General features: G+C 37.1%; 205 protein-coding genes and 1 pseudogene (2 of these 206 cut by a window edge). 171 read left to right on the forward strand and 35 right to left on the reverse strand.

Annotated features, from left to right (window positions below):
- The 4 genes from ACIQ38_RS02755 to ACIQ38_RS02770 all read left to right on the forward strand — a co-directional run.
- Positions 1-1,393, forward strand: partial view of a YifB family Mg chelatase-like AAA ATPase gene (locus ACIQ38_RS02755; RefSeq protein ID WP_402817622.1) — the 3' portion only. 143 nt of this gene lie to the left of the window's left edge; only the last 1,393 of its 1,536 coding nucleotides appear in the window; its start codon lies beyond the left edge, outside the window; the stop codon is at positions 1,391-1,393.
- Between the two features lie 176 nt (positions 1,394-1,569).
- On the forward strand, positions 1,570-1,797 hold the full coding sequence (locus tag ACIQ38_RS02760) for a hypothetical protein (protein WP_402817625.1): 228 nt from the start codon (positions 1,570-1,572) through the stop codon (positions 1,795-1,797).
- A 251-nt stretch (positions 1,798-2,048) separates the two neighbouring features.
- Positions 2,049-3,764 (forward strand): peptide ABC transporter substrate-binding protein, encoded by a 1,716-nt coding sequence (locus ACIQ38_RS02765; protein ID WP_402817628.1) that lies wholly within the window; start codon positions 2,049-2,051, stop codon positions 3,762-3,764.
- A gap of 550 nt (positions 3,765-4,314) precedes the next feature.
- Positions 4,315-9,123, forward strand: coding sequence for a S8 family serine peptidase (locus tag ACIQ38_RS02770; protein WP_402817631.1), 4,809 nt, complete (start codon positions 4,315-4,317; stop codon positions 9,121-9,123).
- Between the two features lie 91 nt (positions 9,124-9,214).
- Here ACIQ38_RS02770 and ACIQ38_RS02775 read toward each other — a convergent pair whose 3' ends face one another.
- The gene (locus tag ACIQ38_RS02775; protein ID WP_402817633.1) at positions 9,215-10,780 is read right to left on the reverse strand and encodes an NlpC/P60 family protein; all 1,566 of its coding nucleotides are present in this window, start codon (positions 10,778-10,780) and stop codon (positions 9,215-9,217) included.
- Positions 10,781-11,002: 222 nt separating this feature from the next.
- Between ACIQ38_RS02775 and ACIQ38_RS02780 the strand changes: the two genes are divergently transcribed.
- Both ACIQ38_RS02780 and ACIQ38_RS02785 read left to right on the forward strand, forming a co-directional pair.
- On the forward strand, positions 11,003-11,464 hold the full coding sequence (locus ACIQ38_RS02780; protein WP_402817635.1) for a competence protein ComK: 462 nt from the start codon (positions 11,003-11,005) through the stop codon (positions 11,462-11,464).
- A 281-nt stretch (positions 11,465-11,745) separates the two neighbouring features.
- Entirely contained in the window at positions 11,746-12,228 is a 483-nt protein-coding gene (locus ACIQ38_RS02785) for a sigma-70 family RNA polymerase sigma factor (RefSeq protein ID WP_402817638.1), read from the forward strand.
- Between the two features lie 56 nt (positions 12,229-12,284).
- Here ACIQ38_RS02785 and ACIQ38_RS02790 read toward each other — a convergent pair whose 3' ends face one another.
- Both ACIQ38_RS02790 and ACIQ38_RS02795 read right to left on the reverse strand, forming a co-directional pair.
- Positions 12,285-13,001: a hypothetical protein gene (locus tag ACIQ38_RS02790; RefSeq protein WP_402817641.1), complete on the reverse strand. Its 717-nt coding sequence runs from the start codon at positions 12,999-13,001 to the stop codon at positions 12,285-12,287.
- Between the two features lie 131 nt (positions 13,002-13,132).
- Positions 13,133-13,387, reverse strand: coding sequence for a hypothetical protein (locus tag ACIQ38_RS02795; RefSeq protein WP_402817644.1), 255 nt, complete (start codon positions 13,385-13,387; stop codon positions 13,133-13,135).
- A gap of 432 nt (positions 13,388-13,819) precedes the next feature.
- Between ACIQ38_RS02795 and ACIQ38_RS02800 the strand changes: the two genes are divergently transcribed.
- Positions 13,820-14,962, forward strand: a complete 1,143-nt coding sequence (locus ACIQ38_RS02800) for a hypothetical protein (RefSeq protein ID WP_402817647.1) — start codon at positions 13,820-13,822, stop codon at positions 14,960-14,962.
- A gap of 111 nt (positions 14,963-15,073) precedes the next feature.
- Here ACIQ38_RS02800 and ACIQ38_RS02805 read toward each other — a convergent pair whose 3' ends face one another.
- Together ACIQ38_RS02805 and ACIQ38_RS02810 are read right to left on the reverse strand one after the other, a co-directional pair.
- Entirely contained in the window at positions 15,074-15,958 is an 885-nt protein-coding gene (locus ACIQ38_RS02805) for a putative bifunctional diguanylate cyclase/phosphodiesterase (protein WP_402817650.1), read from the reverse strand.
- Between the two features lie 159 nt (positions 15,959-16,117).
- Positions 16,118-16,243, reverse strand: coding sequence for a hypothetical protein (locus tag ACIQ38_RS02810; RefSeq protein ID WP_402817653.1), 126 nt, complete (start codon positions 16,241-16,243; stop codon positions 16,118-16,120).
- A 46-nt stretch (positions 16,244-16,289) separates the two neighbouring features.
- On the opposite strand from ACIQ38_RS02810, the gene ACIQ38_RS02815 reads away from it, so the two are divergent.
- The 4 genes and pseudogenes from ACIQ38_RS02815 to ACIQ38_RS02830 form a co-directional block, all read left to right on the forward strand.
- On the forward strand, positions 16,290-17,165 hold the full coding sequence (locus ACIQ38_RS02815; RefSeq protein WP_402819576.1) for a helix-turn-helix domain-containing protein: 876 nt from the start codon (positions 16,290-16,292) through the stop codon (positions 17,163-17,165).
- Between the two features lie 872 nt (positions 17,166-18,037).
- Positions 18,038-19,537: a 4-hydroxyphenylacetate 3-hydroxylase family protein gene (locus tag ACIQ38_RS02820; protein ID WP_402817656.1), complete on the forward strand. Its 1,500-nt coding sequence runs from the start codon at positions 18,038-18,040 to the stop codon at positions 19,535-19,537.
- 12 nt (positions 19,538-19,549) lie between these two features.
- Positions 19,550-20,032 carry a flavin reductase family protein gene (locus ACIQ38_RS02825; protein ID WP_402817659.1) on the forward strand — a complete coding sequence of 161 codons (483 nt, stop codon included), beginning with the start codon at positions 19,550-19,552 and terminating at the stop codon, positions 20,030-20,032.
- A 67-nt stretch (positions 20,033-20,099) separates the two neighbouring features.
- Positions 20,100-20,261 (forward strand): annotated as a pseudogene (locus tag ACIQ38_RS02830) (aldehyde dehydrogenase family protein); the annotation flags it as partial.
- A gap of 95 nt (positions 20,262-20,356) precedes the next feature.
- Here the strand turns inward: ACIQ38_RS02830 and ACIQ38_RS02835 are convergent.
- The gene (locus tag ACIQ38_RS02835) at positions 20,357-21,127 is read right to left on the reverse strand and encodes an IclR family transcriptional regulator (protein ID WP_402817662.1); all 771 of its coding nucleotides are present in this window, start codon (positions 21,125-21,127) and stop codon (positions 20,357-20,359) included.
- Positions 21,128-21,545: 418 nt separating this feature from the next.
- Here ACIQ38_RS02835 and ACIQ38_RS02840 point away from each other — a divergent pair, with 418 nt between their 5' ends.
- The 10 genes from ACIQ38_RS02840 (at position 21,546) to ACIQ38_RS02885 (ending at position 31,228) form a co-directional block, all read left to right on the forward strand.
- Complete coding sequence (locus tag ACIQ38_RS02840; protein WP_402817665.1) at positions 21,546-22,538, forward strand: catechol 2,3-dioxygenase; 993 nt, start codon at positions 21,546-21,548, stop codon at positions 22,536-22,538.
- A gap of 14 nt (positions 22,539-22,552) precedes the next feature.
- Positions 22,553-23,464 carry an acetaldehyde dehydrogenase (acetylating) gene (locus ACIQ38_RS02845; RefSeq protein WP_402817668.1) on the forward strand — a complete coding sequence of 304 codons (912 nt, stop codon included), beginning with the start codon at positions 22,553-22,555 and terminating at the stop codon, positions 23,462-23,464.
- The gene (gene dmpG, locus ACIQ38_RS02850) at positions 23,461-24,471 is read left to right on the forward strand and encodes a 4-hydroxy-2-oxovalerate aldolase (RefSeq protein WP_402817671.1); all 1,011 of its coding nucleotides are present in this window, start codon (positions 23,461-23,463) and stop codon (positions 24,469-24,471) included. The genes ACIQ38_RS02845 and dmpG overlap by 4 nt, the downstream gene beginning before the upstream one ends.
- A 65-nt stretch (positions 24,472-24,536) precedes the next feature.
- Positions 24,537-25,328, forward strand: coding sequence for a 2-keto-4-pentenoate hydratase (locus ACIQ38_RS02855; protein WP_402819579.1), 792 nt, complete (start codon positions 24,537-24,539; stop codon positions 25,326-25,328).
- Positions 25,328-26,122, forward strand: a complete 795-nt coding sequence (locus tag ACIQ38_RS02860; protein ID WP_402817674.1) for a 2-keto-4-pentenoate hydratase — start codon at positions 25,328-25,330, stop codon at positions 26,120-26,122. Before ACIQ38_RS02855 ends, ACIQ38_RS02860 begins: the two co-directional genes overlap by 1 nt.
- Before the next feature lie 9 nt (positions 26,123-26,131).
- Entirely contained in the window at positions 26,132-26,332 is a 201-nt protein-coding gene (locus ACIQ38_RS02865) for a 4-oxalocrotonate tautomerase (RefSeq protein ID WP_402817677.1), read from the forward strand.
- Complete coding sequence (locus tag ACIQ38_RS02870) at positions 26,329-27,801, forward strand: aldehyde dehydrogenase (protein ID WP_402817680.1); 1,473 nt, start codon at positions 26,329-26,331, stop codon at positions 27,799-27,801. The genes ACIQ38_RS02865 and ACIQ38_RS02870 overlap by 4 nt, the downstream gene beginning before the upstream one ends.
- A gap of 17 nt (positions 27,802-27,818) precedes the next feature.
- Positions 27,819-29,228 (forward strand): PucR family transcriptional regulator, encoded by a 1,410-nt coding sequence (locus ACIQ38_RS02875; RefSeq protein WP_402817683.1) that lies wholly within the window; start codon positions 27,819-27,821, stop codon positions 29,226-29,228.
- Positions 29,229-29,351: 123 nt separating this feature from the next.
- A complete protein-coding gene (locus ACIQ38_RS02880) occupies positions 29,352-30,014 on the forward strand; it encodes a ribonuclease H family protein (protein WP_402817686.1) in 663 nt (220 codons plus the stop codon).
- A gap of 191 nt (positions 30,015-30,205) precedes the next feature.
- The gene (locus ACIQ38_RS02885; RefSeq protein ID WP_402817688.1) at positions 30,206-31,228 is read left to right on the forward strand and encodes an SGNH/GDSL hydrolase family protein; all 1,023 of its coding nucleotides are present in this window, start codon (positions 30,206-30,208) and stop codon (positions 31,226-31,228) included.
- 51 nt (positions 31,229-31,279) lie between these two features.
- Here the strand turns inward: ACIQ38_RS02885 and ACIQ38_RS02890 are convergent, their stop codons facing one another.
- Entirely contained in the window at positions 31,280-31,684 is a 405-nt protein-coding gene (locus tag ACIQ38_RS02890; protein WP_402817691.1) for a hypothetical protein, read from the reverse strand.
- Between the two features lie 210 nt (positions 31,685-31,894).
- Here ACIQ38_RS02890 and ACIQ38_RS02895 point away from each other — a divergent pair, with 210 nt between their 5' ends.
- Entirely contained in the window at positions 31,895-32,374 is a 480-nt protein-coding gene (locus ACIQ38_RS02895) for a metal-dependent hydrolase (protein WP_402817694.1), read from the forward strand.
- A gap of 243 nt (positions 32,375-32,617) precedes the next feature.
- Positions 32,618-36,316 carry a choice-of-anchor I family protein gene (locus tag ACIQ38_RS02900; protein ID WP_402817697.1) on the forward strand — a complete coding sequence of 1,233 codons (3,699 nt, stop codon included), beginning with the start codon at positions 32,618-32,620 and terminating at the stop codon, positions 36,314-36,316.
- A gap of 143 nt (positions 36,317-36,459) precedes the next feature.
- On the opposite strand, the gene ACIQ38_RS02905 is transcribed toward ACIQ38_RS02900, so the two are convergent.
- Together ACIQ38_RS02905 and ACIQ38_RS02910 are read right to left on the reverse strand one after the other, a co-directional pair.
- Positions 36,460-36,999, reverse strand: a complete 540-nt coding sequence (locus tag ACIQ38_RS02905; RefSeq protein ID WP_402817699.1) for a hypothetical protein — start codon at positions 36,997-36,999, stop codon at positions 36,460-36,462.
- A 55-nt stretch (positions 37,000-37,054) separates the two neighbouring features.
- A complete protein-coding gene (locus ACIQ38_RS02910) occupies positions 37,055-37,570 on the reverse strand; it encodes a hypothetical protein (protein WP_402817702.1) in 516 nt (171 codons plus the stop codon).
- A 167-nt stretch (positions 37,571-37,737) separates the two neighbouring features.
- Between ACIQ38_RS02910 and ACIQ38_RS02915 the strand changes: the two genes are divergently transcribed.
- The 6 genes from ACIQ38_RS02915 to ACIQ38_RS02940 all read left to right on the forward strand — a co-directional run bounded on the left by ACIQ38_RS02915 (position 37,738) and on the right by ACIQ38_RS02940 (position 44,484).
- Positions 37,738-38,211, forward strand: coding sequence for a nucleoside deaminase (locus tag ACIQ38_RS02915; RefSeq protein ID WP_402817705.1), 474 nt, complete (start codon positions 37,738-37,740; stop codon positions 38,209-38,211).
- 34 nt (positions 38,212-38,245) lie between these two features.
- Complete coding sequence (locus ACIQ38_RS02920) at positions 38,246-39,124, forward strand: NAD-dependent epimerase/dehydratase family protein (RefSeq protein WP_402817707.1); 879 nt, start codon at positions 38,246-38,248, stop codon at positions 39,122-39,124.
- 332 nt (positions 39,125-39,456) lie between these two features.
- On the forward strand, positions 39,457-40,830 hold the full coding sequence (locus ACIQ38_RS02925) for a phenylacetate--CoA ligase family protein (protein ID WP_402817710.1): 1,374 nt from the start codon (positions 39,457-39,459) through the stop codon (positions 40,828-40,830).
- A 23-nt stretch (positions 40,831-40,853) separates the two neighbouring features.
- Positions 40,854-42,059, forward strand: a complete 1,206-nt coding sequence (locus ACIQ38_RS02930) for a CaiB/BaiF CoA transferase family protein (protein WP_402817713.1) — start codon at positions 40,854-40,856, stop codon at positions 42,057-42,059.
- Complete coding sequence (locus tag ACIQ38_RS02935) at positions 42,059-43,012, forward strand: amidohydrolase family protein (protein ID WP_402817716.1); 954 nt, start codon at positions 42,059-42,061, stop codon at positions 43,010-43,012. Before ACIQ38_RS02930 ends, ACIQ38_RS02935 begins: the two co-directional genes overlap by 1 nt.
- 26 nt (positions 43,013-43,038) lie before the next feature.
- Positions 43,039-44,484: an APC family permease gene (locus ACIQ38_RS02940; protein ID WP_402817718.1), complete on the forward strand. Its 1,446-nt coding sequence runs from the start codon at positions 43,039-43,041 to the stop codon at positions 44,482-44,484.
- Between the two features lie 37 nt (positions 44,485-44,521).
- Here the strand turns inward: ACIQ38_RS02940 and ACIQ38_RS02945 are convergent, their stop codons facing one another.
- The gene (locus ACIQ38_RS02945) at positions 44,522-45,445 is read right to left on the reverse strand and encodes a LysR family transcriptional regulator (RefSeq protein ID WP_402817721.1); all 924 of its coding nucleotides are present in this window, start codon (positions 45,443-45,445) and stop codon (positions 44,522-44,524) included.
- 191 nt (positions 45,446-45,636) lie between these two features.
- Positions 45,637-46,446, reverse strand: a complete 810-nt coding sequence (locus ACIQ38_RS02950; RefSeq protein ID WP_402817724.1) for an alpha/beta fold hydrolase — start codon at positions 46,444-46,446, stop codon at positions 45,637-45,639.
- A 274-nt stretch (positions 46,447-46,720) separates the two neighbouring features.
- Here ACIQ38_RS02950 and ACIQ38_RS02955 point away from each other — a divergent pair, with 274 nt between their 5' ends.
- The 4 genes from ACIQ38_RS02955 to ACIQ38_RS02970 all read left to right on the forward strand — a co-directional run bounded on the left by ACIQ38_RS02955 (position 46,721) and on the right by ACIQ38_RS02970 (position 51,304).
- Positions 46,721-47,470, forward strand: a complete 750-nt coding sequence (locus tag ACIQ38_RS02955) for a gluconate 2-dehydrogenase subunit 3 family protein (protein ID WP_402817726.1) — start codon at positions 46,721-46,723, stop codon at positions 47,468-47,470.
- A 21-nt stretch (positions 47,471-47,491) separates the two neighbouring features.
- Positions 47,492-49,204: a GMC family oxidoreductase gene (locus tag ACIQ38_RS02960; protein ID WP_402817728.1), complete on the forward strand. Its 1,713-nt coding sequence runs from the start codon at positions 47,492-47,494 to the stop codon at positions 49,202-49,204.
- 190 nt (positions 49,205-49,394) lie between these two features.
- Entirely contained in the window at positions 49,395-50,096 is a 702-nt protein-coding gene (locus ACIQ38_RS02965) for a gamma-glutamyl-gamma-aminobutyrate hydrolase family protein (RefSeq protein WP_402817731.1), read from the forward strand.
- Between the two features lie 212 nt (positions 50,097-50,308).
- Positions 50,309-51,304, forward strand: coding sequence for a M23 family metallopeptidase (locus ACIQ38_RS02970; RefSeq protein WP_402817734.1), 996 nt, complete (start codon positions 50,309-50,311; stop codon positions 51,302-51,304).
- A gap of 108 nt (positions 51,305-51,412) precedes the next feature.
- Here the strand turns inward: ACIQ38_RS02970 and ACIQ38_RS02975 are convergent, their stop codons facing one another.
- On the reverse strand, positions 51,413-51,751 hold the full coding sequence (locus tag ACIQ38_RS02975) for a DUF5658 family protein (protein ID WP_402817737.1): 339 nt from the start codon (positions 51,749-51,751) through the stop codon (positions 51,413-51,415).
- A gap of 171 nt (positions 51,752-51,922) precedes the next feature.
- Here ACIQ38_RS02975 and ACIQ38_RS02980 point away from each other — a divergent pair, with 171 nt between their 5' ends.
- Complete coding sequence (locus ACIQ38_RS02980) at positions 51,923-52,387, forward strand: divergent PAP2 family protein (protein ID WP_402817740.1); 465 nt, start codon at positions 51,923-51,925, stop codon at positions 52,385-52,387.
- Between the two features lie 101 nt (positions 52,388-52,488).
- On the opposite strand, the gene ACIQ38_RS02985 is transcribed toward ACIQ38_RS02980, so the two are convergent.
- Complete coding sequence (locus tag ACIQ38_RS02985; RefSeq protein WP_402817743.1) at positions 52,489-52,980, reverse strand: YusW family protein; 492 nt, start codon at positions 52,978-52,980, stop codon at positions 52,489-52,491.
- Between the two features lie 241 nt (positions 52,981-53,221).
- On the opposite strand from ACIQ38_RS02985, the gene ACIQ38_RS02990 reads away from it, so the two are divergent.
- The 26 genes from ACIQ38_RS02990 (at position 53,222) to ACIQ38_RS03115 (ending at position 79,934) form a co-directional block, all read left to right on the forward strand.
- Positions 53,222-54,913, forward strand: coding sequence for a mechanosensitive ion channel (locus tag ACIQ38_RS02990; RefSeq protein WP_402817746.1), 1,692 nt, complete (start codon positions 53,222-53,224; stop codon positions 54,911-54,913).
- A 152-nt stretch (positions 54,914-55,065) separates the two neighbouring features.
- Positions 55,066-55,398, forward strand: coding sequence for a bacillithiol system redox-active protein YtxJ (gene ytxJ, locus ACIQ38_RS02995; protein WP_402817749.1), 333 nt, complete (start codon positions 55,066-55,068; stop codon positions 55,396-55,398).
- Positions 55,399-55,414: 16 nt separating this feature from the next.
- Complete coding sequence (locus ACIQ38_RS03000; protein ID WP_402817752.1) at positions 55,415-56,233, forward strand: STAS domain-containing protein; 819 nt, start codon at positions 55,415-55,417, stop codon at positions 56,231-56,233.
- A gap of 373 nt (positions 56,234-56,606) precedes the next feature.
- Positions 56,607-57,755 carry an acyl-CoA dehydrogenase family protein gene (locus ACIQ38_RS03005; RefSeq protein WP_402817755.1) on the forward strand — a complete coding sequence of 383 codons (1,149 nt, stop codon included), beginning with the start codon at positions 56,607-56,609 and terminating at the stop codon, positions 57,753-57,755.
- 18 nt (positions 57,756-57,773) lie between these two features.
- Positions 57,774-58,358, forward strand: a complete 585-nt coding sequence (locus ACIQ38_RS03010) for a TetR/AcrR family transcriptional regulator (RefSeq protein WP_402817758.1) — start codon at positions 57,774-57,776, stop codon at positions 58,356-58,358.
- A gap of 34 nt (positions 58,359-58,392) precedes the next feature.
- Positions 58,393-59,889 carry a class I adenylate-forming enzyme family protein gene (locus ACIQ38_RS03015; RefSeq protein ID WP_402817761.1) on the forward strand — a complete coding sequence of 499 codons (1,497 nt, stop codon included), beginning with the start codon at positions 58,393-58,395 and terminating at the stop codon, positions 59,887-59,889.
- A 12-nt stretch (positions 59,890-59,901) separates the two neighbouring features.
- Positions 59,902-61,083 carry an acetyl-CoA C-acetyltransferase gene (locus ACIQ38_RS03020; protein WP_402817764.1) on the forward strand — a complete coding sequence of 394 codons (1,182 nt, stop codon included), beginning with the start codon at positions 59,902-59,904 and terminating at the stop codon, positions 61,081-61,083.
- A 15-nt stretch (positions 61,084-61,098) separates the two neighbouring features.
- A complete protein-coding gene (locus tag ACIQ38_RS03025) occupies positions 61,099-61,308 on the forward strand; it encodes a hypothetical protein (protein WP_402817767.1) in 210 nt (69 codons plus the stop codon).
- On the forward strand, positions 61,305-61,667 hold the full coding sequence (locus ACIQ38_RS03030) for an enoyl-CoA hydratase-related protein (RefSeq protein ID WP_402817770.1): 363 nt from the start codon (positions 61,305-61,307) through the stop codon (positions 61,665-61,667). Before ACIQ38_RS03025 ends, ACIQ38_RS03030 begins: the two co-directional genes overlap by 4 nt.
- Positions 61,668-61,796: 129 nt before the next feature.
- Entirely contained in the window at positions 61,797-62,639 is an 843-nt protein-coding gene (locus tag ACIQ38_RS03035; RefSeq protein WP_402817773.1) for a 3-hydroxyacyl-CoA dehydrogenase NAD-binding domain-containing protein, read from the forward strand.
- A gap of 684 nt (positions 62,640-63,323) precedes the next feature.
- Positions 63,324-63,617: a WXG100 family type VII secretion target gene (locus tag ACIQ38_RS03040; RefSeq protein ID WP_093265042.1), complete on the forward strand. Its 294-nt coding sequence runs from the start codon at positions 63,324-63,326 to the stop codon at positions 63,615-63,617.
- Positions 63,618-63,697: 80 nt separating this feature from the next.
- Entirely contained in the window at positions 63,698-63,937 is a 240-nt protein-coding gene (yukD, locus tag ACIQ38_RS03045; RefSeq protein ID WP_402817776.1) for an ESX secretion system protein YukD, read from the forward strand.
- Positions 63,938-63,950: 13 nt separating this feature from the next.
- The gene (gene essB / locus ACIQ38_RS03050) at positions 63,951-65,129 is read left to right on the forward strand and encodes a type VII secretion protein EssB (protein WP_402817779.1); all 1,179 of its coding nucleotides are present in this window, start codon (positions 63,951-63,953) and stop codon (positions 65,127-65,129) included.
- A gap of 35 nt (positions 65,130-65,164) precedes the next feature.
- Positions 65,165-69,646, forward strand: a complete 4,482-nt coding sequence (gene essC, locus ACIQ38_RS03055; RefSeq protein ID WP_402817782.1) for a type VII secretion protein EssC — start codon at positions 65,165-65,167, stop codon at positions 69,644-69,646.
- Positions 69,643-72,486, forward strand: coding sequence for a type VII secretion protein EsaA (esaA, locus tag ACIQ38_RS03060; RefSeq protein ID WP_402817784.1), 2,844 nt, complete (start codon positions 69,643-69,645; stop codon positions 72,484-72,486). Before essC ends, esaA begins: the two co-directional genes overlap by 4 nt.
- Positions 72,476-72,973, forward strand: a complete 498-nt coding sequence (locus ACIQ38_RS03065) for a type VII secretion EssA family protein (protein WP_402817787.1) — start codon at positions 72,476-72,478, stop codon at positions 72,971-72,973. The genes esaA and ACIQ38_RS03065 overlap by 11 nt, the downstream gene beginning before the upstream one ends.
- A 66-nt stretch (positions 72,974-73,039) precedes the next feature.
- Positions 73,040-73,393: a DUF5082 domain-containing protein gene (locus tag ACIQ38_RS03070; RefSeq protein ID WP_402817790.1), complete on the forward strand. Its 354-nt coding sequence runs from the start codon at positions 73,040-73,042 to the stop codon at positions 73,391-73,393.
- A gap of 18 nt (positions 73,394-73,411) precedes the next feature.
- Positions 73,412-73,714, forward strand: coding sequence for a YwqI/YxiC family protein (locus tag ACIQ38_RS03075; RefSeq protein WP_402817793.1), 303 nt, complete (start codon positions 73,412-73,414; stop codon positions 73,712-73,714).
- On the forward strand, positions 73,711-75,276 hold the full coding sequence (locus tag ACIQ38_RS03080; protein ID WP_402817796.1) for a ribonuclease YeeF family protein: 1,566 nt from the start codon (positions 73,711-73,713) through the stop codon (positions 75,274-75,276). Before ACIQ38_RS03075 ends, ACIQ38_RS03080 begins: the two co-directional genes overlap by 4 nt.
- A gap of 17 nt (positions 75,277-75,293) precedes the next feature.
- A complete protein-coding gene (locus ACIQ38_RS03085) occupies positions 75,294-76,052 on the forward strand; it encodes a hypothetical protein (protein WP_402817799.1) in 759 nt (252 codons plus the stop codon).
- 25 nt (positions 76,053-76,077) lie between these two features.
- Entirely contained in the window at positions 76,078-76,848 is a 771-nt protein-coding gene (locus ACIQ38_RS03090; RefSeq protein WP_402817802.1) for a hypothetical protein, read from the forward strand.
- A 17-nt stretch (positions 76,849-76,865) separates the two neighbouring features.
- Positions 76,866-77,624 carry a hypothetical protein gene (locus ACIQ38_RS03095; RefSeq protein ID WP_402817805.1) on the forward strand — a complete coding sequence of 253 codons (759 nt, stop codon included), beginning with the start codon at positions 76,866-76,868 and terminating at the stop codon, positions 77,622-77,624.
- A 28-nt stretch (positions 77,625-77,652) separates the two neighbouring features.
- A complete protein-coding gene (locus ACIQ38_RS03100) occupies positions 77,653-78,111 on the forward strand; it encodes a DUF5085 family protein (protein WP_402817808.1) in 459 nt (152 codons plus the stop codon).
- Positions 78,108-78,554, forward strand: coding sequence for a DUF5085 family protein (locus ACIQ38_RS03105; RefSeq protein ID WP_402817811.1), 447 nt, complete (start codon positions 78,108-78,110; stop codon positions 78,552-78,554). Before ACIQ38_RS03100 ends, ACIQ38_RS03105 begins: the two co-directional genes overlap by 4 nt.
- 154 nt (positions 78,555-78,708) lie before the next feature.
- Positions 78,709-79,413 (forward strand): hypothetical protein, encoded by a 705-nt coding sequence (locus tag ACIQ38_RS03110; RefSeq protein ID WP_402817814.1) that lies wholly within the window; start codon positions 78,709-78,711, stop codon positions 79,411-79,413.
- Between the two features lie 83 nt (positions 79,414-79,496).
- On the forward strand, positions 79,497-79,934 hold the full coding sequence (locus ACIQ38_RS03115; RefSeq protein WP_402817817.1) for a HEAT repeat domain-containing protein: 438 nt from the start codon (positions 79,497-79,499) through the stop codon (positions 79,932-79,934).
- Between the two features lie 141 nt (positions 79,935-80,075).
- On the opposite strand, the gene ACIQ38_RS03120 is transcribed toward ACIQ38_RS03115, so the two are convergent.
- Together ACIQ38_RS03120 and ACIQ38_RS03125 are read right to left on the reverse strand one after the other, a co-directional pair.
- Complete coding sequence (locus tag ACIQ38_RS03120) at positions 80,076-80,276, reverse strand: hypothetical protein (protein WP_402817820.1); 201 nt, start codon at positions 80,274-80,276, stop codon at positions 80,076-80,078.
- Between the two features lie 112 nt (positions 80,277-80,388).
- On the reverse strand, positions 80,389-81,126 hold the full coding sequence (locus tag ACIQ38_RS03125; RefSeq protein ID WP_402817823.1) for an IclR family transcriptional regulator: 738 nt from the start codon (positions 81,124-81,126) through the stop codon (positions 80,389-80,391).
- A 152-nt stretch (positions 81,127-81,278) separates the two neighbouring features.
- Here ACIQ38_RS03125 and ACIQ38_RS03130 point away from each other — a divergent pair, with 152 nt between their 5' ends.
- From ACIQ38_RS03130 to ACIQ38_RS03145, 4 genes are all read left to right on the forward strand, one after another.
- Entirely contained in the window at positions 81,279-82,151 is an 873-nt protein-coding gene (locus ACIQ38_RS03130; RefSeq protein WP_402817826.1) for a dimethylarginine dimethylaminohydrolase family protein, read from the forward strand.
- A gap of 13 nt (positions 82,152-82,164) precedes the next feature.
- Positions 82,165-82,932 carry a dimethylarginine dimethylaminohydrolase family protein gene (locus tag ACIQ38_RS03135; protein WP_402817829.1) on the forward strand — a complete coding sequence of 256 codons (768 nt, stop codon included), beginning with the start codon at positions 82,165-82,167 and terminating at the stop codon, positions 82,930-82,932.
- A 120-nt stretch (positions 82,933-83,052) separates the two neighbouring features.
- Positions 83,053-84,471 (forward strand): amino acid permease, encoded by a 1,419-nt coding sequence (locus tag ACIQ38_RS03140; RefSeq protein WP_402817832.1) that lies wholly within the window; start codon positions 83,053-83,055, stop codon positions 84,469-84,471.
- Positions 84,472-84,541: 70 nt separating this feature from the next.
- Positions 84,542-86,140 (forward strand): M20/M25/M40 family metallo-hydrolase, encoded by a 1,599-nt coding sequence (locus ACIQ38_RS03145; RefSeq protein WP_402817835.1) that lies wholly within the window; start codon positions 84,542-84,544, stop codon positions 86,138-86,140.
- Positions 86,141-86,269: 129 nt separating this feature from the next.
- On the opposite strand, the gene ACIQ38_RS03150 is transcribed toward ACIQ38_RS03145, so the two are convergent.
- Both ACIQ38_RS03150 and ACIQ38_RS03155 read right to left on the reverse strand, forming a co-directional pair.
- Positions 86,270-87,439 (reverse strand): M20 metallopeptidase family protein, encoded by a 1,170-nt coding sequence (locus tag ACIQ38_RS03150; protein ID WP_402817839.1) that lies wholly within the window; start codon positions 87,437-87,439, stop codon positions 86,270-86,272.
- Between the two features lie 54 nt (positions 87,440-87,493).
- Complete coding sequence (locus ACIQ38_RS03155) at positions 87,494-88,903, reverse strand: YfcC family protein (RefSeq protein ID WP_402817842.1); 1,410 nt, start codon at positions 88,901-88,903, stop codon at positions 87,494-87,496.
- Between the two features lie 400 nt (positions 88,904-89,303).
- Here ACIQ38_RS03155 and gdhA point away from each other — a divergent pair, with 400 nt between their 5' ends.
- Positions 89,304-90,686 (forward strand): NADP-specific glutamate dehydrogenase, encoded by a 1,383-nt coding sequence (gene gdhA / locus ACIQ38_RS03160; RefSeq protein WP_402819581.1) that lies wholly within the window; start codon positions 89,304-89,306, stop codon positions 90,684-90,686.
- 86 nt (positions 90,687-90,772) lie between these two features.
- Here the strand turns inward: gdhA and ACIQ38_RS03165 are convergent, their stop codons facing one another.
- Entirely contained in the window at positions 90,773-92,473 is a 1,701-nt protein-coding gene (locus ACIQ38_RS03165; RefSeq protein WP_402817845.1) for a methyl-accepting chemotaxis protein, read from the reverse strand.
- Between the two features lie 282 nt (positions 92,474-92,755).
- Between ACIQ38_RS03165 and ACIQ38_RS03170 the strand changes: the two genes are divergently transcribed.
- A complete protein-coding gene (locus ACIQ38_RS03170; protein ID WP_402817848.1) occupies positions 92,756-93,244 on the forward strand; it encodes a C40 family peptidase in 489 nt (162 codons plus the stop codon).
- Positions 93,245-93,287: 43 nt separating this feature from the next.
- Here the strand turns inward: ACIQ38_RS03170 and ACIQ38_RS03175 are convergent, their stop codons facing one another.
- On the reverse strand, positions 93,288-94,382 hold the full coding sequence (locus ACIQ38_RS03175) for a CdaR family transcriptional regulator (protein WP_402817851.1): 1,095 nt from the start codon (positions 94,380-94,382) through the stop codon (positions 93,288-93,290).
- 127 nt (positions 94,383-94,509) lie between these two features.
- On the opposite strand from ACIQ38_RS03175, the gene ACIQ38_RS03180 reads away from it, so the two are divergent.
- From ACIQ38_RS03180 to ACIQ38_RS03195, 4 genes are all read left to right on the forward strand, one after another.
- Positions 94,510-95,646, forward strand: a complete 1,137-nt coding sequence (locus ACIQ38_RS03180; protein ID WP_402817853.1) for a glycerate kinase — start codon at positions 94,510-94,512, stop codon at positions 95,644-95,646.
- Positions 95,647-95,649: 3 nt separating this feature from the next.
- Positions 95,650-96,993, forward strand: coding sequence for a GntP family permease (locus ACIQ38_RS03185; protein WP_402817855.1), 1,344 nt, complete (start codon positions 95,650-95,652; stop codon positions 96,991-96,993).
- A gap of 501 nt (positions 96,994-97,494) precedes the next feature.
- Positions 97,495-98,568 (forward strand): branched-chain amino acid aminotransferase, encoded by a 1,074-nt coding sequence (locus tag ACIQ38_RS03190; protein WP_402817858.1) that lies wholly within the window; start codon positions 97,495-97,497, stop codon positions 98,566-98,568.
- Positions 98,569-98,693: 125 nt separating this feature from the next.
- A complete protein-coding gene (locus ACIQ38_RS03195) occupies positions 98,694-99,491 on the forward strand; it encodes a gamma-glutamyl-gamma-aminobutyrate hydrolase family protein (RefSeq protein WP_402817861.1) in 798 nt (265 codons plus the stop codon).
- A gap of 127 nt (positions 99,492-99,618) precedes the next feature.
- Here ACIQ38_RS03195 and ACIQ38_RS03200 read toward each other — a convergent pair whose 3' ends face one another.
- Entirely contained in the window at positions 99,619-100,194 is a 576-nt protein-coding gene (locus ACIQ38_RS03200; RefSeq protein ID WP_402817864.1) for a transposase, read from the reverse strand.
- A gap of 321 nt (positions 100,195-100,515) precedes the next feature.
- Here ACIQ38_RS03200 and ACIQ38_RS03205 point away from each other — a divergent pair, with 321 nt between their 5' ends.
- The 3 genes from ACIQ38_RS03205 to ACIQ38_RS03215 are packed head-to-tail and all read left to right on the forward strand — an operon-like array spanning position 100,516 to position 103,703.
- Complete coding sequence (locus tag ACIQ38_RS03205; protein ID WP_402817867.1) at positions 100,516-101,226, forward strand: response regulator transcription factor; 711 nt, start codon at positions 100,516-100,518, stop codon at positions 101,224-101,226.
- The gene (locus ACIQ38_RS03210) at positions 101,216-102,577 is read left to right on the forward strand and encodes a HAMP domain-containing sensor histidine kinase (protein WP_402817870.1); all 1,362 of its coding nucleotides are present in this window, start codon (positions 101,216-101,218) and stop codon (positions 102,575-102,577) included. Before ACIQ38_RS03205 ends, ACIQ38_RS03210 begins: the two co-directional genes overlap by 11 nt.
- 40 nt (positions 102,578-102,617) lie before the next feature.
- Positions 102,618-103,703, forward strand: a complete 1,086-nt coding sequence (locus tag ACIQ38_RS03215; protein WP_402817873.1) for a PepSY domain-containing protein — start codon at positions 102,618-102,620, stop codon at positions 103,701-103,703.
- Between the two features lie 422 nt (positions 103,704-104,125).
- Here the strand turns inward: ACIQ38_RS03215 and ACIQ38_RS03220 are convergent, their stop codons facing one another.
- Positions 104,126-105,106: a proline dehydrogenase family protein gene (locus ACIQ38_RS03220; protein ID WP_402817876.1), complete on the reverse strand. Its 981-nt coding sequence runs from the start codon at positions 105,104-105,106 to the stop codon at positions 104,126-104,128.
- Positions 105,107-105,346: 240 nt separating this feature from the next.
- Here ACIQ38_RS03220 and ACIQ38_RS03225 point away from each other — a divergent pair, with 240 nt between their 5' ends.
- Positions 105,347-107,665, forward strand: a complete 2,319-nt coding sequence (locus ACIQ38_RS03225; RefSeq protein WP_402817879.1) for a 5'-nucleotidase C-terminal domain-containing protein — start codon at positions 105,347-105,349, stop codon at positions 107,663-107,665.
- Positions 107,666-107,851: 186 nt separating this feature from the next.
- Positions 107,852-108,577 (forward strand): hypothetical protein, encoded by a 726-nt coding sequence (locus ACIQ38_RS03230; RefSeq protein ID WP_402817882.1) that lies wholly within the window; start codon positions 107,852-107,854, stop codon positions 108,575-108,577.
- A 25-nt stretch (positions 108,578-108,602) separates the two neighbouring features.
- On the opposite strand, the gene ACIQ38_RS03235 is transcribed toward ACIQ38_RS03230, so the two are convergent.
- From ACIQ38_RS03235 to ACIQ38_RS03265, 7 genes are all read right to left on the reverse strand, one after another.
- A complete protein-coding gene (locus tag ACIQ38_RS03235) occupies positions 108,603-109,658 on the reverse strand; it encodes a YkvI family membrane protein (RefSeq protein ID WP_402817885.1) in 1,056 nt (351 codons plus the stop codon).
- A 168-nt stretch (positions 109,659-109,826) separates the two neighbouring features.
- Complete coding sequence (locus ACIQ38_RS03240; RefSeq protein ID WP_402817888.1) at positions 109,827-110,885, reverse strand: YkvI family membrane protein; 1,059 nt, start codon at positions 110,883-110,885, stop codon at positions 109,827-109,829.
- Between the two features lie 87 nt (positions 110,886-110,972).
- On the reverse strand, positions 110,973-112,082 hold the full coding sequence (gene menC, locus ACIQ38_RS03245; protein ID WP_402817891.1) for an o-succinylbenzoate synthase: 1,110 nt from the start codon (positions 112,080-112,082) through the stop codon (positions 110,973-110,975).
- Position 112,083: 1 nt separating this feature from the next.
- Entirely contained in the window at positions 112,084-112,908 is an 825-nt protein-coding gene (locus tag ACIQ38_RS03250) for a GNAT family N-acetyltransferase (RefSeq protein ID WP_402817894.1), read from the reverse strand.
- A gap of 5 nt (positions 112,909-112,913) precedes the next feature.
- Positions 112,914-114,041 carry a M20 peptidase aminoacylase family protein gene (locus ACIQ38_RS03255; RefSeq protein ID WP_402817897.1) on the reverse strand — a complete coding sequence of 376 codons (1,128 nt, stop codon included), beginning with the start codon at positions 114,039-114,041 and terminating at the stop codon, positions 112,914-112,916.
- Positions 114,038-114,895 (reverse strand): MurR/RpiR family transcriptional regulator, encoded by an 858-nt coding sequence (locus ACIQ38_RS03260; RefSeq protein WP_402817900.1) that lies wholly within the window; start codon positions 114,893-114,895, stop codon positions 114,038-114,040. Before ACIQ38_RS03260 ends, ACIQ38_RS03255 begins: the two co-directional genes overlap by 4 nt.
- A gap of 164 nt (positions 114,896-115,059) precedes the next feature.
- Positions 115,060-115,209, reverse strand: a complete 150-nt coding sequence (locus tag ACIQ38_RS03265; protein WP_402817903.1) for a hypothetical protein — start codon at positions 115,207-115,209, stop codon at positions 115,060-115,062.
- A gap of 261 nt (positions 115,210-115,470) precedes the next feature.
- On the opposite strand from ACIQ38_RS03265, the gene ACIQ38_RS03270 reads away from it, so the two are divergent.
- The 3 genes from ACIQ38_RS03270 to ACIQ38_RS03280 all read left to right on the forward strand — a co-directional run bounded on the left by ACIQ38_RS03270 (position 115,471) and on the right by ACIQ38_RS03280 (position 117,436).
- Complete coding sequence (locus ACIQ38_RS03270; RefSeq protein WP_402817906.1) at positions 115,471-115,665, forward strand: hypothetical protein; 195 nt, start codon at positions 115,471-115,473, stop codon at positions 115,663-115,665.
- Between the two features lie 204 nt (positions 115,666-115,869).
- A complete protein-coding gene (gene guaC / locus ACIQ38_RS03275) occupies positions 115,870-116,853 on the forward strand; it encodes a GMP reductase (RefSeq protein WP_402817909.1) in 984 nt (327 codons plus the stop codon).
- A gap of 154 nt (positions 116,854-117,007) precedes the next feature.
- Positions 117,008-117,436: a VOC family protein gene (locus ACIQ38_RS03280; protein WP_402817912.1), complete on the forward strand. Its 429-nt coding sequence runs from the start codon at positions 117,008-117,010 to the stop codon at positions 117,434-117,436.
- Between the two features lie 90 nt (positions 117,437-117,526).
- On the opposite strand, the gene ACIQ38_RS03285 is transcribed toward ACIQ38_RS03280, so the two are convergent.
- Positions 117,527-118,876 (reverse strand): FAD-binding oxidoreductase, encoded by a 1,350-nt coding sequence (locus tag ACIQ38_RS03285; protein WP_402817915.1) that lies wholly within the window; start codon positions 118,874-118,876, stop codon positions 117,527-117,529.
- Between the two features lie 109 nt (positions 118,877-118,985).
- On the opposite strand from ACIQ38_RS03285, the gene ACIQ38_RS03290 reads away from it, so the two are divergent.
- The 8 genes from ACIQ38_RS03290 (at position 118,986) to ACIQ38_RS03325 (ending at position 127,316) form a co-directional block, all read left to right on the forward strand.
- Positions 118,986-119,654 (forward strand): GntR family transcriptional regulator, encoded by a 669-nt coding sequence (locus ACIQ38_RS03290; RefSeq protein WP_402817918.1) that lies wholly within the window; start codon positions 118,986-118,988, stop codon positions 119,652-119,654.
- Complete coding sequence (locus ACIQ38_RS03295) at positions 119,651-120,673, forward strand: DctP family TRAP transporter solute-binding subunit (RefSeq protein ID WP_402817921.1); 1,023 nt, start codon at positions 119,651-119,653, stop codon at positions 120,671-120,673. Before ACIQ38_RS03290 ends, ACIQ38_RS03295 begins: the two co-directional genes overlap by 4 nt.
- A 29-nt stretch (positions 120,674-120,702) precedes the next feature.
- The gene (locus ACIQ38_RS03300; protein WP_402817924.1) at positions 120,703-121,197 is read left to right on the forward strand and encodes a TRAP transporter small permease; all 495 of its coding nucleotides are present in this window, start codon (positions 120,703-120,705) and stop codon (positions 121,195-121,197) included.
- Positions 121,194-122,477, forward strand: a complete 1,284-nt coding sequence (locus ACIQ38_RS03305) for a TRAP transporter large permease (protein ID WP_402817927.1) — start codon at positions 121,194-121,196, stop codon at positions 122,475-122,477. The genes ACIQ38_RS03300 and ACIQ38_RS03305 overlap by 4 nt, the downstream gene beginning before the upstream one ends.
- A gap of 22 nt (positions 122,478-122,499) precedes the next feature.
- Entirely contained in the window at positions 122,500-123,654 is a 1,155-nt protein-coding gene (locus ACIQ38_RS03310; protein WP_402817931.1) for an aminotransferase class I/II-fold pyridoxal phosphate-dependent enzyme, read from the forward strand.
- Between the two features lie 143 nt (positions 123,655-123,797).
- Positions 123,798-124,160: a MerR family transcriptional regulator gene (locus ACIQ38_RS03315; RefSeq protein WP_402817934.1), complete on the forward strand. Its 363-nt coding sequence runs from the start codon at positions 123,798-123,800 to the stop codon at positions 124,158-124,160.
- Positions 124,161-124,177: 17 nt separating this feature from the next.
- Positions 124,178-125,680, forward strand: a complete 1,503-nt coding sequence (locus tag ACIQ38_RS03320; RefSeq protein ID WP_402817937.1) for a class I adenylate-forming enzyme family protein — start codon at positions 124,178-124,180, stop codon at positions 125,678-125,680.
- Position 125,681: 1 nt separating this feature from the next.
- The gene (locus ACIQ38_RS03325) at positions 125,682-127,316 is read left to right on the forward strand and encodes an acyl-CoA dehydrogenase family protein (RefSeq protein ID WP_402817940.1); all 1,635 of its coding nucleotides are present in this window, start codon (positions 125,682-125,684) and stop codon (positions 127,314-127,316) included.
- Positions 127,317-127,483: 167 nt separating this feature from the next.
- Here ACIQ38_RS03325 and ACIQ38_RS03330 read toward each other — a convergent pair whose 3' ends face one another.
- Complete coding sequence (locus ACIQ38_RS03330) at positions 127,484-128,389, reverse strand: LCP family glycopolymer transferase (protein WP_402817943.1); 906 nt, start codon at positions 128,387-128,389, stop codon at positions 127,484-127,486.
- Between the two features lie 197 nt (positions 128,390-128,586).
- Between ACIQ38_RS03330 and ACIQ38_RS03335 the strand changes: the two genes are divergently transcribed.
- The gene (locus ACIQ38_RS03335; RefSeq protein WP_402817946.1) at positions 128,587-129,942 is read left to right on the forward strand and encodes a glucose-6-phosphate isomerase; all 1,356 of its coding nucleotides are present in this window, start codon (positions 128,587-128,589) and stop codon (positions 129,940-129,942) included.
- Positions 129,943-130,249: 307 nt separating this feature from the next.
- Here ACIQ38_RS03335 and secA (ACIQ38_RS03340) read toward each other — a convergent pair whose 3' ends face one another.
- Positions 130,250-132,610 (reverse strand): preprotein translocase subunit SecA, encoded by a 2,361-nt coding sequence (gene secA / locus ACIQ38_RS03340; protein ID WP_402817949.1) that lies wholly within the window; start codon positions 132,608-132,610, stop codon positions 130,250-130,252.
- 165 nt (positions 132,611-132,775) lie between these two features.
- Between secA (ACIQ38_RS03340) and ACIQ38_RS03345 the strand changes: the two genes are divergently transcribed.
- The 21 genes from ACIQ38_RS03345 (at position 132,776) to ACIQ38_RS03445 (ending at position 161,228) form a co-directional block, all read left to right on the forward strand.
- Positions 132,776-135,103: a hypothetical protein gene (locus tag ACIQ38_RS03345; RefSeq protein ID WP_402817952.1), complete on the forward strand. Its 2,328-nt coding sequence runs from the start codon at positions 132,776-132,778 to the stop codon at positions 135,101-135,103.
- 32 nt (positions 135,104-135,135) lie between these two features.
- Complete coding sequence (locus ACIQ38_RS03350; protein WP_402817955.1) at positions 135,136-137,391, forward strand: phosphodiester glycosidase family protein; 2,256 nt, start codon at positions 135,136-135,138, stop codon at positions 137,389-137,391.
- 123 nt (positions 137,392-137,514) lie between these two features.
- Entirely contained in the window at positions 137,515-137,925 is a 411-nt protein-coding gene (locus tag ACIQ38_RS03355; protein ID WP_402817958.1) for a hypothetical protein, read from the forward strand.
- Positions 137,926-138,752: 827 nt separating this feature from the next.
- The gene (locus ACIQ38_RS03360; protein ID WP_402817961.1) at positions 138,753-139,817 is read left to right on the forward strand and encodes a glycosyltransferase family 4 protein; all 1,065 of its coding nucleotides are present in this window, start codon (positions 138,753-138,755) and stop codon (positions 139,815-139,817) included.
- Between the two features lie 43 nt (positions 139,818-139,860).
- A complete protein-coding gene (locus tag ACIQ38_RS03365) occupies positions 139,861-140,976 on the forward strand; it encodes a DegT/DnrJ/EryC1/StrS family aminotransferase (RefSeq protein WP_402817964.1) in 1,116 nt (371 codons plus the stop codon).
- Between the two features lie 87 nt (positions 140,977-141,063).
- Positions 141,064-141,801 carry a hypothetical protein gene (locus tag ACIQ38_RS03370; RefSeq protein ID WP_402817966.1) on the forward strand — a complete coding sequence of 246 codons (738 nt, stop codon included), beginning with the start codon at positions 141,064-141,066 and terminating at the stop codon, positions 141,799-141,801.
- Positions 141,798-142,811 (forward strand): Gfo/Idh/MocA family protein, encoded by a 1,014-nt coding sequence (locus tag ACIQ38_RS03375; RefSeq protein ID WP_402817969.1) that lies wholly within the window; start codon positions 141,798-141,800, stop codon positions 142,809-142,811. The genes ACIQ38_RS03370 and ACIQ38_RS03375 overlap by 4 nt, the downstream gene beginning before the upstream one ends.
- A gap of 19 nt (positions 142,812-142,830) precedes the next feature.
- A complete protein-coding gene (locus ACIQ38_RS03380; RefSeq protein WP_402817972.1) occupies positions 142,831-144,147 on the forward strand; it encodes a nucleotide sugar dehydrogenase in 1,317 nt (438 codons plus the stop codon).
- Between the two features lie 13 nt (positions 144,148-144,160).
- Complete coding sequence (locus tag ACIQ38_RS03385; RefSeq protein ID WP_402817974.1) at positions 144,161-144,892, forward strand: acyltransferase; 732 nt, start codon at positions 144,161-144,163, stop codon at positions 144,890-144,892.
- On the forward strand, positions 144,893-146,305 hold the full coding sequence (locus ACIQ38_RS03390; RefSeq protein ID WP_402817976.1) for a lipopolysaccharide biosynthesis protein: 1,413 nt from the start codon (positions 144,893-144,895) through the stop codon (positions 146,303-146,305). It abuts the gene before it with no gap.
- Positions 146,306-146,319: 14 nt separating this feature from the next.
- On the forward strand, positions 146,320-147,918 hold the full coding sequence (locus ACIQ38_RS03395; protein WP_402817979.1) for an asparagine synthase-related protein: 1,599 nt from the start codon (positions 146,320-146,322) through the stop codon (positions 147,916-147,918).
- On the forward strand, positions 147,915-148,985 hold the full coding sequence (gene wecB / locus ACIQ38_RS03400) for a non-hydrolyzing UDP-N-acetylglucosamine 2-epimerase (RefSeq protein WP_402817982.1): 1,071 nt from the start codon (positions 147,915-147,917) through the stop codon (positions 148,983-148,985). Before ACIQ38_RS03395 ends, wecB begins: the two co-directional genes overlap by 4 nt.
- Positions 148,986-149,092: 107 nt before the next feature.
- Positions 149,093-150,388: an oligosaccharide repeat unit polymerase gene (locus ACIQ38_RS03405; RefSeq protein ID WP_402817985.1), complete on the forward strand. Its 1,296-nt coding sequence runs from the start codon at positions 149,093-149,095 to the stop codon at positions 150,386-150,388.
- A complete protein-coding gene (locus ACIQ38_RS03410; RefSeq protein WP_402817988.1) occupies positions 150,385-151,500 on the forward strand; it encodes a glycosyltransferase in 1,116 nt (371 codons plus the stop codon). The genes ACIQ38_RS03405 and ACIQ38_RS03410 overlap by 4 nt, the downstream gene beginning before the upstream one ends.
- Positions 151,497-152,561: a glycosyltransferase gene (locus ACIQ38_RS03415; RefSeq protein WP_402817991.1), complete on the forward strand. Its 1,065-nt coding sequence runs from the start codon at positions 151,497-151,499 to the stop codon at positions 152,559-152,561. The genes ACIQ38_RS03410 and ACIQ38_RS03415 overlap by 4 nt, the downstream gene beginning before the upstream one ends.
- Positions 152,562-152,579: 18 nt before the next feature.
- Positions 152,580-153,443 carry a UTP--glucose-1-phosphate uridylyltransferase GalU gene (gene galU / locus ACIQ38_RS03420; protein WP_402817994.1) on the forward strand — a complete coding sequence of 288 codons (864 nt, stop codon included), beginning with the start codon at positions 152,580-152,582 and terminating at the stop codon, positions 153,441-153,443.
- A 13-nt stretch (positions 153,444-153,456) separates the two neighbouring features.
- A complete protein-coding gene (locus ACIQ38_RS03425) occupies positions 153,457-154,677 on the forward strand; it encodes a glycosyltransferase family 4 protein (RefSeq protein ID WP_402817997.1) in 1,221 nt (406 codons plus the stop codon).
- A gap of 80 nt (positions 154,678-154,757) precedes the next feature.
- On the forward strand, positions 154,758-155,801 hold the full coding sequence (locus ACIQ38_RS03430) for an LCP family protein (protein ID WP_402818000.1): 1,044 nt from the start codon (positions 154,758-154,760) through the stop codon (positions 155,799-155,801).
- 624 nt (positions 155,802-156,425) lie between these two features.
- Positions 156,426-158,969, forward strand: coding sequence for an N-acetylmuramoyl-L-alanine amidase (locus tag ACIQ38_RS03435; RefSeq protein WP_402818003.1), 2,544 nt, complete (start codon positions 156,426-156,428; stop codon positions 158,967-158,969).
- 18 nt (positions 158,970-158,987) lie between these two features.
- A complete protein-coding gene (locus ACIQ38_RS03440; protein WP_402818006.1) occupies positions 158,988-159,692 on the forward strand; it encodes an SH3 domain-containing protein in 705 nt (234 codons plus the stop codon).
- Entirely contained in the window at positions 159,693-161,228 is a 1,536-nt protein-coding gene (locus ACIQ38_RS03445) for a SpoIID/LytB domain-containing protein (protein ID WP_402818009.1), read from the forward strand.
- A 57-nt stretch (positions 161,229-161,285) separates the two neighbouring features.
- Here ACIQ38_RS03445 and ACIQ38_RS03450 read toward each other — a convergent pair whose 3' ends face one another.
- Both ACIQ38_RS03450 and ACIQ38_RS03455 read right to left on the reverse strand, forming a co-directional pair.
- A complete protein-coding gene (locus tag ACIQ38_RS03450) occupies positions 161,286-162,443 on the reverse strand; it encodes a CAP domain-containing protein (RefSeq protein WP_402818012.1) in 1,158 nt (385 codons plus the stop codon).
- A gap of 28 nt (positions 162,444-162,471) precedes the next feature.
- A complete protein-coding gene (locus ACIQ38_RS03455; protein WP_402818014.1) occupies positions 162,472-163,107 on the reverse strand; it encodes a YigZ family protein in 636 nt (211 codons plus the stop codon).
- Between the two features lie 138 nt (positions 163,108-163,245).
- On the opposite strand from ACIQ38_RS03455, the gene ACIQ38_RS03460 reads away from it, so the two are divergent.
- Both ACIQ38_RS03460 and ACIQ38_RS03465 read left to right on the forward strand, forming a co-directional pair.
- The gene (locus ACIQ38_RS03460) at positions 163,246-164,391 is read left to right on the forward strand and encodes a sensor histidine kinase (protein WP_402818017.1); all 1,146 of its coding nucleotides are present in this window, start codon (positions 163,246-163,248) and stop codon (positions 164,389-164,391) included.
- A 35-nt stretch (positions 164,392-164,426) separates the two neighbouring features.
- On the forward strand, positions 164,427-165,101 hold the full coding sequence (locus tag ACIQ38_RS03465; RefSeq protein WP_402818020.1) for a response regulator: 675 nt from the start codon (positions 164,427-164,429) through the stop codon (positions 165,099-165,101).
- A 533-nt stretch (positions 165,102-165,634) separates the two neighbouring features.
- Here the strand turns inward: ACIQ38_RS03465 and ACIQ38_RS03470 are convergent.
- The gene (locus tag ACIQ38_RS03470) at positions 165,635-166,570 is read right to left on the reverse strand and encodes an NERD domain-containing protein (protein ID WP_402818023.1); all 936 of its coding nucleotides are present in this window, start codon (positions 166,568-166,570) and stop codon (positions 165,635-165,637) included.
- A 134-nt stretch (positions 166,571-166,704) separates the two neighbouring features.
- Here ACIQ38_RS03470 and ACIQ38_RS03475 point away from each other — a divergent pair, with 134 nt between their 5' ends.
- The 30 genes from ACIQ38_RS03475 to rfbB all read left to right on the forward strand — a co-directional run bounded on the left by ACIQ38_RS03475 (position 166,705) and on the right by rfbB (position 193,496).
- Positions 166,705-167,283 carry a DUF4440 domain-containing protein gene (locus tag ACIQ38_RS03475; RefSeq protein WP_402818026.1) on the forward strand — a complete coding sequence of 193 codons (579 nt, stop codon included), beginning with the start codon at positions 166,705-166,707 and terminating at the stop codon, positions 167,281-167,283.
- A gap of 105 nt (positions 167,284-167,388) precedes the next feature.
- Positions 167,389-168,234 carry a DegV family protein gene (locus tag ACIQ38_RS03480; protein WP_402819584.1) on the forward strand — a complete coding sequence of 282 codons (846 nt, stop codon included), beginning with the start codon at positions 167,389-167,391 and terminating at the stop codon, positions 168,232-168,234.
- A gap of 287 nt (positions 168,235-168,521) precedes the next feature.
- A complete protein-coding gene (locus tag ACIQ38_RS03485) occupies positions 168,522-169,574 on the forward strand; it encodes an ATP-dependent helicase ComFA (protein WP_402818029.1) in 1,053 nt (350 codons plus the stop codon).
- A complete protein-coding gene (locus ACIQ38_RS03490; RefSeq protein WP_402818032.1) occupies positions 169,571-170,194 on the forward strand; it encodes a ComF family protein in 624 nt (207 codons plus the stop codon). The genes ACIQ38_RS03485 and ACIQ38_RS03490 overlap by 4 nt, the downstream gene beginning before the upstream one ends.
- Before the next feature lie 45 nt (positions 170,195-170,239).
- On the forward strand, positions 170,240-170,647 hold the full coding sequence (locus ACIQ38_RS03495) for a TIGR03826 family flagellar region protein (RefSeq protein WP_402818035.1): 408 nt from the start codon (positions 170,240-170,242) through the stop codon (positions 170,645-170,647).
- Positions 170,648-170,758: 111 nt separating this feature from the next.
- A complete protein-coding gene (flgM, locus tag ACIQ38_RS03500) occupies positions 170,759-171,022 on the forward strand; it encodes a flagellar biosynthesis anti-sigma factor FlgM (RefSeq protein WP_402818038.1) in 264 nt (87 codons plus the stop codon).
- 18 nt (positions 171,023-171,040) lie between these two features.
- Entirely contained in the window at positions 171,041-171,532 is a 492-nt protein-coding gene (locus tag ACIQ38_RS03505; protein ID WP_402818040.1) for a flagellar protein FlgN, read from the forward strand.
- An 11-nt stretch (positions 171,533-171,543) separates the two neighbouring features.
- A complete protein-coding gene (gene flgK / locus ACIQ38_RS03510; RefSeq protein WP_402818043.1) occupies positions 171,544-173,058 on the forward strand; it encodes a flagellar hook-associated protein FlgK in 1,515 nt (504 codons plus the stop codon).
- 142 nt (positions 173,059-173,200) lie between these two features.
- On the forward strand, positions 173,201-174,088 hold the full coding sequence (gene flgL, locus ACIQ38_RS03515) for a flagellar hook-associated protein FlgL (protein ID WP_402818046.1): 888 nt from the start codon (positions 173,201-173,203) through the stop codon (positions 174,086-174,088).
- Between the two features lie 51 nt (positions 174,089-174,139).
- Complete coding sequence (locus tag ACIQ38_RS03520; RefSeq protein ID WP_402818048.1) at positions 174,140-174,694, forward strand: DUF6470 family protein; 555 nt, start codon at positions 174,140-174,142, stop codon at positions 174,692-174,694.
- Positions 174,695-174,706: 12 nt separating this feature from the next.
- Positions 174,707-175,141, forward strand: a complete 435-nt coding sequence (gene fliW / locus ACIQ38_RS03525; RefSeq protein WP_402818051.1) for a flagellar assembly protein FliW — start codon at positions 174,707-174,709, stop codon at positions 175,139-175,141.
- Positions 175,141-175,365, forward strand: coding sequence for a carbon storage regulator CsrA (gene csrA, locus ACIQ38_RS03530; RefSeq protein WP_402818054.1), 225 nt, complete (start codon positions 175,141-175,143; stop codon positions 175,363-175,365). Before fliW ends, csrA begins: the two co-directional genes overlap by 1 nt.
- 136 nt (positions 175,366-175,501) lie before the next feature.
- Positions 175,502-176,320: a flagellin Hag gene (gene hag / locus ACIQ38_RS03535; protein ID WP_402818057.1), complete on the forward strand. Its 819-nt coding sequence runs from the start codon at positions 175,502-175,504 to the stop codon at positions 176,318-176,320.
- Between the two features lie 93 nt (positions 176,321-176,413).
- Positions 176,414-178,132 carry a motility associated factor glycosyltransferase family protein gene (locus ACIQ38_RS03540; RefSeq protein WP_402818060.1) on the forward strand — a complete coding sequence of 573 codons (1,719 nt, stop codon included), beginning with the start codon at positions 176,414-176,416 and terminating at the stop codon, positions 178,130-178,132.
- A 1-nt stretch (position 178,133) separates the two neighbouring features.
- The gene (locus ACIQ38_RS03545) at positions 178,134-178,484 is read left to right on the forward strand and encodes a DUF8042 domain-containing protein (protein WP_402818063.1); all 351 of its coding nucleotides are present in this window, start codon (positions 178,134-178,136) and stop codon (positions 178,482-178,484) included.
- 198 nt (positions 178,485-178,682) lie between these two features.
- Positions 178,683-179,645, forward strand: coding sequence for a UDP-N-acetylglucosamine 4,6-dehydratase (inverting) (pseB, locus tag ACIQ38_RS03550; RefSeq protein ID WP_402819587.1), 963 nt, complete (start codon positions 178,683-178,685; stop codon positions 179,643-179,645).
- A gap of 34 nt (positions 179,646-179,679) precedes the next feature.
- Positions 179,680-180,837, forward strand: coding sequence for a UDP-4-amino-4,6-dideoxy-N-acetyl-beta-L-altrosamine transaminase (pseC, locus tag ACIQ38_RS03555; protein WP_402818066.1), 1,158 nt, complete (start codon positions 179,680-179,682; stop codon positions 180,835-180,837).
- Positions 180,834-181,565, forward strand: coding sequence for a cytidylyltransferase domain-containing protein (locus tag ACIQ38_RS03560; protein ID WP_402818069.1), 732 nt, complete (start codon positions 180,834-180,836; stop codon positions 181,563-181,565). The genes pseC and ACIQ38_RS03560 overlap by 4 nt, the downstream gene beginning before the upstream one ends.
- Positions 181,566-181,575: 10 nt before the next feature.
- Complete coding sequence (gene pseG / locus ACIQ38_RS03565; RefSeq protein WP_402818072.1) at positions 181,576-182,658, forward strand: UDP-2,4-diacetamido-2,4,6-trideoxy-beta-L-altropyranose hydrolase; 1,083 nt, start codon at positions 181,576-181,578, stop codon at positions 182,656-182,658.
- Entirely contained in the window at positions 182,655-183,212 is a 558-nt protein-coding gene (pseH, locus tag ACIQ38_RS03570) for a UDP-4-amino-4,6-dideoxy-N-acetyl-beta-L-altrosamine N-acetyltransferase (protein WP_402818075.1), read from the forward strand. Before pseG ends, pseH begins: the two co-directional genes overlap by 4 nt.
- Positions 183,209-184,258 (forward strand): pseudaminic acid synthase, encoded by a 1,050-nt coding sequence (gene pseI, locus ACIQ38_RS03575; protein ID WP_402818078.1) that lies wholly within the window; start codon positions 183,209-183,211, stop codon positions 184,256-184,258. Before pseH ends, pseI begins: the two co-directional genes overlap by 4 nt.
- A 210-nt stretch (positions 184,259-184,468) precedes the next feature.
- The gene (locus ACIQ38_RS03580; protein ID WP_402818080.1) at positions 184,469-186,658 is read left to right on the forward strand and encodes a glycosyltransferase family protein; all 2,190 of its coding nucleotides are present in this window, start codon (positions 184,469-184,471) and stop codon (positions 186,656-186,658) included.
- Positions 186,659-186,674: 16 nt separating this feature from the next.
- Positions 186,675-187,553 carry a glucose-1-phosphate thymidylyltransferase RfbA gene (gene rfbA, locus ACIQ38_RS03585; RefSeq protein ID WP_402818083.1) on the forward strand — a complete coding sequence of 293 codons (879 nt, stop codon included), beginning with the start codon at positions 186,675-186,677 and terminating at the stop codon, positions 187,551-187,553.
- A complete protein-coding gene (locus ACIQ38_RS03590) occupies positions 187,550-188,644 on the forward strand; it encodes a DegT/DnrJ/EryC1/StrS family aminotransferase (protein ID WP_402818086.1) in 1,095 nt (364 codons plus the stop codon). Before rfbA ends, ACIQ38_RS03590 begins: the two co-directional genes overlap by 4 nt.
- Positions 188,641-189,336, forward strand: coding sequence for a WbqC family protein (locus tag ACIQ38_RS03595; protein WP_402818089.1), 696 nt, complete (start codon positions 188,641-188,643; stop codon positions 189,334-189,336). The genes ACIQ38_RS03590 and ACIQ38_RS03595 overlap by 4 nt, the downstream gene beginning before the upstream one ends.
- An 18-nt stretch (positions 189,337-189,354) precedes the next feature.
- On the forward strand, positions 189,355-190,344 hold the full coding sequence (locus tag ACIQ38_RS03600; protein ID WP_402818092.1) for a glycoside hydrolase family protein: 990 nt from the start codon (positions 189,355-189,357) through the stop codon (positions 190,342-190,344).
- A gap of 1 nt (position 190,345) precedes the next feature.
- Entirely contained in the window at positions 190,346-191,278 is a 933-nt protein-coding gene (locus tag ACIQ38_RS03605; protein WP_402818094.1) for a hypothetical protein, read from the forward strand.
- A gap of 5 nt (positions 191,279-191,283) precedes the next feature.
- A complete protein-coding gene (locus ACIQ38_RS03610; RefSeq protein WP_402818096.1) occupies positions 191,284-191,733 on the forward strand; it encodes a GNAT family N-acetyltransferase in 450 nt (149 codons plus the stop codon).
- A complete protein-coding gene (locus tag ACIQ38_RS03615) occupies positions 191,730-192,473 on the forward strand; it encodes a class I SAM-dependent methyltransferase (RefSeq protein WP_402818098.1) in 744 nt (247 codons plus the stop codon). Before ACIQ38_RS03610 ends, ACIQ38_RS03615 begins: the two co-directional genes overlap by 4 nt.
- 9 nt (positions 192,474-192,482) lie before the next feature.
- Complete coding sequence (rfbB, locus tag ACIQ38_RS03620; RefSeq protein WP_402818100.1) at positions 192,483-193,496, forward strand: dTDP-glucose 4,6-dehydratase; 1,014 nt, start codon at positions 192,483-192,485, stop codon at positions 193,494-193,496.
- A 272-nt stretch (positions 193,497-193,768) separates the two neighbouring features.
- Here the strand turns inward: rfbB and ACIQ38_RS03625 are convergent, their stop codons facing one another.
- Entirely contained in the window at positions 193,769-194,584 is an 816-nt protein-coding gene (locus tag ACIQ38_RS03625) for a flagellin N-terminal helical domain-containing protein (protein ID WP_402819590.1), read from the reverse strand.
- A gap of 133 nt (positions 194,585-194,717) precedes the next feature.
- Between ACIQ38_RS03625 and ACIQ38_RS03630 the strand changes: the two genes are divergently transcribed.
- The 31 genes from ACIQ38_RS03630 to ACIQ38_RS03780 form a co-directional block, all read left to right on the forward strand.
- Positions 194,718-195,098 carry a flagellar protein FlaG gene (locus tag ACIQ38_RS03630; RefSeq protein ID WP_402818102.1) on the forward strand — a complete coding sequence of 127 codons (381 nt, stop codon included), beginning with the start codon at positions 194,718-194,720 and terminating at the stop codon, positions 195,096-195,098.
- A gap of 20 nt (positions 195,099-195,118) precedes the next feature.
- Positions 195,119-196,621 (forward strand): flagellar hook-associated protein 2, encoded by a 1,503-nt coding sequence (locus tag ACIQ38_RS03635; protein WP_402818105.1) that lies wholly within the window; start codon positions 195,119-195,121, stop codon positions 196,619-196,621.
- A 47-nt stretch (positions 196,622-196,668) separates the two neighbouring features.
- On the forward strand, positions 196,669-197,067 hold the full coding sequence (fliS, locus tag ACIQ38_RS03640; RefSeq protein ID WP_402818108.1) for a flagellar export chaperone FliS: 399 nt from the start codon (positions 196,669-196,671) through the stop codon (positions 197,065-197,067).
- Positions 197,067-197,426 (forward strand): flagellar protein FliT, encoded by a 360-nt coding sequence (fliT, locus tag ACIQ38_RS03645; RefSeq protein WP_402818111.1) that lies wholly within the window; start codon positions 197,067-197,069, stop codon positions 197,424-197,426. The genes fliS and fliT overlap by 1 nt, the downstream gene beginning before the upstream one ends.
- Before the next feature lie 158 nt (positions 197,427-197,584).
- The gene (locus tag ACIQ38_RS03650) at positions 197,585-198,349 is read left to right on the forward strand and encodes a C40 family peptidase (RefSeq protein ID WP_402818114.1); all 765 of its coding nucleotides are present in this window, start codon (positions 197,585-197,587) and stop codon (positions 198,347-198,349) included.
- An 18-nt stretch (positions 198,350-198,367) separates the two neighbouring features.
- A complete protein-coding gene (locus ACIQ38_RS03655; RefSeq protein WP_402818117.1) occupies positions 198,368-200,059 on the forward strand; it encodes a methyl-accepting chemotaxis protein in 1,692 nt (563 codons plus the stop codon).
- 147 nt (positions 200,060-200,206) lie between these two features.
- The gene (locus ACIQ38_RS03660; protein ID WP_402818120.1) at positions 200,207-201,889 is read left to right on the forward strand and encodes a methyl-accepting chemotaxis protein; all 1,683 of its coding nucleotides are present in this window, start codon (positions 200,207-200,209) and stop codon (positions 201,887-201,889) included.
- A gap of 226 nt (positions 201,890-202,115) precedes the next feature.
- Entirely contained in the window at positions 202,116-202,547 is a 432-nt protein-coding gene (locus ACIQ38_RS03665; RefSeq protein ID WP_402818123.1) for a hypothetical protein, read from the forward strand.
- Positions 202,548-203,058: 511 nt separating this feature from the next.
- Positions 203,059-204,726 (forward strand): dihydroxy-acid dehydratase, encoded by a 1,668-nt coding sequence (gene ilvD / locus ACIQ38_RS03670; RefSeq protein WP_402818126.1) that lies wholly within the window; start codon positions 203,059-203,061, stop codon positions 204,724-204,726.
- 386 nt (positions 204,727-205,112) lie between these two features.
- The gene (ilvB, locus tag ACIQ38_RS03675) at positions 205,113-206,834 is read left to right on the forward strand and encodes an acetolactate synthase large subunit (RefSeq protein WP_402819593.1); all 1,722 of its coding nucleotides are present in this window, start codon (positions 205,113-205,115) and stop codon (positions 206,832-206,834) included.
- Entirely contained in the window at positions 206,831-207,343 is a 513-nt protein-coding gene (ilvN, locus tag ACIQ38_RS03680) for an acetolactate synthase small subunit (protein ID WP_402818129.1), read from the forward strand. Before ilvB ends, ilvN begins: the two co-directional genes overlap by 4 nt.
- A 73-nt stretch (positions 207,344-207,416) precedes the next feature.
- Positions 207,417-208,451 carry a ketol-acid reductoisomerase gene (gene ilvC, locus ACIQ38_RS03685; protein ID WP_402818132.1) on the forward strand — a complete coding sequence of 345 codons (1,035 nt, stop codon included), beginning with the start codon at positions 207,417-207,419 and terminating at the stop codon, positions 208,449-208,451.
- The gene (locus ACIQ38_RS03690; RefSeq protein WP_402818135.1) at positions 208,438-209,982 is read left to right on the forward strand and encodes a 2-isopropylmalate synthase; all 1,545 of its coding nucleotides are present in this window, start codon (positions 208,438-208,440) and stop codon (positions 209,980-209,982) included. Before ilvC ends, ACIQ38_RS03690 begins: the two co-directional genes overlap by 14 nt.
- Positions 209,983-210,000: 18 nt before the next feature.
- Complete coding sequence (leuB, locus tag ACIQ38_RS03695) at positions 210,001-211,101, forward strand: 3-isopropylmalate dehydrogenase (protein ID WP_402818137.1); 1,101 nt, start codon at positions 210,001-210,003, stop codon at positions 211,099-211,101.
- Positions 211,102-211,121: 20 nt separating this feature from the next.
- On the forward strand, positions 211,122-212,537 hold the full coding sequence (leuC, locus tag ACIQ38_RS03700) for a 3-isopropylmalate dehydratase large subunit (protein ID WP_402818140.1): 1,416 nt from the start codon (positions 211,122-211,124) through the stop codon (positions 212,535-212,537).
- Between the two features lie 136 nt (positions 212,538-212,673).
- Positions 212,674-213,255, forward strand: coding sequence for a 3-isopropylmalate dehydratase small subunit (gene leuD / locus ACIQ38_RS03705; protein ID WP_402818143.1), 582 nt, complete (start codon positions 212,674-212,676; stop codon positions 213,253-213,255).
- 71 nt (positions 213,256-213,326) lie between these two features.
- On the forward strand, positions 213,327-214,256 hold the full coding sequence (locus tag ACIQ38_RS03710; RefSeq protein WP_402818145.1) for a threonine/serine dehydratase family protein: 930 nt from the start codon (positions 213,327-213,329) through the stop codon (positions 214,254-214,256).
- Positions 214,257-214,613: 357 nt separating this feature from the next.
- Positions 214,614-215,459, forward strand: a complete 846-nt coding sequence (locus tag ACIQ38_RS03715; RefSeq protein ID WP_402818148.1) for a VOC family protein — start codon at positions 214,614-214,616, stop codon at positions 215,457-215,459.
- A gap of 406 nt (positions 215,460-215,865) precedes the next feature.
- Positions 215,866-217,554, forward strand: a complete 1,689-nt coding sequence (locus ACIQ38_RS03720; protein WP_402818151.1) for a methyl-accepting chemotaxis protein — start codon at positions 215,866-215,868, stop codon at positions 217,552-217,554.
- A 175-nt stretch (positions 217,555-217,729) separates the two neighbouring features.
- Positions 217,730-218,224 carry a C40 family peptidase gene (locus ACIQ38_RS03725; RefSeq protein ID WP_402818154.1) on the forward strand — a complete coding sequence of 165 codons (495 nt, stop codon included), beginning with the start codon at positions 217,730-217,732 and terminating at the stop codon, positions 218,222-218,224.
- Positions 218,225-218,353: 129 nt separating this feature from the next.
- Complete coding sequence (locus ACIQ38_RS03730) at positions 218,354-218,734, forward strand: PilZ domain-containing protein (protein WP_402818157.1); 381 nt, start codon at positions 218,354-218,356, stop codon at positions 218,732-218,734.
- 111 nt (positions 218,735-218,845) lie between these two features.
- On the forward strand, positions 218,846-219,403 hold the full coding sequence (gene hpf / locus ACIQ38_RS03735; protein ID WP_402818160.1) for a ribosome hibernation-promoting factor, HPF/YfiA family: 558 nt from the start codon (positions 218,846-218,848) through the stop codon (positions 219,401-219,403).
- Between the two features lie 585 nt (positions 219,404-219,988).
- Positions 219,989-222,499 carry a preprotein translocase subunit SecA gene (gene secA / locus ACIQ38_RS03740; protein ID WP_402818163.1) on the forward strand — a complete coding sequence of 837 codons (2,511 nt, stop codon included), beginning with the start codon at positions 219,989-219,991 and terminating at the stop codon, positions 222,497-222,499.
- Positions 222,500-222,524: 25 nt separating this feature from the next.
- A protein-coding gene (gene prfB, locus ACIQ38_RS03745; RefSeq protein WP_402818166.1) for a peptide chain release factor 2 occupies positions 222,525-223,629 on the forward strand; the annotation gives its coding sequence in 2 pieces (ribosomal slippage) (positions 222,525-222,599 and positions 222,601-223,629; 1,104 coding nt in all).
- A gap of 100 nt (positions 223,630-223,729) precedes the next feature.
- Positions 223,730-225,193 carry a methyl-accepting chemotaxis protein gene (locus ACIQ38_RS03750; protein WP_402818169.1) on the forward strand — a complete coding sequence of 488 codons (1,464 nt, stop codon included), beginning with the start codon at positions 223,730-223,732 and terminating at the stop codon, positions 225,191-225,193.
- 351 nt (positions 225,194-225,544) lie between these two features.
- Complete coding sequence (locus ACIQ38_RS03755; RefSeq protein ID WP_402818172.1) at positions 225,545-226,414, forward strand: YitT family protein; 870 nt, start codon at positions 225,545-225,547, stop codon at positions 226,412-226,414.
- 52 nt (positions 226,415-226,466) lie between these two features.
- On the forward strand, positions 226,467-226,814 hold the full coding sequence (gene cccB / locus ACIQ38_RS03760) for a cytochrome c551 (protein WP_402818175.1): 348 nt from the start codon (positions 226,467-226,469) through the stop codon (positions 226,812-226,814).
- Between the two features lie 696 nt (positions 226,815-227,510).
- On the forward strand, positions 227,511-228,197 hold the full coding sequence (ftsE, locus tag ACIQ38_RS03765; RefSeq protein WP_402818178.1) for a cell division ATP-binding protein FtsE: 687 nt from the start codon (positions 227,511-227,513) through the stop codon (positions 228,195-228,197).
- Positions 228,187-229,074, forward strand: a complete 888-nt coding sequence (gene ftsX, locus ACIQ38_RS03770; protein WP_402818181.1) for a permease-like cell division protein FtsX — start codon at positions 228,187-228,189, stop codon at positions 229,072-229,074. Before ftsE ends, ftsX begins: the two co-directional genes overlap by 11 nt.
- Positions 229,075-229,112: 38 nt before the next feature.
- On the forward strand, positions 229,113-230,420 hold the full coding sequence (locus ACIQ38_RS03775) for a murein hydrolase activator EnvC family protein (protein ID WP_402818184.1): 1,308 nt from the start codon (positions 229,113-229,115) through the stop codon (positions 230,418-230,420).
- A gap of 138 nt (positions 230,421-230,558) precedes the next feature.
- Positions 230,559-230,686, forward strand: partial view of a redoxin domain-containing protein gene (locus tag ACIQ38_RS03780; protein WP_402818187.1) — the start only. 451 nt of this gene lie beyond the right edge of the window; the window shows 128 of its 579 coding nt (coding positions 1-128); the start codon lies at positions 230,559-230,561; its stop codon lies beyond the right edge, outside the window.

Raw genomic sequence — 230,686 nt, forward strand, 5'->3', positions numbered from 1 at the left:
GATTTTGAATTGTTTATTATCTCTTGGTATCGATACTAATATGAAAAAAATCACAATTTTGCTATCGCCTTCTGACGTGAAGAAACAAGGTACGTCGTATGATGTTGCTATGCTATTGGCGGTGTTACAAGCAATGTCCAACGCCCCCTTACAAATTCCTGAGAAAACATGTTTTATAGCTGCACTTACCTTAGATGGACATTTAACCACATTTCACAGTATGATTCCTACCATACACCAAGCGATACTACTTGGCTTTAAGAAAATTTATATCCCACCTATTGATATTTCTCCTTTTCTAGAAATTCCAGATGTAGAGCTAGTTCGCATTACTCATATAAAAGATTTGCTATCGCATTTAAGAGGGAATAGTTCCCTTTCGGAAGCAGAGCTGGAATTGCTGCCCTTAGAAACAATTTCAAATATACCTGAAGAAACTCCATATATATGTTTTTCTGCCATCCGTGGCCACAAGCAACCGAAGCGAGCGCTCACTTTAGCAGCGGCTGGAGGGCATCATGTGTTGATGACTGGTCCTCCTGGATGTGGTAAGAGTTTACTGGCCAATGCGTTTCATACAATCTTACCTGATATGACGAATGAGGAAAAACTAGAAGTGTTCAGCATTTATCAAATGGCCATGGAAGCTAGGCATTTATCTGCGCGTCCACCGATTAGAAGTCCTCATCATTCTACATCAGAAGGGGCTATTATTGGTGGAGGGCGTTATCCTAGACCCGGTGAAATATCACTTGCACATCGCGGCGTCTTGTTTTTGGACGAACTTGGTCACTTTCCACGCCGTGTAATCGACACCTTACGACAATCACTCGAGACGGGAATTGCCGTTGTGAATCGTGTCGAAGGATCCAATCAATTTCCAGCAACGATAAACTTAATAGGAGCGACTAATCCTTGTCCTTGTGGATATTATGGTTCCAATGAAAAATACTGCACATGTACGGAGAAGATGCGATTAAAATATATCATGAGAATAACAGGACCTATTATTGACCGAATTGACTTTGTATTAGGTTTGAAAAACCAAGGAATTATAAAACAAACTTCTAGTGAAACATCAGAAGAGATAAGGACTAAAGTAGCGGCTGCAAGAGAGATGCAACGGATTCGTTATGGAGATAATTACACAAACTCAATTGTACCTGTCAAATTATTTGAAAGGAAGGTGACGTTTTCCGAAGCACAACTGTCTAGAGTTGAAAACTTTTGTTTTGTAGAGAAATTAAGTAGTCGTTCTACGATGAAGGTTTTGCGATTAGCTAGGACTGTCTCTGATTTAGAAGGAGATTTATCGGTAACAGATCAAGCGGTGACCGAAGCGTTGGAATGGACCAGACGAGCAGCATATGTGCATTCGACGCAGCTGAGGTAGAATAAAAGTTTTCATAAATTCAAATCGAGTCAAAAATAGAGTAATATTGATTAGATAAATAGATTTGTAACTTATGGAATGCTTGTGGGGACTGAAATCAGAACCAATGAACCGGAGTTGGTTTTCTGTTATAATGAACTAAAAACTTCTTGAACATAAGGGGTGTTATCGTATAGATGGATAAAATATTAGAATTGTTAAAAGCTATGCAGGACCAACAAAGTGAATTCAGAATGGAAATGAATGAACGTTTAGATACTATAGAAAAATATTCAATTCAGCACGGTGAAAAACTAGACAATAATCGTGAACATGTAAGTAAGAAAATGAGCTTCATTGAACATAAGAACCTGGAACTTGAACAACGAATTTACGAACTAGAAAGCCGTTTCGGACGACAATAAACTAAAAAAATCCTAAGTTAAGAGCAATATTGAAGAGATATTTTGATTTTAATATATCATAACTATTTTTATTCCCAAACAATCACAGGTTCGGGAATCTTTTTTCTTTACAATAAACTACCCAATCCCTCAAAAAAAGATGAAAACGCCTCCAAATTTCGACCTTTTCCGAAAAATAAGAGAATAATTAACAGAATCATGTATAATAAAGAAGGAAATAATTATTTCAGGAAAGTAAAAGGGGGAATTTTATGAAGAAAAATAGGTTATTCTGGCTTATTGCAATGATTTTCATGCTTGGTATCTTTTTAGCAGCATGTGGTGAGGGGGATAACGCCGACAGCTCAGTAGATACGACAAACACAGAAAAAACAGAGGATACAGAAGAGGCAACAAGTGAAGATTTGGATGAAGAACAAGTATTAAATTTAGTGGAGCGTGCAGAGATTCCGTCAGTGGATTCGGTTCTTGCGGATGATGCCGTTTCTTTCAATGTACTAAATAATATTGCAGAAGGCTTATTCCGCTTAGATCAAGATAATGTAGCGGTTCCTGCAATGGCTGAAGGCGAGCCAGAAATAAGTGAAGATGGTACCATTTATACATTCAAATTACGTGATGCTAACTGGTCAGATGGTACACCTGTTACTGCGCATGACTTTGTGTTTGCTTGGCAGCGAGCAGTTGACCCAGATACTGGATCGTCTTATGGACCTTATATGATGACTGGCATTATTAAAAATGCAACAGAAATTGCTGCTGGTTCGCTGGATAAATCGGAACTAGGAGTAGAGGCGAAGGATGATAAAACATTAGTTGTTACACTAGAACGTCCAGTCCCTTATTTTATGTCTCTCATGGCATTTGGAACATTTTATCCGCAAAATGAAGCATACGTAACTGCTCAAGGAGAAAACTATGCTGCAAATTCAGATAGTTTATTATCCAATGGACCGTTTATCCTGAAAAACTGGGATGGCACAGGTCTATCTTGGTCAATGGAAAAGAATCCAGAGTATTGGGATGCAGAAACAGTGAAGCTCGATAAGATTAATGTAGATGTTGTTAAAGAACCGGGTACATCCGTCAACTTATATAACGATGGACAAAAAGACCGTGTGACATTATCTGGAGAATTTGCAATGCAGTACGCAGATGATGTAGAAGTAGAACAAGTGTTGAAACCGACTGTCTACTATTTGAAATTAAATCAAGAACGAGATGGGAAAAAGACGCCCCTTTCCAATGTAAAGTTACGACAAGCATTAGCTATGTCTTTCAATAAGCAAGATATGGTGGATGTTGTCCTTGCAAATGGTTCCATTAAAGCAGATTTCCTTGTGCCAACAGGGTTTGCATTCGATGAAAACAAACAAGATTTCCGTGAAGTAAACGGGGACATGCTACCATTCAATGCAGAAGAAGCGGCAAAATTATGGGAAGAAGGTATGAAAGAAGAAGGTTTGACAGAGGTGACATTCGAATATATTACGGGTGATACTGAGCTCTCTAAAAATTTAGATGCTTATTTAAAATCACAGATGGAGTCAAACCTGAAAGGGCTTAAGCTTAACATAAAGAGTCTTCCATTCAATGTTAAATTAGATTTAGATGCAGCTCAAGATTATGACATTCAGAGCACTGGTTGGGCTCCTGACTTCCAAGATCCAATTACATTCTTGGACTTGTTCCAATCCGAGTCGTCACAGAACAATATGTCTTTCTCTAATGAAAAATTCGATGCACTGCTTGAAAAAGCAAAAGGTGAACTTGCACTAGATCCAGCAGCACGTTGGACAGCATTAGCAGAAGCGGAAAAAGTGGTAGTTGAAGAAGAGGCATCGATTGTCAATTTGTATCAAACAGGATCCATGTCGCTGCAAAAACCGTATGTGCATGGCATTGTTGCTCACCCATTCACTGGAGATTACAGTTATAAATGGGCTTATATAGCAGGGAAAGAATAAAATTTTAGTTATATAGACTCGTTAAAATATAAAGAAATGACACTTTTTATCTATTTAGAAAGTGTCATTTTTTTATTTTTTCCTTTTATTTTGCATGTTTAAGGTAAACTTCCAAAAAAAAATTTCCCCACACTTGATTTTTTTCAAAAAGTAGTTCTTTCTAATTATTATTTATTTCATATGTTGATAATAATTCGTTTCATTATGAAATTATTAATTGAAAAAATCAACAAATTGTACTTAAATTATTTGTTGATTTTTATAGATACTAGTTTCGTCTCTCGAAAAAAATATTTTTTCTTTCATGCATTTTATGTATATTTAATATTTCTTAAGTTCTGATTTTAGATTTATTTTATAGTAAATCTTTAGAACTATGACATTTTTACATGAAAAATAGATATAGAAAAAAGTACTAAGTAATATTATGATAGTATTATAATTTTGGGAATTTATTAAAATTTCTAAAAATTAAACAATAATAATAGGAGGCTGTGGAAGAATTTTAGATGCAGAGAGAAGTAGATTGTCCAAAAAGGGAGGAAATAGGGTGAAGAAAAATCTAGTGACGAAATTATTCCGTACACTCATCGTACTAGCGATGATCTTTACAATGTTTATACCAGCTCTAACCGTATCTGCAAATACAGATGTGCAACCATTCAAACAAAATGTTCCGAGCGAAAGCACGCTACAATTAAAGGCGGCGATCGCAGAACAATTAAATGTGTTGGATGGCGGACCAAAACTACACAAAGACTTACAAAACTTAACGGGTAACCAAGACGTTTCGGTAATCATCCATTTATCAGAAAAGCCCGTTGCCCTTGAAAAAGGAATACATGAATTAAAAGGGAAATCTTTTTCAGCAACACAAGAAAATCAAGTGAGAGCAAAAGTAAAAACACAACAAACAGCAGTAAAAAAGGAGTTAACAATAAAAAATATCCCAATTAAACAAGGGTATGCATTTGATACTGTTTTAAATGGTTTCGCTGCAACTGTAAAAGCGAATGATCTTCCAAAACTACTAACTGTGCAAGGAGTTACTTTAGTAGAACCGGACACTATCGTTCATGCATCGGAAGAGCCACAAAAAAAGAAACCGACGAAACCTTCTACAATCAATAAAGATAAAATCGTCGATGCAAAGATGAATACGAGTATTTCATTTTTAGGTATCGAAAGGCTTTGGAATGAAGGAATCGAAGGACAAGGTATCAAAGTTGCAGTACTAGATACCGGAATCGATGCGGATCATCCAGAATTCGCAGGCATTTATAAAGGTGGGAAGAACTTTATCCCGAACTCTTCTACCTATACAAGAACCCGTGCGGACAACGATGCATCGGAAACTTCTCCTGTAGAACGACCTGCAGGCACACCAGAATTTAATGCAAACGGAAGTGCCTTCTATACTTCTCATGGTACGCATGTTGCGGGAACAATTGCTGCAATTGGCGCCAACGAATTCGGTATTAAAGGGATTGCACCAAAAGTAGATCTCTATGCTTACCGAGTGCTTGGGGCTTATGGAAGTGGAGCTACTTCAGGTATTGTAAAAGCGATCGACACGGCAGTGATCGAACAAATGGATGTTATTAATCTATCATTAGGTGGAGGGGCTAATACGGAAACGGACAGTGGCTCTTTCGCGATTAATAATGCCATGATGGCTGGGACAATCTCTGTAATAGCAACAGGAAACTCAGGTCCGAACCGTGGAACGATGGGAACTCCAGCAACAGCACGTTTGGGGATTGCAGTTGGAAACACTACGAATCCAGAAACGATGTATAACGGGCAAGTAAATATTACAGTTGGTGATTATCATCTAACAAAACAAATGCAATTGATGGGGACCACTTTTGGAAAAAATTTAGCATCACAACTTCAAGGAGAATTTGATTTAGTTGCCGTTCCTGGAAATGGCGAAGCAAAGGATTATGAAGGTATTGATGTAAACGGCAAGGTTGCGCTGATTTCTCGTGGAAATATTGCATTTGTTGATAAGATTGCATATGCAAAGGAAAACGGAGCAGTGGCAACGATTATCCATAACTTTGCCGGTGGTTCAAACGCGCCGGATGTATCAGGCACATTTTTAGGAGACTCTTTTGCATTTATCCCAACGTTTGATATGTCTCAAACAGACGGTGATGCCATTCGTGCAGCCTTAAATGGAGGAGAAGGAACTGTTACATTTGGTAACTTTGGTTCAGAAAACACGACTGGCGACGAAGTGAATAATTCTAGTTCACGTGGACCGTCAACTCCGAATTTTGATATTAAGCCAGATGTAAGCGCTCCCGGAACGAATATCATGTCTACGATTCCAATGTACAAAGCAGATTTCCCGGATGCTGTTTACGGAGAAGCTTATGACCGCAAAACGGGAACATCGATGGCTACACCACATATTGCTGGTATCGCGGCACTTGTCAAACAAGCAAATCCAAGCTGGAGTGCATTCGATGTAAAAGTTGCGCTTTCCAATACCGCTAAAGTGCTAAATAAATCAAAATACGATGTATTCGCGCAAGGTGCTGGCCGTGTAAACGCGTATGCAGCAGCTCACCCAAGTATACTTGCTTATGCAATTGATACTGCGGTGTTAGATAATAGCGGCTCTATTGTAGAAAACTTGAAAGGAACCGTTACATTCGGTCCACAATCATTAAAAGAAAATATTTCTGTTACCAAACAAATTCTTGTAAAAGATAGCAAAGGTACCGGTGGAAATTATCAAGTAACAGTCGATACGATCAAAACGTTTGGTGATGCTAAAGTAACAGTCGATCAACCATCGTTTACACTTGCTGGAGAGCAACTATTAAATGTTACATTGACCGCTTCTAAAGCGTCTGCTCCAAATGGTTCAGAAATATTAGGGTACATCCATATTAATGGTGGCGATTCTGAAATTTCATTGCCATTCGCAGCTGATTTTAGCGGTGTAGTAGCTACAGAAATTAGAGATATGCATATTTCGGAAACTGACCTTTCCTTTGACGGAGATGGAGTGAAAGACTTAGCCGAGCTTACATTCACATTGACTGGAAATGTGACAACGAACTATATCGAGCTTTGGGATATTATGAATCCTGAGGGTGGAGAATACGGTGACGGCTACATCGGTTATTTACATGCGGGTTCCTCCCTTGGAGCAGGCTCTTGGAAGTTAACGGTTGACGGTGAGTACCAACCATGGAGCGGTGAACCGGCAACAACGATTCCAGATGGCCTATATACAATTGACTTTACAGGACTTGCTGCTAGTGGCGTGATTGGTGACTATGTTGGACCAGTTGTCGTGAAAACGACCAAACCAGAAATTGAAGGCTCTGTGAAAGATGGGGTAGCTACTGGTCAAGTTACGGACAAGTATATTGAATATAATGAAGAGTTATATTTATACGGTTTGGAATTTGATTTAAATGACAAGCTAAATGCTTCTTATATTGCTACTGTTAATGGAGAAACTGCGGAGGCAGTGGACTTCGATTTGGCACAAGATGGATCCTTTACATTCCCTGTAACGACTGAAACAGATTCTGTGAAAGTAGTCATTCTAGATGCAGCGGGGAATAAAGGAGAAGCTTTAATTTATGAAAAAGAACAATCAGAAGTAACACTTGCGGTAACTCCAACAGAACTTGATTTAGCAGTAGAAGAAACAGCTCAACTAGTTGTTACAGAAACTTCTAAACCTAAAGAAGGGGAAGCTACAAATAAAGATGTAACCGCAGAAGCTACGTATGCTGTGGCAGATGAAAGCATTGCAACAGTTGCGAATGGTTTAGTGACTGCAGTAAGTAAAGGTTCTACAACAATTACAGTTTCCCATGGCGAAAATGAAGTAACGGTAAACGTAACAGTCAATGATTCAGGAGAAATTGTGCCAGGTGTTACATTGACTGCTAACAAAACAGAAGTTGAACTTCAAAAAGGGAAAGAAGCGCAACTGAAAATTACAGAAGTAACTATGACAGCAGATGGAAAAACAAAAAAATCAGATGTAACAAAAGCAGCGACGTATAAAGTGGCTGATAATAAAGTTGCTTCTGCCAAAAATGGTTTAGTAACAGCGAAAAATGCAGGAAGCACTACAATTACAGTTAAATACGGTAAAAATGAACTTCCTATAAGCGTGATAGTTACAGAACCAGGCGTGATGTTAACTGCAAACAAAACGGAACTTGACTTGCAAAAAGGGAAAGAAGCACAGTTGAAAATTACCGAAGTGACAACAACAGCAGATGGAAAATCGAAAAAAGCAGACGTAACCAATTCTGCAAAGTATTTCGTAGCTGATGGTAAAGTAGCTTCTGTCAAAAATGGTTTAGTAACTGCAAAAAATGCAGGAAATACAACCATCACTGCTAAATATGGCAAAAATGAAGTAACTGTAAACGTAACGGTTACAGAGCCAGTAGTGACGCTCGAAGCAAATAAAACACAAATTGACTTGGAGCCAGGAAAAGAAGCGCAACTAAAAATTACAGAAGTAATCACTACTGCAGATGGAAAAACGAAAAAGTCGGATATAACAACACTTGCAACATATAAATCTGCAAATGGCAAAGTGGCAACTGTAAGCGGTGGTTTAGTAAAAGCAAAAGCAGCAGGAGAAACAACCATCACTGCAAAGTACGGTAAAAGCGAAGTAACGGTAAATGTAACAGTTACTGAGCCACAAGTAACACTGCTTACAAATAAAACTGAAATTAACCTAGAACCAGGAAAAGAAGAAAAATTAAAAATTACAGAAATTACAAGAACAGCAGATGGAAAAACAACAGAAAAAAATGTAACAGCATCTGCAAAGTATAAAGTAACAGATGGCAAAGTGGCTACTGTAGCAGATGGTCTAGTAAGAGCTAAAAATGAAGGAAGTACAACCATCAACGTGAACTACGGTGGAAATACTGTCCTAGTAAATGTGACGGTTACTGCACCAGTCGTTACACTTGTTGCAGACAACACGGAACTTGAATTGGAAGCGGGCAAAGAAGTTAAGTTGAAGGTGAAGGAATTAACGACAGCACCAGATGGTAAAACTACCGAAAGAGATGTAACAGCAGCTGCTACGTATAAAATATTAGATAGTAAAGTAGCTACTGTGAGTGGTGGTTTAGTAAGAGCAAAAAAAGCAGGAAGCACAATAATTACCGTTAAATACGGTAAAAATGAACTGCCAGTAAATGTTGTTGTTACAGAGGCGACATTGAAATCTGTCGAACCGAATGCAGAAACTTTAGTACCAAGTCCAGAATCTATTACACCAGAGTATGAAACGACGGTACCAACTTTTGAATCAATAATGCCAAGTACAGGTGCAATTCCTGTAGCGGTGTAAAAAAAAGACAGCTGGGGGATAGTTCCCCAGCTGTTTTTAATGTCCCTGTGTAAGACACTATTCAGAATAGTGTCTTACACAGGGAACGATTTCAATCTAAATATCTCCGAGCCCCGGAATAGTTTCGTTTATAAACTCCTGCTGTAATAGATTCGATTTTGACTTTGTCGGATGCATTTGGAGCGTGAAGCATTTTACCATCTCCTATATATAATCCGACATGATACACTTTTCCTTTTCCTCCATTTCCAGCAAAAAACACGAGATCACCAGGTTGTAAATTACTCTTAGAGACGGCTGTTCCTTTCGTTGCTTGGTAAAACGAATCGCGAGGAATTAGGATCCCATGGTTTTTATATACCGAGTAAATAATACCGGAACAGTCAAATCCGAACGAGGATGTACCAGCCCATAAGTAAGGAAGTCCTAGGAACGTTTTTGCACTATTCACGATATCTTTTTGCGTTGGTTTTGGAACTGCTGCATAGTTTTTATGTACTTTTGCATCTTTTTTAGCTAAATATTTTACACCGTTTTGTGGAGTGAGCACATGCAGCCATTCTCCTTCTTCTTTAATGACCGGAAGGATTGTTGTATAGCTGATGTCTATATATTTGTTCTTTTTCTTTGTATCACTATATAGAGTAGCAGATTTTGCATTTACAATTGCAATCGAACAATCGCTTGTATCTGTTGATGTTTCGAACAAATGCGATGTTGGAACCCAACCAGGATACCCTTCTTTTTGATAAGGTACGTACTGGTCTTTGACTGCTATTTTGGACCATTTTCCACTTTTTTGTAAAACGACGACTTCATCACCAAATAATGCTTGAGTATCTGTTTTATCTACGAGCCACCATTTTTGTTTGAGATTCATCGTTTTCGTCCATTTAGAAATGTCTACTGGAGTAGCAATAGAAGGACGATCCACTGGACGATCTATTCCCGGTTTGTGCCAAAGGGATGTAACTTGGACATTTATCTTCATTGTTTTTGTTTTGCTTGGCTTTTCACAAGAAGCAGGAATAGGTGATACAGGTGGTGCTTTTACTTGGAAATCTGGATTTAAAATGCGCGCGATAAAAACAGCAAAATCTACTTTTGTTATATTGGCTAATGGTTTAAACGTATTGTCTGGATAACCTGTTGCGATACTAGTCGCTTGTAGTGTACTAATAGCATCCGCAACCCAATAAGTTGGTGATACATCGGCAAATGGTGTTTTAGCAGTCCCTTTCAGATCAAAAGACCTAACCAGAAAGATAGCAGCTTCCCCTCTAGTAAAATAAGCGTCAGGATTAAAGGCTCCATTCTCATCTGCTACAATGATCCCACTATTTGCAACAGTTGCCATAATAGGAAAGCTTGCATGGCCAGCAGTAACATCCGTAAAATTTGGATCTGGTTGATTGGAAGTATCAAGTCCAAGTGACTTTACAATCATTTCTGCTGCTTCCAAACGAGTTATCTCTGTGTCCACTCCGAAATTACGTGCAGGGTCACCACTTATAATGCCTTTGGAAGCTAAAAAGTCTAGTTCCGCTTTAGCTGGATGATTATCTCCAACATCTTTATATAACGGTGCAGCAGAAGCATTAGTCAAACTTGAAAATAAAACCATTATAAATGCTAAAAATACTACTAATTTTTTCATTCTAGTGAACCCCCTTTAGTTTGATAGTTACATAAATAGTATAAACTACTTAGGTGTCCCTGTGTAACAAACTATTCAGAAAAATTGAGTCATAATGGAAAAATAGATACAAAGTATTGAGTAAAAAGATTTAAATATTCATATTATTTGTAAAATTAAACTATACATAGTCAGGTCTATTTGATAATATATAGAAAAGGAGGCAAAAAGGAGGATATATATTTGAAAAAGAAGGATTCTAACCTGATTAATCGACGAGCATTGGCACTTGAATCTGTTTTTACGAATGGCAATAAATCGAAAATCATAACAACACATGGAATTCATTATTCAAAAATGTCTGTACTTGATTTACTTAATAGTGCTTGCATGCGTTACGCTTCCACTTTAGAAGGTCGTATGAGAGCGATTAAAGAGATTATGAACTATTATCATAAAACACCGGTTCTTATAAACCCAAATGAGTTTGGAGCATTTCCTACACTATCATATAAAGATGTAGAGTGTGTATGGATTTTTAATCATCACTTTTACGTCAACGAGTTAGGCAATGGAATTTCGCAAATCGTGTTTGATAATGGAATTCATATGACTGTAAATGTTTCCAAAAATGTTTTACTCAAACAACAGCAAAGACTACACACGGCGCTTAGTATAATTAGCAAAATCGAGCATTCAGAATAACTATATTAAACTAATTCAATGTCTCCTGAATATAAAAAGTTAGCAAAGCGGTTGAAGCAAATCTTCGGTCGCTTTTTTGTTATGTCCCTGTGCACGAAACAATTCTGAATTGTACCAGAGTTGTGTCTTGCACAGGGACAAATAAAAAATCCCGCAACTCCAAAGATGCAGTTCCACACACCTAAACCGTACGTTCCCTCAGTCGTACTAATGCTAGATACCGATTATTCTATAGCTACCTAGGAATAACCGAATCGTGCACGAGTCAAAAGGAACGCAAAGTGAGCACATTTGAAGAAGTACTGTCGCAATTTGAACCAATGATTTCCGCCTGCATTCGCAAATTGCATATTTACAAAAATCATGAACTTTATCGTCAAGCAGGAAGAATTGCATTATGGAAAGCGTGGGTGAAGTTCGATGCATCCAAAGGAGATTTTGCACCATATGCATATCGTTGTATAAATGGAGCGATGCTGGATGAGCTAAAAAAAGAAAAACATCAAGAAGAATACGTCGATGTGGTAGAAGATGAAAAATTATCCTTTTTACTCGAAAAGTCGCTCGTCACAAGTTTTGTCCATGAAGACCTTGGAATTGCTTTGGAAAACCTAACGGAGAGCGAAAGGGAGCTGCTACTCTGGATTTTTGTCGAGGGAATCTCCCTTCAACAAGCAGCAACACGTGTAGGCATCACGATTCCGGGCATCAAAAAACGACGCGAACGACTGCTACAAAAGCTAAGAGAAAAACTCATAAAATAAGTAAAAAAGCTCTGTAGAGAAGCTATATCTCTGCAGAGCCTTACTTGTGTATTCATTCAAAGTAAATAAATCATCCGGTCCAAATAAGATCCTAACATCGTATCCGCCAAAATAGTGACCAAGATTAAAAATAGTAGAACAAACACCAAAATATACAAAATAAAACCATATAAAGGATCTAATCCAGGTGCCTTTTTAGTCGCTAAAAAACTAACCAAGTATAGCGGCAACACAAACAATGCGAATATAAAACTAACGATCAAAACAATCTGACCATATGTAAAAGATTGAATAACCATTAAAAGAAAGGAAATTCCGACACCTACCACAACAGGAGACAATTGCCCCCCATAAAAACTAATAATCGCTTTTAACGAATTCGGAGAACCAAAAAAGTTATTCGCGATATACAGGGAAAATACCGAAATGACAAATAGCAAGAAAATAAGCAACATAATCTGAACGAAAAAAGAAAAAAAACCTAAAGACTCCCCAAAATAATTGCGGTTCACTACTAAAAATAGCGAAACGGTGTACACGATGGCAAACAAGAGTATGCTAAGCAAGCTGTTTGAAAAATCTTTTTCCCCTTGCTCAAATGCTCTCGAAGGATTTTTTAGTTGTTGCATAAAATAGGCGCGATATTGTTTAGACTTCTTTTTAATATTCTCCAACTGGATATTCGGTTCCGCTTGCCCGGCAGAGGCTCTTTTTTTCACTGTGGCAACGGGTTCTTCTAATTTACTTCCACATGTTCCACAAAAGTTACCCACGACTTGTTCGTAACCACAATTAGAACATACGATACGAAATTCCTCCTGCGTCCTTTTTATACATAATATGAGGGGGATGGGGCTAATATGTCTTTATGTATGACGCAATTGACTCTGCGACTGGGTACAATTTAGCTTCTCCAATTAGGATCTAAGTATTTATGAAAGACAATTTTCTGTGATTTAGCCAGTTCTTGTTTTGCTAATTCAGGGGAATAAAAGATAGTAGATCCTAATGCTAGCTTGTCCGCTTCTGCTTCATAATCGATTACTGAAATATTCCATGTTCCTGATTTTTTTAGTTTTTCTATCAAGTCACTAGTCCATTCGTCCACACCTAAAATAACATGCTCTGTTTTTTCCCTTTTTCTTATTCGTTGATGCATTATCCTTCCTCTTTTCACACAATCTATTTTGTTCATCATATCATTTTTGGGGTGTGTCTGATAGTGTGCTACCCTTTAGAAAACTGAACGTTTGAAGGTTCTGAATATTTTTTGAAAAAATATTAAAATATATGATTAAAAAGTAGATAAGTTGGGTAATAAAATTAAATAATAGGAAAATTGTAATAAATCATCCTATCTATGCTACCAAATAAGAAATGGGGGAAGTATATCGAAAAAGGAGAAATGTATTATTTGTGGATGTTGTAAGGGGTATAGTGTCTTCTAGAAATCAACAGAATTGGCTAGCAAAGTGGATGAACTACCGTATATTGGATACGAGGAAAGTCCCCTAAATTAGTGGCAATATGAACTTGCTAGAATACACTGGTAATTGTGCAAAGATTTTCACCAAAAAAGAGGAGGAGAAACATGAGTAAACGTTTTATTAAGCAAACAACAGCAGCGGTATTATTAACAACATCGGTATTATCATTTTCTACAGCTGCACTAGGGGCAACGAATTCATCTGTGGATCAAGCGGTGAATAAGGCAAAGGCAGAACTGGACAAAGCGACGACACATTATGTGTATCCCTCTCTAGAAGAGAGACTAGTACCGAGCAACGCACTTTACCCCGCATTAAACAGTGCGAAGAAAACCCACCAAGCTGCTAGGCAAGCAGTAGTCTCTTCCAAACTATCAACTTCTGAAAAAGAAGCCAAGTTGAAAGAAATTGATGCTTTGTATAGTGAAAAAGTTTCAGGAGGATTGGTTCCATATATTGATGCGTATAACTATGCAACCAAATATTTAGTGCCAATTATGAAAGAAATTGAAGCAGCGCAAGCAAGAAATGACTTTGCAGCAGTTGAAAAAGCGTATCACAAACTATCTTTCCAACTAAAGGGCAGAACAGCCATCCTATATCGTTTCTCTGGTAAAGCAGCACGCGATCTTCTATTAGAACAATATAAAAAACCAGCGGACGCAAAGCGTGATGAATTGATGGTACCTGTGACCATTTACATGTCACTTATAGAGATTAAAGATTACCTAGAAACAGGTAAAAAGGAAGAAGCGAAAAAAGAATTCAAAGAAGTGGAAGCTCTATTAAATCGTCTACCAAATGCGACAACGAATTCTTTTGTTGCAGCCTTGTTAGTTGAAGTTACGAAGGTGAAAACTGCCCTTGATGAAGCGACAGCTACTCCTCAACAAAAGTTTGATGAGAAAATTGCTACTTTAGTAACTGCACTAAACGCTACTCAGTTTGACAATATTACGGCATCATCAGGTGCATCCAATTCTCTAATAGTAGTAGTGAAGAAAGATGTAGGAATTGCAGATTTCTTAAGCAAAGGATTTTATCAAACATTTGTCAAAGAACTAGGATTAACAAAAGTGAATGGATTTGCTCCAACTTCTAACGAAGCAGTCGCATTTATCACTTCCAAAGTTCCAGTCGGAGTAGATTCCCTGGAAGATGTGAAGGGGCAAACGCTTACTCTTCCAATTACCGTGAACGTTGATGGTTCTGAATTAACCGTAGATTTCTCGATATTATTTCAATAATTTATATGTATAAGAAAATCTCTTCACAAAGATTATTGTGAAGAGGTTTCTTTTTATAGGTTTATAGGATCGTAAAATAGGATAAAAAAATATCCCAGTGTGAGAAACAAGTCAGACTTGTTTCTCACACTGGGACTTTTTTAGAAGTTGAGTAAATTCACCTGCTGGCAAAGGTTTAGAGAACAAGTAACCTTGAATCGTGTTGCAATTGTACTTCTGTAACACTTCTAGCTGTTCATTTGTCTCCACGCCTTCTGCGACCACACTCATCTTCAGCTGATGAGATAACTGAATAATCATGTTGACGATAAAATTGGCATCATCTTCATGCGAACTGCTTAAATTATCAATAAAAGAACGATCAATTTTAAGCATATCTATTTTTCCTTTAAATCGATTTAAATAGGAAAGGGAAGAATAGCCTGTTCCGAAATCATCTAGAGCAATTTTAATGCCCAACTTTCTTAATTCATCTAAAATGGAGAAAACGATATCTTCGCCTTCCAAAAGGGAAGTTTCAGTTATTTCTATTTCTAAGTATTGGGCTTCTAAACTCGTTACTTTCAATGTTTGTACGATGTCAGTGATTAGGTCTTTTTCTAAAAAATGTGTTGCTGATAAATTAATCGAAATAGGAATTAGTGGAAGGTTTGCAACTTGCCATGCTTTATTTTGCATACAAGCTGTTTTGATAACCCATTTTCCAATATCTATTATTAGACCCATTTTTTCCGCTAATGGGGTAAATTCGCTCGGGGAAATCATGCCAAGGACAGGATGATTCCATCTAATCAGCGCTTCTGCACCAATAATTTGCTTCGTTTTTGCATAAACTTTAGGCTGATAATACAATTCCAATTGGTTTCGCTCTATCGCATATCCAAGGTCCAACTCTAGTGAATGTGACTTTGTTTGGTCATTCACTGATGATGCAAATAATTGTTGACCTTGTAAATATAGAGGATGAGACTCATCAGTATTTGCTTTGAGTTGCATGTTTTATCTCCTTGTATATGATAGATTTTAGAGCTCTCCCAAATCGAAATAAAGGTGAAGAAGGGTTTTAGGAGAGGGATATGGAAAATTTTTGTATTGTAATATTTGAAAAATCCAATAAAATTAATAGAATAATAATTTTATTGGATTTCGCTAGATTTAGTAAATATGGGGTAAATCTAAAGTGGTGATTGGTTTATCAATAATTTTTGCACTTTCTTTACTTACATTTGGATATAATGCTACAGCTAATACAATTAATAAAACAATAGATAATTTCTTCATGTTTTTACCGTCCTTTTTTTATAAGATGAGGTGATACTCTTTGGAAATGAAATACTTAGGTAAAGAAATTAGTAAACTTAGAGCTGAACTTGGTATGTCTCAAAATGAGCTCGCAAAAAATATTTGTACACAATCGACAATTAGTAGAATTGAAGCAGGAGAAGTATATCCGGCAATAGATACCTTATTAAAAATCGCATTAAAGCTACAAGTCCCGGTTGAATATTTTATAGAAATGTTATTTCATAAAAACGTTCTTGAAAGTGAACGTTTAATAAAAGAAATTGAATCACACTTAAAAGAACATCACTATAAAAAAGTTATTTCCATTATAAAAAAAAATAATATGCATACGGATAATATATGGTTGAACTTATACTTAGAACATATTTTACATACGTCTCTGTTCAAATTAAAAATGATTACTCCAGAAGATTGCATAACTAAACTTAAGAATATCTTAAACTTTTCAAACCAAACGACTATCCAATTCCGCTTTTTAAATATAAAAATCTACAATACGATTGCAAATATATATTCAGAAACCGGAGAAAGCTTAAAAAGTCTTTATTACTATAATAAAATTTTAAAAGAACATATGCATAAAAACTATACTAATCACAAAGTCTATGAAACACTCATTACTGTTTTATTTAATAAATGTAAAGTATTGTACGATATTCAAGACTTCGATGCTGCACTAGAAACTGCTAATCAAGGGATACAAAAATCAAAAGAAACATCTTATATCTTCTTGTTGGGCCAATTTTTATATTATAAAGGCCAATGTTTAGAGAAAATAGTTGCGCCACTTGAAGAAATCAAGGAAGTATATAAACAAGCTTTGTTTTTCTTTGAATTTTTAGAACAACCATTTTATATCCGTGCAATCAAACAAAATAAGAAACAGTACTTGGACTAGTTACTTTGCGATTATTAATATAATTCTACAGAAGGATAATTTATTTCTCCAAATCTAGTATTAAGATTTTGTATTCCCCTAAATACTTAAAAGTGGGAACAAATAAGTATTTAAAAGGAATACAAATCACTTAATAAAACCTATATTGAATATCATTTGCATTTCTAATATACTATTTTTGTGAAAAATAATCTGTAGGATATGCATAAATGGATATTTTCCTTAATCTTTGTGTCGTATGGAAGAAAAAAAGATTTTTTAATAAAGACGTTTAACTAATTTTTAGCGGGGTATATATACAGTACAAGGCGGAACTACCGTAGGAAGGGACTGGTAAACGATGCGTTTACAAGGAATTCCAAAGGATGAATTGCACAGCCTTGGCGGAAAATTTGCTTTACTGGCGAAAGGCACTCTCGTCGGGAACCGATATATTTAGGTTTCGATTCAAAGAGTATTACCTGCAAGTGAAAGAAAAGTTTTTTGTGAAAGTGCAACTGAAAGTTTGACGAGATGACTGTGAAAATAGTCAGTAACGGTTTAACGAAGCAACAATAGTGAATTTTCCGAGTGTAACCCCGTTAAGGGGAAAGGAGAAAGCGTAGTCCAATTAGGATTGCGCTTTTTTCTTTTATAGGAAATCTCATCAGAATCATTTTTTTAAAGTTGCCGGAAAAACAATAGTAACTGTCACATATAGAGAAGTATAAAGAGAGTTTTTGTGAAATTAATATTCAGTTAATTCTATCAACTTGTGATAGTATATTTTTAATTTATCAACATTTCGTGTCGTTGTTAGCGCTTACGTAAAGTCGTATAGTTTTAACAAATGTATGGCCTACATTATCCCAATATGAAATGGAGAGGTTTTCATGCTTACTGGTCAGTCTTATCTAGAAAGCTTAAATGATGGTCGAGTCGTCTATCTTAATGGAGAAAGAATTGAAGATGTTACAAAGCATCCAGCTTATCGTAATTCAGCTCAATCCTATGCACGTATGTATGATGCTTTGCATGATCCAGAAAAACAGAATGTGCTTACAACGATAAACGAGTATGGAGATCGCACACACAAGTTTTTTAAAACCCCTCGTTCAGTCGATGATTTAGTAGGTGCACGTGATGCTATCGTAGAATGGTCTAAAATGAACTTTGGATTTATGGGAAGAACTCCCGATTATAAAGCTTCATTTCTTGGACATCTCGAAGGATATTCCGATTATTATGTAGGGTTCGAAGATAATGCAAAAGCATGGTATCAAAAGGCTTCGAAAGAGTTGCCGTTTGTTAATCATACAGTTATTAATCCGCAAATGGATCGTTCAAAAGCTTTGCATGAAAACAAAGATGTATTTGTAAGAGCGATTAAGGAGAGAGATGATGGGATTATTGTAAGCGGTGCCAAAATGGTAGGTACAGCTGCTGCATTAACAAATTACAATTTTGTTGCCAATTACGGTCCAAAAGATTTAGGAAATGGGGATCAAAGTCATGCATTAATATTCCTCGTTCCGATGAACGCACCTGGTGTAAAAATGATCAGTCGACAGTCATACGAACTGCAAGCGAAGTCAAACGGCTCACCATTTGATTATCCACTATCTAGTCGGTTTGATGAGAATGATGCAGTAATTATTTTGGACAATGTATTCATTCCTTGGGAAAACGTTCTTGCTTACCAAAACGTAGAAATTTCGAATGGTTTCGTTGCAGAAACGCATTTTGTTAATCGCTTTAGCTTTCATGGATGTGCTCGTCTAGGTGTGAAACTCGATTTTATGACTGGGCTATTGATGAAAGCTACGGAATCATCAGGGACTCATCAATTCCGTGGAGTTCAAGCGAATATTGGAGAAGTGGTTGCGCTTCGCAATATGATTTGGAGTTTGTCTACAGCCATGGCTACAAACCCGGATGTAGGTCGTAATGGTGTGCTTGTACCTAATGGAGAGGCAGCTAATGCATATCGTGTACTTGCACCAAATGTTTGGGTGCGTATAAAGAATATTTTTGAACAAGTTGTTGCTGGCGGTCTGATCCAATTACCATCTAGTGCCAATGATTTCTTAAATCCAGAAATTCGACCGTATTTAGATCAATACTATAAGGGAACTGGTGTGACGGCGGAAGAGCGGGTTAAACTTCTGAAAATGGTATGGGATTCTATTGGATCCGAATTTGGCGGTCGCCATGAGTTATATGAAGTTAATTATGCTGGAAATCACGAGAACATTCGATTGGAAGCCATGTACCATTCTATTGGCAGTGGTAATGCAGATATATTTAAAGGTTTTGTAGATCAAGCTTTAGCCGATTATGATTTAAACGGTTGGACAAATGAAACATGGAAAGAAAAAATTGCACTTACTTAAGGAGGAATAGGAATGGATAGTCGAGAATTCCGTAATGCCATGGGCAAGTTTGCCACTGGAGTAACCGTGATCTCAACAGATGTAGAAGGTGTTTATCATGGAATGACTGCTAATGGCTTTATGTCTATTTCATTGAAACCGACTTTAGTAGCGATTTCTATCGGTGAACGTGCACAAACACTGAAGTTGATACAGCAAAGTAACCGATTTGGAATTAGTATTTTAGAAAAAGATCAACTGGAAATTTCCAAGCGATTTGCGGGGCAAATACCAAGCGATGAATCGTTCCAATTTGATCTCACCAATGGCTTTCCATTAATTAAAGATGCTTTAGTACAGATTGTCTGTTGTGTTGAACAAGAAATAGTGGCTGGTGATCACACCATTTTCCTTGGAAAACCGGAACAATTATATGTAAAAGATGGCGAACCATTATTATTTGCAAATGGTCAATATGCTACTTTGAATCAGCAATGTGTCCCATCATTAAGGTGACAGTCACTTTACAATTCAAAGTCCATTTTGACAAACCGATGTAATTCATTTTGGCTTGTAAAAAAAGTATCAGTGTAGGGCAGGTACAGTTTGGGTGAATTGTTGGTTTGTACGCGATCTCCGCGCACCATTTGGAGGATTTAAAAAGAGCGGGGTTGGACGTGAAGGTGGTCACCACAGCCTTGCATTTTTCACAGAAGCAAAAAATATATGTATTGCTTTAAAATGATGCAAATGATGGTTATCCTGACTTTCAGACAAATTAAATAAGGAAATCACTTCAAAAGCAGCCAAAGATATTAGTTGGCTGCTTTATCTTTTTTATCAATAACTATACCCAAGTTTCTCAGATATGATTCTCCCAGCCTGTATTAATTCAGTAGCAAAATGTTGCATGCGTTGTTTAGACATCCGACTACTAGGACCAACTAGATTTATAGCCGCCACTACTTTTCCGGTGTAATCACGAACTGGTGCTGCTACAGAATTCACACTAATTGTATATTCACCGAAACTCTTAGCGTAACCGTTTTTACGAATTGCAGCCAATTCATTTTGAAGGGTAATTGGATCGGTAATCGTATTAGCTGACACTTTGGTTAAACCTGCCTGTATCATGCTCTCTACGATAGAGGGATCCCCATGTGCAAGTAATATCTTGCCAGAGCTTGTACAATGCGGATAGTTATGTCGTCCAGGATGCGTTTCTATAGGAGTTGAATTTTTCCCTTCTTCCTTAGACAAATAAACAATTTCCTGATTGCTAAAAACGACTAGATGCGAAGTTTCGTTACATCGTTCCACTAGGTTTTTAATAATAGGTAAAGCTTCTTGATGCAAGTCATGATGACTTAGAACAATCGAATTTAACTCCATAACCGACACGCCTAATTGATACTTATTTGTTTCTATATCTTTGGTAACGAACCCTTCAGAAGCAAGCGTAGCTAAAATCCGTTGCACACTACTCTTACCAATTCCAAGCTCAGCAGCAAGTTCGCGCACTCCTTTTTGTGGTTTATCCATTTTAAATGCCTGTAATATTCTTAAAGCATTTTTGACGGAGCTAAGCATATAGTCATTACTTGTACTCACTAGGATCACCTCGAATTAAATTTTTAGAATATTTTAATTTGAGTCTCTTCTAGAGGGACAGTAGATTGAATCTATAAGTTCTCTTGATTATCATCAGTATATACTAAATAACAACAAATTGGGGGAGGTTTTGGAACCGTTTACAAATGCATGGCGCTCATATTCAAAAAATGAAAAGAAGCAATCCTAAAAAAACTAGATACTAATCAGAGTTTACTAGAATTACATCTAACGCAAGGGCGTTTATAGAATCAACATATTAGTATTCTGTATTTTCTGACACTGGTTGATAGTGTTTAAAGGTTTTATCAACACTCCATGTCGTTGATAGCGCTTACATTTAGTCGTATAGTTTAAACAAATATTGCTTTAAATAGGCAATATAACAAATTATAAAACGAAACTGGAGGAATTATAAATGACACAATTACACAAAGAACCAATTTTTGACGTAGCTCAAATTGCACACGTAGAAATGTTGTCAAATACACCTAAAGAGACTATTGCTTTTTTTACAGATATGTTAGGGATGCAAATAGTGGAAACTATTAATAATCAAACTTATTTAAGAGCTTACGAGGATAATTATAAATACTCGCTAATTATAACAGAATCCGAAGAGCCGGGGTTGGGACATGTAGCGTGGCGAGCAACTTCACCACAAGCACTTGAACGCCGTGTGAAAGCATTAGAAGCAAGTGGATTGGGTATTGGTTGGTCGAATGATCAGCACGGGCATGGTCCAGCGTATCAATTCACAACACCGGACGGTCACAATATGGAGATCCTTTGGGAAGTGGACTATTTTGACTGTCCAGTTGAAGCTCAATCCAAACTACTTTCAAGAAGTCAAAAAAGACCGCTTCATGGGGTTCCGGTTCGCCGCTTAGATCATATCAATTTGATGTCTTCCAATCCGGCAGCAGATACAAACTTTTTAATCGATGTATTAGGATTCAAGCTGCGTGAGCAAATCGTTGATAATGATCATGTAATTGGTACATGGAATAGCGTATCTAATTTAGTGCATGAAATAGCATTTATGCAGGAACCGACAGGTGTTAAAGGAAAACTTCACCACGTTTGCTATTGGTACGGAATCCCTCAAAATCTATATGATGTAGCGGACCTTTTAAAGGATCATGGTCATTATATCGAAATACCGCCAAACAAACATGGGGTAAGCCAAGCATTTTGTATGTATGCATATGAACCAAGCGGAAACCGTGTAGAACTTTTTGGAGATGCGGGATATCTTATATTAGATCCAGCTTGGAAGCCGATTACTTGGCAGATGAAAGATGTGCCTGGAAGCGGAGACACATGGATTGGTGCTGTATTCCCAGATTCGTTTTGGAACTATGGAACACCGGTTACAGCACCAGTTCCTTTAGAAGCTGTCGCTGAATAAGAGGAGGGTCCCAAATGGAGAAGATTAAAGTTGCTATTCTAGGTTCCGGGAATATCGGAACAGATTTAATGTATAAAATATTAAAAACAGAAGGGGCGATGGAACTTGCTTTAATGGCTGGAATCGACCCTGATTCCGAAGGTTTAAAACGTGCAAAGGAACTTCAAATCCCGATTACCGCTGAAGGTATAGACGGGATTTTGAAGGAAAAAGACATACGCATTGTATTTGATGCGACAAGTGCAAAAGCACATCTTGCGCATGCACCTCTTTTAAAAGAAGCGAATATAATTGGAATCGATTTGACACCTGCTGCAGTTGGACCATATGTAGTACCGGCTATTAATCTAGAAGAACATTTAGAACAAGTGAATGTGAATATGATTTCCTGCAGTGGTCAAGCAACAACTCCGCTAGTGCATGCGGTTAACCGAGTAGCAGCTGTTAAATATAGTGAAATTATCGCAACGATATCGAGCGTTTCTGTTGGACCAGGGACAAGACAAAACCTAGATGAGTTTACAATTACGACAGCGAATGCTTGTCAGGGCATTGGTGGTGCCAAAAATGCACGTGCTATTCCTGTTATAAACTCAGCTGAACCCCCAATTATGATGAACAACACGGTATATGCCGTATTAGAAGAAACGGCGGATGAAGAAGCGGTCGTTCAATCGATTGAACAGATTGTGAAAGAAGTGCAAAAATATGTACCAGGTTACCGGTTAAAGCGAAGACCTTATATCGATATCCGTCACACGCCTTGGGGTGATTTGCCAACTGTTATTATCCTCAATGAAGTAGAAGGAGCGGGAGACTTTTTCCCTACTTACGCTGGTAATTTAGATATTATGACAGCAGCTGCATGCCGAGTTGGAGAGCAATTTGCTGCACATTTATTGCAAAAGAAAGGGGTTATTGTATGAACAAGCCGATATTGACAGATACAACACTTCGAGATGGTTCTCATGCAGTCAGTCACTCTTTTTCCCCTTCTTTTGTAGGGGAAGTAGTAAGTAAATTGGCTGCTGCTAAGATGCCAATTATTGAAGTAAGTCATGGGTCAGGCCTTGGTGGTTCAACGATTCAACAAGGGTTTTCTAAGCATGACGAATGGAAATTAATTGAAAGTGCTGTTGCAAATAAAAAACAATCTAAAATAGCCTCACTTTTTGTACCGGGAATTGGAACAATCCCTGAAATAAACAATGCTTCGGATATTGGAATTGATGTACTACGTATCGCTGTCCATTGTACAGAGGCAGATGTCACGCAACAGTACTTTGAACAGGCTAAAAAAAGAGGATTAGAAACAGTAGGATTTTTGATGATGAGCCATACGCAACCAGCATCGGTGTTAGCTAATCAGGCAAAACTCATGGAGAGTTTTGGGGCGGACTGCGTCTATGTTGTCGATTCGGCTGGTGCACTTGTGCCGGACGGTGTAAGAGATCGTGTTGCAAAGCTCAAAGAATCATTATCTATCAATGTAGGATTCCATGCGCATAATAATCTAGGACTAGCTATTGGTAATACGGTGGCAGCTTTAGAAGCAGGTGCCAATCAAATTGACGGAACATTGCGTGGATTAGGTGCTGGAGCTGGAAATGCACCGACGGAAGTGTTGGTTGCAGTGCTTAACAAGATGAAAATTGACACGGGAATTGATTTGACAATATTAATGGATGCGGCCGAAGAAATCATTGCTCCGGTTTTCCAATACCCATTAGTTATTGATCGGGATAATTTAGCAGCTGGTTACGCAGGTGTTTATAACAGCTTTTTGCTGCATGTGAGAGAAGCAGCTGTAAAATTTGATATTAGTCCTGTTTCTATTATGGAAGAGTTAGGTCGCCGGCATGCAGTGGCTGGTCAGGAAGACTGGATTTTGGACGTGGCGATGGAATTGGCACAAAAACAATTGGTGAAATAAAACAAGGAATGCCGTTAGTGAAAAGTCCATTAGCGGCTTTTACCTACATAGAAAGGGATGATCATATGGTATTAGTTTCTCAACTAGCGAACGAATTAATTGAAGCAGAGTATTCAAAATCTCCTATTGTTCCATTAACCGAGCGATATCCAGAGCTATCATTATCAGATGCGTATCATATTCAATTGCAATATGTGGAGAAGAAAATAGAACGCGGAGCACGCATAGTTGGAAAAAAAATCGGTGCAACAAGTAAAGCCATTCAATCGATGTTCGGAGTGCAGCAACCAGACTACGGTCATTTGTTTGACACAATGATGTTTATGGACGGCGACAAAGTTCCTCTTCAAAATCTATTGCAACCTAAAGTAGAATGTGAGATTGCATTCGTCTTAAAGAAAGATTTGATTGGACCAAATGTTACACCTCTAGATGTCATAGAAGCAACCGATTACATCGTTCCGGCGATTGAAATTATTGATAGTCGAATCGAAGACTGGAAGATTAAATTTGAAGATACTGTATCAGACAACGGGTCTTCTGCCTTAGTTGTGATGGGAAGTAGACCAACTAAATTAGAAGGCTTAGATTTAACTAGTTTAGGAATGAATGTGCTAAAAAACGGAGAATATGTGGAGTCAGCAACTGGAGCGGCAGTGCTAGGAAATCCAATTCACGCAATTGCATGGCTTGCGAATGCTTTATCTACCTATGATGTAAAGCTTTTAGCGGGAGAGATTGTCTTATCTGGTGCTTTTACAGCCGCTTTAGAAATTCAAGACGGTGATACTTTTACAGCAGAATTTGCTCATCTTGGTACCGTTTCAGCGACTTTTAATAATAGGAGGGAAAGTTGATGGAAACAATCACATTGGAAAGCGTTGTACAGGATTTATTTGAAGCAGAAAAAGGTGTAAAGACGCTTCCGCAATTCGCAAATGAGTTTCCGGGAATGGATGAAGATAAAGCTTATGATATTCAAGAAAAGCTCGTTCTGAAAAAGTGTGAAGAAGAAAACACGACCATTTCAGGATGGAAACTAGGATTGACAAGTAAAGCGAAGCAACAAATGATGGGTGTCCATGAACCTTCCTATGGTGTGTTACTAAAAAATATGAGTTTAAATGAAGGTGAATCGCACTCCCTGACGCCTTTTATTCATGCGAAGTTAGAGCCTGAACTTGCCTTTGTTTTTAAGAAAGATGTACAAGGAAGCTATATCACTCCAGCGCAAATTATGGACGCTACAGATTACGTCATACCAGCTTTTGAAATAATCGATAGCCGTTTTGAAGCCTTTAAATTTACGCTGCATGATGCTATAGCAGACAATTCCTCTTCATCTCGTTATATCTTAGGCAATCAATTTATATCACCAGAGAAAGTAGATCTACAGTTGACAGGAATTGTTTTTAGACAAAACGGTGAAGTTGTTGCAACGAGTACATTGGCAGCTGTCTTGGGGAATCCTGCTGCAGCTATTGCGTGGATGGCAAATAAAATCGCCAAAAGAAACCAATTCATACGAAAAGGGCAAGTTGTTTTAAGCGGGGCTATTACACAAGCAATGCATATTTCACCAGGGGATCATTTCTCCGCTACATTTGATGGACTTGGAACGATAAACACTAATTTTAGATTAGGGGAGTGAAGATATATTATGCCATTCATTCAAATTACAATCGCTGAAGGAAGAGAACCTGAAAAGAAAGAAAAGCTAATATATGAAGTGACCGAAACAGTATCGGCTGTAATAGGTGCTCCAAAAGAAACTATTCGTGTATTAATTACGGAAGTTCCGACTACACATTGGGGAATTGCTGGTCAATCCATTTCAAAGAGAAAAGAGGAATCTGTATGACATCTGTAGAAGTAAAGGTTAGAAGAGTACTTCATTTTATTAACGGAAAATATGAAAATTCTTCTGATGAACAAACATTTGAAGTGAAAAATCCAGCAACGCAAGAAGTGATTGCTGTTGTTTCAGAAGCTACAGAGGAAGATGTAAATAAAGTTAGTGAAGCTGCAAGAAATGCATTTGATCATGGTTCATGGAGAACGATGACTCTTGCCGATCGTTGCGATAAAATTCGTCGTATGGCTGAAATTATTCTAGAGCGTAAAGAAGAGATTGCTCGTTTGGAAGCGCTTGATGTTGGAAAACCGTATAGTCATGCATTTACGGGTGAAATTCCGCGTGCTGCACACAATTTAAAATTTTTTGCTGACTTTATGGAGAAACAAGGTGGAGAAGTTTATCCAATGGAAGAGGCTTTTCTTAATTATACCCGTTATGAACCAGTAGGTGTCGCAGGATTGATCACTCCTTGGAATGCACCATTTATGCTGACTACTTGGAAACTGGGTCCATGTTTGGCTGCGGGGAATACAGCGGTTATTAAACCAGCAGAAATGACGCCGTTATCCGTTTCCTTACTTGGAGAAATTGCAAAAGAGGCGGGAATTCCCGATGGAGTTGTCAATATTATACACGGTAAGGGAAGTGTGGTAGGGACGGCAATAACAGAAAACAAAGATGTCGATCTCATTTCGTTTACAGGCTCGACTGTTACCGGAAAGGCTATTATGCGCAATGGTGCTAATACGTTGAAAAAGTTCTCCTTTGAATTAGGCGGTAAAGCTGCCAATATTATTTTTGAAGATGCAGATTTAGATAAAGCAATTCCTGTATCCATCCAAGCTGCGTTCTTGAACTCTGGGCAAGTTTGTTTGGCTGGGTCACGCATTTTGGTGCAACGAACGATTTTAGATACTTTTATAGAGAAGTTCAAAAACGCTGCCGAATCTCTGGTCGTTGGTGATCCACAAGATTCGACAACTAAAATGGGACCACTTGTAAGTGAAGAACATTTTAAGAAAGTGAAAGGCTATTTTGAGATTGCTAAGGAAGAAGGGGCAACACTAATTACTGGGGGCGGTATTCCAGTACTTGCACCTCATTTAGAGAGCGGCTATTACTTGGAACCTACTGTTTATTATCATGAAAATCATACAGCAAGAATTTGCCAAGAAGAAATTTTCGGTCCGATTGTAACCATTATTCCTTTTGACACGGAAGAGGAAGCTTTAGCTATTGCGAATGATACGGAATACGGATTGAACGGTGTTATTTGGACGGAGAATTTAAAGCGTGCCCATCGAATTGCTCATGGTGTTCGTGCAGGTACAATTTGGGTCAACTGCTGGTTCGTTCGTGATTTGCGTGCCCCGTTTGGAGGATTTAAAAAGAGTGGTATCGGAAGAGAAGGGGGCCAGCATAGCCTAGAGTTTTTCTCAGAAGCTAAAAATATTTGTATTGCCTTGAACTGACGAGTGGAGGGAACAATATGAAACAATGGTTATCAACTAATTTTGATATTAGGTCTAACTCAGAAAATCAGGAATATACAGCTCTCAATCATCACAAGCTCCTTTTGCCAAAGGAGTCTTTTTCTACGTGGAAGCAACGAACTGTTATGGAGAATGCTGATTTTGAGAAGGAAATCGTTGTTGAAAAATCTCAGGCCTATGAAGAACTTGAAAAAGAACGAAACCAACTTCAAATGGTAATCAATATTCAAAATGCTCTTACAGATGAATTGATTCGTTCAAATCGTGTATCCAATATTTTAGATATATTAAAAAAGTATATCCCGCTACCAATTATTATTGAAAATTATAAATGCCATATTACAGATTATGAAAATATTAACTTAGTAGATGCAAAGCAACTTCAAGCCTCGTTTCATAGAAAATTAAAAGAATGGGCTATTAAAAAGACTGAGTTTTTGGAGTTGGACAATCATTGTCGTCTTGTATCACCTATCTATTTGCAAAATCAGATTTTAGGCTATTGTTCTTTTATTTACGATTCTGATAATCCGAAATCTAATGATATCGATCGAATGATTTTAGGTAGATTAACATCAATCTGTGCAATGGTCTATTTAAATAATAAAAATATACTGGAAGCCAATGCTAGAACAAAAGGTATCCTGTTTGAGAAAATATTGGCAGATGAATTTGAATCGAAGGAACAAATTTATCGTGAACTTCAGTTGCTGAATATCGATGTAAGTGGTAAATATCATATAGCTTTAATATCGTTAAAATATAATAGCTATATCAAAGAGGAGAATTTGTCCATTTTCACGAGCGTTTACGAAGAAGTTATTCAATTTTTTCAAGAAAAGGATTATGAGGTACTGTTAGTTCAACGTGCTAATGGTATATTATGCTTTATACCAGAAGATGGAGATCATGCATCTCTGAAAAATGGACCCATCGAATTTTGTATGCGAATCAAACAAAATCACCCAAAAATTCAATGCCATGTTGGTGTCAGTTCAACAGATAATGATTTGCAAAATGTAAATAGTCTAATGAAAGAAGCAATGACGGCGGCTAGATTTACAGCTAATCATCAACCTACGAAATATTTTAGAGAGTTAGGTATATTGGGCATTTTAGTTCATACTCAAGAAGAAACCGCTATTAAAAAAATAGCAGAGATAGAACTAGGATCAATCTATGGTCAGACAGAACAACAAAAAGAATATATGCTAACATTGTATGAGTTTTTGATAAATGGTGGAAATCTAGAACAAACCTCAACGAAATTAAAATTATCCATTAGTGGACTGCGTTATCGTATAAATAAAATTCGTGAAATACTTCAAGATGATTTAAAAGACTCTCAAAAACAATTCGATTTTTTGCTAGCGTTAAAAGCATTGAAAGTTATCGGTGAGTTTTAATGCCTGATATGAGGAAAGCGTAGTCCTATATGGATTGCGCTTTTTTCTTGCTCTTGTGTAAAAAAATGTACAGCATAGGGTATTCTATAAGTACATAGATATAAAAGATTGGAGTGATCTTAGATGAATGTTTTAATCGAATGGATTTATAGAACCCCGAAAGGAGTGGAAACTGTTTTTCGTTCCGATGAAATGTCAGCAGCACAGGCTTTACTCATTGGGGAAGATTTGGAGAAAACAGGTCGTGCGAAAAATTTAATATTTATGGATCGATATGATAGCTCATGGACGATAAAAGAATTGAGAAGTTATTTAAAGGGAATCGAAACAGAGCCTCATAATGTGACCGTTTATTTTGACGGTGGTTTTGACCGGGCGACTAGTAGTTCTGGTTTAGGTTGTGTTATTTATTATGAGCAAAGCGGAAAGTCATACAGATTGCGGAAGAACTCATTCGCTAATAACCTTGTGTCCAATAATGAAGCGGAATATGCAGCATTCCATCTTAGTTTGCAAGAGCTTGAAATGTTAGGGGTCCATCATCTCCCAGTTCGGTTCATTGGCGATTCACAAGTCGTAATTAACCATTTGAGTGAAGAATGGCCAGTGATTGAAAAGGATTTATTTAATTGGGCAGACCGTATTGACGGGAAGATGAAAGAGCTGGGCATTCAGCCAGAATACGAATTGGTGCCAAGAAAAGCGAATGCGGAAGCGGATCGTTTGGCTACACAGGCATTGAATGGAATTGAGATTACAGCAACTAATGAAATGAATAAGGATTAGTGAGTGGAGAAACTTGAAGGAGCAACCTAAGCAACGATATACCCTATAAACCAAAAGCTTACATCATTCTATTTTAAAATAAAGTTGTATCTCTTAATAGGGATAATTAGTATTGAAAGAAAACACAGTTTATTTACGTAATTCATACGGATACTTACGCATAAAATAGGCTGGATGAAGGGGGTAATATTATGAAGAGAATTTTATCATTTGTTTTTATTGCAATACTTACTATTTTTAGTGTGTGGACTCCTGCTGCGTATGCGAAAAGTGGGAAGATTGATTATGTGGCGTTAGGGGATTCATTGGCAGCTGGGCATACACCGTATGGCGAGAAGATTGGAAGAGGCTTTACAGATATTATTAGTGAAGAACTTGCCAAAAAAGACATATTAGCATCTTTTAATAAAGATTTTGCTATGACGGGTGAAACTAGTGTTGGTTTATTGGAAACTTTAAAGCGTGCTGAAGTGCAACAAACTGTAAAGGAAGCGGAGCTTGTTACGATTATTAGTGGAGCTAACGATTTTATAGATGAAATGTACAATCCGGTCGATGAAAGTGTGAATTTAGATCTTGCGAAAGCGACAGCATTGTTGAATAAAGTGGCTGGTAATTTAACTGCTGCCATTCAACAGATAAAGGCACTCAATTCTGAAGCGGATATTTATTTGTTTGGTTATTATTTTCCTTTACCTCATATAGCGGATGATGGGGTCAAACAACAAATGAAACTTGCTTTTAACTTCGTAAATATTAGAATGATGGAAATTGCAAAAAGCGAGGGTGTTCATTTTGTCGAAATCGCATCAACTTTTGATGTAAATGGTACCTCGTTTTTGGAAAATCCAAAAGATATTCATCCGAATGAAGCTGGATATCAAGTGTTAGCCGATCAATTTTTTCAGCAATACACAATGCCTGGCCAGGTACAAATTGATATTCCGAAAGTAATGTGGGGAAAAACGGAGCTTAAACTTGGACAAATCGGGAAAGTAACGATTCTCCAAGATACTTATTTGATGAAAATCGAAAATGATGGCTCTTTATCAACTATTCGAACGTTGAAAAAGGGTGAAGAGTACCGCGTCTACAGCTATAAAGGGCAACAGAATGGGCTTTATGGTTTAGGGGGCAGTGGCTTCGTCCAAAAGAGCGCAGCCATTCGCTATGAAACTCCATCTAAAGCGAAGTTAGCGTTATTACAAAAGTAAGATTGACTAGAAAAGCGACCGAAGTTTTTATACTTCAGCCGCTTTTTTGTTTTAGGCATTATGATTAGTATTCTGTTGTTTTGCTGGTGATTGATTATTCGCTTCCGGTAAAGATTCTTCCGATTTTGGAAGCTTCTTTTGCTGGGATTTAGGAAAGGCATTTTTTGCTTCCGTTTTAGAATCTGGTTCTTGCACTTTTTCGTTATAATATTGAACGCTTGTCATGGCCCCTTCTTCCACCATGCGATTATCATCGGGGTCTTTTGGATCTGAAAAACCGGCTTTCGTCATTTGAGTAGGCTTATGCTTTCTTGTATCGGCATAAGAAGATAATTTTGTTTTTGTATTTTTTAAAGTTGTCATTGCTTGTTCTCTATTTTCTAATTTAGTGTAGTACGCATATGCTAATGCGGCAATTCCTCCAATTAACAAGGCACATCTAGTTTTATTCGACATCTTCCTCACTCCCTAAATGTATTGTTAATATGATACCCATTTTAAATAACTGCCAAACATCCCATAATGAAAAGAGAGATTATTACGATTGTGTTACGAATTTGTTACTAGTGCCTGGCACCTGTAACATTACTACTAGACTATTTAGTCATTTGGTAAATTAGTGTAAAATAGTAATTTAGCTTATAACAAAAAGGAGAATTAAAAAGCATGACAGGAAAGACTCACATCATTGGCGGTATAACAGCAAGTCTTGCTTTTGCACAAACTTCGAATTATGATGCTATCCTTTTAGTTGGAGCAGGTGTCGTTGGTGCCTTGATTCCAGATATATGCCACAGTGGAAGTAAAATAGGGAAGAAATTACCTTTACTATCCAAAATTATTAGCGCTATTTTTGGGCATCGTACTTTTACACATAGTTTATTGTTTTTATTTCTCGTTGGAATTCTTTTGAATTCATTCGTGGCAAATGAATCCATTATAAAAGGAATTTTAGTAGGGATGGCGAGCCATTATGTATTGGATATGGCGACGAAAAATGGCATCAAATTACTTTACCCGCTTAAAGTAACCGTGCGTTTTCCTATAACAACTCGTACGGGAGGAGCGGTAGAGGATGTAGTATTTGCTGCTTTGTCGCTTTTAACAGTGTATTTTGGGTATGGTGTGTTTGTGGAATATTTTTGAGAGAAGGAAGAGTGTTACAAAATTGTTACAGGTGCCTGGCACCCGCAACAATTTTGTAACACTTCTTTTTTGTTTTGGGTTGTTAGTTTTTGTAAAGGCATGTAAATGATAGTTTACTTGGATTTAACAATATTCACATTGTACTTAATATTTGAATTCCCTATTCTTAAGTAGGTATTGTTATATTTTTTTCTAAACATTTTTTAGTAGATTAGAAGTTCACTAAATTGTAGGGGGAAGACTATGAAGAAGAATATGGTGAAGAAATCGGTGATGGCTACTGTGCTTGCGACCTCTTTGTTTTCATCAACAGGTGTTGGTTTTGCAAACAGTTCATTGCAAGATATGGTTGATCAAGCACGTAAAGATATGAAAGAGGCTTCTTATGCTTATGTCGTATCAGCACAAAATGGAAAAATTACGACAAGCAAAGATTTATATCCTGCGCTGAACTTAGCAAAAGAAAGTTATCAAAAAGCAAAAGCGGCAATTGAAAAATCGAATGCCAAAAACAAAACAGCATTATTAAATGATTTAGAAGGCTTATATAATGAAAGAATTGCAAAAGGCGTTATTCCATACATTGATGCATATAACTATGCTACCGAATATTTAAACCCAATTATGAAGGCAATTGAAAAAGCAGAGATGGCAAAAGACTCGGCGGAAGTAGAAAAACAACTTCAAAAGCTATCGGACCAATTGAAAGCAAGATCAGCAATAATGTATCGTTTCACTGGTAAAGCACCACGCGATCTACTGTTAGCTGAATTTAAAACACCAGCTGACCAAAAATATGCGGATTCATTACATAATAAAGGCGGCTCAATTGAAGCACCACCTCTTTACAATTCTAATCCTGATAAACTAACAGTTACCCAAGTTGCCCGTTATGACAGCGGTCAAGGGGAAACAGGAACAGAAATTTTAGCTTATGATGAAAAATTGAAAAAAGCATTTGTTACAAACGGAGCGGTCGGTGGATTTGATATTTTATCATTTGCGGATGTGAAATCAGGTAAATTTACGCAAGTAGATTCTACAAAACGCGTTGTAATTGAGGATTACGATGTTAAAGGCGTAAAAAATATTACAAGTATCGCTTCTCACCCAACGGAAGATTTAATCGCAATAGCAGCTTACGCTGAAAAAACGGATCCAGGTTTTATTATTTTAGCTACAAAAGATGGGAAGTTTGTGAAGTCTGTTCAAGTTGGAGCTTTACCAGATATGGTGACTTTCTCACCTGATGGGAAAAAAGCAATTGTTGCAAATGAAGGAGAACCTAATAAGGATACGACAATTGATCCAGACGGTTCTATTTCTATTATTGACGTAGCTTCATTTGAAGAAACAACGTTAACATTTACGGAAGATATGCTAGACGATAAAGTACGTATGTCATATCAAGGAAAAGGTTCTGCTTACCTAGCGCAGCTGGAACCAGAATATGTAACGGTATCACCAGATAGCAAAACAGCTTATGTAACATTACAAGAAAACAATGCTATTGCAACGGTAGATCTTGTAAGTAACAAAATCATGTCTGTAAAAGGATTAGGTGTACTTGATCATTCTATAGCTGGAAATGAAATGGATGCGAATAAAGATGACAAAGCAATTGGTATCAATAAAGCGCCAATACTTACATGGCATATGCCAGATGCAATCGATACGTTCGTAGCTAATGGCAAAACGTACATCCTTACACCAAACGAAGGCGACTCTCGCGATTATGTAGATGATGGTGGTTATACGGAAGTAGCGGAACTTGCAGATATCGAGTTACCGATTAAATTAGATGCTTCCAATTACGAAGGTTATACACAAGCGGAACTAGATAAATTTGATTTATCCACTTTAGAAGGTTATAAAGTGACAACAGAAAATGGATTAAATGTAGCAGGCACTGAATACGAAGCGATTTATGGCTATGGTGGACGTAGCTTCTCGATTTTCGATGCACAAACGATGGAGCAAGTGTATGATAGCGGAAGTGAATTTGAACGCATTATCGCTGAGAAGACACCGCAGTATTTTAACACTAATAGCGATGAGATTAAAGTAGACAATCGCAGTGATGATAAAGGTCCAGAGCCTGAAACGGCGATCGTTGGTGAAATCGATGGAACTACTTATGGATTTATCGCTTTAGAGCGTTATAGCGGTATTATGGTTTATGATTTAACGGATGTCAAAGCACCAAAGTTTGTCACACTTATCTCGAGCCGTGATTTCTCTGAAGATGCTGCTGGAGATGTTTCACCAGAAGGATTACTATTTATCCCTGCTGAAAAGAGCCCAACAGGTAAGGCATTACTTGCTGCTACACATGAAATTTCGGGAACAGTTGCTGTCTATGAATTTGGAGAGAAAGCAGGGGAGTCAAACTTCGAACTTTCCATCATTCATACGAATGACACTCATGCAGCAATTGAAAATGCTCCAAAACGTGCAACGCTTATCAAAGAAGCTCGTAAAGAGAAACCAAATGCATTATTGCTTGATGCAGGGGATGTATTCCAAGGAACTTTATATTTTACGGAATACAAAGGTGAGGCAGATTTAGCGTTAATGAATTACATGGGGTACGATGCGATGACATTAGGTAACCATGAGTTTGACTTAGGTAAAACTGCTGAAGGGCACCAAGCTTTAGCGGAATTTGTGAAGAATGCAAAATTCCCAATCGTTACAGCGAATGTTGATTTTTCTAAAGATGAGAAGCTTGCAGGACTTCACCAGGAATCGATTGTAAACAATGCGGCTTCAGGAAATATTTATGATGGAACAATCGTAGAAATAGACGGCGAAAAAGTTGGTATTTTCGGCTTGACGACGGAGACGACTGCAGGAAGCTCAAGCCCTGACAAAGTAACTTTTGAAGATTATTTGAAAGAGGCTGAAAAGGCAGTTGCTTCATTAGAAGCGCAAGGTATCGATAAAATTGTTGCAATAAGCCACTTAGGATACGACAATCCAGTGGATAAGAATGATCTTTTATTAGCAGCTAAAGTTGAAGGCATCGATGTAATTGTTGGAGGGCATTCACACACAACATTAAAAGAAGCAACTGTTGTTGATAAAGATGAAAGTGGCGCTAAAAAGGATCCGACAGTAATCGTGCAAACTGGTTCAAGCAGTGCAAATGTCGGGACATTGGATGTTCAATTTGATGATAAGGGCGTAATTGTGAGTCATGCCAATAAATTAATAGCAGTTGGTGAGCAAGAAGAAGATGCAGAAGCAGCAGCAATTCTTGCACCGTTTACAATCGGAATTTCAGCTGTTAAAAATCAAGAAACAGGTGGAATTGCAGTTAATGCTCTAGCGAACCCTCGTACCGGTGATCCAGGCAACAAAGGAGAAAGCGTGCGAAATAGTGAAACGGCACTTGGAAACCTTGTCGCAGATAGTATGCTTGCTCAAGGTAAACTAGTATCACCAAATGCTACTATTGCTCTGCAAAATGGTGGCGGAGTTCGCGGACCAGTTGACCAAGGTCCTATTACAATGGGAGATGTACTCACTGTATTATCATTCAACAACGGTTTATACAGCGTAGACCTAACAGGAGCAGAATTAAAACAAGTCATCGAAGGTGGCCTTTCTGCTGTACCAACAGAAAGTGGATCTTTCCTACACGTAGCTGGCTTGAAAATCGAATTTGATAGCTCTAAGCCTGCAGGAAGCCGAGTAGTTTCGATACAAGCAGCAGACAAAGAGGGGAAATTTGCTCCAGTAGATGACGCAAAAACATATACAGTCATCACAAACTCTTACATTGCTGGCGGTCCTGACTTCGCCAGCGCAGCAGCTGCTGGACGTGCAACAGACATAGGTATCTCCGATTGGGAAAGCTTCGCAGAGTACTTAAAAGCAACTGACGAAGTAGATCCAAAAATCGAAGGTAGAACAGTAGACATAGCAAACCAAAAATAGAGTTACATGATTTTTACGGTGCCTGGGTGTTACAGGTGCCAGGCACCCGTAACACAAATGTAATATAGGGGTTGTCTCCAAAGTCGGTATTACTAGACTTGGGAGACAACCCCTTTTGGGCATAAAAAGGGGGCCAGCTTATTTTAGATTACAGCTAGCGTGTTTACTGTTAATTGTCCAAGGTATCGACCTGGGTTTGTTGAATAAGCAACTACTGAAGGAGAGGTTACTGTTGTTTCGACGACGATACGTCCTGCGTTGCCGAGTAAGTCGACTACTAGTAGTGCATCCCCGGCTGCGATTGCCACGTTTTGTGGGTTACCTAAATTTGTCTCTGTGAATAAAGGAATAGTTGCCACGATGACACCTAAAAGGTTTACTACTTCCAAAGAAGCGGAAACCGAAGCAATATCATTTCCTGTAAAAGCAAAACATGCGGAGACTGGTAAAGCGAGTGCTAGGATTGGCATGTTCCCAATTTCAAATGTGCTTCGAAATACGACCGTTTGACTGGATGCAGTATTCGGAGACCAAATATAAGTATCACTTCCATCAATCGATGGTGAGTTGATCGCCGGTGACGTTGATATTGCCGGAGTCGGTAGGGTCCCTGCTAGAGCGGCGGTATCTGAAATGACTATTGTATTAGCGGGAGTTGTATAAGCTTGTAATGCTAGAACCATATAAATCACCTCCTTATATAGATTTGTATTTTATAAACTACTTTTATAGGAAATCTTATAACAAGAAATCTCGTACAGTGATTTGTCCAATATATCTTCCTGGTGATGTTGCTGCAGAAACTGTTGTATCGACTACAATTCGTCCGGAGATTCCTAATAAACTAATTGCCAGAAGGGTATCACATTGGGAGATGTCCACATTTTGGGGATCAATCGATGCTCCGGTGAATAAAGGAATCGTTGTTATTACAGTTCCAAAAAGATTCACTATTTCCAATGAAGCAGAAACTGTAGCAGTCTCACTCGCAGCAAAAGCAAAGTACACAGAGATTGGTAGAGCAACAGTCGGAATTGGGATAGAACCAATATCGAATGTACTTTGAAAAGTTACTGTTTGATTGGGTGCATCATTTGGCGACCAAATATAAGCGATACTACCATCAACTAGCGGAGAAATCACTGCTGGTGGTGCAGGGACCGCTGCTGTTGGTAGAGATCCTGATGGTGCTGCTGTATCTGTAATAACTTTTGTATTAGCTGGCGTTGTATAAGCTTGTAAGACAAGGGCCATTTAAATCACCTCCTTTAATAGATTTACCAATAGCTTGGCATAGCTTAATATATGGTAAATATTTAAAGAGAGTTGGTTTAATTGGTTAGACAATCTAATATTAAGATAGAAACTATGTTACAAATATATTACGGGTGCCTGGCACCCGTAATGAGAGGAGACTGAGTATGGATAGGTTTATGAAGCAAGCAGTTGAATTGGCTATTGAAAATGTCGGGAATGGAGGGCAACCTTTTGGGGCAGTTCTTGTGAAGGATGGGGAAGTAATTGCTCAAGGGGTGAATGAATTACACATTAAGCATGACATTAGTGGGCACGCTGAGCTATTGGCCATTCGACGAGCTCAGGAGCAGTTGCAAACAGATGATTTGTCGGATACTGCGATGTATGCAAGTGGATTTCCATGTCCAATGTGTTTTGCCGCGATGAGTTTCGCTGGAATAGAAAAGGTTTATTATTGTGCGGGACTTGAAGAAGCGAAAGCAGTTGGTCTTGGTAAATCGGCAATGATTTATGATGATTTACAAAGACCACTGGAAGAGAGAGCGTTGCAAATGAAGATTATGAAGCTTGAAGAAGGATTGGAAAATCCAATGGAGGTATGGAAAAGCGTAATGAATAATCTTGCTATAAATGAATAGATATATTATGTTCATTGAAAAAGGGGGATATAAAATGAGAAAAGCATTAGTATTAGGGGGCACAAGATTTTTTGGGGTGCATTTGGTAGAAACATTATTAGCAGAAGGTTTTGAGGTGACGATTGCAACAAGGGGTATCACACCAGATTCTTTTTCAACACGGGTGAATAGAATCACCGTCGATCGATTGAATGTGGACGAACTTAAAGCATGTTGCGGAAATGAGACATGGGATATCGTTTTTGACCAAATTTGTTATTCTTCACAAGAGGCACTAGATGCAATTGAAGTGTTCCGTGACAATACCCAAAAATATGTGTTCACTTCTTCAAAATCCGTCTATGATGCAGGTAAGGGAGAAGCGGGATTTGTCGAGGAAGATTATAATCCATACGACTACGACATCATGATAGGATCAAAAGAAGATTTCACGTACAACGAAGGAAAGCGACAGGCAGAAGCGGTATTTTTTCAACAAGCACCATTCCCTGTTGCGGCAGTGAGATTTCCAATCGTTCTGGGTTTAAACGACTACACTAGAAGACTCCATTTCCATATCGAGAAAATAATGAATCAAGAGGAGATACATCTGATAAATCCAGCTGCATCTATTGATTTTATATCAGAAGAAGAGGCGGGAGAGTTTTTAGCATGGATTGGTCTTACAAGTTTCTCTGGACCGATAAATGCACTGTCTAATGGCAATGTGAAACTAAGTGACATGATTAATACTATAGAAGAAAAGACACAAACCACAGCAATCATTACTTCAACACCGACCGAAACAAATACTTCGCCGCTTAATATATCTGAATCTTGGTTAATGAACAATGAGAAAGCTAGAAATTTAGGTTTCCAATTTAAAAACTTGAATGAATGGTTGCCTCGTTTGATTGGAGATATATCACAATAAATGGAGTGAATATTACAGAAGTATTACTAGTGCCAGGCACCCACACAACTCTGTGACTATTCTGACAATTTAAATCTATTTCATGAAAGGGATGATTTCCCTCGTGAAATAGATTTTTTTTCATTCGATGATTGGCGTACTATACATAATGAATTTTTATATTACATAATTGGGTTTCCTTAAGTAAGCTGCTAAGTGATCAGAATTAGTTTGATCCATTAATTTTACTTATAGTACTATTAATTTTTTGAAGTTTTCAAGGAGACTGGATAGACGTATTATGAAATTAACAATTCTGAAAAATCAAACAAATGGAAAGGGGTTATAGTGAGATGGCTGTTTTAGTGCGGCAACAAAGAAGAGTTCCATATGCAAACTCTGTACTTAATAAAATGTCAGCAGAAGAAATTAAAGAATATCAAGAAACTTTATTACAAAAACAATTAAGGAGAGCGGTAAGAAACTCTTCCTATTATCGTCAAATTTTTAAGGAACTTTGCATACGTCCAGAAGAGATTCAAACGTTAGAAGACTTTAAACAATTGCCATTTTTTATGAATAAGGAAATGGAAAGAGAAAGTCAGCGTCGTTCTTTAGAAGAACAAGGGCATCCATTTGGAGAACATCTATTGTGCAAACCAGATGAAATTGCCTTCACGGGAACAACTAGTGGAACGTCTGGAACACCTACATTTACCTACACCTATACAGCAGAAGATGTCCAAACGATGAATAAGTATATTACTAATATGCTAGAGTACGGGGGTATTTATAAAGGAGATAGACTGTTGTTTAGTCATTCGTTAGGTATTTATGCAACTTCTTCTATATTATTTGGTGTTCGAGAGCATGGAGTATTACCAATAGATGTAGATGTACGTGCCGGTAGCCAAATGATTATGAAGTATGCGCAAATGACAAAACCATCTGGGGCGATGATGACACCATCTTTGGCAGAACATCTTATTGATCGTGCACCTGATTTAATTGGTCAGGGAGTAGGAAGCCTCCACTTAAAAGCATTATTTACCGTTGGAGAAATAGGAATTGGAATTCCGGAAATTAAAAGTAAAATTGAAACCGCTTACAACTGTAGGGTTTATGATTATCTTGGAGAGTTAGGTTTTTCTTGTGATTCGGATACTTATCATGGAATTCATTGTGTTGCACCGGATCTTGCATTATTCACAGAGGATCTTGTTGACCCTGAGACGAAAAAGCCTATTGAAGTGAAGAACGGTGTAGTAGGGGAAGTAACTATGACCGAGTTACGGATTAATGGACTTCCTCGTATCAAATATGCAACTGGTGATATGGTGCAGGTTTTTACAGATCCATGTCCAGGATGTGGATTTACAGGACATCGTGTAAAAGTGGTTGGTCGATCAGATGATTTGTTAATTATCAAAGGCGTCAACGTATATCCATCTGCTATCAAAAATGTACTATCAAAATTTCAAAGCGAGTTAACTGGCGAGTTTCGCATTGTTTTAGAAAGTCCACCTCCACGTGTTATACCACCACTGATGTTAAAGATCGAATCAGCAGCAGGAGTCACACCAAGTGATCTACCTTATATAGAAGAAAAGATAAAGCAGGCATTACATCAAGAATTACGCGTAACTCCGAGCATAGAGTGGTGCAGTCCCGGTATGCTAGGGAAACAATTAACGAAAACACCATTGTTTGAAAGAAAATATGAATAGACTGCTTAACGAGGAGGGGCAATATGAACAAACCATTAGAAGGCATAAAAATATTAGATTTAACTTGGGTTTATTCAGGTCCCTACGCTACATTATTGCTCCAAGATTTAGGTGCGGAAATAGTGAAAGTAGAAATGCCAGGAGTTGGTGATAAGACTCGGTATTTTCCACCTTTACAAAATCAGGAAAGTGGCTATTTCTATATGCTGAATCGAGATAAGAAATCCATTGCACTAGATTTGAAAAAGAAGGAAGATCAACAAGTTTTTAAACAGTTGGTAAAAAACTTTGATGTCGTAGTAGAAAATTTCCTCCCTGGAACAATGGACAAAATGAATATAGGTTATAAATCTTTACAAAGGGAAAATGCTTCATTAATCTATGCATCTATTTCAGGTTTTGGTAGTTTTGGTCCATATGCACAACTTCCTTGCATTGATCCTATAGCGCAGGCAATGGGAGGTTTAATGAGCCTAACTGGAGAGAGGGGAGGATCGCCACAAAAGACAGGTCCTGGTATTACAGATGGAATTTCTGGAATTTATCTGGCGCTTGGAATTGTAAGTGCTTTATATCAACGAATGCAAACAGGCGAAGGGCAACAAATTGAAGTGAGCATGGTAGAAAGCACTGTATCTGTTTTAGAAGACGCTATCATTCGAGCAAGTATGACAAAAGAAACGTTGGAGGCAAAAGGGAATACAGATCCGTTTGGTGCTCCTTGGGATGCATTTAAAACAAAAGATAATAAATGGGTGATGGTCTGCGCGCTAGGAAGTAAACAGTTTCAAACATGTTTCAATTTAATTGGAAGAGAAGATCTCGCCGAGGAATTTGCGGGTGAAACAGAAGATGCGTATGAAAAAAGAAACCAACACTTGGAGATGTTAAACTCTGTGTTTGGAAAGTGGGTAAAGCAACAAACTGCACAACAGGCGCTGGATATTCTTAAACAAGAAGATATTCTCATCGGTGATGTTAAGACGGTAAATGAATTGCTTACGGATCCTCATCTAATAGAACGTAAAATGTTATCTACTTTGGAGCATGAATCTTTAGGAACAATTCAAATTGCCAATTCACCTATTTTATTTAACGGTCAGCGCTATTGTTCCACTTTGAAAGAACATGTGAGTACAACCAAAATAGGAGAGCACACGGAGGAAATATTACAACAATATTTAGGTAACACGATAATTAAAAGCAAAGATAAGGAGATGAAAGAGTAATGAAGGTGGATTGTTCTAATACATTACCTGAGTTCATTATCGAAGGTTTTTCGAATCCTGGACCTGAAAATGAAGGTTACTTAAAAGTATTCGGACCACAATGGGCAGAAATGATTGGCTGGACGAAGCAAAAGTTCTTTGAAAAAATTGAGCAAACAAATATTAATTTGGTTATTCAAGAAGTAATGCAAGAAATGGAAAAACGATTTTCTATGGATAACTTTATTAAACAATTAGATGACTCAGAGATAGTTTTTCATGCTATTCATAATATGGATTACGGTAGAGATGGAGATGAGGAGCCAGCTGATCATGATTATGTGGCAAGTATACTAGCAAAATATCCTGACAAATTTTTCGGGTTTGCGGGTTTTAATCCACACAAAGGAGTTAAAAGTCTAAAAGTTGTTCGAAAGGCACTAACGGAACAAGGGTATAAGGCAGTGGTACTCCCACCATATGAGCATGGATTACCTGCTAATGATAGAAGATACTATCCTCTATACGCCTTATGTGAGGAATTAGATGTGCCAATATGGATTCATACATCGATTAATTATTTTAAGAACACCTCTTTATACATTGATCATCCTTCCAATTTGGAACAGCCTTTGACAGATTTTAAAAATCTGAAAATCATAGCGGGTCATGGTGGTTGGCCATGGGTGAACGATATGGTGGGGATGTTATTAAAATATGAAAATCTATATGTTGATACATCTGCTTTCCGTCCAAAATACGTAGCAGAAAAAAATACAGGCTGGGATATGTATATGTATTATGCTGATCGAATGCTTCAAGATAAAATATTATTTGCTACAGACTGGTTGACTATGGGGATACCTCTTTCGGAAGTAGTAAAGGAAGTGGAGAATTGGCCATTACGCGATTCTGTCAGAAGTAAATATTATTGGGAAAATGCGAATAGATTGTTCAAATTAAATCTCTCATAATAAATAGAAGCGGAGTGAACAAGCTTATGCAAAAAGTAAATGCGCCTGTCCAATCAATTCAAACAGCTAATACGTTAAACAAAGCTTTGACTAAATGGGATTTACTTTCTATAGGAATCGGAGCTGTAATAGGATGGTCATGGGTAATATACGGAGGGGTTTGGTCGACAATTCCTGGAAGTATGGGAGGAATCATTGCATTTATAATCGGTGGAATATTATGTACGTTCATTGGATTCACGTACGCTGAATTGTCTTCCGCCCTCCCTTATGCCGGCGGAGATATCGTTTATACGTATGAAGGGCTTGGTTCTAAATGGGCCTATTTCTCCGGGGCGTTCCTTACCGTAATATTCGCTGGTTTAATCATTGTTGAAACGATTATGCTACCGCTTATGTTAGGGGCATTAGGATTTCCAGTTCCTCAATTTGTTCCACTGTATACGCTAGGTGGAGAGGTAGTTTATTTGTCTTATGTAATTCTTTCTGTTTTAGTAAACCTTTTTTTTGCCATAATGAATTATAGGGGAATAGAATTTTCGAAAACCTTTCAAACCATTACGGTAGCTGTCCTATTATTCGCTGCAATTTTTTATGTGGCGAGTGGAACTGTACTTGGTAATGTGGAGAATGCTAAGCCGTTTTTTACTGGTATTGAAGGACTTTCACTAACACTTTTGATGGTACCGGGTTTTTTACTTGGTTTCAATGCGATTGCACAGGCAGCTGAAGAAACATCGATCAAGCCATCTTTAATTGGAAAAATTGTCATATTAACCGTTTGGGCAAGTGTTTTCTTCTATATTTTTATTATTATTGGAACTTCTTTTTCTACTGACATGCAATTACGTGAAACTGCTCAAATTGTCGTACTCGATTCTTTATTAGTAATGTACCCTTCTTCCTCTCTACCGATGTTGTTTGTAGCAATCGCTTCCTTAATTGGATTACTTACATCTTGGAATGCTGCTTATATAGCTGCTAGTCGGGTTTTGCTGAGTATGGGAAGAGGAAAATATATTCCGAGTAAGTTTGCCAAAATTCATAGCACTTATAAAACACCTGGTGAAGCAACGAAGTTTTTATTTATCATTACGAGCTTTGGAGCTTTGTTAGGAACAAGTCAACAAATTTTCGGAAGCCTTGTAAATGTGGTAGGTTTCTTTGCGGTATTTTCTTGGCTCCTTGTTACTATTTCATTTGTTCGTTTGAGAAAACTGCAGCCTGATTTAGTTCGTCCTTATCGTGTAAAAAGTGGGAGGACGATAGGGGTTTTGGCAATTCTTTCGCTTATATTCTATTTGTTTCTATATACTCCGTTTAATCCATTAGGTGGTTTAAATTTTGCAGAATTAATGATCACTATTGGCATCTTAATAGTCATTGCAATTGTATACTTCAAATATGTTCATTCTTCTGCAATTGATGAAAATCTTCGAAAAGCAATGCTTTTTGGTGGGGCAGAAGAGTAATGAAAAAGCACTCGATGTGGACGCATTGAGTGCTTTTTTACGGAAGGATAGGCTGGTATTTCCACTCGTTAATATACGTAGTGAGTGCCTTAATAATTTCTGACTCTTCATTGCTCCAATGTTTTTTGGCGGAGTAGACTAATCCGAGTGATACTTTTGGAAGTCCTGAATCTTGTAGTGGAATAGCAATAATTTCTCCTGAGATAACATATGGATTACTATATAGCTCATTTTCCGTTTCTATTGTAATGGCAATTCCTTTAGCAATCGTTTCACGAAGCGTATCCGTATTATTGGATTTAAAAAGAATATTTAGAGTTCCATTTCTATTTATATAATCCTTTAAAAACCAATTCATGAATTCACCATTGTACATAATTATTGGCTGTGTATGTAAATCCTCGTAGGTCACATAGTTTTTATGGGATAAGACAGAATCCTTTGATACTAGTACGTAAAACCGAATATCCATTAAAGCTTGTATACGTAAAGAAGTATGAGGCGTGATCGTCTTTTCATAAATAGCTATTAAACTTATATCAATTTCTTGGTTAATAACAGATTCCCTTAAAGACAAGGAACTCGCTTCAATATACTCAATTTCGAGCTGAGGGAACTTTTTTTGAAAGGAAAGTAAAGCAGGAGTTAAAAAGTATAAATGTAATCCTGCAACTGTACCGATTGTAAGCTTTCTATTTGATCGTTTGATTTCCATAGATTTGTCTTTCATTTCATCAATAAGGCCCATTATTTTCTGTGCTTGCTCTAGAAAAAAAGAAGCTTCTACTGTAGGGACAACCCCATTTCGAGAGCGAGTAAATAATATTAACCCTAACTCTTTTTCTAACTTAGAAATAGATTGACTAAGAGCAGACTGTGAGATGAAAAGTTCTGAAGCAGCCTTGGTTAATGAACGAAATTTATTTGCATATAAAATATGTATCAATTGTTCCAACTGCATCTATAGTACCCTCTCTCTTTATATAAACTAACTATTCTGATCATTATATTGAAGCGTATCATACTCATCGCTATTAATAAATAATTATTTCAAGTATATTTCAGGTGCCAGGCACCCACACAACTCTGAAACTATTCAGACAATTTAAACTGTTCACTAAAAGTGTGATTTCCTTCGTGAAATAGCTTTTTTTAAGTAATAAACTTCGCAAGTTCTTCGTTAAACTTATCCATTTCACAATAAAATAGTCCATGGCCGCTGTATTCGAAAGGTATTAATATGGAATTTTTAATGCTACGATGCATTAATTCGGCGAAATCAAAGGAGCAAACTTTATCTTGTTTCCCATGTAAAATGGCCGTTGGAACGTTTATACGTCTCAGGTCATTACGCAGATCTTCGTCTCGGAGGGAAACTAAACATTTTGCGGTAGCATTACCAGATGCAGCTAAGCCGAGATCGTGAAACCAATCTATAAAACTCTTTGATAAGTAGCGCGCAAAGAAAATATCGCCAAAATCACTTAACATTTTAGGGCGATCTGTATATGTTTCTTCTATTAATTTATCTACTTCCTCGACTGTTTTTCCAAATGGGAAATCTAGCCGTCTTGTGAAAACAGGGGCAGCAGCGCCAATTAAGGCTAGTTTTGATACTTTATACCCGCTGTATCTTGCCATATATCGAATAGAAATAGCCCCTCCCATCGAGTGCCCGGCAAGTGTTATATCTTCAAGGCCAAGCGTATCGATAATTACGCGGATATCGTCTGCCAATCGGTCATAAGTGTATCCGCTCCACGGTTTACTCGATTTTCCAAAGCCTCGAATATCGATTGCAATACAACGGTAGCCCATTGCGGGAAGTTGGTTAAATTGATATTCAAACATTCGATGATTTGCGGGCCAGCCATGGATAAATAGAATGGTTTTATTCGAAGTTGAGTTAATATCCTCCACAAAAATATTCACACCTTTTTCCACTTTTACATAATAACCCATCTATACTCCCCCCAATAACAACTCAAAATTTCCACCCTACTAATGTATGAACAATGAAATAGGGATATTCGAAGTTTGTTACAGAATTATTACGGGTGCCTGGCACCAGAAATAATTGTAGTAGTTTAGAGCAATAAGTTTAGGGTAAACATTAGTTGTGTGAAAAAAATTATAGAAAAAATATTTATAATGATGATTGATTTTGGGTATATTTGTCTATGCTTTTGGGGAAAGGATAATTTTTGAAATCATTATTTTTAAGGAGACTATGCGTATGTCAGAAGAGAAGAAAAATCTAACAACAAGAAGAGACTTTTTAAAAACGTCTGGTGTTGCTGCTGGTGCTTTAATCGGTGGAGGGCTAATTGGTGGATTGGTTGGTTATAACGTCAATGATAAAAATCCAACTACTGCCCCAAATGGTACAAGCCCAAGTGATCATACGCAACATGCGAATGCCGGGTTCCAGTTTTTCAAAAATAATCGAGATTTTGAGGTGCTTTCCAATGCGACGGAGCGTATTTTTCCTAAAGATGATTTAGGACCGGGGGCAATCGAGTTAGGAGTTCCTTATTTTATTGATCGACAATTAGCGGGTCAGTATGGAAGCAACTCGAGGGAGTATATGCATGGTCCATTTGCAGTAGGAGCTCCAACACAAGGCTACCAAAGTCGCTTAACACGTGCTGAAGTGTTTAAGCAAGGAATTGAGAAGTTGGAAGCAGAGGCTAATAAAAGATTTGAAAATGGATTTTCAAGCCTTGAACCGGAACAAATGGATGAAATTTTAAGTGCATTTGCGAAGGATGAAGTGAAAATGTCCGGAACGACTGCTGCATTTTTCTTTAAAATGCTTCGAGCTGCAACTTTAGAAGGAGCTTACTCCGATCCGATGTACAGTGGAAACAATAATATGGATGGTTGGAGAATGAAAGAGTTCCCTGGACACCAAATGTCCTACATCAGCGTAATTGAAGATGAAAAGTTCCAAAAAATTGAGCCAAAGTCGCTTGGCAGTATGTAATAACAGAGAGGGGTATTACTAATGGCTACTACATTACCAAAAGTGGATGTTGTAATTGTTGGATTAGGTTGGACAGGCGGTATAATAGCTGCTGAATGTGCGAAAGCGGGACTAAAGGTTCTTGGTTTGGAGAGAGGGGAAGCTCGTAATACGGAAGATTATTTGAAAGTCCATGACGAATATCGATACGCGGTTCGATATGAGTTAATGCAAAACCTTTCGAAAGAGACGATTACTATTCGAAATCACCGTAAAATGCCTGCCCTTCCTATGCGGCAGTTAAGTTCTTTTTTGCTGGGAGAAGGACTTGGAGGTTCCGGAACGCATTGGAATGGTCATTCATGGAGATTCTTACCGTATGATTTTAAGATTAAAACGATGACAGATGAAAAATATGGTCCTAATAAATTATCCAATGATTATTTGCTACAAGATTGGGGAGTTACCTACGAGGAATTAGAACCTTATTTTTATAAATATGAACAAACACTTGGGATTTCTGGTGATGATACGAACCCTTTTTGGGGAAAACGAGCGCAACCATTTCCAACGCCACCGATGAAAAAGACTCCAATTTTAAAGAAGTTTGAAAGCGCTACACAAAAATTAGGCTATACGCCGTTTATGTTGCCTTCTGCCAATTTATCTGAACCATACACAAATCCAGATGGTGCTGCCATAAACTCCTGTCAGTATTGTGGTTTCTGTGAACGCTTTGGCTGTGAATACGGTGCCAAGAGCTCTCCGGAAATTACTGTAATACCAACCGCAGAGAAAACGAACAACTTTGAAATGCGCTTCCGTTCAAATGTCGTGGAAGTAATTAAAAATGGCAATAAAGTATCTGGTGTTAAATATTTAGATACACTTTCTGGAGAAGAATTTATCCAGGAAGCAGAAGTAGTGGTACTAGCAAGTTATGTGATGAATAATGCAAAACTGCTCATGGTGTCGAATATTGGTGAACAATATGATCCTGCGACAGGAAAGGGTACGTTAGGAAAGAATTATTGCTATCAGATTTTACCAGGTGCTAATGGTTATTTTGAAGAGCAAATGAATACGTTCATGGGTGCAGGCGCGCTCGGTATGACGATTGATGATTTTAATGGAGATAGTTTTGATCATAGCGATTTAGATTTTATTCATGGGGCAAGCATTTCCCTAACGCAAACAGGTTTTAGACCTATTGAAACAAATCCGATTCTACGAGATTCACCTACATGGGGAGCAGAATTCAAGAAGAATTCTATTCATAACTTCACACGAACACTATCAATTGGTGGGCAGGGAGCATCAATGCCACATAAGGAAAATTTCCTTTCTTTAGATAGTAATTATAAAGATGCATACGGGTTACCGCTTCTTCAAATGACCTATAATTTTACGGATCAAGATAAAGCGTTGCACAAATATTTAACAGAAATTTCACTTAATATTATGAAAGAGATGGGTGCTAAAACGGTCGAAGGTAAAAATCCTATCACCGATTACGACATTGTTGGTTACCAAACGACGCATAATACGGGTGGGACTATTATGGGAGCGAGCCCCGACAATAGCGTAGTAAATCCTTACCTACAACATTGGGATGCGGAAAATTTATTTGTCGTTGGGGCAGGAAACTTTCCACATAATGGTGGTTATAACCCGACAGGAACAGTTGGAGCATTAGCTTATAAAAGTGCGGAAGGTATTATTAAATACAGTAAATCAGGTGGATCACTCGTTTAAATTATATTTAAAGTATGTTTAAAGACCAAGAACATGGATCTAAAAATCCAACTAGTTCTTGGCTTTTTTTGTGTTACAAATGTGTTACGGGTGCCAGGCACCCGTAACACATTTGTAATAAATATATAGTGGTTGTACTCCGATGAGGGATTTTGGAGTATGATGGAGGAAAGGGTTTGGAGGGATTTGTTTGAAGCCAGTTATTGGTGTTTCGTCAAATTTGAAGGAAAAGGTTCTATCGGTATCTACAGATAATATTGATGCGGTTTCTAGGTTTGGTGGGGTTCCCATTGTGCTGCCTAATTTGCAGGAGGATGGGATTGATTTGATTGCTGAGAAGATAGATGGGCTTATTTTGACTGGCGGAGGAGATATTGATCCGACTTTGTTTGGGGAGGAACCGCATCAGCGTTTGGGAAGTATTGTTCCAGAGCGGGATGCGTTTGAAATACAACTTGTTCAAAAAATGTTGGAAAAGAATAAGCCGATTTTAGGAATTTGTCGGGGTGCTCAAATTTTAAGTATTGCTGCAGGCGGGGACATGTATCAGGATATTTATTCGCAATCGACGGAGCCACTTTTGCAGCACGATCAACAAGCACCAAATTGGCACGCATCTCATTTTGTGCAGGTAACAAAAAAATCCATTTTAAGTAGCATAATTGGAGTGGAAAAGTTTAAAGTGAATAGTTTTCATCACCAAGCGGTCCGTAATATTCCAAATGGATTTATCGTGGGTGGACTAGCGAGCGATGGGATTATAGAAGCTTTTGAAAGTGAAAACCATTCGTTTGTTATGGGGATACAATGGCATCCGGAGAGCTTGTTGTTGAAAGATGATTTCGTTTCCGCATCAATTTTTAGATGTTTTATAGATGCTTGTTCAAATTGAATTTATTGGATGAATATAGAAAACGACTGCTTGCGTGTGGTCGTTTTTTTTATGACTGGCTTTATTTCTAAATCGAAAAGTTTCATTGACCATTATGAAAACTTGTATTTGCTTAATGTAACCGATTATTGGTTAGAAATTCATGTTTTATTTATTCATGAAAAAAGGTCAGCGGGGAAAGCTACAATGTATAGAAAAAGGAGGTATTTTGTTTGATTAGCTGGATTAGATTGACGTTTTCTACATTTGTTTTTGTCTTTCTTCTTTCCACGGCTGTTTTTGCTGCTGAAGAACCATCAAGGGAGCAAATTTTAGAAAAACGAATGGAATACTATATAAAATATTCGAGTGACGTTTTGCCTTGGTATTATTTGGCTGCAATTGATCAGTTTGAACGCAATATCCAGGAAGTTAGGAATGATATTCCAAAACGCGAAGGAGCTGTTGCTATTCAGTTTTCCGACGATTATTGGACAGGTTTACTGAACCCTTTGCGTGATGATACAAACTTAACTTCGATTGCATTTTTTAATGGCCGTGGATTAGATGGCAATAAAGACGGAATTGCTGATCGAGAAAATGATGATGATGTAATGTTTACTTTAACCGAATATTTGATGCAGTACGGGATTATGGAAAAAGGTTTTGAAAAAGCGTTGAAGGAATATTATCAACGTGATGATACGGTCAAGCAAATAATGACGAATGCAGATATTTACAAAGAATTTGAAACGTTAAATTTAGATGCACGTGCTTTTCCACTTGGTATCAATCACAATTACAGTTATAGAAGCACATGGGGTGACTCAAGAGGCTGGGGCGGCAGGCGAATGCATGAAGGTACTGACTTGTTTGCATCTTACAGTGTTCCAGTAAAGTCAACTACTTTCGGCAAGGTAGAAGTGATGGGGTGGAATGATTATGGCGGATGGCGAATCGGTATTCGGGACGTAAATAATACGTATCATTACTATGCCCACTTATCTGGATATACGAAAGATTTAAAAGAAGGAGATATACTCGAGCCTGGCACAATAATCGGTTATGTTGGTAGTTCGGGATATGGAAAAGAAGGTACATCCGGAAAGTTTCCACCGCATTTGCATTACGGTATGTACAAATACAATGGCCGAGTCGAATGGGCATACGACCCTTTTCCTTCTTTAAAAAGATGGGAACAAATAGAAAAAAGCAATAAAAATAAATAACACCAATCCAGCAGCTTTTGAGTTGCTGGATTTTTATTTAAAGTATTGCAGGGGAATTATTACAGTATTGTTACTGATGCCAGGCACCAGTAACAATACTGTAATAATCTAGAGGCTGGTGCTGATTATTATGGTGATCCAATAGAGATGTTGGAATAGGACAAATGTGTAGAGCAGTAGTGCGACGATGATTAGGAATTGCATGTATTTTTTCGGTTGAAGTTTGGTGATGATATACATAAAAAGAAGCGGGAGAATAATTTTTATGGAATAAAAAATTGGAATATTGGTTTCGTATACGAAGCGCATTAGTGGATTTGCTTCTGAGATATGACCTTTTCGAATGCCGAAGTCGGTAGAGATGGAATCAAAAATAGCAAGCAGTAAAAGGAAGAATGTAAGAACTAGTGGCTTTTTTAGAAAAGGGAGTCGAATGTTTTCATTCAAGAGTGTTATATTCCTTTCTATTTTTGATAAGTATTTCTTTTTCTACTGGTGTTATTATGTGGAAAATATTGTTTGATTATACGTAATGATAAAGTGAAATATGTTTATAGGATTAATTATCCTTCAAATGGGTAATGTAAAAAGAGGATATATACTAGGTGGAGGCTTCTAATGACAAAGATGAATCGTGGAATTATTACTGCTTTATCGGCAATTGGATTAGCTCAAGGTTTGAAAATAATAACGCATAAAAAACTTACGGGAAAGTGGGATCTGAAACAAGCCCTCACTACCGGGGGAATGCCTAGTTCGCACTCAGCGGGAGTTGCTGCTCTTGCCTCATACGTAGCTGCTAATAAAGGAACTCGTCATACCGAAACAGCATTGGCAGTTGTATTTGGTGCTATCGTTATGTACGATGCACAAGGAATCCGTAGGCATACTGGAGAAATCGCACAGTTGGTGAATGATTTGGAGGATAATATTGCCACTTTGTCTGGTAATTTTCCAAGTTTTGAGTATGTGGAACGAGAGGAAGAACTAAATGAGTTGCTCGGACATCAGCCGGTAGAAGTAGCGGCAGGTGCTATTTTAGGAACAGCATTTGGAATTTTATGTGCGAAATTGGAAGATTGAAATGGTAGCAGGTATAAGAAAAGTATACGAAAAACCAAGTCGCTAAAATTACAGACTTGGTTTTTCTTGTTTTGTCGATTATCTTTACTTGGTTCAGATTACTATTTGCTGTCCACGTAAGATTTAGTTTCTCCGTCTTCAAATTCAATTTCCAAATCGAAATTATTGTAATCTGGTACATCAAAAGCCTTAGTTACTTGATCAATCACTTCTTCTTTACTCATGTCTTGGGTTAACTGTAGGTCTGCAAAAACTTGTTTCAATAAGGTATATGCGGCATCTCCTTTTAAGTCTGCAGCAACTTGCATATTTTTATATATTACTTCAGTTATAGCAGAGTCGCCGTAGCATTCTGCTATAACTGATTCTGTATTGTTTGGTGTATCGATATGAAGATTAAAATAACGGAATCCAAATTTGAGTTCTGGATCTTCTGAGGTCAGTGTTTCTTCGACTGTTTCCTCTTGTTCAGGCTCGTATGCCTTTCCAGTAGGCACATTTTCATCTGTGTCATCGTTATTTCCGCAAGCTGCAATAAGCAGAGTGGATGATAATAGAGTAGTTGCAAGTATTGTATGTTTTTTGTGCTTCATGTATATTCTCCTCTCGAGCTGATTAAGTCTATTATGTATAGATAACCTTAAATCATAAGTGTTAAACAAAAGCGAGAATGCAAGAGTGAGAAAGAACGATGGAATATTACAGGGGTGTTACGGGTGCCTGGCACCGGTAACACCCCTGTAATAATTGTTTGAATAGATGTGTACGGGGTAACAGAGTATTGTGAATGATTAAAAGTTTAATAGAAGGTTGAATTTGAAGGAGGAGGAAGCAATGTTGGATGAGTACTATTGGAGAGAGAGCCTTTCCTTGTTACCAGAATTGTTGATAGGTTTGGTCGTTTTATTAATAGGCTTTTTTATCGCAAAGCTATTGGACAACACAACGTATAAGTTATTGAGGAAATTTCATGTGAATGAACGTTTAGGGAATACAAAGTCTAAATGGACGGTCGAGAAAATCATTAGTAAAGTGGTTTTTGCTATTGTTCTCATTTTCGCATTTGTTTTATTCTTTAATATATTGAATTTGAATACGATGGCGACGCCGTTTATTTCTATGTATTCAGGATTGACTGGTGCATTTTTAAATGTCTTAAAAGCGGCCTTGATTTTATTATTTGCTTGGATCTTAGCAACTGTCGTAAAAAAGGTCATTCAAATGGCTGGTTCGAAGCTAAAATTGAATAAATATGTTGGAAAAACGGGCGTTGATCCTCAGCAAGTGGATCAAACGAAGTGGACGGATACTGCAGCGAATGTTGCATACTATTTAATCTTTTTATTATTTATCCCTGCAGTATTAAATGCATTAGGGATTGATGGGTTAAGTGGTCCGTTCGAGGGGATGCTTGCTAGTTTCTTTAACTTTGTACCTAAGTTAGTATCAGCTGCTATTGTGTTGGTTATTGGTTGGTTTGTTGCTAAACTCGTTCGTAACTTAATAGAAAAGTTTTTACAGTCAACAGGAGCAGACCGATTGGCGGACAAGCTGAAGTTTTCGGGCTTTATTGAAGGGACTAGTGTGTCGAAAGTCTTCGGCATTGTCGCATTTGTCTTTATTATGATACCTGTCTCGATTACTGCACTAGAGATTTTGGACTTAGAAGGAATCTCTGCACCTGCTATTGCCATGTTGCATAATGTTTTGGCAATGTTACCGAAGATTTTTGTAGCGATCGTGTTAGTGTTAGTTGGAATAGTCATTGCAAAATGGGTTAAAAATGTCGTTGTCGCATTACTTGAAAAACTCGGTGTGAATTCAGTATTTAGTAAGATGGGGCTCCAATCAGGTAACAGTACTGCGCCATCTTTAGCGACATTGTTGGGCGTAATTGTGCAAGTTGTCATTGTTTTATTATTTGTGGTAGAGGCTTTACAGTTGTTGGAGCTAGAGTTTATGGTCATACTGGCAACTGGAATTTTTGCTTATTTACCATCTGTTTTTGCGGCAATTGTTATTTTAGCCGTAGGGTTTTGGTTAGCGAATATAGTAGAAAAATTGGTCGGCAGTTTATTGACACATGCTTCGGGAAGCCCACATTTCTTACGATATATTGCGAAATATGCGATTTTGGCATTTGCCTTTTTTATGGCACTAGACCAGTTAGGAATTGCTGCTTCTATAATAAATTCTGCGTTTATCCTAATTTTAGGAGGATTAGCATTGGCATTTGGTTTGGCCTTTGGGTTAGGAGGACGAGAGCACGCGGCTCGCTATCTGAGTAAAATGGAGAAAAGTTTAGAAGAAGCAGAAGTTTCGAAGGAAAGGTATGAAGCGGAAAAAGAGTGGGTGAAAGAATCTTTTAAGGAGAATATGCAAGATTCTAAAGAAAGGAAGCTTAGCCCAAGTGAAACAAATGGCTATTTAGATGAATCTCCGGATACAGGGTATAATATTCCATCAACGGATGATCTACATCCTTATGAAGATTTACCACCGACTGATGAACGATCTGATAAATAATCTTGGTGTCTAAAAGTCCTAGTGCAACTGCGCTAGGACGTTTTTAGGAGAGAGAAAAGTAAAATTTTTTGGAAGTATAGGATGTTTGGTGAGCTAAGTTTTGTATAATAGAATATAAAGCTTTGGATAAATATATTGGAGGGATGGTTTTCATGGTAGCATACACGGAGATTAGTTCAGTTAGTCAGTGGAAGGATGTCTTGGAGGAGTCGAAGGAGAACCCGGTTTTAGTGTTTAAGCACAGTACGACTTGCCCGATAAGTGCGTATGCGTATGGTGAATTTACTTCTTTTGAATCTCCAGTGGAAACTTATTTAGTTAAAGTAATCGAAAATCGTTCGGTGTCTAATGAAATTGAAACTGATTTGGGAATCCGTCATGAGTCACCGCAAGCATTTTTAATTTCCAAAGGGCAAGCGTTCTGGAATGCTTCCCACCGGAAGATCACTAAAAAGGAATTAAAAATAGCGACTGCATCTATATAGGAGACGAGGAGAACGAATGGAAGAGGTATTAAGAGTCGGTCAATATTTAATAGACAATGCCGAAAAAATTGTAAGAGATATGACTGAAAAAGGAATGAAAAATGTAGACTTTTCAGTAACAGAGGAAATGTTGGAGCGATCTATCAAGCATAACATAGAGTTTTTAGTGCTTTTAGCAGAATCTTTTGAAGATACAGAGGAAGCAGCAGAAGTCGAATTAATTAAATGGAGTAAACATGTTGGAGAACAACAAGCGGCTATGTTCAATCAATTTTCTACATTCATTAAACCATTTGCCAAAAACCGCTTAATGTATTTGGAATATATTACACAAATTTCTATCAATCATGGGTTATCAACTGAGGACGTAGTGAAAATAAATAACCGCATTGGTTATTTGATGGATGTGAGCATGATTGAGACGATTAATGCATATGAGGCTTATCACGATTCTTTAATAGAAGAAAGACAGAAAGAGATAAATGAATTATCAGCTCCGATTGTTCCGATTCAACAAGGAATTGCCGTATTACCGTTAATTGGTATTATGGATTCATCACGTTTTCAATATATAATCAATCATTTAGTGCCTTCAATACCGCATCGTTCAATGGAGCATTTAATCATTGATTTTAGTGGCATTTTAACGATTGATTCCGAAGTTGCTGAACAAATTTTCATTCTTCATAGTGTCCTCCAACTGTTAGGCATCCATGTCATGTTTTCAGGGATGCGGCCGAATCTATCGATGGAAGTTGTACGAGCAGGCATTGACTTTTCAAACTTTCAAACGTTTAGTAATGTGAAACAAGCGGTGGATAGTGTGAATCGTTGAGACGTTAAGAATTGCGCAATACTTACAGTGCTCGTACATATAATAATTTGCATTCCCCAAAAACCATTGAATAGTATCAAACCTCCTAAATAGAGCCATCTATAAGGAGGTTTTTTCTTATGTGAGAAGGGAAAAAATAGATTTTTTGTTACAGGAATGTTACTGGTGCCTGGCACCAGTAACATTTTAGAGATTTAAAAATTAAACGAAATTTGGGTAGATATTTTTGCGATTATGAGCGTATAGTACAAAGTAAATATTTTCATTCAAAATTTAAACTTTGTTCAAAAAAGTATTTACATTTAGAAATAGAGTAGTATGATGTACTTAAATATAGAATTTTCAGAATAAAAAATTAATGGAGGTAGGATAATTGAAAGCATCTTTTATTACGGAAGAGCATGAGTTATTTCGGAAGTCTTTGCGGAAGATGTTAGATAAAGAAGCGTATCCATTCTTTGATCAGTGGGAAGTGAATCGAGAAATTCCAAAAGATTTTTGGTTAAAGATGGGGGCAAGCGGTTTTTTATGTCCATGGGTAGATGAAGCGTATGGCGGGCTTGGGTTAGATTTTTCGTATTCGATGATTTTGAATGAGGAGTTAGAAAAAGTTGGACAGGGAGTATCAAGTGGGATATGTTTACACTCTGATATTGTAAGCCCTTACATTTCGAGTTTAGGAACGGAAGAACAAAAGCAAAAATGGCTTCCTAGTTGTGTGAGCGGGGATTTAATAACTGCAATCGGAATGACAGAGCCAGGTGCTGGATCGGACTTAGCTGGTGTGAAAACGACCGCTCGTAAAGATGGAGATTTTTATATTTTGAATGGGGAAAAAACATTCATCACAAATGGTCAAATAGCGGATATCGTCGTTGTCGTTTGTAAAACGGATTCAAATGCAGAGCCGGCACACCGAGGCATCAGTTTACTCGTTGTGGAAAAAGGGATGGAAGGATTTTCTTATGGAAAGAAACTTAATAAAATTGGCATGCATAGTGGCGATACTAGCGAGTTAATATTCGAAGACGTGAAAGTACCTGTAGCTAATTTGCTTGGGGAAGAAGGAAAAGGGTTTTATTACCTTATGCAAAACTTACAGCAAGAACGTCTAGTTGTCGCAATTCAATGCCAAGTAGAAGCGGAAGAAATGCTTCGAATCACAATGGACTATGTAAAAAATCGGAAAGCTTTTGGTCAATCGATAAGTAAATTTCAAAATACGCAATTTAAGATAGCAGAAATGGCGACCGAAATAGATATTGGTCGAACGTATATTAATCATTTAACTGCTCGTCATATTGCAAGTGAAGACATTGTAAAAGAAGTTTCTATGGCAAAATGGTGGATTAGTGAAATGGCTAAACGAGTGGCAGCAGAATGTTTGCAACTTCACGGTGGCTACGGGTATATGGAAGAATACGAGATTGCGAGAAGATACCGAGATATCCCAGTAGCGAGCATATACGCGGGCACAACGGAAATTATGAAAACCATTATTGCTAAGAAATTAGATTTATAAATGAAAGGGGGTATCATCATGAAGCTCTCAGAGAAAAAACTGTATAAGAAAAAACAAGCAATTATACTATCTGCAGTTAAAATCGTGAACCAAAAAGGATACCAAGGTGCAACGATGGAAGAAATTGCTGCAGAGCTTCTCATGACGAAAGGCTCTCTCTATTATTATTTTAAAAATAAAGAAGATCTCATATTCCAATGCCACGAAATGGTGTTAGGACAAGCTATTGGTGAGTTACAAGACTGTTTTAATGAAGATATATCGAATGAACAGAGACTACGCAAAATGATTGCCATCCACATCCGATATGCAATTGAAGAAAAAGAAACCTTTAATATGATTATAAAACCGGATCAAACCTTTTCGAAGAATCAGCTTAGCCCGATATTAAAAAAGCGAAACGAATATGCGTCCTGGTTTGATCAGGTAATCCAAAAAGGAATTGCAGAAGGAGATTTCTCCATACAAGAACCTAAAATTGCAAGAATGTTATTACTTGGTTCCATGAACTGGATCCAACAATGGTATAGTCCCGATGGGGATAAAACGATTGAGGAATTACAAGCACTGTATGCAGATTATTTGTTAAAAGTAGTGAAGTAATTAATATCATTAAAACCAAAAGGAGATTTGATCTATGTTCGTTACCGAAAAGTTAGCATTACACGCAAAAGAACAACCCGACCATCTGATTTCTCAATTTAATGGGAGAAGTACAACTTACTCCAAATTTTACGAGCAGGCAAAAAGATTAGCCGGTTATTTTCAAACAAAGGGTTATCAGAAAGAAGATATTATTGCAGTTTACTTGAACAATTCCGATTATTTCTTAGTCTGTTATTATGCGTGCCAACTTGGTGGATTTAGCGTGATGCCTGTAAATACGAAGCTTGCTGCTCCTGAGGTGGACTACATATTCACTCATTCGGAAGCGAAGGCGATTATTTATGGAAAAGATATGGAGTCAGTTTTGAAAGAAATACCGGAAACATTTGCAAAATTTCAAGATGCGATTGTAGTAGATGAAAACAAAGGTTTAATTGACATATTGGAAGATGCGTCTATTACATTCGAGGAAGTAGCTGAGAGTGGAGAACGTGCAAGTGTCGTTTTTTATACTTCCGGAACGACTGGTAAACCAAAAGGTGTTCTGTTAACAGCGAGTAATGTGAGAGCTGTTGCACAAATATGGGGAGAAGCAATGGAACTAAACGCTCAAGACCGGATGCAAATAGTCGCTCCATTATTTCACTGTGCAGCGAGCCATGTTTTTAGTATTCCTGTTATTTATGCTGGTGGCACAATCGTGATAGAGGAAGGATTCTCTCCTGAACGAGCACTACATACGATGGAACACGAGGATATTACGATATTTTTTGGGGTTCCAGCCATGTACAGTATTTTATTGAATACACCCAAAATGGAAAACTTGCATTTACCTAATCTTCGCCTCTTTACTTACGGGGCAGCCCCAATGCCATATGAATTAGTTCGCAAAGTCAAAGCATTGTATCCAAATGTGAAAGTTCAAAATTTATACGGACAAACAGAAAATTCCCCAGCAGCTACCACACTAAAAGACCATTATGCATTAGAAAAAGTCGGGTCTGTGGGAGAACCGCTACCACAAACTGAAGTACAAGTAGTAGATGAATTTGGAGAATCATTACCAGTTGGACAAGTGGGAGAAATTGTAACAAAAGGACCACAAGTCATGAAAGGCTATTTGAAAAATGACGAAGCGACAAGTAGGACTATTCAAAACGGCTGGTTGTATACAGGAGACTTAGGCAGATTTGATGAAGATGGGCTGCTTTATATCGTGGATCGTAAAAAAGATATGATTATCCGTGCTGGAGAGAATGTGTATCCGGTAGAAGTAGAGGAAGTGTTATACCAAATTCCCGAGCTTTTAGAAGCAGCGGTAGTTGGAATCCCACATACCGTTTACGGAGAAGTTCCGAAAGCTTTTATTGTGTTAAAAGAAGGGCGAACGCTTACAGCAGAAGAGATTATTTCTTTCTGTTCGAAACGATTGGCGAAATATAAATTACCGGAAGAAATTGTATTCATCGACATTCTTCCTAGAAATGCGAGTGGGAAAGTACTGAAAACTGCTTTACGAAAAGAATAAGGGGGAAATGAAATGAGTTCAGTTTATATTGTAGATGGTGCTAGGACAGCTTTTACTAGTTTTGGAGGTTCTTTTGCACATGTGAAAGCAGATGATTTAGGAGCTGTCACGGCGATTGAGGCATTGAAGCGCTCGAAAGTGGATGCCAGCCAAGTTGATCATGTTATTTATGGAAACGTCATTCACTCAAGTACAAATGCCTCGTTTTTATCACGGCATATTGGCTTGAAAGCGGGTGTGCCAGTAGAGGTGCCAGCGTATAATGTGAACCGTTTATGTGGCTCCGGGTCTCAGTCAGTTGTTTCCGCTGCGCAGTTAATTTTATTGAATGAAGCAGAAATCGTTTTAGCTGGTGGCGCAGAAAATATGTCGATGGCTCCTTATTCCAATTTCAATGCACGATTTAATGCTTCGAAAATGGGCTCAGTCGCTTATGAAGATATGGTGCTTTCCACTCTAACGGATGAATATGTCGGTAGTGGCATGGGAATGACGGCGGAAAAGCTAGCAGAGCAATATGAAATAACGCGCGAGGAGCAAGATGAATTTGCACTGCTGAGCCAAAAACGAGCAGGAGCAGCACGTGATAATGGTGTGTTTGCAAAAGAAATTGTTGAAGTAGAAGTTCCCACTCGAAAAGGAACGGTATTGGTTTCGGAAGATGAACATATAAAAGCAGATGTTACAGCAGAAAAATTAGCGACTTTAAAACCTTCGTTTAAAAAAGGTGGTACGGTGACCCCTGGTAACGCAAGCGGAATAAATGATGGGGCAGCTTCAGTCATTGTAGCAAGTGAAAAAGCTGTAAATGAAAATGAACTTGCGCCAATTGCTAAAATCGTTTCATGGGGTGTTGCTGGGGTAGACCCTTCGATTATGGGAATTGGTCCAGTACCGGCAATCAAGCAAGCGTTGGAAAAAGCGGATCTTCGATTAGAGGATATGGATTTGATCGAAGTGAATGAAGCTTTTGCATCTCAATATCTCTCCGTTGAAAAAGAATTGGGACTGAATCGCGACAAGACAAATGTTAATGGAGGCGCAATTGCTCTAGGTCATCCTGTCGGAGCAAGCGGAACGCGGATTCTTCTTTCATTAGCATACGAATTGAAAAATCGAGGGTTGAGATACGGCGTAGCGAGTTTATGTATCGGTGGTGGGCAAGGGATTGCCGTTGTGATTGAGCGAGTGTAAGGGAGCAAACCAATCATGTTCACTAAATTAAAACTACCCGTTATTGTAGCGCCAATGTTTTTAGTATCAAGTACAGAATCAGTTATAGCATCATGTCGAAATGGTGTTGTTGGTTCTATTTCGTTACTCAATGCACGGACGGCTGAGAAGTGTGAAGAGATGCTAGCGGAATTGAAAGCTGTGCTACCAACTGAACCGTGGGCAGTGGTATTGGCATCACTATGACTTTGCCGATGGATATTCGAATTGTGAAGAAAGACGCGAAAATTGGTTTTGTTTTTGGAAGAAGGGGAATAGGACCTGAAGCGGGTAGCGGCTGGTTTTTACCGAAACTAGTCGGAGTATCTAAGGCATTGGAATGGGTGTTAACTGGTAGAATGCTTACAACAGCTGAGGCACTGAATGCCGGATTAGTGCAGTATGAGGTAGAGGATCCATATGCGAAAGCTGTCGAAATTTCCCGGGAAATAGCGGAGAATACGTCCGTAGTTTCTAATGCATTTTCTCGCCAACTATTGTGGGAAATGCTTGGTGCAAAAGGACCTTTAGAGTCTCATCTTATTGAATCGAAGTTTCTGCATTAGGCTGGAGGGCAAGCTGATGCAAAAGAAGGGATTAATTCGTTCATGGAAAAGAGGCCAGCAAAGTTTGAAATGACTGCTCAGCAGTTGCCAAATTTTTTTAGAAAGTGAAAGTCAAAAGGAGGCGAGAAGATGGAGATTGGAGTTTTAGGTTCCGGTACGATGGGGAACGGAATTGCGCAAGTGATGGCAGATGCAGGTCATAAAGTAATATTATGCGATGTAAATACGGAAGCGTTAGTTCGAGCAGAGCAAACAATGCATACAAATTTAGAAAGAGTATTCAAGAAGCAAGGTAAGGATTTAAGTGAGATAGACAGGGTGTTTGAGCGGATTGAATTCACAACGGAGCTTCCGCTATTAAAAAATTCGGATGTTGTCATCGAAGCTATTATTGAAAATATGGAAATAAAGAAAAAAGTGTTTGCAGAGTTAGGTGCATTGTTAAGTGAAAAAACAATTATTGCCTCTAATACATCTGGACTAAGTATAACTGAACTAGCTGCTGCAGCCAGACGACCAGAAAAAGTAATCGGCATGCATTTCTTTAATCCGGTTCCTGTTATGAAGCTTGTCGAAATTGCGCGAGGTGCGGACACTTCGGATGAAACGTATGATATTGTCACTAGTTTAGTAGAATCGATTGGAAAAGAAAGTATATCCATTGTCGATGCACCGCTATTTGTGGTGAATCGAATCTTGGTTCCATTAATCAATGAATCGATTTTTGTTCTTAGTGAAGGGATTGCTTCTGCAGAGGATATTGATAAAGGGATGATGCTCGGTGCAAATCATCCGATTGGACCACTGGCACTAGCAGATCTAATAGGACTAGATACGATGCTGTTCGTTGCAGAAACATTATTAGAAGAAACGGGAGACTCGAAATATAGAGTTCCTCCATTATTACGCAAAAAAGTTCGCGCTGGACATTTAGGAAGAAAAAGTGGACGAGGGTTTTACGAGTATGGATAAATGAAAAGCAAGGAGAAAGGATTTCCCTTTACTCCTTGCTTTTTTTTTATGTTTTTAGAAATTAAAAGAGTATTACAGAATTATTACAGGTGCCTGGCACCCGTAATAATTCTGTAATACTTTCCTAGTAATTAAAATCATAGGTTTGAGTATTTTTATGTCGAGATATTTTTTGACTATTCTGATATAAAATGATTAAAAAGTACTAGTTTTATTTGGTGATTATGAATTTTTGCTTTTTTGTTGCATATTTCAAAAATCGAAATGAAAAAAGTGCCAAATAGTTTTCATTATTAAAATGATGTGACAAAAGTCCTTGAGTTCATGGAACTAAGTAATTTTTTATGTAAATATTGTCACTTTGACGTTCGTCACGAGTAGTGTTATTTATTATATTAAGGAAAAGTTAGGAATTTATTTTTGCATATATATCCAATTATTCTGACCCCAATTAAAACTTTTTAAATTATTTGTTTTTAATGAATATTTTAGGTTTATTACTCTATTAAGTTGGGAATAGAATCCTTGGATTATAGAAGCAATATTTCCTACTTTACTACAAACGAAGGAAGTATCTGTCTTGGTTAGTTGCTAGTGTTCAAGCAATACGCACATCTTTAATTGCTTTCCAAGACAGTTATTTTATAAATGACACAAAATTTCAAAATAAGGGAGATGTATGGAATGTCAGGAATTATTCGCGTAACACCAGCAGAACTGGATGCAATGGCTTCTCGCTACAACCATGAGTCAGGAGAGGTTGGTTCACAAATCGGTCGTTTAGATGGCATGATTGGTGAATTGCAATCGATGTGGGAAGGGTCTTCAAGTGCAGCTTTTGCTGAGCAATATGAAAGACTTAAACCACATTTTAATGAAATGCGTGAACTTTTAAGTGAAGTAGGAATTCAATTAAGCCGTGCTGGTCAAGCGTTGCAAGATGCAGACCAACAGATTGCAAGTCAAATCCGCGGGTAAGACTTCTGGTTCGGAAGCAAGAAATAGTAGAGCGTCGTTCCACAAAGGAAGGCGCTTTTTCCAACATTTGAGGTGAAAAGATGTATATAGAAATAACAGTAGATTTGTCTAATTACGAAGGCGATGTGCTGGATTTGAGGTTGTCCGATTATTATACGATGAAAAAAATGATTGATATAGCGTGGCAAGCAAATGCGATTTCTAAAACTCCACGGGAAGGTCATTGGGTGCGTGTAGTAAATAAAGATAAATTATTTCCCGGTCATTTAACGCTGGAGCATTGTGGAGTTACTACAGGTGATCGGATCGAAATTATTTAAAGGAGTATAGAAGATGGCCACTAATTCACATACATATTTAAAAAATCGGATAGGTGCAGAAATAAACGAAGAAGAAAATAAAACGACGTTTATCTTTCAAAAGGAAAGAGTCGGTTTTAAAAGAACGGAAGAAATAATCTTTTTACAAGAAGTAAGTCCTAAAATAGCGAAGGACATTGTCATAACGGATGATGAATTAATCATTCAGGCAGTATTTCCACTTTCCTTTAAACGATTTAGTGAGATGCATTTGGAAGAAGAAAAATCGAGATTGATGTTTGCACATCAACTTGTGGAAAAGGTGTATGCTCATCCTTATCCCCGCTTAAATCTAATCGTTTGCCCAGAAAATATTGTATATAGCAAAGGGATGGAACCTTTATTTTTATATTATGGTGTAATGGGAAGCTTACCGCCCTTTGAGACAAATGAGGAGCAAGTTTGGTTAGAGACAAAAGCGGTTGTAGCGGCTAGCATTGACTCCTCGTTTATTTTTGAAGAGTATTTGAAATACTCGGAGATTCTTGAGCTAAAAGAAACTGGAAAAAAAATAATGTCGATGACAGATAGTGAGTCTTTATTAGATTTTATCGGTCAACAACTAGAACAGTTGGAAATAAAAGAACAAGCGAATGTGAAGCTCCCAAAAAAGAAGTGGACTATAACGAAATGGCTTTCTATTGGACTTGGAGTGCTTATTATTCCTGCAATCATATTTACTATTATTTATTTCGTACACGAAAAGCCAAAAAACGAAGCGTATACCCTTAGCCATGAATTCTTTTTAGGGAAAAATTATAGCGAAGTCGTCACACGTTTAAGTCCATATAGTGTGAAATCGATGCCATACGTTGTGCTTTATGAACTTGCCTATGCTTCCGTTACGAACGAGCGATTAGATGAGGAACAGAAAAAAAATGTACTGTCTAACATTACATTGCAAACAGATGCGGATTATTTGATGTATTGGATTTATATTAATCGAGGAGAAGCAGAAAATGCAGTGGATTTGGCTAGATCGATGGAAGACGGCGAGTTAATCACGTATGGATTATTGAAAAGACGAGAAGAAGTGAAAGCGGATCGAAAATTAACTGGTGAAGAAATGCAAACACTTTTAGATGAGATAGATAACGAAGTAGAAGAATATGAAAAGCTAATGGAGCAAGAAGAGGAAGAAGCTAAGAAATAAACAAAAAAAGATTAGGCAGAAAGAAGGTGTACGCATTGCTACAATTTTGGCTATTTTATGGGGAGTATTATCAGCGCATTTGTTTAGAGGAAGATAATTTTGAATCACTTACAATCGGTCCTAAAGTAGAGGATGATGTGACAATCCAATCATATCCTTTTATAAATGGGCATATAACCGTCCAAAAAGAAGACAATCATCTTATTGTACACAATGGAAATGAATATGTAGGTAAATTATCGAACGAAGAAAAAGTAGTGATAGAACAACAAGATAAGCTTTTGTATTTATATGCTTCTTCGTCACCTCTTATCGAAAAGACTTACTTTATAGATTATGAACAGGAAATATCATTCTCTACGCAACTAGACGACGCCACATTTAAAAGAAAGAATATGCAATTTCCACAGGTGGAGTCCGGTCATTTTTCTCTAAATAAAATAACTACCGGCTGGATTATTAAAAAAGAATTCGGATGTCCTTTATACATCAATGGAAAACGATGTGAAACAAATAGAATTCTTCAGATCGGTGATATTATCCAGTGGGCATTTATGGAAATAAAATTGATCGAGCAAGATCGACTGGAAGTAGTAACGTCCAGTCCATATGAAACGCCCCTTTCTGAAATTGAAGTACCTAAATCAGAAACTTTCCATATGTACCCTGATTATAGAAGAACACCTCGAATGATTTATGATTTGCCTGAAGACAAAGTATCGATATCATTCCCTACACAAGAAAGTGATGATAACGGACGAGGATTATTGTTAATCATCGCACTTCCTCTTGTTATGCTCATTGTTCTTGGGCTAGTAGCCTACTTCATGCCAAGGGGAAATTTCATTATTATTTCCATGGCCATGTTTTTAGCTGTGTTAACAATGTCAACTGTTCAATTTTTCAAAGATCGTAAAAAGCGGAAGTTGAATGCAGAGAAAAGACTTCGTGTTTATACTGCTTATTTGGAAAATATTCGTCAGGAACTATATGAACTCTCGGAAAAACAAAAGAGTGTATTAGCTTACCATTTCCCTCCTTTTGAAGAAATGAAACAAATGACGAAAGCACTTTCCGGAAGGATTTGGGAACGCACATTAGATAGTCATGACTTTTTACATTTTCGACTTGGTATAGGTACAATTCCCGCTAGTTATGAAGTTAAACTTTCATCTGGTGATTTAGCGAATCGAGAAATAGATGATTTGCTACAACAGGCACAGCGAATGGAAGCCGTCTATAAAGAAATTCCGGCAGCCCAGATTACAACAAATCTTTCGGAAGGCATTTTAGGGCTTATCGGAAAAGAGTCTATTATTAAACGAGAATTACACCAGTTGATTGGACAGCTAGCTTTTTCACATAGTTATCATGACACGAGATTCATCTACATTTTTGATCATGAGGAATATAAGGAAATCGAATGGATGAAGTGGTTACCACATTTCAAGCTTCCGCATATGCATGCAAGGGGGTTAATACATAACGAAGAAACGCGAGATCAGTTACTTTCTTCTTTGTATGAGCTCATACGAGAGCGCGATGTGGATGAAATGAAAGGAAAAGTGAAGTTCGCACCTCACCTCATTTTCATCATTTCGGATTATTCCTTACTAGCCGAGCATGTTATTTTGGAATATCTAGAAAGCAAAAATACGAAGGAACTTGGCATTTCAGTTATTTTTGCAGAATCAGCGCAAGAACGTATGCCAGAAAATGTCCATACACTTGTCCGCTATGTAAACGAACAAGAAGGAGACATTTTAATCGATGCTGGTAAAGCGGTAGATATTCCATTTCGGTTAGATGCGTATGATCAAACGACAAATGAACGTTTTGCCCGCATGTTAAGAACGTTGAATCATCAAATCGGTATCAAAAATTCCATTCCAGATTCGGTTAGTTTTCTAGAAATGTTCGGTGTGAGAGATGTAGAGGATGTTCCAATCAGTCGAAATTGGACAGTGAATGAATCAGCCAAATCATTAGCGGTACCAATTGGTTTCAAAGGAAAAGATGAACTGGTTCAGTTGAATTTACATGAAAAAGCACATGGTCCTCACGGTTTACTTGCTGGTACTACCGGCTCTGGTAAAAGTGAATTTTTACAAACTTATATTTTATCGCTTGCGGTGCATTTTCATCCACATGAGGTTGCTTTTCTACTCATTGACTATAAAGGAGGGGGGATGGCACAGCCATTCAAAAATATCCCACACCTTTTAGGAACGATTACGAATATCGAAGGAAGTAAAAACTTTAGTATGCGTGCACTTGCTTCTATTAATAGTGAATTGAAAAGAAGGCAGCGGTTATTTGATCAACATGTGGTGACACATATAGACGACTATACCATGCTCTATAAAGATGGCAGGGCAGTAGAGCCGTTACCGCATTTATTTCTTATTTCAGATGAGTTCGCTGAGTTAAAAAGTGAGGAACCGGAATTTATCCGAGAACTGGTCAGTACGGCGCGTATTGGACGAAGCCTTGGGGTTCACCTAATTTTAGCGACGCAAAAACCAGGAGGCATTATCGATGATCAAATTTGGAGTAATGCTCGATTCCGTGTCGCGCTAAAAGTACAGGATGCATCAGACAGTAAGGAAATTTTAAAAAATAGTGATGCTGCCTCGATTACGGTAACTGGTCGGGGATACTTACAAGTCGGAAACAACGAAGTGTATGAGTTATTCCAATCGGCATGGAGTGGCGCGGCTTATATGGAAGAAGTGTTAGAAGGTGAAGATGATGTCGCAATTGTTACCGATCTCGGTCTTTATCCACTTTCTGGAATAGCAACAAATGTGAAAAAGAACGCAACTGGTTTGACGGAAATAGAAGCCGTCACCGCTAAAATTGCGGAAACGACTAAGTCACTAAACATTCGAAAATTAGCAAGCCCTTGGTTGCCGCCATTGGCACTTCGAATAGAAAAACAAATAGAGATTGTACCACTTACAAAAGGGATTCCAATGGGCATGATGGATGAACCCGAAAAACAAAGTCAAACGCAAGTGAATTACGACTGGGCCAAAGATGGAAATTTAGGAGTTTTTGGTTCTTCGGGGTATGGGAAATCGTATACATTGCTTACTGTTCTACTTGGAATAGCAGAGCAGCTAACACCGAGTGAAGCAAACTATTATATTTTAGATTATGGCAATGGATCATTGCTCCCATTAAAGCAACTTCCACAAACAGCTGACTATTTCACGATAGATGAAGAACTAAAACGAGAGAAACTGATCAAACGAATAAAAGAAGAAATTGCAAAACGAAAGCTCGATTTCCAACAAAAAGAAGTGAGCAATATTCATATGTTTAACAAACTATCTGACCAAAAATTACCACTCATTTATATTGTAGTAGATAACTATGATATTGTTCGTGAAGAAATGGAAGAATTGGAAACTCAATTGATTCAATTCGGAAGGGATGGTCAATCACTTGGTATTCATTTGTTCATAGCAGCAACAAGGGTCCAATCTGTTAGACAATCGCTTATGAATAATCTGAAAACAAAAGTTGTGCATTATTTGTTGGATGCCACAGAATCTTTTTCGGTTATTGGGCGTGTTCCTTTCAATTTGGAACCATTCCCAGGAAGGGCGATTTTGAAAAAAGAAGAAGCTTTTTTTACACAAGTATTCCTACCAGCAAACGGAACAGATGATTTTGCCGTATTAGATTCTATTAAAAAGAATGTACTAACATTAAAAGAGAAATATATGGATATTGAAATTCCAAGTCCGATTGCAATGTTGCCACTTGAGTTGACTTCTGCCAACTTTACCTATTATCTGGATCAGACGACTGAAAATGGAGTTATTCCAATTGGATTGGATGAAGAAACGGTACGCCCTATAATTATTGACTTTAAGAAAAATCGTCATTGCCTGCTTGTTGGGCAAGTACAACGTGGTAAAACAAATACGCTAAAATGGATGCTTTCAACTCTTTTAGGACAAAAAAAAGGATTTATTGCTATTTTCGACTCCTTCGACCGGGGGCTATCCGAGTTTTCGGATTATTCGAGTGTCGAATATTTAGAAACGAAAGAACGTTTGATCGAATGGATTACTCGTGCAGAACAATATTATATAGAAGCAGAAAAAGTATATGTAGAAAAGTTGCAACAAGGAAATATTCCAGTAGAAATTGTACTTTCTTATTTTGTCATTGATGGATATACGCGATTTTTACAAGCCGCAGATAGCAGCATTCAAGATCGTCTCTCGAAACTTGTGAAAAACTATTCTCACTTAGGATTTAATGTCATTGTTTCCGGAAATAACGCAGAAATGACAAAAGGATATGACGCTTTTACGAATGAACTAAAACTTGTTCGACAAGCGCTTATTTACATGAGAAAGTCGGAACAAACCTTATACACAGTAGCTTATGAGCGAAAAGAAGCTGAGCTACCACTAGGATTTGCACACTATATTTTGAATGGGAATGCGACAAAAGTACAAATCCCTTTATGCAAGATGGAGAGGAAGATTATGCAATGAAAACGGATAAGCATATGAAATTATTAAAAATGAGCGCGGGAATATTAATCATATTGGCACTTCCCATTATCTTCTTCCAACTTATGGGTGTAAATATATTAGACTTGAACACTTCCAATAAGCGAGTGATTGCCATTGTCAATGAAGATTTAGGACTCACGAAGGAAGAGGAAAACATCGAGATGGGGGTAGAGGTTGTCTCTATTTTAGCGGAGGGCTCGCCCTATGAATGGAAAGTGATGGGGAGAGGGGCAGCGGAAAACGGTTTAAAATCGAACCAATTTGAAGCGATAGTATATATTCCATCCAACTTTTCAGAGAACATTATGTCATACGATCAACGTAATCCAAAAAAAGCTGAATTTGCCTATCAAGTACAGCGACAAAAAACAGGTTTACGTAAAGAACGTGTATTGAATGAAATTCAAACAGCTACAAATCGTGTAAACGACAAAGTTTCCACGCTTTACTGGAGCTATATTGCCCAGGAAATGAATCATATAAAGAAAGAATTTGCCAACATATTGGGAAAAGAAACAGACTTTTTAAGTGCTATGTCGGCCTATTATAAACCTGAATCGGAAGACTTAGCTACAGAGATGAAAAGGCAGAAAGAACAAATGGAATCACTTCTTTCCACAATCGGATCTGCTAGCAATGCACATGACTCCCGGATTGAAAATGCCGAATCATTCGGGCAGCAAATGAGCGATTTTATTTCGTATGTACAGCAATATAAAGGCTTTCAAGATACGCAAAAACAAATTTTACAGCTCGTGCAAGATAGTAGTTTAGCGAAGATTCATTCTGCTGCAATGGCACAAGCTGAAAAATTCAACGAGTCTATTGAACAACTAGAAGAGAGCACAGAACAATTAAATGATGAAATATACAAAGTGAACGGCATAATTGATGCCAACAAAGAAAAGCTCAATGCCTTATCCGATTTACGTAAAAGTGAAGTAGATCGTCAATTATCTGATTTGCTTGTCGTCCAAGGAACAGCAATTGATCGATATAACAATACTATTTTGGATAATTTGGAAAAAGGGATTGCCACTAGTAAAGATGGTACAGCAGTATTAGGTGTGGAAAATATTGGTGCAGATCAACAACAGTTATCTATGATCAATGAAGAGATGCAACAAAAAGCTTCTATTAAAGAAACAACTGTACTGCCTGGATTAGAAGAAGAACGTGCAAAAGTGGCAGATATTTTATCTGCGCTGACCTCTTTAAAAGCAAAAGTTGCAGAGGCAGATCCGGAGTCAGGCTTTGCTAGCGAATTGGAACAACTAGAAGGAGAGTTAACTGCTGTAAACGCAAGTTTCTTTGAAAAAGAATCAGTTTGGCAAAATGCAAGGCAAGAAGGAACGAATGATTATACAAAAGCTTCCACAGACTTTGGCAGCCTTTTAGAAAATTATCAGTCTGTTTTCAGAGAATACGAATCCGTACAACAAATATTAAGCTCTTACCCAGTCGACACTGCAAGAATCGGAGTTGAAATTAAACAAAAAGAAGAATCTCTTTTAAAGCATGAACATTTATCCGAGGAGCAGCGTACAAGATTAGAAGAGTTATTTGCGAAAGGTGCTACTAGTACAGATACTAGCTCTTTATTGTCTTATTATGCAACACTAGAACAATTTGGGTTTACTTTAGATGAAGGCGGACAAAGTGCAAACAAAGATGCCATGTTAGAAGATGAAATTTTAACTGCTTTATTGAAAAACGTCGTCGACTTGAATGAGGAAGAGTTAGAAGGCTGGACCACTGTAACGGACAGTATTCCAGAGACCGAGCTTGGGATGACCGATTTAAGTACGACTTTTGCAGCAATTATGTCTGGTTATAAAGAGACAGTTGAGGAGCAACATGTTTCATTACTAACAGATTTACAAGCTATTGACCAACAAGCCAATATGCTTTTACAACAAATTCAAAACCCGGCCATGATGATTGGATCTAGTGAACCTGTTCCAACTACATCTGAAGGACAAATTGCTGCAGGACAACAAAATGTAAGCAATCAGCTTATTTCATTGAGTAGCATGATGCAGTCTTTATCGCAAAGACAAAGCAGTCTAGTCAATTATGCAAGTGATTTATACGGAAAAGCAGATAATATGAAAGATACTTCCAATGAATTTAGTAATAAATGGGAAACAAATGTGCAAGCCATGTCTGATTTTGATGGAGATATCCAAGGTTTTCTGGCTAATACATATGTAGATGGTCAAGAAAATGGCTATGCTTTTAATCATTTTGTGAACCCATTAGATGTCAAAGGAGAAGCGGAACTTTCGGATGAAGCGAAGAAAGTACCGCCTGTTATTCTATTTATTATTATGTTAATAAGTAGTCTATTAATCGGTTATTTCACCTATCAAATGAAAGACGGTCCAATCGGCTTGCGCTTAGGACTTACCGCAATATTATCATTACTTGTGGGGCTAATTATTAGTTTATACAGTATTAATATGTATATTTTAAATGACCAGCGTGCAGTAGAATGGACGATTTTCACGATTCTGTTATTGCTCGCAGGAGCCGCGATTATTCGTACTGCCCTTGAGTTCGGACAGTCAGCAGGGTGGATTGCAAGTGTAGCGCTTATGTGTTTGTATATTATCCCATTATTAATACTTGCTGTACCGGATATTCATATTCCAGATATGTTATCAACGGTTTATATGTCTATTAAATATGAACCGGAAACTAGTTTCTTATGGGGAGTTGTGATTACAGGGGTGATTTCGATCCTTATGTTAACCATTTCTTATTTTACGAATAAGAACGCCCCGGCTGTTCAAGTAGAGGAAGCGTATGAAAATTAAAACAGTGTTGTTCGTATTGATCATTTGGTTCTCGGCGGTACAATTTGTAAGCGCCGAGGAGCAGGTCAAGGATTTGGAACCGCTTATTTATGAAAAGTTAAAGTTTAAGAAAAACACCGATTACTTACATGATGGAAAAAAAACAGAGATGAAAAACACGATTCCCGAAAAGCAATTTAATATTTACTTTGATGGGAGAAAGCAGCTCCCTAATAGAGGGGACACATCCTTTCTATTTCAAACTGCTGAGCGAGGGGAGATTAGTACGGTAGCAGCAAAATCTTCCGAACTAAAGCTCTTTTCAAATGAAGGAATAGGGGATAAACAGTTTTCGGCTAGTCCGATAGATACCGGAAAATCAGCCGATAATCAAATTCGCACAATGATTTTACTAGCGATTATCGCTATCGGTATTGCAGTTTTATTTATCGTTTTTATACCGAAATTGGTGCATACACCTGACGGAAAATTGAATTCAGGTAAATAAGGCCATGTGGAGTGGCACTGCCTGAGTGACCCACATCCTGTTAGCCTAAGAGAGGAGCGAATAAAATTGTTAGGATATTATTATGCACTTTTGTACAAAAAACAAGAAGAACTACGACGAATGATTGAATGCCAAGGGAAAGTTACGGAAAAACAAGGTCAATTTAGTGAGAATGAACATAAATGTATGGAACCAGAACTAACGACAACGACATGGCATGGGACACTTGCAACTAGCTTCGATGACATTCGGGAATCCGGAATCCATGCTTCGTACTTAGAAATTCTCGGGAGCCAATTTTCAGCTGTTTTTAGTGCGATCTCAAGTAAAATCGCCTCACTAATGGCAGAAATTGAATCTATCCAACAAACAATTGCCAATTTATTGGCGGAAGAAGAACGGGCCAAGGCTTCGAATTAACAAAGGGGGAGAAAACTTATGTCAACTGAAGTGAAAATAGTGTATGCAGATGTAGAAACCCAATTAGCCGAAATTACAAATGCGACGGAAATGTTAAACCCAAAGGCGGAGCCCCCGATTACAGGGAATACGTTGGATGTTGTCACTAAATTGACGGAGCTTTCGACTAAACTGGAACAGTTATTGACGAAATACCAAGGGGTGGTCATTACTAATATACAAACAACAACCAGTTCTGTTGAATTTATGAAAGCGACGGATGAAGAAATTTCTAGTGTAATGCAATGTACAATCGACGGACCTCAGAGGGTGGCTCCATGAAAATACTAGATGTCAGCCCTTTTCACGATGGCTTACAGCGAAATATTAACATGCTTAATCGTGTAGAAGGGGAAATGAAAGCAATCGAAACTGCTATAGAAGGTCTTGCTTCTATGGAAGATTCCTTAAAAGGAACAGGCGGAAATGCCATTAGGGCATTTTACAATGATTGTCATTTGCCCTTTTTACAATTTTTTACGACTTGCAAAAGCAATTTTGAGACAACGCTCACTCAAATGGATGCTGCACTCGATGCTTTAGAGCCAGATCCAAATGGTTTTATTCGTCAAAGCTTTTTAGAAGGCGAAGTAGAAGAAGGATTAACGGAAATCTCTCAAGTAACGAGTAATTTGACAGAAGAAACAAACGGCATTATGGATCAAGTCGCCGATATCGTTGCACTTCCTCATTTAGATGATAGCGGAGTGCAAGACGGTGTTAGTAGTGCGAAAAAAAAGCGTGATAATACAGTCACAGATTTGAATGAGTTCGATTCGACTCAGACGAATGCATTGACACAAGTTGAATCCGATCTACTAACCCTGGAACTGTGGTTACTGGAGATTGAAGGGATGATGAATGACGGTTTGACCGATATTGACTTCCCGGCAGACCGGTGGGGAGAGTATACCGAAAATCATCCGCTTCGAACACAGCTAGATGCACGAATTGGAGATACGGAAAACGTGGATGCAGATGGGGAAGAAGAGAAGCCAGGGGATGTTTCGTCTGCAAATCCGACCGTGGAAAAGTTGACGAAAGCGGTCTTATGGGCTACAAGAGCAAATACAGGTCTTACTGGTGGTATTTCAAGCGTTGGTATGTATATAGCTGGGAAAGATGGAGGCCTAAGTACATCGAGAGTTTTTGATCCAAAAACAGGTAAATATGGATACCGCATCAATGCTACAGGTAAAGCAGTAAAAAGTCTAAGAGCCGATTTAGATGCTAAAGGGTTTAAAGAGTTAATGAAAAATGTTCCAAAAGGAAATAAAAAATGGTCGCCTAAACATTATGAAATTGCTGCAAATAATACGGTAATGTTAAAGTATGGTACAAAAAAGGTAGGACAAAGCGGTTGGTCTGGAACTGGGGACGAAGCTTTAAAAAAACATCCGGCCCTTGCCTATTGGAATGACCAGGCAACCAATATCCAAAAAGCAAAAACAATCGGAAGTGCTACGCTTAAAGGAACCGGAGAAACGTTTAAAGATCTTGTGGATGTAAAAGGTATGGTAACAAGTGGACCTTTAAAAGGTGTTGGAAAAGCACTGGGACCTATAGGTGCTGGGTTAAGTTATTATGGCAACTATACGACCGCAAAGGATGCTGGCCTAAGTGATGGGGAAGCTGCTGGACGTGCAACAGTGGATACGGCGATTGATGTGGCTGTTGGTGGAGCGGTTCAGGCTGGATTTACAGCACTTGGAACAGTACTAATACCAATTCCAGGAGTAGGTACAGCTTTGGGTGTGGGAGCAGGTATTGCTGCTAATATTTTCTTGAATACGAAGTTTGGAAAAAAATCGCCAATGGAACATATAAAAGGATGGTTCCATTAAACAAAAGGATGGTCGCAATGGTTTTTAAATTAAGAGAAAAAGATTTTGAAGTTCTAAAAGGTCCATTTGAGTCAGGAAGACAAAAACCCTCTTCGTTGGCTGGTACTTTAATATTGGCTATTATCTTTCAAGCATTACTCTTTTCCTTAGAGTATTTCGCTGCGGGTCGTTACACTGTCTATCCGTACAAAGATCAAATTCTTTTTGTCCATTTTGTAATTACAGTAATGCTCAGTGTATTGTCAATTATCTACGCAATACCTATAGTTTATAAAAAAAGTGAAAAGATACAGTATTTGATATCTATTTTAGTATCACAAAACTTATTTTCAATTTCCTTTTTAATAAGCGCTTTATTTATCCTTGGTTATGATGGGGGAGGCGAAGTAGCTGATGCAGAATATCTCATCCAATTTACGTATATTGTTTTAGGAATTGGATTTTTAATCTTTGTTGCTACTTTTATACGTTTTTTTATTTTATTGAGAAAAGGTCATTATAGAAAAGGTTCTAAAAAAGATGAATTGAGGGGTCGTTTTGAAACTACTTCTTATGTACCAACTGCAATTATTGGAGGGGTAGGATTGGTTTTTGTCATTCAATATATTGTGAGAACGTCTTCTATTAACGATCTTAATATGGTGATACTTATTGTACTGGGTTTAGGTCTATTTTTTGCCATGTTATTTATATTACCGGAACAACTTGTCATTTTATATTGCAAATTCCGATTTAAAAGCTTCAATTTTAACGAGCGCGGTTATTTGAATAAATAGGATTTAAATGGAATGGAGTGCTCAAATGCCAAGAAAACTCATGGAAGAAGATTTCGAAGTGTTAAGAGGTCCTATAGATTCCGGTAGACAAAGCCCAGCAAATTTGGCTTTCGTCCTAATACTGGGTATTTTTTTACAAGCATTACTCTTTACACTTGAGTATTTTATGGCCGCTGATTCCACTATTTATCCATATAAGGATGAAATACTTACAGTACATTTTTGGTTAACCGTTGTACTAATTGTGTTGTCTTTGATTTATGCCATTCCAGCGGTTTATAAAAGAAGTGAGAAAGTACAGTATTTAATTTCCATTATAGTTACTCAAAATATGTCTTCCATTCCATTTCTAATCATGGCATTATTTTTAATTGGAAAAGATGGGGATGGAATGATTGCTACTTCTGATTCCTTACTTAGTTTCACTTACATTGTTTTATTGATTGGGTTCTTAGTGTTTTTAGCAACGTTTATTCGTTTTTATTTATTGTTAAAGAGAGGTCATTATCGTAAAGGCTCAAAAAAAGGAGAAATGAGAGGTAGATTTGAAACAACTTCTTATTTACCATCCTCTATTCTTGCTGGGTTAGGGATTGTTTTTATTATTCAATTCATTGTCCGAAACTCTGCAATTGATGATTTGAATATGATTATTCTGATCGTTGGTGGTATTCTCGTATTTTTTGTCATGCTTTTTATCCTTCCAGAGCAACTTGTTATTTTATATTGTAAATTTCGATACAGAAGCTTTAATTTTAATGAACGAGGCTATATTAACGAGCGGCAATTCAATTAAAGTGGAGGGTATATTCCATGTTTGAAAAACTTAAGGAAGAGGATTTTGTGGTGCTGAGACGACCGTTTGAAACTGGTAGGCAAAGCCCAGGGAGTTTGGGCTTTATACTAATTCTATGTATATTCTTGCAAACGATGTTATTTGCCCTTGAATATTATGTGGCAGCTGATTCCACTATTTATCCGTATAAAGATGAAATACTGTTGATACACTTTTGGATTTCTGTTGGAATTATAGTACTTTCTATTATCTATTCAATACCAGCAGTATATAAAAGAAGTGGTAGGATACAGTACTTGGTTTCTATACTAGTTTCACAAAACGTATTCTCTTTTTCTATATTTATAAGTGCTTTATTTTTTATTGGAAAAGAAGGAGAGGAGGGGAAGGTGACACCGGAATCTCTCTTGAACTTCACTATTACTTTATTATCGATAGGTTTGTTAATTTTTATTGTTACATTTGTTCGTTTCGCTATATTGTTACGAAGGGGGCATTACCGTAAAAGCTCGAAAAAAGCTGAGGTAAGGGGAAGATTTGAGACAACTTCTTATATCCCAGCGGCTGTTATTGGTGGCCTAGGTATCGTTTTTATTATCCAATATATTGCACGTAATTCTGCGATTGATGATATTAATGTAATAGTTGTAATCGTAGGTGGAATTGTTATGTTTTTTGTCATGTTATTTATATTACCTGAGCAGCTTGTCATTTTATATTGTAAGTATCGATTTAAGAGCTTCACTTTTAATGAACGAGGATATTTGAATAAGTAGGAAACAATTGGAGAAAGGGTGAATGAGGATGGGAATTGAAATGTGTTCATTAGTTTTTGAAAATGTGTTGACGTATGAAGTGGAGCAGAAAAAAGCGGATTGGCAGGAAAGTATATATATGCTGGAGGATTTTACGCTAAACAAGGATGTCTATCGAAATGGACCGTTATGTTTTTCGTTTGAGCAAAGTCCGACTGATGAAAAGTCAGGTCGATTTACATATTATTTACCTATCAGTAGTCCAGTTGTTCTGTCCAATGAAGAGGATTTTTCCTTTCAAGATATATTAGTATTGGAGAGGGCGTTGATACTTCGACAAGCGGATCAAGAAATGGACTTTTACGCAGCATATGAAAAAATAAAATCGTATGCAAGTGCTAGGGGCATAAAGTTAGCTGAAACATATTATTGTGTATTATTGGAAGTGTATGGCGATTACATAATCGATTTGTATGTACCAGTAGTAGGGCAGGGTGATATAGAATGATTGTAGAAAACCATCAAATTGCTTATCGTAATGTAGCCTCGAAATTATATAACTTTTTGCCTGAGGAAATTGATATCGCCTTAAATGATTTTGATGAAATCTTAACCCAACATGGCTACCATCCTACAGGTGCCATATTTTTCTCGATTATTAGTGAGCCAACTGCAGAAGTAATGACGGCTCAGCTCTTCCTTCCAATTGCAGAAAGTTATTTTTCAATTCCTAAGGAAGTAGAAGTGAACTTCAGTAGCTATTTTAATGTCGATAATTTGTTGATGACGAGAGTTACAGAAGACTATGAAGTACAATCGCAAGTAAAATATTGGGAGTTATTCGGCTATTTAAAAGAGTATAATATGACCCAAAAAACACCTGTATTTGTTCAGTTTAAGAAAACAAGATCCGAGCGAACCTATGCTGAAATGAGTTTAGGCGTGTTGTGATTAATCTAGTTATGGATGAATTAGGTTGTTTTGTTGCAGAAGTGTTACTGGTGCCAGGCACCAGTAACACTTCTGCAATATATAGGTAGAATCGACGGGAGAGAGAACCTCTATAGAGAAGAAAAATCTAGAAAAGAAAAACAAAGAAAAGATTATGAAGTCTTATTTAAGATTACAAACACCTCGAGAGAATAGATCCAATATTATTTGCTTTTTCTTAATCTTTTTATACCTTATTGGCTTATTGCCGATTGTAGGTGAGCCCTTTTCGTTCGTTTACTTTATTGCAGCTATTATACCAATCGGAATTATTCAACTTTGGGCACTTATTTATTTAATTGCACCTTATAAGTTTGAGAAATCTTATTATTTATTTTTTGGAATTTATGGTGTCGTAAATACGTATATTTATTTCTTGGTGATACAAAAATTGTTGTATCTTAATATGGGGGCACAAGGGAGAGGACCTTTCCTTAAGGGGGTTTTATTTTTTGTCGCATTATTAGTTGGAGTGAACTTGCTGAATTGGAAAGCGCTATATTCGGGCACGTACTATAAGTTACAACAAAAAAGCACTATCCCTGTTAGTTGGCTGGCCATTGGAGGAGCAAGCTATGTATTAGGACAGTTAATCTTATCATTTGTATATACAGATTCTGCTGTCTTTATATTGCTTATTGTTTGCATCTCTTTATTGTCCCTTTTCACAGCTTTTTTTTCTGTTTACATTCATCGCTATTATTTTATTGGCAAAAATATAGAATTAGTCATGCAGATGAATCCTGAATTTGGGATGCCATTGAGTAAACGGCACAGAAAGAAGAAAAACCTCAAAAAGTTACATAAATCAACCAAGTAATATCTGGCTTATTCGAAAAAAATAGGAGAACGATCAATCGTAGTATATAATGTAGGAACGAACAAAAAAGGAGTTTGGATTAGTTGAATAAAAAGATAGTAAATAATGAGTTACCGGAGAATTATGAGGAATTAAAAAAAGCAGCAAACCGTACGTCCAATTGGAAAGCGCGTTATGATGCAGTAGAGGAATTAGGAAAATACAATACTAGTCAAGTGATTGACATAATGAGATCTCGACTAGCAAATGATCCAGTTTATAAAATTCAGGAAGCTGCATATCACATACTTCTTGAGTTTGGCGAAGAAGCCGCACTACCTGCACGCAAAAAGTTTGAAGTGATCAAAGGAGCTAATAAAGTATTCGTTCGCGTGAAAAAAAGTTTACCGGCTGACCATACATTTGAAGAATTCGCGACAAAGTTAAAAAGAATGCGAATTGATGTATATGACGCGTATGAAGGTGAAAAAGGTTCCGATTTTAAAACATGGCTAGAAAATGAATGGACTAACTTAAAGTAGTATTATTACGCTTATGTTACGGGTGCCAGGCACCTGTAACACAAATGTAATATATAGAAAAAAGAGGGCAACTGGGTCGAATAGACCGGGTTGCCCTCTTTTTGGTGCCAGGCACTTGTAATACTTCTGTGTCAATGAATTTTATTTTTGGACGATTACTTTTATGTTCTGTATTTGGGAAAGATTGATCGTGTAGTGGTTTTCTGTATGGATGAATGTGTTCCCATCTACAGCATCTTTTTTGGCTTGATGAATATTTGTATTCGTTTCTAATACTAATTGATTTCCTCCATGGAAAGTTAGTAGATATTTGTACTTTTTAAGTTCACTTATTTTTTCCAATATTCCACCTTCTTTTTTAATTGTAGTATACCATTTTACTACAATTATACCAATAGAGATTTAAAATTTAGGTAAAAAGAAGAGGTTGAACTAGTGACTAAATACCTTCGTTTTAGTTATGGGGATTAAGTTTGTTCGATATAATCTTTCCTGCATCGATTACTTTATTAGTTAGAAATTCAAGACGTTCTTCTGTTAGGTTGAAGCTGACCACCCCGATACTGATGGCACCAATAATTTGTCCAAGGCTGTCTTTGATAGAAACTGCGATAGAAGAGGTACCTTCTGTCCGTTCAGAGTGGCTAATTGCATAGCCTTGCTTTGAGATTTGGTCGAGCATTTGCATAAACTCGGGAATCTTCTCTATAGGTAAAAGTTGCGATAAAGTATTTTCGGATTGCTGTTTAGGCATAGCTGCAAGCATTGATTTATTGGCAGCACCGATATGTAGTGGAATACGCAATCCTAGTTGGTCGTAAATTCGAATTGGATTATTTTCACTATCAATTCTTTCGACGATCATTGCTTCTGTGCCAACTGGTTTACTTAAGTAGACACTCTCCTCAACTTCTCTACATAACCGTTCTAGCTCCGGTCTAATTTTGCTGACGTAGTCTATCGTATCGTACACTTGCAAACCGTACTCTAACCAAACAACACCAAGACGGTACAGTTTAGTTTGTTCATCTTGTTCGACCATGCTCTGTTTAATCATCGCTTGTAATAATCTGTGCATGGTGCTGAGTGGTAGCTCACATTGTTTGGAAAGCACAGAAATACTAACTCCTTTTTCATTTGCATGCGCTGCTAAAACTTTTGCAACAGTCATAGCACGAGTTATGGATTGCATGTAAATCACCGCCAGTTTCTATATTATTCTAAAATAATATGTTTCTAATATTCTAAATATATTGACATGGTACCATAAAGCGCATATATTTTAAATATAATATTTCCGCTATTCAGAAATGTTTTCCGGTAGGCGGAAAAGGGGGAGAAGAAATGTCTTATAACTCATCTATGTATAAAAATTTAGAGCGAGTAATTGTAAAACATCCGAATGAAGCTTTTATTAATCAAGAACATTTAGCGAATCAATGGAAAACATTTAATTATCTAGAAGAACCCAATTTCGAAGAAGCAGTCCGCGAATATAAAACATTCATCGAAATTTTAGAAAAGCATGTACCACAAATCGATTATCTTCCACAATCAGATAAAGTAGGCTTAGATTCTATTTACGCACATGATCCGGTGAAATTTACACCTGCAGGAGCAATTATTTTAAAATCTGGCAAAAAATTAAGGCAGCCAGAAGCAGCTGTCTATAAAGAGTTTTTACAAGATAAAGAGATTCCGATTATTGGAGAGTTAACTGGTGAAGCAGTCTCTGATGGGGGAGATATTGTTTGGTTAGATGATAAAACACTAGTAGTTGGGCGCGGATACCGTACAAACGATGAGGCAATTCGCCAGTTAAAAGAAATAACGGCTCCGTATGTAGAGGATTTCATCGTCGTGCAACTTCCGCATGATCAAGGGGAAGCGGAATGCTTACACTTAATGTCTTTTATTAGCATGGTTGATAAAGACTTGGCGGTGGTACATTCTCCTTTAATGCCTGTATTTTTCCGCCAGTTGCTAATAGAGCGTGGGATCCAATTAGTAGAAGTACCAAAGGCAGAATACGATAATCTTGGCTGCAATGTTCTAGCGCTTGCACCACGGGTTTGTGTGTTAGTACAAGGCAATGAGTCTACCAAACAACAATTACTAGAAGCAGGAGCAGCAGTTTATGAATACAAAGGGCGAGAAATCAGTGTTTTAGGTACTGGTGGTCCAACTTGCTTAACAAGTCCAGTCATTAGAAACTAAGGGGGAAAATAAAATGAGTAAATTTCAAAAAGTAATCGCAAAAACACCTGGTAAAAGCTATGTAGAAGGTTTAACTACATCTGATCTTGGAAAACCGGATTATGAAAAATTATTAGTTCAGCACGAGGGATATGTAGAAGCATTAAAAAAATGTGGGGTCGAAGTAACGCTTCTTGCTGCAAGTGAGGAGTTTCCTGATTCCACGTTTGTGGAAGATGCGGCAGTATTGACAGCTGAATTTGCTGTAATAACAAATCCGGGAGCAGAATCACGAAATGGAGAAATCGTTGAAATTGAAAGTGTGTTAAAAGATTTTTATGATAAGTTTCATTATATTAAATCACCTGGCACTCTTGATGGTGGAGATATTTTACAAGCGGATAATAAGTTTTACATTGGAATTTCAGAACGTACGAATGAAGAAGGAGCACGCCAGCTAAAAGAAATTTTAGAAAGCGAAGGATTTGAGGCAACCATCATCCCACTTCAAAAGTTTTTCCATTTGAAAACGGGTATTGCTTATTTAGGAAATAACAAGATGGTTGTAGCAGGGGAATTTGTGGATCATCTAGCGTTTGATTCATACGACAAAATCGTTATTAACGATGCAGATGAATACTCAGCAAATTGTATCCGTGTGAACGATTATGTCATTATTCCAAAAGGATATAGCGAAACGAAACGTAAAATCAATGAAGCAGGCTATGAAACAATTGAACTGGATATGTCCGAAGTACAAAAACAAGATGGTGGTCTAAGCTGCCTATCACTAAGATTCTAACAAATTAGAACAGATTTATTATTACGGGTGCCAGGCACCCGTAATAATTTCGTAATATTTCAAAGCAATAAAAGGGTATGTGGTTTTTGCTAGGTAGATTGCAAAAGGGGAGGGAATATTATGTCTAGTAATGGAGATTCAACACAACAAGATTTATTAAATCGTTCGATGAAAAGTCGTCATTTGTTTATGCTATCGCTTGGTGGGGTAATTGGGACTGGTTTGTTTTTAAATGCAGGTTACACGATTAACCAAGCTGGTCCTGGTGGTGCTATACTTGGTTATTTATTTGGTGGTTTAATCTTGTATATGGTTATGGTGTGTCTTGGGGAGCTTGCTGTTTATATGCCGGTAACGGGTTCTTTTCAAACCTACGCGACTCGGTTTATTAGCCCATCTGCGGGATTTTCACTTGGATGGATGTATTTTGTAGGTTCGGCGGCTACCGCTGGCGTGGAATTTACTGCAGCAGGAATACTGATGCAGCATTGGTTTCCAGATGTACCAATCTGGATATGGTGTGCTATCTTCATGGTTTTATTATTTGCATTGAATGCGCTTACAACAAGAGCGTTTGCGGAAGCTGAATTTTGGTTTGCGGGTATTAAGGTTGTTGCGGTAGTGTTGTTTATTATCATTGGAGCTGCAGCAATTTTTGGTCTTATTCCATTGGAAGAAAGAGCTACACCTTTTGCAACGAATTTAGCACCATCTGGATTGTTTCCTGCTGGGATTGCGATTGTTTTTGTGACGATGATGAATGTGATCTTCTCCTACCAAGGTTCTGAGTTGGTAGGTATTGCCGCGGGGGAAACGGAGAATCCGCAGAAGAATATTCCAAAAGCCATTCGAACGATTCTTTTTAGAATTGTCGTGTTTTACATTGCTTCTATTATTGTATTGTCAGCAATTTTCCCAGCTACTGAATTGGGATTACTGGAAAGTCCATTTGTAACGTTAATGAATTTAGCTGGAATTCCATATGCTGGTAGTATTATGAACTTTGTCATATTAACTGCGATTTTGTCAGTAGGGAATTCATGTTTGTATGCATCGACTCGTTTATTATGGTCGATGGCCAAAGAAGGTATGGCACCGAAAGTGTTCGGTCGTTTATCTAAACGAAAAGTTCCACTTACTGCTCTACTATTTACGATGGCCTTCTCGTTATTGTCTTTACTGACAAGTGTTATGGAGGCTGATACAGTATTCGTGTTATTAATGTCTATAGCAGGAATTTCTGTTACAATTTCTTGGATGGGGATCGCTGCATCTCAGCTAATGTTCCGCAGACGTTATATAAAGAATGGCGGGAAACTAGAGGAATTAGGATATAAAGTTAAATTTTATCCATTTGTCCCTATATTCTGTATTGCATTTTGTTTATTAATCTTAGTATTTTTGGCATTTGACCCTACGCAGCGGGTAGGTTTATATTATGGTGTAGGATTCTTCATCGCTTGTATGCTATTCTATAAATTGCGATTAGAGAAAAAGCTTCAAAAAGAAGTAACAATAAAAGTTGTACAAGAGAGCTAATATTACAATTATGTTACGGGTGCCTGGCACCCGTAACAAACCAACAGCAGCAACAAAGGAGAAATAGAGGATGAGTCAATTATTATGGGATACGCCGGAAAAACTTCGGGCGTTGTTATGTGAACTTGTTAGTTGGGATAGTATTACGTTGACAGAAGGGGAAACTACTTTTGCTCCGAAAGTATTAGATAAGTTAAGAGAATTAGCATATTTTCAAGATCACCCGAGTCATTTGCAGTTGCATGATGCAGGACTTGGACGACATGTGGTCACTGCCTTATACAAACATCCGGAAGCTGTTGAGACAGTTGTTTTAATCAGCCATTTTGATACGGTTCAAACGGAAGAATATGGAACACTTCAACCGCTTGCTTATTTTCCAGAGGAGTTAACGAAAAAGTTAATGGAAAATCCGGATGATTTGGATGAATCGGCGCGTATTGATTTGGAAACGGGTAAGTATTTGTTTGGTCGAGGCACGATGGATATGAAAATGGGGCTAGCGCTTCATATGCAGTTGCTTGAAAAAGCGAGTCGCGAAGCGTGGCCGATCAATCTCGTGTTAACTACTGTTCCCGATGAGGAAGTGAATTCTGCTGGAATGCGTGCGGCTGTTCCACAGTTAGTTCGCATTCAAGAGGAGTTCGGACTAACGTATAAACTATTTTTGAATAGTGAACCTTCTTTTTCACAAAAACCACTGGATATCGCGGAGTATATTTATTCTGGAACAATCGGGAAAATTATGCCAGCTGCTTTGTTTTATGGGAAAGAGACTCATGTTGGAGAGCCGATGAAAGGGATGACGGCGAATTATATCGCATCTTATTTAACACAGCGTATGGAGTGGAATTCTTTATTCCGTGAGACAGATCTTGGGGAAAGTACACCACTTCCTGTTTCCCTACAACAAAAAGATTTGAAAATGTCCTACTCTACACAAACGCCGTATCGCGCGGTGGCACTTTATAATGTGTTTTTGTTAAAACGCACAGCTGCGGAAGTTATGGATTTGTTCGAACAAGTAGCTACAGAAGCGATGGACGCTTTGAACGAAAGCTACAAAGGGATTTGTGCGCGTGAGCAAGTGAGTGGTGTTGGAGAAGTGAAAGTGCTTCGCTACGAACAGCTTTTAGCATATGCAAATAAAAAATTAGGCAATGCTGAAGTAGAACGATTAAAAAATGAAGCGCTTGAAAACGATACATGGGACGACCGTGAAAAATCCCTTCGTATTGTGGACAATCTCATGATCCAATGTCAGGAGCTAGCACCTGCAACTGTTCTCTTGTTTGCACCACCATATTATCCAGCTGTTAATACTTCCGATCATCCACTTGTGAAGGAAGCTGTAGAACTGATGAAAAAATCAGCGCAAACATTTGACAATAAAATAGATCAAATCCACTATTTCAATGGGATTTGTGATTTAAGTTATGTAAATTATGAAGACTCGGGCAATGGTTGGACCGCTTTTGAAAGTAACACACCAGTCTGGGGAGATACATATAGTATCCCATTTGAAGATATGGCACGATTAAAAGGACCAGTACTAAATGTAGGTCCATTCGGCAAAGATGCGCATCAAAAAACAGAGCGACTACATGTAGATAGTGCTTTTGTCGAAATGCCAGTCATGTTAGAAACACTTATTAAAAGCTTATACTAACAGAAAAAAGTGACTTCACCTTTTCGACGGTGGAGTCACTTTTTTGATTTTTTTTGTGATTGGGGTGTTTGTTACAGAAGTGTTACTGGTGCCAGGCACCAGTAACATTCCTGTGACATTTCCATTGCATTAATTGTTCTCGTTGATACCGTCTCTTAAATAATCGAGTAAGCCTGTTGTAAATAGCTCGACTCCTACAGATAGCATATCCTCGTCGATATCAAATTTCGGATGGTGATGGCCATATGGACCTTCTTCTTTTCCAACACCGATAAATGTAAATGATGCTGGAATCTTATGTGAGTAACACGCGAAGTCTTCGGCACCTAAAATCGGGTCGATGTCCGCTACTCGTTCTTCACCGAAAAGGGAGATCGCTGTTTTTTGAATAAAAGAAGTTAACGCTATATTGTTCAGTACAGGTGGATCCCCATGAAAGTATTCTACTTTGCATGTTGCACCAAACGATTTACATACACCGTCTACAACGTCTTCAATTCTTTTTCGAATTAGCAGGGATGTTTCCATATTGAAATAACGAACAGTACCGGACGCATACGCTGTATCAGGTATTACATTATATGTTGTACCAGAGTTTAATTCTCCGATGCTTAGGACAGCTTGATCGATCGCTTTAATATTACGGCTGACAATGGTATGTAGTTGGGTAATAATATGCGAGATAACTAGCGTTGGATCAATCGTTTCTTCCGGCATTGAACCATGTCCTCCTTTTCCATAAATAGTAATGGAAAAACGATCTGCGCCTGCCATCGTAGGACCTGGTCGAACTCCTATTAAACCTGATTTTAAAGGTTGCCATAAATGATAACCGAAAATGGCATCTTTGTTGTCCAAAAAGTCCGTTTTAACTATTTCCCCAGCTCCTCCTGGAACTGCTTCCTCTGCATGTTGGAATAAAAGATGAATCGTGCCATGAATAGCCGATTTATTGTCAACAAGTAATTTGGCAATGCCGAGTAAAATAGACATATGTCCGTCATGCCCACAAGCGTGCATCACGCCTTTATTGGCAGAAGCGAACGGAAGACCTGTTTCTTCTAGTATAGGTAAAGCATCCATATCGGAACGGATAACCACTGTTTTTCCAGGATATTCTCCTTTCACAATACCGACAACGTCCTTGCCGGTTATGGAATAAGTCTCGATTCCTAAAGCGTGTAATTGTTCCGTTATATACGTTTTGGTAGCTATTTCTTCATGAGAAATTTCTGGATGTGTGTGTAAGTAACGTCGTTGTTCAATAATCCATTTTGTTAAATTTATATCTGGTTTCATTATTTTAATTCCTTTCAATTAAATAATACCCCCAAAAATAGAGGGGGTATGGTATTAAGAAAATCCTATATAATGTGCGATGGTGACGAAAATTGCACCTAACACATAGTGGATTATAATAAGAGGGAAAATCCATTTTACCCATTTTACCCAAGAAATTTTTGCAAGCGCAAGTCCTGCCATGAAATATCCCGATGTCGGTGTGAATATATTAGATATGCCGTCCCCAAACTGGAAGGCGAGTACAGCTGTTTGACGAGTTACCCCTACTAAATCTGAAAGGGGAGCCATAATAGGCATTGTTAGTGCGGCCTGTCCACTACCTGATGGAATAATGTAATTAAGTAAACACTGAACGATGTACATTCCAAATGCTGCAAAACCTGCAGGCATGTCACCAATGACAGAAGAGAATCCGTATAGAATAGTGTCCATAATTTTACCATCTTGAAGAATAACTAAAATTGCATTGGCAACCCCAACTACTAGCGCTCCCATGACAAGTACTCGACATCCTTCTATAAATTGCTCCGAAATTTGGCTGAAGTTCATTTTTCCGATTAAGCCCATTAGAATTCCCATTAATAAGAATAACCCAGCAATTTCGGATAAATACCATCCAAATTTAATAACTCCAAATGCGAGCGTCACAAGTGTTGCAAGTAATATGACGAAAATTAATTTATGACGATTCGTTAGTGTTTGAATAGTGTCTGGAACTTTGAAGCTGTCACTACTTGTGTCATTATAAAGTGTACTTTTCGTTGGATCTTTTTTTATTTTTCGAGCATAACGCATGACATACCAAATACTTACGGATAGAAATATAACAAAAAATACAATTCGTAAATAAAGACCGGAGAACAAAGGAACTTCTGCGATTCCTTGAGCTACCCCAACGGTGAAAGGGTTCATAAATGCCGCTGTAAATCCTGCTGAAGTTCCAAGAAGCACTACAGCTGTTCCTACCATTGAATCGTATCCAATTAATAACATTAAAGGGACTAAAATTGTAATATAAGGAATTGTCTCTTCTGCTAAACCAAGCATCGCGCCGGATAAGCCAAAGAAAGTCATAAGGATCGGAATAATTAAGATCTCTTTTCCTTTCATTTTTTCTGCTATTGAACCAACTGCAGCTTCAATGGCACCCGTTGCTTGCAAAATCCCAAAAGAGCCTCCAACAATGAATATGTAGAAAATAATACCTGCAGAATTCACCATACCTTTATGTACAGCTTGGAAAATAGCCCAAAATCCAGCGGGAGTAGAATCAGTTTCTGTATATGTATCCGCTACAACAATAGTTCTGCCTGCTTCGTCCACCATCCGTTCATATTCTCCTGATGGAAATATATAAGTAGAAATCGCTGCTACTATAACGAGTGAAAATAATATAACATACACATGTGGAATAGATGGCTTCCACTTTCTTTTTATTTCTGAATTTTTTACTGCTTCCATGTTTAATTCCTCTCTTCTTAACTTTTTCGTATGTGTTTATTAATTAACCTATTATAAAGGGAAAAAAAGCTACTAATCGCTTTTCAGAAAATTTTAAATTCATAATAGAATGCATGCCTTATACAAGTAAAAAAATGGATTCTATTATTTTGAGTATATTTCAGTTATGTTTCAGGTGCCAGGCACCTGAAACATAACTGAAATAATACTGAAAAAATTTAAAATATCGCTACATTTTTCATATAAAAATTTTGGGGATGTATGATGAATCTTAGGATTTTCAGACGTATAATTGTAACACTTTATGTATATTTATTACACTAGTATTATGTTTATGTTGAATGTTTTTGGGAGATTCGAGATAATGGATAAAAGAATGAATAAAGTTAGGGGCAAAAATATGGATTTATTGAGAGAGAATAATGTTGAACAAAAAAGCAGAGCCAATGATTATGTACATGAAGTTTATGAATTAGTGAAAAAGCGTAATCCGGGTGAGAAGGAATTTTTACAGGCTACTCGTGAGATTTTTGATTCGCTTCGTCCTGTGTTTTTAAAGCATCCTGAATTTATTCATAATGGTATTTTGGAGCGTATTACGGAGCCGGACCGAGTAATTTCGTTCCGCGTTTCTTGGGAAGATGACACGGGGAAAGTACAAGTGAACCGCGGTTTCCGTGTGCAGTTTAATAATAGTATTGGTCCTTATAAAGGTGGAATTCGTTTTCATCCGACAGTAAATAGCAGTATTATGAAGTTTTTGTCATTCGAGCAGACATTTAAAAATGCATTGACTGGTATGCCGATTGGTGGAGGAAAAGGGGGCTCAGATTTTGATCCTAAGGGGAAATCGGAGCGTGAAATTATGCGTTTCACCCAAAGTTTTATAACAGAGCTAAGTAAATATATTGGAGCGGATATGGACGTACCAGCAGGAGACATAGGGGTCGGGAAACGAGAAATTGGCTATATGTTTGGGCAATATAATCGCTTGAAAGGCGGTTTTGAAGCAGGTGTTTTCACTGGAAAAGACCCTAATCATGGTGGGAGCTTAGGACGAAAAGAAGCGACTGGCTACGGCTGTGTTTATTTTGTGAATGAAATGCTTAAAGGACAAGGGGATAGCTTTGCTGGGAAAACAGTAATTGCTTCGGGTTCAGGAAATGTTGCAACTTATGCGATGGAGAAGGCAATTGAGCTAGGTGCAACTGTGCTAGCATGTAGCGATTCTAGCGGATATATATATGATCCAAAAGGTATCAATGTAGAAACAGTTAAACAATTGAAAGAATTTGACAATAAAAGAATTCAAGAATATACAAAATTTCATAAGCATGCTGTGTACCATGAAGGATGCAACAATATATGGTCAGTTGCTTGCGATATTGCTTTGCCATGTGCGACGCAAAATGAATTAGAAGAAGCAGATGCAGCATTGCTTATTGCGAATGGTGTTAAAGCGATAGGTGAGGGTGCGAATATGCCTTGTACAGAAGAAGCGGTTCATGCTTTCCAAACGAATGGTGTTTTGTTTGCACCAGGAAAAGCGGCTAATGCTGGCGGTGTGGCAGTTTCTGCAATGGAAATGTCGCAAAATAGTATGCGTTTGTCTTGGACTGTAGAAGAAGTAGATGAAAAGTTAAAAGTAGTAATGAAAAACATTTATAAAAGCTGTTTTGATGCGGCGAAAGATTACGGGCATCCTGGAAATTTTGTAGTGGGCGCCAATATAGCAGGATTTTTAAAAGTAGCAGATGCAATGGTTTCGCATGGTATTCATTAATACTGCACGAATGTTACAGAATTATTACAGGTGCCTGGCACCACAAACAAAGCTCGCTTCCCTTAAAGAGAAGCGAGCTTTTATGTTTATAGTTTGAATTTGCCTACGATTTGTTGAAGTTCATGTGCCATATGGCTTGTTTCGTTAGAGCGGTTTGCTACTTCGTCGATAGAAGCAGTTGTTTGTTCCGTTGCTGCCGAAATAGATGTTGTCACTTCTTCAATTTCGCGAATAGACTCTGTAAGTTGTTGGATGAGTTTCACCACTTGCTTGGAGTCTTCCGCTTCGCTTGTAGCTTTACTTGAAATAGTAGAGATTTCTTCTACAGTTTTAGCTACTTCGTTTGAAATGTCGCTTAATGATTGAGATGTTTGCAACACTGTTGTAGAGCCTGTTTCAATTAGTTTTGTGCTTTCTTCTGTGGAAGTTACAACAGATTGAATACTTGCCGTAATATCTTGGACTATCATTTCTACTTGGTTTACTTCACTGTTGGATTGTTCAGCCAGTTTTCGAACTTCTTCTGCAACAACCGCAAAGCCTTTACCATGTTCGCCTGCACGAGCCGCTTCAATCGATGCGTTTAATGCAAGTAAATTTGTCTGCGCGGCAATTGCTGCGATGGAGCCAGTAATGTGTTGGATCTTGGTCGTTGCTTCATTTAAACGTTGAATCGTTTCTCCTGTTTCAATAGAAGCTTGTCTGATTTTGTCCATATCGCGACTAATTTCCGTTGCACGGGTTAAGCCTTCTTCTGCTGTCGCCATTGTAGTTTTGGAATTCTCTACACTCGCATCTGCAGTTATTTTAGAATCTTGCAGATCTCCAGCGAGAGATTGTAAAATTGTAGATGATTGTTCCGCTGTCATTGTACCATCTGAAATAGAGGCAACTGTTTCGCTCATATTCGTCGCGACTTGATGTACAGCGTCTTTCATTTCATTTAACGAAGCTGCTGTTTCCTCTGCATTTTTTGTCAGTTGATCAGAAGTCGTTTGAACTGTACCGATAATCTCGCGAAAGTTTCCAGCAAGTTTATTAAGCGTTTTGCTTAGTTCTTCAATTTCATCTTTGCTTGTGAAGTTCGTATCTTTCACAGATAGATTACCTTTTGCAATTTCACCCGCATGGGCAATTAGTACTGAAAGCGGTTTTGTTTTTCTTCTAATTAAAAATAACGTAACAATAGAAGCGAGAATCATAGGGATTAAACTAGTAAGTATGCCTTTACTGACCACATCCCAAGTCCGATCTGCTACGATAGAGGCATCGAAGTCGATAACGCTAATTGCGATAATCTTGCCAGATGGATCATGATTTTCATAGATTGGCGCATATCCAGAAAGACGCTTCATGCCACCAAATTCATAAACTTGAGAATAAGTTGGATGCCCCATTTCAACAAGCATATCTGCAGCTTCTTTATCTAGATAAAACTGATCGCCAGCCTTGTAACCATCTGCTTTTAAATGATCATCAAGTGCTAGTAGTTTTCCATCTAAATCTACAATATACTGGGTTTCAAAAATATCCTTATGTGCGGTTGTCCAATTAAGCTGCTTACTAACGGCATCTACTGCAGCTGCGTCACCATCGATTATTTTGATCATATCGGAAGGATTGATCAAACCAGTTGTAATATTGGCACAACCGTAAGCTTCAATGCCTGCTGCTTTATATAACTCATCATATGCAGTTTTATAAGTAGCAACCGAAGTGATTAACAGCATCGCAACGATTATTCCAACAATAATCGAGCCGAGATGTACTGTTAGTGTGTTTTTCATAATAAAACTCTCCCCTGTTCCTAGGTAATTCCTAATCATTTCTTTATACTATTTATACCATAGGAACAGGTATAAAAGATACAGAACAAATGAATGTTTTATTACGAATAAATGACTAGAACAAAAATAGAGTTGAAATCTATTAGACGTTTCTTGTAATAGTTTTGTTACACAACTGTAAACTCGTTTTAGTTTATAACGTGTTAGTATGGGTATAGAGAAATTTACACATACTAGTTTAGTAGAATTTTTCAATACACATCTTTTGGAGGAACATAAGTTTTGACTTCTTTGTTTAAAAAAATCATTACAATCTTTAGTTTAACTGTAGTTTTAGCCGCGGGAACATTTGCAGGAAATACAGAGGCAGCAAGCACTGTAGCATCCAATGAAATAGTATCAAGTGCGAAAAATTTAATAGGAATTAAATATCGTTATGGTGGAACAACGAAAGCAGGCTTTGATTGTTCTGGATTTATCGGATATATTTACAAAAACAATGGTGTGAACTTACCAAGAACAGCAGCAGGAATGTACAGCACAGGATCATCAGTGAAAAAAGCTAACTTAGCTGTAGGAGACTTAGTATTCTTCAACACATCAGGTAAAGGCGTTTCTCACGTTGGAATGTACATAGGTAGTGGAAAATTCATTCATGCTTCGACATCTAAAGGTGTTCGAGTTGATAAATTAAATGACCCATATTACTGGGGAAATAAATACGTTGGAGCTAAAAAAGTTGCCGATGTATCATCTGTAGCAAAAAAATAATTATACAATACACCGTTTCAGTGAATAAAAGCTGAAACGGTTTTTATTTGTTGTGAAAGTTTCCATCCATCATCCACAATGCGACTTGTAAAACGATGGCATCCTGGAACGAGCTTGGATTGTATCCGGTTAAGTTATGTATTTTATTAAGCCGATAAGACAGTGTGTGGCGATGAATTTCTAAGTCTTTTGCACAAACTGCTAGCTGCTGATTGCAGTTGAAATATGCATGTAAAGTAAGTTGTAGTTTTTCATCTAATGCACCTAATATCCGATTGGTAAAATTCTTCGCTTCTTGTGAGTCTTGCTTTTTAAATAGAGAATATAGTTCTACTTCTTCAAAATGAATTATAGATTGTTCGCGTTGTCCATATTCAAGCGCAATTTTTGCGGTTCGATAAGAATAATGGACTTGATCGAGCGAATGAACGACTTTACCTATCGAAATTGGCAAAGCATTGTACTTCTGAAGCATGTTGGCGAGTTGTTTCACTTTTTGTTGAAATACATTTTCATCTAATCCAGAAGTAAGGATGAAGTGTTCATTTAATTGATAATGACCGACTAAAATAGAATCTTGGTGGAAGAAGTGTTCGATACTATGAAGTATGGTTTGATAAGATTTAGATTCTGGATGGAGCTCGATCATCATCGTATGAAAAGGGGCCTTGTTTTGGAAACCTATTTTATTTATTCTTTCGAAAATGACTTTTTGTAAAGGCTGCCCACTCATTAATTCTTCAAAGACCATCTCCTGCATTTTTCGAGTCCACTCGTGTTCCGAGGCGATTAATGCTTGATAGACAATCATTTCTGTTGTTAGCTGAACGAGTGTCGCTATTTCTTCGATTTCTTTTGGGTCTCCAGTGATTCCAATAACTCCAACTAATTCTTCTTGAAAAAATATCGGCAAATTAATACCAGGTTTCGTCTTCGGAAATAAATGATTATTTTCCTCGGTAATTAATAACGGCTGCCCCGTTTCTGCAACAATAACGGCCCCTTCATGAATACTATCTACCCGCAAGTGATCCCCAGAAGCTAAAATCATTCCATTCGTTTGAATTACATTAATATTTCGGTGTAGCCGAAGCATCGTTTGTTCAACTATCTGATTGGCCAGCTGTTTGGTAATCATAGAACCTCCGTCAAGTATAAAAACTCTTCTGTTATAATACAGTTATTTTGTACATTAAGTATAATGTAAAAACTTATAACTATCAATATACTAATATGTAAGCGCTTGAACAAGTGGAGGTGAGAAGATGAAAATTGTTGTCAGTCCTGATTCTTTTAAAGGTTCATTAACTGCAATGGAAGCGGCAAGAGAAATAGGAGAAGGTATAAAAGAAGTAAACCCAATGATTGAAACTGTATTACTCCCTGTAGCAGATGGTGGGGAGGGCACATTGGAGCCGCTTGTAATGGCGACAAATGGTCATACAGTAGAAGTGAATGTACACGATCCCATCGGAAGAAAAATATCGGCACTATACGGCGTACTTGGAGACGGGGAAACTTGTGTAATCGAGATGGCAAAAGCATCGGGCTTAATGTTATTGAAAGATGAGGAAAAAAATCCTCTCATCGCTTCAACATTTGGCACGGGAGAGTTAATTTTGCACGCACTCGATCATGGATATAAAAAGTTCATCATTGGTATCGGAGGAAGTGCGACAAACGATGGTGGAACAGGAATGCTACGAGCGCTGGGGATGAAGTTTCTAGATGATTTTGGATTTGAAATACTAGAAGGTGCAAAAGCGTTAGCAAACTTACATAAAATTGATAGCACGGACTTGGATAAAAGAATTGGAGAATGTCATTTTATTCTTGCTTGCGATGTGGATAACCCATTTATCGGTCCAAATGGAGCTACTGCCATTTTTGGTCCACAAAAAGGGGTTACTACTGAATTGGTAGACGAGCTTGATCAAAATTTATTTCATTTAGCCAAGAAAATCGAAGAAGAAACGGGCATTGCACTTCACGATAAACCTAGTGCAGGTGCAGCTGGTGGATTAGGTGGTGCATTTCTTGCGTTTTTTCCGGTGACATTAAAACCAGGAATCGAAGTAGTTATGGAAGCAATCGATTTTAAAGCGCAAATTGAAGGTGCTGATTTCATCATAACAGGGGAAGGGAAATCAGATGTGCAAACACTTTCTGGAAAAGCACCTATTGGAGTTGCGAATGTTGCGCGTGAAATGAGTGTTCCCGTTATTTTATTATCTGGATTTATCGAAGAGGAAAGTAAACAGCAATTATCAAGTTATTTTTATAAGCTTGAGAGTGTTGTAGGTGGCAAGATTTCTAAAGAAGCTTCTATGGAAAAAGCGGACTATTATTTACGCTATAGAGCTAAAGAAATGATGCAATCTATTCTAGAAAAAGGGGTGTAACAAATGTTGTTTTTTGTGATTTTAGTGGGAGTGCTTTTAGTTGTATTGTTAACAGCGGTGTTCAAATTGCATCCATTTTTGGCGCTTTTAATAAGTGCATTTTTTGTAGGTATAGCATCTGGCATGCCTTTACTTACAGTCGTTGAAAATGTCAATGCTGGTTTCGGCGGGCTGATGACAAGTATTGGGATCGTCATTGTTGCAGGTACAATTATCGGTGTTATTTTAGAAAAATCGGGTGCGGCTTATCGTATGGCGGAAGTAGTGCTTCGTGTTTTAGGAGACAAGCGACCACAGCTTGCGATGTCGATTATCGGTTATATCGTATCGATTCCAGTATTTTGTGATTCAGGATTTATTATTTTATCGAGCTTGAAAAAATCATTGGCAAAACGCGCGAAAGTGAAAGTCGCTTCTATGGCAGTTGCTTTATCAACTGGATTGTATGCAACACATACATTAGTTCCACCAACACCAGGTCCGATTGCAGCAGCAGGTAATATTGGGGCTACAGACTATTTAGGTACTATTATTTTAGTTGGTTTGTTTGTCGCAATACCAGCAGTTATCGTTGGGTATATTTGGGCAGTTAAGGTAGGTATGAAAATTGATGTAGAAGCTGATCATGAAGAAGCGCTCGATTATGAAGAAGTAATCAAATCTTTCGGTAAAATGCCATCTACGTTTAAAGCATTTCTACCAATTGTGTTGCCGATTGTATTAATCGGGACTGGTTCAGTAGCCGCATTAACGGGAAGTGAAACTGGATTTACACAATTCTTGCAATTTTTAGGAGCGCCAACTGTAGCATTATTATTTGGAGTCTTTGCTGCATTTTTATTGTTACCGGAGATCAATGAAACGACTCTATCCGGATGGATTGGCGAGGCATTAAAAGAAGCAGCGCCTATTTTATTAATAACAGGTGCAGGTGGAGCATTTGGTACAGTGATCAAAAATTCAGGAGTTGCGGATCAATTGCAACAAATGGATTTAGGAGCACTTGCAAACGGTGCTTGGTTCTTACTAGTACCATTCTTGATCGCCGCAGCTTTGAAAACAGCACAAGGTTCATCTACAGCTGCTCTTGTTATTACATCATCACTAATTGCACCAATGCTTCCAACACTAGGTATTGAAGGAGCGCTACCACTTGCATTAGTTGTAATGGCAGTCGGAGCAGGAGCAATGACAGTAAGCCATGTGAATGATAGTTTTTTCTGGGTAGTGACACAATTCAGCGGCATGAAAGTAACAGATGCATACAAAGCGCAAACAATGGCTACTTTACTACAAGGTGTAACAACCATTATCGTCACAATGATCATCTGGCTCATCTTTGTATAAACATGGGTTAAATGTGGGTTAATATGGATTTAATATGACAGAATTGTTACTGGTGTCTGGCACCAGTAACAATTCTGCAACAAAACAAGAACCCACGATCAAAAGCAGTTTGCTTTTGATCAGGGGTTCTTTGTTATTAGTTGAAATATAGCATATCGTCGCGGTAGTTTTGTTTTAAGTCTGATTCTAAGAAATTTAAGTAGCGTACGAGCAATTGGGAAGCTTTTCCTCTTGTTAGTATTTCATTAGGATTGATGGGATTCTTTTTATCCGGATCGATTAATCCTAATTCGCTTGCTATCTATATCGGCTAAAAGTAATGAATTGTTACTACGAGGAGAGATTTCTACCTATGTAATAGTAGTTTATTTGGAGCTAATAAAAATATTTTTCCGAAAGGTATTTATAATTTTCTTAAAAGTAGTATAATTGCATATAATATATTGTACGCCAAATACAGCGACAATCTACTAATAATTAAATTGATAGGGGAAATACATAGTGAGTAGTCTAAAAATTCAAATTACGCAAAATGAAAACAAAAATGAGAAAACACCGTCCGACCAGCTAGTTTTCGGTACAAAATTTACAGACCATATGTTTATAGCTGATTACACGGAAGGACAAGGATGGCATGATCACCGAATTGTCCCTTATCAGCCGATTGCATTAGATCCATCTGCTAGTATTTTACATTATGGACAAACTGTTTTTGAAGGAATGAAAGCATATTTATCTGAAGATGGAATTGTTCGGTTGTTTCGCCCAGAAGAAAATATGAGACGTATGAACGGTTCATGTGATCGCCTAAGCATGCCACAAATTGATGAGAATCTTGCGTTGGAAGCATTAAAACAACTAATCGAAATCGATAGAGAATGGGTTCCAAATGAGCCAGGTACATCTCTTTATATTCGTCCTTTTATGATTGCTACAGAGGCGCATTTAGGAGTTTCTGCTTCTAAAACATATAGTTTTATCATTATTATGTCACCAGTTGGTTCTTACTATAAAGAAGGAATTCATCCTGTAAAGATTCTAGTAGAAAATGAATATGTTCGTGCAGTAGCTGGAGGTACAGGAACTGCGAAAACAGCTGGAAACTATGCATCTGGCTTAAAAGCACAAGAAGTTGCGGACCGTGAAGGATATTCACAAGTTCTTTGGTTAGATGGTATTGAGCGAAAATATATCGAAGAAGTCGGGAGCATGAATGTATTTTTCAAAATTGATGGAGAAGTAGTAACACCAGCATTAAACGGTAGCATTTTAGATGGGATTACACGAAAATCAATTATTGCATTATTGAAGCATTGGGGTGTACCAGTAACAGAGCGTAAAGTTTCTATGGAAGAAATTCGTGAGGCATATTTAAATGGGAAGCTAGACGAAGCATTTGGAACTGGAACGGCAGCAGTTATCTCTCCAATCGGTGAATTACGCTGGAAAGGCGAATTATTCTATGTGAACAACGGTGAGACTGGAGAGCTTTCCGAAAAATTATATAATGCGTTAACTGGAATCCAAAAAGGAACAGTTGAGGATCCATTTGGTTGGATTGTCGAAGTAAAGTAAAACTTTATTAAGTAGCGCTTTTCCATCAGGTTAAGGCGATATAAATAATGAAAGACAAATTGTCGCTCTTCTTAATGGAAGAGCGGCGATTTTTTGCTAAGATAGAATACAATGGGGGATGTAAAGTGAAACCACTTATTGGAGTATGTGCAAACTATTTATCAGACGATACTGCTGGCATGGCAGTGGGGATAGGTGCAAAAAATCAAGAATGGCAATTGCTTGCAGATGATTATATTGTTGCGATTGAACGTGCAGGCGGAGTACCTGTTATTTTACCAGTTACAGAGGATATCGAAACATTGACGCCTCTTTTGCAAAAGCTAGATGGTATCTTATTTTCTGGTGGATCTGATGTGGATCCCAATTACTACGGGGAATATCCTAAGTTTGGATTAGGCTTAATAGAACCAAAGCGTGATTCCCATGAAGTGAAGCTCGCTCGAAAGGTTTTGTACGATATGAATGTGCCGGTGCTTGGCATATGCCGAGGTATGCAGTTACTAACAGTTGCGACGGGAGGGACACTGTATCAAGATCTACAATCCCAAAAACCAGAGGGCATTAATCATTCAGTTCCTAAAGCGATACGACATCATGCATTCCATCCGGTATCAATTGAAAAAGATTCGCTTCTTTATGAAATTTATCAAACAGATGAACTTGGCGTAAACAGTTTCCATCATCAAGCAGTGAAAGATTTGGGACAAGGCTTTATAGCAACAATGATGGCGCCAGATGGCATTATAGAAGGGATGGAGTTGGAATCTGATGAACGATTTGTCGTAGCGGTTCAGTGGCATCCAGAAATGATGGAAGGAAAAGTTTCCATCATTCGTCCTATTTTCAATGCTTTTGTAGATCGATGCAGAGTAGCAAGTTCCAATCTCACACTTATTAATAGTGATGAAACTATTGCTTAATATTTTTTACTTGAATCAGCAAACTAAAACTGTCGCCTGAGTGAACTATATCCTGATGGCCACAAGCGCAATTCAAAATCCGGACGCAATTACTCCTGGGCGTAATTGATTAAGTCCCTCTCTTAAGTCAAACTAAGAGAGGGCTTTCTTCTTCCATTCGAAAATTCTCGCAATAAGTACAATAATCCTCCGCGACGATTTCCGGGTATTGTTTGAAAAAAGATGGCAATAACTGCGTATTTATAAAACTAGGTTTCGTCTTTGTTTGGTTGGCATAATACTGGTAAGAACTATATGGATAAGCTTCCATCTTATCCGCAAGTGTATTCGTTGTTCGTAAAGGATTTTGGTGAATATAACTACTTACATTTAATAAGCTAATTGGGTCCACAACCATGCTGGCAAAAAAACGTGTCTCATAGAGCTGACCAAAGTAATTATACTTCCGTTTGAAAAACTCGGAATAACGTTTGTTTAGAATGGCCATTACGTTAGAAAGTGGTACTTCAGGTGAACGAATAAGTAAGTGATAGTGGTTATTCATAATGCAATAAGCAATGATTGTGAATGAATACTTCTCATTCGTATAATGTAGTGCTCGGAAAAATAAAGCAAAGTCCCCTTCGTTTAAAAAAATATTTTGTCTATTATTTCCACGCATCGTGACATGATAAAAAATTTCCGGCTGCCAAACTCTTCTCATTCTCCCCATTAAACTAACACCCCCGACGTTTTGACTACACCATACAACAAAATTAATAAAACAACAATTGTCACAATTAGCCTTTTTCTACGACAATTTCATTTTAATAGGCAAAAAATACTCCAAAATTCGATTTTCCTACTAAAAACACGCTCAAAATTAAATTTTCGACAAGCCTATTTTTTGGCCTAATATTACAGTGGTGTTACTGGTGCCAGGCACCAGTAACACCACTGTAACAATCTGGTTTTAAAGCGATTAGGAACGGTTTTTTTAGTGAGTGGTGTGATAAAATAGTGGGAAAGAAAGTGAGGAGTTCCGATGAAAGAGCATGTACTGATTATTGAAGATGAGGAAAATATCGCGCGTGTTCTTCAGCTAGAGCTGGAATTCGAAGGATATGCTGTCGAAATTGCGTATACGGGAACAGATGGGTTGATCAAATACCGGGAGAAAGTATGGGATTTGGTTTTGCTAGATCTGATGTTGCCGGGGTTGAACGGATTAGATGTCTTAAGACGAATTCGTGCAACGGAGACTAATACTCCTGTTATCTTGTTAACTGCTAAAAGTGATTTAGAGGATAAGGTGACTGGTTTAGATTTAGGGGCGAATGATTATGTTACGAAGCCTTTTGAAATTGAGGAACTTCTTGCGCGGGTCCGCACTGCTATACGCTTTTCCAAATCTTCCTCTGTTGTTTCGCAGCAGGATGAGAATATTCATATATTCAATTCACTCCTATTAAACGAACAAACACGAGAAATAACAAACGATGGTGAATCTGTCAATTTGACACCTAGGGAATATGATCTTTTACTTTATTTGATGAAACATCCAAACCAAGTGCTGACTAGAGAGCAATTGTTAGATGCGGTGTGGGGGTTTGATTATTATGGAGATACAAATGTAGTAGATGTTTATATACGCTATGTACGTAAAAAATTAGAAGAAAGTGGGAAGTCTTCTCTTATTCAAACAGTGCGGGGTGTCGGATACGTACTGAAGGAGAAGAAAATCAATGAAACTTAAAACAAAGATCCATCTATTTTCAACTGTTCTTACACTTGTTATTTTAAGCATAATGAATATTGGTATTTATATTTTATTTGAAAGAATGGCTTTTGATACAGAATATAAACAGCTTAATAGTGAAGTGGATGAGCTAATTGCGGCATTAAGTAAAATAAGTGAAGAAGCAGACGCGGCAACTATTTTGCGTACATATATTCCTCCGAATGGTGGCATTCGTGTCATTGATAGTAAAGGGGGAGTGAAACTGTTTGTCCAAACAATTGATGGTGTTAATGACTTTCATCCCGAATTTCAACAAGGAGAACGGTATTCAATAGGTGCCTTTCAAGGATCGCCTATTTTAACGATTAGCAAGCCAGTCATCTGGGTGAACGGCGAAGTTACGGAAGTTCAGACGATGAAAATATTAATTGACGTAGAAAAGAATTTAGACTTTCTCCGTCTTATTTTACTAAGCGTCATGTTGGTCGGTATGATCCTGACGACAGCCTCAAGCGTAACATTAGGAAAAATCATTACGAAACCGATTAAAAAGCTAATAAACACAATGTCCCAAAGCAGATTATCCGGAACGTATAAAAAGATTGTCGTTCCTCCAAACAAGAAAGATGAAATGACGCAAATGGGCATCGCATTTAACGAGATGATGGAGCAGCTAGAGCAAAACTTTAAAAAACAAGAACAATTCGTATCGGATGCCTCCCACGAATTAAAGACACCACTCACTGTCATTGAAAGCTATGCAAAATTGCTAGCAAGGCATGGCTTTAGCAACACTGCAATTGCAGAAGAATCGGTGCAAGCGATTGTAAATGAAACGGCTAGAATGAAAGAAATGATTGCTCAAATGTTATTGCTAGCTAAAAGTAATGAACAACAAATGCGACAATTTGAAAAAATAGACGTATTTCAATTAGTAGAAACTACATTACAATCAATGCGTACAGCATATAATCGTAAATTTTTATTAAATGGCGAAGGTCCAATCTATGCGAATACAGATATAGAACAATTGCGGCAATTGCTTTTGATCATATTAGATAACGCAAGAAAATATAGTGAGAAAGAAATTAAAACGACTATTTTAGAAGAAGAAAAAGGTATAACTATTTCTATATTAGATTATGGAAATGGTATTCCGAAAAAAGATTTAGCGCATATTTTTGACCGTTTTTATCGAGTGGATGAAGCGCGAAATCGAAAAACGGGTGGCACAGGGCTTGGAATGGCGATTGCTAAAGACATCGCTTCTCGACTGTCGGCGGAATTGAAAATTGAAAGTACCGTTGGATTTGGCACAACGATTCATATTTTTATTCCAAATGCTCCAATTCTCATCGATTTTTAATGTTAGTACATTAAGATAGATTTGGGGAGGGAAAGCGTGAATGAAATTTTTCAAATTAAAAAGATTTCTATCGATTGTTTTGGTGATAATAGCTGGTAGTGTAATTGTGTTTTTATTAACCATTACCCGGACAAATCATCCATCGATAACGGAAAATGAAGTCCGCTCCCAACTTGAGCAGACTTATGACGCAGAAGTAGCTATCGTGAAGAAAAATGAAGCGGTTTATGATGCGCTTATTACGAAAAATGGAATTGTATATTCAGTAGAAATGGATGCCTTAACAGGTGAGGTTAATTCGCTGAAACAATCGGATGAATACATTGTTCAAACAGAAAGGGAAGTTGCGGCAGGACCAATTGAATTGATCCCAGAGCAGCCATCTCCTCAAATAGTAGGACAACCTGATGTAGAAAAAGCTCCTGAAGATGAAAAAGAGACGGGAACAGTAACAGGACCAACTAATGCACCTACCAAAATAATTATTAGTGAAAAAAAGACAGCTACTAATAAAGAAGTGGATGCATCAGAAAAACCGAAAACAAATGAAAATACAGTGACCAAATACATTATATCTGCCACTTCCAAAATTGAAGAAAAGGTAGAAGATAACAAGCCCGAAAAAGAGATTAGCAAAGATTCGTTAAAAGTAGAGACAAGTAAACAAGAAGAAACAAAAGTAGAAACCCCAAAAGAGGACACTGTTAAAGCTGAAGAAAAAGTAGAACCGATGAAACTAGTGAATGCAAAACCAAGCGAATCTGCCAAGGCAGAGGAACAAAAGTCAGAGGAAACGCAAGTGCAAGTCCAAACTTCTCAAACCAATACGGTGCAGTCAGAGACTAAAAAGTCGGAGACGGAAACAAAGTCAGAAACAAAAACTGACACTACTGCAACAGTACTAATCTCGGAAGAACAAGCAATAAAAAAAGCCCAACAACAACAAAAAGGGACAGTTGAAAGTAGTTCGTTTGTGAAAACAAATGAAGGTGGGTACTATTTAATTGTGATGAAAGCAACGGTCACTGAAGGCGACAGTAAGGAAAATGCGAAAGAAAAGAAAACAAAAGCAACCATACAAGTTCATGCAATTTCCGGAAAAATACTTTCGGTCACATGGGAATAAAAATCTCTCATCAAATTCTAATAAAACTCTATGAGTATTCTCATTTAATTTCGATATGATAATAGTAACAAATGAATAGTAATTAAAGTTGATGAATGAGTTTGAAGGAAGCGAGTTCAACCAACTAAGCCATAATAGGGGAAACTGTTAGTTAGTAAAACAGAGCGAAAAAACGAAGCGAAAAAACGAAGGTATCAAATATACGGCGATTTCAATATAATCCTTGAGCGATAACAAGGACCCAAACACCTCATTCTACCATTCCCCGTAGAATAAGGTGTTTTTTTATGCTTTTTTTTTATGCTTTTGTTTTATGTTACAGGATTGTTACTGGTGCCTGGCACCAGTAACAATCCTGTAACATAACTGTACAAACAAAAAAACTGTGTTGCGGTAGAGTCCGGCAACACAGTTTTTGTCATTTATTTTTTGCTTTTGGTACTTTTTGTTAGTCGTCCTAGTGCGAATGCAGCTGCACCGATTCCGATTAATGTGTTTGTTTTTTTGTTGAATACTTGTTTTACGACAAGGTTCATATTTTGCGGGCGCTCAGCTAGGCGACGCATGAAGTAGCCGTACCAGTCGCTTCCAAACGGTACATATGTACAGAAGTTATAGCCTTCTTTCGCAAGTTGTTGTTGCATATCTGTACGGAAGCCGTATAACATTTGGAATTCAAATTTATCATTCGGAATATTATTATCTTTTATAAATTGTTTAACATGATTAATCACATTGTGGTCATGTGTTGCGATCGATGTGAATTTCCCGTTTAATAGATGCCACTCGATTAATTCTACATAGTTTTGATCGATTTCTTCTTTTGTTTGGTATGCATATTCCGCTGGTTCTTTATAAGCACCTTTTACAATACGAAGGCGGAAGTTTTTATATTTTTGAATATCTTCTACAGCACGGTAGAAGTACGCTTGGATTACAGTTCCAACATTATCGTACTCTTTTGATAGCTCGTCCAAAATATCAAATGAAGGTTGTAAATGTTTATGTGATTCCATATCAATATTGATGAAAGTACCGTATTTATTCGCTACAGCTACAATATCTTTTAAATTTTCTAATGCAAAATCATAATCTATATCTAATCCAAGTTGAGATGGTTTTAGTGAAATATGTGCATCTACTTGGTGTTCTTCAATTGCTTCAATGACAGCGATAATTTGTGCTTTTGCTTCTAATGCTTCCTCTTTTTCAAAAACAAATTCCCCTAAATTATCTACAGTACAAGAGATTCCAAGTGCATTTAGTTTTTTTATGCTTTCCATCGTCTCTTCAATATTCGTTCCAGCAACAACATGCTGTGCACCCATTTTTAAACCATATTTTTTTGCTGCCCCGTTTAATGTTTGATTTTCTGACAATGCGATAAAAATATCTTTTAACATAGTGATGCTCCCATCTTTCGTATAATAAACAATTATACCATAAAACGAGGATTGCATATATTTATGTGAAGATAATTTGACATTCTTCGACCACGAATGTTTATTGTATTATTTATCTAAAACTATCAGAATATTATCTTGAAGTTTCTATGAGTTTGAGTTAAGTTTGAAATAGTGAGAAAAATTAAGCAAAAATCACTAGGAAGTTTAGTTATTCTAACATTTTACAGGAGGTAGGACATGAAAAATAGTAAGGTAAAAAAATCAGCGGTTGCTGCAGTAATCGCAACATCATTATTTACTGGTTCAGGTGTTTCATTTGCAAATAGTTCACTACAAGAGGTAGTAGACAATGCAAGAAAAGACATCAAAAATGCATCATATTCCTATGTAACACCTGCACAATCAGGAAAACTAGTTACAAGTGCAGAGGCATACGCTGCATTAAACACAGCAAAAGCAAATTATGAAAAAGCAAAAGAAGCAATTACGAAATCTGATGCAAAAAATAAAGATATTTTACTTAAGAATTTAGATGAGTTATATCAAGAACGAGTTACAAAAGGACTAGTTCCTTATATTGATGCATATAACTATGCTGATAAATATTTGGATCCAATCATGAAAGAACTAAAACAAGCAGAGTCCAATAAAGATTGGGCGGCGATTGAAAAAGCGTATCATAAACTATCTACTCAACTAAAAACGAGAACTGCTATTTTATATCGCTTTACAGGGAAGGCGCCTCGTGATCTATTACTAGAACAGTATAAAACTCCTGCAAATAAAAAACGGGATGCACTAGCTGTTCCAGTAACTGTTTATATGAATGCAAATAAAGCGGCCGCACTCTTTGCAGAGGGTAAAAAAGAAGAAGCACAGGAAATTGTAAACGCTACCTTACCTCTTTTGGAGAAACTTCCAAGTGAGTCAACTTTACCTGCTATAAAAGAACTTAAAAGCTACTTAGAGAAATTATATGCATCTTCTATTGATGTCGATTTTTCATTATCTTTAATGCATGTCAATGATACACATGCCCGCACTGAACAAGCTCCAAAGCGTTTAACTGCGATTAAAGAAGTAAGAGCTGAAAAACCATCTGCACTATTAATCGATGCAGGGGATGTATTTTCTGGAACTCTATATTTCAATGAATTTAAAGGACAAGCAGATGTAGAACTGATGAATTTAATGGATTATGATGTTATGACGTTCGGTAACCATGAATTCGACCTTGGTTCTAGTGAAGAAGGGCATAAAGCATTAAGCGAATTTATCAAAAAATCGAATTTCCCATTTGTTAGTTCGAACGTAGATTTCTCCAAAGATGTCAATCTACAAGGCTTGTTTAATGCAAACATAACTACTGATCCTAAAAATGGTCAAATTTATAGCGGAATTATTAAAGAAGTAGATGGACAAAAAATCGGTTTATTTGGTCTTACAACTGCGGAAACTGCAGATATTTCTAGCCCGAAAGATGTTACATTCTCCGACTATATAAAAGCAGCTCAAACAATGGTAGATGAGTTTGAAAAACAAGGAGTTAATAAAGTCGTAGCTGTAACGCATATTGGTTATGATGATAACCCTACGTACGATAACGATTTATTACTAGCAGCCGCAGTAAGTGGAATCGACGTAATTGTAGGAGGACATAGCCATACGCAATTAGACAAACCTGTAGTAGTAACTAAAGATAAAAATGGTGCAGAAAAAGCACCAACTGTTATCGTACAAGCTTATCAATATAGTGATTTCCTAGGTACATTGGATGTGGACTTCGATAGTAAAGGCGAAGTAATCGGACATGCTGGTAAACTAATCGCTATTAAAGATCAAGTAGCAGACCCAGCAGCTGCAGAACTATTGAAGAAATATTCACCTAAAGTCAATGAAATCAACAAACAAGAAATTGGTGTAGTTGCAGAAGCGGAGCTTGAAAACCCACGTGCAAATAATGATTCAGAACCAAGTGTACGTAAAAACGAAACAGCATTAGGAAATATTATTACAGATGGAATGCTTGCAAAAGCCAAAACTTACAATGATAAAGTAGTAATGGCATTCCAAAATGGTGGAGGAATCCGTGCAGAGATTAAAGCTGGTCCAATCACTGTAGGAGATGTTATTACAGTACTTCCTTTCGGTAACACATTAGCAACGATGGAACTTACAGGAGCAGAAATAAAAGCTGCATTCGAAATTAGCTTTAAATCATATCCTGGTGAAAATGGTGGTTTCTTACACGTTGCTGGTGCAAAAGTGGAATTTGATTCTTCTAAGCCATCTGGACAACGAGTAGTTTCGGTTAAATATAAAGCTGCAGACGGTTCATATGTAGATCTCAAAGATAATGAAAAGTATGTAGTAGCAACAAACGCATTCACTGCTGTACAAGGTGGAGATGGATATGACTTATTCAAAAAAGCTTACCAAGAAGGTCGCGTAACTGATCTAGGTCTATCAGATTGGGAAAACCTTCAAGAACAATTACAATCATTGAAAACAGTAAACAATGAAACTGAAGGTAGAATTGTAGACGTAAAAAAATAATAAAAGATGGAGACCTGTTCGCTTTTATAGTGAATGGGTCTCTTTATTTAGTAACTGTTTCGTATAAAATTTTTGGGGTATTTAGTAGACAAGCGTGTATTAATATCTACGCTTAAAAATAGCAAGTAAATCTTACATTACAGAAGTGAGTGCTTACTTTCTAAAAGAAAGAGGAGGAATTTTTGTATGAAGAAAAACTGCATAAAAGTAACTGCTGCAACAGCTCTGCTATCGGCCTCTATATTTGGCGGCCCTTTAATAGGTAGCGCCCATTGGCATGAAAAAGGACAATCGAAGGATTGGAAGCAATCGTACCAAAAAATGGAGAAGCATCATGGTAAACACAGGGATATAAATTTCCAGAAAAATGATAAACAATGGAAAGAAAAATATGATAATAAAGTCAAAAACAATAGTGAAGACAAAAATATTAGTAAAAAGTCGTCTATCTCATATGAAACTGCAGATGCTTATGGGAAAAATACAATACTCCCACTTCTAGCATCGATTGAAACTACCAAGGCCAATAAGGACTGGGAAGCATTAGAAGGCAATTACCATCTACTTTCTAAAGAGCTGAAAAAGGGAACTTCTCTATTTTATAAAGTAAATGGGAAAGATAATCGCCAAAACCTTTTGGAGACATATAAAGTTCCGGCAGAAGTAAAACGTGCAGAATTAGCGTTGCCAATAAGTATTTATATGGCGCTAAACAGTTTAGAAAAATCATTCGAGAATGGTGAAAAAGCCAAAATAGTGCAGAAATTAACAAAAGTTAAATTGCTAACGGAGAAATTGGAAAATGTAGAGAATAATACTCTACTACAAGATTTAATCGCAAAAGTAAATGGATTGGAAAACAAACTGCAGAATCAAACTGCATCGAATTCTAACTTCATTGCTTATAATTGACCGGAAAAAAAGTGGTGGAGACAATTTATGTCCCCACCACTTTTCTTCGATATGTAAACCAAGATACGATTATTGCCGCCATGAGCAAAATTCCTAAGTAGCCAGTCACGGGGTATATCGTTCCGATAAGATAAACGAATCCTAATGAGCTAGCGAAAAAGGCAATAGTACCTGAAAATAAAGTAAATGCTTTAAAAGAAGTTTTTCCTGGTTTTACAATACGAGCGCAAAATGCATACAGCATCGCTACAGCTGTGTTATAAATCATGCCGATAAGCACGACTGCCATAAAAAAGCCAACAATAGGATGCATATTATTTGCTAAAGTGACCATTGGCAACGATGTATTTTTAATCTCATCAATTTGTGTGAGCATCGAAATATTCATAAGTAAAATAAGTAAACCTAGTCCAAATCCACCTAAAATTCCACCCCAGCCAGCCACTTTTTGGTTTTTAACGGTACCAGCTATAACTGTAATCATCGCTACACCTGCAGCAATATTATAAGAAACGTATAATAATGCACTAAGACCCCAATGAGAGACTGGGGGAGTTGTTCCTGCGCTCACCGTTTTATAATCTACGCTCGAATCATAATAGAACACTGAATAGGCTGCTATAATCAAAACAATTACTAATAGAAATGGAGTGATGGCCCCGATTAATCCAATTACTTTTTGAACATTTAATGTTACGCTGATAATCGTAAGTATTGCCATTATTAAACTACCAACCAAAGTAGATAACCCAAACTGCTCTTCAAAAACAACACCTGCTCCAGCAATCATAATAATGGTTATGCCAAATAACAAACAGGTAATAACCATATCGATAACAAAACCTAAATACGGACCACAAATATGATAAATGACCTTCTTATGCGAAGTCGTTTGTAAGCGACTACCAAGTTGTGTTAAATTCATCCCGAGAAAGGCAAATAAAATAGTTGCAAGAATCGAACCCGCAATACCTAGATAACCATAACTCGTGAAAAATAACAATATTTCTTGTCCTGATACAAAGCCTGCCCCAACGACAATCCCTATAAAAGCGGATCCGATTTGAAGGCTTTTTTTCATATATTGAGCTCCTTTTGTTTTCTGATGGGTTTGTAGATATTTTGATATTATTTAGAGTATACGCTGAGATTACGCCAGACATGAGTGGATAGTTGGAAAAGGTTCGCGAAGAGGAGCGAATCACCTCTAGATTAAAACTCATTTTTATTTATACTATCCTTCTACCTATTAAACACTCGCACCTTTTCGTTTATATACAAACCAAGAAACAATAATCGCAGCGATAAGTAGGAAACCTAAATATCCTGTAATTGGATATACTGTCCCGACAAGCTTCACAAAACCTAGGAAACTAGCAATAAATGCAATTGCACCAAATAGAATCGTAAATACTTTAAACGAAGATTTCTCTGGTTTCACGATACGTGCAGAAAATGCATACAGCATCGCTACCGCTGTGTTATAAATCATCCCAATTAGAACAATGGCCATAATATACCCAACAACCGGATGCATTTCATTGGAAAGTGTGATCATTGGCATTGCAACTTCTGCAATTTTATCCATCTGTGTTAACATCGAAATATTAATAAGTAAAATGAGTAAACCTAATCCAAGCCCACCAATAATTCCTCCGCGTCCTGCCACTTTTTGGTCTTTCACCGTACCACCAATTACTGTGATCATCGCTACACCGGCTGCGATATTATAAGATACATAGAGTAAGGAACCCATGATCCAATTAGAAGCAGCAGGGGACGTTTTGGCAACGGCCGTCTCCATATCGATAGAAGAGGGATCGAAATGGAACAAAGAATATCCAGCAATTATTACTACCATGACTAATAAAAACGGAGTAACCGCACTAATCAAACTAATTACTTTTTGTACATTTAATGTCACTGTGGCGATTGTAACTACTGCCATAAATAGACTACCTACAATTGCTGGCAATCCAAATTGTTCTTCAAAAATTGCACCAGCACCGGAGAACATTACTACTGTTACACCAAATAAGAAAAACGTAATGATAATATCTACAAAAGCACCTAAATACCGACCACAAATATGATAAATAACATCTTTATGAGAGGTCGTTTGAAGTCTGCTTCCTAATTGCGTTAAATTCATACCCAAGAAAGCAAAAAGAACAGCAGCAATGGCTGAACCTGCAATCCCGACATAACCGAAACTAGAGAAAAACTGTAAAATTTCTTGCCCAGAAGCAAAACCCGCCCCTACGATAATCCCGATAAATGCCGAACCAATTTGTAAACTCTTTTTCATATATTTGAACTCCCCGTTATTTAATTATTCTGAATATTTATGACGTAAAGCGCCCAATCTATAAGAAAGGAAAGGGCGCTTATTCATTTATCCTTTAAAGTAAAATGTATCTATAGTGTAACGATTCATTACTTCAATATTCGGCTCATATCCAATACCATAATTTGTAGGAACTGTAATATAACCATCTTCTGCTACTACTTCAGGTGTAATGACATCTTCCTCCCAATAGCGAGAAGAACCAGCGGTATCACCAGGTAAGATAAAGTTCGGAAGTGTTGTTAATGCTACATTATGAGCACGTCCAATTCCCGACTCTAACATGCCGCCACACCATACAGGAATGTCATGTTCCATACAGTAGTCATGAATTTTTTTCGACTCAGTTAAGCCGCCAACACGCCCGATTTTAATATTAATAATTTTTGTACTACCAAGCTCAATTGCTTTGCGAGCATCTTCTAATGAATGAATGCTTTCATCCAAACAAATAGGCGTTTTTAATTCTTTTTGTAATTTTGCGTGATCGATAATATCATCCGAAGCTAAGGGTTGTTCAATCATCGTCAAATTGAATTCATCCAATTGTTTTAAAACGTCGATATCATCTAATGTATAGGCAGAGTTGGCATCTGCCATTAATGGAATTTCTGGAAATGCTTCTCGAAGTGCTTTTATTACATTCACATCAAAGCCCGGTTTTATTTTCACCTTCATCCGTTTATAACCTTCCGCTACATATCCACGAACTAATTCGATTAAATCTTCTGCGCTTTTTTGAATACCGATACTAATGCCGACTTCAATTTTTTCAGCGGTTCCACCAAGTGCTTGAGCCAACGTCATTTGATTGCGTTTGGCGTATAAGTCCCAAATAGCGCCTTCCACTGTTGCTTTCGCCATATTATTTTTGCGAAGAGGAGCAAATAGTTCATTAACTTCGTCTGGGTGCGCAATTTCTTTATTTAATACAAGTGGGATTAGAAAATCACGGATCATATGTAAATTCGTTTCGAGTGTCTCTTCGTTATACCAAGGAGAGTGAAATGCAGTGGATTCCCCCCAACCTGTGTTTCCGAGCTCATCTGTCACTTCTAGTAGCAGGAACTCTTTATCTTGGAATGTACCAAAACTCGTTGAAAAAGGGAATTTCATTGTCATTTTCATTTTGCGGATAGTTATTTCTTTGATTAGCATATTAGTTCTCCTTTGTTTGTAATGGAATAGTCGTTCTTTGCACAAATTGATAGTAGTTCACTGGTTCATTCGTTTTTCTAACTGCAATGAGTGCATAACCTTTTGAAAAGAGTGTTTGAATAATTTTTCGAATTTGCAAACGCCATTGCAATGCAGTTTCAGGACTTGCTTTTTTCATTTCTTGGAATTGCTTGGGAACAGGTACTTCATATCCTTGTCCAGTTGGCTCAAATGTATGGGGTTCCACTAAGACAGGTTGGTTTTGCTCCGACAATTCGGTTTGAAAAGGATTGTCGTAACTTACATTGCTCGGCATCCATTTTTTCTCGACACGTTCACTTGCAATCCACCATTCGATTTGTAAACGATCAGTTGGTAACCCAGCGTTAATCCCACCTGTCATTTCCCCGTAGCAGTTTTCAATATACGTATTTGCGATACCATAAAGCTTGGAAACATTTAAATAGGCATTGCGACTTTCGAGTGGATCGAATGTCCATGTAATCAGTTTATAGCCCATCTCTTTTGCCACGATAAGCTGTTCTTCTTTTAATTTTTTGCCAATGCCTTGCAGTTGGTAATCTGGATGAATGCCAAGCATATGAGAGCATAAATATGTTTCTTTGTTTTGATAGCCAGCAAAACCATAAGAAAAGCCAACTAATTGTTCATCGTCAAATGCACCGATGATTAATCCACCATTTTTAACTGCAGTAAGTGTTTGATGGACCGGAATTGCGCCCATACCCCACACGATCTCCTCTAACTGTTGAACGAGTTGCATTTCTTCGACTGTTTTTAACACGCGCATCGTAATTTGGTTCATATAGTTTACTCCTTTGTTCGAAAAGTACCAATGATCGTACGGGCTAGAATTTCAATGCCAGTTATAATGCTTTCTTGGTTAAACGTCATATCTGGATGATGTAATCCTGGAGTTAAATCGCATCCTAATCCAAGCATCGTCGCCTTGATGTGAGGTCTTTTTAATGTATAAAAATGAAAGTCTTCTCCGCCTGGTGTAACGATAGGAGGGGTATAATAATTTTGACCAATCGTATCGATAATTGCCCTTTTCATCAATTCCACAGCGGAATCATCCACTTCAGCTGCCGCAATTTCTGTTTCAATTTGAAAATCGATCGTTATATTATTTAATGTAGCAACCGAACTAATGGCGTGCTCTACTTTAGTGATCAATTCATTCATTGCACTATTTGATTGCGCCCTAGCATCGATACTAAACTCAGCGTTACCAGGAATAATATTAGCAGATTCCCCGCCAGCTTGGAATTTTGTCAGTTTTGCAGAATAAGACATCATCGGATCAAGATATATCGCTTGTATTGCTTGCACCATTTGCGCACCGACCTCAATGGCATTAACTCCAAGATGTGGCCTAGCACCATGTGCTTCTATACCATGTATCTTTCCACTAATTAATTTTGCAGCACCGTGCAAAATGGCTGGAGCAGCAAAACCGTTTCTAATTTCTTGAATTGGGCGTAAATGCACACCGTACAAATAGTCAATATCATCGACTAAGCCTTTATTGATATAAGAAAGAGCGCCTGTACCTTTTTCCTCCGCTGGCTGAAATAATACTTTTAATGTACCTTCTTTAGGAATGCCTAATTTTTTCAATAAAAGAAGCGTCCCTAATGCCATCGTCATATGTGCGTCATGTCCGCAAGAATGATTGGCTTGAAACTGTCCATTCACTTCTTGCCAAAGAGCGTCCATATCTGTTCGAAGTCCAACACATGGTTTCCCGCTTCCAATAGTTACAACTAATCCGGTAGAATCATCAAAAGTGGTGACTTGGAAACCTTCTTGGATAAGAAAATCTTTCAAATAGGCAGTCGTTAAAAACTCTTTCCAGCTAATTTCAGGGTTGGCATGAAGATGTTGAAATACTGCTTCCACTGTCGGTTTTATATCTAATAACGCTTGTTTCATAATAGATCCTTTCCTTCCTCGAATAGAAAATGACTCGGAATCGTTTCATATAGCGCTTGCCTTTTCATGAAATCCTCTTTCTGTTCCACGATTAAACCAGCAACAATTGAATTCATAAACGAAAAGAGGGGAGAGACAGCATCTAAAGTAGATTTGTTTGCTGCATAAATAGGAAATAATACATCACTATAAGCATGGATTGGCGCTAAGATGGAGTCACTTATTCCTATAATATATGACTTTTGGTTTCGTATAAGCCCGGCTATTTGAATCGTTTCTTTTAAATAACGATGGAATGAAATAATAATGACTACAGAATGCTCATCCATTTGTGTAATAGTACGGATAACATCTTCTGTATCAGGTCTCATAAAATGGACATTTTCTTTTACTAACCCTAACGAAAAGGAAAGCCAATTAGCCGCCGAATAAGAAGATCGAAGACCGAGTACATAGACAGATTTCGCATTGGATAAACGCCCGATGGCTGCCTGATAGGCCTGTTCATCTATTTGATTCATTGTCGTTAAAATAGATTCCCGGTCTTGTTCCATTACTTGTTTATGGAAACTGTTATTTTTGGGAATAACCATTTTCGACTGTTGATAACTCGTTAAACTACTTTCTTTAAAAAATTGCTCGCGAACTAATTTTTGTAGTTCCGTATAACCAGAAAAACCAAGTGCAGTCGAAAAGCGAATAACAGTGGATTCACTAACTCCAATCTTGGAACCGAATTCTGCTGCAGCATATAAGGCAATGTCATTCGGATGGTCTAATACGTAGTTCGCAACTTTCTTTTGACTTTTCGACATACCTTTAAAATGTTCACGTATTAAATCTAGTAATACCAAAGCTCAAACTCCTTTGTGAAGGGAAATCATCATTTTATTAAAAATATGAAGTATTCACTTCATTTTGACATTTATAAATTTATCACAATATTCAGCGGAATTCAATATATTAATTTCAATCTATTAAAAAATCCCCACGAGTGGTGGGGAAGAACACAAAAGTATTAGGATTTGTTATTAGTTTCAATAGAATTTTCCTTTTCTTCTTCTAGGTTGTAGACTGGTCCTCCTTCTCCAATCATATTCAGAGAAGCAATGACATCTAAATCTTTTCGCATAGCCAACTCTTCTGGATCGATTGGATTTGAATACATAACACTCTCCTCCTTCACCGTTATATTACTAGTATATTAATGGAACCTGAAAATGTTTGATGGCATGCTAACTTTAATTGTATATATTTGAACGTATAAGCAGATCAAACACCTAAAATTTAAATTTGATCACCCAAAAGCGCTTAAAATGACATTTTGAATAAATATTGTAATCTAAAATACCGTTCTCTTAATTTATATTAAATTCCGACATTTGAAATAACTTAAAAGTCAATTACAATGGAAATTAAATGAAAGGAGATGAAAAAACTGTCGACCGAACAATTTGTAAAAGTAATGAATCACAGCATACAAAGAGTAGAGAAATCAGTGGAAGAGATGGAACGTCATACAACGATAACAAAAACAGAGCAAGTACAATTAATGCAAGCAGTACTGGAATTAGCAGACAGAATAAAAGCAATCGAGACACATGTTAACATGATGAACAATTAGAGGGGGACTTCTTCTCGGTATTCGCTAGGTGTTTCAAATGCATTTCTATTAATATAGCAAACGTATAAAAAGGGTCTATATGGACTCTTTTTTTATTTTCAAACAGTAATCGATTGACATACAACTGAAAATGCTGTAAATTACCCAATGGACGAACAATTTTGTTTTTCCTAAAACTAATATTCGTATTTTGGAGTGTGAAATATGGAAAACGTATTTGATTATGAAGATATTCAATTAATTCCGGCAAAATGTATCGTAAATAGCCGATCAGAATGTGATACAACTGTAACTTTAGGTGGGCATAAGTTTAAGTTGCCTGTAGTACCTGCCAATATGCAGACGATTATAGACGAAAAAATTGCAAATTACTTAGCAGAAAATGGTTACTTCTATATTATGCATCGTTTTGAACCAGAGACACGTATCGCTTTTACAAAAGATATGCAGTCCCGTGGATTAATCGCATCAATTAGCGTAGGTGTTAAAGAAGAAGAATATGCATTTATTGAACAACTAGCAACGGAACAAATTACACCAGATTTTATCACAATTGATATTGCACATGGTCATTCCAATGCAGTAATTGCAATGATTCAACATATTAAAAAGCATTTACCGAAAAGTTTTGTTATCGCAGGAAATGTAGGAACTCCAGAAGCAGTAAGAGAACTAGAAAATGCCGGAGCTGACGCTACAAAAGTAGGGATTGGACCAGGTAAAGTATGTATTACGAAGATTAAAACGGGATTCGGAACTGGCGGTTGGCAATTAGCTGCACTACGCTGGTGTGCAAAAGCGGCAAGCAAGCCGATTATTGCAGACGGTGGAATTCGTACACATGGTGATATCGCTAAATCCGTACGCTTTGGTGCATCGATGGTCATGATTGGTTCACTATTTGCAGGGCATGAGGAATCTCCAGGTAATACAATTGAAAAAGACGGAAAACGTTATAAAGAATATTTCGGTTCTGCTTCTGAATTCCAAAAAGGCGAAAAGAAAAACGTAGAAGGCAAGAAAATGTTCGTTGAGCATAAAGGTTCTTTACAAGATACACTTACTGAAATGGAACAAGATCTTCAATCTTCTATTTCATATGCAGGTGGCAATAAATTAGAAGCAATTCGTAACGTAGATTACGTAATCGTAAAAAACTCCATTTTCAACGGGGATAAAGTATATTAATAATAGCTAATAGATGGGAGTGAGATTTATTTCTCGCTCCCTTTTTAGTTGAAAGTAGTCTTAGTTATAGATATTATTTTCAAAAACCAAATGGTACAATTATATTGTCATTCGCCATTGAATGAATAATTCGATAATAAGAGGAGTGTGTCAAATGGCTGTAGATATTTATCTTAACTTTAATGGAAATTGTCGCGAGGCTGCGGAGTTTTATGCAGAAGTTTTTAAAACGGAAAAACCACAAATTATGACTTTCGGTGAGGCACCTCAACATCCAGACTATGCTTTACCAGAAGAAGCAAAAGATTTAGTTATGCACACTCGACTAAATATTAACGGGAGTAATGTGATGTTTTCGGATACATTCCCAGGTTCTCCTTTTATTCAAGGAAATAATATTAGCTTAGCGTTCGTTAGCAAAAATGAAGAAGACATTCAAGCAGCTTTTGAAGCACTAAAAGAAGGCGGAACCGTGACTATGGAGTTGCAAGAAACATTTTGGAGCAAATCCTACGGAGCACTGAAAGACAAGTTCGGAATCGAATGGCAATTTAGCCACGAAAGCGACGAATTAAAACAATAAAAAGTAATAAAAAGGCTGTTCAACAAAAAGTGTTGGACAGCCTTTAATGTTGCGAGAAATCCGTCAAACATTGCGCAAAACTTCAAATACTCAATAAAACATTTTCCCTGGATTCAATATCCCCTTCGGATCAAACAAAACTTTAACGGACTTCATCAATTCCACCGCGTCCCCGTGCTCGGTCACTTGATACTTCATCTTACCTAAACCAACCCCGTGCTCACCTGTACAAGTACCGCCGAGTTTAATAGCTTTTAGCGCAATTTGTTCATTCGTGTATTCGGCTTTTTCTATTTCCAGCGGGTCATTCGGATCATACATAACAAGAGTGTGGAAATTACCATCGCCAACATGGCCAAATACACCGCCAATCAGTCCGCTTTCTTCTATTAATTTCCGACCAAAAACGACCATTTCTGCTAATTTGGAAATAGGCACGCAAGCATCAGAGCCTGTTGATACTTTACCTTTAATGTGTTTATAGGCATAAGCCATTTCATGTCTAGCTTTCCATAAATCTGCTCTTTCTTTAGAAGAATTAGCACGCACCCAGTTATTGCAACCTAACTCGTTCATTAGTTCCTCTACTACCGTCGCTTCTTCTTCTACAATGTTTGGGGCACCGGCGAACTCGAAAAACAATGAGTGTTCTACTGGGAATGTATAACCTCCATATTCATTGACTTGCTTAATGCTTTCCGCATCCACAAGTTCCATGCGCATTACTTGAATTCCGCTTGATAAAACGACTTGAGCTGCTTCGGCACACTCACCAGGTGTTTGGTAGGTACAACGTGCCGCTAATACTTTTTCAGGAATGCCATGCAATTTCACAGTAATTTTTGTTATAACACCGAGTGTACCTTCGGATCCTGTGAATATTCCGTTCAAATGATAGCCAGAGGAGGATTTCTTGGCTTTTGAACCTGTATGTATTACTTTACCGTTTGCAAGAACGACTTCCAAATCGAGTACTTGATCGCGCATCGAACCATATCTTACTGCAGTTGTTCCGCTTGCATTTGTTGCGACCATTCCGCCAATGGATGCATCAGCACCTGGATCAATCGGGAAGTATAGCCCATACTTATTCACATATTCATTCAGTTGAAGGCGAGTGATTCCAGGTTCTACTGTGATCATTAAATCTTCAGGCGAAAACTCTATTACTTTATTCATACGGTCGAAATTTAAAGAAATGCCTTTATGAACGGGGATTGCCTGTCCTTCCAAACCAGAACCTGCACCAAATGGAGTAACTGCAATATCTTGTTCATTTGCATAGTGAAGTACTTTTACTACATCGTCTACATTTTCAGGAAAGACAACGAAATCTGGTTCTACATAAGGATGGGAGGATTCATCTCTGCTATGTCGATAAAGCTCTGATTCGCTTTTACTCACTTTTTCATTTCCAAAAAGTTGAATAATTTCTGCCATTATCACTTTTAATCACCTAACTTTTAAAAGATTCTAAAATTTATATTTACAAGTAGAATAGCATAATATATTATGCTTGTATACAGTATACAGAAGGGAGTGATTCAATTTGAAAAAAATTATGCAAAAAGAATCGCTTGCAGATCAAGCTTTTAACAGTATTAAAGATGCAATCATTGCAGGAAAACTTGCACAACAAGAGGAGTTACCAGAAGAAAAGTTGGCTACCGATTTAGGGATTAGTAGGACTCCCATTCGTGAAGCTTTGAAGCGACTCGCAGCGGAGGGACTTGTTCAAATGAATAAAGCAAAGCCAGCCACTGTTGCAACATTTACGAAAGATAATGCTTTGCATTATATGGAAATCAGGAAATTATTAGAAATCCATAATATCGAAAAAAATGCGGATCGACTATCTGATCAAGTGCTGTATGAATTAAATAAAAACTTGGAAGGACAATTAGAAGCAATTGAATCCAATCAGTACAATACGTTTATGGATTACGATCGTGCATTCCATTTACAACTTGCAAACATTGGAGACAATGTAAAATTAGCTGATCTAATCAGCCAAATGAATACGGGGGTTAATAGAGCCTTTTTATTTCTGTCCAACACATTGCCCGTAAGTGCAAAAGACGCTTACATGGAACATGTGAAAATTGTCCAAGCGCTTCAAAAGCAAGAAAAAGAACTAGCTAAACAACTAATGATCTTACATCTAGAAAATGTAGAAAGAAGATTTTTAAATTACTATACTGGGGAGGAAAAGAAATGAAAAAATTAGTGGCTTTATTATTAGTAACTGTGTTAGCGCTTACAGCATGTGGAAGACCAACAAGTAATTCAACTAGTGTGAAAGGGGAAGAGCAAGACGCATATACAATTCGTATTGCCTATTTAGTTTCAGAGGAGCAATCTTCTCACTTAGCTGCAAAGACATATAAAGAAACACTTGAAAAAGAATCGGATGGTCGCTTAAAAGTAGAGTTATATCCAAATGGACAACTATATCCATCTGACCGTGAAGCAATCGAAGCAGTTCAACTTGGAAACGTGGAAATGACAATTCCAGCGGTAGCACCATTAGCATCATTTAACAAAAAGTTTATGGTATTTGACTTGCCGTTTTTATTTGATAATAATGAAGCCGCATATCGTGCACTAGATGGAGAACTTGGAAAACAATTATTAGCGGAACTGGAAAACAATGATTTGAAAGGGCTTGTGTTTGCCGAAAACGGTTTCCGTCATATGTCTAATAATAATGGGCCAATTCAAGGGACAGAGGATTTAAAAGGATTGAAATATCGTACACTTGAAAATCCAGTGCACACAGATACGTTTAAAGCGTTCGGTGCAAATGCATCACCATTCGCATTTGGTGAATTATATACGGCACTTCAGCAAAAAACATATGATGCAATGGAATCACCAATTTCGCTGTATTACACAAACAAGTTTTATGAAGTACAAGACTATTTAACGTTGACAAGCCACGTATACGCAGCAACGATTTTATTGATGAATAATGAATTTTATAATAGTTTACCAACGGATTTACAAGAGCTTGTAGTGAGAGCATCAGAAGAGTACCGAACAGAACAACGAAAAATTGCGCAAGAACAAGATGTGGAATTTTTAAATGATCTGAAAGAAAATGGAATGCAAGTAAATGAACTGACAGATGAACAACGCAATGAATTTAGAGAAGCAACGAAAACAGTTTATGATAAATATGTACCGGAAATCGGAGAAGACCTAGTAAATATGGCGAAGGATGCAAACAACAAATAAGCAGGTGAAAAAAGGATGGGGGAAGTAGTGTGTTAAAGAAATTTTCAAAGTTTGAAGAAATACTACTCGTTTTGTCACTTGCGGTTATGGTAGCACTAATTTTCGGTCAAGTAGTTGGAAGAAAAGTTTTTGATTCTGCTCCAAGTTGGACTGAGGAGTTGGCGAGATATATTCATATTTTCCAAGTATGGATTGGGGCAAGTTATGCGGTAAAATTACGACAGCATATACGAGTGGAAGCATTTATCACACGCTTCCACGGCGTGTTCCGCCAAATATTAGAAACGCTATCCATTCTCGTCTGGTTCATTATGGCGTTATTTCTTGCAGTATTTGGAACACAGCTTGTGTTAAGTAGTTTGAAACATGGGCAACTTGCTCCCGCTATGCAAATTCCAATTTGGATTGCATTTTTGGCGATTCCACTTGGCGGAGCAGGCATGGCAATTCGATTAATCGTTCAGTTAATTGAGGTATGGAAAGGTAATTATGAGAAACCGACTGATGAGGAGATGATTGTATGACAGTAGCATTATTATTTGGTACGTTGTTCATCTGTTTACTAATCGGTGTTCCAATTGCCATTTCACTTGGGGTATCTGCACTTGTTGCCATCTATTTTGGCTCTACATTACCTCTAGGGATCATTGCGCAAAAAGCATTTACATCTTTAGATTCATTTCCATTGTTAGCCATTCCCTTTTTCATGTTAGCAGGGGTGCTGATGAGTAAAGGTGGGGTATCGAAGCGATTGCTTGATATGGCAGCTGCAATGGTTGGATGGATCGTTGGAGGCCTTTCATTAGTAACGGTAGTTGCTTCGATGTTTTTCGCGGCGATTTCTGGTTCTGGTCCAGCGACTGTAGCGGCTATTGGTGGATTTATGATTCCTGAAATGAAAAATAAAAAGTACGACGGAGGATTCGCTGCTGCGGTATCTGCATCAGCGGGGTCTATTGGAGTTATTATTCCACCAAGCATTCCTTTCGTATTATATGGAGTTATTGGTAGTGTTTCTGTAGGAAGCATGTTTTTGGCAGGTATTCTACCAGGAATATTGATAGGGATAGGTTTGATGATTACTGCTTATCTTATTGCCAAAAAACGTGGCTATAAATCAGAAACAAATACTACTTTTTCATTTAAAGATGTATTAAAAGCTACATATGATGCAAAATGGGCACTTCTAATTCCAGTAATTATTTTAGGTGGAATTTACGGAGGATTTTTCTCGCCCACAGAGGCAGCAGTAGTAGCGGTAGTTTATTCGTTAATCGTAGGTTTATATGTATACAAAGAGTTAACTTGGAAATCGGTTTTTGAATGTTTCCGTGAAGCGGTTGTTATTAATGCAACAACGATGATTATTATCGGGCTTTCTGTTTCATTTGCCTATTTTATGACTTTAGAAAGAGTTCCGGATGATATTTCATTATTCTTATCGGAATTATCTACTAATCCAATTGTTATATTGATAGCAATTAATATTATTCTTTTAATAGTAGGTATGTTCATCGATACGATTTCTGCATTGGTTATTTTAACGCCTATTTTATTACCGATTGTTGTAGCAGTTGGAATTGACCCAATTCATTTTGGCGTTATTTTAGTCGCAAACTTGGCGATTGGATTTATCACACCACCACTTGGTGTAAATTTATTTGTAGCCTCTAGTGTTGGGAATGTAAAGTTTGAAAAAATAGTAATGGCTATAATCCCATTCTTATTTTCGATGATAATTTGTTTAATCGTTATTACATTTGTGCCAAGTCTATCACTGTGGCTTCCAGGATTTTTTAAGTAATCAGAAAGAAGGATGACAAATTATGCCTTTAAGCATTAATCCGCGTGCTAAAGCGCTTGAAGTACCAGGTATTCGGCAGTTTTCTAATCAATTGGTGAATTTTCCTGATGCAATCAATTTAACAATCGGACAGCCTGACTTTCCGACACCTATTTCTGTAAAAGAGGCAGGAATACGTGCAATCGAACAAGATTTAACTGGCTATTCTCATAATGCAGGATTATTAGAACTACGGGAAGCTGTTAGTCACTTTTTCATAACTAAATATGGATTTTCGTATGATCCACAGCATGAAGTGGTTATTACAAATGGTGCTAGTGAAGGAATAGATTCGATTTTCCGGACTATTTTAGAAGAAGGGGACGAGGTTATTTTACCAGCCCCAATCTATTCCGGATATGTGCCGATCATTGAATTATGCGGTGCAAAAGTTGTCTATTTAGACACAACCAAAACTGGACTACAGCCATCTGCTAAAGAACTAGAAAAGTTAATAACAGAAAAAACAAAAGCTATTCTATTTAATAATCCTTCTAATCCAACAGGGGTTGTCATCCAAAAAGAAATAATGGATGAGCTAGCTCAGATGCTGCAAAACAAAGATGTTTATATTCTTACAGATGAAATATATAGTGAAAATACGTTTACAGGATCCCATATCTCTCTCGCTTCATATAAAGAGCTTCGGGAAAAACTTTTTTATTTACATGGTGTTTCAAAATCCCATTCCATGACGGGATGGAGAATTGGTTTTGTCATGGGTCCAACTACTATTATGAAACAAGTAATGTTAGTGCATTCGTATAACTCTATTTGCGCGTCCTTGCCGGCTCAATACGCCGCAATCGAAGCACTGACGAATGCAAAAGATACACCTGAAGAAATGAATGTGGAATATGTGAAAAGACGTGACTATGTATATAACCGTTTAGTAGAAATGGGCTTGTCCGTTGAAAAGCCGAACGGTGCATTTTATATTTTTCCTTCCATTGAAAAATACGGCTTGAGTTCATTTGATTTTGCGACTAAGCTATTACATGAAAGCGGCGTTGCTGTTGTTCCGGGTAGTACATTTACACCTTATGGCGAAGGATATATTCGGATTTCATATGCTTATGCTATGCCAATTCTCATCGAAGGGCTAAATCGATTAGAGACATTTATAGATTCTCTTTAATATATGCAGACACTAGACTTCATAGTTTAGTGTCTGTTTTCTTTTTTCTGTCATTGAAAAAATTATTGCAAATTTACCTATTGAAGTTTACGTTAACGTAAATGGTAAGCTGGAAATAGAATCCTAAAGGGGTGGGGATCTGTATGAAAAGTATTTCAGAAGTTGCGAAAGAGTTTGGGGTGACGACACGCACAATACGATATTATGAGGAAATCGGATTACTCAAGCCAACTAGAAATGAAGGAAATCATAGGTTTTATGGACCTGCAGACTTAGTAAAACTAAAACTGATTCAAAGAGGGAAACAATTTGGGTTTCAACTAGATGAAATTAAAGAAATGGTACTATTGTTTGACCAGGATAGAACGGGTACACAACAACTGAAACGGACGATTGAATATGGAAAGCAACGCATTCATGAAATAGAAAACAAAATAATAGAATTAGAGGAAATGAAAGAAGAAATGGAAAAACTACTCATAATATTTTCGGAGAAATTAAAATAAAGGGGATTAAGTAAAAGATGAATCTATCTACTATTTTAGAAAATAACGCTAGAAAATATCCGGAAAACGAAGCTGTCATTGGCATGGGGCAACGTCTGACTTATAAAGTATTAAATGAACAGGTGGAGAAATTGGCAAAAGCATTGTTGAATAAAGGCATTTCAAAAGGTGATAAAATCGTTTTATTTATGCCCAATGTGCCAGAATTCATCGTTACTTATTTCGCAGTACATCGTATAGAGGCGATCATTGTACCGATAAATGCAAAATCAACATTAGCAGAAATTGAATATATATTGGAAAACTCAGATGCCAAAGGGTTAATTGTACATGATTTATTATTCCAGAGCGTTGTGCATTTAAATAGTGTTTATTTATTGATAAAGACAGGAGAAGAATATCCAGGTTGGCTATCCTTTGAAAAGCTACAGGTAGAAGCGGATGGAAAAGATTTACCTTACTCGCAAGCAAAAGAGGATGAACCTTGTACGATTTTATATACTTCTGGGACAACAGGTCAACCTAAAGGGGTATTATTTAGCCATCGAAATATATTAACAGTGGCGAAAATGATCTGTATTGAAATGGAGATGAAACCAGAAAGTAGACTGTTATTAATGATGCCTTTAAGCCATTCAGCTCCGCTCCATTTATTTTTAATGGCAGGCATGATTGTAGGGGCAACGCATGTATTAACGCCAACATTTACTCCGGAGCTTCTATTGAAAACGGTGCAAACGGAAAAGACGACTCATTTTTTCGGAGCACCCGTTGCATATTTATTAACAGGAAAAGATCCAAGTATAAGAGAAACAGATTTAACTTCGATGAAATGGTGGGTTTATGGGGGAGCACCACTTTCCAGTGGAGAAGTAAAATTTGTAAAAGAAGCATTCCAAACGGACAATCTTGTTTGTGTATACGGATTAACAGAAGCTGGTCCGAGCGGCACGCTGCTCTTAGGACATGAGCATGAGGCAAAAGCAGGCAGTATCGGCAAAAGAGCAGCACTATTTACAGAAATTCGTATTGTAAATGCAGATGGGAAAGATACTCAAGTAGATGAAGTTGGAGAAATTTATCTTCGCGGAGAGGGAACGATGCTCGGTTATTATAAAAATAAAGAAGCAACCCAAGCCACATTTGACGGAGATTGGTTAAAGACAGGGGATCTTGCGAGAATCGATGAAGATGGTTATATATTCATAGTGGATCGTAAAAAAGATTTAATAATTTCAGGTGGAGTGAATATTTATCCGAAAGAAATAGAGGACGTTATTATTACGCATGATGAATTGTCGGAAGTGGCAGTAATTGGAGTCCCACATGAAGAGTGGGGAGAAACTGTTAAAGTTTTTTACGCAGGAAGTCGTTTCATCGATTCAGACGAACTCAAGTCGTTTTTAAGCGGCAAGCTTGCTAGCTATAAAATTCCAAAACTGTTTGAACAAGTAGATGCTCTTCCGCGAAATACATCAGGAAAAATATTGAAGCAATCGCTAAGGAAAGGAGCCAATTAAAATGGAGCATAATAACTTCTATATATACGATGAAACGCTACACGATATATTAAAGACTAAGCTAGACGCAGATTTTCAATCTTTTGCAGAGATAGAACTAACTAAGTTTGGAGAGCTTGTAGCAAATGAAATAGATCAACGTGCACTTCATACGGATAGAGAAGGAGAGCCAAAGCTTATAAAATATGACAGATTCGGCGATGATCAGTCATTCGTTTGGGTAAATGAAGGCTATAAACAGACAGTGAAAGAAACGTATGAAACGGGGATTGTCGGTTATTTGCATAAAGATATTCCGGAACTCGGGCATAAAGGAAATTATGTATATAGCTTTGCTCAAGGGTATTTATTGTCCCAAGCGGAGCCAGGTTTTTATTGTCCTGTCACTTTGACGATGGCCACTAGTTTTTTACTAGACCATTATGCAACTAGTGAAGTAAGGGAACGATTCCTACCTCATGTAGCTGCTACAGGTGACGTAGAACTATATGAAGGGGCTACATTTTTAACGGAGCGGCAAGGGGGTTCCGATGTAGGAGCAAATGTAGTGAAAGCTGTCGAGGATGGGGAGCATTTTCGTTTATATGGCGAGAAGTATTTCGCTTCTAATGCAGGTATGGCAGGGGTTGCAATGGTTCTTGCTAGAAAAGAGAATGCCCCAAGTGGCTCCAAAGGGCTTACTTTATTTGCGGTACCTTGGAGAAATGAAGATAATACTTTAAACGGTATAAAAATTAGACGGCTAAAGGATAAATTAGGAGTTCGAGCAGTTCCAAGCGGTGAAGTAGAATTTGATGGTGCTGTCGGATATGTAGTAGGTGATCCAACAAATGGGCTTAAATATATGCTAGAGGCACTAAATTTATCTAGAATTTGCAATACAGTCGCTTCACTGGGGATTATGCGTCGTGCTTACAATGAAGCATTTTCATATGCGGAGAAGCGGACTGCTTTTGGAAGTAAGCTAAACGAGTTTCCAATGGTACAAGATTCTCTAGGACGCTTACGTGCAAAATTGGAAATCGAATTATATGCCACTTTCGAATTAATCGTACTTTACGATCGGGTCGTCAGTGGAGCAGCATCGGAGGAAGAAATCCTATTAAATCGACTGCTAATTGCATTATTGAAAAAAGAAACAGCAGAACAAGCAATTCATTTTGCACATGAAGCTATCGAAATGCATGGAGGAAATGGATACATTGAAGATTTTGTAACACCACGATTATTACGGGATGCGCAAGTGTTAACTGTTTGGGAAGGCACAGCCAATATACTAGCATTAGAGCTAGTGCGACTAGTGAATAAATTTGATATACACAAATTGTTTATAGACAATTTAGAAAGTCGCCTAACGAAGTGTGGGGACTCTAGTTTAGTAGAAATCGTTGCATCTAAATTAGCTGAATTAAAAGAAGAACTTCATGTATTTGCAAACATAGATGATGCCCTGCAAACATTTGAAGCGAAAAGGTTGGCTCAAAAGATGGTCCGCGTGTTCGAGAGTGTCATTGCTGTGGAAATAGAAAGCAAGCCTCATATTGGTTTACTAAGTACTATTTTTATAGAAGATACTTGGTCATTGCGAAAGGTGGGAGATGCAATGGTGACGTGTGAATGGTTTCAGAAAAAATAGTAATAGATCGCTTCCTCCGTTCATTATTTCAGCGGTGGAAGCGATCTATTTTTAATTGGTTGCTCTCGAATGTTATTTAGCTGCTTTGAACTATCATTCAGTTGCCTTCGAAAACTAATGAGTTGCCCCCATACATCAATTGGTCTCCCTAAGCCAAAATTTAGATACTAGTCGATTTCCAAATGCTCTTTCAACTTGAGCGTTATTTGCGCAAGTTCTTCCTCATCCATTACATAATACCAAATCCCATCCATTCGTTTTCCTTCACCATGTTCAAAAGCAATCGTATCTATTTGATTCAATGCATTCTTGTAGCCTTTTTGAATATCTAACATTTGATCTAAGGTCATATTGGTACGGATATTCTGCTCGAAAATGTTTAACAGCTCTTTATAATTCAGCAAACTATTAATGGAAGCACCTTTTTTTAAAACAGCTTGCAGTACTTGCTTTTGTCTAGCTTGTCTACCGAAATCCCCTAGTGGATCACTCATTCGCATGCGCACATAACTAAGCGCTTGTTCCCCATTTAAGTGAATAGTTCCTTTATTAAAAGTAAACTCATCTTCTGTAAAAGCAGTTGTATTTTCAACTGACACTCCGCCTACTACCTCTACTATTTGTAGGAAGCTTTCCATATTAACTTGAACGACGTAGTCAATCGGGATATTCAGTAGTTTTTCAACGGAGTGGAGGGACATGTCGATCCCACCAAAAGCGTAGGCGTGATTTATCTTATCAACCTTATCCATTCCGACCATTTCGGTATATGTATCTCTCGGAATACTGACCATTTTAATGGAGTTCGTCGATGGATTAACAGTCAAAACAATCATCGTATCAGAACGTCCGACATCTTCCTCCCGTTCATCTACACCTAGTAAAAGCAAAGAGAAAGGCTCTTTCTTTACTAACTCCACATCATTTTCTCTTAATATAGAAGTTTTCCGAATTTCCGGCGCTTGAATTGATTCCATCGCAACAGAGACGTCGTTATACAAAACACTTGCATATATAACACCTCCAAGTAGGAAACAGGCAATTAGCGTAATCCAAATTATTCTTTTTGACATGCGGGCCCTCGATTCTGTTATTAGAAACGTATGTTTATATGTATGAATGAATAGAAAGAATTAGTAATGGTAGTATGTATAAAATCTCACTTGTTTAACCCTAAAGTACCTTCCTGCTTCTTTAAGAGGAAAAGCCCACTGAAATATGCTAATATAGGGTGATAATATGAATTCGAAGCTTGCAGGAGGAAATCCAATTGACTGTTACAAAACAAGCCTTCTCACTAAACTTTTCTTTACTTTCGAAGTTTATAAATGAAGAAGAAAAAAATAAATATACAAATATAATTAGTATGATACATGAAGAAATGCATTCACCAACAAGCAAGGACCGCGATGCATTAGGTTGGGTAGAACTAGCAATTAAAAAAGATCAACAAGAAATAGAGCAAATGCTGGCTGTTGCAAATGAAATAAGAACAAAATCTGCCGTATTGATCGTAATCGGTATTGGTGGATCGTATTTAGGAGCAAAAGCAGTGCAAGATGCATTGTCCCCTTATTTTTCTAAAAAAGTGGGAGAAACAGAAGTGATTTATGCAGGGCAAAATATGAGTGGAGCCTATATTAATCAACTACTTCAATATGTAGAAGACCGAGAAGTGTATGTAAATGTCATCTCTAAATCAGGAACAACGCTCGAACCTGCTATTTCGTTCCGAGTTATTAAGTCTTATATGAAAAAACGCTACGGTGAAGAAATAAAAAATAGAATTATTTTAACGACTGATCCGACAAATGGTTTACTGCGAAAGCTAGCACAAGAAGAAGGCTTTCGAAGCTTTGAAGTTCCAGCAGATGTAGGTGGACGCTTTTCAGTCCTAACGCCAGTTGGATTATTTCCATTAGCGGTAGGCGGAATCGATATTAGAGCTTTATTAGATGGTGCCAAACAAGCAACTAATGATTTAATGTTTTCCAATTACAAAGAAAATGAAGCATATGAATATGCCTTATCGAGATATTTACTCGAGAAAAAAGGATATATAATTGAAATAATGGCCTCTTTTGAGCCTTCTTTACGTAATGTATTTGAATGGTGGAAGCAACTATTCGGTGAAAGTGAAGGGAAAGACGAAAAAGGCATTTTCCCTGTTTCTGTTACATATACAACGGATTTACACTCGATTGGCCAGTATATTCAAGCTGGCAAACGCCAAATCTTTGAAACAATTTTACATGTACGCAATCAAAAAGAAGACTGCACAATTCAATTGGTAGAAAATAATTTTGATCAACTAAATTTCTTAGAAAACAAAACATTCCATGATATTAATACAATCGCGAAAAATAGTTCCATATTAGCGCATTATGATGGCGGGGTTCCTGTAATTCAAGTAGAGATTGATAAGCTAGATGAATACCATCTAGGATATTTACTTTATTTCTACGAAAAAGCATGCGCAATGAGCGCTTATTTATCAGAAGTAAATCCGTTCGACCAACCAGGAGTAGAGTCGTATAAAAATAATATTTTCGCTCTACTGAATAAACCAGGATATGAATCGTTGAAAGAAGAATTGGAAGAAAGACTTAGTGAGATTTTTGAGTGAGTGTGAGAGACATAAGGTCAGTACAAGGGAAATTTCCTTTGTATTGGCCTTTTTTGTAAGGGATAAGAGTGAAAACTGTCTAAAGAGCCTAGTGGGAATACATCTAGTTAAGCGATCTAGCCTTTAGTTGGAAAAATGAGAGTGTTAGTTGGAAAAATACTTTAGTTGTAAAACCCAGGATTTAGGAGGTATTTCTCCCTAGCCAGCTTAATCTCTGGAGCTCTGACACTATTTTCTTCCCTCAGTCTCCAAAATAAAAAGAGTGTTGAAAGTGACCAAGCACTTCCAACACTCAAAAAAACTATTATTATTGTTCCTCTTTGACACCGTTCACTTGGAAATTATATCGAATCACATCTCTAAAGAATGTATGAAGCATAGTTTGGAATAAGTGAAGTGCATCAAAAGAGTAAAGGCGATATGGATCTTCTTGGCCGTATCCGCGAATTCCGATACCTTCTCTTAAATGGTGTAGATTATCTAAATGACCAATCCATAACCGGTCCAGCGTTTCTGTGTAGAACGACTGAATGTTTCTCCATTCTTCGCTGTCGCTGCTTGTCATATTGACAATTTCAAAAGCTTTTTCATAGACGCTTTCTAGCGCTTCCTTCAATTGTGCTTTATTTTCCGAGTCTAATGAAGTAAAGGCATCCTCTTCATATGATGTTAGCATGGAAATAATTTTAACCTCATCCATTATCTCATTAACAATGGTCGATTCATTCGCATCGGAATCCACAAGTTCATCAATTAAATTATTGAAACGTTCATGCATCGCATCAATGACAAGCATTTGCATATTTTCTATTTTTAATGCTTTTTCTCGGTAGTTATACATAACGCGTTGTTGGTCGTTGTTAATATCATCTAATTTCAATAAATGAGAACGGCTAGAGAAATGCATACCTTCGATTACATTTTGAACATTATACACAAACTTTGTTGGGTTAGATGAAATAACTAAGCCATTATCATCTGTTTTCAACTTATTTTTGTATTTAGTGAATTCTTCTTCATCGTAATAGTGGAATAGCTCGTCTTCCAATGAAATGATAAATTGCGAACTACCTGGATCTCCTTGGCGTCCACCACGACCACGAAGCTGCATATCTATTCGGGCGCTACTATGAAGCTCTGTTCCGATAATATGGAGTCCACCTAGTTCCGCAACTCCTTCTCCTAAATTGATATCTGTTCCACGCCCAGCCATATTCGTTGCCAACATGATTTTATTCATTTGCCCCGCTTGCGATATCAAGCCTGCTTCATCTTCTACTGTTTTTGCATTGAGTATAGAATGTTCGATGTCAAGGTCATGTAAGTAGGATGAAAGTTTTTCAGACTGCTCAATGGAAGTCGTTCCGATTAAAACAGGACGACCCATTTCATGATATTTTTTCGTTTCTTCTACAATTTTTTTCATCTTATCTTCATATGTCAAATAAACAAGTGTTTCCATGTCAATACGTTGGTTTGGTTTATTTGTCGGTATTTCTGTCACGCGCAAGTTGTACGTTTCCCAAAACTCATCGCGGGAAGGGACGGCACTACCCGTCATACCTGAAACATGTTTGTACAAACGGAAATAATGTTGGATCATAATAGAAGCTTGTGTATTGTTTTCTTCTTTAATTGAAACTTTTTCTTTCGCTTCAATCGCTTGATGAAGGCCGTCGCTAAATGTTCGACCTTCCATAATACGCCCAGTATATGGATCCACAATCATAATTTTGTCGTCTTTTACAATATAATCTACATCTTTGCGCATAACTACTTTGGCGCGAAGTGTCTGCATCGCAATATGCATAAATTCACGATGTTCTCGGTCGTATACATTATCGATGCCAAATGCCTCTTCTAATCGGTCAGCACCATTATCTAACAACACAATTTGTTTTGTTTCTGGATAATAATTGTAATCTTCATCGTCTTTGAATGAACTTATGACTAATTGCATAATTGGAAACAAATTTAAGCTCGCATTGGATTTCCCAGCGATGATTAAAGGAGTTCTCGCTTCATCGATTAATATACTATCCACTTCATCGATTAAAGCGTAAAATAGAGGTCGCTGGACAAGCTGTTCTTCACTTTGCACCATATGATCTCTTAAATAATCAAACCCAAACTCTGTTCCAGTACCATATGTAATGTCACAATTATAGGCAGCTTGCTTTTCATCATTTTCTAAACCAGAAATATTTAATCCTACTGTTAAGCCTAAAAACTCAAATAATGGTTTCATCTCTTCGAAATCTCGACTAGCCAAATATTCATTGGCCGTAATAATATGCGTTCCTTTGCCGTGTAAAGCCATCACATATGCAGGTAGTGTTGCAACTAATGTTTTACCTTCTCCTGTTTGCATTTGAGCAATTTGGGATTGGGTTAATACGGCACCACCCATTAACTGGGTATCATAGTGGCGCTTTCCTAATACACGTTTCGAAGCTTCCCGCACGACTGCAAATGCTTCCAACATGATTTCTTCAGGAGTTGCTCCATTATTTAGTTGTTCACGAAAACTTGTTGTATATGTTTGAAGCTCTATATCGGTTTTATTTGTAAATGAATCTTCTAACGCATTAATTTTGGATACTATTTTTTTGAGTTGTTTTAACTCAATGACTTCACCAGAAATCATTTTCTTAATAGAATGTAACATGTTCATTCTCCCTACTTTTAAATTCCATTGCCTATTATATCATGAAACTAACATGCAAGCATTTTCTTAATGATTTGCTAATGTTTCAATTATATTACAACTATAAGTTTTAAATGTTACCAATTGATGTTAATGTTAAAATATAGAATGAAAGGGGTTTTAGTGTTGAAGAAAATTTATATTCCAGTGATGGCTGCTATGTTAGCTACACCTTTAAATAGTGTGGCAAGTGCAGAAGAATTAGTAAAAACGGACACGGCTGTAGAAGAAGTAATAGTAGAACCAGTAGGAACTGGGGAAGAAGTAATTGAGGTTGAAGGTAGTGTAGAAGAATGGTTAGATAATGCAATTGAGGAAAAACCAGAGGAAGAAGTTATTTTAGAGGGATATGAAAACTTAGGACCAATGATTTTTAAATCATCTGCTATTTCATCAAAAATTGCTGCCAATGAAGAAGGAGAGTACTTCATTTATTACATCATGCATGGAGCACCAGCGGCATTAGTTGTAGTAGATTATCAAACAAAGGAAATCGTACATACTTTTACGTTAGAAGATTCTAAAAGTGCTTGGGGTCTTGATGTAGATGAAAATGGAAAGCTTTGGGTTGGAGGATCTGTTTCCAGTGTTCTTTACAGCTATGACCCAAACACAGAAGTTTTTGAAAATCACGGACCGATTTTTTCCAATAAAAGCGATACTTCCATCCAAGATTTAATTGTCTCTGGCAATAAAGTATATGCTGGATCGGCATATGGAGGAGCACTAGTAGCATTTGACACTGAAACGAAAGAAATAGAAGAATTTGGACAAATTCGTAAAAGAAAAGAGTTTGTCAAAGCGATCGTTGCCGATGAAGAAAAGGATGAGATTTATGTCTCAATAGGTTCGGCAATGGATCTATTAGTGAAAAAGCCTGGTACGAAAAACTTCACATCTTTTTTACCATCAAAATATATGTCAGAAAAATATGCACAAGATTTAGTATTGACGGATGATTACGTAGTTGCAAGATTGTATCCTTCTAATGTAGCAGTAGTTTTTGATAGAAAAACATTGAAAATCGTAGATGAGTTTGAACTGAATTCTAAAACAGTTTCTACATTATCACCAGATGGAAAGTCTTTATACTATACAAAGGCACAGCAACTAATTCGATATGATTTCACAACAAAGGAACACACAGAGCTAGGTGTAAATTTACCTAAAGGGACAGAAGGAATAAATCTGGATTTTATCGTAAAAGGAACGAAAAAAACAGATACTGAGCAAACAGATTTAGAATCACTCTTTGATAAAATATTTAAGGAAAAATCTGTAAAAAGAATTGAGTCACAAGTAACTTCAACAGAGAACGAAATGGAAGCACCGATTAACGAGGAGCAACCAGTTACTGAAGAACCAATTATTGAAGAACCATCTGTGGAAGAACCAATTCTAGAAGAAGAGCCAGAAGAATGGTTGTTATCTGGTATGGTCGATAATTTAGGACAATTATTTGAATACAATGCGCAAACGGGCGAAATGAAATATTATCAACTTGATTTACCGGAACAACCAGTAGAATTATATACACTAGCTTCAAGTGAGGATGGTAAGAAAATATTTGCTAATGGTTATATGTCTGGTGGTCTTGGAGTATATGACGTTACAACTGGAGACAAAGAATTATACCGAAATGTTAGTCAAATAGAGTCTATGTTTGACATAAACAATAAATTATATATAGGTGCATATCCACTTGCTAGATTACTAGTTTATGATCGTTCTATCCCATGGGATACTGGAAATCCAAAAGAAGTAATTCGTATGAATGAATACGGACAAGAAAGAACGACTGCTGTAACTCCTTATAACAAAGGGAAAGAAATTGTATTTGGTACATTGCCAGACGCTAGCGTTGGTGGCGGAGCTTTAGCATTCTACGATACAGAAAACGAGAAAATGGAAATATACGAAAACTATATTTATAACCAAAGCCTCGTGTCATTAGTTAGTAGAGGAACACAAATTTTCGGGGGAACTTCGATTCACGCGAATCAGCAAGTGAACCCACGTGGAGCAAGACTGTTCTACTTTAATCGAAGTAACCCAGAAGATAAAAAATATATTCATCTCCCATTTGATTCAAGTATGATTACTAGTTTAATAGTAGATAAAGATAATAATGTTTGGGGTATGGGCGATGGAACGCTATTTGTCTACAAAGATGAGTGGACAGATGTTCGTTCAGTTGAATTGCTTGAGTTAATCTCTGGTAGATTCCGTAACGCACAAATCGTAGAAGGTCCAGATGGCTATATTTACGGAAGTGTGGAAGGAAAACTATTTAGAGTAACAAAAGATACGCTAGAAGTAGAATGGTTAAAAGATAAAGGAGTTTATGGACTTGTAAAAGATGTCAATGGAAACCTTTATTACTACGATGGAAGTAATTTATGGAAATACACAATCGAACAAAATAGAGAGCAACAACAAAAAGAGCAAAAATAATTGCTTAAGGAAATGAAGGAGAATTTAACTAAATGAAACAAAAATTGCTATACCTTTTTATCGTTTTTGCAATCGTCACTGGCGCTCTATTTCAACCAAATCAGGCAGAAGCTGCTACAACGAAAGTTTATTGGGACGGCATATTAATGGTTCCTGGTCAAGTTGGAAAAATTAAAGTAATTAAACCAATCAACTTATGGAAGCGTACGGATGCAGGTTTAGTGTTCGAACGAGTATTGAAAAAAGGTGAGCAATACCGTGTCTATCGATATGATAATTTATACGGGGGTCAATATGGTCTTGGTGGAGGCATGTACATTACGAACATGGCAGGCTATGTCGAATACAAGACACCTTCTAAAGCAAAACTAAAAGAATTAGAAAATGCACAAGGAACGACGACACCAAGTGGAAATAATTCATCTCAGTTATTTCCAACTGAAGCTACACCTACTTTAACTGGCGGGAAAGTATTAAGTCAGAAAGTTACACAACTAGCTCCTGGTATTCGTAAAAAATACTTCGATATAGATGGTGCAATTGGTGCTCAAAATGTATTTGTCATTGAGTATGATGGGAAAACTTCTAATGTAGGCTTAAAAACAGAGCTTGCAAAAGATCAATTAGTTGGATTGGAAACAACTTCTTCACAAGCAAATAGTGTGGAGCAAAATGATTCTTATCACGTAGTTGCTGGCGTGAACGCCGATTACTTCGATAAACAAGGACAACCAATCGATTTAATGATGATGGATGGATCAATCGTCTCTACATCTCAAACACCGCTTAATGAATTGGCAGTGTTAGGTGTGAAAGCGGATGGGAAAGCTATTATCGGTGCACCTCAAGTAGCTATGAATGTTTCCGTAAATGGGCAAGAATCTTACGCAATTAATTCAGTCAATCGTAAACGTTCAGCAAATCATCTAGTCCTTTATACAAGAGACTTCAATGCAACAACTGGAACAAATGAACTTGGTACAGAAGTTCGAGTGAAAATAGATTCAGGAAAACTTAATGGTTCTGAAACACTAGTCGGAACAGTTTTAGAAAATGTTACTGGTGTAGGAAATGCCAAGTTGAACAAAGGAGAAATTATTTTATCTGGACATAACTTTGCAAGCCAGTTTCTACAAAAAATTCAAGTAGGAGACCAAATTGCGATTTCTACAAAATTTACTCCTGCTGAATGGAATGATGTGCGTGAATCAGTCAGCGGTCGTTATCATTTAGTGAAAAACGGTGTGTTGCAAACAATCAAAGTTGCAGGGGTAGCACCTCGCACAGCAGTAGGTATTAAAAAAGATGGCAGTATTTTTACAACCGTAATTGATGGAAGAACAACAGATAGTAAAGGATTAACATTGCAAAATACGGCAAAACTAATGAAAGACTTAGGGGCAGTGTATGCAATGACATTTGATGGTGGAGGATCTTCTACCGTAGTTACGAGAGAATTAGGGGATAATAAGGTAACTGTACAAAACAAGCCTTCTGATGGGCGAGAGCGTTCAGTATCCAATTCTTTATTATTCATTAGTGAATATAAAACAGGTGCACTTGCAACAATCATACCAGTGTCTACTGTATTAGAAGTATTTGAAGGAGAAACATATACAGATTTATCTGTGCCAGTTAAAGGAATCGATCAGTATATGAATCCGGTAACTATATCAGGAAACGCGAAAGTAACTTCTTCTATTTTAACGAATACAAATGGCAAGCAAGTAGTCAATGCGAAACCAGGTACGTATGCTGGTGTCGTAACTTATGATGGTAAATCAGCGAATATCCAACTTAAAGTAACAAACGGTGCACCTACTATTTTAGAATCATTTAATAAAGGTATCCTAAACTATGAAGCTACTAGCGATCGAGCAAAATCAGTTTCAGTTCAATCTGTTACAAATGATCGTGATGGTTCAAAAGCTATTAAACTAGTGTATGACTTCTCAGGTACAACTGGTACTTCAGGTGCATATGTAAGTGCTAAAACGAAGTTAACGATTAGTACACCAGCTAAAAAAATCGGTATGTGGGTAAAAGGTGATGGAAAAGGAAACTGGCTCAGAACACAACTAGTAGACGCATCTGGTAAATCAGTTCAACTAGATTTAGATAAAAATGTGAACTGGACAGATTGGAGATTCGTTACTGCAGAAGTTCCAGCAGGACTAGCTTATCCTGTAAAAATGGATTTACCAGTACGCTATATGCAAACGGAAGATACAAACAAATCGAATGGTGAAATTATTATAGACGATATCCAAGCGATTTATAAAAATTAATCTCATTCACTAATGCGACAAAAAGCCTACTGGATAAGGTTAAAAAGTATTAGAAGTTGCCAACCTTTTTGATGTGTGATAACGTAATCAGTATGGATTTTTGCTAACTGTGGAGGGAAGTACATGTATTCGGAAGATAAAGATAAAGAAAATGCTTCACTTGATTCATCATTGGAAGAAAATGCGCAAAAAGTAATAGGTTATTACAAGCGCCAAGCATGGGCTGTAAAGGTATTTGATAAGATTGATCAAGATAGTATAGTAGAAGATGGTAAAGATGTTGTACTAGCTTCTTCCATTATTCAATCAAGTAATGATTTATTTTTCCCGGCTTTCATTCGAATTAATACGAAAGAGAACGGAAAAGTGGTAGGTGCATACTTGATTCTTGAAGAAGACGATAGTTTTCAATTGTTACCATTAGAACGCGCTTTAGAAGAATTACAACTCGATGAACTAGTACCATTTAAGTACCGTACGCTAGAAAAAATCGAAGGCGACGAGTACCAAGTTAACTGGCCAGAATTTTCGTAAAGAGCGAAAGTGCTTTTTAGGTCAAAACTTATTTCTAACGTTTCATATGGGCTTTGGACAGACTTTTTGCTCAATCATTACCGTTTGAATTTTTGAGAGAAGCTAGTCGTGACGAAGTCACGACTAGCTTCTCTTTTTTTCGGTAATCTTATTGCGTTTGTCTGTCCATCACCCAACTTCAACAGTATGAATAAGGTTAACATCTTTTTGGATAATTAGTGAAAAAATATTTTCCAACTCATCAAGGAAACAGAGGAGGGCAGTCTAAGGACGCGACATCGTGTCGCAACGACTGCCTGACCCGCCTCGTGCGGGCCTGAAGATGCAATTTCGGTTGCTCGTCGCTTCTTTACTGTGGATCTCTTCCTATTCATTAATAATAAATACTTGTTATAAATTGATGCTAAATATAAACGTAATACTTTCTTTAAATCAAAAAGCGGAAATAAAATAAAGAAGGACTGAGCAGCCAAAATTGCATTTTTTGCTGCTTTTATATGGTTAGGAAAGTGAACTCTTCCCTTTCGCATAAGACAATCCCGTTAATGTTGTAGTAGTCGATTCATTCCAAAGTAATCCAAAAGTATCTCTATACTAAATGTCTAGCATCTAAAGTAATTTATCCTTTGTAAGCTACGCATCAAAAGACTGACTTTTGCCTATAATAAGGCGAAAAGTCAGTCTTTTCTTTCTTTATAATATACTTGGTTACAAGTCTAGTTTTATAGTATAATGAGTAATCGAAGAAACTTTCATGTTGCTAATTCGTCTACTGATAAGAGAAATTAAATAGCCAAGGAAAATATAAAAAAACAAGGATGATATTTTTGGACATAAAATTACTTCTTGCTTTTATCATATCTATGGTAACGGCAATAGCTGTTACGCCACTTGTAATAAAACTTGCACATAAAATCGGAGCTACAGATAAACCAAATAAACGAAAAGTGCATCAGAATGTGATGCCTCGACTTGGTGGTCTTGCAATTTTTATTGCAGTAGCAGTTGGTTATTTTGTAAGTGGATTATACGAAGCGAAAATTACCGGAATAATCGTTGGTGCATTGATCATCATTGTTTTGGGAATCATAGATGATAAATATGAAATATCCGCAAAAATAAAACTTTTAGGCCAAATTCTAGCTGCATGTGCAGTAATGGGGAGTGGACTAACAGTAGAGGTGTTAAATATTCCTTTCATCGGAGTATTTGATCTTGGGATATTGTCATACGTCGTTACGTTATTTTGGATCTTAGCAATTACAAATGCGATTAACTTAATTGATGGACTGGACGGATTATCCGCTGGTATTTCATCTATCGTATTTGCAAGTATTGCATTTTTAGCATTTTCTGCAGACAAAATGCTAATACTTAGTCTGTCGTTAATATTACTAGGTAGTACACTTGGATTTCTCTTTCATAATTTTTACCCTGCGAAAATTTTCATGGGAGATACAGGATCCATGTTTTTAGGTTATTCGATTGCCATTTTATCATTGCTAGGTTTGTACAAAAGTGTTACGTTATTTAGCTTTGTCGTACCGATTATGATACTAGGTGTTCCGATATTTGATACATCGTTTGCGATTATTCGAAGATTGGTCAATAGAAAACCGATATCTGCAGCCGATAAATCACATTTGCATCATCGATTGTTAGCGTTAGGTTTATCGCACCGAGATACTGTGTTAGTTATATATGGATTTGGTTTAATATTTAGTATTGCAGCAATTACGTTTGAAACACTTACGTTAAGATGGGCTATTTTTATACTAGTCTTCATATTAATCGCATTTGAAATTGTTGCTGAAAAAATTGGTCTCGTAAATGACGAGTATCGACCAATATTATCCGTATTCCGAAAAGTTGTTGGGTATAAGCGCAATTAGCGCTTTACATATTAAAATTCATTGATAGGTTGGTGTAAATGAAATGAAAGTACCAATGTTAGATTTATCTGAGCAATACGCATCTTTAAAAAGCGAAGTATTAGAAGCCTTAGATGGCGTTATGAGTAGTTCACAATTTATCCTTGGGGATAACGTGAAAAAATTAGAAGCAGATCTTGCAAAGTATAGCCATGTTGCCCACGGTATTGGCTGTGGTAACGGGAGTGACGCAATTCATATAGCTTTACAAGCAGCGGGTATCGGTGCTGGAGATGAAGTAATTACAACGCCATTTACATTTTTTGCTACAGGTGGAGCAATAGTAAGAGCAGGTGCAAAACCTGTATATGCAGATATTGATCCGATTTCATTCAATTTAGATCCTGAGGAAATTGAAAAGCATATTACGGAAAGAACAAAAGCAATCATCCCTGTACATCTGTATGGACAAATGGCTGATATGGTGCGCATTCGTGAAATCGCGGATAAACATAATTTAGTTGTTGTAGAAGATGCTGCACAAGCAATTGGTGCAAAACAAGGTGAATATACGGTTGGTGAACTAGGAGACGCTGCGACATATAGTTTCTTCCCAACGAAAAACTTAGGTGCATATGGTGACGGTGGGATGGTCGTAACGAACAATGACGATCTTGCAGAAAAAAGTCGCGTTATCCGCGTGCACGGAAGTAAACCAAAGTACTATCATAGCGTACTTGGATATAACAGCCGTTTAGATGAATTACAAGCTGCTGTATTAAATGTGAAATTCCCTCATTTAGATACATGGAGTGAACAACGTAGAACACATGCAGATTACTATACGGCGTTATTAAATGAAAAAGTGGCAGACTATGTAAAAACACCTGTTATTGTAGAAGGTTTCCATCACGTATTCCATCAATATACAATCTTGACAGAACGTCGCGATGAATTACAAGCGTTCCTAAAAGAAAACGGTGTATCTACAATGATTTACTACCCACTACCATTGCATCTACAACCTGTTTTTGAAAGCTTAGGGTATAAAGAAGGCGATTTCCCTAAAGCGGAAAAAGCTGCAAAAGAAGCACTTTCTTTACCAATGTTCCCAGAGCTTAAAGAGGAACAACAACAATATGTTGTAGAGAAAATTGCTGAATTTTTTGCGGGAAAATAATGTGATGATCAATTAGTAGAGGGAGACGTATTTTTTACGTTTCCCTCTTACTGCCTGTATGAAGAGAATTTGATTAGGAGAAGTGAGATGGCGGAAAATAAGACGTATAAATTATATGATTCATTAGAGTTTTTTTGGAAAAAGAAGATTTGGTTTATTATTATCCCTGTAATAGTTGCATTACTTGGATATGTAGGTTCTATGTTCATCCCTAAAGACGGGGAGTACGTAGGGAGAAGTACAATGTTTACTGGATCAGTAAAACTTGAAGCATTAACGAATCCTGACCATATTATGGCACAATACGGTGAACATTTTACTGGCAAAGCGGAAGTATTTGTTCCGACGAGAAGTTATATTAAAACAGAAGTTTATGGAGATAGTGAAGAACAAGTAACAAAAGAGCTTACATTATTCGATGATCAGCTGTTGGCTGGTTTAATGGTGCAGAATGATAAAGTAATTGATGGGACACAAAGATATGCTTTATCGCAATCAGCTAGAATCCAAGTATTACAAGAATCTATTGAATCGTATAAAAAAGCCCTAGCCGACACGGATATCGAGCCGATAATAAACAATTATACTTTGTTACTTAGCCAAGCAGAGCAAGAGATGACTAATGCTATGGCAACGGAACAACGTGTGCGCAATGATATTATCTCCTACGAAAAACCTGCACTGGCAAATGCATATGTAGTGAAAACAAAGTCATATGGACTTGAAGGAGCAGTTGCTGGATTTGTTCTAGGAATATTATTTGCAATATTTATCTTATCTTTATGGAAATACATTTTAGAAGCAAGAGGGAGTAAACGAGCATGATTCAATTTGCAATTGTAGGTATGGGTTTTATCGCGGATAAGCATATAGCTGCCATTCGCAACACAGAAGGCGCAAACCTATTTGCCATTTGTGACACAAACCCAGAACGACTAGTAATAGATGATGAAAATGTGTTAAAATATACAGATTTAGAAAAAATGCTAACAGAAAATCCACAAATTGATGTGGTGAATATTTGTGTACCATCTGGTTTGCACGCAACCTTAACGAAAACTGTTGCCAAATATAAAAAACATATTATTACAGAAAAACCGATGGCACTAAACTCTGCTGACGCAAAAGAAATGATGGAAGTGGCAAACGAGCAAGGGATTAAACTTGCAATCGTGCATCCAAACCGTTACCGTCCAGCAATTATGGAAGTCCGTGAATTAATGGATGCAGGGAAGTTCGGTAAGCTAAGCCATGCGAATGCAACTGTTCGTTGGAATAGAGGACAAGCATACTATGACCAAGCACCATGGAGAGGCACGAAAAAGTTTGATGGTGGCGTATTGATGAACCAAGCAATACATAATTTAGACTTGCTGTTATGGTTTATGGGACCAGTAAAATCTGTACAAGGTATGGTAGCAACAAGATTCCGCAATATTGAAACGGAAGACGTTGCAACTGCGCTAATCGAATTTGAAAGTGGGGCGCTTGGAGTTGTAGAAGCTGCAACTACTGTTTATCCACAAAACTTAGAAGAATCGTTGTCTATTTTCGGTGAAACTGCTAGTGTGAAAGTTAGTGGGAAGAATGCATTGTTCATCGATACATGGGACGTAGAAGGCTACACGGAAGAAGAAGTAGCAAAATTGAAAGAGAAAATACAAAATGAGCCTTGGGGTAAAAAAGGACATGACTGTATTATTGAAGATATGGTAGCCGCGATTAACGAAAATCGTGAACCAGCAGTTAGCGGACTAGACGGTTATAATCCAGTTCGTTTAATCGAAGCAATTATCGAATCATCCGAAACAGGAAAACGTATTATATTCTCGTAATTATAAAGGAGAGACTAAAATGTCTACACACTATGAAGAATTACTAGCAAAAATTGAAAACCACACAGCCGTAATTGGTGTTGTTGGGTTAGGTTATGTTGGTTTACCACTAGCCGTTGAAAAAGCAAAAGCAGGTTACAATGTTATTGGTTTTGACGTACAAGAATCGAAAGTACAACAAGTAAACGAAGGTATTAACTATATCGGGGATGTAGTAGATCATGATTTAAAAGATATGGTAGACTCTGGACATTTAAGAGCTTCTTCTGACTATGGTTCCATCAGTGCAGTGGATGCAGTAGCTATTTGTGTTCCTACACCACTAGATATCTACCAACAACCAGATACTTCTTACGTAGAAAGTTCTGTAAACGAAATTGCAAACTATGCAAAACCAGGAACATTAGTCGTGCTTGAATCGACAACATACCCAGGTACAACAGAAGAAATTATTCGTAAAGCATTAGAAGATAAAGGATTTACAGTTGGAGAAGATATTTTCATTGCATACTCTCCAGAACGTATCGATCCAGGTAATAAGAGCTTCAATACAAAAAACACACCAAAAGTAGTTGGTGGTATCACAGAAAAATGTACAAATGTAGCAGCTGCACTATATAGCAGTGTTTTAGATGGTGATGTGCATAAAGTTTCAAGTCCTGCAATTGCTGAAATGGAAAAAATCTTCGAAAACACATTCCGTCATATTAATATCGCACTTGCAAATGAGATGGCTGTACTTTGTGAGAAAATGGGCATCGACGTTTGGGAAGTAATTGATGCAGCGAAAACAAAACCATATGGCTTTATGGCATTTTATCCAGGACCAGGTCTTGGCGGTCACTGTATTCCAATCGATCCATTCTACTTAACATGGAAAGCAAGAGAATATAATTACCATACAAAGCTAATCGAACTTGCTGGAGAAATAAACAACTCTATGCCTGACTACGTTATTAACCGTGCAATGCAAATTTTAAATGATGACGGGAAAGCACTTCGTAATGCGAAAGTTCTTTTACTAGGCGTAGCTTATAAAAAAGACATCGATGATATGCGCGAATCTCCATCATTAAAATTGATCGAGCTATTAATCCAACAAGGTGCAGATTTCAAAACAGTTGATCCACATGTAGAAAAATTCAGAGTGAATGGTGAAACATTAGAAACTTCGGAGTTAACAGATAACATGCTGGAAGAAGCGGATATCGTTATTTTAGCGACAGACCACACTGCATTTGACTATGCGAATATAGCGCAACGTTCAAAAGTAATTTTTGATACGCGTAATGCATTCAAAGGCATTGAAACTCCAAATCGTTACATCAAACTGTAAGGAGGCAACCAACATGAACTTTATACATGAAACTGCCGAACTTGGCGAAAATACAACAGTTGGTCATTTTTCTGTTATAGAAGAAGGGGCTAAGATTGGTGCCAATGTTCGCATTGGTAATCGAGTAACGATTCATGCGGACTCTATTATTGGAGATGGCACAACGATTGATGACGGTGCGGTAGTTGGAAAACAACCGAAACCAGCGAAAACAAGTACGATGCAAATTACAAAACAAATTCCACCGCTTCAACTTGGAAAAGAATGTACAATTGGCGCAAATACAATTGTTTACCGCGGAGCAGTAGTCGGGGAAAGTACCTTAATTGCTGACCTGGCAACTGTACGTGAAGATGTAGAAGTTGGATCTTTCGTTATAATCGGACGTAATGTTACAGTAGAAAACTTTGTAACAATTGGTGACCGTACGAAAATCCAATCGAACTCTTATATTACAGCACACTCTACTTTAGAGGATCATGTCTTTATCGCACCTTGTGTGACAACGACGAATGATAACTTCATGGGTAGAACAGAGGCACGTTTTGATAAGATTAAAGGTGCAATCGTAAAAAGAGGAGCCCGCGTTGGTGGAGCGTCTATCATTTTACCAGGGATTACAATTGCTGAAGAAACATTTGTAGCAGCTGGCGCTTTAGTAACAAAAGATACAGAAGAAAAAACATTGATTAAAGGGTTCCCTGCAAAAATCATGAAAAATGTGCCTGAGGAGGAACTACTCTAAGTGTTTTCTCAGCTAAAACGTTTAGGAGCGGATTCGCTCCTTTACGCATTTATGAATGTAGGAACGAAGCTAATTGCGTTTATTCTATTACCAGTATATACATATTATATGACTGTACCGGAATACGGAATGCTTGGCTTTATCGATCGCATAGTTGCAATGCTGACATTTGTCGTTATTTTTGGAACTGATTCTGCGCTAGCTTATTACTATTTCGAACATAAGGACAAAGAAACAAGAGAAAAATATGTTCGATCTGTTATGACGTTCCGTTTATCCATCGTTGTACTTTTATTTATAATCTTTTTTATTGGTGGAGATTGGCTTTCAACTCTGCTATTAGATTCCAATGGATACTCGCATTTATTTTATATTGCATTTGGCACACTCTTTTTAGATACGATTATTACACTTGTTTTAACCATTCTTCGCTATGAATTTAAGACGAAACGAGTAGTTTTTACGACAATTGCTAAAATGCTTTTGATTGCACTTGTATCTATCGTCTTTCTAATCTATATATGGACTTCATTGGAAGGTGTATTAATTGCACGTCTATTAAGCGTAGCGGTAATTATTTTATTAATCATCAAACCCGCAATGACTTATTTACGTCCTATATTTGATTGGCAAATATTAAAGAAAATTTTAATATATGCAACACCACTTGTTCCAGCATCGCTTGCTTTTTGGCTAATCCTCAATGCGAATTTCTTTTTTTTGAAAGAGTACGCTACTTTTACAGAAGTGGGCATCTACGAAACAGCGATTAAATTTGCAACATTCATCACTTTATTAACAAGTGGGATACAGCTTGCCTGGCGACCATTTTCTATGTCTATGAAAGATAAAGAGACGAGTCCAGAATTGTTTGCAAAATTGTATGCAGCTATTTTAATAGCAGGAAGCATTGGAGTATTATTGCTAGCAACTATAATGCCTTTGGTGATTTTAGTATTAGCTGAACCTTATCAAATTGCTTATCCATATGTGGCACCTATTGCAATAGCAACTTTTATAAATTTCTATTATATGATTGTTTCGACGGGAATATTCTTCTCCAAACAAACAAAGCATATTTCGATTGCTTTTGGTATAGCAGCAGTTGTGTCAATAGCGCTTTGTTTCGTGTTCGTTCCAATGTTTGCAATATGGGGAGCAGTTATTTCTTATGTGGCTTCTTATTGTGTAGCACTATTTTTAGTATTTAGGAAAAGCCAAAAGCTATATTACGTGCCTTTCTCTGGGTTTGTAATGGGTTGGACAATCTTTTGGTTAATAGCAGCAACAGGAAGTATCGTATATATTCAAGTTAATGATTTAAATAGCTGGTTAATAGCTGGCATTTGGATTGCATTTATTGTTCTTGTGCTACTAAGTAGAATCGATAAATATTTTATAAAAAGAAAGTAATGGGGGATAAAGACATGGCGAACAACTGTAAAATTAACCTTAGGCATAAAGATTTTTATCCTATACGAGGCGCTGGGTATGAAGGTTTTTTTAGAGGTTATTTCTACTATGAAAATCAATATGTCACCCATGAAAATTTTGTTAGTATATTTGACGTGGAAGCTCTATCTTCCATGGAATTTGCACGTTGGAATGGAGAATATGCATTAATCTTTACAACTGAACTTAATACGACACTTGTAACAGATATGAAGCGATCCATTCCACTTTTTTATTCCAAAGAGCCATCTGGAGACTGGTTAGTTCAAGATTTTATCACACCTCATGCCGGCATGAAAATGCAAAAAGAGGCGGAAGAAGAATTTCTTGTAACTGGTTTTGTCTTTAGAGAAAAAACACTCTTTGAAGATTGGTATCAAGTACCGGCAGTTTCAAAAGTACTTTTAACAGAAGAGGCGAAACAATCGTATTATTACACGTATGTATTGGAAAAAGAAGAGGAAACGATTGATGTTTTCGCAGAAGAATTGGAGCATGTATTCCATTCACTTTTTGACGATTTAGCCACAAGATTGAAAGATAGACAAATCGTTATACCATTAAGTGGAGGGTACGATTCTAGATTAATAGCACTTATGTTAGTAGAACGAGGATTGAAAGATTCTATCACTGCATTTACATATGGTAGACCAGGTAATGGCGAATCGACTGTAAGTAAGCAAATTGCCGATCGTTTAGGTTTGAAATGGAAGTATTTCGCTTACGATAAAGCAATGTGGGAAGACATGTATAAATCCGAGGACTGGAAAGACTATGTCGTCTATTCAAGCAATGGAGTATCAGTTGCGCATTTGCAAGATTTTCCAAGTACTAAACTACTTGTACAAGAAGAAAATTTAAAAGATGCCGTTTTCTTGCCGGGTCATTCTCTAGATTATTTAGCTGGCGGGCATTTACCTTATGAATCGATTGTAGATAAAGATTTTGAAGTAAGTGAAATCCAACAGTTTATCATGAATAAGCATTTCCGTTTATGGGAATTATCTGGTAGGAAATCTTATGCAACAACGGATATCGGTAAAGGGCTCATAAAGGATATCGAAGTTTACTCGAATTATACAAATGAGCGAGCAACTTCCATTATTGATGAGTGGAATTGGCGTGAAAGACAATCCAAGTTTATTATCAATTCTGTCCGGGTGTATGAATATTTTGGGCAAGGATGGTCGGTTCCATTATGGGATGATCGTCTCATCCACTTTTTCAGCAAACTGCCAGTAGACTTAAAATACAAAAAGTATTTGTATGATTACACCTTGCACAAAATGTATCCTGATTTTTATCCAATGCCGCAAAAACCAGGTCCAGAAAATTCACTAAGAAATAAATACGGAATTGTTTATCCACTATTGCGCAAAATATATCGAAAGAAAAATCTTTACCGAAAATATTTTGACGAACCAATGGAGTGGTTTGGAATCTATCCAACATATAAACAATATGTAAGGTCGCTATCGTTTAAAAGAGATGGTCAGAAATACGAACATCCATACAATATAAATTCGTTTATCGTAAAAGATATGATTCAAATGATGAAGGAGCTGACGAAATGAAAGTCTTAACAATATTAGGAGCAAGACCTCAATTTATAAAAGCGGCAGCTATTTCCCGCGTAATCCGCGATGAAGAAGTAACAGAGCTAATCGTACATACTGGGCAACATTATGATGCGAATATGTCCGATATCTTTTTCGAAGAGTTGAATATTCCAAAACCAGATTACCACTTAGGAATCGGTTCAGGAAATCACGGAAAACAAACAGGTGAGATGCTTGCAAAAATTGAAGAAATTATTTTAGCAGAAACACCGGATTTTGTTCTAGTTTATGGAGATACTAACTCTACACTTGCAGGTGCATTAGCTGCTGCAAAACTACATGTTCCGATCGTTCATATCGAAGCGGGCCTTAGAAGCTTTAACAAAAAAATGCCGGAAGAAGTAAACCGCATTTTAACCGACCATGTGTCTACATTACTTCTTTGCCCAACAGATACGGCTATCCAAAATTTAACAAACGAAAACATTTCAGAAGGTGTTCATAATGTGGGAGACGTTATGTACGATGCTGTTTTATACAATAAAACCTTAGCAGAATCGACGTCGACTATTTTAGAACGTGAAAATTTAAAAGCAAAAGATTATTTATTAATTACGATTCACCGTGCTGAAAACACAGATGATGTAGATCGTATGAAATCAATTTTAGATGCTTTCAGTCAAATTCCAGAAACAAAAGTATGGCCAATACATCCACGTACGAAGAAAAAATTAGAGGATTATGGCTTTAAGTTGGATCAAATCCCTAATTTACAAGTAATCGAACCAGTAGGCTATTTAGATATGCTATCACTTGAAACAAGTGCAAAAAAAATCGTAACCGATTCTGGTGGTGTTCAAAAAGAAGCGTATTTTGCAGAAGTACCTTGTGTTACAGTTCGTGACCAAACGGAATGGGTCGAAACATTGATCGAAGATGCCAATATTTTAACAGGTACAGATACAGCCAAAATAGTAGAAGCTGTAGCAAAACAAGTTTCTCCTTCTTATACTCCTGTATTTGGCGATGGTAAAACGGCAGAGAAAGTATTAGCTTTATTAAAGAATCATTTAAGTAAATAAAGTAGGTGTGAGCATTGTTAATTTTTAGCATATGGCTCTTTACTGTGGTGGCTTCCACATACCTTTTTGCTAAGGTTTCTGGAAGCCTTTCTCTTGTAAGGCCAAATATGATTTCCATTATATATTATTATTCTTTCCTTATCTCCAGTTATATTGGCGGATTATTGATAGCTTTAGGAATAGATGATTACTATATGATCAAAAGAATGGACCATGAGGAATATCGAATCATTGGATTTGTTTTGTTGACGATATTAATGATTTTGTTCCCACTTACGCAATTAGTTGTAGGAAGAATTTTAGGTTTTAATGCATCATTAGAATTTGATCGTTACCTACATGAACCCGTTCGTACAAGTGTAGATAAGAACAGACGTATATTTAGACTTGCATTTGGAACGCTCGCTGCAATATCTGTTTTAGCAGTTGCTTTTACATTATTGAAAACATCGACAGTCCCACTTTTGGAATTGCTTAAAGGAAATACAGAAGAACTTGCTAAGATGCGAATTGACGCATCCAGGGGTTTTAGCGGGCCAAGTGTGTATATTCGTAATATATTTGGAATTGCCTTAACTCCTGTATTATCGATTATTGCTTTTGTTTACACGGCGCACTCAAAGGCACTATATTGGAAAATAATGTTTTTCATGCTATTTGTATCTTCCATTTTAATTTCTACTTATGATTTGGCAAAGTCTCCCATTTTCTTTTACATTATTATGCTGGTACTTGCAGCTGTATATACTGGACGTTTAAAGTTGAACTGGAGAAGAATAAGCGGATATATAATTGCTGGAGGTGTGTTATTAGTTATAATGTACGTCGCTATTCAAGGAGTGACAGAAGTAGGAAGCTTTTTAGCCTATAATTCGGGTCCAATTGGTCGAATTATTTTAGCTCAAATTTCTCCATTCTTTTTGCATTTGGATACTTTTTCGCATTCCATTGCTTTATTAGAAGCGAAAGGTCTACCTTCCTTTATCGCTAAAATCTTTGATGTAGAACAAGTTCGTTCGGCTCGAATGGTAATGGAAAATGTCTTCCCCGAAAATATAGACAAAGGGACTGGCGGGGTGCTAAATACGATTTTCTTAGGAGAAGCGTTTGCCTCTTTTGGTTATTTAGGTGTCATTGTAGCAATTATTTATATTGCCATTGTCATTCAATTACTTTATATTGTATTTTTACGTTTACCAAAAACGCCAGTGGTCCTTGCATTATTTATTTATTTCACCATCAATATTCCAAGAACGCTTGTAGGAGGAGTTTCCGATTTCTTCTTTAATCCGATTTGGATAATACTGAGCGTTGTTTTAGGTGGGTTGTTTGTTCTGGAAGGATATTTTCACATCATTTGGCGCTTCGTCATGAATTTAAGGAAGAAAAGAGTGAAGGCATGAAAAATATCATAATTTATTATCCTTTTACGGTTGCTACGAACCCGAAAAGTGGTTCTGCGATTCGGCCAGTAGAGATGATCAAAGCATTTGATGTATATGCAAAAAAGAATGACTTGGAGCTCATTGTCATTTCTGGAACGAGTACAGAACGTCGTGTTCAGTGGAATAAGTTAGTAGAAGAGAGAAAATACGAGCAAACATTATTCTGTTACTCAGAAAACCAAACAATTCCATTATGGCTTACGGATCCTGGACATATACCGAAAGATTGGAAAATAGATAAAGAAGTTTTTCAAACGCTAAAGAAACATCATGTGCCGATTGGCGTCTTTTATCGTGACGTCTATTGGAAATTCGATGAGTTGTATTCGTTAAAAGGTTTGAAAAAATTCATCATGCAAACTATTTATAAAAAGGAAGAAAAATTTTACGGCAAATATATGCATACCGTCTTTTTACCGAGCGATGCAATGGGCAAGTATGTAAATATTAATACTGCGAAAATGGCTTTGCCTCCTGGAGGACGATTTACGGAAATAAAGATCAATAGTAAGGAAATCGGGCAGCCTTTTAAAGGGATATACGTTGGTGGTATTAATAATGTTGATTATGGGTTACCAACTTTAGTAGAATCGTTTGCCTTGTTAAATAAAGACAGCATAAAAGGTGAGCTCGTGATCGTCTGTCGAGAAGATGAATATACAGCACTTAGCGATTCAGATAAAGAAAAACTAGCAAAACCGTATATCAATCTTCAACATGTGAGCGGAGCAGAACTTCAACAAGTATATACAGAAGTAGATTTTGCGTTTATACCGCGAAAAAGATCGATTTATAACGATTTTGCTGTACCTATCAAATTAGTAGAATATTTAACTGCTGGCTTGCCGATTATTGCAACCAATTGTTCTGCACAAGAAGATTTTATCAAGTCAGGTCCTTACGGCGTCATTACGGAAGACGACGCTGAAAGTATTGCCCAAGGAATGCTGGACATTCAACCACATTTTGAAACGTATAAACGAAATATCGGGCAGTCATTTTTACAGCAGCATGCATGGAACGAACGTGCCGAACAAGCAGCACTCGCGCTTATAGGAGGTCAACAATGAAAATTGCTTTATTAGCCCCAAGCAGATCGATTCACACGCAAAAATGGGCATTGTTTTATCAATCACAAGGCATTGAAGTGAAAGTATATACATTCAAAGATCATTATTCAGAGGACAATGCTAAACTTGTACCAACACAAATTTTGCCGAAATTACTTCCAAGCAAAGCTTCGTATTTAACAGCAGCACCTGCTTTGAAAAAAATGTTGAAGGAATGGAATCCAGATATTTTACATGCACATTATGTATCCAGCTACGGGTTATTGGGTGCCATGGTTCATTATAAAAAATATTTTGTTTCGGTATGGGGAAAAGACATTTTCGTCGTTCCTAAAAAAAGCAAGCTCAATCAAAAACTCATAGAGTATACATTAGAACAAGCAACTGCTATTTTTTCAACAAGCCATGTCATGGCGAAAGAAACAAATCTATATACAAACAAAAAAGTAGAAGTAACTCCATTTGGAGTAGATATCGAGCAATTTTACCCTGCACCAGATGAGCAAGAAGCGGACGATAAAATTATTATCGGAACTGTAAAAGCGCTAGAAGATAAATACGGAATTGCTGATCTAGTAAAAGGTTTTGCCTTATTCCATAAAGAGTTTCCAAACTCTGAGCTTCTGATTACAGGTGATGGTCCTCAAAGAGCCGAGTATGAACAGCTCGCAAAAGATTTAAGAATTGCCGATGTAACGACATTTACAGGTAAAGTTCCAAATACAGAAGTACCCGCAATTATTCGTAAGATGTCGATTTTTGCTGTACCATCTACAGAAGACAGTGAAAGCTTTGGCGTTGCCGCTGTAGAGGGGATGGCTTGTGGTGTGCCAGTTGTCGTATCAAACGTCGGTGGCTTGCCAGAAGTAGTCGTACAAGACGTTACTGGAATCGTTGTCGATAAAAACAGTCCCGACCAACTAGCAACTGCATTTAAAAAATTAGCGAGAAATAGTGATTTAAGAGCGGTAATGGGAAGAGCCGGTGTCGCTCATGTAAAAGAGCATTATAGCTGGGTGGATAATGCGCATTATATGCTTTCATTGTATGAAAAATATTAAATCAGAAGGTGATGGAATATGATAAAAAAAGCGGTCATTCCTGCAGCAGGATTTGGAACTCGTTTCTTACCTGCCACGAAAGCTTTACCGAAAGAAATGCTACCAATCGTAGACAAACCAAACTTACAATACATTATTGAAGAAGCAATCGCTTCTGGCATTGAAGATATTATTATCGTCACTGGACGTAATAAAAAATCAATGGAAGATCATTTTGATAAATCAATCGAATTAGAGCTTCTGTTGAAAAAAACAGGCAAACATGAATTACTTGAAACGGTAGAAAATATTTCAAACTTAGTGGACATTCATTATATGCGTCAAAAAGAACCACTAGGACTTGGCCATGCTATTTTATGTACGAAAAAATTCATCGGCAACGAACCATTTGCTGTGCTACTTCCAGATGATATTATTGATGCAGAAGTACCAGCTTTAAAGCAAATGATTGAAAAATACGAAGAAGTTGAAAGCAGTATTTTAGGTGTCAATGAAGTTCCAGACGAAGACGTGCATAAATATGGAATCGTGGAATATAGTGAAGCGGATAATAATTTGTTTACAGTGAAGCGTTTAGTAGAAAAACCAGCCATTGAAGATGCACCATCTAACCAAGCGATTGTTGGTCGTTACATTTTATCACCTGCTATTTTCGATGAATTAGAAAAAGTACAACCAGATGCAAAAGGTGAAATACAGTTAACGGATGCTATTGATTCATTATTAGCAAAAGAATCTATTTACTCATACATATTCGATGGAACACGATATGATGTTGGAGATAAATTTGGATTTTTACAAGCGACTTTTGACTTCGCTTTAAAACGGGATGATCTAAGAGAGCCGTTACTTGCGTACTTGAAGAATAAATGGAAAGATTAAATCGGTGATTGTTATGCGTATCGTATATTTGTGTCAACACTTCCCACCTGAAACAGGTGCTCCACAAATCCGGGTATATGAGGTTAGTAAAGAACTACTTGCACAAGGACATGATATTCAAGTAGTAACTGCTTTTCCACATCACCCTCATGGGATTATTCCGGATGAGTATAAAGGAAAAAAATATGAATTTGAAAAATGGGACGGGATCCCTGTCCATCGTACATGGATTTACCCTTCTAAAAAGGGAACTTTTTATAAACGATTAGTGTCTTATTTTTCCTTCACATTTAGTTCTTTTTACGGACTAATGAAAGCAGGGAAAGTAGATGTCATTATTGTAAACTCGCCACCAATCTTTTTAGGGTTAACGGGACTACTAAGTGCCAAACTAAAAGGAGCGAAGTTTGTATTCAATGTAGCGGATGTTTGGCCAGAATCTGCGGTGAAACTAGGACTTGTAAAAAATAAGTTTTTTATTAAACTGGCTGAAATTTTAGAGTCCTTTTTATACAAACATTCTTGGAAAATTGCCACTGCCACAGATGGTATTAAATCTTATATTATTAATCATTCACAGCCAGAAGAAAAAGTATTTGTTTTACCAAATGGCGTAAACACAAACTTTTTTCAACCTGAAGAAAAAAACGCGGAATATGTAGAGAAGTATGGATTGCAAGATAAATTTGTTTTTGCCTATGGTGGAAATTTAGGTTATGCACAAGGACTAGAGTTTATATTATATGCGGCTAAAAAAATGCAAGAAACAGTTCCACATGCACATTTTTTAATTGCAGGAGCAGGACCGGAAGAAGAAAAACTTCATCAGTTAGCGAAAGAATTAGGTCTTTTCAATTTAACGTTCTTAGGACATTTACCTTTAAAAGAAATGCCGAAATTATTTTCAGTAACGGATGTTAGCATCGTGCCATTACGCGATATCGCTTTGTTTGAAGGGGCACGTCCATCTAAAATTTTCCCAGCAGCGTCTTCGGGCGTTCCCGTTCTTTACTGCGGAAAAGGGGAAAGTGCTGAAATCGTGACGAAGAACAACATTGGCTTAGTCGCAAAGCCAGAAAATGTCGATTCCATCGCAGAAACAATGTTCGAATTTGTCGAGATGGATGATGAAAATAGAAGAAAAATGAAAGAAAGTGGAAGACGTCTAGCTTTAAATGAGTATAGTTGGACTTCGATTGTAAAAGATCTTTTGCATAACCTTACGAAGAAGTAATGGTCTTTTCCATATACATAGAGCATAAATTTATGTATAATTGGTGAGATTATATTTTAACAGTAAAGTAGGGAAGTATTATGACTACTTCACGTCAAAAAAAGCGAAAAACAAAGACGAGAAGAAAAATATTATATACAATACTTATCATTTCGATGGTGCTTTTCTCTGGAGTTGTTGTGTTTGCCACAAATCTTTCTCTTCAGACAAAAAATGCAATAAATAAAATATACGAACCATTGGATAAAGACATAAATCCAAAAGAAGAAGTGGAAAACAAAATCGAAAGTGCCAAGGCAGAAGACTCTGCTTTTACCATATTACTAGCCGGAATCGAAAATGAGGAAAAAGCCAAATATGGAAGATCCGATGTATTAATCTTGGCTACAATAAATCCGAAAACAGAAAAAATCTCAATGGTAAGCGTCCCACGAGATTCTAGAGTGTATATCCCTGATTTAGGATACCAAGATAAAATAAATCACTCATACGCTTTCGGTGGAATAAACTACACGATTAATACTTTGGAAGATATATTAGATATTCCAATCGACTATTATGTTTCAACTGACTTCCAAGGATTTGAAGATATCGTAGACACAGTAGGCGGAGTAGATGTAGAAGTTCCATTTACGTTCAGTGCTCAACTGACAGGAAGTTTAAAGTGGAAGAAGTATACAGAAGGGCCGATGTTCTTAAACGGAAACGAAGCACTTGCATACGTTCGCATGCGTAAAAAAGATCCTCAAGGGGATGCCGGACGTAATATCCGACAAAAACAAGTAATCCAAGAGATTATTAACAAGGCGACAAGTATCAGTAATATTGGCAACATCGACGATATGATCAAAGACGTTGGAAATAATGTTAAAACGAATATTCCATCTTCCGAATATTTTAGTTTGATCAAAACATATCAAAACTTAAAATCATCACCAATCGAGCAACTTCAACTAGAAGGCTACGATACGATGATACGAGGAGTATCCTATTTTATAATAGATGAAGATTCTCTCGAAGAAATAAAGAAACAACTGCAACTCAATTTAGATGATTTTGGACAAAACGCACAAAGCGAAATTCCAAAAACTAAGACTGTCCATGATTTAACAATAGGAAATTAAAACGAACAGCCTGGAAACGGGCTGTTTTTTTTGTTTGGAGACAAAAAAGTGTAGGAAGAGGTATCTTGCGATTTTAGGCGTGCATCTTGCTATTAGTGCCTCTTATCTTTCAATTATAAAGGGGGGATTTGCGATTAGTAGCCCCTATTTTGCGGTTCTCGCATATTATCTTGCGATTTCACCATATTTTGCGCAAATATATTTTTTACTAAAAAAAGCAGAGTATTTAATAGATTTTACTTCATAGGGAAGGGGTATCTTGCGGTTAGTGCCCCCTATCTTGCGATTCCCTAGGAACATCTTGCGATTAGTAGCCTCTACTTTGCGATTCTAGCATACGATCTTGCAATTTGAGGTCGCTATCTTCCAATCCGCAACCCCCATCCATACCATATTATAGAAATTAATAAAAGAGAAATCCTGGAAACAAAGGTGGACACTAGTAAACTCTAATCCAAGTCAAAAGCCCTTCACATAAACGGAAATCAGCATTTCAGATATTACGACACAATTCTTTTTTCTATATTACATTTCTATTACATTGGATTTAATTACATTAGTTGGATTGTTTTATGGGGATATGTGGATTAAAATGAAGAAAACACACGTTTCAAGGAGGAACAAATGAAAAAAGTAATCGCATCATCTGTCTTAGCAACTTCTGTTCTTTTGCCACTAAATCTTCTTGCGAATGATTCACCAACAGCATATGCTACTTCCAATACAACTGTCGTATTAGACCAAATTGTAGGCTCGAAAGCGCAAATTAACGCGACCAATGTCAATGTACGCACTGGTGCTGGCACGGAATTTGATAGCATCGCAAAAGTAAATACTGGTCAAGCTGTGTCTATAATTGGCTATGAGAAAAATAGTAAAGGAGAAGCTTGGTATAAAGTTTCCTATAATGATACAGAAGGTTGGGTTATTAGTGACTATATAAAACCAATCGCACAAACTGCCGTGAAAGCAGCATCAGCATCTACTGGCATTTCTTACGCTGGCACTACCCAAAAAATAGGGAAAAATGCAGCCAATATGCGCAGCGGTGCAACAACTTCCTATAAAGTAGTAGCTACCATTCCAGCGGGCACTTCATTGAAAGTATTAAGTGCATTTACGAACGCACAAAATGAAGTATGGTTTAACGTGGAATATAACGGTAAAAAAGGCTGGGTCACATCTGAATTATTTGCATTAAATGCAACAGCTGGCGAAACTGCAACTTCGATGAAAGTGGTGCAACAAGCAACTGTCCATAAGGGAGCGACAACTAGTTATGCAGTCGTTTCCACAGTAAAACCTGGGACAACTCTTGTAATCCATCAAGAATTTATAAATGCTGCTAAAGAAAAATGGGTGCAAGTGACTTATGCAACTGGTAAAAAAGGGTGGATGCTAGCTTCTGCATTCGAAGAATCATCCATTGCAAGTAAAGTAGTTAGCAAAACATCTACTGTTCACTCTGGCGCAACGAAAAGCTATAAAACTGTAGCAACGATTCAAGTTGGAACAAAACTATCAATCCATCAAGAGTTTACAAACGCTTCCAAAGAAAAATGGTACCAAGTAAGTTATGCAGTAGGTAAAAAAGGGTGGATTCCTGCAGATGCATTTGAAACTGTTTCTACTGTACCCGAAAATCCAACGCCTGAAACTCCATCTACAGATGCTAATGTAGTAGAAGAGAATAATAGCTTGCAAATTTCTGTATCTGTTGCAAATATGCGTTCAGGTCCAGGCACTGATTTCGATGTAGTGACACAATCGAGACTAAATGATCGATTCGAGTCAACACAATATGCAACTGACGCAAAATCAGAGAAATGGTTTAAAGTAAGCACGACAAGCGGTGATGCTTGGTTACATCAATCGGTTGTGTCTATTGTAGATGCTGTTGAAGAAACACCAATTGTTACACCAGGTGCAGGAGAAAAAGGAACGATTAAAAGAGCGAATGCGTTATTGTACGCAAACAGTAATTATAATTCTGCAGTTTTACAAGGTCTTGCTAAAAACACAAGCTTTACCGTTTTAAACAAATTAGCCGCAACAGACGGCACTACTTGGCTACAAATCAATGCAGGTGGGAAAGAAGGCTGGATTCCAGACTTTGAAGTAAATGAAAATATTCCTACTAAATATGGTACGAAAACAGCTACTGTTTACAATGGCGCAAGTGCTACTGCGAAAAAAGTGGATACCATCTATTTAAGCACACCAGTACGAGTGCTTCGTTCATTGAATGGCTGGTTAAATATTGAAACACAAAGTGAAAAACGTGGTTGGATTCAAGCTTCTATGCTTTCAGATATTTCACCGATCCAACTAACGAATGGTCGAACTGAAGTAAGAAATGGTCAAAACTATGTAGTATGGTCGAAACCATCTAAATTCGATATAACTTATTCAACGCCATCTGCCAATGTTTTACGCATATTTGGTAATCTATCAGATATAAACGAGATTAAATCATCTGTTACTGGTGTGAAAAGTATGAAAGTGGAAAAAGTATCTGGTGGTACTTCCGTTCTACTGATCACGTTTGACCCGAATTACACTTATACAATTCGAGATTACGATAAAGAATTGACGATTAAAGTAGTCCCAAAAGGATTAGCTGGTAAGAAAATCATCTTAGATGCAGGACATGGTGCAAAAGATCCTGGAGCAATAGGACCAAATGGAAAGAGAGAAAAAGACGTGGTGCTTGCAACTGCCAAAGCTTTACAAGCAGAGCTAGAAGCTGCTGGAGCAGAAGTGGTATTAACGAGAAGCACAGATGTGTTTTTAGAGTTAAAACAACGCACAGATATTGCAAACAAATCGGATTACGATGCGTTTATTAGTCTACACGCCGATGCATTTAATGCTTCTTCTAAAGGAACGACAACGTATTACAATGCAACGGTTAACTTTAATGGTCCGAGAAGCCTGACGTTAGCAAAAAGCATCCAATCGGACTTAGTAAAAGCAATAGGTACGTATAATCGCGGAGTAAAAGAAAATGTATTTTACGTCAATCGTATGAACGAACTTCCTTCTGTTCTTGTGGAGCTTGCATTTATATCGAATCCAACGGAAGAAGCACAACTAGCTTCAGCCGCATTCCAGAAAAAAGCAGCAGCAGGAATTCGACAAGGATTAGAAAACTATTTCAAACAATAAGAGGGAGAATTGTATACGATGAAAAAGAAACTTTGGGTAACTTTAGGAGCAGTACTAGGTTTAAGTTTACTATTAACAATCACGTTGCCTAGCGCAACAAAAGCAAATTCTAACCTGTTACTTGCTTCGGTAGAATGGGTACAAGCTCAACTAAATCCGATCAACTCAAAAGTGACAGCACTAGAAAAACAAGTAGCAGAACAAGATGCGATCATCAAGCAATTACAAAAAGCAGTTGCTGAAGGTGGAACAGTTGTAACACCACCAACTACTACAACACCTGATCCTTCTACTGGTCTTCCGACAACTGTGTATACAACGAGCAGTAACGTAAAAGTACATAGTGGCGCAACACGCGACTACAAAGTACTAGCAACTTTCGGAGCAAACAAAGGATTAAAAGTGAGCGACCAACATAAAGCAGCTACTGGTATATGGTACCGCGTAGAAGTTTCTGCAACTGTAAAAGGCTGGGTGTTCTCAGGTGATGTAACTACAACAAAACCAAGTAATGTCGTACCTTCAGAAGTTGTAACAAAACAAGCAGTGAACGTAAGAAAAGGTGCTACTACGAACTACGCATCACTTGAATTAGTTGCAAAAGGCACTACTCTAAAATATTTAGACTCATTCAAAAATGCAAACGGTGAAATATGGTACAACGTGCAAACAGCTAAAGGAACTAAAGGTTGGGTGCTAAGTACGCTAACTGAGGTGAAATAATTGTTTAAACAAATAATAACGGGTCTATCAGTAGTGGCACTTAGTTTAGCAGTTTCGAATACAGCATTTGCATACAAGCAAGAAAGTTATTCTAAGCAAGTTCAAGTAGAAGTACACAACGCTTCTACGACTTCGCTTCACTTAACTGGTGTCTATAAATTAGAAAACTTAACGACAAAAGAAATGTTTTTTGCATTACCAAATACACCTGTTACATTTTCGCAAGTAAACGGGGAGGTATCGATTTACCAAACAGGTTCTTCGATGTTTTCTGCGAACGGTTTTGCACTACATGCAATAACTGGTAATGAAAAAATAGTTGTCTTCACATCGGATGTCGATGGGAAAAAAGGTGCCACTGCTGATTATGAAACAGTAAAGTCATATAAAGCATTTCAAGGTGCCAACTTTGTAAATGAATTTACGAATGCAAACGGCGAAGTATGGTACTCGATTACAGACGAACAAGGTGTATCTTCTTGGGTACCAGCAGCATCTGCAAAAGTAGCAGAAGTTTCATCACAACCACTTGGGAAAACTCCGAATGGTACACAATTTCGAGGAAGCTTTAGTGTTGTAAAAGCAGGTGCTAGCGTACAAATCGTCAATCGACTAGACATGGAAAACTACTTAAAAGGAGTTATTCCAAACGAATCATACGCATCTTGGCATCAAGAAGCATTAAAAGCACAAACTGTTGCTGCAAGAAGTTATACGTTAAGTAAAGCAGGCATCCTAAGCAGTACAACAAAAGACCAAATGTATAAAGGCTATACATCTGAACAAAAAAGCACGAACTCAGCTGTAGATGCTACAAAAGATTTAGTTATCAAGTCAAACGGTAAACTTGTACAAGCATATTACTATGCTGCAAGCGGAGGTAAAACAGCGAATATCGGGGAAGTTTGGGACACTGCTCAAGTTCCACAATTCGTATCTGTAGATGATTCAATCGAAAAATCACCGTACGATAACTGGTCAGTGACAATTCCTACGGCAAATATTCTAAAGAAATTTGGATTCAGTGCAACCGATGCTTTATTAGATATAAAGCTAACAAAAGGTGGTTCTAATGGAGAAGTAACAGCAGTAACCGCTGTAACGACTTCAGGAGAAAAAACGATTAAAGGCAATGAAACTGTGATGAGAAACGTATTTTTAGATGCAAATAATGCATCCTTAAAATCTAGCTGGTATGATATAAGTTTCAATAAACCATCTGGCGGCATCACAGAACTTTCCGTACAACAAACAAATGGTACAACAGATATCACTTCCTTAACAGGTGTATCCGTACAAACTGCAACAGGTGTGGAAACAATTCCAAATGGCGATATCAATATCCAAACAAACGAAGGAATTGTATCCACAACCGGCGCAACTAGCGGCATCGATTCAGTTACAGTAAAAGGTAAGGGATATGGCCACCGTATCGGTATGAGCCAATGGGGAGCAAAAGCCCGCGCTGACGCAGGCTGGACATACGACCGCATCCTAAAGCACTATTACCAAGGCACAACAATCGAGAAGTATTAAAAAAAGTAGAGTGAGAATCTTCATGATTCTTACTCTACTTTTTTAGTATTAACCTAGTCATGGCTTAATAAAATTCTCCGTATAATACGGAATCGAACCATACGTCCACTTAGCAAAAAACACACCAACACCTACATGCGTATACGCAGTACTCACAATATTCTTTCGGTGCCCAAGCGAATTCATCAACGCCTCATGCGCAAAATACGAATTCGTATAACCAGTCGCTATATTCTCTCCCGCATTTCTGAACGTCACCCCATCCGATGCAAGTCGATCAAATGGCGATTGCCCCTTCAAATTATCATGACTAAAATACTCATACGTCCCCATATCTACACTATGCTTTCTAGCAACTGCCGCTACTTTCGAAGCATTTTGCAAAACAGGAACACCTTGAACCTTTCGTTCCGCATTAATTAATTCGAATAATAAAGTCTCATAACTTGCTTCCAAAGAAGTAGATTTTTTCGGATATAAATTCGGGTTTTTATTCATTAGCTGATAATCTACTAATAGAATGGCAGAAATCTTATTGTCATTATGTACATCGATAAAAAAGTTCGCCTCATATTTTGGCAATTGGTACGTGATGATTTCCACAGGATACGTGTTACCGGTCGTTTCATAATTCGTCCCTAGCTTGTTCTCTAAATCCCTAATTGTATTGGTAACCGAAATACCATTTACTTGGTAGTGCTTATCTTTCGTATAAAGTGACGAAATCTTATTGTTTAGGAAACTAATAGCATAAAAATTTTGATAGTTTTGGTGATAAAGAGAGGTGGAAGTTCCAAATTCATTGATCACCTTTTTTTGTGCTGTCCCAAGCTTAGTTGCAACAGATGTTGCCGAATCCCCGATTGTAAAAGAACTAGACGCATTTTTGGCACAAGTCAATTTGTGCTTGGAAGGCGTTTGATACAAAATAGAAGAGTCCTCCTTAATAACTAAGCCACCGCCAAGATGGTAGTAGGTCGATCTATTTGCATAGACGCGATAATTTTCACCAGGTTGGACCGTTCGAGAAAATTCGAAAGTTCCGTGAACATTTTTGTAAATTGTCGTCGGTTTTTGAATGAGCACTCGCCCGATTTGCCCTGACTTGAGTTCCACGCCGTCCCAAGAGACAGGTGTTGGACAGGCTGCAGAAGAAATCATAGGAGCCATACTTAAACTAAAAAGCAACAGGATTAATATGGATATCTTTTTCATGTCATCACCTCTTATGTAAAAGTATAATTCAATTCACAACAAATTCCAAAAATTCTTTTTCGACAACTTCTATAATTCCTTGCCCATTCGTCATTTCCGTTATCCAGTCTGTAAATACCATTTCCTCATTTGCTTTTGTATAAACAAAAAATTCCACCGTCTCTGCATAATTGATTTCTTTCAGTGGGTAGTTTGAATTGCGAATTTCATTTTCCACTTTGCCAAGCCATGCGTAATCAACCTGGATTTTCATTAAATGATGCAACTTTCGCTCTACTACTTTTGCTGCGTCTATTCCTTCTGTCGTCGCTTTTCCATACGCCCGAATCAGTCCTCCACCACCAAGTTTAATACCTCCAAAGTAACGTGTGACAACTACTACTGTATCTTTCAATCCTTGTTTTTTTAGCACTTCAAGCATAGGAACCCCTGCAGTACCACTCGGTTCCCCATCATCATTCGCTTTTTGGATATTATCATGCTCCCCAATTATGTATGCCGAACAGTTATGAGTAGCATCTCTATGTAGTTGTTTGATATTATTAATAAAATCCTGAGCTTCCTGCTCGGTTTCGGCACGGTTGACAAATGTAAGAAAGCGGGACTTCTGAATGATAATTTCACTCTCCCCGTAACCTTTTACTGTCTGGTAATCATTTCTCATAAAAAATTCCTCCCTGTATCATTTGAAATATACTTGTAAAGTAATTTTAATTTATTTTTAGTTATTAAGTGCTATAATAAAGTTTGTCAGCATTTATGAATGGAGACTCATTTGCATGCTAAAAGGAGAAAAAAACAGATGACGAAAAAGAATGTGAATACTCAATCGTTAGATGTTATTTTCGATCGAATGGTCGAAGTGATGGATCATTCGAAAAGGGATATATTCATTATAAGCGAACAAAGTCGACAAAGCTTCGAAGAAATGAAAGTTGAGTTAGAAATAATTCGAAGTAATATCGAAGCGGTCATTTTAGAAGGCGATACGCTTGAAGCGAACTCAAGGCTGGCACGGAATCGATTAGCCGAAGTCTCAAAAAACTTTGACTCGTATGATGAACCGCAAGTCCGCCACGCATACGAAACTGCAAACGACCTTCAAATTAACCTTTTGATTAAACGAAATGAAGAAAAGCAGTTAAGACAACGAAGAGATGAGTTAGAACGCAGATTACAGGGCCTTTTAGAAATGATTGAGCGGGCCGATCAATTAGTTAACCAAGTAAATATCGTGATGAATTATTTAACATCTGACTTGAAAAATGTAGGAGAAGCACTAGAAAATGCTAAGATTAAACAAGATTTCACACTAAAAATTATCGAAGCACAAGAGGAAGAACGTAAAAGACTTTCTCGTGAAATACATGATGGGCCTGCACAAATGCTTGCCAATGTATTACTTAGAACTGATTTGATCAATCTTACATACGAGCAGCGTGGTGGAGACGAAGCGATGAAAGAAATTATCGATCTAAAGTCAATGGTTCGTGATGCGCTTTCAGAAGTTCGTCGAATCATTTACGATCTTCGTCCTATGGCACTCGATGATTTAGGACTAATTCCGACACTTCGAAAATACATATCAACGATAGAGGAATATAATCCATCAAAAACAATCAATTTTCAAGCATTCGGAGAAGATCAGCGGATGCCAACCAATTTCGAAGTAGCCATTTTCCGATTAGTACAAGAATGTTTAACAAACAGTATTAAGCATGGAAAGTTTAAAGAAGCATGGGTGAAAGTAGAATGGTTGCAACAAAAGATAAATATTATCGTCAAAGATAATGGGGTTGGCTTTGACCCACAAGTTGCAAAGGAAAAATCATTTGGTCTAATAGGCATGCAGGAACGAGTGGATTTGCTCGAAGGAACGATGAAAATCATCTCTTCCCCAGGCAAAGGAACAACCATTTTGTTTAGCATTCCGATCAAAGAGGAATAATAACAATTGCGCTTTTATTTTAGGAGGAAATGAACATGACAAAAATTATCATTATAGATGATCACCAATTATTCCGTGAAGGAGTAAAACGTATTCTAGATTTCGAAGACACATTCGAAGTATTAGCAGAAGGCAACGACGGCAATGACGTACTTCGCCTTTACGAACAATACATTCCAGACGTAGTACTTATGGATATTAATATGCCGACCAAAAACGGGGTAGAAGCAACAGCGGAACTATTAGCAAAATTTCCAGAAGCAAAAGTAATCATCTTATCCATTCACGATGATGAATCATACGTATCCCACGCTCTAAAAACGGGTGCACTTGGATACATGCTAAAAGAAATGGATGCAAACGCCATCGTCTCTGCTATTAAAGTAGTAGCAAAAGGCGGCTCTTACTTACATCCAAAAGTAACACGCAACCTAGTAGCAGAATTCCGTCGCCTAAGCGAACGTGAAAACAAAGGAAACTTCCACCAAACAGAAATTCGTCGCCCATTCCACTTACTAACAAAGCGCGAATGCGAAGTACTCCAACTACTAACAGACGGCCAAAGCAACCGCACCATCGGAGAAACACTATTCATCTCCGAAAAAACAGTAAAAAATCACGTTTCCAGCATCTTACAAAAGATGAACGTAAACGACCGCACCCAAGCCGTAGTAACCGGCATCAAAAATGGCTGGGTAGAAGTACGATAATTATGATGAATCCTCTTGCCCTCGGGCAAGAGGATTTTTTGTGGAGAGAGGGTATGGATCTTGCGATTATGAGAGTCAATCTTGTGATTTGTAGCCTCTATTTTGCGATTCTGGTATAGTATCTTGGGATTCGAAGGTGCTACCTTGCGATTTGCAAAAAGTGTCAGCGGATCTTGCGATTAAGAGTGACTATCTTGCGATTTGTAGCCTCTATCTTGCGATTCTAGCATAGTATCTTGCCATTCGAAGATGGTACCTTGCGATTCACAAAAATTGTCAGTGGATTTTGCGATAAAGAGTGACTATCTTGCGATTCTAGCATTGTATCTTGCCATTCGAAGATGGTACCTTGTGATTCACAAAAATTGTCAGTGGATTTTGCGATAAAGAGTGATTATCTTGCGATTTGTAACCTCTATTTTGCGATTCTAGCATAGTATCTTGCGATTCCACGGCCCTACCTTGCGATTCACAAAAACTTCCACGACACACATCACATTTCACCACCCATCCAACAAAAAAAGAATCGATTTTCATCGATCCTTTTTCTCTGTATAAAATGTCTTAGGTCCAGCTCTATGAATCTGTAAATCCATACTACCCAACATACGAGAAGCTGCATAAACAGAATCTATCTGGCAAAAATCACGAAAATCTCTATTTCTCATTTCTTTACTTACCAACCAAAAGTACTCTTGTACAGCGGGTTTATGGGCATCGCGAGACTTGTGCTTACAACGAGTGCATGTCCAAACTTTGCCGGTTCGCTTCATGCCTAACGTGCTACATTTCGGACATTCCACTCCTCGTATCAACTCATTTGGAGAAATTTGATAACTTTCACAAAGCGGTCGATGGATAAAAGTAGATTGCTTTTTCCATATCATTTGTTCAATGAAATCCAGTTGTTCATTACTCAATCGATAAGAAGTAGGAAGTGCATACATCTGCAGGATTTTCTCAATAATACTTTCTAATTTGAAAATGGGATAATGGGCAGGTTTTTGACGGATTCTACAGGACTTGGCGGTTAAAACTACAGCACCTGTTACGTTCATTTCGGGGAAATTTAATAATTGGAAAAACTCTTTCATAAATCGGATATGTTTCATAAGTTGAAAATAAGGATTTCTATAAACTATTTCTCTACCATCTTTATCTACTTTATAAAACTCATCAGAATCCTCATTAAAATATAAGTCATTGCTAATATTTTTAGACTCTAATACGATGCAACATCGGTCAGTAACTATTAAACAATCCATTTGCACTTTCCATTCACCAGATTGCAATCCAACATCTGAGAAAACTCGATATGGTCCTGGCAAACGCAATTCATTTAATTTCTTTAATAGTCGATTTTCTCCACGAGCTCCAGACTCCATTTGGTGAATATCTTTCCTTATATCCCCCTCCTTAACATGTGGTATGCGCAATCTTTTCAATAAAGCATATTGTTTTTCTACCAATCTTTCAGCTCACCTCCTCCCAAAAATCATACAACAAACTATCAGAACATTCCACCTACTCTAACACGAAACCAAATAATTGAGTTTTCGTCATAAGTATGACAAAATATCCACAGCAGGAGGGAAATTCACATATGAAAATCATACAAACACTAACTATCGCAACCCTAGCACTACTTCTAGCGGCATGCAGTAGTACTGAAGATACAAATGAAAATACTGGCTCCGTAAACGACATCGCTCCAACAGATACCCAAAAAACGACAGACCACGGCGCAAACGACAAATCCGAAGTTGGCTTCGAAATGGCTGGTGGCAACATCGAAGAAGCAACAAACGTACCAGCAAAAGAAAAAGAAGCACTACTCACAGCATTCGATGAATACATGCAAGCTTTCAACGACGAAGACATCAATCGCTACATGAAGACCATCGCTAAAAATCCAGAAGGCTTCAACTACGACGATGAAAAAGTAGTCGTCGAGCAAACATTCAATGACTACGACACAATCCGAACAGCCGACAACACAACCATCATCAAATACGACAAAACACAAGCACAAGTTTTCGCAAACATCCATATCGCACTAGAACAACCAGATTCCGGTGCAAAACTGGAGCGTGAAGGTCGCCAAGTAACCGTATTCGTCAAAGAAGACGGCAAGTGGCTTGTCACAAGCGTGTACTTCATTGGAGACACAGCAACAGAATAAAACACACCCCGGGCATATATGACAAATATCATGTCGGGGGCATTTTTTTGCTTCCATTTCCTTCCCCAATTCAGTAATATTAACAATAGGAGTGTGATTCACAAAATGAAGACAGCAATCGTAACAGACAGCACCGCCTATATCCCAAAAGAAATTCGCGAAAAACTAGACATTCGCATGGTGCCACTTAGCGTTGTCATCGGAAACGACACTTACAAAGAAGAAATCGACATAAACGCAACGGAATTTTATGACAAAGTACGAAACGAGCGTACGTTACCAAAAACTTCGCAACCTGCTCTCGGAGACTTTGTCAGCACATTTGAAGAACTATCCAAAAACTACGACGCAGTCATTTCCATCCACCTATCGAGCGGCATTAGCGGAACACTAGCAGGTGCCAAACAAGCAGGGGAAATCGTGGACAACGTAAACGTATATACATTCGACTCGGAACTTTCCTGTATGGTACAAGGCTTCTACGTGCTCAAAGCCGCACAAATGGCAAAAGAAGGAGCACATCCTGAAGAAATTCTACAAGAACTAAGTGCGATGAAAGAAACAACCCGTGCCTACTTTATGGTGGACAACCTTGACCATCTGCACCGCGGTGGTCGCCTAAATGGCATCGAACGCGTCATTGGCAACGTCCTGCAAGTCAAACCAATCCTTCACTTCGAAAACAAAATCATCGTGCCATTCGAAAAAGTTCGCACACGTAAAAAAGCGATGAAACGCATTGCAGACCTTCTCCAAGAAGACGCAAACAAGCACGCAAAACTGCAAGCGACCATCATCCACGCAAACAACGAACAAGAAGCAATCGCATGGAAATCCGAGTTAGAAGCAAATCTACCAAACGTTGAATTCACGATAAGCTATTTCGGTCCCGTAATCGGCACGCACCTCGGCGAAGGCTCGATGGGTCTTGGATGGGTAAAAACCAACTAAGGAGAATGCCCATGGACCAACAACTGCAACAATTTCTCACTGGCCGCATCTGGCTTCGCGAACACACCCCATTTCCACGCGAAGCCATCGACGCCCACATCGAAAGCGGTCACATCCACCTCAAACCTGGCATCGAAAAAGACCAAAACCAACCCTTTTTTAGTCAATTAAAGAAGTACGTCTGCAACCGATGCCACAACACGAACCAGCAATTCTTTCACACATTCCACTGTGCACGCTGTAATAAAAACTGCACATATTGCCGCCATTGCATAAGGATGGGGCGGGTGAGTAGCTGTTCAGAGTTGCTGCTTTGGCAATCAGAACCTGCTCGCGGTGCGAATGCTCATGAATTTGCATGGAGCGGCAGGCTAACCCCTCTCCAACATAAAGCAAGCGAAGAACTACTAGCAAGCGTTGAACATAATAAATCACATCTCCTTCACGCAGTTTGCGGAGCAGGTAAAACGGAGCTACTTTTCCCATCCATATTCCAATGCCTAAAACAAGGGAAAAGAGTATGCGTAGCAGCCCCAAGAACTGACGTCATCCTAGAACTATTCCCACGGTTCCAAAAAGTATTTCCAAGAACAACGATTCACGCCTTATACGGAGGAGCACCAGACCAACAAGGCTTTGCCGAACTCATACTCGCCACAACCCATCAGCTATATCGATTTGAAAATGCATTCGACGTCGTATTTGTCGACGAAGCAGATGCTTTCCCATATTACGCAGACCAAACGCTGCAACGCGCAGTGAAAAAAGCAGCAAAACAAGAAGCCGCCATTCACTACGTAACCGCAACACCAACCAAATCACTCCAAACAACAAACCAGTCCGTATTATCCAGAAGATATCATGGACATGACCTACCCGTACCTAGATTCAACAGCTTATGGGGATATGCAAGACAACTAAACAAACAAAAAGTCCCGTACAAACTAAAGCAATGGATCGAAGAAAAAACAAAAAACAACATCCCATTTTTAGTATTCCTACCGACAATCGAAATGCTCGAAAACTTTCCAGGTGACCTACCAAGAGTCCACGCAGAACATCCAGAACGAAAAGAACACGTTATGCAACTCCGTGAAAAGAAAATACCAGGTTTACTAACAACAACCATCCTGGAACGTGGCATCACTATCGAAAATGTTCATGTAGCAGTTGTAGGAGCTGAACAAAAAATCTTCACTTCAAGCGCACTAATCCAAATAAGCGGAAGAGTAGGTCGCTCCGAGAAATACCCAACCGGAGACATCGTCTTTTTCCATCACGGCGTCTCCCGTGAAATGGACAAAGCACAAGCAGCTATCGAAGGATGGAATCAATCATGAATTGCTTACTTTGCGGTACTAATTTCCACCCATCACCGACTTGGCGAAGACTATTCCTATATGAAAAAGAGACCTCCACATGCAACAGATGCTTTAATAAATTTATAATATCAGATGCCGAAATCCATTTTGATGACTTTCAAAATACCCTTTACGAGGGAGCTGTTGATACAGTTGCAGCACTTTATTCATACAACGAAGCGATGAAAAGTTACTTGCACCAATACAAATTCTTACAAGACGTAGCACTCGCGCAAGTTTTCTCCAAAACCTTGCACGAAGCACTCGAAGGAAAAGAAAGCATTATCATACCAATCCCAATGCATCCAGAAAAACTAGTCCAAAGAACATTTGCGCAAGTCGACGAACTACTTAAAAGTGCTGGTATCCCTTTTCAACATTTGCTCACTAAAACAGCAAAAACTGAACAAGGAAAAAAGACAAGAAAGGAACGACTCGAAGCGGCTCCACTCTTTGAATTGACGACTACAATCGAAGAGCGGGACTATATTTTATTTGATGATATTTACACAACCGGCGCCACCATTCACCACGCTGCAAAACTATTAAAAGACTCAGGAGCAACTAGAGTAGAAGCAATTACTTTAATAAAAGGATAAACTGCCGATATAAAAGATAAGACAACTGAACATGGAGGGATCCCTATGGGAGAACTAAAAAATTGCCCATCCTGCGGCGAATTTTTTAACTATACAGGCATAAGAGATGTGTGCAATAACTGCGCCATGAATGAAGAAAAACTATATGAAACAGTCTACCGCTTCTTACGTAAACGTGAAAATCGCGCTGCAACAGTCGAACGAATCGTCGAAGCAACAGGGGTAGAAGAAGAACTGCTACACAAATGGGTTCGGAAAGGTCGCTTGCAACCGGCATTGTTTCCCAATCTTGGCTATCCATGTGACAACTGTGGTAAACTAACAACACAAGGGAAACTTTGTGAAAACTGTGCCCAAGAACTAAAATCCGGACTTCGTCAATTTGAAGCCGCACAAGAGTTTCGTGAAAAAGTAAACAATCAAGATAGCACATATCATAAGGACTATAAATAACTCTCACTATACGTGGGAGTTTTTTCGTGATTATAAAAAAACTCTAAAGACTTGGCCAATCATACCGAAATAAACGGTAGACACTTTTATAGAAGAGGAGGGCATATAATTATGAAAATCACCAATATCGGTATAAACCAAGTAAATCCATATAAACGCAGCCAACAACAAACAGAAAAAGCACAACAAACATCAAGACCAACAACCGATCAACTAGAAATCTCATCCGCGGCTAAAAGCATGCAAACGAAATCTCCAGTGGAGGTGGATCAAGCAGAACGAGTAGCACGAATAAAAGCGGAAATCGATGCAGGCACGTACAAAGTAGATGCAAAAAAGCTAGCATCGAACATCCTAAATTATTACCGCTTGTAAAAAAAGGAGCTTAAAACCATGTCCATCGAAAAGATTTTGCAATCTCTAAACAAACTCGACATGCTACACAAAAGTTTATTAGAAATTGCATACAAAAAAACAGAAGTCATCAAAACGGGAGACATGGACAGTCTAAACCAACTACTCAAGGATGAGCAGGCGCACGTAGCAGGCATTTCTCAGCTAGAACAACAGCGTCAAACAGAGGTAACGGATTACCTTCGAGCAAAAGGAATTGCTCCTACAGACAACCCAACTGTTGCGCTAGTCTTAGAAAGTACCAACACAACCGAAGAAAAAGAACAATTAGGAGCAGCACGCAACAAACTCCTCCTAACACTAGAAACACTCAAACACCAAAACGATTTAAACCAAAAGCTGACACTACAATCACTACAATTCGTCAACTTAACACTAGATACATTACGACCAAAGCCAGACCAAATAAACTACTCAAAATCTGAAGTACAAGCGCCAACATACAAAAACTACTTCGATTCACAAGCATAGGAGGCGAACCCATGGGCTCCACATTTATGGGACTTGAAACAAGTAAACGCGGGCTGACGACACAACAATCCGCACTTTATACAACAGGACATAATATCTCTAACGCCAACACACTTGGTTACTCACGCCAGCGTGTTAATATGGAAGCTACACTAGGTTATCCTGGAACAGGGTTAAATGCACCAAAAATTCCAGGTCATTTAGGGACTGGGGTGCAAGCAGGATCCGTACAACGAATTCGTGACCAGTTTATAGATCGTCAATATAGACAAGAATCTAACAAGCTAGGTTATTGGGAATCACGTTCAACAGCAATCTCTCAAATGGAAGACATCATGGCTGAACCTTCCGAATTCGGTTTAAATACATCAATGGATCAATTTTGGAAGTCACTTCAAGATTTAAGTACTAATCCTGAAAATGCAGCAGCCCGAAAAGTAGTTGTACAACGTGGTATTGGTGTAGCAGAATCCTTCAATTATATTCATAAACAATTATCAGAAATTCAAGGGAATCTAAAAAATGAAGTTCTCACGTCTACAGATGATGTTAATTCTATTTTAAAACAAATAGCTTCTATGAATGAACAAATACAAGCGATTGAACCAAATGGATATATGCCGAATGATTTATATGATGCCCGTGATACTTTGCTTGATGAATTATCACAATACTTTCCAATTGAAATCGAATATACAAAGTCTGGTGGGAATGCATTAGCTATTGCTGAAGGTTCTGTAAAAGTATCTATCAAAACGAAAACTGGCAGCATTGAGGTTATTAACGGTAAAGATGCAGGAAAGCTAACTCCAAACGGAATGTCCAATAACGCTAATTTTGAACCATTCAATGGGTTCACAGTAGCCGGAAGTGGTAAAGTTGCCGGGGGTTCACTTTCATATGATGATATGGAAGATAACAAAGGAAAGATGTTATCTTTGATAAATTCGTATGGACATGGTACAAATGAAGGTTACTATCCTGAAATGCTTTCTAAATTAAATAAAATGGCAGATGCATTTATGAAAGAATTCAATGATATTCATTCCAAAGGCTTCACAATGGAAACGCCTAGTAAAAACGGAGGAGTCTTTTTTACTGGCAGTGGGGCATCAGGTATTGCCGTAAGCAAGGATATAATTGATAATCCCAATCTAATAGCTGCATCAAGTGCAGAGGGTGAAGAAGGAAATGGGAAGTGGGCAATTGAATTAGCAAATATGAAGTCCAAAATTCTGAATGGGCCAGACGGTTTAGATGGAGCAACTGTTCAGTCATTCTATCAATCAATGATTGGACAACTTGGTGTGGACGGAGAGCAAGCAGCAAGACTTGCTTATAATTCCGCGACTATCAAACTCACTGTAGAAAATAATCGTGCTTCCGTCAGCTCTGTATCATTAGATGAAGAAATGACGAATATGATTACATTCCAACAAGCATACAACGCATCAGCACGAATGATTACAGTTATAGATGAAACACTGGACAAAATTATCAACGGCATGGGCCGAGTAGGATTATAAACTAGAAAAGCTTAAGCGCCTCACTCAGTTCCGACAAGCAAATGGGGAAAATCGTGGATGGCGTTCCCTAGCCACCACAGATTTTATCCATTTGACCTCTAGGAGCTAGGCGCTGAAGACTAGACAATAGGAGGTCAATCACATGCGCGTAACACAATCAATGCTTTCAAATAATATGCTACGTAACCTATCTGGTAGTTATAATAAAATGGCGACACTACAGGAACAGATCAACTCAGGTAAGAAAATTACACGTCCTTCACAAGATCCAGTTGTAGCTATCAAAGGAATTGGTTATCGCACTGATTTAAATAAAGTAGAACAGTATCAACGTAACTTAGGTGAGGTCAACAACTGGTTAGATAGCTCAGATGACGCTCTTGATAAAGTAGGAATTGCACTTCACCGTGTACAAGAGCTTGTTACAAATGCTTCTACTGACACATTAACACCTGATGATCGCACAAAAATTGAAAAAGAAATTACACAAATCAAAGAGCAAATACGTGATATGGGGAATACAAAAGTAGGGGATAAATATATATTCTCCGGTACAAATACTAATTCACCGTTACATGATGGTACAAACTTTTTAACAAATGGAACAGCACCAGGGGTAAATAAAGATGTTAATATTGAAGTATATGAAGGTGTAGAAATCACTGTAAATACAAAAGGGCTAGACATATTCCAAAATATTGATGACATGATTACCGGTTTAGAGGCTGATTTAAAAGATCCGAATAAGTCTGGCAAGGATTTTGATAAGTATTTAACAATGAAAAGTGATAATGAAAAAGCTGTTTTAGCGGCTCGTGCAGATATAGGGGCACGTCAAAATCGAGTAGAAATGATGGAAAACAGACTAGGGGCACAAGAAGTCATTGTGACGAAACAACTTTCCAACAACGAAGATATTGACTATGAAAAAGTTATTACAGAAATGATTACACAAGAATCTATCCACCAAGCTGCTCTTTCTGTTGGTGCCAAAATTATTCAGGCAACATTAGTAGATTTTATTAGATAATAAAAAGCGTTTGGACAACTTGTTCAAGCGCTTTCTTTAGAGGTGAGATAAATGAACTTTCTCCAACTACAAATTCGAACAACAGATGCTGAATTAGGATTGAATATTGAAAAACCAAATCAAGTAATCCGACAACCAAAAGCAACTCAACATATTGAACAACCTGCAGCAATCGTAGAAATGCATACAACAAGAGGAGTTGTGGAAATTGATTCCACACAAGCTAGAAGAGATGTAGGAATGATCAGCCCCTTAGAATCTGCTTCCAAATATGCATCGACGGGCCGTCAAAAAGTTATGCAGGGAATTGCAAGGCGTGCAAGTGAAGGCAGACAAATGATGGATATCGCTCATAACTCAGATGCCATCGCATCTATTGCTAAGAAAAACACATTTCCTACTCCAGCAAAATTGGGGATAGACTTTATACCTTCTATTGGTTCTGTAAAGCTGGATTACACGCAAGCAAAAGTAAACATTAATGTACAAACACAAAATCCGAAAATTAGTGCACAAGTAAATAAACCAATTCACGAATATACACCTGGGAATGTATCAGGACATATGCTACAAAACCCATCGATAGAAATAGACTTTATTGTCTAAAAGGAGAAAACTATGAACATCGAAACAAAGTTTCTTGGCCAAGTAACAATAGAAGAAAAAGAAATCATCCAATTTCCAAATGGATTGCCTGGTTTTGAAGACACTAAAGAATTTGTTATTCTACCTTTAGAAAAAGATTCTCCATTTGCAATTTTACAATCAATCAAGCAACAAGAAATTGGATTTGTAATAGCTCTACCATTTGTATTTAAAAAAGAATATGCATTTAATCTTACAGAAGAAGATAAAGAAGAACTGCAAATTAAAACATCAGAAGATTTACTCACATATTCAATTGTAACCTTAAAGGAACCGTTCAACAGTTCGACATTGAATCTACAGGCACCTTTACTAATTAACCATAAACAAAAGGTGGCCAAGCAACTTGTTTTACAAGATGGAAGCACTTTTCCTTTGCGATTTCCGATTGAAGGAGGGAATGTGTAATGCTCGTTCTCTCTCGTAAAAAAGATGAATCTATCATGATTGGTGATCAAATAGAACTGAAAATATTAAGTGTAGATGGCGAGCAGGTTAAACTCGGGATAGTAGCCCCAAAAAGCGTAAAAGTGTACCGAACGGAAGTCTACGATAGCATCCAACAACAAAACAAAGAGGCGTTAAATGTATCTAAATCTTTAATAGAACAACTTTCAAAAAAAATTCTTTAAAATACTATTAAACTATCTTACCCTTGTACGATAATACTATTGTAAGGCAAAAATGGGGCGGCCGACCTTATCCTGCCAAACAAATTCCACAAGGATGTGGAATTAACTAAATTAAAATTCAAGGAGGAATCTCACAATGAGAATTCAACATAATATTTCAGCTTTAAACACACACAGAAACTTAACCGCTAACCAAGGTTCATCTGCTAAAAACTTAGAAAAATTATCTTCAGGTTTCAAAATCAACCGCGCTGGAGACGACGCTGCTGGTCTTGCTATCTCTGAAAAAATGCGTGGACAAATCCGCGGCCTTGACATGGCAACAAAAAATGCTCAAGATTCAATCTCATTAATTCAAACTGCTGAAGGTGCTCTTAACGAAACACACGCTATCCTACAACGTATGCGTGAATTATCAGTACAAGCGGCAAATGATACTAACGTATCTGCTGACCGTACAGCTATTCAAGCTGAGATTACTGCTTTAACTTCTGAAATTGACCGTATTGCTAAGAACACAGAGTTCAATACTCAAAACTTATTAGATGGTAAATTTTCAGGTAAAACATTCCATATCGGTGCTAACTCTGGGCAATCAATTAAATTAAGCATTAGCACAATGGATTCAAAAGCGTTAAAGGTTACTGCTGGAGCTGTTAAGGTTGATACTACAACGGCTGCAAGTAAATCAATTACTGCAATCAATACTGCAATTGAATCAGTATCAAAACAACGTTCACAATTAGGTGCTGTTCAAAACCGTTTGGAGCACACAATCAATAACTTAGGTGCTTCTGCAGAAAACTTAACTGCTGCGGAGTCTCGTATCCGTGATGTTGACATGGCGAAAGAAATGATGAATTTCACTAAGAACAATATCCTAACACAAGCAGCTCAATCTATGCTTGCCCAAGCAAATCAACAACCACAAGGCGTATTACAACTTCTACAATAATATAAATAAAAGTTTTAATCCCACTTTATTTTATAGAGTGGGATTTCTTTATATTCGATTGTAAGTGCCGATATAAGAGGAGAGGTGAAAAATGTGATTCAAGGTTTTAATATAGAGAAAATACAATCGAAAACGGATTTACCTACATTGAAAGTCAATAATTTTTTATTACATAGTAAGTATGATCCCAAAAAAGAAGCAGAACAGTTTGTAAAAAGTCAGTATATAGAGAATCATGTACACTTATTATTCGGTTTTGGTCTTGGTTATTTTGCAGAAGCTTTGAAAAAAAAAATAAATGAAAATGATCGATTAGTAATAATTGATCCTCTATTTAAAGAGATAAAATCAATAACTAATCAAGGTGATTATCATATGATCGTTGACGTGACTGAAAAAAATATTGAAATAGAATTGAATAATTTATTAAATGATTATAACGTAAACGTAAAGTTAATTTGTTCACCAAATTACGATAAATTGTTTCCAGACCTTTACAAATTAGTGTTGAAGACAGTAAAGGATGTATTGAGTGTAAATTCAGTTTTTTTTAATACGATTAACTATTTTGCGGAAATATGGCAGGAAAATTACATTCGAAATTATTTCTATATATTTGAAGATGGGAGTTTGTCGGAATTAGAGAAACGATATAATCTTCCGGTAGTGATTGCCTCTGGGGGCCCTTCACTAACGAAGCAAATTCCCTTACTTAAAAAGGTAAGAAATAATGTTCTACTCATTGCAGCTGGGTCAACTGTTAATACACTTTTGCATTATGATATTGAAGCGGATTATGTTGTTTCTGTTGATGGTTCGATAGCGAATTATAATCATTTTAAGGATAGTATTTTTCAAAAGTCTAAATTAATATATAGTGTAAGAAATCACTATAAAATTAGGGAACAATTTAAAGGTCCTGCTTTTAGCTTTATTCCTTCATTCGAACCTGGTGTGTATGAGCATATTGAAAAGATTACCGGAAAACAATTACCAACACTACTTGGAGGAGCATCTGTTGCTAACTACACACTTACAATTGCAGAGCGTATTTCAAGTGGCCCTATTGCGCTGATTGGTCAAGACTTAGCTTATACGGAGAACAAAACCCATGCAGAGCATAATAAGCATTTTTCTAATGTAAACGATAAGTTCAAAGAAGAAAGAAGAACTTTCTTTACAGAAGGTTATGATGGAGAAAATGTATTAACTGATGCCGTCTTTCTTTCGATGAAGAAAGGTTTTGAACAAATTGCTGAAGTATCTGAAGAAGCGAAGCGGTTCTTTAATTGCACAGAGGGTGGTGTGAAAATAAAAGGATTTAGGCAAAAAACCTTTCAAGAATTCTGTGATGACATTGAATCATGGAAAGAAAAAAGTCGGAACAATGAATGTATTGGTCCTTCTGTAGATATAAATAATTGGCGAGACTTTTATGCGAAAATTCAAGCAGAAATTAAAATTTATGAGGAAATATTGCATCAATTAAACAAGGGTTTAAGACATTTAAAAGAAAATCCTTCTAAAATAATGTTTAGCCAAAAAGCTATTAAAGGTTTGAATAAAGTAGATAAAAAACTAAAAGAATTGCTAAATAAGGTATCAATGAATAGCATTGTGGAACCGGTAACAATGGATGTGTTAAATAAGTTTTTGCCAAAGCAAGGTGAAAGCAAGGCGGAAGAATACGCCCGAGTATTTAAACAAAATCAAGTCTTATATGATAGGCTTTTAAATGCAACGAACCTTTCAAGGAGATATACAGAGAACTTGTTAGAACAAATAAAAAAAACAAGACATGGGGATGAGTAAAGTGAATGAAGCATTACATGAAGTAATTGTGTCTTACAATGAGTATATTAAAAAAGTTCCTGTCGGATGCCAAAAAATTGCAGACGATTTGCGAGAAAATCAAATTACTAATGGGTTAAAAAGGATTATGGATTTTAGTGAAGGTGTAGCATGGCTAACAGAAGCAAGCGAATTATTTCATAAGAATAGCTTGACAGTTTATTTGAAAACGAATAAAATTCATGACTTTTTGGAATTAATCAATCATGGACTAGAAATACAGGATTATGTGTTGGTTGCCGATATGTTTGAATATGAAATCCAACCATTCTTTAAAGATTGTCAAGTTATTGAAGTTTCGGATTTGCAATGAACTGCGTGCGTTTCTATTAGTAGAATTACCTAGAATAACATAATCTGATCTTATCAATTTGTTTATAAATAGTAACAATCAAATAAACAACAATCATTAAGATAAGGAAAGATAAAAATGAGTCGGTATTTGTAATATGGCTTATAGACAATCTCGAAAAAACTTATAAATAAGCAGGTGGCATTTGTGAAGAATAATATTATATCAAATAAAACAATCTTAGTGACTGGTGGGACAGGTTCTTTTGGGAAAAAATTCATAAAAAAAATCTTAGAGTTTGATGTGAAGAAGGTAATTGTCTTTAGTCGTGACGAATTAAAACAGTACGAAATGTCACAAGAATTTACAGACGATAGAATTAGATTTTTTATTGGAGATGTTCGAGACAAGGATAGGCTTTACCGTGCATTCGATGGTGTGGACATTGTCATTCATGCTGCTGCAATGAAGCATGTGGAAGCATGTGAATATAATCCTTTTGAAGCTGTCAAAACGAACATACATGGAGCTCAAAATATTATAGAAGCTGCAATTGATCGTGGTGTAGAGAAAGTAATTGCTCTAAGTACTGATAAAGCATGCAGTCCAGTAAATCTCTATGGAGCGACAAAGCTTGCTTCTGACAAATTATTTGTTGCAGCAAATTCATACGTTGGAGATAAAAAAACACGTTTTGCAGTTGTTCGTTACGGAAATGTTGTTGGAAGTCGAGGTAGTGTCGTTCCTTTCTTCCAAAAGATTAAAGAAACTGGTACTTTGCCTATTACAGATGATCGTATGACTCGCTTTTGGATTACTTTAGATCAAGGAGTTCAATTTGTTTTAGATGGACTAGTTCACATGGCAGGCGGAGAGATATTCGTTCCAAAAATTCCAAGTATGAAGGTTGTTGATTTAGCAGAAGCAATCGCCCCTGAATGTGAAATAAAAATTGTCGGTATCCGTCCAGGAGAAAAATTGCACGAAGCAATGATAACTGAAGATGATTCACGACGAACGGTAGAATTTGATTCATACTACGTAATTCAACCAGAGTTTCCATGGTGGAGTAAAAAAGAAATAGAAGGGAAACCACTTCCCGATGGGTTTAAATACACTAGTGATATAAATGATGATTGGTTAAAAGTAGAGCAATTAAGAGAACTAGTAGAAAAAATGTAGTCTCTGACTACATTTTTTCTTTAAGGAGCTAATGATGAGAGATACATACTTACCTTATGGAAAGCAATGGATAGACGAAGAAGACATTGAAAAAGTCGTGAATATATTAAGAGGTGATTATTTAACGACAGGTCCAAACATTCTGGACTTCGAGCAAAATGTAGCAAACTATGTTGGGGCTGAGTATGCTGTTGCCTTCTCAAATGGAACTGCCGCTTTGCATGGTGCTACTTTTGCTGCAGGCATTAAGAAGGGGGATGAAGTAATTACTACTCCTCTCACATTTGCAGCTAGTGCAAACTGTGTTTTATATGAGGGTGGAACAGTTGTTTTTGGGGATATTAATCCTAGAACATATAATATTAGCCCTATAGAGATTGAAAACAAGATTACTTCAAAAACAAAAGCGATTATTCCAGTTCATTTTACTGGTCAACCAGCTCAATTAGATGAAATTCATACACTTGCTAAAAGAAATAATTTAGTAGTAATTGAAGATGCTGCACATGCTTTAGGTGCAAAGTATAAAGGGAAAAAAATAGGAGCCCTTAGTGATATGACCATGTTTAGTTTTCATCCTGTGAAACATATTACAACAGGTGAAGGCGGTGTTATTACAACGGATAATAAAGAATATTACGATAAACTCATACAATTTCGTTCACATGGGATTACGAGAGATTCTTCATTAATGCAGGAAAATCATGGTCCATGGTATTATGAAATGCAGTTTTTGGGTTATAACTACCGCATGACTGATATTCAAGCAGCCCTTGGTAGTAGTCAACTAAATAAACTCGATAGTTTTATTCTTAGACGAAAAGAAATTGTCGCTGCATATAACGAAGCATTTATTCAAATTCCGCAAGTTCAAATTCCATTTCAGGAAAAAGATACAGATTCAAGCTGGCATTTGTATGTGTTGAAATTGAATTTAAATTACTTGACAGTTTCTCGTAAAGAGGTATTTGAAGAGCTTCAAAAATTAAATATAGGTGTGAATGTTCACTATATCCCTGTACACACTCTTCCGTACTACCAACAGCTTGGATATGTGAAAGGCACTCTACCAAATGCAGAAAACCTCTATGAAGAAATAATATCATTACCTATGTTTCCTTTAATGCAGGATCAAGATGTGAAGGATGTCATCGAAGCAGTGAAATTAGTAATAGGGAAAGTGAAAAAATGACTGTTTTAGCGATTATTCAAGCTCGAATGGGGTCTACTAGACTACCAGGGAAAATATTAAAACAAGTAAATGGTAAAGCCTTATTAGCTTATCAGCTAGAAAGAGTAAGACAGTCTAAATGTATAGATAGAATTGTAATTGCTACAACAATTCATCAACAAGATGAACAAATTGTTAAGTTTTGTGAGCAGCATGGAGTGAATTATTATAGGGGATCCGAAAATGATGTGCTTGCTCGTTATTATCAAGCTGCTGAACAATTTGATGGAGACATTATTGTTAGGTTAACTTCAGACTGTCCAATTATTGACCCAGTCATAATAGATGAAACGATTATCTATTATAAAGAACATGCTTCTGAGTTTGATTATGTGTCAAATACAATTGAAAGAACATATCCACGAGGGTTAGATACAGAAGTATTTTCTAAAAAAGCATTGAAGAAATCATACGAAAAAGCTATCCTCGAAAAGGATAGGGAGCATGTTACAGCATATATGTATTCTAATCCTCAAATATTCCGAATAGGAAATATTTCTAACACTCAAGATTTAGGAAGCCATCGTTGGACGGTTGATACGATGGAGGATTTCCAATTACTTGAATTTATTTTAACTAATTTATATTCAGAATATCAACTATTTTATATGAGAGATGTTATTGAGCTACTCGAGAAACATCCAGATTGGGTTCAAATAAATGCCCATGTTGAACAAAAGAAATTATAGGGTGGAAAATATGAACGTATTTATCCGAACAGATGCATCTATTCAAATAGGTTCTGGGCATGTGATGCGATGTCTAACTTTAGCGAAACAATTGGAAAAGTATAATGTGAATGTAAAGTTTGTTTGTCGAAACATAGATGGAAATATGATTAACTATATAGCACAACAGGGCTTTGATGTATTTACACTTTTCACAGAAATTGACACAATTTCACATTGGGACTGGACAAGGGAACAATGGCATGATGATGCAAAGGAAACTATATCAATTATTCAGCTCGAACAGAAGACTGTAGATATGTTAATAGTAGATCATTATTCCATTGATATTAAATGGGAGCGACAATTACGCCCTTTTGTTAATAATATAATGGTAATTGATGATGTGGCTGATAGAAATCATGATTGTGATTTATTATTGGATCAGAATTATTATTCAGATATGGAAAATCGGTATAAGAATTTGGTACCTAAGGACTGTATCCAATTATTAGGACCTAATAATGCTTTATTAAGAGAAGAATTTTTAGAAATCAATCCCGCTAAATATAAAAGAGATGGAACGATAAAAAATATTTTTATATTCTTTGGTGGTTCAGATATAACGGGGGAAACTCTAAAAACTTTATATGCTATTGAAAAGTATATGGAAAAAAATATCACTTTTAATATCGTAATAGGTACAGCAAATCCCTTTAAAAATCAAATTAAATTGTTTTGTGATCAATATGATAATATCAATTTGCATTGTAATATAGATTATATGGCTAGACTAATGGCACACGCAGATTTAGCAATAGGAGCAGGGGGAACAGCTTCTTGGGAAAGAATATACCTAAGACTACCTGCTATTGTAGTAATTTTAGCAAATAATCAAATAGAATTAACAAAAACATTGGCAAGTACTGGTGCAATTCAATCGATTGGAGAAACAAACATGGTTAGACAGTTAGATATTCAGCAATATGTAGAACTATTGATTAATAATCCACAAATCGTGAGGAAAATGGCAGAAAAGTGTTTAAGCATAATTGACTCTTCAATTATACGAGAAAAAAAAATAGCAACTCAAATAATGGAGTTTTTGAAATGAATATAGAAAATGGAGCAATGTTAAAAAATATTGAATTCGAAGATCTATCATTAGTTTTAAAATGGAGAAATCAACAACATATAAGAAATGTAATGTTTAACAGTAATATTATTTCGATGAAGCAACATAGAGTTTGGTTTAAAAGTCTAGAAAATAATAAAACGGCAATTTCAAAAATGTTTTATTTTAATGACATTCCTTATGGAATATTAAATATCAATCAAATTAACTTAGAACATAATACTTGTGAATGGGGATTTTATATTGGTGAAGTTTCTGCTCCAAGCGGCATTGGGATAGTTTTAGGTTATACCGCATTAAATTTTATCTTTAAAGAGTTAAATATACGAAAAGTGAATGCAGAGGTTCTTGAAAATAATCCCAAGAGTAGAGCTTTTCATGAAAAACTTGGATTTAAGCATGATGGTACACTTAGAAAACATATTTTTAAGGATAGAGAATATTTGGATATTGATGTCTATAGCCAATTTAATACCGAATGGATAAGTCATTCACAACGAATAGAACAAAAAATAAAGGAATGGTATCTATGAAACCAATTACAGTTGAAAATATAAAGATAGGACCAAATGAGCAACCTTTTATCATTGCTGAAATGTCTGGCAATCATAATCATTCTTTAGAAAGAGCTATAGAGATTGTTGAAGCAGCAGCAAAGGCAGGAGCTCATGCACTTAAAATTCAAACATATACTGCTGATACGATGACATTAAATATAGAAAACCCTGAATTCAAAATAAATGATCAAAATAGTCTTTGGGATGGACAAAACTTATATCAACTGTACCAACAAGCATACACTCCATGGGAATGGCATAAATCAATTTTTGACCGTGCAAGGGAGCTAGGTATAATTGCATTCAGTACACCTTTTGATGATACTGCAGTCGATTTTTTAGAAAAATTAGACGTACCTCTTTATAAAATTGCTTCTTTTGAAAATACAGACCTACCACTTATTAAAAAAGTAGCATCTACAGGTAAACCAATGATTGTTTCTACAGGAATGGCGACAATCTCAGAGTTAGATGAATTAGTGAGAACAGCCAGAGAAGGAGGCTGCAGAGAGTTGATATTATTAAAATGTACAAGTACCTATCCTGCTACCCCTGAAAATACAAATATTTCCACGATTCCTCATATGAGTGAACTTTTTGATGTGCAGGTTGGCTTATCAGACCACACAATGGGAACTGGTGTATCAGTGGCAGCGGTTGCGTTAGGAGCAACTGTAATCGAAAAACATTTCACTCTATCTCGGAAAGATGGTGGGATAGATGCTGCGTTTTCTCTGGAACCAACTGAAATGCAATCACTAGTAGAAGAAACGCGACGTGCATGGCAAGCTTTAGGAAAAGTCACTTATGGACCGACTGAAAAGGAAAAAGCATCATTGAAATTTAGACGATCTATATATGTATCCAAAGATATTAAGGCTGGCGAGAAGTTTACTTCTGATAATATTAAAATTATAAGACCAGGTTTCGGTTTAGAACCAAAGTACTATGAATTGGTAGTTGGTGGTAAATCTAAAAGGGATTTGAAAGTAGGAGAGCCATTAGTGTTTGGGGATATATAAGTATTATTTTTTTAAAAAGAATATATAATATAAAAAAATTTGATGTATATAAAATAATCAAGGATTTCAAAATAGGCAAGGCTTGGGTTATATCTTTGAATTAATAAACATTAAGAATAGACAGTTCAAATAATTTTAGAAAAATATTTCTGGGAAAATTAGTAAGATTAACAAACTAAAAAATAAAAAGATTAATTAAAAGGTGAGAGTTTGAGAAAAGTAATTATAATACTAAAAGATGAATTTTCTAAGGAACTAAATGAATATCAAAATTTATTAAATCAATATGCCAGTAATAATTATGAAATTAATTTATTCGAAGATTATACAGATAAGATAAAATTAAATGATTTCGAATTAATTAAGTCTTATTTCGATGTTGAAAATTTTCATGACTATGATCTTGTGTCAGATGACCATAATCTTATTTTTTTGTGGTACAGACTTTATCATAATCTATTTAATGAGTTTATATTAATTTTCAATAAATATATTGAACCCAATTTTAAAGAATTAAAAAAAGAAGAGATACTATTGTTCAGTAAGATAATCAAATTTGACGGAATTTCAGAAGAGATTTTAAAGAAGAAATTATATATCAATATCAATAAAAATAATTATTTCGAAATATTTGATAGATTTATTAAAATATTATATAAATTAGAAATTATTGATGCTATTAATTTAAAAGAGAGAAATGAAAATAAACTCTATAATAAAAAATATCAAATTTCTGATGGAATTAGCTACACTTTTAATTATTTGAATAGTAATGAATATCAAATAATAAATTTATCAGGAAATGAGTTTTCAATAATTCAACATCTATCATTTGACAAACTGAATAAACAATCAACAAGCATGGATTTACTTGCATGGTTTGTTCATTACATACAATCTATCATCAAAAACAACTCGAAATTGTTAAATATAATAACTATAATTTATACAGAAAATCCTCAAAAAAATGAAGAATTTTCGAATAAAGTAATTTCAATTCTTAAAAATATAGAACCTCCTTTTCAAGATAAACTTAACTTATTATTCATACTACTGAAATTAACGAAAGAGAATGAGGATATTGTTAATCAATTATTTATTTTATTAAAGAAAGATAGTGATAATATTGAAATTCATCACAATGTGATAATAAACCTTTTTTCTGCTATGTTTTCAAATAGAATAGAAAATAAAAATGAATACTATCTATTAATTAGACAAGCGATGATGAAAATCTCTAATTTCTATAAAAAAAGTTTAGAAGTAAAAAAAAACTCAGTTAGTAATCATAATAGAATTGTAATAACAGTTGATTTGTTATTAAATGAAATGCATTCTCCTACTAAAGTATTTATCGATTTCTGTAATCAACTTGTTAGAAATACCAATTTTGAGCTTCTAATAATAATTGAAGAAAATTTTATTCCTAGTAAAGAAGAAATATTTGAGACGGCATTAATTATAGGTAATCCATCGGAAGATTGTAAAAAAATACATGAAAATCTATTGAAAGATAAAAGAATAAAATTGTTCTATTCTAATACAAAGGAAACTAAAGTTCAACGATTAAAGAATATAAATAATACGATAAAAGAATTCAACCCATCAGTTCTTTTGTCCTATTCGACATTCTCTATAATCCAAAATATACAGTTTAACAATATTCCGATTATTTATATATCTTTTGGGAATGAATACTCCTTAGCTTTAGCAAATCTTTATCTATATAAAAATAAATTAAAAGCTCTAGAGATAGAGAACTCAGCGATATGTCCTGTCACTAGTAATATTGAAGCATTTATTAATGACTTTGAACTTCTTCCCAAAAATAAAGTATTTAGTAGGAAGGACTTTAATTTAGAGGAATCTGATTTTGTTATTATAACAGTTGGAAATAGACTTCAAAATGAAATTACTGAAAACTTAGTACAAGAAATGCAAAGATTCATACTAAAAAATAATAATGTAAAGTGGTTATTAGTTTCTCCAGAGCTACCATTATTTTTAAAAAAACGATATAAAGAATTACTCAAGAATAATATTATTCATATTACTTATGAATCGGATTTACTCGCACTAACTTCAATATGCGACGTGTATTTAAACCCTAAAAGAATAGGTGGGGGGTATTCAATTGCTGCTGCGATGCAAGAGGGAGTACCAATACTAATGACGGATTTTGAATCAGACGGGTTAATTATTGCTGGACGAGAAAATGCTTCTGGTTCCAGTTATGAAGAATTAATATTGGAACTTGAGAAAATGTACGAAGATAGCAACTATAAATATTATAAAGGGGAAATCTTTAAAGCAAAAATGTCGAATTTAAGCGAAACGAGTAGGTTTCCCGAATTATTAGTTCATATTAATGAAACGTTAAAGAAGTTTCAATCAATTTAAATAGGCGGGATTAAAAATGAAAGGTATCATTTTAGCAGGTGGATCCGGAACACGATTATCACCCATAACAAAAGCATTTTCTAAACATCTATTACCTATATATGATAAGCCGATGATATATTATCCGTTATCAGTATTGATGTTAGCGGGAATCAAAGAAGTTTTAATTATTACAACTGAACGGGATTTGCCAATATATAAACGTTTACTAAATAATGGTTCTCAATGGGGGATTAGTATAAAATATAAAATTCAAGAAAGCCCTAATGGAATTGCTGAAGCATTTATTTTGGGAGAAGAGTTTATTGGAGTTGATTCTGTTTGCTTAATACTTGGCGACAATATTTTCTATGGTCAAGGATTTACTCCAGTTTTAAAAGATGCAACAAACATAACTGAAGGTGCAATTGTATTTGGTTATCAAGTAAACGATCCGAAACGTTTTGGAGTTGTTGAGTTTAATAATGAAATGAAAGTAATATCGATTGAAGAAAAACCTAAAAGCCCCAAGTCAAATTACGCAGTAACTGGTTTATATTTCTTTGATAACAAAGTAATTAACTTTGCAAAGAAAATTAAACCTTCATCTAGAGGTGAACTAGAAATTACAGATATAAATAAAAAATATCTAGAATCTGGAGAACTAAGTGTAAAAGTATTAGGTCGTGGATTTGCATGGTTGGATACAGGGACCTTTGAGAGTTTAATTGAAGCGGGGCAATTTGTCCAGACAATTGAAAAAAGACAAGGCTATAAGATTGCTTGTTTGGAAGAAATTTCTTATAAAAATAAATGGATTACTACTGAACAACTAAGTGTGCTTTCAAAACAATATAGTAATGACTATGGCAATTATTTGAATAATCTCGCAGAAGAAGGAGGATTATTAATATGATTCCAGTATCGAAACCATACCTCCCCTCCCTAGAAGAGTATAGTAAGTTTCTTAAAATTATTTGGGAAAACAATCAACTCACTAATAATGGACCTTTAGTGAGGCGTTTAGAAAATGAAATTACAGAATACTTAAATGTTGATAAAGTATATTATGTTACCAATGGTACCACCGCTCTTCAATTGGCAATAAAAGCGCTTGGATTGACTAAAGAGATCATTACTACGCCATTTTCATTTGTAGCTACCACTACTTCTATTATTTGGGAGAGTTGCACACCTGTTTTTGTTGATATTGAATCTAATACTTTTTGTATTAATGCTGATTTAATAGAATCTGCAATTACAGAAAAAACGGAAGCAATATTAGCAACTCATGTTTTTGGTTATCCTTGTGATGTTATTAAGATTCAGAAAATTGCTGAGAAATATGGACTTAAAGTAATATATGACGGCGCGCATGCTTTTGGGTCGATAATAAATGGAAAGTCACTGCTATCTTATGGTGACATATCTACAGTTAGCTTCCATGCTACGAAATTGTTTCATACAATAGAGGGAGGGGCAGTAATTGTAAATCGTGAAGAAAGTATAGTCAATGAATTATCTTTATTAAGATCTTTTGGTAATGTAGGAGATAATCATATATCACCAGGAGTGAATGGCAAGAACTCAGAGTTTCATGCGGCTATGGGGTTATGTAATTTACCCATACTAAATCATATAATTGAAAAAAGAAAACATCTTTCAAAATTTTATGATGCTAATATTAAAGGGTTTTTTCAACTTCCAAAACCGTTATATGAATTTGAATACAACTATGCTTATTACCCTATGATCTTAAAATGTGAATCTGAATTATTGCATGTCAAAGCAAAGTTAGAGGAACACGGTATTTTAGCTAGACGATATTTTTATCCATCTTTAAATAAAATTTCCTATTTAAATAATAAGCTGACATTAAAAGTATCAGAAGATATAGCTTCTCGAATACTATGCCTACCTTTATTTCATCAAATAGAGAATGAAGAATTAGAGAGAATTGTTTCAATTGTAAATAAAATTAACCAAAAACGGGTGGAAAAGATATGAAGATAGGAATAATGCAACCTTACTTTTTTCCTTATATAGGATATTTTCAACTTATGAACGCAGTTGATAAATTTATAGTTTATGATGATATACAGTATACGAAGAGTGGATGGATAAATAGAAATCGAATTAGAAATAATGATAAGGATTTTTTATTTACAATTCCTATTAAAAAAGGTTCAAGTTATGAATCAATTATTGAAAAAGAAATTTCAAGCGATTTTAGTAGAGATAATTTAATAGGACAAATTAATACTTTTTATAAAAATGCTCCTTATTATTATGATGTTATTCCATTAATTAAAGAGATAATAATGTATGACACTAAAAACTTATTCAAGTATATATTTAATTCAATAATAAAAGTAAAAAAATACTTAGGGCTGGATACCAAGATATTGATTTCATCAAGTATTCCTATTGAAAATAGTTTGAAATCTACAAAGAAAGTAATATCCATTTGTAAAGCTACTTCAGGAAATATATATATTAATTTACCTGGAGGGAAGGAGTTATATTCCAAGGATATATTTATTGAATCAAACCTAGAATTAAAATTTATTGAATCAAACCCCATATTATATAATCAATCATCTGAAATATTTATTGAAAATCTATCAATAATCGATGTGTTAATGTTTAATGATTTAAAAACAATCAAAAAGTTTTTATGCAATTACAATCTTGTTTAAAGAGGGTGGAAAAGAGAAATGTTTAAGTGGGAAAAAAAGGGTGTTATTTTTAATCCTTTAACTCAATCAAAGTATGAATGGATGTACGAATTTGCACAGGCCCCCTGTGTTTTAGAAAAAGATGATTTTATAAGAGTATATTTTAATACAAGGGAAAAGATTGATAAAAATGGACAATATAAAAGTTATGTAGCTTTTATTGATTTAGACAAGACAGATCTTAAAACAATAAAAGGTATGAGTGAATCACCACTTTTGACATTAGGAGGTTTAGGGACATTTGATGAATTCGGAACATATCCTTTTACTATATATGATGACAAAGATAATGAGAAAGTTATTGCTTACTATGGAGGATGGACAAGATGTGAATCGGTACCATTTGATGTTTCGATAGGAATGGCAATAAGTAACGACGGTGGTAATACTTTTGTTAAATATGGAAAAGGACCTGTACTTACTTCTACGCCATATGAACCATTCATAATTAGTGGACCTAAGATTAGGAAATTTAAACAAAAATATTATCTTTTTTATATCGCAGGCTGTGCATGGATTGAGAAAAATTCTATGACAGAACCAGTCTATAAAATCCGATTGGCTGTTTCTGAGGATGGAGTGAATTGGGAGAAATATAACAAAAATATAATAGAAGATAAGCTTCATGAGTTTGAAGCTCAGGCAAGTCCAGACGTTTTCTATAAAGATGGATATTACCATATGTTTTTTTGTTATCGGGACTCTCATGATTACAGAACTAATAGTTCAAATGCATACAGAATTGGCTATGCTTATTCAAAAGACTTATTTAATTGGACAAGAAGAGACAACCTAGTAGGGATTGATGTCTCGAAAGAGGGTTTTGATAATGAAATGGTTGCATACCCTCATGTTTTTGAAGTTGAAAATAAAATATATATGTTTTACTTAGGAAACGAAGTTGGAAAATACGGTTTTGGAATTGCAGAATTAATAGATTTAAACGATGATTTTTTAAAGGAGAATTGAAATGAAGTGGAGAAAGTTAGGTAGAATTTTTAATCCAATAGATTATTCTTTAAATTATGCACAATCACCTCAAACGGTTGTATTCGAAAATTTTGTTAGAATTTATTTTTCTACTAGAATGATAGATTCATCAGGAAAATTCTTAAGTAAAGTTGTTTTCATTGATATGAATAAAGACATGACAGAAGTTATTAATTTGAGTCAAAATGAAGTCATTCCTTTAGGAAGTAAAGGGTGCTTCGATGAACATGGTATTTTTCCCATAAATCCTCTAAAAGTAGAAGGGGAGGTATGGGCTTACACATCAGGTTGGACTAGAAGGATATCGGTATCAGTCAACACTGGTATTGGTCTTGCTAAATCAAATGATAATGGAGAAACCTTTCAAAAAATTGGAAAAGGCCCAATATTAACTGCAAATCTAAATGAACCATTTCTTGTGGCAGATCCCTTTGTGAAAAGGATAAATAATAAATACCATATGTGGTATATATTTGGAGTGGAATGGAGAAAGTTTCAGAATGAAAAAGAACCTGAGCGAATTTATAAAATAGCACATTCTGTTTCAAATGACGGTATAAATTGGATAAGAAATGGTACTCCTATTATTAAAGATATATTAAAAGATGAGAGTCAGGCCTTGCCGACTGTATTAATTAATAAAGATGGATACCATATGTTTTTTTGCTTTAGGGAATCATATGATTTTAGGGTGAACCCAGAAAATAGTTATAAGATGGGGTACGCCTTTTCAAAGGATGGTCTTTCCTGGGAGAGAAATGATGAATTAGGAAGAATAGACCCAAGTCAAGGAGAGTGGGATTCAGAAATGATTTGTTATCCTCATGTTTTCGAAGTTGATGATAAGGTTTATATGTTATATAACGGAAATGAGTTTGGAAAATATGGGTTTGGATTAGCTGAATTGGAGTAACAATAATGGAAATAATTTTTTCAAGAGATTGTGATTACGAGAAAATATACCTTCATTTACTAGAGTGTAAAGATAATTTTGTTCCTCCTTTAAATGAAAGAGTTGAATTAAGAGATTTTGCAAAAAAAATACATGATAACGCAATAACTTTTTGTGCAATAGATAATCACAACTTAGTAGGACTTGTTAGTTGTTATTTTAATAATGGTGCATATGGATTTATTAACCATGTTAGTGTGCTATCTAAATATAAAAGATTAGGCATTGCAATAAGGTTGATGGAAATGTGTATAGATTATGCATTAGAAAATTCGTATTCATTATTATGTTTAGAAGTAGATTCAGATAATAAAGCTGCAATAGTTTTATATACTAAAGTTGGTTTTGAGATTAAAGATAATAATAGTAATTGTATAGAAATGAATAAAGCTATTAATTTGGAGGGATTAGATTGATTAATCGAGACTATAATAATGAATTAAATGATAATATGGAAAGGAAATATATTTATAATTTTGATCAAGACGTTATGCATAGATTTATGATAGAGGCTTTTAAGCCTTTTTTTATAAGTGGTAATAGTTTGGAATTAGGAAGTTATAAAGGCATTTTTACTAAAAGACTAACTCCTTTTTTTGAGGATATAACATGTGTAGAAGCATCTTCAATTGCTATCGAAGAAGCAAAGAATAATTTGAGTTCATTTACAAATATTAAATATATTACTTCTAAATTTGAAAAGTTAGAAGTAGATAGAAAATATGATAATATTATCTTAACTCATGTACTAGAGCATATTGATAATCCAGTTGAATTATTAAAAAAAATTAGGGAACAATGGTTAAGTGAAAACGGAAGATTGTTTATTGTATGTCCCAATGCAAATGCAGCATCACGACAAATAGCAGTGAAAATGGGGATTATTGATAATACTAGAGCAGTTACTAAAGCAGAATTCGAACATGGACACAGGATTACATATACTTTTGATACATTAGAGAGAGATGTGAGTTTAAGTGGGTTAAATGTTGTACATAAAACAGGAATTTTTTTTAAAGCATTAGCAAACTTTCAGTGGGATCAATTAATGCAGACAGATATTATAACAGACGAATATCTAGTTGGATGTTATAAACTTGGGTTAGAGCATCCTAACTTGTGTTCAAGTATATTTTTTGTGTGTGAAATAGAATAATTTTTAGGAGTGATTTGGATTTTACTAATTACTGGAGGGGCAGGTTTTATTGCCTCAAACTTCATTATTAACATTTTAAAGGGACATGAAAAATTAGAAGTTATTAATCTTGATAAATTAACCTACGCTGGGGATACTAGAAATTTAGAAGAATTGTCAAATCACCCTAACTATAGATTTATCCAAGGAGATATCTGTGATCGAGCACTTTTAGAAACATTATTTGAAGAATATCAGATTGATGGTGTCATACATTTCGCTGCAGAATCTCATGTTGATAATTCTATAGAAAATCCAGCTGCTTTCGTTGAAACAAATGTGTTGGGCACTATGAATATATTAGATGTAGCACGTAATTATTGGATGGTAGGGCCAAACGAATATAAGGAACAGTTCAAAAATGCGCGTTTCCATCATATTTCAACTGATGAAGTATACGGTTCTTTAGGAGAAAATGGGCTTTTTTCAGAGGATACGCCTTATGCTCCAAACAGTCCCTATTCAGCAAGTAAGGCTTCATCAGATATGCTAGTTCGTAGTTATTATCATACATATGGTATGAATGTTGTAACTACAAATTGTTCTAATAATTTTGGTCCCAAACAACATAGTGAAAAGCTTATACCAACTATTATACGAAAGGCATTAGCACTTGAATCAATTCCTATTTACGGTGATGGTCGAAATATTAGAGATTGGTTATTTGTTTTGGATCATTGCCAGGCAGTTGAAAAAGTATACTTTGAAGGTAAGGCAGGAGAAACTTACTTAATTGGGGGACATAATGAACGAACTAATATAGAGATTGCACAGATGATTTGTGAAATATTAGATGAAATTAAACCTCTAAAAAACGGTGTTAGTTATAGGAACTTAATAGCTTTAGTAGAAGATAGACCAGGCCATGATTTTAGATATGCGATAGACGATCGTAAGTATAGAGAATCGTTCAATGATTTGCTAAAAAGTGATTTTAAAGAGAATTTATTAAGAACAGTCAAATATTATATAGAGAAACAATAACTTGTAATACCATAAAGTACGATTTTGTCCAGAGAGATTAGTTTAAATTATACAGTATAATTTAATGGTTTGCTTTTGAAACTCAAAACTCATTGTTTTATTTTTTTGTAAGAACTAGATGCAACAGACATGTCTATTTTACACTACCTATACAAAAACACCTACGAGTTGATTTGGTATTTCTAAACCAAGTTTTCAACAAGTAGGTGTTTTTTTTATTATGTCTTTTCTTATAGAGTCAGTTCTTATACACTACAGCGTATTTTTTACAATCAAAACAACTTCAAAATATCGCTAACGTCTTCATTCGTATGCTTAATCAGCAACTCGTCACCTTTTTGACGAATTTCTTGTTTCACGAATTCCATCATTTCTATAGCTATGTCTGGATCACGGATGAGAGATTCTGACTTTTGAAGGCTAATTTCGATATTAGAAACATTCTCTTTATGATGTGAGAGCGATTCATAATCGGAACCAGTATTAGCCAAGTGCTTAGAGACAATGGATAATGCATTATCCACTTTATTAATTAGGTCTTCAGCTTCTTCTCTGGTGGCCAGCTTTGCGATTTCTATGCCCAAGGATGCTGTACTCACATTTACAGTATCAATGCGTAACGTCTGTTCTGCATTAGCGCCAACATGTATGTATAATGGGCGTACATCACCAAGAATGTTTTGAGTGTTAAATTCCATTTTATCTGCAGTGTCATCGATAGATTGCAAAAGTTGATCTAATTCTTTTTGAGCTGCGTTACGGTCTTCATCGGTTGCTGTATCTGTCGAAGTTTGGACTGCAAGTGCTCGCATTCTTTGTAATACATTACTTACATGTTGAAGCCCTGCATCTGTAGATTCTAGTACGGATAGTCCATCTTGCATATTAAGCTGTGCTCGTGATAATCCACGAATTTGTCCGCGCATTGCTTCAGATAGGGACAAGCCAGATGCATTATCAGCTGCTCTAGTTAGCTTGTCTCCACCTGATAGCTTTTCAAGTGTTCTAGTAATAGCATTATCATTTTTCTGATATCGATTTGTAGAAAAGGCTATCCATGCCTGGTTTTGTATTTTCAATTCATTCACCTCCATGTGAATATATTTACTTACTTTATTATTATCGACCGTTTATATGAAAATTTTGCTAGAAACTGAAAACTTCTAAAAAATAACCGATATACTGAATAAGTACATTGTTAGTATAAGGGGAGTGCATTGGATGCGTGTATCAGCACAGACGCAAACAAAAGATGTTGAGGTTGCTTCACAGCCAAAACAAGAAATAATTGTGGATGTACCAAAAGCAAATATGGCAGAAAATTCTCTGAAACAAATAATGCAAGCAGAACAAAAAGCTAATGAAAAAGAAAGTATCCCGAAAGAAAAAGTACAAAAGGCGGTAGACGCATTAAATGAATTTATGACCGTTCAAAATCGCAGCTCCAAGTTTGTTATGCATGACGGATTAGAACGTTATTATGTAGAAGTTGTGGATGCGGAAACTGACGAAGTAATTAGAGAGGTTCCCCCCCGTAAGTTGTTGGATGCATTTTACACTATGCAAAAATTTGTAGGCATGATTGTAGACGAAAAGATATAATAATAGGAGGTTTTTTATAAATGGCAGGGCTAAGAGTAGGTGGACTAGCATCCGGTATGGATATAGATCAAATTGTTGGAGACTTGATGAAAGCACAGCGTATACCGCTTGATAAATTACTACAAAAGAAGACAACATTTGAATGGCAACGTGATTCATACCGTTCTATTAATACAAAACTAAATACTCTTCACACAAAACTTTATGATGACTTTTTGGCGCCAAATAGTTTTAATAAGAAGACAGTTTCTGTATCTAACGATAATGTAGTATCTGCTACAGCTACATCAGCAGCATCTGGAACATTATCAATTCAAAAAGTTGAACAATTAGCTTCATCATCATATGGTGTTGGAAGTATTGCTGAAAATACGCCAAGTACGAAAACTATGAAAGAGTTAGGTATTTCTGGTGATCAAAATGTAAAACTTGGCGTTCTTCAAACAGACGGAACTATGAAAGATTTTGATTTCTCTTTTAAGGAAACTGACACTATAAATGATGTTGTAAAAAAAATTAATGATAAAGGTGCCGGAATTACCGCACTTTATGATGAAAAATCAGGTCAGTTATCCTTAAGTACCAAAGCAACTGGAAAAAGCACTGAGGGAGCTGAAATTATTGATAGGGAAAAAAGTGGATTCTTTTCAAGTCTGGGGTTTGCTGATTCGGAAAATTTAGCATCAAATGGAACAAACGCAAAAGTAACTGTCAATGGAGCAGAAATTGAACGAAATTCTAATAGTTTTACGGTAGCAGGTTTTAATATAACATTGAAAGAAAAAACTGCTACTGGGGTAGCTCCGATAACATTATCTGCAACAACAGACGTTAATTCAATGGTAGATAAAATAAAAGCTTTTGTTAGCAATTATAATGATCTTATCTCTGGAATGAATGATTCCTTAAAAGAAAAAAAATACCGTGATTTCCCTCCTTTAACAGATGAACAACGGAAAGATATGACCGATAAAGAACAAGAGATGTGGGATGAAAAAGCAAAAAGTGGTCTTCTTCGTAGTGATTCAATCGTTAGTAGTGGATTGTCAGATATGCGTAATGCTATTTATGGAAAAGTTGGAACAGGTGACAATATAATTGATACACTTGCTGAAATGGGTATTACGACTTCAAGCGCATATTCTGATGGCGGTAAATTGGTTATTGATGAAGAAAAATTAAAAAAGGCTTTAACAGAAAATCCCGATCAAGTTGTAAAAACATTAATCAATCCTGGAGAGAAAACGACAACAGAAGACACGCGTGGTATCATTCAGCGTCTACGAGCGTCGATGAAAGAGTTTACTACGAAAATTGAAACCAAGGCTGGTAAGTCAACTTGGACAGATCAGCAATATACAATTGGAAAGAGTTTAATTGATACAAATACTCGTATCTCAAATTTCCAACGTCGTTTAGAAGATATGGAAGCGCGCTACTGGAAACAGTTTACTGCCATGGAGCAAGCAATCAGTAAAGCTAATTCACAATCAGGTTACTTAGCACAGTTTGGACAAGGCTAATCAAACATTTGATTACAATTGAAATAAAATAAAGGAGTTGTGTTATATTGTCAGCACAATCGGTTCACCAAGCTTATAAAAATAATAGTGTCAGTACAGCATCGCCTGGGGAATTGACGTTAATGCTTTATAATGGATGTTTGAAATTTTTGGGAAAAGCTAAAATAGCGATTACTGAAAAAAATATTCAGGAGAAAAACGTTAATTTGCAAAAGGCTCAGAAAATTATTCAAGAGCTGATGGTGACACTGAACATGGATATTGAAATTTCTCAGTCCATGATGAAAATGTATGAATATATGAATCACCGTCTCATTGAAGCAAATATGAAAAATGATGTGCAAATTATTGAAGAAGTAGAAGGGTATGCGCTTGAATTTCGAGATACTTGGAAACAAGTTATTCAGCTGAATCGCCAAAAACAATTCACTGGAGACCAAGCATAATGGGAGAAGTAGAAGATTTTCTTATTGCTTCTGTAAATCTTTATAAGCATCTTACTCAAACACCAACAGATGAAAATCGAGATGAATTTATTGAACAAATAAGTATGCTATTAGAAGATAGAGAACAGTCTATCAGAGAAATAAGTTCCAGGACATCGTTGGATATAAAGAACCATGAATTATATGAAACTCTTTTAAAATTGGATCAAGGTATAGTAAAAGAATTAGAAAAAGTAATGACTTTAATAAAGACTGATATTAAGTCCCTTCAACAAAAGAAACGACATGAGGGTTCTTATACAAATCCTTATGCTGCCACACAAACGATGGATGGCATGTATTTTGATAATAAGAAGTAAAGTAGCACCTGCCTTTTTGTAGAAGAAGGTAGGTGTTATTCTTTAGCTTTGTCGATTTATCGCCTATTTCCCAGGCAATAAATTCACAAAATTATTAGTGTGAAAATAATAAATAAATGCTATGATAAAATTACTAGTATAATAGAAGGAGTGACGATATGTTTAAAAAGGTGCTAATAGTAACAGCTCTAACATTTTCATTCGCATCAACAGCCGCAGCAAGCACTGATACTTTATATGAAGTGAAAAAAGGGGATACTTTATCGAAGATTGCAAAAGTATATAAAGTTTCCGTGAAAGATCTACAAATATGGAATAAGCTCACAAAGGATAGTATTTATGTGAAGCAGAGATTGGTAGTACAAAAGCCAGTGACTGCTAATGTCCCAGCTAAAGTAACAACACCTGTAGTAGCAACAAAACCTGCAACACAAGCTCAAACAGGGAAAGTTGTACAACCAGTTCAGGTGAAGGCCGAGCAACTCATTACTTCTCCTGAATCTATCGAAGCAGAGGCAAAAGCTCTTTCTGCAAGTGGACAAGCTGTGTATAGTACTTTAGTAGATTTTGCAAAGCTATTGGAAGGGACTCCATATTTATATGCAGGCAATACGATTGCGGGATTTGATTGTAGTGGATTTATTCATTTTGTACATATGCAAGCTGGATTGAATATAACTCGTCAAAGTAGTGAAAGTTATTTCACACAAAGTGCGACTGTTTCCGATCCGGTTGTAGGAGATTTAGTGTTTTTTGAGAATACATATAAAGAAGGAATTTCTCATATGGGCATATACATAGGTGATGATCAATTTATTCATGCTGGGTCAAAAGGTGTGGAAATTGCAAAGTTAAGTAATGTATATTGGAAGGAACATTTTGTGTCGTTTAAACGATTTCATGCGGTAAGTGTGGAAAAATAATATAATAGGAGGTTTCTTATGAAAATGACGATTGGGAAAAAGATGTGGTTTGGTTTTTCCTCTGTTTTATTTCTATTGTTAGTAATCTCCAGTTTAGCATTTATGACATTGTCTAATGTAAGTAATAAATATCAGTTTTTATTGGATGATCGGGCGGTAAAACTTAATCTAGTGAATGAGTTAGAGATTGCTCAAAAAGATACTGGGCGGAGTATGCTCGATTATATCTTGTTTAATACAGATGCCTCTTTAAAAAATGTTAAGGATCATAGGGACGAATCGATAAGTTTGTCAGAGGAGCTCCGTGGTAAGTTATTTTCTCCAGAAACAATCACAATGATGGATGAATTAGATAGAAGAGGAAGAGTATTTGCAAATAAAGTCGATGAGGCAATTGCTGCAAAGCAAAGGAAAGATACAGCAGCAGTTAATAAACTGACGACAGAAGCAAAAGCGATGAATGCTAATTTAATTGACATCTTGAGTGAAATTGAACAATTTTTGCAAGATGATATGGATAAAACGCGTGAAGAACTGACGGCTTATGAAGTAGGGGCTAAAGTATTTATTATCATTTTAGCTGTTACGAGCATTCTTCTTGGTATTATCGTTGCCTATTTCATCAGCAAAAGTATTGCCAATCCAGTTAAAAAGGTGACGAGTGGACTATCTGAAATTGCAAGTGGTAACTTAGCTGTTGAGCCTATTCGTATTAAAAACAAAGATGAAGTGGGGGCAATGGCAACTGCTTTTAATACGATGACGGCAGATTTGAAACAAATTGTATCCGACGTGCGCGATTCTTCCCTGCAGCTTGCAGCAAATGCTGAAGAACTTTCTGCAAGTTCAGAGGAAAGTCTGGCTTCTTCCCAAATGGTTGCGAAATCGGCGGAAGAACAGATGGCTAGTAGCGAGCAACAAGTTCGTCATATGGATGCCTCTATGCAATCGATGGGTGAGCTGTCACAAGGAATTGGGCAAATTTCTATTAATAATGAAGAAATGTTAAATGCCGCAGACGATGTGACGAAACTCGTTAAAAAAGGTTCGACTGTAGTGACAGATGTTTCGAATCAAATGAATACGATTCATACGACATTTAAAGATACAACTATTATTATGCAAAATATGGCCAAGCATTCGGACGCGATTCAAGTTGTTACTGCGCTTATTACCGATATTTCTGAGCAAACGAATTTGCTTGCCTTAAATGCGGCAATTGAAGCAGCACGAGCTGGGGAGTATGGGAAAGGCTTCGCGGTTGTAGCAGAAGAAGTTCGAAAACTTGCGGAGCAATCGAAAAACTCTGCCTCAGAGATTGAAAAAATGGTGGATATGATTCAAACGGCTTCTGGTGATGCAGTGAAAGCCATCACGGCAGGTGGAGATAAAGTGGAAGATGGCTTAGCTAAGACGACTGAATCGCTTCATGTCTTTACAGAAATCGAATCAGCGGTTGGTGTTGTCGGTTCTAAAATTGAATCGGTTTCTGCAGCAATCGAACAAATTCAAGCGATGGCTGAATCTGTTTCCGAAGGTGCTCTTGAAGTGCAACGTTTAGCCTCACATGCTGCGGATGGTGCTAATGATACTAGTGCGGCTACGGAACAACAACTTGCTGCAAACGAAGAAATTACTTCCAATGCACAGGTTTTAGCAGATCTTGCAGAAGCACTACAAAATAATGTAAGTCACTTTAAACTTTCTTAAAAATGTCTAAGGCTTTAAATCGATCTACTCGATTTAAAGCCTTTCTTTATATTCAAATAATATGACAAAATACCTTTCATTATGTATAATGATATGGTTACTATAGGATTAATGAATACATAAAATATAGGAAAAAGGGGCTATACAATGAAGTTTACAATTGGTAGGAAAATGTGGATAGGATTTTTATCTGTATTGATTTTATTAATTCTTTCAAGTGGATTGTCAATATTTGCAACAATTGATATTACGAACAGATATAAGACTATAATTGATGAAGATATGGAAAGAGTAAACAATGTGGAAGAGATTGAAAAGATTCAAAAAGCAATGGCTACATCCATATTGGAGTTTGTTATGTTCGGGAAGGAAAGTACGATTGAAAACTTCCAAGGGGAAATCGAAAAAGGCTCTGTTTCGGCTAGAAAGCTTATTGAAAGTGTGTCTGATGAAAAAACATTGGCATTAATGAAAGATTTAGAAACAAAAACAGTTGCATTATTTGAATCAAATGATCGAATTATTGAATTGAGACGTAAAAATGGGAATTTTGCTCAATACTCAGCTAATTCGGTTGAACTAAACAATGAAATTCTTAGTATATTAGATGAGATAAAAAAAATTCAACAGGATCATGTTGATCAAACGAAAGCTGATTTAGACGCATACATAAAAATGGCAAATACGCTTACTATTATTCTAACCATATCGAGTGTAATTATTGGTGCGGTCGTTTCCTACTTCATCAGTAAAAATATTTCCAAACCAATTCAAAAAATGACTGCTGGTTTAACTGAAATAGCAGCTGGAAACTTGGCCGTGAAATCAATCAAAATCAAAAATAAAGATGAAGTCGGGGATATGGCGACTGCTTTTAATAAGATGGCTGCAGATCTTCGAAATATTGTTTCCAATGTGCGAGACTCATCGATGCAACTTGCAGCAAACGCAGAGGAACTTTCTGCTAGTTCAGAAGAAAGCTTAGCATCTACTCAAATGGTCGCAAAATCCGCAGAAGGTCAAATGCTGGCAAGTGAAGAGCAAATGAATCACATGGATTCTTCTGTAAAATCTATCATAGAATTACAACAAGGTATTGGGCAAATCGCGAAAAATAACGAAGAAATGTTACAATCGACAGATGGCGTGCAAAACCTTGTCACAAAAGGATCATCTGTTGTATCGGACGTTGCCAGTCAAATGGATACGATACATACGACTTTTAATGAAACAACAGAAATTATGAAAAGCATGGCCAAGCATTCCGATGAAATTCAATCTATCACGTCACTTATTACCGATATTTCAGAGCAAACAAATCTTCTTGCCTTAAATGCGGCAATTGAAGCAGCACGTGCTGGCGAATACGGAAAAGGTTTCGCAGTAGTAGCAGAAGAAGTGCGTAAACTAGCGGAGCAATCAAAAAACTCTGCATCGGAAATCGGCTCTATGGTGCAATTAATCCAGTCAGCATCTGGTGAAGCTGTAAAAGCAATTACAACGGGTGGAACAAAAGTAGAAGAAGGTCTATCCAAAACAACCGAGTCCATCCAAGTATTCAAAGAAATCGAAAGCGGAGTGGGGCAAGTAGTATTGAAAGTAGAATCCGTATCCGCAGCGATCGAGCAAATCCATGCAATGACGGAATCTGTAACAGAAAGCGTACAACAAGTGCAAAATTTAGCTTCCATCGCTGCAGATGGAGCCAATGACACAAGTGCAGCAACAGAAGAACAGCTTGCTGCTAATGAAGAAATCACAGCTAATGCACAAACTTTAGCAGATTTAGCTGAAACACTACAAGCAGAAGTAAGCCATTTTAAAATTTAATCAGTAATATAGTAGCGACTCCAAGCGAATTGGAGTCGTTTTTTTGTTTGGGTAAGGGATTTTGCGATTTGGAAGTGGTATCTTGCGGTTTATCGGAGGTATTTTGCGATTCTAAGACATAATCTTGCGATTCCAACAGGTTTCCATCCCACAATTGAAAATCTTCCTCAACTCGACACAAACTCCATGCGCGCAATATCGTATACTATAAATAGGTGATGATTCTATGTATTCTATTATAATTTTTACACATGTATTAAGCGCAATTTTATCTATTGGACCTTTCTTTGTACTTTTTCCTGTATTAAATAGGATGAAACTCCAAAATAGTGAAGCACTAGATTCGCATTTAGAAGTGTTCCAGGCTGCTATTCGGATTGTCAAACATGCAGGGCATGTACTTGTTGTGTCTGGTATTTTGCTTATGTGGCGGGGGAATTGGCCATGGACAACGTCTTGGGTTATTATGACGATTGTTGTAATGGTCGGCTCCATTGTGTTTTTGGCAAGAGCGTTTAAGCCCAATATTCGCTTGTACCAAAATGAAATGATAGATTTGGATACTCTAGTTTTAAAACTACGTCGTTCTGTTTGGATGTATATTTTCCTGCTACTCATTATGCTTTGGTTTATGGTAGCCAAGCCAATTTTATGGTGAACAATTTGCCTTCCCGCTACATAGGGAAGGCTTTTTCTATGCTAAATTATTTACTTAGTTGCTCTCAGGGCATAATTGGTTGCTTTCATACCTCCATTGGTCTCCCTTAGCGTAATTTTGTTATTTAATAGAAAATAATTCCACCCAACCCCTCTATTCTATCCTTCAAACAGTACTACAAAATCCTATAAAAATATAGACAGATTCTACCTTTGAGAACCCTTCTCATACGCTATTGTGAGGAGGTTTTTTATTTTGAACAAAAAATTCACAATTATTTTTCTAGCGTGTAAAATGCGATATATCGCTAATGAAAACGATTACATTAAATATGAATATTCCAAACTAACAGATTATTTTAAAAAAGGGTGTTGACGCGGCATTTTAAAGGAGATATGATAGCTACAATATATTAAATATTGTGAGAAAATTCACATAGAGAAAAGACTTTTAAAAGTCTAAGCTGCAAAGCTAAACGCTGTTGAGGCGAAAAGTATAGGGGCGATTAGAATTGAGAAGTGACATGATAAAAAAAGGTGTCGATCGAGCACCGCATCGAAGCCTACTCTATGCAACTGGAGTAAAAACAAAAGATTTAGAGAAACCATTTATTGGTGTGTGTAACTCCTATATTGATATTATTCCTGGCCATATGCATTTGAACAAATTTGCAGAGGTCGTAAAAGAAGCAATACGTGAAGCTGGTGGAATTCCATTTGAATTTAACACGATTGGTGTTGATGATGGAATTGCAATGGGACATATCGGGATGAGATATTCTCTTCCGAGTCGTGAACTAATTGCAGATTCAGCGGAAACAGTTATTAACGCGCACTGGTTTGATGGTGTGTTTTACATCCCGAACTGTGACAAAATCACACCGGGAATGTTAATGGCAGCAGTAAGAACGAATGTCCCATCTGTATTTGTTTCAGGTGGTCCGATGGAAGCTGGAACTTCGGCTGACGGCAAACAACTTTCACTTACATCTGTATTTGAAGGTGTTGGTTCTTATAAGTCAGGATCAATGACTGCAGAACAGTTACTAGACATTGAACAAAATGCATGTCCAACATGTGGTTCTTGTTCAGGGATGTTCACCGCGAACTCGATGAACTCATTGATGGAAATGTTAGGAATGACACCTCCAGGTAATGGAACAATTATTGCTACATCTGAAGAACGTCATCGCCTAATAAAAGAAGCAGCACAACATCTTGTAAGAATGGTGAAAGAAGATATTAAACCGCGTGATCTTATCACAAAAGAAACAATTGACGATGCATTCGCACTAGATATGGCGATGGGTGGTTCTACAAACACAGTACTACATACATTAGCAATCGCACACGAAGCAGAAATTGAATACGACGTGAAAGAGATTAACGAAGTAGCGAAGCGTGTTCCTTATTTATCGAAAATTATGCCAGCTTCTGATTACTCTATGCATGATGTTCATCTTGCTGGAGGAGTTAGTGCCATTATAAAAGAACTTTGCGAAATTCCTGGAGCTGTTCATCCGGATCGTATGACGATTACTGGGAAAAGCCTTTATGAAAATGTAAAAGATGCAGATATTAAAAATGATCAAGTCATACGCCGAAAAGAAAATCCATATAGTCCTGTAGGTGGCTTATCCGTATTATTTGGGAATATTGCTCCTGAAGGTGGAGTGATTAAAGTCGGCGCAGTGGATCCTTCTATCAAAGAGTTTACTGGAAGAGCAATTGTGTTTGATTCACAAGAAGCATCACAAGAAGCAATTGATAACGGTACGGTTAAAGAAGGTCATGTAGTTGTTATTCGCTACGAAGGCCCAAGAGGCGGACCGGGGATGCCGGAAATGCTCGCTCCAACTTCAGCGATTCAAGGTCGCGGGTTAGGGACGAAGGTAGCACTTATTACAGACGGTAGATTTTCAGGTGCATCAAGAGGAATCTCCATTGGACATATTTCTCCAGAAGCAGCTGATGGTGGACCGATCGCTTTAGTCGAAGATGACGATATTATCGTGATTGATTTGACTAATAGAACAATAGAATTACAAGTTAGTGATGAAGAATTAGCAAACAGAAGAGCTAATCTTCAACCATTTGAACCAAAGATTAAAAAAGGTTATTTAGCAAGATATTCGAAACTCGTTACATCTGCAAGTACAGGTGGAGTTATGAAAATCTAATACTATAAATCATTGATGAGGCAAAAGTTAAAGGAATCTTGTATTTACAGAGAGCTGGTAGCGCTGGGAACCGGCAATACAACCTTTAGCGACATCCCCTCGGAGTGAAGTGTTGAATGGGAAACCTATTAGATACTTCCGGGTGTAGTATACTGACTACTCTCGTTAAAAATGGACGGTTGGCTGTTTTGGTCGGTTGTCTGCGAGGTAGCGGTTGCGCTATGAACTAGGGTGGTACCATGAAAAGAATTTCATCCCTATACAAAAGAACGATAGTTTTTTTGTGTGGGGTGAAATTCTTTTCTTTTTATATAAGAGTTTTAACTGGACGATTTGATCAAAAGGAGGAAATTATGATGAAGATGACTGTTGAAGAAACAGAACAAATGTATGAAGAGCCCGAAACCTCGGCAGCTCCGAAACAATTGGATGGTGCAGATGTTTTAATTGAAACATTAAAAAAGCACCAAGTTGAAGTAGTTTTTGGTTATCCAGGTGGGGCAGTTTTACCGATTTATGATGCGCTTCATAAAAACCCAATTAGACATATTTTAGCTCGTCATGAGCAAGGAGCAATTCACGCGGCGGAAGGATATGCTCGTGTTTCTGGAAAAGTAGGAGTAGTTATTGCTACCTCAGGCCCAGGTGCAACAAATGTCGTAACGGGAATTGCAGATGCAATGATGGATTCAATTCCACTCGTTGTTTTCACAGGGCAAGTTGCAACGACAGTAATCGGAACAGATGCTTTTCAGGAAGCGGACATCATCGGTATTACACAACCAATTACAAAACATAATTACCAAGTAAAAGATGTAGCTGACTTACCAAGAATTATTCATGAAGCTTTTCATATTGCTTCCACAGGTCGTCCAGGACCAGTCGTCGTAGATATTCCTAAAAATATGGCAACAAGTATATTTAACCCGAATGATATGGCATCAGTTGAAGTAAATCTACCAGGCTATCAACCGACGACAACACCGAACTATTTACAAATTCAAAAAGCAGCACAAGCTATTTCGACAGCGAAACAGCCGCTTATCTTAGCTGGAGCAGGTGTATTATTTGCAAAAGCTTCTGATCAGTTAGTCGAGCTGGCTGAAAAATACCAAATTCCTGTAACGAACACTTTACTCGGTTTAGGAACCATTGAAGGAAATCATCCGCTGTTTATCGGAATGGCAGGAATGCACGGAACCTATACAGCAAATATGGCGATTCAAACTTGTGACTTACTCATCAACGTCGGAGCAAGATTTGATGACCGTTTAACTGGTAACTTAGCCCACTTTGCACCTAATGCAAAAGTGATTCATATCGATATAGATCCCGCGGAAATCGGAAAAAATGTACCAACGGAAATTCCGATTGTAGCGGACGCAAAAGAGGCTTTAACGGCTTTACTAGAACAAAACGCTCCAAATGGCAATACGGCAGCATGGTTAGAAAGCTTACAAATCAATCAAGAGGAATACCCACTGTTCTATCATGCAAGTGAAGAAAGAGGTCTTCTTCCACAGCAAGTAGTAGAACTTGTTCACGAATACACAAATGGAGATGCAATTGTTACTACGGATGTAGGGCAACACCAAATGTGGGCAGCACAGTACTATAAATTCAACCAACCCCACAACTGGGTAACATCCGGTGGACTTGGAACAATGGGCTTCGGCTTCCCGGCAGCAATTGGCGCCCAGCTTGCAAAGCCAGAAGCAAAAGTAGTTTCGATCGTTGGAGATGCTGGATTCCAAATGACCTTGCAGGAATTATCCCTTTTGCAAGAAATGCGTATTCCAGTAAAAATAGTAATCTTGAACAACCAAGCACTTGGAATGGTTCGTCAGTGGCAAGAGACATTCCATGGGGAGCGTTATTCCCAGTCTTTAATTCCTGTGCAACCAGATTTTGTGAAACTGGCAGCGGCTTACGATTTGAAAGGATACAAAATCGAAACGTATGAAGATGCAAAGGTGCAATTAAAAGAAGCATTGGAATCAGACGAACCGGTATTGATCGATTGCCGAGTTGTGCAAAAAGAAAAAGTATACCCAATGGTGGTACCAGGTACCGGACTACATGAAATGATTGGAGTGAAGCCAGAATGAAACGCATCATTACTGTAACCGTGATTAACCAAAGCGGCGTTTTAAACCGCGTAACTGGCCTTCTCATGAAACGTCAGTTCAATATTGAAAGCATCACAGTAGGTCATACAGAACAACAGCAAATTTCTAAAATGACCTTTGTCGTAAATGTAGAAGATGAACAAAAGCTCGAACAACTATTAAAGCAACTACAAAAACAAGTAGATGTGCTCAAGGTCAACGATATAACGGAAAAATCGATTGTCGTAAGGGAACTCGCACTTGTGAAAGTAGTGGCACCACCAGCAGTAAGATCCGAGATCAATAGTATTGTAGAACCATTCCGAGCAGCAACAATTGACACAGGCAAAAATGTCGTGACTTTCCAAGTAACTGGTAACTCAGAAAAAATTGATGCATTTATCGATTTGCTCAAACCATATGGCATTAAAGACTTAACGAGAACAGGCGTTACGGCATTTGTAAGGGAAACTCAAAAAGTCGCTACACCGCAACTATCTATTTTATAAGCAACACTAAAATTAGTAACAAAGTTCTATACTCTCATATAAATTAAAAAACAATCCTTAGGAGGAAATTAAAATGGCTAAAATGTATTATAACGGAGATATCAACGAAGGACTTTTACAGGACAAAACAATCGCAATCATCGGGTACGGATCACAAGGTCACGCACACGCACAAAACTTAAAGGATTCTGGATTCAATGTAGTAGTAGGTATTCGTGCAGGTAAATCTTTCGATCAAGCAAAAGAAGACGGACTAGAAGTATATTCAGTAAAAGAAGCAGCTGAAAAAGCAGACGTTATCATGATTTTATTACCAGATGAAAGACAAAAAGCAGTATATGAAGCAGAAATCCAACCAGCATTAACTGCAGGCAAATCTTTAGTATTCGCACACGGATTTAACGTACACTTCGATCAAATCGTACCTCCAGCAGATGTGGATGTATTCCTTGTAGCACCAAAAGGACCAGGTCACTTAGTACGTAGAACATTTGAAGCAGGAGCAGGAGTACCAGGATTATTCGCTGTATACCAAGATGCGACTGGTAACGCAAAAGACCTAGCTTTAGCATACGCAAAAGGAATTGGAGCAGCTCGTGCTGGCGTACTTGAAACAACATTTAAAGAAGAAACAGAAACAGATCTATTCGGAGAGCAAGCAGTACTTTGCGGTAGTACAACTGCAATCGTAAAAGCTGGTTTTGAAACTTTAGTAGAAGCAGGATACCAACCTGAACTTGCTTATTTTGAAACATTACATGAATTAAAGCTGATCGTTGACTTAATGTACGAAGGTGGAATGGCTACAATGCGTTCTTCTATCTCGGATACAGCTGAGTGGGGAGATTTTGTATCGGGACCACGTATCATCGATGCTTCTGTAAAAGATCGTATGAAAGACGTATTAACAGATATCCAAAGCGGTAAATTTGCAAAAGAATGGATTGAAGAAAACGAAACAGATCGTCCAAAATATAATGCAATCAAAAAAGCAGAATCTGAACATCAAATCGAAGTAGTTGGTGCAAAACTTCGCGAAATGATGCCATTTATCAATGAAGGTAAAAAACAAGTGAAGAAAGAAGTGGTGACGAGTGCGCAAAATTGATATTTTTGATACGACGCTTCGTGATGGTGAACAATCAGCAGGAATTAATCTAAACACGCAAGAGAAGTTAGAAATCGCACGTCAACTTGAAAAGTACGGAGTTTCCATTATTGAAGCAGGTTTTCCTGCTTCATCCCCTGGGGACTTTGAAGCGGTTAAACTCATTGCAGATACGGTGAAAAATTCAGTAGTGACGGGGTTAGCTCGTACGATCAAAGGTGATATTGAAGCAGCTTGGGGGGCTTTAAAAGGTGGAGTGCAACCTCATTTACACACATTTATCGCAACATCCCCAATTCATATGCAAACAAAGTTAAATAAAACACCAGAGCAAGTGATTGAACTTGCTGTTGAATCAGTGAAACTAGCAAGAAAATATTTTCCACTCGTACAATGGTCCGCAGAAGATGCAACTCGCTCAGATAAAGACTTTCTTGTTCGCATTATTAATGAAGTGATTAAAGCAGGAGCAACAACTATTAATATTCCAGATACAGTAGGGTATGCAACACCTATTGAATATGGTGCTTTATTCCGATACTTATCTGAAAATGTGACGGGCATTGAAAAAGTGAAGCTTTCCGCTCACTGTCACGATGATTTAGGATTAGCAACAGCAAATACATTAGCAGCAATTGAAAATGGTGCTTTACAAGTAGAAGGTACGATCAACGGTATTGGTGAACGGGCTGGAAATGTAGCGCTAGAAGAAATTGCAGTTGCACTACATATTCGCAATGACTACTACCAAACAGAATCTGGCATCATTTTAAAAGAAACAAAACGCACAAGTCAGCTAGTAAGTAAGCTAACAGGTGTAGCAATCCAACCAAATAAAGCGATAGTAGGGAAAAATGCTTTTGCACATGAATCTGGTATTCACCAAGATGGAATGCTGAAAAACCCAGAAACGTATGAAATTATTACTCCGGAATTAATCGGAGATGCATCTACTGAACTTGTACTTGGTAAACACTCTGGTCGCCATGCATTCTCTAGCCGCGCTGTGGAAATGGGCTTCCATTTAAGTGATGAAAAACTAAATGCCGCATTCGCAGCATTCAAGAAATTAGCAGATTCGAAGAAAGAGATCACAGAGGATGATTTATTTGTTTTATTAACAGATCAACAAGTAAAAACGTCTGAAGTCGATGTCTATGAACTAGAAAGTGTGCAAGTGCAATATGGAACGTCCAACATTCCGACCGCTACGGTTCAAGCGAAAACACCATCTGGTCAAGTGGAAGTTGTATCATCTACGGGAGCTGGTTCTGTAGAGGCGATTTTCAATACGCTTGAAAAGCTTGTGAATGGAAAAGTTCATATTATTGATTATCGTGTATCTTCTGTATCAAAAGGTCGGGACGCACTTGGAGAGGCTGTCATTAACTTGACTTTCAACGATGTGGTTTCCATTGGTCGCAATGCTTCACAAGACGTATTAGAAGCATCTGCAAAAGCGTACTTAAATGCCATTAATCGCCAATTAATAAAAGCGTATTATCAAGAAAGAGTGCCAGTAGTCAATTAAAAAACAGGAGTGAATGAGATGGAAAAGACGATAACGGTATTACCAGGAGATGGAATCGGTCCAGAAGTAACCGGAGCAACTGTAAAAGTGCTTCAAGCCATCGAAAAACGATTTAATCATACGTTTAACTTTCAATATGCTTTGATCGGTGGAGCGGCAATTGATGCTTGCGAAAATCCACTTCCAGAAGAAACGATTAACTTATGTAGCGAAAGTGATGCCATTCTCTTAGGTGCAGTTGGTGGGCCTAAATGGGATCAAAATCCATCTCATTTACGCCCGGAAAAAGGATTACTAGCCATTCGCAAACATTTTGGACTGTATGCGAACATCCGACCAGTCAAAGCGATTCCTGCATTACTAGGAGCTTCACCTCTTAAAAAAGAAATCGCAGAATCAGTAGACTTAGTCATTGTTCGTGAATTAACTGGCGGTTTATACTTTGCCGAACCTCGTAAGAAAACAAAAGATTACGCAATCGATTCTCTCGTTTATACACGGGAAGAAATTGAGCGCATTGTGGATACTGCATTCCAACTTGCTCGTAGCCGCAGAGGAAAACTTGCTTCTGTCGATAAAGCCAATGTACTCGATTCAAGTAAGTTATGGCGCGAAATTGTGGAAGAGAAGAAACAAGGATATCCAGATGTAGAAGTGGAACATATGCTTGTGGATTCGACTGCGATGAAGTTGATCACGAAGCCAGATGCATTTGACGTTATTGTAACGGAAAATATGTTTGGAGATATTTTAAGTGATGAAGCATCCGTTATTACGGGTTCTTTAGGAATGCTAGCATCTGCAAGTACAAGAGGAGACGGTTTTGGTTTGTACGAACCAGCTCACGGTTCTGCTCCTGACATTGCAGGTCAAGACAAAGCAAACCCAGCAGCGACTATTCTTTCAGCGGCAATGATGCTGCGTGAAGCATTCCAAATGGAAACAGAAGCAGCGGCGATGGAAGAAGCAGTATTTAATGTACTAAATGATGGCAACTTCACAGCAGATTTACAAACAGAAGGCAAACGCGTTCTTTCCACAATGGAATGGACAGCAAAAGTATTAGAAGAATTAGATTCAGAATTTGTTTCCGATAGTATTATGTTTACGTATGTCTAACCAAAAGGAGAGAAACTAAAATGGCAAAAACGATAATTGAGAAAATTTGGGATGAACACGTAGTATATGAGGAAGAAGGAAAACCAGACCTTCTCTATATCGATTTACACTTACTCCATGAAGTGACATCTCCGCAAGCTTTTGAAGGGTTACGACTAAACAATCGCAAAGTTCGTCGTCCGGATCTTTGCTATGCAACGATGGATCACAACGTACCAACTCGTAATAGAGAACAGATTAAAGATGAAATTGCACGCAAGCAAATCAATACATTGCAAGAAAACTGCGAAGAATTCGGAATCCCACTTGCCAATATGGACCATCCAGATCAAGGAATCGTGCATATTATCGGCCCAGAGCTTGGTTTAACGCAACCAGGTAAAACAATTGTTTGTGGTGATAGCCACACTTCTACTCACGGCGCGTTCGGTGCGATCGCTTTCGGAATTGGAACTAGCGAAGTAGAGCATGTTCTTTCTACGCAAACACTTTGGCAAGCAAGACCGAAAACGATGGAAATTAAAGTAACAGGCGAACTAGGTTACGGAGTTGCAGCAAAAGATATTATTCTAGCAATTATTTCGAAATTCGGAATCGATATGGGAACAGGTTATATCGTAGAATACACAGGCGAAGCTATTCGTAAACTATCGATGGAAGAGCGTATGACAATCTGTAATATGTCTATCGAAGCAGGAGCTCGTGCAGGCTTGATTAGCCCTGATGCGACGACTGTTGAATTCCTAAGAGGTCGCGAACATGTTCCAACTGGTGAAGCTTTTGACAAAGAAGCAACACGTTGGTTAGCACTCGCTTCTGACGAAGGTGCAATTTACGATAAAACAGTTGAAATTTCAGCTACTGAAATCGAACCTTTTGTTACTTGGGGTACAAATCCTTCCATGGGTTCAGGAGTTTCTAACAATATTCCACTTACAACAGATTTCTCAGAAGCAAGCGACCGATCAGCACATGAAAAAGCACTTGCTTATATGGGACTAGATGAAGGAATGCCAATAACGGATATCGCTATTAGTAATGTGTTCATTGGCTCTTGTACGAATGCTCGTCTAAGCGATTTACGCACAGCAGCAAGCGTTATTGAAGGACGTAAAGTACATCCAACTGTAAAAGCAATTGTTGTACCAGGATCACAAACCGTGAAAAAACAAGCAGAACAAGAGGGCATTGACCGAATTTTCCTTGAAGCAGGATTTGAATGGCGTGAATCTGGATGCAGTATGTGTCTAGCGATGAATGACGACATCGTTCCGGCTGGGGAACATTGTGCTTCTACATCTAACCGTAACTTCGAAGGTCGTCAAGGCGCAGGATCTAGAACACATCTGATGAGCCCAGCAATGGCAGCTGCAGCAGCAATCGAAGGCCATATTGTAGATATTCGCAAGTTCCAACTAGAATCAGTAGGGGTTTAGACCCCTACTGATTCTAGTAAGCCTCCGGCGGATGTCACGGATTTTGTAAAGGAGTTCATCGAACAAGTTCGATGCAAAATCTGGACGCAAATACGCCAAGGCGAATTTGATTTAGAATGCGTAAGGAGGAAAAACGATGGAGCCTATTAATGAAGTAAAAAGTGTCATTACCCCTTTAAATCAAAAAAACGTCGATACCGACCAAATTATTTCGAAAGAATTTCTAAAAAGAATCGAGCGCACAGGTTTCGGTAAGTACTTGTTTTATCACTGGCGCTTTGATGCTGAAGGAAATTCAATTCAAGACTTTGTGCTAAACGATGCACGTTATAAAGATTCTACTATTTTAGTAGCGCATGATAACTTCGGATGTGGATCATCACGTGAGCACGCTCCGTGGGCAATTCTTGACTATGGTTTCCGCGTAGTCATCGCTCCAAGTTTCGCGGATATTTTTTATAATAACTGCATGAAAAATGGAATTCTTCCTATTAAATTGTCTGTAGACGAAGTGGAAGCTATTTTGAGTAAAGAAGAATATAAGGTAGAAGTAAATTTAGAAGAACAAACGGTAACAGGAGCGGACGGTGCTGTCTATTCATTTGACATTGATCCGTACCAAAAGAAAATGCTTCTAAATGGATGGGATGAAATTTCATTGACCTTCCAATATGAAGATCATATTCAAGCTTTTGAAAACAAAAAATTAGCAAACTAGGAGATGGTTTTGTTGGGAATTCATACGACACTGTAGGTTTATTTGAAGCATCAGAAAAAGTAGCGGAGTTCGTGCATCGTACACCATGTAAAATGTCGACTACATTAAACGAAATGACGGGTAAGCAAGTATACTTGAAATTAGAGAATTTGCAAAAAACAGGTTCATTTAAAATAAGAGGTGCGATGAATAAGGTATCACAGCTAACGGAGGCAGAGTGCGAGAAAGGATTAATCGCCGCTTCCGCAGGGAATCACGCACAAGGAGTTGCCTATGCTGGCAAAGCACGCTGTATTCCGGTAACGATTTACATGCCGATTGGTACACCGGAAACGAAAGTAAACGCCACAAAAGGATATGGAGCTACAGTAAAGCTAGTCGGACAAAATTTCGACGAAGCCTATGTTGCGGCAAGAGAAGAACAGCTTCGAACAGGGGCAACGTTCATCCATCCATTCGACGATTTAGCCATTATCGAAGGTCAAGCGACAGTTGCGATGGAAATGCTGCAGCAAAGTCCAGGAATCGATACCATTGTCGTTCCAGCGGGGGGCGGTGGTTTACTCGCAGGCACTTTACTTGCTGTGAAATCGACCCGTCCGGATATCCGTGTCATTGGCGTGCAACCAGCAAACTCACCTGCCATTGCTACTGCTTTTAAAGGAAAAAATGGGGGACTCATCCCATTCCAAGGCAAAACAATCGCAGAAGGCATCAACGTGAGAGTACCAGGCAAGCTGACGATGAACATTATTCACTCTCTCGTCGACGACATCATCACAGTATCGGAAGCAGAAATTGCATCTGCAATCCTCTTCATGCTCGAACGCGAAAAAACACTTATTGAAGGTGCTGGAGCCGCAGCAGTAGCGGCAGTGTTGAACCACCACATGCCATCCGCATCACGAAATATAGGAATTATCGTAAGCGGAGGGAACTTTGACATCAGTAAACTCGCTGAATGCCAGCAAATGTCGTTCCAAGTTCCATTAGCAAAATAAACTATTATCAAACCACTAGTCTATGAGTAGGCTAGTGGTTTTTTTGCGCGTGGCGGGAGATCTTGCGATTTGGGAAGGCTATTTTGCGATTCGGAGGCAGTATCTTGCGATTCCACCCCTCAATCTTGCGATAAAGAGAGGTTACCTTGCGATTCCACCCCTCAATCTTGCGATAAAGAGAGGTTACCTTGCGATTCACCATTCCTATCTTGTGATTAGGGGAAACTGTTCCAATATCTTACGATTTTCAATAAATCAAGTATCTTTTATCCAATCCTCATTTCATCTACTTGACTTTCATAAGTAACTAAAATATAATTACTTACGAAAAGTAACTTAAAAAGAGGAGAATATTAAATGAAATATCATAATAAACCATACACTTTCGTAGAACTAGTGGAATTAAAAGTAATGAACTTAGAAGAATCACTTGCATTTTATCAACAAGTAGTAGGATTTAAAGTATTGGAAAAACAAGAGAACCAAGCACTTCTAACAGCTGATGGGAAAACAGCATTACTTTCCCTTGAGCAACGACCAGACTTCGAACCAAAAAACCAAAAAACAACTGGTCTATATCATTTCGCATTATTACTTCCTACACGTGCGGATCTAGGTGCAGTATTAAAACATTTTATCGAAATCAATATTCGAGTTGGAGCGGGAGATCACTTAGTAAGTGAGGCTCTTTACTTAAATGACCCAGATGGTAACGGCATTGAAATTTATAGCGACCGCCCAGATACAGAGTGGAAATGGAATGGTGAACATGTTGCAATGGACACACTTCAAATCGATGCGCAAAGTATTTTAGCGGAAGGCGCAAGCACTAAGTGGGAAGGTCTACCAGCAGGCACTGTAATGGGACATATTCATTTACATGTTGCAGATTTACAAGCTGCTGAAAAATTTTACAATGCATTAGGACTTGAAGTTGTTACTCCATACCCAGGTGCATTATTCATGGCGACAGGGAAATACCATCACCATATCGGGATGAACACATGGGCGGGCGTTGGAGCACCGGCTGCTGCGGATAATATTGTAGGATTAGAAGCTTTTACTTTAGTTTATCCAAGCAATGAAGTATTAAATACGGCAATTGAAAACTTGAAAAAAATTGGAGCACCACTTACAGAAGAAAATGGTATCTCCATTACAAATGATCCATCACAAAATAAAATAAAACTAATCGTCAAATAATTAAAGGGCGCCTTCGATTAGGCGCTCTTTTCAATATAATAAAATCCAAATAAAGGATGCCGGCAATCAGTTTCCAGTGAAAGCAACCTTTCCTCCCCCATAAGCAATCAATCACTCCACCAAGACTAAATCTTCTCCCTCATTCCCTCTATTTATATACAATTTCCACTGATCACCATTCGACAAATTATTCTTATTCGACAATACAAAATAACAGACAGATTTTATGTAGAAAAAACATGAATAATTTTATTTTCATTTTACATATTCAAGCAGAAAACGACATTGTATATAAGGTTGTTAAGACATAATTTTTCTGTTTGTAAAGTTACTGTAAAGTTTTGAGAAAGACGCTCTAAACGGCGGTATAATATGCTATATTTCCAAGTGGGAGGTCTCATTACCTATGAAAAAATGGTCTAGAATTCCACTGAGAACGAAGTATTTAATTGCAATTATTAGTTCTTTTATCTTATTCGGCATTATGACAGTGTTATTAATTGTTCAAGTGATTCACAATCAAAAACTGTCCGATAAGTTAGAGGTATCATCTGAAAATGTCGAGAACGCAGATATTATGCGGGCAGAGGTAGCTAGTTTATACATAGCGATTTCCCTTTTTGCGGGTGACCCGTTAGAGGAATTCGACAAAGACTATGAAGCAAAGAAAACCAATCTGGCAGAGCTAGTACCGACAGCAAGTAATCGAATGGCGCATATTGATTGGGAAAACTTCACAAAAACATTGAATAGTATTCAAACGACTTATGAAAGCAATTTAAAAAAATCAGTTGTTAATAAAGAAAATGTTGCCAAACGTCGCCAGCTTCAATCGATCAATGAAAAATATAATGTATTGATCGAAATGCTTGATGCGACGAGAGAGCGAGAGTCCAATAATCGCCAATTAATAATCGATGATATGAATGCAAGTCAGCAAAATACGATAGTCATAGTAGTTGCTTCTTTCTTAATAGCTGGGCTGTTCTCAATCATTTTATTGTTGCTGACAAACCGACAAATAAGAAATCAACTTTCCAATGTAGCATCATCAGCTAAAGAAATTTCGAAAGGAAATTTACTAGTGAAGCCGATACATATTTCGACAAAAGATGAAATCGGCGAAGTATCGATGGCGATGAATGAAATGAAAAACAATCTAACCGAAATGGTTGAAATGATTAAACTAACTGCTGAAAAGTTAAGTATCGATAGTACTACATTAAAAGGATATTCTGAGGAAACAGTAGAGAGTTCCAATATCGTACAATTAGCAATCAATGAAACTAGTGTAAGTATGGTGGAGCAAAAAGAAGCGTCGATTGGAATTCGGGCATTTCTAGAGGAATTTTCACGAACATTTGAAAGTGTATCTGAAAAAGCAGTGGCATTAAATAATCATGCGTCAGTTGCAGTAGAAGTAGCTGATGCGAGTGCGGATGCGATGAAAAAAGCAGCAGCGGAAGCGGCACATTTACGTTCTTTATTCAAAGCAGCAGATAAAGAAAGAAAATTATTACAAGAGAGAACGGAAGAAATCGCAAGAATGACCTCTATCGTGCAATCTATTTCTAAACAAACAAATTTACTCGCTTTAAATGCCGGAATAGAAGCTGCGAGATCCGGTATACATGGAAAAGGTTTTGCTGTCGTTGCAGAGGAAGTAAAAAAACTGGCTGATGAAGTGTCGGTTACAGCAAATACGATTAACAGCATTTCCAACTCTATTTCACATCAAGGACAGGAAATGGAAATGGTTTTTGCAGAAGGGCTTTCTACATCCAAAAATAATGCAACTTCATTCCAGCTATTACATGAAAAATTTGATACTATTGTGTCTTTTATTCGCGAATCCAAAAACCAAAACGATCATATGACAGATTCGATTAGGACAATCGAACAGGAAAAAAATATGTCAGAAAAACTAATTTTTGAGTTAACAGAATCGATCGAAGCAAATACCACCCAAATGGAACAAACCGTAGAATTGCTAGTATCCAATGTTCAAACGATTGAGTCCTTGTCAGCGTTAATAAGCGATATTAGTGAACAAGCAATGATATTAGAAGCTTCAACGGCACGTTTCGTTGTATAATTTCAGCCCAAAAAGTCTTGATAACAGACTTTTTGGGCTTTTTCTTTTCAATTAAGTAATATTCGACCTCTTTGTAATATAATTGTTACACAAATGTAAAATTCGGAGGTTCTAAAGCGTGATAAGATGAATTTAGATAATTTTTCTGAAAATTTTAGTCGCTCGGAGGAACATGATGAATTACAAATCTATGTCGCAAAAAGTCATTGCTATATTCATATTATCTATACTATTAGTTACAGCACCATTCGCAGGAAATACTGAGGCAGCAAGTTCAGTAGACTCAAAAGAATTAGTAGCAACAGCTAAAAACTTAATAGGGATTAAATATCGCAGCGGTGGAACTACAAAAGCAGGATTTGATTGTTCAGGATTTGTAAGCTATGTGTATGATGGTTTAGGTGTCAGTCTACCTCGTAGTTCATCAGGTATGCATGCATCAGGTTCTAAAGTAGAGAAGGCTGATTTAGTATCTGGAGATTTGGTTTTCTTCAATACAACAGGTAAAGGCGTTTCACATGTTGGTATATACATAGGTGACGGTAAGTTTATCCATTCATCGACTTCTCAAGGCGTGAAAATCGATAAATTGAACGACCCACATTATTGGGGAAAACGCTATGTAGGAGCTAAACGAGTGACGGATGTAACAGTAGCTACAAACAAATAAACATATACAAGAGCGCTCTATCGTATAATTGACGATAGGGCGTTCTTTTTAGTTAAAATGTAATTGAAAAAAATGTGGCCCGAAGTCATAATGGAGTAAAAGTGATTCAAAGTAAAGGGGAGATAAAATATGCACTATAAAAGAAAAGAATCCTTCCGCTATACCTTTACTGAACCGTGTGAAGCAACTTTTCGATTAATAAAAGATGCATCAGGATTAACAGCACAAGAAATATCCAAAAAAGGGACTTGTAAAATTATCGATATAAGTCCACATGGCTTGAAAATGTTTACCGAATTTTCCATTGCAATCGATAAACAGCTTCATGTAGAACTTCATTTTACAATAGACGAATCACCGATTAATTTAGTGGGTGAGTTTGTTTGGTCACACAAAAAATTGGATGGGTATGAATATGGTATTAACCTCCCTTCTGATATTAATACAGAGCAATTAATTATTAGTGAATTAAAAAGCCTTCGTAGAAAATCGATGAACTTAGAAAAGTAAAGATTATTACATCATTCGACAAAAAATAAATAAATTCTTAAAAGTAAGAAGGATATTTCGGATGGGATGTTGAATCATATATATAGAGTTAAATTTAAAGGAGGAGTTTTCATGCTAAACTTTAACATTCGTGGGGAAAATATTGAGGTAACTCCTGCAATGCGAGAACATGTTGAAGGGAAAATTGAGAAAGTAGACCGTTACTTCAACGAGGAAATCGAGGCAACAGCTAACGTCAATTTAAAAGTGTACAACGATAAGCAAACGAAAGTAGAAGTAACGATTCCTATGAAAAATTTAACACTACGAGCAGAGGAACGCCACTCGGATATGTATGCTGCTGTGGACCTCATCGTAGACAAGCTAGAAAGACAAATACGTAAATATAAAACAAAAGTAAATCGCAAATTCCGTGAACGTGAAGGGGTCGCTACTTATTTTGCAACTGTAGACGCACCAGATGCCCCTGAAGTGCAGTCGGACGAAGAAGCATACAATATTGTTCGTACAAAACAATTCGATCTAAAACCAATGGATCAAGAAGAAGCTGTATTACAAATGAATATGCTTGGACATAATTTCTTCATCTTTACCGATGCAGAATCCAATGGCACAAACATCGTCTACAAACGAAGAGACGGCAAATACGGCCTAATCGAAACAAACTAACTAAATCCACACCCCTCAAACTTGAGGGGTGTTTTCTTTTGACTAGGAAAAAATGGAAGTTCCTTGCTTGATTAGAAGAAATAACAGGTAAACCAATTTATAGAATGAGTAGTTCATGGATAGTGCGTCGTAAGGTGACCGCCTGCCTTCGCGCTGTTGCAAAAATATTGGCTCATTATTCTTGAATAATCATTACAATTTCTAAAAGCGCAACATTTTGGGACATTTGTACAACTTTTATAAAAACGAATCGCAGTCATAGTCGTCTCAATCCAAGTGATACTTGCTGTTAGTTGCTTTCAAGGGCAATTTAGTTGCTTTCGACCTAGTATTAGTTGCTTTCAAAGATTGATTGGTTGCTCTAAGCCATTAATTGGATTTTCTCAATTGAAAAACTGGAGAAGATTAAGTTTTTTAACTGTCCAGCACTGAGAAGTAGACAAATTATCACAAACTTTCCTTATAATAACCTCTATATTCAGCATTTATTTCAATCTCTATTACCCAATTGTAAATTCGCTTATTTGCGTGAGTTTCTATCGAATGGTAAAATGGGGAGTAAGACTAAATGGGAAGTGAAAATAGATGCTTGGTGTATTAAATAAAGTATTCGATTTAAATAAACGTGAAATTAAACGATTAGAAAAAATTGCAGATCAAGTTGAAGCATTGGCTGGCGAAATGGAAGCAAAATCCGATGAGCAGCTAACTGCAAAAACAGAAGAGTTCCGTGCTCGTTATGCAAAAGGAGAAACACTGGACAAGCTGTTACCGGAAGCATTTGCAGTAGTACGTGAAGCAGCGAAGCGAGTATTGGGCTTGTACCCTTTCCGTGTCCAAATTATGGGGGCAGCAGCTCTTCATGAAGGAAATATCGCAGAGATGAAAACGGGGGAAGGGAAAACCCTTACTTCTACCATGTCTGTGTATTTAAATGCAATTCCAGCACTTGGAGCACATGTTGTAACGGTCAATGAATATTTATCTAGCCGTGATGCTGCAGAAATGGGGCAATTGTATAATTTCTTAGGGTTATCAGTAGGATTAAATTTAAATTCATTATCTAAAGAAGAAAAACGGGAAGCATATGCAGCGGATATTACGTATTCGACGAATAATGAGCTTGGTTTTGACTATTTACGCGATAATATGGTGTTGTACAAAGAAGACAAAGTACAACGTCCACTTCATTATGCCGTAATCGATGAAGTCGATTCTATTTTAATCGATGAAGCAAGAACGCCATTAATTATTTCAGGGCAAGCAAACAAAGCGGCATTATTGTACAAACAAGCAAATGCTTTTGTCCGTACACTGATTATAGAAACGGACTATACGTACGAAGAGTCTACTAAAGGCGTTACGTTAACGGATGTTGGGGTTGAAAAAGTAGAAAAAGCCTTTAATATTGAAAACTTATTCGATTTGACACATGTTCGTTTAAATCATGCAATTAATCAATCATTGAAAGCCCATGCTTCGATGCATTTAGACGTGGACTACGTAGTGCAAGACGGCGAAGTAGTCATCGTTGACTCGTTCACAGGACGTTTGATGAAAGGTCGTCGCTATAGCGATGGATTGCACCAAGCGATTGAGGCAAAAGAAGGATTAGAAATTCAAAACGAATCGATGACAATGGCAACAATTACGTTCCAAAACTTTTTCCGTATGTACGATAAATTATCTGGTATGACTGGTACGGCAAAAACAGAGGAAGAAGAGTTCCGTAATATTTATAATATGAATGTTATTGCCATTCCAACAAACCGCACGATTGCAAGGGATGACCGTGCAGATTTAATCTATGCGTCCATGAACGGAAAATTTGAAGCTGTAGCTGCAGATATTGCAGAAAGAAATAAAGCTGGTCAACCTGTTCTGATCGGTACAGTTGCAATTGAAACGTCTGAAATTATTTCTAAATTGTTAACAAAACATGGCATTAAGCATAGTGTATTAAATGCGAAAAACCATGAATCTGAAGCAGAAATCATTGCAACAGCAGGACATTTAGGTTCTGTTACAATTGCGACAAACATGGCTGGACGTGGTACTGATATTAAATTAGGCGACGGTGTTTTAGAAGCTGGCGGTTTAGCGGTAATTGGTACAGAGCGCCACGAATCACGCCGAATTGATAATCAGTTACGTGGACGTGCTGGTCGTCAAGGGGATCCAGGGGTAACTCAATTTTATCTTTCGATGGAAGATGAGCTGATGCGTCGTTTCGGTTCAGATAATATGCGTAATATGATGTCCAAATTAGGCATGGATGATTCACAACCGATTCAATCGAAAATGGTTTCTCGTGCTGTAGAATCGGCGCAAAAACGTGTAGAAGGAAATAACTTCGACTCACGTAAACGCTTATTGCAGTATGATGATGTTTTACGTCAACAACGTGAAATTATTTATAAAGAGCGTAATGAAGTATTGGAAACTGATAATATGCGTGCACTTGTGGAATCGATGATTTTCGGTGCAATCGAGCGTTTAATAGGCTCTAATACTGCTTCAGAGAATAAGGCTGAGTGGAGTTTAAAAGGAATAGTAGACTACGTACAAGCGAATTTATTGCCTGAAGGCGTTATTACATTAACAGACTTAGAAAACTTGTCTCCTGAAGAAATGATTGAGAAATTGAAAGAAGAAGTAATCCGCTTCTATGACGCGAAAGAGGAAGAAATGACTCCAGAGCGCATGCGTGAATTTGAGAAAGTCGTATTACTTCGTTCGATTGACTCTAAATGGATCGACCATATCGATGCAATGGATCAGCTGCGTCAAGGGATTCATTTACGTGCATACGGGCAGACAGATCCGCTTCGTGAGTACCAAAGCGAAGGGTTTGCAATGTTCGAAGCAATGGTCGATGCCATCCAAGAAGACGTTGCGAAATATGCAATGAAAGCAGAAATTAGAAACAACTTAGAACGTGAAGAAGTAGCAAAAGGGCAAGCGGTCAATCCAAAAGAAGAAGGTGGACCAGTTAAGAAGAAACCAGTTCGCAAGGAAGCAGCAGTTGGAAGAAATGACTTATGCCCATGCGGAAGTGGAAAGAAATTTAAAAACTGTCACGGAACTGGGCAGTAATCGAGAAAGTCGGAGGAATAACAATATGGTAGAAATAGCAGTAGTACGTAATGAATTGGATCGAACAGCAGGGAAATTAGAAGACTTTAGGGGGTCTCTTTGACTTAGAAAACAAAGAGGTCCGCATACAAGAATTAGAAGAGCTGATGACATTTCCTGACTTTTGGGATGATGCACAAGCTGCACAAAAAATAATTAATGAACTAAATGCATTGAAAGCTATCGTAGAGCAATACAATGATTTAGTATCTACGCAAGAAAACTTAGAGATGACACTTGAACTTATTAAAGAAGAGCCAGATGAGGAATTACAAGAAGAACTTGGATCGGAATTGAAAGAGTTCACAAATTCATTAGGTGATTTCGAATTACAATTGCTATTAAGTGAAGAATATGACAAGCATAATGCAATTTTAGAATTGCATCCAGGTGCTGGTGGTACCGAGTCACAAGACTGGGGTTCCATTTTACTTCGTATGTATCAGCGTTGGGCCGATAAACATGGCTTTAAAGTAGAAACGCTCGATTACTTACCTGGTGACGAGGCGGGTATTAAATCGGTCACATTGCTTATAAAAGGGCATAATGCTTATGGCTATTTAAAAGCGGAAAAAGGTGTACATCGTCTTGTCCGTATTTCACCTTTTGATTCATCTGGTCGCCGCCATACATCTTTCGTTTCGTGTGATGTTATGCCGGAATTCAATGATGAGATTGAAATTGAAATTCGTAACGAAGATTTGAAGATTGACACATACCGTGCTACTGGTGCCGGTGGTCAGCATATTAATACGACCGATTCAGCTGTACGTATTACTCATTTACCGACGAATACGATTGTTACTTGCCAAACCGAACGTTCACAGATTAAAAATCGTGAGCACGCGATGAAATTATTGAAATCGAAATTGTATCAATTAAAAATTGAAGAACAAGAAGCACAACTTGCAGCAATCCGTGGGGAACAAAAAGAAATAGGATGGGGAAGTCAAATCCGTTCTTATGTGTTCCATCCATACTCCATGGTAAAAGATCACCGTACGAACGAAGAGAGCGGAAATGTGCATGCAGTTGTTGATGGTGAATTAGATCAATTCATCCACGCATTTTTACGTTCACGCATAAACTAATAGACGAAAAATACTTCGATGTTATAATAAAATAATATCGAGGTATTTTTTTATGTGTATAATTAATTGAATATTAAAAAAAGAAGGTGGCATGGGTGAGATGAACATCGACGAGTTAAAGAAAGAGGATGTGCTGAAGAAGAATTTTATTATGTTTTTAGCTTATGGTCTTGCTGCTAGTTTAGGATTTCTTGCACAGATAGCACTAAAAGCGGAAATAGGTATTTTAGTATCTATCGGTGTGCCATTGTTAATTGTTCTGTTTGTTTACGTATTATCCAAAAAAGTACATATCATTACCGTAGCTTTTCCGTACATTCTTCTTTTAGCAGGAGGAGCAACTGCTATAGGGACAAGTGTCTTGAATGAAGTAAGTATTGGGACGATTGTACTTGCTTTATTTATTTTAATCGTAGGTGGCTTACATAATACGCAAATTATGTTTATTTTCGGGTATGCTTTATCTTTATTGGCAGTTATTGTAAATGTTTTATTAGATGACAAAGGTATATTAGCAGATCAAGCTGCAAATGTAATTCTTGTCCAATTTATCATGGCTTTAGGTATTTTCCTCCAAGTGCGACAGAGTAAAATATTGTTCATAAGTGTGGAAAATCATGTCCATACTGCGGTAGTAAAAGCAAAAGAAGACGCTGAATTAACGCAAAGACTGGAGACGGCTGTTTCTAATATTACGTCCAATTTAGAGCAAATCCGGACGAATACTTATTCCGCTAACAACGCACAGCAGGAAATGCTCATTGCTGTTGGAGAAGTAAGTATTAGTTCGCAACGGCAAGCAGATCATGTAGCGGACATTGTAAAAAACACAGAAGCAACATCTACTTCTGTAAAACAAATTGTGGAAAAGTTATCATCTGTTGTTCAACAAGCGGACCAGGCAGCGAAAAATGCATCAGACGGATCGTTAGAAATGGGGAAAATGAAAAAAGAAATCGACCAATTTACTCTATTTTTTGCAGAGCTAAATAAAAACTTTCATGAGCTGACCGAAAAAATTAAAGAAACGAACACATTTGCAAATGCCATTCGTCAAATAACGGAGCAAACGAATTTACTTGCATTAAATGCATCCATCGAAGCAGCAAGAGCTGGAGAACAAGGAAAGGGATTTGCGGTAGTTGCAGAAGAAATACGGAAACTAGCTGGAACAACCAATCAAACACTCGAAAAAATTGATAATAACCTAAATGAAGTCAATAAATCCAATCATTCTGCGCTAGAAAAGTTGGACAATGGTGTACATCAAATGTATAGCCAAGTACAAGCAGCGGATAAATCGAATAAATCCTTCAATGAGTTATTTGAAATGATGCAAAATCTACAACAAGAATTAGCGAATTTGTCAGAAGATATAGATCTAATCTCTGAAAATAGTGAAGCAATTAGTCTGAGTACAAATGATTTTGCGGCAATTATTGAAGAAAGTACGGCAACTGTAGAAGAATTGAATGCAACCTTACTTGATATTACGGAAGATCAACTATCGATTGCCAACTACATCGATCAAACCTATACGGAAGCACAAAAGATCCATAAATAGTGAAGGAAGATGCCAAGAGGTCATGGCATCTTTTCTCATTCTATTATTAAAAATAAGACAACACGATAAATCTACGAAATAATCCTAAGCGAGAGAATACAATAGCTGAACACTGAAAATGAATATATGAACACGACAAAAAGAATCGTGAATGCAACATTTTCAACTTAGAACTTTTTTAATGTATTTCATTGTTATGTTACAGGAATATTACTGGTGCCAGGCACCAGTAATGTTCCTGTAACATAACTCCCGTACTTCAGTTAGTTAAAACGGTGCTTTGCTGAAGTTCACAAATGTTATTTCTGTTGTTATACTAGTGCAATCAATGACTATGAAAGAGGATATTCAATGGAAACTAATCACAGACTACATAAAGAACTACCTCCATTAGTGGAGCATACAAAAGATTATTTGTACGTAATTATTGGGGCTGCAATTATTGCGATTGGTTTTAATGTTTTTTTATTGCCAAACCAAATTGCTTCTGGTGGAGTAAGCGGGATCAGTATTATCTTAGAACATATTTTTGGATGGAAACCGGGAATTGTGCAATATTCATTTAATATACCCCTATTTATCTCCGGTATAATTTTTTTAGGCGCAAAATTTGGTGCTAAGTCCTTGCTTGGCACGTTAGTATTACCAGCGGTTGTTTTACTAACGGCTGGAGTGGAACCTTGGACAACTAATCCATTGTTAGGTTCCATATTTGGCGGAATGATGGTTGGCCTTGGGTTAGGAATTGCATTTCGCGGTGGTGGATCAACAGGTGGAACGGATTTAGCGGCACAAATTATTACAAAGTATACAGGACTCTCTCTTGGGAAAAGCGTATTGCTGTTGGATGGTTTAATTGTTATTAGTGCTGCGGTCGTTTTTGATATCGAAAAGGCACTTTATGCATTAATTGGCTTATTTGTGACAACGAAAACGATCGACATCGTTCAACTAGGTTTTAGCCAATCAAAAATGATTTATATAATCACGAATAAACAAGACGAAATAAGAGATGCTATCTATAAAGAGATAGATCGCGGGGTGACAAAACTTCCTGCTTTTGGAGGATATACGAACAAAGAAAGACCTATTTTAATGGTTGTGGCATATCAGACAGAATTCACAAAACTGAAACATATCATTAAGATGATTGATCCAGCAGCTTTTGTGATTGTTTCGGATGCTTACGAGGTCCTTGGCGAAGGTTTTAAAAGGAATTAAATTTGGTATAATAAAGAATGTAAGTAAAATTTAGTTGAGGGAGGTTATAGTTATGAACAAAAAACTATTAGCCGTAATATTTGGTGCTGGATTAATGTTAGCTGCTTGTGGCGGTGGCAATGATAAAGCAAATGATACTGACACAACAACTGACACAGGTACAACTACTGAAACTGCCTCAGTAGATGTAGAGAAAATCGTTAATTCGAAATGTATTGCCTGTCATGGTCAGAACTTAGAAGGACAAGGAAACTTCCCGGCTCTTAATGACGTTGGATCACGCTTATCTGAGGACGAAATTTTAAATGTACTTGAAAATGGTAAAGGTGCTATGCCAGCCGGACTTGTAACTGGCGAAGAAGCCCAAGCAGTAGCTGAATGGTTAGCTGCAAAAAAATAATATCTCCAAAAAAATCAGTTGCTCTAATTGGGCGGCTGATTTTTTTGCATGTAGGAAATGTTTACATTTGGTGCTAATTTTTTATAAAACACCATATAGGAATAGGCCATCATGAGATAAAGTTTTCACATCTATTTTCACAAGAGCAGAATATCATTTTGCATATGCGCAACTGTTACAAAATCTAAGTCACAGTCAACGATGTCTCATTCTAAATAAACTTGTTGTAATAAAAATTAGTTCCTTTCATCAGCAATTTAGTTGTTTTCAGTGATCGCTTAGTTGCCTTAAGCCATTTGCTGGTTGCGCACAACTGAAAAACGGGAAAATTATTGCTTCAAGCAACGAAAATCCCAATAGACACTTCCTTCCATTCATTAAGACTCACTAACTCCCCATTTATAAGTTATTTCCCACAAAAAATAATCTTGTAGATTTTTCGCAGTTTTATACTGAAAAAAGAAAATTTTAAAAGAAAAGAAGGAATATAAAAGAAGGATGTAGAAAAGAACAACGATAGGACAATTGTAAGGAGGTAATTTTACCTATTAAAGACAAAAAATAAATCGAATTAACGAATTTATCCCTAATATTTCCTATGAATTGAAATGTAATTGTAACAAACAAAGGAGCGTCTAATGTTATAATAGGCATGTCGCATTTTTAATTAAACGAAACTAATTAGGTGGTTTATAAATGATTGAAATGAAAAATGTCTATAAAAAATATCCAAATGGCATTGTTGCCGCGAATGGGATTGATATAGAAATTAAGCAAGGAGAATTCGTATATGTAGTTGGGCCAAGTGGTGCAGGGAAATCGACATTCATCAAAATGATGTATCGAGAAGAAAGACCGACATCTGGTGATATATTCATCAATGGTACTAATCTATCAACACTAAAAAACAATAAAGTTCCTTATTTGAGAAGACAAATAGGAGTAGTCTTTCAAGACTTTAAATTACTACCTCGTCTAAATGTGTACGAAAATGTCGCATTTGCACTGGAAGTGATTGAAGAAACGCCGAAAGTGATACGCAATAAAGTGATGGAAGTATTAGAACTGGTTGGTCTTAAACACAAAGCAAGAATGTTTCCGACGGAGCTTTCTGGTGGTGAACAACAACGTGTTTCGATTGCAAGGTCTATCGTTAACACTCCACAGCTTGTTATTGCGGATGAGCCGACTGGAAATCTAGATCCAGACACTTCATGGGAGATTATGAATATATTCGAAGAAATAAATGCTCGAGGAACTACCATTATAATGGCAACACATAATAGAGAAATTGTAAATACCATTAGACACCGTGTGATCGTTGTTGAGGGTGGATTAATCACTCGAGACGAAGATAAAGGAGAATACGGTTATGAAAACTAGAACAGCAGGTAGACACTTCAGAGATAGTTTAAAAAGTATTAGTCGAAATGGTTGGATGACCTTTGCTTCCGTTAGTGCTGTGACTGTTACGCTACTATTAGTTGGCGTGTTCGTCATGATAATGATGAATTTAAACAAAATTGCAGATGATCTGGAAAGAGATGTAGAAATTAAAGTAATTGTCGAATTGACGGCAGATGAAACTGCTATTACAACATTAGAAAAAGAAATTAAAAATACATCAGGTGTAGCAGAAGTACAATATTCGCCAAAAGAAGAAGAACTTAATAAGTTAATGCTGGATTTCGGGGAAGATTTGCGTTTATTTGAACAGCAAAATCCTTTACATAATGTATTTTATGCAAAAGCAGCAAATCCGCAAGAAACAGAACAGGTAGCTAAAAGAATTGAAAGTTTAGATAACACATTCGAAGTGAAATATGGAGAAGGAAAAATTGAAAGACTATTTTCTTTCTTGAACACTAGTAGAAATGTAGGCTTGGTGCTCATACTAGCGTTATTATTCACGGCAATGTTCTTAATATCTAATACGATTCGCATTACGATTGTTGCAAGAAGAAGAGATATTGAAATTATGAAACTAGTTGGTGCGACAAATTGGTTTATACGTATTCCTTTCATATTAGAAGGAATGTGGTTAGGGCTTCTAGGAGCGATTATTCCAATTACGCTCGTAACAACACTCTACTACAATATTCATAAAGTAGTAGCACCGAAACTAGCACAAGGAAACTTATTTGAACTGCTCGATTTTTCACCATTCATCTATCAAGTGAATGCGTTGATTTTATTGATGGGCGTACTGATAGGGGTCTGGGGAAGTTTCATGTCAGTCAGAAAGTTTTTACGCGTTTAAAAGTAACTATGAATGTATTTTGAAAGGAGCAAGAAGTTTTGAGAAAACAGTCTAAATGGGTGCTACGTGTCTTTGCGGTAGCTACTACTTGCGCACTTTTATTCACAGGACCAAGTGCCCTTGCTAACACATTGAACGATTTAAAGAGTCAACAAAAGGAACTCGAACAAAAGAAAAATACGATAAACTCGAATATTAAAGAAACAGAAGGTAAGATAAACGAAAATGTATCTAAAATCGAACAGATTATGGCTCAAATTCAAGCTTTAGATACAGAAATTATTACGACAGAAGATAAAATTACGAAAGTATTAAAAGAAATAGAGTTAACGACAACTGAAATTGAAAACTTACATGCTTCTATTGCAGAGCTAGAACGCAAAATAGAAGAACGTGATGAGCTTTTAAAAGATCGAATCCGCGCAGTACAAGTTAGTGGAGGATCCGTTAGTTATTTAGACGTTTTACTAGGGGCAAATAGTTTTATCGATTTCATCGACCGTTTCTCCGCAGTCAATACATTGATGGAAGCGGACCGTACGATTCTGAAAGAACAAGCAGAAGATAAAAAGCAACTAGAAGAACAAAAAGCGACTTTAGAAGAAAAATTAAAACAACAAGAAGCAAGTAAAAATGAGTTAGTAGATTTAAAAGCTTCTTTAGATAAACAAAAAGCATCTAAAGGAGATTTGGTCGATCAATTAGAAGCCGAACAACAAAAATTACAAGCTGATAAAGAAGTAATGGAAACAGAATATGATGAAGTATTGGATTTAAGCGAAGAAGTAACAAATAAAATTGTGGCAGAACAAAAACGTCAAGCAGAAATTGCACGAAAACTAGCTGAAGAGAAAAAACGTAAACAAGCGGAAGAAAGAAAACGTCAACAAGCAGCAAGTGGTTCCTCTGCAGCAATTCCAGCAGTATCTTCAGGGGATTGGACAAGACCAGCAAGTGGACGACTTACTTCAGGCTATGGATATAGAATCCATCCTATTTATGGAAAAGGAAAAATGCATTACGGAATCGACTTTGGAACACCGACTGGTACTCCGGTTGTTTCAGCAGCAGATGGTGTAGTCTCTTACGCTTCTCCACTGAGCACGTATGGAAATGTGATTATGGTGACTCACTCTATCGATGGTCAAACATTTACATCTTTATATGCACATTTAAGTAGTATTAAAGTAAGTGTAGGACAAGCTGTTTCAAAAGGCGACACGATTGGTGCAGTAGGGACAACAGGGAATTCGACAGGACCTCACTTACATTTTGAAATTCATATCGGTACATGGAGTGGTATGGCGAATAACTCAGTAAATCCATTGAGATATATTTCTCTATAACTTCATGTCAAGACGCCTATCCAATCTTTGGACGGCGTCTTTTCTTTTGTCATAAACATTCCATTGGTATACAAGCATCTATTCAGTTTATAATAAGAGCGATGATATGTAGTGAAAATGTATTAATGGAGGTAAGCTGTGAAGAAAAAATTAATAGGCTTATTAATCGTAGGTTGCTTAGTCGCTATTGCAACCATATCCTTTGTAAAAAGCAATATCGATGAAACAGAAGCATTTGCTGGAGAGCAAATGGGTACCGACATGGC

The sequence above is a fragment of the Psychrobacillus sp. NPDC096389 genome, assembly GCF_044762855.1.
Taxonomy (GTDB): Bacteria; Bacillota; Bacilli; order Bacillales_A; family Planococcaceae; genus Psychrobacillus.

Coding starts and splice junctions, on each gene's coding strand:
- ACIQ38_RS03250 (WP_402817894.1), bottom strand. CDS start 112,908: ATGAACCAAATTACGATGCGCGTGTTAAAAACAGTCGAAGAAATGCAA.
- ACIQ38_RS03755 (WP_402818172.1), top strand. CDS start 225,545: ATGGAAACTAATCACAGACTACATAAAGAACTACCTCCATTAGTGGAG.
- ACIQ38_RS03730 (WP_402818157.1), top strand. CDS start 218,354: ATGCACTATAAAAGAAAAGAATCCTTCCGCTATACCTTTACTGAACCG.
- ACIQ38_RS03665 (WP_402818123.1), top strand. CDS start 202,116: ATGTATTCTATTATAATTTTTACACATGTATTAAGCGCAATTTTATCT.
- ACIQ38_RS03415 (WP_402817991.1), top strand. CDS start 151,497: ATGAAAATTGCTTTATTAGCCCCAAGCAGATCGATTCACACGCAAAAA.
- ACIQ38_RS03465 (WP_402818020.1), top strand. CDS start 164,427: ATGACAAAAATTATCATTATAGATGATCACCAATTATTCCGTGAAGGA.
- gdhA (WP_402819581.1), top strand. CDS start 89,304: ATGGATTTATTGAGAGAGAATAATGTTGAACAAAAAAGCAGAGCCAAT.
- ACIQ38_RS03365 (WP_402817964.1), top strand. CDS start 139,861: ATGAAAGTACCAATGTTAGATTTATCTGAGCAATACGCATCTTTAAAA.
- ACIQ38_RS03255 (WP_402817897.1), bottom strand. CDS start 114,041: ATGAAACAAGCGTTATTAGATATAAAACCGACAGTGGAAGCAGTATTT.
- secA (WP_402817949.1), bottom strand. CDS start 132,610: ATGTTACATTCTATTAAGAAAATGATTTCTGGTGAAGTCATTGAGTTA.
- leuD (WP_402818143.1), top strand. CDS start 212,674: ATGGAGCCTATTAATGAAGTAAAAAGTGTCATTACCCCTTTAAATCAA.
- ACIQ38_RS03450 (WP_402818012.1), bottom strand. CDS start 162,443: ATGAAAAAGATATCCATATTAATCCTGTTGCTTTTTAGTTTAAGTATG.
- ACIQ38_RS03030 (WP_402817770.1), top strand. CDS start 61,305: ATGACTTTGCCGATGGATATTCGAATTGTGAAGAAAGACGCGAAAATT.
- ACIQ38_RS02925 (WP_402817710.1), top strand. CDS start 39,457: ATGGCTGTTTTAGTGCGGCAACAAAGAAGAGTTCCATATGCAAACTCT.
- ACIQ38_RS03205 (WP_402817867.1), top strand. CDS start 100,516: ATGAAAGAGCATGTACTGATTATTGAAGATGAGGAAAATATCGCGCGT.
- ACIQ38_RS03110 (WP_402817814.1), top strand. CDS start 78,709: ATGAAGTCTTATTTAAGATTACAAACACCTCGAGAGAATAGATCCAAT.
- ACIQ38_RS02920 (WP_402817707.1), top strand. CDS start 38,246: ATGAGAAAAGCATTAGTATTAGGGGGCACAAGATTTTTTGGGGTGCAT.
- ACIQ38_RS03040 (WP_093265042.1), top strand. CDS start 63,324: ATGTCAGGAATTATTCGCGTAACACCAGCAGAACTGGATGCAATGGCT.
- ACIQ38_RS02900 (WP_402817697.1), top strand. CDS start 32,618: ATGAAGAAGAATATGGTGAAGAAATCGGTGATGGCTACTGTGCTTGCG.
- ACIQ38_RS02875 (WP_402817683.1), top strand. CDS start 27,819: ATGAAACAATGGTTATCAACTAATTTTGATATTAGGTCTAACTCAGAA.
- ACIQ38_RS02895 (WP_402817694.1), top strand. CDS start 31,895: ATGACAGGAAAGACTCACATCATTGGCGGTATAACAGCAAGTCTTGCT.
- ACIQ38_RS02840 (WP_402817665.1), top strand. CDS start 21,546: ATGACACAATTACACAAAGAACCAATTTTTGACGTAGCTCAAATTGCA.
- ACIQ38_RS03370 (WP_402817966.1), top strand. CDS start 141,064: ATGGCGGAAAATAAGACGTATAAATTATATGATTCATTAGAGTTTTTT.
- ACIQ38_RS03130 (WP_402817826.1), top strand. CDS start 81,279: ATGTCTTATAACTCATCTATGTATAAAAATTTAGAGCGAGTAATTGTA.
- ACIQ38_RS02905 (WP_402817699.1), bottom strand. CDS start 36,999: ATGGTTCTAGCATTACAAGCTTATACAACTCCCGCTAATACAATAGTC.
- ACIQ38_RS02940 (WP_402817718.1), top strand. CDS start 43,039: ATGCAAAAAGTAAATGCGCCTGTCCAATCAATTCAAACAGCTAATACG.
- ACIQ38_RS02915 (WP_402817705.1), top strand. CDS start 37,738: ATGGATAGGTTTATGAAGCAAGCAGTTGAATTGGCTATTGAAAATGTC.
- ACIQ38_RS02815 (WP_402819576.1), top strand. CDS start 16,290: ATGAAATACTTAGGTAAAGAAATTAGTAAACTTAGAGCTGAACTTGGT.
- ACIQ38_RS03600 (WP_402818092.1), top strand. CDS start 189,355: ATGTTTAAGTGGGAAAAAAAGGGTGTTATTTTTAATCCTTTAACTCAA.
- ilvB (WP_402819593.1), top strand. CDS start 205,113: ATGTATGAAGAGCCCGAAACCTCGGCAGCTCCGAAACAATTGGATGGT.
- flgL (WP_402818046.1), top strand. CDS start 173,201: ATGCGCGTAACACAATCAATGCTTTCAAATAATATGCTACGTAACCTA.
- ACIQ38_RS03330 (WP_402817943.1), bottom strand. CDS start 128,389: ATGTCAAAAAGAATAATTTGGATTACGCTAATTGCCTGTTTCCTACTT.
- ACIQ38_RS02880 (WP_402817686.1), top strand. CDS start 29,352: ATGAATGTTTTAATCGAATGGATTTATAGAACCCCGAAAGGAGTGGAA.
- ACIQ38_RS03410 (WP_402817988.1), top strand. CDS start 150,385: ATGAAAAATATCATAATTTATTATCCTTTTACGGTTGCTACGAACCCG.
- ACIQ38_RS03155 (WP_402817842.1), bottom strand. CDS start 88,903: ATGGAAGCAGTAAAAAATTCAGAAATAAAAAGAAAGTGGAAGCCATCT.
- cccB (WP_402818175.1), top strand. CDS start 226,467: ATGAACAAAAAACTATTAGCCGTAATATTTGGTGCTGGATTAATGTTA.
- ACIQ38_RS03310 (WP_402817931.1), top strand. CDS start 122,500: ATGCCTTTAAGCATTAATCCGCGTGCTAAAGCGCTTGAAGTACCAGGT.
- ACIQ38_RS03490 (WP_402818032.1), top strand. CDS start 169,571: ATGAATTGCTTACTTTGCGGTACTAATTTCCACCCATCACCGACTTGG.
- ACIQ38_RS03435 (WP_402818003.1), top strand. CDS start 156,426: ATGAAAAAAGTAATCGCATCATCTGTCTTAGCAACTTCTGTTCTTTTG.
- ACIQ38_RS03425 (WP_402817997.1), top strand. CDS start 153,457: ATGCGTATCGTATATTTGTGTCAACACTTCCCACCTGAAACAGGTGCT.
- ACIQ38_RS03350 (WP_402817955.1), top strand. CDS start 135,136: ATGAAACAAAAATTGCTATACCTTTTTATCGTTTTTGCAATCGTCACT.
- ACIQ38_RS03635 (WP_402818105.1), top strand. CDS start 195,119: ATGGCAGGGCTAAGAGTAGGTGGACTAGCATCCGGTATGGATATAGAT.
- ACIQ38_RS03235 (WP_402817885.1), bottom strand. CDS start 109,658: ATGAAAAAAAGCCTTCAAATCGGATCCGCTTTTATAGGGATTGTCGTT.
- ACIQ38_RS03720 (WP_402818151.1), top strand. CDS start 215,866: ATGAAAAAATGGTCTAGAATTCCACTGAGAACGAAGTATTTAATTGCA.
- ACIQ38_RS03185 (WP_402817855.1), top strand. CDS start 95,650: ATGTTGTTTTTTGTGATTTTAGTGGGAGTGCTTTTAGTTGTATTGTTA.
- ACIQ38_RS03105 (WP_402817811.1), top strand. CDS start 78,108: ATGATTGTAGAAAACCATCAAATTGCTTATCGTAATGTAGCCTCGAAA.
- ACIQ38_RS03405 (WP_402817985.1), top strand. CDS start 149,093: ATGATTTCCATTATATATTATTATTCTTTCCTTATCTCCAGTTATATT.
- ACIQ38_RS03325 (WP_402817940.1), top strand. CDS start 125,682: ATGGAGCATAATAACTTCTATATATACGATGAAACGCTACACGATATA.
- ACIQ38_RS03210 (WP_402817870.1), top strand. CDS start 101,216: ATGAAACTTAAAACAAAGATCCATCTATTTTCAACTGTTCTTACACTT.
- leuB (WP_402818137.1), top strand. CDS start 210,001: ATGGAAAAGACGATAACGGTATTACCAGGAGATGGAATCGGTCCAGAA.
- esaA (WP_402817784.1), top strand. CDS start 69,643: ATGAAAACGGATAAGCATATGAAATTATTAAAAATGAGCGCGGGAATA.
- ACIQ38_RS03230 (WP_402817882.1), top strand. CDS start 107,852: ATGAAGAAAAACTGCATAAAAGTAACTGCTGCAACAGCTCTGCTATCG.
- ACIQ38_RS03385 (WP_402817974.1), top strand. CDS start 144,161: ATGAACTTTATACATGAAACTGCCGAACTTGGCGAAAATACAACAGTT.
- ACIQ38_RS03015 (WP_402817761.1), top strand. CDS start 58,393: ATGTTCGTTACCGAAAAGTTAGCATTACACGCAAAAGAACAACCCGAC.
- ACIQ38_RS02985 (WP_402817743.1), bottom strand. CDS start 52,980: ATGAAGCACAAAAAACATACAATACTTGCAACTACTCTATTATCATCC.
- ACIQ38_RS03215 (WP_402817873.1), top strand. CDS start 102,618: ATGAAATTTTTCAAATTAAAAAGATTTCTATCGATTGTTTTGGTGATA.
- yukD (WP_402817776.1), top strand. CDS start 63,698: ATGTATATAGAAATAACAGTAGATTTGTCTAATTACGAAGGCGATGTG.
- ilvC (WP_402818132.1), top strand. CDS start 207,417: ATGGCTAAAATGTATTATAACGGAGATATCAACGAAGGACTTTTACAG.
- ACIQ38_RS03100 (WP_402817808.1), top strand. CDS start 77,653: ATGGGAATTGAAATGTGTTCATTAGTTTTTGAAAATGTGTTGACGTAT.
- ACIQ38_RS03750 (WP_402818169.1), top strand. CDS start 223,730: ATGAACATCGACGAGTTAAAGAAAGAGGATGTGCTGAAGAAGAATTTT.
- ACIQ38_RS03505 (WP_402818040.1), top strand. CDS start 171,041: ATGTCCATCGAAAAGATTTTGCAATCTCTAAACAAACTCGACATGCTA.
- ACIQ38_RS02805 (WP_402817650.1), bottom strand. CDS start 15,958: ATGCAACTCAAAGCAAATACTGATGAGTCTCATCCTCTATATTTACAA.
- ACIQ38_RS03295 (WP_402817921.1), top strand. CDS start 119,651: ATGAAAAAATTAGTGGCTTTATTATTAGTAACTGTGTTAGCGCTTACA.
- ACIQ38_RS03280 (WP_402817912.1), top strand. CDS start 117,008: ATGGCTGTAGATATTTATCTTAACTTTAATGGAAATTGTCGCGAGGCT.
- ACIQ38_RS03150 (WP_402817839.1), bottom strand. CDS start 87,439: ATGAAACCAGATATAAATTTAACAAAATGGATTATTGAACAACGACGT.
- ACIQ38_RS03025 (WP_402817767.1), top strand. CDS start 61,099: ATGTTCACTAAATTAAAACTACCCGTTATTGTAGCGCCAATGTTTTTA.
- ACIQ38_RS03035 (WP_402817773.1), top strand. CDS start 61,797: ATGGAGATTGGAGTTTTAGGTTCCGGTACGATGGGGAACGGAATTGCG.
- ilvN (WP_402818129.1), top strand. CDS start 206,831: ATGAAACGCATCATTACTGTAACCGTGATTAACCAAAGCGGCGTTTTA.
- rfbA (WP_402818083.1), top strand. CDS start 186,675: ATGAAAGGTATCATTTTAGCAGGTGGATCCGGAACACGATTATCACCC.
- ACIQ38_RS03140 (WP_402817832.1), top strand. CDS start 83,053: ATGTCTAGTAATGGAGATTCAACACAACAAGATTTATTAAATCGTTCG.
- ftsE (WP_402818178.1), top strand. CDS start 227,511: ATGATTGAAATGAAAAATGTCTATAAAAAATATCCAAATGGCATTGTT.
- wecB (WP_402817982.1), top strand. CDS start 147,915: ATGAAAGTCTTAACAATATTAGGAGCAAGACCTCAATTTATAAAAGCG.
- hag (WP_402818057.1), top strand. CDS start 175,502: ATGAGAATTCAACATAATATTTCAGCTTTAAACACACACAGAAACTTA.
- pseI (WP_402818078.1), top strand. CDS start 183,209: ATGAAACCAATTACAGTTGAAAATATAAAGATAGGACCAAATGAGCAA.
- ACIQ38_RS03095 (WP_402817805.1), top strand. CDS start 76,866: ATGTTTGAAAAACTTAAGGAAGAGGATTTTGTGGTGCTGAGACGACCG.
- ACIQ38_RS03725 (WP_402818154.1), top strand. CDS start 217,730: ATGAATTACAAATCTATGTCGCAAAAAGTCATTGCTATATTCATATTA.
- ACIQ38_RS03270 (WP_402817906.1), top strand. CDS start 115,471: ATGAAAAAACTGTCGACCGAACAATTTGTAAAAGTAATGAATCACAGC.
- ACIQ38_RS03610 (WP_402818096.1), top strand. CDS start 191,284: ATGGAAATAATTTTTTCAAGAGATTGTGATTACGAGAAAATATACCTT.
- ACIQ38_RS03520 (WP_402818048.1), top strand. CDS start 174,140: ATGAACTTTCTCCAACTACAAATTCGAACAACAGATGCTGAATTAGGA.
- ACIQ38_RS03225 (WP_402817879.1), top strand. CDS start 105,347: ATGAAAAATAGTAAGGTAAAAAAATCAGCGGTTGCTGCAGTAATCGCA.
- pseG (WP_402818072.1), top strand. CDS start 181,576: ATGAACGTATTTATCCGAACAGATGCATCTATTCAAATAGGTTCTGGG.
- ACIQ38_RS02810 (WP_402817653.1), bottom strand. CDS start 16,243: ATGAAGAAATTATCTATTGTTTTATTAATTGTATTAGCTGTAGCATTA.
- ACIQ38_RS02935 (WP_402817716.1), top strand. CDS start 42,059: ATGAAGGTGGATTGTTCTAATACATTACCTGAGTTCATTATCGAAGGT.
- ACIQ38_RS03430 (WP_402818000.1), top strand. CDS start 154,758: ATGACTACTTCACGTCAAAAAAAGCGAAAAACAAAGACGAGAAGAAAA.
- leuC (WP_402818140.1), top strand. CDS start 211,122: ATGGCAAAAACGATAATTGAGAAAATTTGGGATGAACACGTAGTATAT.
- ACIQ38_RS03090 (WP_402817802.1), top strand. CDS start 76,078: ATGCCAAGAAAACTCATGGAAGAAGATTTCGAAGTGTTAAGAGGTCCT.
- ftsX (WP_402818181.1), top strand. CDS start 228,187: ATGAAAACTAGAACAGCAGGTAGACACTTCAGAGATAGTTTAAAAAGT.
- menC (WP_402817891.1), bottom strand. CDS start 112,082: ATGCTAATCAAAGAAATAACTATCCGCAAAATGAAAATGACAATGAAA.
- ACIQ38_RS02960 (WP_402817728.1), top strand. CDS start 47,492: ATGGCTACTACATTACCAAAAGTGGATGTTGTAATTGTTGGATTAGGT.
- ACIQ38_RS03285 (WP_402817915.1), bottom strand. CDS start 118,876: ATGGCAGAAATTATTCAACTTTTTGGAAATGAAAAAGTGAGTAAAAGC.
- ACIQ38_RS03480 (WP_402819584.1), top strand. CDS start 167,389: ATGAAGACAGCAATCGTAACAGACAGCACCGCCTATATCCCAAAAGAA.
- ACIQ38_RS03065 (WP_402817787.1), top strand. CDS start 72,476: ATGAAAATTAAAACAGTGTTGTTCGTATTGATCATTTGGTTCTCGGCG.
- ACIQ38_RS02910 (WP_402817702.1), bottom strand. CDS start 37,570: ATGGCCCTTGTCTTACAAGCTTATACAACGCCAGCTAATACAAAAGTT.
- ACIQ38_RS03315 (WP_402817934.1), top strand. CDS start 123,798: ATGAAAAGTATTTCAGAAGTTGCGAAAGAGTTTGGGGTGACGACACGC.
- ACIQ38_RS02845 (WP_402817668.1), top strand. CDS start 22,553: ATGGAGAAGATTAAAGTTGCTATTCTAGGTTCCGGGAATATCGGAACA.
- ACIQ38_RS02930 (WP_402817713.1), top strand. CDS start 40,854: ATGAACAAACCATTAGAAGGCATAAAAATATTAGATTTAACTTGGGTT.
- ACIQ38_RS03175 (WP_402817851.1), bottom strand. CDS start 94,382: ATGATTACCAAACAGCTGGCCAATCAGATAGTTGAACAAACGATGCTT.
- ACIQ38_RS03660 (WP_402818120.1), top strand. CDS start 200,207: ATGAAGTTTACAATTGGTAGGAAAATGTGGATAGGATTTTTATCTGTA.
- ACIQ38_RS03630 (WP_402818102.1), top strand. CDS start 194,718: ATGCGTGTATCAGCACAGACGCAAACAAAAGATGTTGAGGTTGCTTCA.
- ACIQ38_RS03240 (WP_402817888.1), bottom strand. CDS start 110,885: ATGAAAAAGAGTTTACAAATTGGTTCGGCATTTATCGGGATTATCGTA.
- pseC (WP_402818066.1), top strand. CDS start 179,680: ATGAGAGATACATACTTACCTTATGGAAAGCAATGGATAGACGAAGAA.
- ACIQ38_RS02775 (WP_402817633.1), bottom strand. CDS start 10,780: ATGAAAAAATTAGTAGTATTTTTAGCATTTATAATGGTTTTATTTTCA.
- ACIQ38_RS03085 (WP_402817799.1), top strand. CDS start 75,294: ATGGTTTTTAAATTAAGAGAAAAAGATTTTGAAGTTCTAAAAGGTCCA.
- ACIQ38_RS02820 (WP_402817656.1), top strand. CDS start 18,038: ATGCTTACTGGTCAGTCTTATCTAGAAAGCTTAAATGATGGTCGAGTC.
- ACIQ38_RS03265 (WP_402817903.1), bottom strand. CDS start 115,209: ATGTATTCAAATCCAATCGATCCAGAAGAGTTGGCTATGCGAAAAGAT.
- essB (WP_402817779.1), top strand. CDS start 63,951: ATGGCCACTAATTCACATACATATTTAAAAAATCGGATAGGTGCAGAA.
- ACIQ38_RS02855 (WP_402819579.1), top strand. CDS start 24,537: ATGGTATTAGTTTCTCAACTAGCGAACGAATTAATTGAAGCAGAGTAT.
- ACIQ38_RS02765 (WP_402817628.1), top strand. CDS start 2,049: ATGAAGAAAAATAGGTTATTCTGGCTTATTGCAATGATTTTCATGCTT.
- ACIQ38_RS02865 (WP_402817677.1), top strand. CDS start 26,132: ATGCCATTCATTCAAATTACAATCGCTGAAGGAAGAGAACCTGAAAAG.
- ACIQ38_RS03715 (WP_402818148.1), top strand. CDS start 214,614: ATGAAATATCATAATAAACCATACACTTTCGTAGAACTAGTGGAATTA.
- flgK (WP_402818043.1), top strand. CDS start 171,544: ATGGGCTCCACATTTATGGGACTTGAAACAAGTAAACGCGGGCTGACG.
- ACIQ38_RS03320 (WP_402817937.1), top strand. CDS start 124,178: ATGAATCTATCTACTATTTTAGAAAATAACGCTAGAAAATATCCGGAA.
- ACIQ38_RS03010 (WP_402817758.1), top strand. CDS start 57,774: ATGAAGCTCTCAGAGAAAAAACTGTATAAGAAAAAACAAGCAATTATA.
- ACIQ38_RS03200 (WP_402817864.1), bottom strand. CDS start 100,194: ATGAGAAGAGTTTGGCAGCCGGAAATTTTTTATCATGTCACGATGCGT.
- ACIQ38_RS03590 (WP_402818086.1), top strand. CDS start 187,550: ATGATTCCAGTATCGAAACCATACCTCCCCTCCCTAGAAGAGTATAGT.
- ACIQ38_RS03655 (WP_402818117.1), top strand. CDS start 198,368: ATGAAAATGACGATTGGGAAAAAGATGTGGTTTGGTTTTTCCTCTGTT.
- secA (WP_402818163.1), top strand. CDS start 219,989: ATGCTTGGTGTATTAAATAAAGTATTCGATTTAAATAAACGTGAAATT.
- hpf (WP_402818160.1), top strand. CDS start 218,846: ATGCTAAACTTTAACATTCGTGGGGAAAATATTGAGGTAACTCCTGCA.
- ACIQ38_RS03475 (WP_402818026.1), top strand. CDS start 166,705: ATGAAAATCATACAAACACTAACTATCGCAACCCTAGCACTACTTCTA.
- ACIQ38_RS03165 (WP_402817845.1), bottom strand. CDS start 92,473: ATGAAAAACACACTAACAGTACATCTCGGCTCGATTATTGTTGGAATA.
- ACIQ38_RS03135 (WP_402817829.1), top strand. CDS start 82,165: ATGAGTAAATTTCAAAAAGTAATCGCAAAAACACCTGGTAAAAGCTAT.
- fliT (WP_402818111.1), top strand. CDS start 197,067: ATGGGAGAAGTAGAAGATTTTCTTATTGCTTCTGTAAATCTTTATAAG.
- ACIQ38_RS03380 (WP_402817972.1), top strand. CDS start 142,831: ATGTCTACACACTATGAAGAATTACTAGCAAAAATTGAAAACCACACA.
- ACIQ38_RS03125 (WP_402817823.1), bottom strand. CDS start 81,126: ATGCAATCCATAACTCGTGCTATGACTGTTGCAAAAGTTTTAGCAGCG.
- ACIQ38_RS03020 (WP_402817764.1), top strand. CDS start 59,902: ATGAGTTCAGTTTATATTGTAGATGGTGCTAGGACAGCTTTTACTAGT.
- ACIQ38_RS02955 (WP_402817726.1), top strand. CDS start 46,721: ATGTCAGAAGAGAAGAAAAATCTAACAACAAGAAGAGACTTTTTAAAA.
- ACIQ38_RS03455 (WP_402818014.1), bottom strand. CDS start 163,107: ATGAGAAATGATTACCAGACAGTAAAAGGTTACGGGGAGAGTGAAATT.
- ACIQ38_RS03460 (WP_402818017.1), top strand. CDS start 163,246: ATGACGAAAAAGAATGTGAATACTCAATCGTTAGATGTTATTTTCGAT.
- ACIQ38_RS02860 (WP_402817674.1), top strand. CDS start 25,328: ATGGAAACAATCACATTGGAAAGCGTTGTACAGGATTTATTTGAAGCA.
- ACIQ38_RS03180 (WP_402817853.1), top strand. CDS start 94,510: ATGAAAATTGTTGTCAGTCCTGATTCTTTTAAAGGTTCATTAACTGCA.
- ACIQ38_RS02890 (WP_402817691.1), bottom strand. CDS start 31,684: ATGTCGAATAAAACTAGATGTGCCTTGTTAATTGGAGGAATTGCCGCA.
- ACIQ38_RS03080 (WP_402817796.1), top strand. CDS start 73,711: ATGAAAATACTAGATGTCAGCCCTTTTCACGATGGCTTACAGCGAAAT.
- galU (WP_402817994.1), top strand. CDS start 152,580: ATGATAAAAAAAGCGGTCATTCCTGCAGCAGGATTTGGAACTCGTTTC.
- guaC (WP_402817909.1), top strand. CDS start 115,870: ATGGAAAACGTATTTGATTATGAAGATATTCAATTAATTCCGGCAAAA.
- ACIQ38_RS03395 (WP_402817979.1), top strand. CDS start 146,320: ATGGCGAACAACTGTAAAATTAACCTTAGGCATAAAGATTTTTATCCT.
- ACIQ38_RS03145 (WP_402817835.1), top strand. CDS start 84,542: ATGAGTCAATTATTATGGGATACGCCGGAAAAACTTCGGGCGTTGTTA.
- ACIQ38_RS03440 (WP_402818006.1), top strand. CDS start 158,988: ATGAAAAAGAAACTTTGGGTAACTTTAGGAGCAGTACTAGGTTTAAGT.
- ACIQ38_RS03560 (WP_402818069.1), top strand. CDS start 180,834: ATGACTGTTTTAGCGATTATTCAAGCTCGAATGGGGTCTACTAGACTA.
- dmpG (WP_402817671.1), top strand. CDS start 23,461: ATGAACAAGCCGATATTGACAGATACAACACTTCGAGATGGTTCTCAT.
- ACIQ38_RS03075 (WP_402817793.1), top strand. CDS start 73,412: ATGTCAACTGAAGTGAAAATAGTGTATGCAGATGTAGAAACCCAATTA.
- ACIQ38_RS03305 (WP_402817927.1), top strand. CDS start 121,194: ATGACAGTAGCATTATTATTTGGTACGTTGTTCATCTGTTTACTAATC.
- ytxJ (WP_402817749.1), top strand. CDS start 55,066: ATGGTAGCATACACGGAGATTAGTTCAGTTAGTCAGTGGAAGGATGTC.
- flgM (WP_402818038.1), top strand. CDS start 170,759: ATGAAAATCACCAATATCGGTATAAACCAAGTAAATCCATATAAACGC.
- ACIQ38_RS02870 (WP_402817680.1), top strand. CDS start 26,329: ATGACATCTGTAGAAGTAAAGGTTAGAAGAGTACTTCATTTTATTAAC.
- ACIQ38_RS03650 (WP_402818114.1), top strand. CDS start 197,585: ATGTTTAAAAAGGTGCTAATAGTAACAGCTCTAACATTTTCATTCGCA.
- ACIQ38_RS03355 (WP_402817958.1), top strand. CDS start 137,515: ATGTATTCGGAAGATAAAGATAAAGAAAATGCTTCACTTGATTCATCA.
- ACIQ38_RS03000 (WP_402817752.1), top strand. CDS start 55,415: ATGGAAGAGGTATTAAGAGTCGGTCAATATTTAATAGACAATGCCGAA.
- ACIQ38_RS02795 (WP_402817644.1), bottom strand. CDS start 13,387: ATGCATCAACGAATAAGAAAAAGGGAAAAAACAGAGCATGTTATTTTA.
- ACIQ38_RS02760 (WP_402817625.1), top strand. CDS start 1,570: ATGGATAAAATATTAGAATTGTTAAAAGCTATGCAGGACCAACAAAGT.
- ACIQ38_RS02885 (WP_402817688.1), top strand. CDS start 30,206: ATGAAGAGAATTTTATCATTTGTTTTTATTGCAATACTTACTATTTTT.
- ACIQ38_RS02980 (WP_402817740.1), top strand. CDS start 51,923: ATGACAAAGATGAATCGTGGAATTATTACTGCTTTATCGGCAATTGGA.
- fliW (WP_402818051.1), top strand. CDS start 174,707: ATGAACATCGAAACAAAGTTTCTTGGCCAAGTAACAATAGAAGAAAAA.
- ACIQ38_RS03595 (WP_402818089.1), top strand. CDS start 188,641: ATGAAGATAGGAATAATGCAACCTTACTTTTTTCCTTATATAGGATAT.
- ACIQ38_RS03495 (WP_402818035.1), top strand. CDS start 170,240: ATGGGAGAACTAAAAAATTGCCCATCCTGCGGCGAATTTTTTAACTAT.
- ACIQ38_RS03375 (WP_402817969.1), top strand. CDS start 141,798: ATGATTCAATTTGCAATTGTAGGTATGGGTTTTATCGCGGATAAGCAT.
- ACIQ38_RS02990 (WP_402817746.1), top strand. CDS start 53,222: ATGTTGGATGAGTACTATTGGAGAGAGAGCCTTTCCTTGTTACCAGAA.
- ACIQ38_RS02945 (WP_402817721.1), bottom strand. CDS start 45,445: ATGCAGTTGGAACAATTGATACATATTTTATATGCAAATAAATTTCGT.
- csrA (WP_402818054.1), top strand. CDS start 175,141: ATGCTCGTTCTCTCTCGTAAAAAAGATGAATCTATCATGATTGGTGAT.
- ACIQ38_RS03605 (WP_402818094.1), top strand. CDS start 190,346: ATGAAGTGGAGAAAGTTAGGTAGAATTTTTAATCCAATAGATTATTCT.
- pseH (WP_402818075.1), top strand. CDS start 182,655: ATGAATATAGAAAATGGAGCAATGTTAAAAAATATTGAATTCGAAGAT.
- ACIQ38_RS03220 (WP_402817876.1), bottom strand. CDS start 105,106: ATGTTAAAAGATATTTTTATCGCATTGTCAGAAAATCAAACATTAAAC.
- ACIQ38_RS02800 (WP_402817647.1), top strand. CDS start 13,820: ATGAGTAAACGTTTTATTAAGCAAACAACAGCAGCGGTATTATTAACA.
- ACIQ38_RS02825 (WP_402817659.1), top strand. CDS start 19,550: ATGGATAGTCGAGAATTCCGTAATGCCATGGGCAAGTTTGCCACTGGA.
- ACIQ38_RS02950 (WP_402817724.1), bottom strand. CDS start 46,446: ATGGGTTATTATGTAAAAGTGGAAAAAGGTGTGAATATTTTTGTGGAG.